This is a genomic window from Pseudoalteromonas sp. Hal040 (assembly GCF_037162425.1).
Lineage (GTDB): Bacteria > Pseudomonadota > Gammaproteobacteria > Enterobacterales > Alteromonadaceae > Pseudoalteromonas > Pseudoalteromonas gelatinilytica.
Genome location: NZ_JARLUU010000002.1, coordinates 115,343 through 346,028, shown reverse-complemented (window position 1 = coordinate 346,028; position 230,686 = coordinate 115,343). Strand labels below are relative to the sequence as shown.

General features: G+C 41.0%; 219 protein-coding genes and 3 pseudogenes (2 of these 222 cut by a window edge). 141 read left to right on the top strand and 81 right to left on the bottom strand.

All coding sequences use genetic code 11. The features are described from left to right. On the bottom strand, positions 1–519 hold the 5' portion of the coding sequence (locus tag P4S60_RS19265) for an efflux RND transporter periplasmic adaptor subunit (protein WP_063707563.1). It extends 567 nt beyond the left edge of the window; the window shows 519 of its 1,086 coding nt (coding positions 1–519); it begins with the start codon at positions 517–519; its stop codon lies off the left edge, out of view. A 117-nt stretch (positions 520–636) separates the two neighbouring features. On the opposite strand from P4S60_RS19265, the gene P4S60_RS19260 reads away from it, so the two are divergent. Both P4S60_RS19260 and P4S60_RS19255 read left to right on the top strand, forming a co-directional pair. After that, entirely contained in the window at positions 637–1,548 is a 912-nt protein-coding gene (locus P4S60_RS19260) for a LysR family transcriptional regulator (protein ID WP_337117134.1), read from the top strand. Then, a complete protein-coding gene (locus tag P4S60_RS19255; protein ID WP_054562368.1) occupies positions 1,532–1,840 on the top strand; it encodes an MGMT family protein in 309 nt (102 codons plus the stop codon). Before P4S60_RS19260 ends, P4S60_RS19255 begins: the two co-directional genes overlap by 17 nt. Here the strand turns inward: P4S60_RS19255 and trhA are convergent. Next, a complete protein-coding gene (gene trhA, locus P4S60_RS19250) occupies positions 1,837–2,466 on the bottom strand; it encodes a PAQR family membrane homeostasis protein TrhA (RefSeq protein WP_337117133.1) in 630 nt (209 codons plus the stop codon). The two genes, P4S60_RS19255 and trhA, sit on opposite strands and share 4 nt — an antisense overlap. A 258-nt stretch (positions 2,467–2,724) precedes the next feature. Here trhA and P4S60_RS19245 point away from each other — a divergent pair, with 258 nt between their 5' ends. The 16 genes and pseudogenes from P4S60_RS19245 (at position 2,725) to P4S60_RS19170 (ending at position 13,935) form a co-directional block, all read left to right on the top strand. Next, entirely contained in the window at positions 2,725–3,003 is a 279-nt protein-coding gene (locus tag P4S60_RS19245) for a hypothetical protein (RefSeq protein WP_063707548.1), read from the top strand. A 220-nt stretch (positions 3,004–3,223) separates the two neighbouring features. Next, positions 3,224–3,802: an LON peptidase substrate-binding domain-containing protein gene (locus P4S60_RS19240; protein WP_337117131.1), complete on the top strand. Its 579-nt coding sequence runs from the start codon at positions 3,224–3,226 to the stop codon at positions 3,800–3,802. A gap of 62 nt (positions 3,803–3,864) precedes the next feature. After that, entirely contained in the window at positions 3,865–4,488 is a 624-nt protein-coding gene (locus P4S60_RS19235; protein ID WP_054562364.1) for a sigma-70 family RNA polymerase sigma factor, read from the top strand. Then, positions 4,481–5,131, top strand: coding sequence for a ChrR family anti-sigma-E factor (locus P4S60_RS19230; RefSeq protein ID WP_337117130.1), 651 nt, complete (start codon positions 4,481–4,483; stop codon positions 5,129–5,131). Before P4S60_RS19235 ends, P4S60_RS19230 begins: the two co-directional genes overlap by 8 nt. A 10-nt stretch (positions 5,132–5,141) precedes the next feature. Beyond that, a complete protein-coding gene (locus P4S60_RS19225; RefSeq protein ID WP_054551988.1) occupies positions 5,142–6,095 on the top strand; it encodes a YbgA family protein in 954 nt (317 codons plus the stop codon). Then, positions 6,095–7,486, top strand: a complete 1,392-nt coding sequence (gene phrB / locus P4S60_RS19220; protein WP_337117129.1) for a deoxyribodipyrimidine photo-lyase — start codon at positions 6,095–6,097, stop codon at positions 7,484–7,486. Before P4S60_RS19225 ends, phrB begins: the two co-directional genes overlap by 1 nt. A gap of 1 nt (position 7,487) precedes the next feature. Continuing rightward, positions 7,488–7,934: a nuclear transport factor 2 family protein gene (locus P4S60_RS19215; protein WP_337117128.1), complete on the top strand. Its 447-nt coding sequence runs from the start codon at positions 7,488–7,490 to the stop codon at positions 7,932–7,934. Next, positions 7,934–8,644 carry an SDR family NAD(P)-dependent oxidoreductase gene (locus tag P4S60_RS19210; RefSeq protein WP_337117127.1) on the top strand — a complete coding sequence of 237 codons (711 nt, stop codon included), beginning with the start codon at positions 7,934–7,936 and terminating at the stop codon, positions 8,642–8,644. The genes P4S60_RS19215 and P4S60_RS19210 overlap by 1 nt, the downstream gene beginning before the upstream one ends. Further along, positions 8,641–9,897, top strand: a complete 1,257-nt coding sequence (locus P4S60_RS19205) for an NAD(P)/FAD-dependent oxidoreductase (RefSeq protein ID WP_337117126.1) — start codon at positions 8,641–8,643, stop codon at positions 9,895–9,897. Before P4S60_RS19210 ends, P4S60_RS19205 begins: the two co-directional genes overlap by 4 nt. After that, a pseudogene (locus P4S60_RS19200) lies at positions 9,890–10,638 on the top strand (DUF1365 domain-containing protein). Before P4S60_RS19205 ends, P4S60_RS19200 begins: the two are co-directional and overlap by 8 nt. A 4-nt stretch (positions 10,639–10,642) precedes the next feature. After that, a complete protein-coding gene (locus P4S60_RS19195) occupies positions 10,643–11,905 on the top strand; it encodes a cyclopropane-fatty-acyl-phospholipid synthase family protein (RefSeq protein ID WP_337117125.1) in 1,263 nt (420 codons plus the stop codon). After that, positions 11,883–12,377: a DUF2878 family protein gene (locus tag P4S60_RS19190; protein WP_337117124.1), complete on the top strand. Its 495-nt coding sequence runs from the start codon at positions 11,883–11,885 to the stop codon at positions 12,375–12,377. Before P4S60_RS19195 ends, P4S60_RS19190 begins: the two co-directional genes overlap by 23 nt. Before the next feature lie 55 nt (positions 12,378–12,432). After that, positions 12,433–12,819 (top strand): hypothetical protein, encoded by a 387-nt coding sequence (locus P4S60_RS19185; protein ID WP_337117123.1) that lies wholly within the window; start codon positions 12,433–12,435, stop codon positions 12,817–12,819. Beyond that, positions 12,759–12,929 carry a chalcone isomerase family protein gene (locus P4S60_RS19180; RefSeq protein WP_337117122.1) on the top strand — a complete coding sequence of 57 codons (171 nt, stop codon included), beginning with the start codon at positions 12,759–12,761 and terminating at the stop codon, positions 12,927–12,929. Before P4S60_RS19185 ends, P4S60_RS19180 begins: the two co-directional genes overlap by 61 nt. Then, complete coding sequence (locus P4S60_RS19175) at positions 12,922–13,455, top strand: DUF3833 domain-containing protein (RefSeq protein WP_337117121.1); 534 nt, start codon at positions 12,922–12,924, stop codon at positions 13,453–13,455. The genes P4S60_RS19180 and P4S60_RS19175 overlap by 8 nt, the downstream gene beginning before the upstream one ends. Positions 13,456–13,659: 204 nt before the next feature. Further along, positions 13,660–13,935, top strand: coding sequence for an HU family DNA-binding protein (locus tag P4S60_RS19170; RefSeq protein WP_337117120.1), 276 nt, complete (start codon positions 13,660–13,662; stop codon positions 13,933–13,935). Between the two features lie 82 nt (positions 13,936–14,017). Here the strand turns inward: P4S60_RS19170 and ilvN are convergent, their stop codons facing one another. The 9 genes from ilvN to P4S60_RS19125 form a co-directional block, all read right to left on the bottom strand. Continuing rightward, positions 14,018–14,515, bottom strand: a complete 498-nt coding sequence (gene ilvN, locus P4S60_RS19165) for an acetolactate synthase small subunit (RefSeq protein ID WP_063707505.1) — start codon at positions 14,513–14,515, stop codon at positions 14,018–14,020. Further along, entirely contained in the window at positions 14,515–16,239 is a 1,725-nt protein-coding gene (locus tag P4S60_RS19160; RefSeq protein WP_337117119.1) for an acetolactate synthase 3 large subunit, read from the bottom strand. The genes ilvN and P4S60_RS19160 overlap by 1 nt, the downstream gene beginning before the upstream one ends. 759 nt (positions 16,240–16,998) lie before the next feature. After that, positions 16,999–17,973, bottom strand: coding sequence for a transposase (locus tag P4S60_RS19155; RefSeq protein ID WP_337117117.1), 975 nt, complete (start codon positions 17,971–17,973; stop codon positions 16,999–17,001). 290 nt (positions 17,974–18,263) lie between these two features. Continuing rightward, the gene (locus P4S60_RS19150) at positions 18,264–19,271 is read right to left on the bottom strand and encodes an isocitrate dehydrogenase (RefSeq protein WP_337117116.1); all 1,008 of its coding nucleotides are present in this window, start codon (positions 19,269–19,271) and stop codon (positions 18,264–18,266) included. A gap of 215 nt (positions 19,272–19,486) precedes the next feature. After that, positions 19,487–21,172 (bottom strand): hypothetical protein, encoded by a 1,686-nt coding sequence (locus tag P4S60_RS19145; RefSeq protein WP_337117115.1) that lies wholly within the window; start codon positions 21,170–21,172, stop codon positions 19,487–19,489. Positions 21,173–21,190: 18 nt separating this feature from the next. Beyond that, positions 21,191–21,574, bottom strand: coding sequence for a DUF3192 domain-containing protein (locus tag P4S60_RS19140; protein WP_119852964.1), 384 nt, complete (start codon positions 21,572–21,574; stop codon positions 21,191–21,193). Positions 21,575–21,645: 71 nt separating this feature from the next. Beyond that, positions 21,646–22,419, bottom strand: coding sequence for a flap endonuclease Xni (gene xni, locus P4S60_RS19135; RefSeq protein WP_337117114.1), 774 nt, complete (start codon positions 22,417–22,419; stop codon positions 21,646–21,648). Positions 22,420–22,430: 11 nt separating this feature from the next. Beyond that, on the bottom strand, positions 22,431–23,774 hold the full coding sequence (gene ppnN, locus P4S60_RS19130; RefSeq protein ID WP_105181842.1) for a nucleotide 5'-monophosphate nucleosidase PpnN: 1,344 nt from the start codon (positions 23,772–23,774) through the stop codon (positions 22,431–22,433). 71 nt (positions 23,775–23,845) lie between these two features. Next, complete coding sequence (locus tag P4S60_RS19125) at positions 23,846–25,381, bottom strand: diguanylate cyclase (protein WP_337117112.1); 1,536 nt, start codon at positions 25,379–25,381, stop codon at positions 23,846–23,848. A 201-nt stretch (positions 25,382–25,582) separates the two neighbouring features. On the opposite strand from P4S60_RS19125, the gene P4S60_RS19120 reads away from it, so the two are divergent. Further along, positions 25,583–27,364 carry a M61 family metallopeptidase gene (locus tag P4S60_RS19120; RefSeq protein ID WP_337117110.1) on the top strand — a complete coding sequence of 594 codons (1,782 nt, stop codon included), beginning with the start codon at positions 25,583–25,585 and terminating at the stop codon, positions 27,362–27,364. A gap of 20 nt (positions 27,365–27,384) precedes the next feature. On the opposite strand, the gene P4S60_RS19115 is transcribed toward P4S60_RS19120, so the two are convergent. The 4 genes from P4S60_RS19115 to P4S60_RS19100 form a co-directional block, all read right to left on the bottom strand. Further along, positions 27,385–28,179, bottom strand: a complete 795-nt coding sequence (locus P4S60_RS19115; RefSeq protein WP_337117109.1) for a glycosyltransferase family 25 protein — start codon at positions 28,177–28,179, stop codon at positions 27,385–27,387. A gap of 64 nt (positions 28,180–28,243) precedes the next feature. Continuing rightward, positions 28,244–28,429 carry a DUF1289 domain-containing protein gene (locus P4S60_RS19110; RefSeq protein ID WP_119852960.1) on the bottom strand — a complete coding sequence of 62 codons (186 nt, stop codon included), beginning with the start codon at positions 28,427–28,429 and terminating at the stop codon, positions 28,244–28,246. 42 nt (positions 28,430–28,471) lie between these two features. Then, positions 28,472–28,984, bottom strand: a complete 513-nt coding sequence (locus tag P4S60_RS19105) for a hypothetical protein (RefSeq protein ID WP_063707486.1) — start codon at positions 28,982–28,984, stop codon at positions 28,472–28,474. A gap of 152 nt (positions 28,985–29,136) precedes the next feature. Continuing rightward, positions 29,137–29,874: a hypothetical protein gene (locus P4S60_RS19100; RefSeq protein ID WP_337117108.1), complete on the bottom strand. Its 738-nt coding sequence runs from the start codon at positions 29,872–29,874 to the stop codon at positions 29,137–29,139. Between the two features lie 187 nt (positions 29,875–30,061). Here P4S60_RS19100 and P4S60_RS19095 point away from each other — a divergent pair, with 187 nt between their 5' ends. From P4S60_RS19095 to P4S60_RS19085, 3 genes are all read left to right on the top strand, one after another. Continuing rightward, the gene (locus tag P4S60_RS19095; RefSeq protein WP_337117107.1) at positions 30,062–30,343 is read left to right on the top strand and encodes a hypothetical protein; all 282 of its coding nucleotides are present in this window, start codon (positions 30,062–30,064) and stop codon (positions 30,341–30,343) included. A gap of 151 nt (positions 30,344–30,494) precedes the next feature. Next, entirely contained in the window at positions 30,495–31,676 is a 1,182-nt protein-coding gene (locus tag P4S60_RS19090; protein WP_337117106.1) for an NAD(P)-dependent alcohol dehydrogenase, read from the top strand. 165 nt (positions 31,677–31,841) lie between these two features. Next, complete coding sequence (locus tag P4S60_RS19085) at positions 31,842–33,221, top strand: serine hydrolase domain-containing protein (protein WP_337117104.1); 1,380 nt, start codon at positions 31,842–31,844, stop codon at positions 33,219–33,221. Positions 33,222–33,290: 69 nt separating this feature from the next. Here the strand turns inward: P4S60_RS19085 and P4S60_RS19080 are convergent, their stop codons facing one another. Both P4S60_RS19080 and P4S60_RS19075 read right to left on the bottom strand, forming a co-directional pair. Beyond that, entirely contained in the window at positions 33,291–33,638 is a 348-nt protein-coding gene (locus P4S60_RS19080; RefSeq protein WP_337117103.1) for a cyclophilin-like fold protein, read from the bottom strand. A 14-nt stretch (positions 33,639–33,652) separates the two neighbouring features. Beyond that, entirely contained in the window at positions 33,653–34,144 is a 492-nt protein-coding gene (locus tag P4S60_RS19075; protein WP_337117102.1) for a (R)-mandelonitrile lyase, read from the bottom strand. Between the two features lie 176 nt (positions 34,145–34,320). Between P4S60_RS19075 and P4S60_RS19070 the strand changes: the two genes are divergently transcribed. Then, a complete protein-coding gene (locus P4S60_RS19070; RefSeq protein ID WP_337117101.1) occupies positions 34,321–35,235 on the top strand; it encodes an AraC family transcriptional regulator in 915 nt (304 codons plus the stop codon). A gap of 66 nt (positions 35,236–35,301) precedes the next feature. Here P4S60_RS19070 and P4S60_RS19065 read toward each other — a convergent pair whose 3' ends face one another. Both P4S60_RS19065 and P4S60_RS19060 read right to left on the bottom strand, forming a co-directional pair. Beyond that, positions 35,302–36,264: an alpha/beta hydrolase gene (locus P4S60_RS19065; RefSeq protein ID WP_337117100.1), complete on the bottom strand. Its 963-nt coding sequence runs from the start codon at positions 36,262–36,264 to the stop codon at positions 35,302–35,304. Between the two features lie 196 nt (positions 36,265–36,460). Then, positions 36,461–37,648 carry an MFS transporter gene (locus tag P4S60_RS19060; protein WP_337117099.1) on the bottom strand — a complete coding sequence of 396 codons (1,188 nt, stop codon included), beginning with the start codon at positions 37,646–37,648 and terminating at the stop codon, positions 36,461–36,463. A 111-nt stretch (positions 37,649–37,759) separates the two neighbouring features. On the opposite strand from P4S60_RS19060, the gene P4S60_RS19055 reads away from it, so the two are divergent. Continuing rightward, positions 37,760–38,650 carry a LysR family transcriptional regulator gene (locus tag P4S60_RS19055; RefSeq protein WP_337117098.1) on the top strand — a complete coding sequence of 297 codons (891 nt, stop codon included), beginning with the start codon at positions 37,760–37,762 and terminating at the stop codon, positions 38,648–38,650. 33 nt (positions 38,651–38,683) lie between these two features. Here P4S60_RS19055 and hisIE read toward each other — a convergent pair whose 3' ends face one another. From hisIE to hisG, 8 genes and pseudogenes are all read right to left on the bottom strand, one after another. Further along, positions 38,684–39,298 carry a bifunctional phosphoribosyl-AMP cyclohydrolase/phosphoribosyl-ATP diphosphatase HisIE gene (gene hisIE / locus P4S60_RS19050; RefSeq protein ID WP_054552013.1) on the bottom strand — a complete coding sequence of 205 codons (615 nt, stop codon included), beginning with the start codon at positions 39,296–39,298 and terminating at the stop codon, positions 38,684–38,686. Continuing rightward, positions 39,289–40,068 (bottom strand): imidazole glycerol phosphate synthase subunit HisF, encoded by a 780-nt coding sequence (hisF, locus tag P4S60_RS19045; RefSeq protein ID WP_054552014.1) that lies wholly within the window; start codon positions 40,066–40,068, stop codon positions 39,289–39,291. The genes hisIE and hisF overlap by 10 nt, the downstream gene beginning before the upstream one ends. Beyond that, positions 40,050–40,784: a 1-(5-phosphoribosyl)-5-[(5-phosphoribosylamino)methylideneamino] imidazole-4-carboxamide isomerase gene (locus P4S60_RS19040; protein ID WP_337117096.1), complete on the bottom strand. Its 735-nt coding sequence runs from the start codon at positions 40,782–40,784 to the stop codon at positions 40,050–40,052. Before P4S60_RS19040 ends, hisF begins: the two co-directional genes overlap by 19 nt. A 27-nt stretch (positions 40,785–40,811) precedes the next feature. Beyond that, on the bottom strand, positions 40,812–41,402 hold the full coding sequence (hisH, locus tag P4S60_RS19035; protein ID WP_337117095.1) for an imidazole glycerol phosphate synthase subunit HisH: 591 nt from the start codon (positions 41,400–41,402) through the stop codon (positions 40,812–40,814). Further along, entirely contained in the window at positions 41,399–42,460 is a 1,062-nt protein-coding gene (gene hisB, locus P4S60_RS19030; RefSeq protein ID WP_337117094.1) for a bifunctional histidinol-phosphatase/imidazoleglycerol-phosphate dehydratase HisB, read from the bottom strand. Before hisB ends, hisH begins: the two co-directional genes overlap by 4 nt. Beyond that, entirely contained in the window at positions 42,457–43,554 is a 1,098-nt protein-coding gene (hisC, locus tag P4S60_RS19025; protein WP_337117093.1) for a histidinol-phosphate transaminase, read from the bottom strand. Before hisC ends, hisB begins: the two co-directional genes overlap by 4 nt. Beyond that, positions 43,544–44,846: pseudogene (gene hisD / locus P4S60_RS19020) on the bottom strand (histidinol dehydrogenase). The gene hisC and the pseudogene hisD overlap by 11 nt, the downstream one beginning before the upstream one ends. 6 nt (positions 44,847–44,852) lie before the next feature. Further along, entirely contained in the window at positions 44,853–45,752 is a 900-nt protein-coding gene (gene hisG / locus P4S60_RS19015) for an ATP phosphoribosyltransferase (protein ID WP_054563881.1), read from the bottom strand. Between the two features lie 344 nt (positions 45,753–46,096). Between hisG and P4S60_RS19010 the strand changes: the two genes are divergently transcribed. Both P4S60_RS19010 and P4S60_RS19005 read left to right on the top strand, forming a co-directional pair. Next, positions 46,097–46,330, top strand: a complete 234-nt coding sequence (locus P4S60_RS19010; protein WP_337117092.1) for a hypothetical protein — start codon at positions 46,097–46,099, stop codon at positions 46,328–46,330. A gap of 91 nt (positions 46,331–46,421) precedes the next feature. After that, positions 46,422–47,387, top strand: coding sequence for a sensor domain-containing diguanylate cyclase (locus P4S60_RS19005; protein ID WP_337117091.1), 966 nt, complete (start codon positions 46,422–46,424; stop codon positions 47,385–47,387). A gap of 27 nt (positions 47,388–47,414) precedes the next feature. Here the strand turns inward: P4S60_RS19005 and P4S60_RS19000 are convergent, their stop codons facing one another. Continuing rightward, complete coding sequence (locus P4S60_RS19000; protein ID WP_130167611.1) at positions 47,415–48,698, bottom strand: cation:proton antiporter; 1,284 nt, start codon at positions 48,696–48,698, stop codon at positions 47,415–47,417. 225 nt (positions 48,699–48,923) lie between these two features. Further along, the gene (locus tag P4S60_RS18995; RefSeq protein ID WP_337117090.1) at positions 48,924–50,003 is read right to left on the bottom strand and encodes a mechanosensitive ion channel family protein; all 1,080 of its coding nucleotides are present in this window, start codon (positions 50,001–50,003) and stop codon (positions 48,924–48,926) included. A gap of 388 nt (positions 50,004–50,391) precedes the next feature. Here P4S60_RS18995 and P4S60_RS18990 point away from each other — a divergent pair, with 388 nt between their 5' ends. From P4S60_RS18990 to P4S60_RS18970, 5 genes are all read left to right on the top strand, one after another. Continuing rightward, positions 50,392–52,587 carry a M4 family metallopeptidase gene (locus P4S60_RS18990; RefSeq protein WP_337117088.1) on the top strand — a complete coding sequence of 732 codons (2,196 nt, stop codon included), beginning with the start codon at positions 50,392–50,394 and terminating at the stop codon, positions 52,585–52,587. A 68-nt stretch (positions 52,588–52,655) separates the two neighbouring features. After that, positions 52,656–54,518 carry a M28 family metallopeptidase gene (locus P4S60_RS18985; RefSeq protein WP_337117087.1) on the top strand — a complete coding sequence of 621 codons (1,863 nt, stop codon included), beginning with the start codon at positions 52,656–52,658 and terminating at the stop codon, positions 54,516–54,518. A 104-nt stretch (positions 54,519–54,622) separates the two neighbouring features. Beyond that, positions 54,623–56,539, top strand: a complete 1,917-nt coding sequence (locus P4S60_RS18980) for an ATP-dependent DNA helicase (RefSeq protein ID WP_337117086.1) — start codon at positions 54,623–54,625, stop codon at positions 56,537–56,539. 10 nt (positions 56,540–56,549) lie between these two features. Further along, positions 56,550–57,242, top strand: coding sequence for a tRNA (adenosine(37)-N6)-threonylcarbamoyltransferase complex dimerization subunit type 1 TsaB (tsaB, locus tag P4S60_RS18975; RefSeq protein ID WP_337117085.1), 693 nt, complete (start codon positions 56,550–56,552; stop codon positions 57,240–57,242). A gap of 76 nt (positions 57,243–57,318) precedes the next feature. Beyond that, entirely contained in the window at positions 57,319–57,642 is a 324-nt protein-coding gene (locus tag P4S60_RS18970) for a hypothetical protein (protein ID WP_337117084.1), read from the top strand. A gap of 88 nt (positions 57,643–57,730) precedes the next feature. Here P4S60_RS18970 and P4S60_RS18965 read toward each other — a convergent pair whose 3' ends face one another. Further along, positions 57,731–59,020 (bottom strand): alkaline phosphatase, encoded by a 1,290-nt coding sequence (locus P4S60_RS18965; RefSeq protein WP_063707462.1) that lies wholly within the window; start codon positions 59,018–59,020, stop codon positions 57,731–57,733. A 110-nt stretch (positions 59,021–59,130) separates the two neighbouring features. Between P4S60_RS18965 and P4S60_RS18960 the strand changes: the two genes are divergently transcribed. From P4S60_RS18960 to rnd, 3 genes are all read left to right on the top strand, one after another. Next, positions 59,131–59,982, top strand: a complete 852-nt coding sequence (locus P4S60_RS18960) for an alpha/beta fold hydrolase (protein ID WP_337117083.1) — start codon at positions 59,131–59,133, stop codon at positions 59,980–59,982. A gap of 117 nt (positions 59,983–60,099) precedes the next feature. After that, positions 60,100–61,761 carry a long-chain-fatty-acid--CoA ligase FadD gene (gene fadD, locus P4S60_RS18955; RefSeq protein ID WP_337117081.1) on the top strand — a complete coding sequence of 554 codons (1,662 nt, stop codon included), beginning with the start codon at positions 60,100–60,102 and terminating at the stop codon, positions 61,759–61,761. Positions 61,762–61,809: 48 nt separating this feature from the next. Beyond that, a complete protein-coding gene (rnd, locus tag P4S60_RS18950) occupies positions 61,810–62,940 on the top strand; it encodes a ribonuclease D (protein WP_063707455.1) in 1,131 nt (376 codons plus the stop codon). A gap of 48 nt (positions 62,941–62,988) precedes the next feature. On the opposite strand, the gene P4S60_RS18945 is transcribed toward rnd, so the two are convergent. Next, a complete protein-coding gene (locus P4S60_RS18945; protein WP_337117080.1) occupies positions 62,989–63,435 on the bottom strand; it encodes a hypothetical protein in 447 nt (148 codons plus the stop codon). A gap of 443 nt (positions 63,436–63,878) precedes the next feature. On the opposite strand from P4S60_RS18945, the gene P4S60_RS18940 reads away from it, so the two are divergent. The 4 genes from P4S60_RS18940 (at position 63,879) to P4S60_RS18925 (ending at position 67,135) form a co-directional block, all read left to right on the top strand. Beyond that, positions 63,879–64,166 carry a hypothetical protein gene (locus P4S60_RS18940; RefSeq protein ID WP_337117079.1) on the top strand — a complete coding sequence of 96 codons (288 nt, stop codon included), beginning with the start codon at positions 63,879–63,881 and terminating at the stop codon, positions 64,164–64,166. Positions 64,167–64,375: 209 nt separating this feature from the next. Beyond that, positions 64,376–65,161 carry a DUF2071 domain-containing protein gene (locus P4S60_RS18935; RefSeq protein WP_250660566.1) on the top strand — a complete coding sequence of 262 codons (786 nt, stop codon included), beginning with the start codon at positions 64,376–64,378 and terminating at the stop codon, positions 65,159–65,161. Positions 65,162–65,276: 115 nt separating this feature from the next. Then, positions 65,277–65,612: a hypothetical protein gene (locus P4S60_RS18930; RefSeq protein WP_337117078.1), complete on the top strand. Its 336-nt coding sequence runs from the start codon at positions 65,277–65,279 to the stop codon at positions 65,610–65,612. A 1,265-nt stretch (positions 65,613–66,877) separates the two neighbouring features. After that, the gene (locus P4S60_RS18925) at positions 66,878–67,135 is read left to right on the top strand and encodes a hypothetical protein (protein ID WP_337117077.1); all 258 of its coding nucleotides are present in this window, start codon (positions 66,878–66,880) and stop codon (positions 67,133–67,135) included. Between the two features lie 79 nt (positions 67,136–67,214). Here P4S60_RS18925 and P4S60_RS18920 read toward each other — a convergent pair whose 3' ends face one another. The 7 genes from P4S60_RS18920 to P4S60_RS18890 all read right to left on the bottom strand — a co-directional run bounded on the left by P4S60_RS18920 (position 67,215) and on the right by P4S60_RS18890 (position 74,743). Beyond that, the gene (locus P4S60_RS18920) at positions 67,215–68,045 is read right to left on the bottom strand and encodes a sugar phosphate isomerase/epimerase family protein (protein ID WP_337117076.1); all 831 of its coding nucleotides are present in this window, start codon (positions 68,043–68,045) and stop codon (positions 67,215–67,217) included. A gap of 67 nt (positions 68,046–68,112) precedes the next feature. Continuing rightward, positions 68,113–68,868: a gluconate 2-dehydrogenase subunit 3 family protein gene (locus P4S60_RS18915; RefSeq protein WP_054563865.1), complete on the bottom strand. Its 756-nt coding sequence runs from the start codon at positions 68,866–68,868 to the stop codon at positions 68,113–68,115. Positions 68,869–68,870: 2 nt separating this feature from the next. Then, positions 68,871–70,550, bottom strand: coding sequence for a GMC family oxidoreductase (locus P4S60_RS18910; protein WP_119852937.1), 1,680 nt, complete (start codon positions 70,548–70,550; stop codon positions 68,871–68,873). Between the two features lies 1 nt (position 70,551). Beyond that, positions 70,552–71,244, bottom strand: a complete 693-nt coding sequence (locus tag P4S60_RS18905; protein ID WP_054552038.1) for a 3-keto-disaccharide hydrolase — start codon at positions 71,242–71,244, stop codon at positions 70,552–70,554. Positions 71,245–71,268: 24 nt separating this feature from the next. Next, entirely contained in the window at positions 71,269–72,489 is a 1,221-nt protein-coding gene (locus P4S60_RS18900) for an MFS transporter (protein WP_337117075.1), read from the bottom strand. 34 nt (positions 72,490–72,523) lie between these two features. Continuing rightward, complete coding sequence (locus P4S60_RS18895; protein WP_337117074.1) at positions 72,524–73,576, bottom strand: sugar phosphate isomerase/epimerase family protein; 1,053 nt, start codon at positions 73,574–73,576, stop codon at positions 72,524–72,526. Between the two features lie 6 nt (positions 73,577–73,582). After that, on the bottom strand, positions 73,583–74,743 hold the full coding sequence (locus P4S60_RS18890; protein ID WP_337117073.1) for a Gfo/Idh/MocA family protein: 1,161 nt from the start codon (positions 74,741–74,743) through the stop codon (positions 73,583–73,585). A 163-nt stretch (positions 74,744–74,906) separates the two neighbouring features. Here P4S60_RS18890 and P4S60_RS18885 point away from each other — a divergent pair, with 163 nt between their 5' ends. Then, a complete protein-coding gene (locus tag P4S60_RS18885) occupies positions 74,907–75,632 on the top strand; it encodes an AraC family transcriptional regulator (protein WP_337117072.1) in 726 nt (241 codons plus the stop codon). On the opposite strand, the gene P4S60_RS18880 is transcribed toward P4S60_RS18885, so the two are convergent. After that, positions 75,629–76,498, bottom strand: coding sequence for a BadF/BadG/BcrA/BcrD ATPase family protein (locus tag P4S60_RS18880; RefSeq protein WP_337117071.1), 870 nt, complete (start codon positions 76,496–76,498; stop codon positions 75,629–75,631). The two genes, P4S60_RS18885 and P4S60_RS18880, sit on opposite strands and share 4 nt — an antisense overlap. 2 nt (positions 76,499–76,500) lie before the next feature. Then, on the bottom strand, positions 76,501–77,229 hold the full coding sequence (locus P4S60_RS18875; RefSeq protein WP_337117070.1) for a copper homeostasis protein CutC: 729 nt from the start codon (positions 77,227–77,229) through the stop codon (positions 76,501–76,503). A 390-nt stretch (positions 77,230–77,619) separates the two neighbouring features. Here P4S60_RS18875 and P4S60_RS18870 point away from each other — a divergent pair, with 390 nt between their 5' ends. Together P4S60_RS18870 and P4S60_RS18865 are read left to right on the top strand one after the other, a co-directional pair. Beyond that, positions 77,620–80,409, top strand: a complete 2,790-nt coding sequence (locus P4S60_RS18870) for a TonB-dependent receptor (RefSeq protein ID WP_337117069.1) — start codon at positions 77,620–77,622, stop codon at positions 80,407–80,409. 73 nt (positions 80,410–80,482) lie between these two features. Continuing rightward, positions 80,483–80,899, top strand: coding sequence for a GNAT family N-acetyltransferase (locus P4S60_RS18865; protein ID WP_337117068.1), 417 nt, complete (start codon positions 80,483–80,485; stop codon positions 80,897–80,899). 38 nt (positions 80,900–80,937) lie between these two features. On the opposite strand, the gene minE is transcribed toward P4S60_RS18865, so the two are convergent. The 3 genes from minE to minC are packed head-to-tail and all read right to left on the bottom strand — an operon-like array spanning position 80,938 to position 82,722. Beyond that, positions 80,938–81,201 (bottom strand): cell division topological specificity factor MinE, encoded by a 264-nt coding sequence (minE, locus tag P4S60_RS18860; protein WP_054552047.1) that lies wholly within the window; start codon positions 81,199–81,201, stop codon positions 80,938–80,940. 1 nt (position 81,202) lies between these two features. Beyond that, on the bottom strand, positions 81,203–82,012 hold the full coding sequence (minD, locus tag P4S60_RS18855) for a septum site-determining protein MinD (protein WP_063707427.1): 810 nt from the start codon (positions 82,010–82,012) through the stop codon (positions 81,203–81,205). 5 nt (positions 82,013–82,017) lie between these two features. Then, positions 82,018–82,722, bottom strand: a complete 705-nt coding sequence (gene minC, locus P4S60_RS18850; RefSeq protein ID WP_054552049.1) for a septum site-determining protein MinC — start codon at positions 82,720–82,722, stop codon at positions 82,018–82,020. Positions 82,723–82,878: 156 nt separating this feature from the next. Here minC and P4S60_RS18845 point away from each other — a divergent pair, with 156 nt between their 5' ends. Both P4S60_RS18845 and P4S60_RS18840 read left to right on the top strand, forming a co-directional pair. Then, positions 82,879–83,160, top strand: coding sequence for a YcgL domain-containing protein (locus P4S60_RS18845; RefSeq protein ID WP_063707425.1), 282 nt, complete (start codon positions 82,879–82,881; stop codon positions 83,158–83,160). Further along, complete coding sequence (locus tag P4S60_RS18840) at positions 83,153–84,178, top strand: lytic murein transglycosylase (protein ID WP_337117067.1); 1,026 nt, start codon at positions 83,153–83,155, stop codon at positions 84,176–84,178. Before P4S60_RS18845 ends, P4S60_RS18840 begins: the two co-directional genes overlap by 8 nt. A 249-nt stretch (positions 84,179–84,427) precedes the next feature. Here P4S60_RS18840 and P4S60_RS18835 read toward each other — a convergent pair whose 3' ends face one another. Both P4S60_RS18835 and P4S60_RS18830 read right to left on the bottom strand, forming a co-directional pair. Next, complete coding sequence (locus tag P4S60_RS18835) at positions 84,428–84,817, bottom strand: hypothetical protein (RefSeq protein WP_337117066.1); 390 nt, start codon at positions 84,815–84,817, stop codon at positions 84,428–84,430. A 325-nt stretch (positions 84,818–85,142) separates the two neighbouring features. After that, positions 85,143–85,700: a GbsR/MarR family transcriptional regulator gene (locus P4S60_RS18830; protein WP_337117065.1), complete on the bottom strand. Its 558-nt coding sequence runs from the start codon at positions 85,698–85,700 to the stop codon at positions 85,143–85,145. A 250-nt stretch (positions 85,701–85,950) separates the two neighbouring features. On the opposite strand from P4S60_RS18830, the gene adhP reads away from it, so the two are divergent. The 4 genes from adhP to P4S60_RS18810 all read left to right on the top strand — a co-directional run bounded on the left by adhP (position 85,951) and on the right by P4S60_RS18810 (position 91,032). Continuing rightward, complete coding sequence (gene adhP, locus P4S60_RS18825) at positions 85,951–86,961, top strand: alcohol dehydrogenase AdhP (RefSeq protein ID WP_105173488.1); 1,011 nt, start codon at positions 85,951–85,953, stop codon at positions 86,959–86,961. 395 nt (positions 86,962–87,356) lie between these two features. Beyond that, entirely contained in the window at positions 87,357–88,700 is a 1,344-nt protein-coding gene (locus P4S60_RS18820) for a Fic family protein (RefSeq protein ID WP_337117064.1), read from the top strand. A gap of 436 nt (positions 88,701–89,136) precedes the next feature. Continuing rightward, a complete protein-coding gene (locus P4S60_RS18815) occupies positions 89,137–90,087 on the top strand; it encodes an STM4504/CBY_0614 family protein (RefSeq protein WP_337117063.1) in 951 nt (316 codons plus the stop codon). An 81-nt stretch (positions 90,088–90,168) separates the two neighbouring features. Next, positions 90,169–91,032, top strand: coding sequence for a hypothetical protein (locus P4S60_RS18810; protein ID WP_337117062.1), 864 nt, complete (start codon positions 90,169–90,171; stop codon positions 91,030–91,032). A 422-nt stretch (positions 91,033–91,454) separates the two neighbouring features. Here P4S60_RS18810 and P4S60_RS18805 read toward each other — a convergent pair whose 3' ends face one another. Both P4S60_RS18805 and P4S60_RS18800 read right to left on the bottom strand, forming a co-directional pair. After that, a complete protein-coding gene (locus P4S60_RS18805; protein ID WP_337117061.1) occupies positions 91,455–93,866 on the bottom strand; it encodes a TonB-dependent receptor in 2,412 nt (803 codons plus the stop codon). Between the two features lie 197 nt (positions 93,867–94,063). Further along, positions 94,064–95,332 (bottom strand): Xaa-Pro dipeptidase, encoded by a 1,269-nt coding sequence (locus tag P4S60_RS18800; protein ID WP_337117060.1) that lies wholly within the window; start codon positions 95,330–95,332, stop codon positions 94,064–94,066. A gap of 147 nt (positions 95,333–95,479) precedes the next feature. On the opposite strand from P4S60_RS18800, the gene P4S60_RS18795 reads away from it, so the two are divergent. From P4S60_RS18795 to P4S60_RS18785, 3 genes are all read left to right on the top strand, one after another. Continuing rightward, positions 95,480–97,303, top strand: coding sequence for a DUF885 domain-containing protein (locus P4S60_RS18795; protein WP_337117058.1), 1,824 nt, complete (start codon positions 95,480–95,482; stop codon positions 97,301–97,303). 79 nt (positions 97,304–97,382) lie between these two features. Continuing rightward, positions 97,383–97,880, top strand: a complete 498-nt coding sequence (locus tag P4S60_RS18790; RefSeq protein WP_105173481.1) for a YcgN family cysteine cluster protein — start codon at positions 97,383–97,385, stop codon at positions 97,878–97,880. Then, positions 97,880–98,404 (top strand): RNA methyltransferase, encoded by a 525-nt coding sequence (locus P4S60_RS18785; RefSeq protein WP_054552060.1) that lies wholly within the window; start codon positions 97,880–97,882, stop codon positions 98,402–98,404. The genes P4S60_RS18790 and P4S60_RS18785 overlap by 1 nt, the downstream gene beginning before the upstream one ends. Before the next feature lie 26 nt (positions 98,405–98,430). On the opposite strand, the gene P4S60_RS18780 is transcribed toward P4S60_RS18785, so the two are convergent. Then, positions 98,431–100,167: a hypothetical protein gene (locus P4S60_RS18780; protein WP_337117057.1), complete on the bottom strand. Its 1,737-nt coding sequence runs from the start codon at positions 100,165–100,167 to the stop codon at positions 98,431–98,433. A 75-nt stretch (positions 100,168–100,242) separates the two neighbouring features. Continuing rightward, complete coding sequence (locus tag P4S60_RS18775; protein WP_337117056.1) at positions 100,243–101,010, bottom strand: hypothetical protein; 768 nt, start codon at positions 101,008–101,010, stop codon at positions 100,243–100,245. A gap of 169 nt (positions 101,011–101,179) precedes the next feature. Here P4S60_RS18775 and P4S60_RS18770 point away from each other — a divergent pair, with 169 nt between their 5' ends. Next, the gene (locus P4S60_RS18770; protein ID WP_337117055.1) at positions 101,180–102,865 is read left to right on the top strand and encodes a M1 family metallopeptidase; all 1,686 of its coding nucleotides are present in this window, start codon (positions 101,180–101,182) and stop codon (positions 102,863–102,865) included. Positions 102,866–102,923: 58 nt separating this feature from the next. Here the strand turns inward: P4S60_RS18770 and P4S60_RS18765 are convergent, their stop codons facing one another. Both P4S60_RS18765 and P4S60_RS18760 read right to left on the bottom strand, forming a co-directional pair. Next, complete coding sequence (locus P4S60_RS18765) at positions 102,924–103,877, bottom strand: carbohydrate kinase family protein (RefSeq protein WP_337117054.1); 954 nt, start codon at positions 103,875–103,877, stop codon at positions 102,924–102,926. Next, a complete protein-coding gene (locus tag P4S60_RS18760) occupies positions 103,877–105,094 on the bottom strand; it encodes an AGE family epimerase/isomerase (RefSeq protein WP_337117053.1) in 1,218 nt (405 codons plus the stop codon). The genes P4S60_RS18765 and P4S60_RS18760 overlap by 1 nt, the downstream gene beginning before the upstream one ends. A 137-nt stretch (positions 105,095–105,231) precedes the next feature. Between P4S60_RS18760 and P4S60_RS18755 the strand changes: the two genes are divergently transcribed. The 19 genes from P4S60_RS18755 (at position 105,232) to P4S60_RS18665 (ending at position 131,238) form a co-directional block, all read left to right on the top strand. After that, entirely contained in the window at positions 105,232–106,503 is a 1,272-nt protein-coding gene (locus P4S60_RS18755; RefSeq protein WP_337117052.1) for a sugar MFS transporter, read from the top strand. Positions 106,504–106,848: 345 nt separating this feature from the next. Continuing rightward, the gene (locus P4S60_RS18750; protein WP_337117051.1) at positions 106,849–108,738 is read left to right on the top strand and encodes a methyl-accepting chemotaxis protein; all 1,890 of its coding nucleotides are present in this window, start codon (positions 106,849–106,851) and stop codon (positions 108,736–108,738) included. 19 nt (positions 108,739–108,757) lie between these two features. Further along, complete coding sequence (locus P4S60_RS18745; RefSeq protein WP_337117050.1) at positions 108,758–109,837, top strand: diguanylate cyclase; 1,080 nt, start codon at positions 108,758–108,760, stop codon at positions 109,835–109,837. Continuing rightward, a complete protein-coding gene (locus P4S60_RS18740; protein ID WP_337117049.1) occupies positions 109,838–110,443 on the top strand; it encodes a DsbA family protein in 606 nt (201 codons plus the stop codon). It begins immediately after the preceding gene. Between the two features lie 176 nt (positions 110,444–110,619). Further along, entirely contained in the window at positions 110,620–111,372 is a 753-nt protein-coding gene (locus P4S60_RS18735) for a DUF3450 domain-containing protein (RefSeq protein ID WP_337117048.1), read from the top strand. A gap of 10 nt (positions 111,373–111,382) precedes the next feature. After that, a complete protein-coding gene (locus tag P4S60_RS18730; protein ID WP_337117047.1) occupies positions 111,383–112,750 on the top strand; it encodes a MotA/TolQ/ExbB proton channel family protein in 1,368 nt (455 codons plus the stop codon). Positions 112,751–112,753: 3 nt separating this feature from the next. Continuing rightward, entirely contained in the window at positions 112,754–113,281 is a 528-nt protein-coding gene (locus P4S60_RS18725; protein ID WP_054552070.1) for a MotA/TolQ/ExbB proton channel family protein, read from the top strand. Positions 113,282–113,326: 45 nt separating this feature from the next. Further along, the gene (locus P4S60_RS18720) at positions 113,327–113,740 is read left to right on the top strand and encodes an ExbD/TolR family protein (protein ID WP_063707380.1); all 414 of its coding nucleotides are present in this window, start codon (positions 113,327–113,329) and stop codon (positions 113,738–113,740) included. 12 nt (positions 113,741–113,752) lie between these two features. Next, complete coding sequence (locus tag P4S60_RS18715; RefSeq protein WP_337117046.1) at positions 113,753–114,358, top strand: energy transducer TonB; 606 nt, start codon at positions 113,753–113,755, stop codon at positions 114,356–114,358. A 17-nt stretch (positions 114,359–114,375) separates the two neighbouring features. Next, entirely contained in the window at positions 114,376–115,683 is a 1,308-nt protein-coding gene (locus P4S60_RS18710; RefSeq protein ID WP_337117045.1) for a tetratricopeptide repeat protein, read from the top strand. Between the two features lie 291 nt (positions 115,684–115,974). Further along, positions 115,975–120,075 carry a hypothetical protein gene (locus P4S60_RS18705; protein WP_337117044.1) on the top strand — a complete coding sequence of 1,367 codons (4,101 nt, stop codon included), beginning with the start codon at positions 115,975–115,977 and terminating at the stop codon, positions 120,073–120,075. A gap of 13 nt (positions 120,076–120,088) precedes the next feature. Then, positions 120,089–122,830 carry a TonB-dependent receptor domain-containing protein gene (locus P4S60_RS18700; RefSeq protein WP_337117043.1) on the top strand — a complete coding sequence of 914 codons (2,742 nt, stop codon included), beginning with the start codon at positions 120,089–120,091 and terminating at the stop codon, positions 122,828–122,830. 402 nt (positions 122,831–123,232) lie between these two features. Beyond that, the gene (yegS, locus tag P4S60_RS18695; protein WP_337117042.1) at positions 123,233–124,129 is read left to right on the top strand and encodes a lipid kinase YegS; all 897 of its coding nucleotides are present in this window, start codon (positions 123,233–123,235) and stop codon (positions 124,127–124,129) included. 129 nt (positions 124,130–124,258) lie between these two features. After that, entirely contained in the window at positions 124,259–125,401 is a 1,143-nt protein-coding gene (gene asd, locus P4S60_RS18690; protein ID WP_337117041.1) for an aspartate-semialdehyde dehydrogenase, read from the top strand. A 61-nt stretch (positions 125,402–125,462) separates the two neighbouring features. Beyond that, complete coding sequence (locus P4S60_RS18685; RefSeq protein ID WP_337117040.1) at positions 125,463–126,074, top strand: FMN-binding negative transcriptional regulator; 612 nt, start codon at positions 125,463–125,465, stop codon at positions 126,072–126,074. Between the two features lie 285 nt (positions 126,075–126,359). Beyond that, on the top strand, positions 126,360–128,318 hold the full coding sequence (locus tag P4S60_RS18680) for a methyl-accepting chemotaxis protein (RefSeq protein WP_337117039.1): 1,959 nt from the start codon (positions 126,360–126,362) through the stop codon (positions 128,316–128,318). Positions 128,319–128,475: 157 nt separating this feature from the next. Next, complete coding sequence (locus tag P4S60_RS18675; protein ID WP_337117038.1) at positions 128,476–130,014, top strand: EAL domain-containing protein; 1,539 nt, start codon at positions 128,476–128,478, stop codon at positions 130,012–130,014. A 63-nt stretch (positions 130,015–130,077) separates the two neighbouring features. Beyond that, positions 130,078–130,512 (top strand): GNAT family N-acetyltransferase, encoded by a 435-nt coding sequence (locus P4S60_RS18670; RefSeq protein ID WP_337117037.1) that lies wholly within the window; start codon positions 130,078–130,080, stop codon positions 130,510–130,512. Positions 130,513–130,857: 345 nt separating this feature from the next. Further along, the gene (locus P4S60_RS18665; protein ID WP_337117035.1) at positions 130,858–131,238 is read left to right on the top strand and encodes a VOC family protein; all 381 of its coding nucleotides are present in this window, start codon (positions 130,858–130,860) and stop codon (positions 131,236–131,238) included. Positions 131,239–131,279: 41 nt separating this feature from the next. On the opposite strand, the gene P4S60_RS18660 is transcribed toward P4S60_RS18665, so the two are convergent. Next, complete coding sequence (locus P4S60_RS18660; protein ID WP_171038308.1) at positions 131,280–132,086, bottom strand: ion transporter; 807 nt, start codon at positions 132,084–132,086, stop codon at positions 131,280–131,282. Between the two features lie 88 nt (positions 132,087–132,174). Here P4S60_RS18660 and P4S60_RS18655 point away from each other — a divergent pair, with 88 nt between their 5' ends. The 7 genes from P4S60_RS18655 (at position 132,175) to P4S60_RS18625 (ending at position 134,936) form a co-directional block, all read left to right on the top strand. After that, on the top strand, positions 132,175–132,381 hold the full coding sequence (locus P4S60_RS18655; protein WP_063707355.1) for a hypothetical protein: 207 nt from the start codon (positions 132,175–132,177) through the stop codon (positions 132,379–132,381). Beyond that, the gene (locus P4S60_RS18650) at positions 132,374–132,646 is read left to right on the top strand and encodes a hypothetical protein (RefSeq protein ID WP_337117034.1); all 273 of its coding nucleotides are present in this window, start codon (positions 132,374–132,376) and stop codon (positions 132,644–132,646) included. Before P4S60_RS18655 ends, P4S60_RS18650 begins: the two co-directional genes overlap by 8 nt. A gap of 2 nt (positions 132,647–132,648) precedes the next feature. Beyond that, entirely contained in the window at positions 132,649–133,095 is a 447-nt protein-coding gene (locus tag P4S60_RS18645; protein ID WP_337117033.1) for a hypothetical protein, read from the top strand. 59 nt (positions 133,096–133,154) lie between these two features. After that, the gene (locus tag P4S60_RS18640) at positions 133,155–133,349 is read left to right on the top strand and encodes a YwbE family protein (protein ID WP_337117032.1); all 195 of its coding nucleotides are present in this window, start codon (positions 133,155–133,157) and stop codon (positions 133,347–133,349) included. Further along, positions 133,346–133,873, top strand: coding sequence for a DUF4240 domain-containing protein (locus P4S60_RS18635; protein WP_062565591.1), 528 nt, complete (start codon positions 133,346–133,348; stop codon positions 133,871–133,873). Before P4S60_RS18640 ends, P4S60_RS18635 begins: the two co-directional genes overlap by 4 nt. Positions 133,874–134,062: 189 nt before the next feature. Further along, on the top strand, positions 134,063–134,479 hold the full coding sequence (locus P4S60_RS18630; RefSeq protein ID WP_337117031.1) for a DUF805 domain-containing protein: 417 nt from the start codon (positions 134,063–134,065) through the stop codon (positions 134,477–134,479). A gap of 49 nt (positions 134,480–134,528) precedes the next feature. Next, positions 134,529–134,936, top strand: a complete 408-nt coding sequence (locus P4S60_RS18625) for a DoxX-like family protein (RefSeq protein WP_337117030.1) — start codon at positions 134,529–134,531, stop codon at positions 134,934–134,936. Here P4S60_RS18625 and P4S60_RS18620 read toward each other — a convergent pair. Next, entirely contained in the window at positions 134,914–135,810 is an 897-nt protein-coding gene (locus P4S60_RS18620) for a LysR family transcriptional regulator (RefSeq protein ID WP_337117029.1), read from the bottom strand. The two genes, P4S60_RS18625 and P4S60_RS18620, sit on opposite strands and share 23 nt — an antisense overlap. A 120-nt stretch (positions 135,811–135,930) precedes the next feature. Here P4S60_RS18620 and hutH point away from each other — a divergent pair, with 120 nt between their 5' ends. The 7 genes from hutH to P4S60_RS18585 all read left to right on the top strand — a co-directional run bounded on the left by hutH (position 135,931) and on the right by P4S60_RS18585 (position 142,816). Further along, positions 135,931–137,424, top strand: coding sequence for a histidine ammonia-lyase (gene hutH / locus P4S60_RS18615; RefSeq protein ID WP_337117028.1), 1,494 nt, complete (start codon positions 135,931–135,933; stop codon positions 137,422–137,424). 11 nt (positions 137,425–137,435) lie between these two features. After that, positions 137,436–139,436 carry a urocanate hydratase gene (locus P4S60_RS18610; protein WP_337117027.1) on the top strand — a complete coding sequence of 667 codons (2,001 nt, stop codon included), beginning with the start codon at positions 137,436–137,438 and terminating at the stop codon, positions 139,434–139,436. 121 nt (positions 139,437–139,557) lie between these two features. Continuing rightward, positions 139,558–139,968, top strand: coding sequence for a GFA family protein (locus tag P4S60_RS18605; RefSeq protein WP_337117026.1), 411 nt, complete (start codon positions 139,558–139,560; stop codon positions 139,966–139,968). Positions 139,969–140,287: 319 nt separating this feature from the next. Next, entirely contained in the window at positions 140,288–140,680 is a 393-nt protein-coding gene (locus P4S60_RS18600; protein WP_337117025.1) for a hypothetical protein, read from the top strand. A 26-nt stretch (positions 140,681–140,706) separates the two neighbouring features. Beyond that, positions 140,707–141,069, top strand: coding sequence for a hypothetical protein (locus P4S60_RS18595; RefSeq protein ID WP_337117024.1), 363 nt, complete (start codon positions 140,707–140,709; stop codon positions 141,067–141,069). Positions 141,070–141,370: 301 nt separating this feature from the next. Then, the gene (locus tag P4S60_RS18590) at positions 141,371–142,183 is read left to right on the top strand and encodes a helix-turn-helix transcriptional regulator (protein WP_337117023.1); all 813 of its coding nucleotides are present in this window, start codon (positions 141,371–141,373) and stop codon (positions 142,181–142,183) included. A 75-nt stretch (positions 142,184–142,258) separates the two neighbouring features. Then, on the top strand, positions 142,259–142,816 hold the full coding sequence (locus P4S60_RS18585; protein WP_130167568.1) for a YbhB/YbcL family Raf kinase inhibitor-like protein: 558 nt from the start codon (positions 142,259–142,261) through the stop codon (positions 142,814–142,816). 271 nt (positions 142,817–143,087) lie between these two features. Here P4S60_RS18585 and P4S60_RS18580 read toward each other — a convergent pair whose 3' ends face one another. Then, a complete protein-coding gene (locus P4S60_RS18580) occupies positions 143,088–143,519 on the bottom strand; it encodes a hypothetical protein (RefSeq protein ID WP_337117022.1) in 432 nt (143 codons plus the stop codon). Positions 143,520–143,703: 184 nt separating this feature from the next. Between P4S60_RS18580 and P4S60_RS18575 the strand changes: the two genes are divergently transcribed. Together P4S60_RS18575 and P4S60_RS18570 are read left to right on the top strand one after the other, a co-directional pair. Continuing rightward, complete coding sequence (locus P4S60_RS18575) at positions 143,704–144,159, top strand: hypothetical protein (RefSeq protein WP_337117021.1); 456 nt, start codon at positions 143,704–143,706, stop codon at positions 144,157–144,159. Between the two features lie 58 nt (positions 144,160–144,217). Next, positions 144,218–144,691 carry a mechanosensitive ion channel family protein gene (locus P4S60_RS18570; protein ID WP_337117020.1) on the top strand — a complete coding sequence of 158 codons (474 nt, stop codon included), beginning with the start codon at positions 144,218–144,220 and terminating at the stop codon, positions 144,689–144,691. A gap of 57 nt (positions 144,692–144,748) precedes the next feature. On the opposite strand, the gene bfr (P4S60_RS18565) is transcribed toward P4S60_RS18570, so the two are convergent. The 6 genes from bfr (P4S60_RS18565) to P4S60_RS18540 all read right to left on the bottom strand — a co-directional run bounded on the left by bfr (P4S60_RS18565) (position 144,749) and on the right by P4S60_RS18540 (position 150,627). Then, positions 144,749–145,213 (bottom strand): bacterioferritin, encoded by a 465-nt coding sequence (bfr, locus tag P4S60_RS18565; protein WP_337117019.1) that lies wholly within the window; start codon positions 145,211–145,213, stop codon positions 144,749–144,751. A gap of 11 nt (positions 145,214–145,224) precedes the next feature. Further along, on the bottom strand, positions 145,225–145,698 hold the full coding sequence (bfr, locus tag P4S60_RS18560) for a bacterioferritin (protein WP_252949656.1): 474 nt from the start codon (positions 145,696–145,698) through the stop codon (positions 145,225–145,227). A gap of 208 nt (positions 145,699–145,906) precedes the next feature. Continuing rightward, entirely contained in the window at positions 145,907–148,042 is a 2,136-nt protein-coding gene (locus P4S60_RS18555) for a TonB-dependent receptor (RefSeq protein ID WP_337117018.1), read from the bottom strand. Positions 148,043–148,264: 222 nt separating this feature from the next. Further along, positions 148,265–148,600: a DUF3703 domain-containing protein gene (locus P4S60_RS18550; protein ID WP_337117017.1), complete on the bottom strand. Its 336-nt coding sequence runs from the start codon at positions 148,598–148,600 to the stop codon at positions 148,265–148,267. A 28-nt stretch (positions 148,601–148,628) separates the two neighbouring features. Further along, a complete protein-coding gene (locus tag P4S60_RS18545; protein ID WP_337117528.1) occupies positions 148,629–149,699 on the bottom strand; it encodes a PepSY-associated TM helix domain-containing protein in 1,071 nt (356 codons plus the stop codon). 64 nt (positions 149,700–149,763) lie between these two features. After that, positions 149,764–150,627 carry a cation diffusion facilitator family transporter gene (locus P4S60_RS18540; RefSeq protein ID WP_337117016.1) on the bottom strand — a complete coding sequence of 288 codons (864 nt, stop codon included), beginning with the start codon at positions 150,625–150,627 and terminating at the stop codon, positions 149,764–149,766. A gap of 157 nt (positions 150,628–150,784) precedes the next feature. Here P4S60_RS18540 and P4S60_RS18535 point away from each other — a divergent pair, with 157 nt between their 5' ends. The 9 genes from P4S60_RS18535 (at position 150,785) to P4S60_RS18495 (ending at position 159,931) form a co-directional block, all read left to right on the top strand. After that, on the top strand, positions 150,785–151,162 hold the full coding sequence (locus tag P4S60_RS18535) for a hypothetical protein (RefSeq protein ID WP_337117015.1): 378 nt from the start codon (positions 150,785–150,787) through the stop codon (positions 151,160–151,162). A 104-nt stretch (positions 151,163–151,266) separates the two neighbouring features. Further along, on the top strand, positions 151,267–152,346 hold the full coding sequence (locus tag P4S60_RS18530; protein ID WP_337117014.1) for an efflux RND transporter periplasmic adaptor subunit: 1,080 nt from the start codon (positions 151,267–151,269) through the stop codon (positions 152,344–152,346). A 9-nt stretch (positions 152,347–152,355) separates the two neighbouring features. Next, positions 152,356–155,466 carry an efflux RND transporter permease subunit gene (locus P4S60_RS18525; protein WP_337117013.1) on the top strand — a complete coding sequence of 1,037 codons (3,111 nt, stop codon included), beginning with the start codon at positions 152,356–152,358 and terminating at the stop codon, positions 155,464–155,466. Between the two features lie 126 nt (positions 155,467–155,592). Further along, the gene (locus tag P4S60_RS18520; RefSeq protein WP_054552102.1) at positions 155,593–156,078 is read left to right on the top strand and encodes a GNAT family N-acetyltransferase; all 486 of its coding nucleotides are present in this window, start codon (positions 155,593–155,595) and stop codon (positions 156,076–156,078) included. A 119-nt stretch (positions 156,079–156,197) separates the two neighbouring features. After that, on the top strand, positions 156,198–156,704 hold the full coding sequence (locus P4S60_RS18515; protein ID WP_337117012.1) for a hypothetical protein: 507 nt from the start codon (positions 156,198–156,200) through the stop codon (positions 156,702–156,704). 15 nt (positions 156,705–156,719) lie between these two features. Beyond that, entirely contained in the window at positions 156,720–157,331 is a 612-nt protein-coding gene (locus P4S60_RS18510; protein WP_337117011.1) for a superoxide dismutase, read from the top strand. A gap of 87 nt (positions 157,332–157,418) precedes the next feature. Further along, positions 157,419–158,768 carry a DNA-3-methyladenine glycosylase 2 family protein gene (locus P4S60_RS18505; protein WP_337117010.1) on the top strand — a complete coding sequence of 450 codons (1,350 nt, stop codon included), beginning with the start codon at positions 157,419–157,421 and terminating at the stop codon, positions 158,766–158,768. 2 nt (positions 158,769–158,770) lie between these two features. Then, positions 158,771–159,238 carry a methylated-DNA--[protein]-cysteine S-methyltransferase gene (locus tag P4S60_RS18500; protein ID WP_337117527.1) on the top strand — a complete coding sequence of 156 codons (468 nt, stop codon included), beginning with the start codon at positions 158,771–158,773 and terminating at the stop codon, positions 159,236–159,238. A gap of 108 nt (positions 159,239–159,346) precedes the next feature. Beyond that, positions 159,347–159,931: a thymidine kinase gene (locus tag P4S60_RS18495; protein WP_062565567.1), complete on the top strand. Its 585-nt coding sequence runs from the start codon at positions 159,347–159,349 to the stop codon at positions 159,929–159,931. Here the strand turns inward: P4S60_RS18495 and ltaE are convergent. Further along, positions 159,914–160,921: a low-specificity L-threonine aldolase gene (gene ltaE / locus P4S60_RS18490; protein WP_337117009.1), complete on the bottom strand. Its 1,008-nt coding sequence runs from the start codon at positions 160,919–160,921 to the stop codon at positions 159,914–159,916. The genes P4S60_RS18495 and ltaE overlap by 18 nt on opposite strands. Positions 160,922–160,931: 10 nt before the next feature. Beyond that, positions 160,932–161,837, bottom strand: a complete 906-nt coding sequence (gene rlmF, locus P4S60_RS18485; RefSeq protein WP_337117007.1) for a 23S rRNA (adenine(1618)-N(6))-methyltransferase RlmF — start codon at positions 161,835–161,837, stop codon at positions 160,932–160,934. 326 nt (positions 161,838–162,163) lie between these two features. On the opposite strand from rlmF, the gene P4S60_RS18480 reads away from it, so the two are divergent. The 13 genes from P4S60_RS18480 to P4S60_RS18420 all read left to right on the top strand — a co-directional run bounded on the left by P4S60_RS18480 (position 162,164) and on the right by P4S60_RS18420 (position 170,010). After that, on the top strand, positions 162,164–162,622 hold the full coding sequence (locus tag P4S60_RS18480; RefSeq protein WP_337117006.1) for a hypothetical protein: 459 nt from the start codon (positions 162,164–162,166) through the stop codon (positions 162,620–162,622). A 176-nt stretch (positions 162,623–162,798) separates the two neighbouring features. Beyond that, the gene (locus tag P4S60_RS18475) at positions 162,799–163,236 is read left to right on the top strand and encodes a hypothetical protein (protein ID WP_337117005.1); all 438 of its coding nucleotides are present in this window, start codon (positions 162,799–162,801) and stop codon (positions 163,234–163,236) included. 220 nt (positions 163,237–163,456) lie between these two features. Continuing rightward, positions 163,457–163,624 carry a hypothetical protein gene (locus P4S60_RS18470; RefSeq protein ID WP_337117004.1) on the top strand — a complete coding sequence of 56 codons (168 nt, stop codon included), beginning with the start codon at positions 163,457–163,459 and terminating at the stop codon, positions 163,622–163,624. Positions 163,625–163,713: 89 nt separating this feature from the next. Beyond that, complete coding sequence (locus tag P4S60_RS18465; protein ID WP_337117003.1) at positions 163,714–164,169, top strand: DUF4262 domain-containing protein; 456 nt, start codon at positions 163,714–163,716, stop codon at positions 164,167–164,169. A gap of 66 nt (positions 164,170–164,235) precedes the next feature. Then, positions 164,236–164,733 (top strand): hypothetical protein, encoded by a 498-nt coding sequence (locus tag P4S60_RS18460; RefSeq protein ID WP_337117002.1) that lies wholly within the window; start codon positions 164,236–164,238, stop codon positions 164,731–164,733. A gap of 326 nt (positions 164,734–165,059) precedes the next feature. Beyond that, complete coding sequence (locus P4S60_RS18455) at positions 165,060–165,308, top strand: hypothetical protein (RefSeq protein WP_337117001.1); 249 nt, start codon at positions 165,060–165,062, stop codon at positions 165,306–165,308. Positions 165,309–165,408: 100 nt separating this feature from the next. Beyond that, positions 165,409–165,735, top strand: a complete 327-nt coding sequence (locus P4S60_RS18450) for a hypothetical protein (RefSeq protein ID WP_337117000.1) — start codon at positions 165,409–165,411, stop codon at positions 165,733–165,735. Between the two features lie 124 nt (positions 165,736–165,859). Further along, positions 165,860–166,261 carry a DUF4259 domain-containing protein gene (locus P4S60_RS18445; protein ID WP_337116999.1) on the top strand — a complete coding sequence of 134 codons (402 nt, stop codon included), beginning with the start codon at positions 165,860–165,862 and terminating at the stop codon, positions 166,259–166,261. Between the two features lie 594 nt (positions 166,262–166,855). Next, positions 166,856–167,176 carry a hypothetical protein gene (locus tag P4S60_RS18440; protein ID WP_337116998.1) on the top strand — a complete coding sequence of 107 codons (321 nt, stop codon included), beginning with the start codon at positions 166,856–166,858 and terminating at the stop codon, positions 167,174–167,176. Beyond that, on the top strand, positions 167,149–167,799 hold the full coding sequence (locus P4S60_RS18435) for a hypothetical protein (protein ID WP_337116997.1): 651 nt from the start codon (positions 167,149–167,151) through the stop codon (positions 167,797–167,799). Before P4S60_RS18440 ends, P4S60_RS18435 begins: the two co-directional genes overlap by 28 nt. Before the next feature lie 118 nt (positions 167,800–167,917). After that, the gene (locus P4S60_RS18430; RefSeq protein ID WP_337116996.1) at positions 167,918–168,448 is read left to right on the top strand and encodes a hypothetical protein; all 531 of its coding nucleotides are present in this window, start codon (positions 167,918–167,920) and stop codon (positions 168,446–168,448) included. A gap of 113 nt (positions 168,449–168,561) precedes the next feature. Then, complete coding sequence (locus P4S60_RS18425) at positions 168,562–169,026, top strand: hypothetical protein (protein WP_337116995.1); 465 nt, start codon at positions 168,562–168,564, stop codon at positions 169,024–169,026. Between the two features lie 333 nt (positions 169,027–169,359). Next, on the top strand, positions 169,360–170,010 hold the full coding sequence (locus P4S60_RS18420) for a hypothetical protein (protein ID WP_337116994.1): 651 nt from the start codon (positions 169,360–169,362) through the stop codon (positions 170,008–170,010). Positions 170,011–170,377: 367 nt separating this feature from the next. Here P4S60_RS18420 and P4S60_RS18415 read toward each other — a convergent pair whose 3' ends face one another. Continuing rightward, entirely contained in the window at positions 170,378–171,532 is a 1,155-nt protein-coding gene (locus tag P4S60_RS18415) for an IS110 family transposase (RefSeq protein ID WP_337115700.1), read from the bottom strand. Between the two features lie 630 nt (positions 171,533–172,162). Here P4S60_RS18415 and P4S60_RS18410 point away from each other — a divergent pair. Continuing rightward, positions 172,163–172,804, top strand: coding sequence for a hypothetical protein (locus tag P4S60_RS18410; protein ID WP_337116993.1), 642 nt, complete (start codon positions 172,163–172,165; stop codon positions 172,802–172,804). Positions 172,805–173,960: 1,156 nt separating this feature from the next. Here the strand turns inward: P4S60_RS18410 and P4S60_RS18405 are convergent. Beyond that, positions 173,961–174,371 carry a helix-turn-helix domain-containing protein gene (locus P4S60_RS18405; protein WP_063707270.1) on the bottom strand — a complete coding sequence of 137 codons (411 nt, stop codon included), beginning with the start codon at positions 174,369–174,371 and terminating at the stop codon, positions 173,961–173,963. Between the two features lie 327 nt (positions 174,372–174,698). Here P4S60_RS18405 and P4S60_RS18400 point away from each other — a divergent pair, with 327 nt between their 5' ends. Next, positions 174,699–175,016: a hypothetical protein gene (locus tag P4S60_RS18400; protein WP_337116992.1), complete on the top strand. Its 318-nt coding sequence runs from the start codon at positions 174,699–174,701 to the stop codon at positions 175,014–175,016. Positions 175,017–175,436: 420 nt separating this feature from the next. Here P4S60_RS18400 and P4S60_RS18395 read toward each other — a convergent pair whose 3' ends face one another. The 8 genes from P4S60_RS18395 to P4S60_RS18360 all read right to left on the bottom strand — a co-directional run bounded on the left by P4S60_RS18395 (position 175,437) and on the right by P4S60_RS18360 (position 187,592). Beyond that, the gene (locus P4S60_RS18395; RefSeq protein ID WP_337116991.1) at positions 175,437–176,306 is read right to left on the bottom strand and encodes an RHS repeat domain-containing protein; all 870 of its coding nucleotides are present in this window, start codon (positions 176,304–176,306) and stop codon (positions 175,437–175,439) included. A 561-nt stretch (positions 176,307–176,867) separates the two neighbouring features. After that, positions 176,868–180,878, bottom strand: a complete 4,011-nt coding sequence (locus P4S60_RS18390; RefSeq protein WP_337116990.1) for an RHS repeat-associated core domain-containing protein — start codon at positions 180,876–180,878, stop codon at positions 176,868–176,870. A gap of 13 nt (positions 180,879–180,891) precedes the next feature. Beyond that, positions 180,892–182,220: a hypothetical protein gene (locus P4S60_RS18385; RefSeq protein WP_337116988.1), complete on the bottom strand. Its 1,329-nt coding sequence runs from the start codon at positions 182,218–182,220 to the stop codon at positions 180,892–180,894. Positions 182,221–182,574: 354 nt separating this feature from the next. Continuing rightward, entirely contained in the window at positions 182,575–183,309 is a 735-nt protein-coding gene (locus P4S60_RS18380; RefSeq protein ID WP_337116987.1) for a hypothetical protein, read from the bottom strand. Between the two features lie 643 nt (positions 183,310–183,952). Then, positions 183,953–184,393: a hypothetical protein gene (locus tag P4S60_RS18375; RefSeq protein ID WP_337116986.1), complete on the bottom strand. Its 441-nt coding sequence runs from the start codon at positions 184,391–184,393 to the stop codon at positions 183,953–183,955. A gap of 33 nt (positions 184,394–184,426) precedes the next feature. Next, positions 184,427–184,915, bottom strand: a complete 489-nt coding sequence (locus P4S60_RS18370; protein ID WP_337116985.1) for an AAA family ATPase — start codon at positions 184,913–184,915, stop codon at positions 184,427–184,429. Then, positions 184,909–186,981 carry a hypothetical protein gene (locus tag P4S60_RS18365; protein ID WP_337116984.1) on the bottom strand — a complete coding sequence of 691 codons (2,073 nt, stop codon included), beginning with the start codon at positions 186,979–186,981 and terminating at the stop codon, positions 184,909–184,911. Before P4S60_RS18365 ends, P4S60_RS18370 begins: the two co-directional genes overlap by 7 nt. Further along, entirely contained in the window at positions 186,969–187,592 is a 624-nt protein-coding gene (locus tag P4S60_RS18360) for a hypothetical protein (RefSeq protein ID WP_337116983.1), read from the bottom strand. The genes P4S60_RS18365 and P4S60_RS18360 overlap by 13 nt, the downstream gene beginning before the upstream one ends. A gap of 1,013 nt (positions 187,593–188,605) precedes the next feature. On the opposite strand from P4S60_RS18360, the gene P4S60_RS18355 reads away from it, so the two are divergent. The 7 genes from P4S60_RS18355 to P4S60_RS18325 all read left to right on the top strand — a co-directional run bounded on the left by P4S60_RS18355 (position 188,606) and on the right by P4S60_RS18325 (position 194,589). Then, entirely contained in the window at positions 188,606–189,001 is a 396-nt protein-coding gene (locus P4S60_RS18355; RefSeq protein ID WP_337116982.1) for a hypothetical protein, read from the top strand. After that, positions 188,935–189,489 carry a YecA family protein gene (locus P4S60_RS18350; protein ID WP_337116981.1) on the top strand — a complete coding sequence of 185 codons (555 nt, stop codon included), beginning with the start codon at positions 188,935–188,937 and terminating at the stop codon, positions 189,487–189,489. Before P4S60_RS18355 ends, P4S60_RS18350 begins: the two co-directional genes overlap by 67 nt. A 375-nt stretch (positions 189,490–189,864) precedes the next feature. Continuing rightward, on the top strand, positions 189,865–190,530 hold the full coding sequence (locus P4S60_RS18345; RefSeq protein ID WP_337116980.1) for an AbiV family abortive infection protein: 666 nt from the start codon (positions 189,865–189,867) through the stop codon (positions 190,528–190,530). Between the two features lie 135 nt (positions 190,531–190,665). Beyond that, a complete protein-coding gene (locus P4S60_RS18340; protein ID WP_251600042.1) occupies positions 190,666–191,028 on the top strand; it encodes a hypothetical protein in 363 nt (120 codons plus the stop codon). A 154-nt stretch (positions 191,029–191,182) separates the two neighbouring features. After that, on the top strand, positions 191,183–191,581 hold the full coding sequence (locus P4S60_RS18335; RefSeq protein WP_337116979.1) for a hypothetical protein: 399 nt from the start codon (positions 191,183–191,185) through the stop codon (positions 191,579–191,581). A gap of 839 nt (positions 191,582–192,420) precedes the next feature. Beyond that, entirely contained in the window at positions 192,421–192,990 is a 570-nt protein-coding gene (locus P4S60_RS18330) for a hypothetical protein (protein WP_337116978.1), read from the top strand. A 696-nt stretch (positions 192,991–193,686) separates the two neighbouring features. Continuing rightward, a complete protein-coding gene (locus tag P4S60_RS18325) occupies positions 193,687–194,589 on the top strand; it encodes an alpha/beta fold hydrolase (RefSeq protein WP_337116977.1) in 903 nt (300 codons plus the stop codon). On the opposite strand, the gene P4S60_RS18320 is transcribed toward P4S60_RS18325, so the two are convergent. The 3 genes from P4S60_RS18320 to P4S60_RS18310 form a co-directional block, all read right to left on the bottom strand. Continuing rightward, a complete protein-coding gene (locus P4S60_RS18320; protein WP_337116976.1) occupies positions 194,522–196,006 on the bottom strand; it encodes a tetratricopeptide repeat-containing sulfotransferase family protein in 1,485 nt (494 codons plus the stop codon). The genes P4S60_RS18325 and P4S60_RS18320 overlap by 68 nt on opposite strands. A gap of 145 nt (positions 196,007–196,151) precedes the next feature. Continuing rightward, entirely contained in the window at positions 196,152–198,737 is a 2,586-nt protein-coding gene (locus P4S60_RS18315) for a TonB-dependent receptor plug domain-containing protein (protein ID WP_337116975.1), read from the bottom strand. A 297-nt stretch (positions 198,738–199,034) separates the two neighbouring features. Continuing rightward, on the bottom strand, positions 199,035–199,187 hold the full coding sequence (locus P4S60_RS18310; protein WP_082401749.1) for an oxidoreductase-like domain-containing protein: 153 nt from the start codon (positions 199,185–199,187) through the stop codon (positions 199,035–199,037). 106 nt (positions 199,188–199,293) lie between these two features. Here P4S60_RS18310 and P4S60_RS18305 point away from each other — a divergent pair, with 106 nt between their 5' ends. Both P4S60_RS18305 and P4S60_RS18300 read left to right on the top strand, forming a co-directional pair. Beyond that, complete coding sequence (locus P4S60_RS18305; RefSeq protein WP_105173788.1) at positions 199,294–199,704, top strand: hypothetical protein; 411 nt, start codon at positions 199,294–199,296, stop codon at positions 199,702–199,704. Between the two features lie 88 nt (positions 199,705–199,792). Then, positions 199,793–201,154 (top strand): leucyl aminopeptidase family protein, encoded by a 1,362-nt coding sequence (locus P4S60_RS18300; protein ID WP_337116974.1) that lies wholly within the window; start codon positions 199,793–199,795, stop codon positions 201,152–201,154. Between the two features lies 1 nt (position 201,155). On the opposite strand, the gene gloA2 is transcribed toward P4S60_RS18300, so the two are convergent. Both gloA2 and P4S60_RS18290 read right to left on the bottom strand, forming a co-directional pair. Beyond that, on the bottom strand, positions 201,156–201,542 hold the full coding sequence (gene gloA2, locus P4S60_RS18295) for an SMU1112c/YaeR family gloxylase I-like metalloprotein (RefSeq protein WP_337116973.1): 387 nt from the start codon (positions 201,540–201,542) through the stop codon (positions 201,156–201,158). A 70-nt stretch (positions 201,543–201,612) separates the two neighbouring features. Continuing rightward, positions 201,613–202,686 (bottom strand): ketoacyl-ACP synthase III, encoded by a 1,074-nt coding sequence (locus P4S60_RS18290; RefSeq protein ID WP_337116972.1) that lies wholly within the window; start codon positions 202,684–202,686, stop codon positions 201,613–201,615. Positions 202,687–202,837: 151 nt separating this feature from the next. On the opposite strand from P4S60_RS18290, the gene P4S60_RS18285 reads away from it, so the two are divergent. The 13 genes from P4S60_RS18285 (at position 202,838) to P4S60_RS18225 (ending at position 217,088) form a co-directional block, all read left to right on the top strand. After that, a complete protein-coding gene (locus P4S60_RS18285) occupies positions 202,838–204,148 on the top strand; it encodes a metal-dependent hydrolase family protein (RefSeq protein WP_337116971.1) in 1,311 nt (436 codons plus the stop codon). An 8-nt stretch (positions 204,149–204,156) separates the two neighbouring features. Next, positions 204,157–204,561, top strand: a complete 405-nt coding sequence (locus P4S60_RS18280; RefSeq protein ID WP_063703547.1) for a nuclear transport factor 2 family protein — start codon at positions 204,157–204,159, stop codon at positions 204,559–204,561. 17 nt (positions 204,562–204,578) lie between these two features. Next, positions 204,579–205,790: a sensor histidine kinase gene (locus P4S60_RS18275; protein WP_337116970.1), complete on the top strand. Its 1,212-nt coding sequence runs from the start codon at positions 204,579–204,581 to the stop codon at positions 205,788–205,790. Next, positions 205,787–206,320, top strand: coding sequence for a response regulator transcription factor (locus tag P4S60_RS18270; RefSeq protein ID WP_337116969.1), 534 nt, complete (start codon positions 205,787–205,789; stop codon positions 206,318–206,320). Before P4S60_RS18275 ends, P4S60_RS18270 begins: the two co-directional genes overlap by 4 nt. A gap of 152 nt (positions 206,321–206,472) precedes the next feature. Next, positions 206,473–206,877 (top strand): DUF1761 domain-containing protein, encoded by a 405-nt coding sequence (locus P4S60_RS18265; protein ID WP_337116967.1) that lies wholly within the window; start codon positions 206,473–206,475, stop codon positions 206,875–206,877. 39 nt (positions 206,878–206,916) lie between these two features. Continuing rightward, positions 206,917–207,168, top strand: a complete 252-nt coding sequence (locus tag P4S60_RS18260) for a hypothetical protein (RefSeq protein WP_105173418.1) — start codon at positions 206,917–206,919, stop codon at positions 207,166–207,168. A 147-nt stretch (positions 207,169–207,315) separates the two neighbouring features. Continuing rightward, entirely contained in the window at positions 207,316–207,585 is a 270-nt protein-coding gene (locus P4S60_RS18255) for a CBU_0592 family membrane protein (protein ID WP_054552127.1), read from the top strand. 147 nt (positions 207,586–207,732) lie between these two features. Further along, the gene (locus P4S60_RS18250) at positions 207,733–209,751 is read left to right on the top strand and encodes a TonB-dependent receptor plug domain-containing protein (protein WP_337116966.1); all 2,019 of its coding nucleotides are present in this window, start codon (positions 207,733–207,735) and stop codon (positions 209,749–209,751) included. A gap of 23 nt (positions 209,752–209,774) precedes the next feature. Further along, positions 209,775–211,514 (top strand): sensor histidine kinase, encoded by a 1,740-nt coding sequence (locus tag P4S60_RS18245; RefSeq protein WP_337116965.1) that lies wholly within the window; start codon positions 209,775–209,777, stop codon positions 211,512–211,514. Continuing rightward, complete coding sequence (locus P4S60_RS18240) at positions 211,511–212,881, top strand: sigma-54-dependent transcriptional regulator (protein WP_188731447.1); 1,371 nt, start codon at positions 211,511–211,513, stop codon at positions 212,879–212,881. Before P4S60_RS18245 ends, P4S60_RS18240 begins: the two co-directional genes overlap by 4 nt. Positions 212,882–213,093: 212 nt before the next feature. Beyond that, on the top strand, positions 213,094–214,053 hold the full coding sequence (locus tag P4S60_RS18235) for a porin (RefSeq protein WP_337116964.1): 960 nt from the start codon (positions 213,094–213,096) through the stop codon (positions 214,051–214,053). Between the two features lie 57 nt (positions 214,054–214,110). Continuing rightward, the gene (locus P4S60_RS18230; protein WP_337117526.1) at positions 214,111–215,541 is read left to right on the top strand and encodes an SLC13 family permease; all 1,431 of its coding nucleotides are present in this window, start codon (positions 214,111–214,113) and stop codon (positions 215,539–215,541) included. A 134-nt stretch (positions 215,542–215,675) separates the two neighbouring features. Further along, positions 215,676–217,088 (top strand): coniferyl aldehyde dehydrogenase, encoded by a 1,413-nt coding sequence (locus P4S60_RS18225; protein ID WP_337116963.1) that lies wholly within the window; start codon positions 215,676–215,678, stop codon positions 217,086–217,088. Positions 217,089–217,107: 19 nt separating this feature from the next. Here P4S60_RS18225 and P4S60_RS18220 read toward each other — a convergent pair whose 3' ends face one another. Further along, positions 217,108–217,830 carry a tetratricopeptide repeat protein gene (locus P4S60_RS18220; RefSeq protein WP_337116962.1) on the bottom strand — a complete coding sequence of 241 codons (723 nt, stop codon included), beginning with the start codon at positions 217,828–217,830 and terminating at the stop codon, positions 217,108–217,110. Positions 217,831–218,376: 546 nt separating this feature from the next. On the opposite strand from P4S60_RS18220, the gene P4S60_RS18215 reads away from it, so the two are divergent. Both P4S60_RS18215 and P4S60_RS18210 read left to right on the top strand, forming a co-directional pair. Next, on the top strand, positions 218,377–219,225 hold the full coding sequence (locus tag P4S60_RS18215; RefSeq protein WP_105180259.1) for a DUF6279 family lipoprotein: 849 nt from the start codon (positions 218,377–218,379) through the stop codon (positions 219,223–219,225). Positions 219,226–219,448: 223 nt separating this feature from the next. Then, entirely contained in the window at positions 219,449–220,480 is a 1,032-nt protein-coding gene (locus P4S60_RS18210; protein WP_337116961.1) for a GGDEF domain-containing protein, read from the top strand. A gap of 10 nt (positions 220,481–220,490) precedes the next feature. On the opposite strand, the gene P4S60_RS18205 is transcribed toward P4S60_RS18210, so the two are convergent. Further along, entirely contained in the window at positions 220,491–221,435 is a 945-nt protein-coding gene (locus P4S60_RS18205) for a LysR family transcriptional regulator (RefSeq protein WP_274169433.1), read from the bottom strand. Positions 221,436–221,553: 118 nt separating this feature from the next. Here P4S60_RS18205 and P4S60_RS18200 point away from each other — a divergent pair, with 118 nt between their 5' ends. The 7 genes and pseudogenes from P4S60_RS18200 to ppiC all read left to right on the top strand — a co-directional run bounded on the left by P4S60_RS18200 (position 221,554) and on the right by ppiC (position 229,741). Further along, the gene (locus P4S60_RS18200; RefSeq protein ID WP_337116960.1) at positions 221,554–222,720 is read left to right on the top strand and encodes an efflux RND transporter periplasmic adaptor subunit; all 1,167 of its coding nucleotides are present in this window, start codon (positions 221,554–221,556) and stop codon (positions 222,718–222,720) included. A gap of 6 nt (positions 222,721–222,726) precedes the next feature. Continuing rightward, positions 222,727–225,872 (top strand): annotated as a pseudogene (locus P4S60_RS18195) (efflux RND transporter permease subunit). Then, complete coding sequence (locus P4S60_RS18190) at positions 225,865–227,271, top strand: TolC family protein (RefSeq protein ID WP_337116959.1); 1,407 nt, start codon at positions 225,865–225,867, stop codon at positions 227,269–227,271. Before P4S60_RS18195 ends, P4S60_RS18190 begins: the two are co-directional and overlap by 8 nt. A gap of 13 nt (positions 227,272–227,284) precedes the next feature. Continuing rightward, positions 227,285–228,307 (top strand): zinc-binding dehydrogenase, encoded by a 1,023-nt coding sequence (locus P4S60_RS18185; protein WP_337116958.1) that lies wholly within the window; start codon positions 227,285–227,287, stop codon positions 228,305–228,307. Between the two features lie 2 nt (positions 228,308–228,309). After that, a complete protein-coding gene (locus P4S60_RS18180) occupies positions 228,310–228,708 on the top strand; it encodes a thiol-disulfide oxidoreductase DCC family protein (RefSeq protein WP_337116957.1) in 399 nt (132 codons plus the stop codon). Between the two features lie 58 nt (positions 228,709–228,766). Then, positions 228,767–229,399, top strand: a complete 633-nt coding sequence (locus P4S60_RS18175) for a lysoplasmalogenase (protein WP_337116956.1) — start codon at positions 228,767–228,769, stop codon at positions 229,397–229,399. Positions 229,400–229,462: 63 nt separating this feature from the next. Then, positions 229,463–229,741 carry a peptidylprolyl isomerase PpiC gene (gene ppiC / locus P4S60_RS18170; protein WP_054552145.1) on the top strand — a complete coding sequence of 93 codons (279 nt, stop codon included), beginning with the start codon at positions 229,463–229,465 and terminating at the stop codon, positions 229,739–229,741. Positions 229,742–229,898: 157 nt separating this feature from the next. Here the strand turns inward: ppiC and P4S60_RS18165 are convergent, their stop codons facing one another. Together P4S60_RS18165 and P4S60_RS18160 are read right to left on the bottom strand one after the other, a co-directional pair. Next, the gene (locus P4S60_RS18165; RefSeq protein WP_337116955.1) at positions 229,899–230,456 is read right to left on the bottom strand and encodes a GNAT family N-acetyltransferase; all 558 of its coding nucleotides are present in this window, start codon (positions 230,454–230,456) and stop codon (positions 229,899–229,901) included. Positions 230,457–230,572: 116 nt separating this feature from the next. Beyond that, positions 230,573–230,686, bottom strand: partial view of a hypothetical protein gene (locus P4S60_RS18160; RefSeq protein ID WP_337116954.1) — the 3' end only. Its footprint extends 468 nt past the window's final position; 114 of the gene's 582 nt are visible here — the last part of the coding sequence; the start codon falls outside the window, past its right edge; it ends in the stop codon at positions 230,573–230,575.

The window sequence follows — 230,686 nt, the reverse complement described above, 5'->3', positions numbered from 1 at the left end:
AAAGTTTTTCACAAACACTTTTGCCACAGTACCGGCGAACGGCGCGCGTAATTCGCTATTATCTAGGTTGGTTTTGGCAATTTTAAGCGCTGACTCAGCAACCTGTTTATTAGCAAGCGCTTGGTCTAACTCAGATTGGCTGGCAATAGAGCGATTAAATAGCTTTTGCACACGCTCAAGTTGAGACTCAGCAAGTTCATAGCGTGCTTTACGCTCATCATATTGCAGTTGAAAATCTTCAGGATCGAGTTTGGCTAAAAGCTGGTCTTTCTCAACGTGTTGGCCCGCAAGAGCTGGGAACTCAAGTAACTCACCATTCACACGAAAGGCAAGATAAGAACCTTGGTTAGCAACCACTTCAGCAGGAAAGCTTCGAATGCTTTGCTCTGAATTATTGCCAATATTAAAAAGTTTAACAGGGCGAACTACCGGCTCTGCTTCACTTTGTTGTGCTTGCTCTGAACATGCCGCAAGTAACAGAAACATGCTGCTCATTAACACGGCGGGTGCCAATCTCATTGTCTTCTCCATAGATAAGAAAGCATAAATTTGCTGCAGGATACGCTGCAAAGATATAAAATAAAAATTATTAAATTTTAGAAACAGCATAAATTTTATTTATATAGTTTGCCATTAATGAATTTAAATCAATTAATCATTCTAGATGCTATTGTGCAAAGCTCTAGTTTGAGCCAAGCCGCACTTAAATTGCATAAGACTCAACCCGCGCTCACGTTAGCAATCAAAAAGCTAGAATCAGAGCTAGGTTTTGAGCTACTAGACCGCAGTCAATATCGGTTACACTTAACAGAAAAAGGCCGTATTTTTTATCGTGAGGCCCGCTTATTACTTAATGCAAACAGTGAGTTAAGCTCACTTGCTAAAGAACTGGCACTGGGTAATGAAGCCAATTATAAAATTTGCTATGAGCAGCTTTGCCATCAAAACAGTTATAACCAAGTGATCAGCCAAACCTTCAAACGTTTTGCTAGTACAGAGTTTAGTATTTCTTCAGGCAAGCGTTTTGTATCTCTTGAGCAGGTTAATAGTCATCAGGCTGATTTAGGAATTGGCCCTTGGTTTGATTTGTTTCATGCAACAGGGGATCTTGAAAGTTTACCGATTGGTAAATTTGATATAGGTATTGTCAGTGCGCCTGATGTGGTGCCTCGTGAAATCAGCTTTGCAGATATTCAAAATTACCCGTGTTTGGCCATGTTTGAAAGCGATTTAAGTTTTGACAGTGATAGGCTTTCTTATACGCTAGGCTCTGCATTAATGAAAATTGACGATATAACCAGTGTTAAGTCGTTTTTACTTTCTGGTGCGGGCTGGGCAATGATCAGTTTGCAACATTGCCAAGCCGAAATCGACGCTGGTTTATTGCAGCAAATTAAAATTGTCGACCGTGAACACCAGTTTGGCGCAGAAATTCGTGTATTTAGACAGCACTCGGTTCATCATGGGCCTGTTGCAAGAGCTATTTGGCAAGATTTTAGCGAGGTCAGTAAACACTATTTGGAGTCGAGTCGTGCAGCAGGCAACTAAAGAAGATTTAATTTATACCATTATTTGTGCCATTCCTGAGGGAAAAGTTGCCAGTTATGGGCAAGTAGCAAAGCTTGCAGGATACCCTAATAACTCAAGGTTAGTGGGCAGGTTATTAAAAGTAATGCCCGAAGGCTCAAGCATTCCATGGCATCGGGTAGTTAATAGCCAGGGTAAAATATCGTTTCCTGAAGGCAGCAATAAGCATCTGGAGCAACGCCAAAAACTACTCAGTGAAGGTGTTACCTTTAATAAGGCTAAAATTAATATGCGCCTGCACCAGTGGGACTAATAAACATACAAGCTAATTGATAGGTAATGACAAACACAGCCAACTAACACGAATACGTGCCAAATTGCATGGCTATAATGGCGGGTTTTAGCGCTGTAAAACACTGTGCCTAAACTGTACGCAATCCCGCCAGCTAGCAACCACCATAAAGCGCTTAAATCAAGGTTCAAATAAAGTGGATAAACAAGTGCTAATGCAAACCAGCCCATTAATAAATAGGTAGCGAGAGAGACTTTTTTATTCGTGTTTTTGACCAGTAATTTATATGCAACACCACCAAGCGCTAAAGACCAAATAAACACTAAAGCAGCAATTGCCCAAGCCCCAGATAACGAAATTACCAAATAAGGCGTGTAGGTTCCGGCAATAAGCAAGTAAATCGCACAGTGGTCACATTTTTTATAAATGGCTCGTATACGCTCTCTGGTACTAGCGTGATATAAGGTCGAGGCTAAAAATAATACCAGTAGGCTTGAGCCATACACGATAGCACTCACCGTAGCTGACACAACTTTAGATTGTGAAATTAAATCCCACAGCACAAATACCGCAAACAGGACTCCCATACCGTGAGTGAGCACGTTAAGTTGTTCTTCTTGGCGTGAATAAGGGAGTTGTTGTGTCATATCTATCTACTAAAAATGAGTGAATAAAACAGTTTCAGTGTACAAGTGTGCGCTGAATTTGGCAATGCTTGTTTTTTCACTAAATGTTGGTCAAAATATTTAAATTCGTTGGTTTTATTAACCAAACCTGAATGCGGTTGAAAATTCAATTTATTTTTAAATCGTTAAAAATCAATAGATTAAAAAATATTTTCAGGGTGGCACAACCTTTGATTAAGTAATTACGACTAATTACTTAAAGAGACAAGGAATACCACTATGAATAACTCACTTAAATTAACTACTGCTGCGTTACTTGTATTAGGGTCAACTCAAGCAAGCGCTACTGACTTTGAATTAGATATCAGCAACACAATTACACAATCTGTTAAAAGCTATGTTCAACAAGCAAGCATTGAGTTGAAAGAAAGCGTAATGAACAGCATTGAGTTTGATGCTCAAAAGTTACTAGATACTTACATGAGTGAAGATGCAATTGCTTCGAAAGAAGACGAAGTAAAAATTGCTCAAGCTCCTAAAGCAACAAACAAGCAGTAAGGAAACAAGACAATGAGTAGTGAAATCAGCTTATTTTTACTTATGGTTGCACCGGTTTTGAGTTTACTCAGTGCGTATGCATCAATCGAATTATTTCGTAACGTTGCGCAATGGTTCAACTTCTAGAGTACAAAGTAGATATTAAGATTTCATGAAATATTGATCGGCGGATTAAAAACGCACGTAATTAAAGGCATGTGGTTTAAGAATAGTAGACTTTATGAAGCGTGCGATTTTTCCTTTACCGGTTTTTATTTTACCTGAAGGGTTCACCAAGCTAAGAATTTTTGAGCAGCGTTACTTAACGATGGTCAAAGAAGCTGTGCAAGATAATACAGGTTTTGTGCTGTGCACTTACCAACACGACACAGATCTTAACTTGCCAGAAATGGGTTGTTTAGTGCAAATAACCGACTTCAATCAAGATGATAATGGTCAATTATTAATTGATGTTTATGCTGAGCATGCAGTGTCTATGCACAACGCTATTCAAGATAAGCAGCAACTTCGCCATGCTGACATCGAACTAATTACATCACCTTCATGGTACGTAAGCACGCCAATTAATGACGAAAACACTTTATTGAGTGACACACTTCGTGCTGTATTTGCAAATCAGCCGGATTTAGCAGGCCTATACAAAGCCCCACAATTCGATAACCTTGCTTGGGTTGTTGCCCGTTGGCTTGAAATTTTGCCTATATCGTTAGTTAAAAAACAACAACTTGCTTATAAATCTAACTTTGAAAACTTGCTAAGTTTCCTCCATACTCTAATCAACAACGAATTTACTGATTAATGTGATCTAACATCAACTTTTTGCCGTATTACTTCTAACGACAATAATTGGATGACATAAAGATGGTAAGTCAACAACTTCAAACAGGTTGTAAACCTAACACAGGTCAATACTCTGCCATGCCAGATACTCCAAGCAAAGAGCTTGCTGATGCTTTATTTGCTGTTGCTGAGCACCGTGATAAACGTGCGTTTGCAATACTTTTCCAATATTTCTCACCAAAAATTAAACGTTTTGGAATAAAGCAGTTCGGTTCTGAAGCACAAGCGATGGAATTAGTTCAAGAAACACTCACTTCAGTTTGGCGTAAAGCACACCTTTACCATAAAGAAAAAGGTGCAGCGACAACTTGGGTATACACAGTAATGCGTAATGCATCTTTCGATATGCTTAGAAAAATGAAGAGCAGCAAAGAAGAGTGCATTAGTGAAGATATTTGGCCATTGATTGATGAAGCCGAGCCGGGCCAGCACGAATTTAGTGACCACTTAGAAGATAAACAGATCAAACAATACCTTGATAAATTACCCCTTGCGCAACGTGAAGTTGTGCGCGGGGTGTACTTTCAAGACATGTCGCAAGAACAGCTTGCTGAGCATTTAAATATTCCCGTAGGCACAGTGAAATCTCGTCTTCGCTTAGCCTTGCAGAAGTTACGCAATGAAATGGGAGATCACCATGATTAAGCACCATCCTAGCAACGAATTACTTGCCAAGTTCAGTGAAGGTAATCTACCTGCCACTTTGAGTGTTGCAGTCGCTATTCATGTTGAAATGTGCCCTGTGTGTCAAAAAGAACTCGTCGCGCTTGAAGCAAAAAACGCTGACAATGTATTTACTGAATCATCTACCGACTTGGATGATATGTTCGATAAAACACTTTTTGATGCCATCATCGCTGATGAATCAATTGATGAAGTGTACGAGCAAGAACAGGTGTCGGTTGATGTTAAAGATAAAACCTACACTTTACCTAGAGCACTTACACGCATTGGCCACAGCAATTTTATGCAAATAGGTAAACTTGCCCGATCACGTATTGATTTAGAAGATGGCCCATTACGAGCAAGCCTGCTTCATATCGATGCGGGTGGTGAAATACCTGAGCACACTCATACTGGATTTGAGCTCACTTTATTATTAGATGGGGAGTTTAGTGATGAAGACGGACACTATGTACCGGGTGACTTTATGATGTTAGATGGTCGTCACAATCACACACCAAAAACGATTGAAGGGTGCTTGTGCTTTACAGTTGTTAGTAGTGCCCTACACTTCAATAAAGGTATTAGTAAATTACTGAACCCAATTGGTAATCTTATCTATTAGTAGAGTTTATATGCAGCAATCGACAATTAAAATTGGTTTAAGCGCCTGCTTAGCAGGCGACAAAGTTCGCTTTGACAGCGGGCACAAAAAATCTAATTTTTGCATGGATGAGTTGGCTAACCATGTTGAATATAAAAAGTTTTGTCCTGAAGTAGCGGTAGGCCTGCCAATCCCTCGGCCAACTATTCGTCAAGTGCGTGTTGGCGATACTATTAAAGTGTGTCGCCCAGATGGCACTGGCGATGTTGGCCCTAAATTAACAGAATACGGCAAACGTGTTGCGACAGAACAAACTGCAGAATTAAGCGGTTTCGTGTTTTGCGCAAAAAGTCCTAGTTGCGGAATGGAACGTATTAAAATCTACAACGAAGCGGGTACAGGCAATACTTCAGAAGGGGTGGGTTTTTTTGCAGAGCAAATAATGGCACATAACCCATTGTTACCATGCGAAGAAAACGGTCGTTTAAATGATATGCACCTTCGCGAAAACTTTGTAATGCGTGTTTATACCTACAAGCACTGGCAAACATTAAGCGAGCAACCACTCACAGTACATAGATTGACTCAGTTTCATGCCCAATATAAGTACTTATTGATGGCACACAATTATGAAGCTTACCGTAGTCTAGGAAATCTACTTGGCACTTTTGATGGCGAAGATATCCAAACTTTGGCTGATGAATATATTTTAGGGTTAATGACAGCCCTTAAAAAACCAGCTTCACGTAAAAATAACGCAAACACATTAATGCATTTGCAAGGCTATTTTAAAAAATCGCTTTCTAAGATTGAAAAGCAAGAACTACGTGATGCCATTGATGAATATCGCCAAGGCTTAGTGCCACTTTACGTACCTCTTACGTTAATTAAGCATCATTTAAAAGTGCACCCAAACGAGTATCTTGCTAAGCAAGTGTATCTTGACCCCTATCCGAACGAATTAAAACTACGCTACGGAATTTAATGAATACATTATTTTGGTTTAGGCGCGATCTGCGCCTTTTTAATAACGACGCCTTGTATAAGGCAATCGAAAATGGTTGTCGAAATGCGGTATTTTTTATTACTGAAAAGCAATGGCAAAAGCATGATGTCGCTGCTATTCAGCTAGATTTATTAAAGCGTAGGCTTAGCTTCTTGGGAGAGCTTTTAGCAAGTAAAGGTATTGAACTACATATTATTGATGCAGCCAATTATGCTGGTTGTGTTGAGAAATTAGCGTCATTTTGCGAGCAACATCAAGTAAAAAATGTATACGCCAACAACGAATATGAGCTTAACGAAGTAAACCGAGATAAAGCCTTTTTACAGCACGCTGATAGCAAAGGGATTGCTTTTTATGCATACGACGGCGATGTAATTGCACCGCCGGGAAGCATCAAAAATCAAAGCGGCGAAATGTTTAAAGTATTCACGCCATTTAAAAATGCATGGCTAAAAGTTTATCAAGACACCCACTTTTATTTTGCTGAACCACCGCAGATGTTTGAGCCCACTGAGTGGCAGCCAAATGAGTTATTAGCGTCAGACGGCAGCTCAGAAAAATGGCCTGTTGATGATGAAACACTCAGCCACGTTTGCGCGCGCTTTATTGAAGAAAAACTCACAACATATCAAGACCAACGAGATATCCCAAGCATTAAAGGCACCTCGGGTTTAAGCCCTTACTTAGCCCTTGGTATTGTCAGCGTTCATCAATTATTGGCACTGATCCAGCAGCGCCATCCTGATGTACTACGCAGCAGTAAGAGCAATTTATTTTGTTGGGTTAACGAATTGATTTGGCGTGAGTTTTATCGCCATCTTATCGCGATTTATCCAAACCTAAATAAGTACGAAAATTTTAACGACAAATACAACGCTGTGAAATGGCGTGATGATGACAACGACTTTAAAGCATGGTGCGAAGGTAAAACAGGCTACCCGTTAGTTGATGCTGCAATGAGGCAGCTACTGCAAACTGGCTGGATGCATAACCGCTTACGCATGGTGGTTGCGAGCTTTTTAACCAAGCATTTATTAATTGATTGGCGTAAAGGCGAGCGTTTTTTTATGCAGCACCTAATAGACGGCGACCTTGCATCTAACAACGGTGGCTGGCAATGGGCTGCAAGTACGGGGTGTGATGCTCAGCCGTATTTTCGAATTTTTAATCCTATCACCCAAAGCGAGCGATTTGATCCAGATGGTGAATTTATCCGTAAATATTTACCAGAGCTGGAAAAAATACCTTCCAAGCAAATCCATTTTCCGCATGACTATTTAGCGAAACAGGGTAAGTCGAGCAGTTATTGGCCAGCAATTGTTGATCATAAAGCCGCGCGAGAGCGAGCGCTAAACGCATTTAAGGTGTGACATGGACAAGGCGATCCTTGATAGGTTTATTGATGTTTATCAAACACTCAATAAAGACAATTTACAGTTACTGGATGATATTTATCATCCAGATATTCAGTTTGCAGATCCCTTGCATGCGGTAAATGGTCTTGGCTCGCTACGTGATTATTTTAAAAACCTCTATGCCAATGTGCTTTCTTGCGAATTTGTTATCGAAGACAGCTATGTGACTGAAAATAAAGAGGGTAAAGACGACACTGCATTTATTTATTGGACTATGCATTACCGCCATCCAAAGCTAAACAAAGGCCAAGCGATTTCGGTTGCAGGCCACAGCCTTTTAAAATTTGCTGGCGATAAAATAATTAATCATCGCGACTATTTTGATGTAGGCGCTATGCTTTATAGGCATATTCCGGTTCTTGGCTCAGCTGTGAAATACATCGACAAAAGAGCGAGTGCATAATGACGACATTAATTACAGGTGCAACCTCAGGTATTGGCGAGTCATTAGCAAAGCTTTATGCAGATAATAATGAGCAGGTCATTGCATGCGGTAGAAATACAGAAAAGCTTGCTAAATTGAGCCAGCATCAAAATATTGAGTCTTGCCAATTTGACGCAATAGACCTTCAAGATATTCGTTCGAGCACAGTGGCTTATACACAATTTGACCGGGTTATTCTCAATGCTGGCAATTGTGAATACATTGATGATGCTCGCAATTTTGACAGCAGTTTGTTTGAGAGGGTGATCACGACCAACTTACTCAGTATGGGCTATTGCCTTGAGGCGTTATTACCAAAAATAAAGCCCGGTGGTCAGCTGGTGATCGTAAGCTCTAGTGTGACTTATCTACCCTTACCGCGCAGCCAAGCATATGGTGCGTCTAAAGCGGGTGTAAGTTATTTAGCCAATAGCTTAGCGGTTGATTTAAAAGATATCGATGTCACTTTAGTTCACCCAGGTTTTGTTAAAACGCCGCTTACAGATAAAAATGACTTTCCAATGCCAATGGCTGTGAGTGCAGAAAAAGCGGCAAATTATATTTATAAAGGGGTCGAGAAAAGGCGCAAAGAAGTGCACTTTCCGCACCGTTTTACCTTCATTTTAAAATTTTTAAGAATGCTTCCTACGCCACTTTGGCTGAAGCTTGCAAAAGGATTATCACGTTGAAAAAAGTGGCTGTTATTGGATCTGGCATAGCGGGTTTAAGCTGTGCGCACCTATTGCATAAGCACTACGATGTAACCGTATTTGAGAAAAACGACTACATAGGTGGCCATACTGCAACCATAGACGTAAAAGTTGATGGCATTGAGTACGCTGTTGATACAGGCTTTATTGTCTTTAACGACCGAACTTACCCATATTTTGAGAAGCTACTTAAGCGCTTGGGTGTTGAGCGTCAGAAAACCCAAATGAGCTTTAGTGTGCATAACGAACAAACCGGCTTTGAATATAACGGTCATACTTTTTGGAGTTTATTCGCACAAAAGCGCAATATCTTTCGTCCTAAATTCTGGAAACTATTAAAAGATATTGTGCGTTTTAATGATGTGTGTAAATCATTGCATGCGGAACAAAATTACAAGGAAAATCAAACCCTAGGCGAGTTTTTAGACGAGCATAAGTTTAACGAGTTTTTCCGTTTTCATTATATCTTGCCGATGGGCGCAGCTATTTGGTCAACAAGCATTAAAGAAATGGCGCAAGTTGGCGTAGAGTTTTTTGTTAAGTTCTTTTATAACCACGGTTTGTTGGATATCACTAATCGCCCGCAGTGGTATGTTATTCCGGGTGGCTCTCGCGAATACATTAAACCTATGATCCAAGGTTTTGCTGATAAAATTCGTTTAAATAGCAATATCAGCTCGGTATCTCGAAAAGATGACAGTGTGCATGTTCATTTTGATGATGGCCACAGTGAATCATTCGACAAAGTTGTGTTTGCTTGTCACTCAGATCAAGCTTTAAAGCTGTTATTAGATCCGACTGAAGACGAAAGAAACGTTCTTTCAGCCATACCGTACACGGCTAATTCAGTGGTACTACACACCGATACTACACTGCTACCAAAACGCAAAGCCGCATGGGCGAGCTGGAATTATCTGTTAAATAACAACACAGACAAAGCCGCAGTGGTGACTTATCAGATGAATATTCTTCAAGGCATTAAGAGCAACACGCAATTTTGTGTCACGCTTAACCACCTTGATGGCATTAATAAAGATAAAATTTTACGCGAGTTTACCTATCATCACCCGGTATTTAATAAGCAGTCGATTGCCGCTCAGCAGCAAAAAAGCTTGATTGACGGTAAAAATAATAGCTTTTTTTGCGGTGCTTATTGGTACAACGGCTTCCACGAAGATGGTGTAAGAAGTGCTGTAAACGTGGCAAAACAGCTCGGAGTCGAGTTTGAATAGCGCCATTTATGTAGGTGATGTTCGTCACAGGCGCTTTGCTGTAAAAGAGCATCACTTTAAGTACCCGCTTTATATGATGTGGGTTGATTTAGCTAAGCCTGACGAGCTTAATGGAGTTCATCCTTGGCTTGGCTTAAGTGGTTTTAAGGCACTTAAATTTAATCAGAGCGACTACTTTAATTATCAAACCGATATGCAGTTGCCACTCAAGCAGCGTGCACTTAACAAAATTAAAGAGCTTGGCATCGACGATGAGTTTGCCCATGTTTTTATGCTCGGACAGGTGCGCTGTTTAGGAATTTATTTTAGCCCAGTTAATTTTTTCTTTTACCAAACCAATAATGGCGAGTTCACTCACATGCTTGCTGAAGTAAGCAATACGCCTTGGAATGAACGTCATTATTATGTCGTACCCCTTGAAAAAAAGTGAACTTTAAAAAGGTTTTCTCCGTATCACCTTTCATGAACTTAGATATGAACTATCATTGGCATATTAGAATGAATTCTGATAACACCATGATTCATATTGAAAATAAAAAAGACGACACACTTTTGTTTGATGCAACCCTGCGTTTGCAAAAGCACCCTCTCACTAAAGAGCAGGTTAGTGCCGTGCTTAAACAGTTTCCGGCGATGACGTTAAGTATTTTCAAGGGTATTTACCTTCATGCTTTGAAGTTGTTTTGCAAACGTGTGCCATTTATTGGCCACTCAGGCAAACAAGAGAATTCAACTAGGTGATGTGATGGAAAAAGTATCAAATTTAACACAAGCCCAAACGACCGGCTGGATGACAAAACTTTATAAAAAACTGGTAATAGGTGCATTCAACAGTATCAACATTGGTTGCATTACCCTTAAAGAGGGTAATCAAAAAGAGCAATTCGGTGACATAACTAGTGATTTACACGCAACGGTTACAGTAAATGATGCTGCTATGTATAAGTCATTTGCTCTATCTGGCAGTGTGGGTGCTGGAGAGGCATATATTCTTGGCTATTGGGATTGTGACAACCTAACTAAACTTATTGAAATATTCGCTTTAAACCAAGATCAGCTAGATGCATTCGAGAAAAAATTTGCCTTTTTAAGTGGCATTGCGCACCGAGTTAATCACATTAAAAATAAAAACTCAGCAAGCGGTTCAAAAAAGAACATTGCGGCGCACTATGATTTAGGCAACGATCTATACAGTGCTTTTTTAAGTGACGAAATGTTGTATTCATGTGCTGTGTACCCTTCAAAACAAGCTAGCCTTGAACAGGCCCAAGCGCACAAACTAGCATTGATTTGTGAGCAGGTTGATTTACAACCAGGTGATTCGGTGATTGAGATTGGCACAGGGTGGGGCGCCTTTGCGATTTATGCGGCAACGCATTTTGATTGCCATGTAACGACGACCACCATTTCTGACGAGCAACATGCCTATGTTGAACAAAAGGTTAAAGAGCTTAACCTTGAGCATAAAATTACTTTATTAAAGCAGGATTACCGACTCTTAGAGGGCAAGTACGATAAGCTTGTGTCAATTGAAATGATTGAAGCTGTTGGGCATGAATATTTGCCTGGCTTTTTTGCAAAATGTCAGTCTTTATTAAAAGACAGTGGTGCAATGCTTATTCAAGCAATCACCATAGCTGATCAGCGTTACAGCCATTACCTTAAAAATTCCGATTTCATTCAGCAGTACATCTTCCCAGGTGGCTGTTTGCCTTGTTTAGACGAAATGAATAAGCAAATAAAGCAGCAAACAGACATGGTTATGCATAGTGTAAAAGATATTGGTGTTCACTATGCAAGAACACTGGCTGATTGGCGTGAGCGCTTTGTCGCTAGCTGGCCTGAAATAGATAAGGTCAAATTTGACCAGCGATTCTATCGTTTATGGTTATTTTATTTAGCTTATTGTGAAGGTGCGTTTAGAACCCGTGCTATAAGTACTGTTCATTTAGTTGCCCGTAAACCTCGTTTTGGTCATTCTGGCGATGATATCGCGCTCGATTATTAATTTTGCTTTGTTTCAAGGGGTATGGTTTATGGCCTTACTCCTTGAACATGATTCTCTGATACCCGCTTTAGCTGTTGTCGTTTTGATGATTTACCTATCAAAGCAACGCCAGCAAGATAGTTGGCTACTCTTATGTGGCTTGCCGCTAGCTCTAGGCTATGAATGGCTTGCCAGTAGTTTAAACTTGCTTGCCTTTAAAGAGAGCCCATTTCCCTTATGGCTTGCAGTACTTTGGGCTGCACTGCTTTTAACCATTAATACTTCGATGCAGTTTCTACAAAAGCTGCCCTGGTATATTGCATGGGGTGTTTGTGTATTATTTGCTCCTGCTAGTTACTACGCTGGAATGCGCTTTGAAGTACTTAATACTGACCTTGTTCTTTGGCAGTTTTGGCTGGTGTACGGTTTGGGTTGGGCAAGTATGTTTATGGCTATAATCGCTATTAATAAGCAATTTTTAGCGGCTAAATGATCAGGTTTAAGTGGTATTTCGTAGTGTTTATTAACACGACTTTAAGGGTTATTTGATGAAAAAATCACTTAATTTAAGTTTATTTGCTGCGTTATTGTTCACTGCAGTTGTGTATGCAAATGGCTTTAAAACAGTGGGCCAAGCCAAGATGGAGTATCTGTTTTGGGATGTTTATAACGCTAAATTAGAGACCCCATCGGGTTCGTATCAGTTTGGCCAACACCCCAGCAAACTTACACTCACTTATTTGCGGGATTTCGATGCGAAGGACATCGTCAAAGCAACCAACGAGCAATGGCAACATTTAAAGCTCAATGACATGGTAGGTACTTACGATAACCAATTACTAGCCCTTTGGCCTGATATCAAAAAAACGATTCGTTGTCGTTTCAAACAAACGAACAAGGAATTGGTACTTTTTACTTTAATGACAAAGAGCTAGGGCAAATCGATGATAAAAGATTCGCTGACAACTTCTTAGCAATTTGGTTAAGCGCCGATACGTCTGAACCATCACTTCGTAAACAGCTTATTGGAGGGAAACATGATTAAGCTCAAAGCACTCTTTATTTTCGCTATGGTACTGTTAATTACCAGCTGCTCTGCGCCAGATGTTGATTATTATCAAGGAACTGAGCCTAAGTTTGACTTTAAGCAGTTTTTTAGTGGTGAGCTCAAAGCCTACGGTGTTGTACAAGACCACAAGGGCGAGTTAACTCGTAAGCTGGTAGTTGACATGCAAGCATCTTGGAACGGCAATCAGGGAGTGATTGACGAGCAATTTGTTTATGATGATGGCGAAACACAAACGCGTGTTTGGTACATCACCATTAATGATGATGGCAGTATCACAGGGACAGCATCAGATGTGATTGGCGAAGCAAAGGGTGAGAGCAATGGAAGCGTGTTCCATTGGACATATTCTGTCGAGCTTCCATATGATGATAGTACTTTAGTGGTAAATTTTGATGATTGGATGTACTTGGTAACACAATCACGCTTGATAAACCGTACCGCTATTGATAAGTTTGGTTTTGAGGTCGGGGAAGTTACCTTGGTTATCGAGAAAATTGAATGATGGTTTGGCTATCATAATATTTTGTGATGGAAGTTAAATTAAGTCTTTATTAATACTGATGTCACTAACCTTGTGATTGATAGTTAAATAGTAGTCATTTTTGAATAAATTACGTAAAAATAGCAATTTGCTGTTGCTAACTTCTCAAAAATGCATAAAGATAGGTTTTGCGAAGGCAAAATAATAACGAATAGGAATCTAACAATGAATAAAGCTCAATTAGTTGAAAAAATTGCTACTGATGCAGAAATCTCAAAAGCGGCAGCAACTCGTGCACTAGATGCATTCACTGGCGCAGTTACTAGCTCTCTTAAAGAAGGTAACTCAGTAGCATTAGTTGGTTTCGGAACTTTCTCAGTAAAAGAGCGCGCGACGCGTACTGGCCGTAACCCACAAACTGGTGCAGAAATCCAAATCGCAGCAGCAACTATCCCAAGCTTTAAAGCGGGTAAAGGTCTTAAAGACCAAGTTAATCCTTAATAGGGTAACTTACTAATTATTGAAAAAAGGGCTTATAGCCCTTTTTTTGTATCTGGCGTTTTGTTGCAATAGCGAAAAAGGCTTATGCCTTTAACGCTTTATCACCACGTCCAATGCCAACTGCACCTGAACGTACAACCTCAATAATGTCTGATTCGTGACGCAGGGTATCAAGGAAAGATTCAACCTTTTCTGTGCTCGCTACAAGTTGCAGTGTGTAACTGTGGCGACCCATATCTAAAATAGCCCCTTGGAACACATCAGCAACACGTGTTACCGCTGCACGAGTGGTTTCATCTTGGGCAAAAACTTTCACCAATAATAGCTCACGTTCGATATGCGCCATTTCGGTTAAGTCAATAATCTTTAGAACATCTACCAGCTTGTTCACTTGCTTGGTGATTTGCTCAACGATGCGATCATCACCCATGGTTGTAATGGTAATACGCGAAAGAGAATGATCGTCAGTCGTGCCAACAGTCAGACTATCGATGTTGTAAGCGCGCTGTGAAAACAAGCCTACAATGCGCGATAACGAGCCAGGTTCGTTTTCTAATAAGATTGATAAAATACGGCGCATTATGCTTTTACTCCTTTACGTAACCACATATCATCGACTGCCCCTAGCTTGATTTGCATTGGGTAAACATGTTCTTTTTCATCTACACAGATATCTAAAAATACCAGTCTGTCGTTAATAGACATGGCTTTTTCAATAGCAGGTTGAAGCTCATCAATATGATCAACGCGAATACCTACGTGGCCATAGCTTTCTACTAATTTTACGAAATCAGGAAGTGATTCCATGTAAGAAGATGAGTGACGACCAGAATACATCATATCTTGCCATTGGCGCACCATGCCCAGTGAGCGGTTATTCAATGACACAACTTTTACTGCTAAATTGTATTGTAAACATGTTGATAGCTCTTGAATGTTCATTTGGATTGAACCATCACCCGTCACACAGATTGACTCTTTTTCAGGGAAAGCAAGCTTCACGCCCATTGCCGCAGGTAAACCAAAGCCCATGGTGCCTAAGCCACCAGAATTAATCCATTGGCGAGGGTGTTTAAACGGATAATACTGAGCTGCAAACATTTGATGCTGACCTACATCAGAGCTAATGTAAGCATCTCCATTGGTTGCTTTGTAAATTGCCTCGATAACGGCTTGTGGTTTGATCTTATCGCCATCAGTGCTGTAGCTTAGGCATTTTTGTTCACGCCAGCTAATAATTTGACGCCACCAGTCTTCTTGTGCAGAACGATCAATTGAAATAGGGCTCTTATCAATCGCCGTTTGTAACTGCTCAAGCACTGTTTTCAAGCAGCCAACAACCGGGATGTGCGCTTTAATTGTTTTAGAAATTGAGGTTGGGTCAACATCAACATGAACAATCGTGGCATTAGGGCAGAACTTTTTAACGTTATTCGTTACCCGATCATCGAATCTAGCGCCTAAAGCCAAAATAACATCAGCATTTGCCATGGCTTTATTTGCCTCAAGGCTACCATGCATACCTAACATACCAATAAAGTTAGGGTGAGTACCGCTGATACCACCTAGACCCATTAAGGTGTTAGTGATAGGTGCGTTTAATGATTCAACCAAGTGAGTTAGTTGCTCAGAGGTATTTGATAGAATAATGCCGCCACCTGAGTAAATAACCAACTTTTTAGCTTCTAAAATAGCGTTCACTGCTTTACGAATTTGTTTTGAGTGACCTTTAGTATTTGGGTTATAAGTTCGAAGCTCAGTGGTTTTTGGAAATTCGAATGGGAACTTTAGCTCAGGATTAAGCATATCTTTTGGTAATTCAACCACAACTGGGCCAGGGCGGCCTGTGCTGGCTAAGTAGAAAGCTTTTGCTAAGATGGCAGGGATCTCTTTTGCACTTCGACAGTTATAGCTGTGTTTTACGATAGGGCGAGAACAACCAACAATATCAGTCTCTTGGAATGCATCATCACCAATTAAACCAGTAGGAACTTGGCCAGATAACACCACCATTGGAATAGAATCCATATAAGCAGTCGCGATACCAGTAATACAGTTTGTAGCCCCAGGGCCTGAAGTTGCAAGCACCACACCGACGTCACCGGTAGCACGGGCATAACCATCAGCCATATGAGTTGCGGCTTGTTCGTGACGTACTAGGATATGTTCAATATCTTCTTGTTGAAATAACGCGTCGTATAAATCAAGAACAGACCCACCAGGGTAGCCAAAAATATACTTAACATTCAATTCTTTAAGTGCCCGAACAACTAGTTCGGATCCATTGTATTCAGTTGTACTCATCCTCATTCCTCTGTGTGTGCAAGCATAAATGCATAAAAAAACCCCCGCATATGGCGGGGGTTTTTTAAAAAGCGTGCTTTCACCTTTTAATAGCCTCCCGCTGGGCTTGTAACTAAGACCAGTACGAGAACGTTGACGACTAAAAGGTGACGGCGAATATTCATTATTTTTTAATTTTCTTCTAAAAAATGCACAGCCGACTAGATGGCTGCTGTTTAAAAAATGTTAGGAGTATTTTTAAGCGTTTTGGAAACTGATGTCAACCGCAAAAGTGAGTTTTTGCATTAATTTTTCTATATTTTAGTTTTTTGATATTTTTGTTGCACCCGTTTGCTTGATTGTCATTATTTTGGGGTGGAACTATGCATTGAATTGTTCGTGTGACAAATTGCTAACTATACCAATAGATAATGCATTTACGTTATTGCCTTGCATAACTTAGCTACTATCAGAATCGGTTTCTTTTTTATAATTAGACACCCACTTTAACACCTCGCGATGATACGCGTGATTAATTTTTAGAAAGAGAGCCAACTTATTTTTAATAAGATGCAGCTTAAGATAAATGTAAATTATTAAGAATAAGTTGAATTGCTTGGAAAGTAGTGATTTTTCATTGTCATCAATTAAATTTCAGCCTTATGTGCTGAAATGTTCTTGAGTTTTGCACATTGGAGAGTTCTAGTTGCATAAGCGATTTTGCCTCTCGAATGAAAAGGATAGGATCCGTAAGATTGATTTCGAGTGTAGAATGCTCATTTAAGCAAATAAGGCTAAGCTATTAGCTATAGAGCTTCTTCGTTTTCGTTTCATATGATTTGTATAAGCTGTGATTGCTTGTTCTTTACCTGCAGTATTTTTAAATGAGCGGGTAAAGGAAGTGGTGAGTGTGAGCCAGTTGTCAGTACAAATATTTAGTCTTTCAAGTATTGGTAATGCCTCTTCTGGTATTTTCCCCGGCTTATCATCTCGAATTGAGCGGCCAGTCCAATCAACAAGTTGCAGGTATGTCTTGAGTTCGAATGGTAGTCCCTTAGGCATATGTTTACGTGGTTTACCTGCAAAGCGCATAAGTGATTTTGGTTGCTTATTATTTTGAGCTGCATTAATTCTAGATTTAATACTGGTGTAGTCAGATTCTTCTGGTAAATCAGCCGCTTTTGCTCTTACTGGGTTTAAATCTACATAAGCGAGGCAAGCAGCAAGTGCTGCTTCATCAAGTAAAGCTTGTGATTTAAAGCGACCTTCCCAGAACCGTCCTTTGCATTCATCTTCTTGGTTCGCTTTTCTTGCAATACTTTCATTAAGCACGCGCATAAACCAACTGATACTGCTGAGCCGCTCACGATATAAATTTACTCTGGTATTAACCGCAGAAAGCTCTGCTTGTGTTAGCAATTCTCCATTTAAGAATCGTTGGCATAAGAATGTACTTTTAAATAACTTGTGCCACCTAATCAGAAGCGCTTTATTATTCAAACGCTTTGTTTTTGCTATATCGATGTGAAGGACCAAATGCGTGTGGTTACTCATAACAGTGTAGGCGCAAATATCAATACAAAATATCCTGCCAAGTTGAATAATTTTGTTTTCAACCCAATCGCGCCGGTGTTCATATGAACGGCCAGTTAGTGGATCTAGTCCGCACAAATAAGCGCGACGAACACAGCGTGAAATACAGTGATAGTAGGGTGTGTTTGAAACGCTAATTAAGTTTCTACGTGGGGTTGCCATGCTCTTCTCCTCCATGAGTTGAACAATTTAAGTTTAGCCATAATTTAGATAAGTGAGAAATATTAAGTTGGATGTCTATTTAGTCTTGTGGAAGAGCAAAGGATAAAAATGGGTGTCTATTTATGTGTAGTTATGTTTTTAGATCTTGTTAGATTCTTTTTAGATAAAAGTGGATGTCCAAATAAGAATCCAATAATGTAGGGCAACAAAAAAGCCAGTCGGAGACTGGCTTTTGATAAAGAGGTGTTTAAGGGTTATGTGCTTCTAATAAGCCTTAAACAAGAGTTCTCTTATAGACGCTCAATTACAGCTTGAGTGAAGTCTGTAGTACCATGGCTGCCGCCAAGGTCGCGAGTTGTACGGTCGCCTGTTTTGATAACATCAGCAACAGCGCCGCGGATACGCTCTGCAGTGTCAGCCATACCTAGGTGCTCTAGCATTTGGATAGATGCTAAGATCACTGATGTTGGGTTTGCAAGGTTTTTACCAGCGATGTCTGGTGCGCTACCGTGTACAGCTTCGAAGATAGCTGCATCTTCACCAATGTTTGCGCCAGGAGCCATACCTAGACCACCAACAAGACCAGCACATAGGTCAGATAAGATGTCACCGAATAAGTTTGTAGTAACGATTACATCAAACTCATCAGGAGTCATAACTAGTTTCATACATGTTGCATCAACAATCATTTCAGTTGATTCGATTTGTGGGTAACGCTCAGCGACTTCACGTGCAACTTTTAAGAATAAACCAGATGTTGATTTAAGGATGTTAGCTTTGTGTACAGCCGTTACTTTTTTACGACCTTCACGAACCGCTAGTTCGTATGCAAAAGTGACGATTTTTTCAGCACCTTCACGGGTGATTTTTGACATAGCTTCTGCTTCGTTACCATCTTCAGAAACAACTTGGCCAAGACCTGAGTACATACCTTGCGTGTTTTCACGAACTGTAATGATATCGATATCGTCGTAACGAGCTTGCGTACCTGCGAATGATTTAACAGGACGAACGTTTGCATAAAGGCCAAACTTTTTACGTAAAGTTACGTTGATTGATGTAAAACCTTCACCTACTGGTGTCGTTAATGGACCTTTTAAAGTGATCTTGTTACGCGCGATTGTGTCGATTGTTTCTTGCGGAAGTAACTCACCAGTTTTTTCTAGGGCAGCAAGGCCAGCATCAACGAATTCATAATCAAAATCGCAACCTGCAGCTTTAAGGATCTCAAGTGCTGAATCAATAATGCTAGGACCAATGCCGTCGCCTTTGATCACTGTGATGGTTTGTTTAGCCATTTACTTTTCCTATTTATGAGTAGATAAACACGTAAACTCGTCGCGAAATAGCATGCGATTTACTTGTTAGAAGGTTTACGTGGATGTGTTTGAAAATTTAAGCGGCTTTTATAGCAATTTATTCAGCTTTTTGCCAGTTTATCCTGTGAATACTGACTATAAACAGACTAAAGTTCATATTTATTTAACGTTTTCGCACTTTTTAACAACACATTCTAAAAATTGTCTGCAAATTGACAGTTTTTCAGATATGCATAAAAATCTGCTTTTGAGTGCCAACCAGCAGCCGATAAACTGTCGAAAATAATCTGTTCTTGCCAACTACTAAACAGCGCCTTAGGCTGAAAAACGTAATAGGTAAATAGCTTAATCGCGATCCAATGCTTTTCGTTGATATCAAGCTGTTGTTTCTTTTGTTGCTCACTGCTAAGTAAATGCTGTGTCCAGCTATTGTCACCAATCAGTTGATTTAAATACTCTGTCAAAGGAGCCTGATCCAGGTGGTTTACTCCAAATAAACAGGCAAGTGGTGGGCTTATTACCTGCTCTTCGGCCTGCTCAAATACGGTTTTGCGAGAAAGGCTCGTTGCTTGATGCTCGCAAAGGTATAAAACATAGGCATATAAAGGTAAAGTAACCTGCTCAAATTGAACGGTCTCTGAGTGTTTAAATAGCGCCTGAATAATTCGCACCATATTTTCTAGGCGTTTAGAAATATGCTGAAAAAGCGGGTGCGATGTGGTTGCAACCAAACGCTGAAACAAGACTTTTTGAATAATCGCAGGGGCGTTATCGTATCCGACCATAGATAAACAATGGCGCAAGTCTTTAGCTCTTTGCTGCTCTTTATTATAAGGTTTAGAGGCAACGGTGAGCTGGGTAATCAATTCAGGGTAGGGGCTTAAAAGTTTATTTAAGCCACGAAAGCTATATTCCTGTGATACTTTTAACGTGCTAATTAACTCTAAATAGTGCTGCCTACGCTGCTGATTAAGTGGTTGTGACTCAGCAAAGTTAATGTTTTCACTAAACCATACTGTGTATAGCAAACGAGTGTCTTGGCAAGGTCTTTGTTTATCAAATATGGTTAGATTGGCCTTAAAGCGATGCCAACGAATTTTTTCAGGGCGGCTGGCATCAACCAATATATGGCGGCCATGTTCATCTGTGGCTAAATAAATAAGTACTTGTTCGGCGTACTTTACTTCACTGGCTGGAATATAAGGGCCAATATGTGCAATCAGTGCTTTTATTGCATTTTGAGCAAACTCGTTCGGTGTCCGTAAATAAATATCAGCTAAGGCTTTATGAACACTAATGTGACCACCTGACTCGCGATAAGTCGTATTCATGGCAATAATATTAGCCAAAGCAACTAGGGTTGTTGCGCCATCGTAAATCATAATTTTTGGCGCGCTTAATAGGGCTTGCTTATATTTATTTAAACGCGCTAATAAATGCTGAATCGAGAGTGTATGTGGGCCTGAGTCTTTTAGCAATTTTGCTGCTAACTGATGGCGACATTGCCAAAGCTTTTTATCTTGAGGGGTCAGTGCCTGACCTGCGGCCAATTTATTACTTTGGGATTGCACGCAAAGATAATTTGCTAAACAGCAGCAAATAATTTGTTCACTAATAGCTTGGTTGTAGTTAAGACTACGACACAATATGCAAGCTATAACACATTGGTTTACGACTAAATTTGTGGTGTAGCCGTGGTTTGATACATACAGGCTTAGTTGCGCTTGCATCCCTTTTGGGCAAGCTTGGTATATTAGGTAATACCGCTCAGCAAGGTTACTTAATAAAGGGAAAATTTGTGACCATTTTTGCTTTTGATGATAAAGCTTAAGTAGCTGGTGCGTACTATCAAATAAGCGTGCCAATTCCCGTGGCGTCACGTTTTCCATCATAAGCGGTTAGGTTTCTTGTTGATAGCTTTCATAGGCACTTGGCCCCCATAATACCAGCTGACCATTTTTAAAAAGTAGGCCTGTGCATTCATCTATGGTGGTTATCCCATCAGATTTAACATGCTGAGTGCGGTAAAAAATAATCTGCCAAACATTGTCTTCGACTCGTTTAGCATAGGTTAGATCGGGGCTGCCTAAATAATCAAGCACCGCATTAAGGTTTTCAGGCTTATCAATCGTTAGTTTTGCGATGTAGCGTTTATTAAAAGCTTCACGGTCTTGCCAGATCATGGCTTGCGGATCATCTTTATAAAAAGTGATCACGAGGGTTGCTATCAGTGCATAAACACCTAACCCAAGTACCAGATATTGGAAAACCTTTTTAAACATGTGTAACTCTATAAAACTAACGCGAATTTTCAGTATACGCTCAGTTAGCAAACTGTGCTACGAGATTGCGACTAATTGAGCCTTAACTGCTTTAAACTAAAGCCTAAGTTAATATCGGTACGCAGCATAACGAGGTTTTTTGATATCACAAACATATCCATTTCTGAACTCAGCTTGCGTTTTAGAGTTGGGTTGAGCTCATCATCGTTAATGGCTGCTTCTATTGATTCATAATCATTTATTAATTGCTGCGCCGACTTATTACCTATCCCTTTAACGCCCGGAATATCGTTGGTTTTATCACCAGCTAAAGCCCAAAAATCAGCAAGTCGATGCTTTGGTACATCAAAGCGCTGCTTGATATCTTCAAGCTCAATGTATTGCTTTTTGAAATAATCAAAAATGGCAATTTTCTCAGATAAAAACGGTAAAAACCCTTTATCGGTAGATACAATCGTCGAAGCTACATTGTTAGTCGCGGCTTTGTGAGCAAGGGTGGCAATGATATCGTCGGCTTCATCGTTATCAGGTGAAAACACCACAATGCCAGTGTCTTCAATTGCTTGTTTAAAGCGTGATAAGTTTTGCTTGAGGGTGTCAGGCATTGGTGAACGTGTACTTTTGTATGCCTCGAAGTAATGATGGCGCCAGCTTTTCTCGCCATCAAACACGGCAATAGCATGAGTCGCATTACACTGCTGGCGTAATTTTTTACAAGCATGTGCCACTCGGGCACAGCTTGCTTTTATCATATGTTCTTCACTGTGATGACTCTGATTACTATCAACAGCATAGATGCGCCTAATAAGATTTAGCGCATCTATTAAAAGTAATTGGGTTGTCACATTGGCTCCTGTTAGGCTTTGATCTCATAGCAAGGAATGTACTTACTGCCGGGTAACTTCATACGGCCTTGCTCAACAAATGCTGCCAGCAGTTTGTCCATATCAGCCATAAGCGCGGGTTCGCCACTTAGCACAAAGCGGCCATGTTGCTTGATGGCTTGTAAGCCTTCATCTTTAACATTACCAGCCACGATGCCTGAAAACGCACGGCGTAAATTTGCTGCGAGTTGCTGAGTGGGTTGATCTAAATGCAAATCTAAGCCCGACATATTAGCATGTGTTGGTGCAAACGGCTGTTGGAAATCATGATCGATTTTAAGTGTCCAGTTAAAGTAATAAGCATCACCTTGGCTTTTACGGTATTCACGTACTTCAGCCATTTTGGCTTTAAGCGTTTTACCAACGCGTTCTGGGTCATCAATGATCACTTCAAACTTATCAAGTGCTGCTTTACCCAGTGTTTTCTCAACGAATTTACACAGCTCAATAAAGTAATTTTCACTTTGTTTAGGGCCAGTTAAGATCACAGGTAAACACTGCTTTTCGTTATCTGGGTGAAGCAAAATACCTAAAAGGTATAACAGCTCTTCTGCGGTACCCGCACCACCAGGGAAAATAATAATGCCATGGGCAGTACGAACGAATGCTTCTAAACGCTTTTCGATATCTGGTAAAATCACTAGCTCGTTGACAATCGGGTTAGGTGGCTCTGCAGCAATAATACTTGGTTCAGTTAAACCTAAGTAACGATTATTCGTAATACGCTGCTTGGCATGACCAATGGTGGCACCTTTCATCGGGCCTTTCATTGCCCCAGGGCCACAGCCAGTACATATATTTAAGCCACGAAGGCCAAGCTCATAACCAACTTGCTTGGTGTATTTGTATTCAACTTCGTTAATGGAGTGGCCGCCCCAACAAACTATCATGCTTGGGTCGCTATTTACTCTTAGCGCACCTGCGTTTCGCAGCATATCAAAGACCATATGAGTAATGGCTTTTTGCTCTGTTAAATCTTTTTCGTACTTTTGACAAATAAACAGAATATCGCGAATAACCGAGAAGATATGTTCATGAATACCGGTAATAATTTCGCCATCAACAAAAGCAGATTCAGGTGGGTTTTCAAGTTCGATTTTAATCCCACGTTCGCGGCTTAATAAGCGAATATCAAAGTCTTCGTATTTATTGTAAATTTCAGAGCTTGAGTCGGTGTGGCTGCCCACATTGAGAACCGCGAGCACACAGTTCCTAAATAATTTATAGCGCTCGCTGGTGGATGATTGTTCGAGTAGATCAACTTCTAGTTGCGATAGTAAATCCAGTACACCTGTAGGATTCAGTTGTTTTAACATAAGCACTCTCCCGGCTCGTCAATGAGCCTTTATCATTGTGTGTCAAAGACCTCACTTAGTAGATGAGGCCTTTATTTGCTAATGCAAACTTTATTTCGTCCCTCGTTCTTGGCTTTGTATAGTGCTTCGTCTGCACGATCAAAGGCAATCAGCGGGGTATCACCTTTTTTCAATTGGGTTGCACCAAGAGAAATGGTGATTTCTACTTGCTTATCTTTAAATTTAAACGGAATGCCTTGAATTGTTTTGCGCAGTTTTTCAAGCGGCATAGCGGCATTTTCAATCGACATTCCTGTCATTAATAACACAAACTCTTCGCCACCGTAACGGGCAATAAAGTCTGATTTACGAATTGATTTTTGTAGTGCTTTAGCAATCACTTGCAGCGTTTTATCACCAGCACTGTGGCCATATTTGTCATTGATTGATTTAAAGTGGTCAACATCTATCACCACAAAGGTAATGTCTGATTCTTGCACATTAAATAAGTTAAATTCATGACTAAAACGCTCATCAAAGGCTGCACGATTTGGCAACTTAGTTAGGCCATCGAGTAAGCTTTTAAAGCGCTGCTCATTGAGGCGCTGTTTGTAGGTCGAAAGCTTGCTTTCTAAATGACTAATGCGGCTATTAATATCGTTAAAGCTTGCAAGTAAGTTCTCGCGTTCTGCTTGTTCTAGTTTTTCTTTTGCAATTAAATCATCACTTAATGATTTTAACTCTTCTTCTACTAGCTCTTTAAGTGAAGAAATAGACGTGGCTTGCTGCGTTTGCGTGTGCAAGTTTTTAATCTTTGCTTCAATTTGTTTGTTAAGCGTTTCGTATTCAGCGCTGAGTGATTCTGAATGCTTACTGGTAGAAACAATAGAATGATGTAAATCTTCGATTGTTTGATTTAAAGAGATCAAAAAGCTTTGCGCAGATTGGCGCTCTTTACTCATATTACGCGTGACAATGCTGATAATGTTCAGCGCCGAATCAAGCAGGTCGTCAACACTATCATTATGAGTAATTTGACTTTTGATAGTCTTAATTTGCTCGGCACTTTCATCTTCAAGCACTAAGTCATTTGCTAGGGTTAGTAGCTGTCTAGCAAGTTCAGGTTTGATTTGCGCCTCAGCTGAACTTGTTGCTGCAAGCTTAGCTTGAAGGGCTTGATGATAGATCACCACTAGCTTTGAAAGTAGTGGTACAAAGTCATGATTAGACTGAATATTATTTAATTCGTGATCGAGTAAATAGCGTAATGAGCGACGGGCATCATCAGGTAAGCCTTTTACTTTTTGTAGCTGTTTACCTGCATCTGTAACGCTTTGGTTCAATTCGCGTTGCAATGTCATCTGCTTGGTTTCTTGTTGCCTTAATAGGCCAAGCACGTCATCGATAAATGGCGTCAGTAATTCAAACTTAACCCCTTTCTTAAGGGCATTTCTGAATTTAGCTAAACGATTGTCTAACTCAATGTCTAGTCCTTTACAGCTGAGCGAGAGTTTCGGCGCGAACTGAGAAAGTACGTCAACTTGATGCTTGCGCGCGTCCTCGACCACTGTTCGAGCGTCGATCGCTTGCTTTAACTTTTTATTAAGAACATCATGCTGCTGCTGCACCTAGTAATACCGCCATCAAGATTCAAATTGCTATACGTTAAGTTTACAACAAATTAATACGAAATGTAGGTTCCAAGTCAAAAACTTAGCTATTTTGTCTATCAAACTTGTTGCAATGGCAGTTTATCGGTTTTTAATTCACATTTTTTCTCGCAATTGTTAGGCTATTTCGCAATTTTGATAGTAATAAAAAGAGTTGTTATGAAAAAGTTTTTGGCAATGTCTATTTTGGCGGCCTGTTCTAGCAGTGCGTTTGCAGATGTAAACTACTCACTGTCTATTACTCAGCCTGAGCATCATCTAGGTAATGTGAGTGTTGAATTTCCCCAAACTGCTCAAGCACATTTAGATATTAAACTACCTGCATGGCGAACTGGTCGTTACGAAATTTTAAACCTTGCCAATGGCGTACGCTTTTTCGAAGCAAAAGACGATGACGGTAAACCACTAAAGTGGGAAAAAATTGATCACAGCACTTGGCGTGTTCACCTAAATGAGCCAACTCAAGTTAATGTGGATTACCAAGTGTACGCAAACGAGCTAGGTAAACGTGCTCGTCACATTGATGACAGCCATGCATTTATTGATGCATCGGGCTTTTTCATGTTCAGTGAATCATTCCGTCAAGACCCGGTAACCGTAAAGCTAAATGTACCAAAAGCATGGCGTTCAGTATCGGGAATGGAAAACGCGGGTTCTAAACACAGCTTTAAAGCCGCTGATTACGATACCTTAGTCGATTCACCAATCGAAAGTGGCATCAATGAGCTACATAAGTTCACCGTTGATGACCGTGAATACGAACTCGTTATTTGGGGTGATGGCAACTACGACGTAGATAAAATGCTAACCGACCTTAAAAAGCTAGTCACAACGGGTAATGTTATTTGGGATGGCTACCCGTATGAGCGTTATGTATTTATGGTTCATGCTACGTCAGGTGCCGGCGGTGCCACTGAGCATTTAAACTCAACAATTATCCAGCGCCCACGTGACCGTTTTGGTTCTCGTAAAGATTACCTTGCGTTTATAAGCACCGCAGCACACGAATTTATTCATACGTGGAACGTAAAAGCGTACCGACCTAAAGGTATTGCACCGTACGACTACACCAATATTAACTACGCAAAAACATTATGGATTGCAGAGGGCTCAACCAGCTACTTTGAAGATCACTTAATGGTGCGCTCGGGTATTGAAACAACGGATGAGTTCTTCGGTACGTTAACTAAAACGATTAATCGTCACTTACAAACACCAGGTCGCGAAGTTCAAAGCGCAACCGAAACCAGTTTTGATAAGTGGATCAACCAAGGCGGCGACCACGCTCGTAACTACAGCACCAATATCTATTTAGAAGGTTCATTGATTTCAATGGCGCTTGATATTGATTTACTAGAAAAAAGCGATGGCAAAATCAGTTACCGCGATGTTCACCGTGCACTTTACAACAAGCATCGTTTACCAGATGGCTTTACCCCTGATGATGTAAAAGCGATTTTAAAAGAACTAACAGGTCGCGATTACAGTGCTTGGTGGCAAGCGAATGTGGATGAGCCAGCTGCTATCGACTTTGATTCGCTACTTGCAAAAGTCGGTTTAGGTTTAACTCGCCCAGAAGGCGCAAAATCAGTACCGAGTATTGATTCGATGGCAAAAGATAGCGGTGAGTTACTAACTCTTACTCATGTTCGTCGTGGTGGCGCTGCATGGCAAGCTGGCTTAACGACTGAAGATAAAATTGTCGCGTTCAACAAAAAGCATGTGGGTAAAGATTTAACTGCCAGCCTCGAAACCTTTAAAGCAGGCGACACAGTGACTGTTGATTTCATTCGACGCGATGCACTGCAAAGCACAACACTAACACTTAGCGAAGACTTTGATAAAGAGAAAAAGGTACAAGCATTAAAAGATGCAACACCAGCTCAAATGGCATTGTTTAAAGCATGGATGGGTGTAGACCACCCAAATCAAGCAAAATAACAGTCAAGCAAAATAAATTGTTAATGATTTTTGATTGGTAAGAGAGGAGCTGCGGCTCCTTTCTTTTTGTTTGGTGTTTGCTGCGCTTTTACAAACTGCTTAGTGTATTGTGCGTTTAATAGTGCACTGTGAAGTTGCTGCTTTTTACGTCGCCAAAACGACTTTTTAACTTTGCTTGATCTATCACGAATATCGCTTTGTGAATTATCGGGTTGTGATACAGGGTAGGGCAGTAAAGAGTATCCATATACGCCAGTTTCCCAAACGTGCTGTAAATCGCAGTCTACGGGGCGGCCAAATGTGGCAGTGGCTTTTAATAGCGCTTTTGCTCCGGCCAAACTAACAGCCGTTGCACAGCAGCCAGACATAAGCTTTTTATGAATAACTAAATGTTGCTCATCAGCTAGGGGCTTTGTAAAAGCAATGTCGCGATTACGGTCTTTATAAGCCGCCAACTTTATTAGCTGCCAAGGCTGTTTCAAGGTATTAATGTTTTCAATTGCACTGTGAATTGAGCGGTCGAGAACAAAGTCATCTTCTAAAATAATCGCGTATTCTAACTGCCTATCGACAATAGTTTGCCATGCTTTTCTGTGACTCAAGTAACAGCCAATTTCACCCTTACTCAAGGGTTTATGATATTTTTTCAGGTTTAAATCAGCACTATAGTGCTTGGCAATCGCTGAATCCGACAGTGTCCTGCCATCAATTGCATCAAGGCGTTCAAATGCCAAATTTTGTGCGTTGAGCTCATGGTTTACACGGTTTAATCGTTCAGTAGAGCTTGCTAAGTTGATTACAAAAATAGCGGTCATTATCGTTACCTGATGGTCAGTTTTAATCAGGCTAACAAGCTTTAATGACGCTTGGGTGTCAGAACTATTTCGCTTTTATGTCAGGACGGGGAGTGTTTAAAATCGCTTGTTTTTCTTGCTCGGATAAAATGATCCAATCAAAAATTTCATCATTACTGCGACCACAGCCAGTACAAAAGCCGTTTAGGCGATGACATTGACCGATGCAATCTGTTTTAAATTGGCTGGTTGGTATTTTTGATTTTGTCATAGTTAATGTGAAGGCTAATGTCTATTAACCTTCCAAAGTGTATTACTTACCTTCAACTGGCTTACCAATTTCAAGGGTGGTAGACCAAGGCTGTTTCCGCGACAGGGTTTTACCCGAGTGAATTGAAATAACAGGGTTGTTTTCATCAAGTACAAACGTGGTGCGTAACGATTCAGCAGACTCTTTTTGTGTTTGATGCCAGTTATTACCTGCTAAACACGCTTGGGTAAAATTAACCGCACGGGTGTGATCAGCGACAGCTTGCTGCTGTTGTTCATAGTTGCCTACACAGCGGTAGGTGACATTGTCTTTATCAAGCGCTGTGATTTGACAGTTATCGGCAATAAGGTTGTATTTTGCTGTCCATGTTTCCATGTATTTAGTATTTACACGGCTACGTTTTAAGCCTTCAAAGCGGTTGTCGTAAGCACCTAACAGGGCATTGATTTTCTCGCAAGGGGTTAGGTTATCAATGGCCGCTTGTTGTTCAGTTGTTAGTCCTGTACAACCAGTTAAAACAAGGCCAGTTAGTAAGGCGGCGAGTGGCTTTTTCATATCAGGCTATCCTTTTAAATAGCAGTTCCTTAAACGTTTCCTAAAGGATACCTAAGCCCTTGTAAAAATGCTAATAAAGATTGGTGATTACAATTTAAAAAGCCTTCGCAAAGGAAGGCATTTTAGTTGCTAATAACTGTGAAAGCGTAGGCTTACATCTTAGTTTTACCAGCAATGTTGGTCACTTTTACTGAGCCAGAACCATCACTTAGTAACTCAAAGTTTGCTGCGGTATCAACGCGAATGCTGCCCGAACCATCTGAAACGACAACATCACCCGAAATATCATTTAAGTCGATACCGCCTGAGCCATCGTGTACTTCAATATTGCCCTGTGCTTTAGCAACATTAATATTGCCAGAGCCGTCATGAATTTTAATATCATGGCTTACATTACGAACATCAATGCTGCCCGAACCATCATTGATTTCTAATGTGCCTGAAATGTCATTCGCGGTAATTGAACCAGAACCATCGTTGATCACTGTATTAGCGACTTTGCTAATAATAATTTCACCCGACCCATCGTGTACATCAACATTAAATGAACGAGGGATAAAAACAGTTAAATCAATGCGAGTTTGTTTGTTGGTTTGATATTCACATTGGCCTGCACCAAGCTCAGCACGCTTACCTTTAGCTTCAAGCGTTAAGCAATACTCATCATGTGGCTTTTCTTGATAAATCTCGGCTTTAACGGTCACTTGATCACTGTCACTACCGGTAATGTGTAAAAAACCTGAGCCTGCTTCTACTTTTAAAGCGCTTAATGATGCTGCATCTAGCGTTAGGTTTTTAGTTGCTTGTAGAGGCATTTCACCCCAAGCAAATGTCTGTGCTGATAATAAGCCTGCGGCAATTAGTGAGAGTGTTTTTACTGTACTTAACATGGTTCTTCCCTTTCAAATGTGTGGTGTTATTAGCTTAGTCGCAGGTGCTGATAAAAAAGGTTTAAAGGGTTTAAAAATTTTTTTACACAAATAGGCAAGAATGCGCGAGCTTCAGGCATTTATGGTTTTTCGCGATGCTTTAGACTGAAATAGTAGACCATAACCTCAGCAAACCAAGGAGAAACACATGAGTGATTCAGCGCAAACAAACGATATGCAAGTGATTAAATCAGGTTCTCAAGATCCAATCGCAGGGCCAGCCGAATGTTTCACAGGTAAAGTGCAAATCAGCACTTTATTTAATGCCCCTGCACCTGCTCGCGTTGGTGTTGCTGTGGTGGAGTTTTCAAAAGGTGCTCGCACAAATTGGCATTCTCATCCACTCGGCCAAGTTTTATTAGTTACAGAAGGTCAAGGCTGGACACAATGCGAGGGGGTGAGAAAACAGTCATCAATCCAGGTGATTTAATTTGGTGTAATTGCGGAAAGAGGCATTGGCATGGTGCGACAGCTGAGAGTGCAATGAAACACGTAGCAGTTCAAGAAGCACTGGATGGTAAACCTGTTGATTGGTTTGAAGCTGTTTCTGATGAAGATTATTTAGCATAAGGTACATTGAAATGTGTGACAAACATGAAACGCAAGACTTATCACGTCGTAATTTTATTAAAACGAGTTCAGCTTTAGGCGCAGGCCTTTTATTGGGTGGCTTTGCGGCGCCTTCATTTGCAGCATCATCTGAGCAGCTTGCAAATGGCAATATAAAATCTCGTGGCTATGCGGCTTTTGATAATTCAGGCTTACTAAAACCATGGGAATTCGAAAGACGCCCAGTAGGCGATAACGATATTTTAATCGAAATTAAATTCGCCAGTATTTGCCATTCAGATATTCATCAGATGAAAGGGCATTGGGGCGCACAGCAATACCCTCAAGTACCAGGTCATGAGATTGCAGGTATCGTAACAGCAGTCGGTAAGAATGTGACTAAGTTTAAAGTGGGCGACCGTGCTGGTGTAGGCTGTATGGTTGATAGCTGTCTTGACTGTAATAGCTGTAAAGATCAAGGCGAGCAATATTGCCCAGAAACCAAGTTCACTTATGGTTATCCTGATGAGCGCTCACCGACAGGTATCACACAAGGTGGTTACTCGAATAACATTGTTGTTCGCGATCATTTTGCAGTGCATATTCCTGAAAACATGAGTTTAGAGCATGCTGCTCCTTTATTATGTGCCGGCATTACAACGTATTCTCCGTTGCTTAAATTTAACTTGAAAAAAGGCGATAAAGTAGGTGTTGTTGGTATTGGTGGGCTTGGGCACTTAGCTGTTAAATTGGCTGTGTCACAAGGTGCTGATGTCTATGCGTTCACTAGCTCAAAAGACAAAGTAGCCGATATTAAAGCCTTTGGCGCTAAAGTGGTTGTTGTGGACGGTGAAGACGCTTACAACGAACATAAGTCGCAGCTTGATTATTTAATTAATACCTTGCCAGTGAAATATGATGTCGCTAAATATGCTTCATTAGTAAAACCATTTGGCACCTACACCCAAGTGGGGATGCCAGAAGAATTTTCATTAAACATGAATGCATTAGCATTGGCTGCAAGCCGCGTAAACTTTAATGCTTCGTTAATTGGTGATATGCAAGAAACGCAAGACGTTGTTGATTACTGTGCTAAGAATAACATTCTGCCAGCAACCCAGTTAATCAAAGCCTCTGAAATCAATAATGCATGGCAAAGCGTGGTGGATAAAAAAGCGCGCTATCGTTATGTAATTGATGCCTCGACATTTTAACTTTTGTTTAGATTGAGTAAGCCAAACGCCATACCCAGTATGGCGTTTTTTGTTGTTCCTTTTTTATTCGGCGATTTGTCGCTTAAAGAGCGAATACTGCCGTAAAAACATATCATTATTTTTTTCTTTTGCTAACTTAGGCTTTTTGGCCCTCAAAGAGTAATAATGAAAAAAATAACCTTCCTAAGTACGTTGTTGTGCTCCAGCTTTTTTGTTTGTAGCGAAGAAACAGATACAACCTTAAAAGCCTATGCCGCTGGGTACGTCGCCAATTTTACTTGTAGTGCCACGTTTAACGCTGGTAAAAGCAAAGATCAAATCGATATTGATGAACTTACCGGAATTTATCCTTTAATTGCAGATACTGTAAAAACACTAAAAGCGAACATTGATACTGAGCATAAACGAGTCATTGTTGATTACGATAAAGATAAGCAACGTATATCGGTGTGGCGGCCTCGTTTAGGCTGTGTTGATTTACCCGTAGGGGCAAGTCTGAAAGCTGCAACACTCGTGCAAGCACCGTTTAAAGAAAACTTAGCCTACCAAAAGGATGATGGTAAGCCTTGGCAAACGCTAAATGGTGTTAATAAAGCGACGGGCAATAAGGCGCTTGATGAGGTTATTGCACAGGCTTTTACTCGTCATTATGGTGAAGGCGCACGAACTTCGGCAATTTTGATAGCAAGCCCTGAGGCGATTCTAGCAGAGCAATATAAAGCAGGCTTTACCCCAGAAACCGCACAGCGTACTTGGTCTGTTGCAAAAAGTATTGGCGCGAGCATTATTGGTGTGGCGGTAGCGCAAAAGCGGCTTGATGTTACAAAGCCTGCGGGGCTTGAAAGCTGGTCTCACCCGCTTGACCCACGCGGCGAAATTACCCTTGAAGACTTACTTCACATGGCATCAGGTTTAGACAGTAATAAAGCGGGCAACCGGACAGACCGTGTGTATATGGGCGGCGGTTTAGTGTCTGATACTGCAACGCATACTGCGTTAGAAGTAAAGCCTGGTAGCCGTTGGAAATACGCCAATAACGACACTATGTTAGCGCTACGCACCTTACGAGAAACGTTTAACGATGAGGCGAGTTATTTGCGTTACCCATATGACAACTTACTCGACAAAATCGGCATGCAGCACACGTTTTTAGAGTCAGATTGGCAAAGTGACTTTATTTTGTCATCGCAAGTGTGGACTACTTCTCGGGATCTGGCTCGCTTAGGGTTATTACACCTGAATAATGGCCGCTGGCAAGGTGAGCAAATATTACCAAAAGACTGGTTAAGTTATATTAGTAAACCTGCCCCTGCTCAACCCCCTGTAACGGCACCAGGATACGGCGCACAGTGGTGGCTTTATAACGAACGTTTTCCTGAGTTACCAAATGATACCATTGCAGCGCGAGGCAACCGTGGTCAATTTTTAGTGATCATTCCAAGCGAGCAGTTAGTGATTGTTAGGCGAGGGTACGACCTTGCAGGGCTTAAAGGCTTTAGTGAGCATGATTTTGCTCGTGATGTTTTAAAAGCACTGGGCAGATAAAATCAGGCAATAAAAAAGCTGCTTTGTGGCGTACAGAAGCAGCTTTGCTAACTGGAGAGTTAGTATCTACTACAAGGGCTCTATAGTGACATCCGCTTGGCCTAAACTTTTAAAAAACTGACTATCGCCCGTTATTTTGCCAAGTTTTATCAGACCATTTGCATAACTTTGCTGCTTATAAAAGAGCGCAAGGTTACCCCAAGGTGCGTAATAAGTGATGTCTCCTGCATCGGCATCGGTGCCAGCAGGTAAGCCTTGTAGATTTAATTTATCTGGTAAAGTGGCAATTTTCTCAGCATTGGCGAAGCCTTCTACTTTTAGAGTCAGTGGTAGAAGTTGATAAAAATGCTTAGCGGCATTGTTACTTTCTAGAGTCGCTTGCATAGTTTTGCCGTTACTGGTGAATGTTATTTGCATTTCACTTACCATCTTTACTGGTTTTTTAAATATTGCTTATCTGTTACTGGCTCTAACCAATCAACAACCTTACCGTCTTTTGATTCTTGAATAGCCAAATGCATCATGGCTGTTTTATTTGTAGCGCCGTGCCAATGTTTAACATTAGCAGGAATATGGACAACGTCACCTGGTTTTATAACCTGAGGTTGTCCATGCCACTGATTAACCCAACCCATACCTGATGTAACAATTAAGGTTTGGCCAACAGGGTGAGTGTGCCAGTTTGTTCGAGCACCGGGCTCAAATGTTACCATGGCACCAGCGGCTTTCGCCTCGCCATGAGCTTGGAAACTAGGCTCGACGCGTACTTTGCCCGTGAAATACTTGTCGAGCCCAGTCATTGGGTACAGAGTGCCATTTTTTTGCACTGTGATTTGCGGTAATTCTAAACGTTGTGAAGAGGCGTTTTCTGCATGACTAAATGCACTCATCGTTAAGATAAGGGTACCAATAATATACTTCATACTTTTCTCCATGTGTTTGTAACCGAACGAATCTTCATTTTGGCTAAAAACTGTGCCTTTAAAAAGTACAATGCGCGCAAGTTATTGCCTATTAGTCCGAACCGGTAAATTTACCACTGGTCAATATTGTATAACCGAGCGTATAGTTAAGTATCTTGAATTTAATTGGGTTGGTTATGCATTCAGATTATGAAACTCTTGCTAAAATGAGCGCTGCTTTAGCCGATAAGATTGCGCCGCTTATTGGGCTGCAAGAAACCGCTGATAGCGTGATTGAGGACTTGTTTTTTTATCGACAAACACAGGCCGCCACTTCTTGTTCAATGTGTGTGGTTGAACCAAGTATCGCACTGGTTCTACAAGGGGCAAAAAGCATGACCTTGGGCGAAGATGTGTTCAAGTATGACCCACACAAGTATTTGATTACCTCTATTGATTTGCCTGCAAAAATGCAAGTTCTCGAAGCTAAAGACGACGCACCTTATTTAGGCTTAGTGTTAAAGCTTGATTTGGCTATGTTAGGTGAACTGATTTCGCAAATACCGCTCGACAAATTAAACAAGCAATCACTCAATAAGGGAATGACCTTAGGTGAGATGACAGAACCGCTCCTTAACGCTTTTACACGATTAATTGAGCTGGTTGATGATCCGGAGTCTATGCCAGTGCTTGCGCCATTAATTAAACGCGAAATTTTTTGGCGTGTACTTAACAGTGAGCATGGGGCGGAGCTTCGCCATATAGTGTCAACCGGTAGCCAAGGGCTCAGAATTGCTCGTAGTGTTAAGTGGTTAAAAGAAAACTATGATCAACCCTTGAGTGTAGAGGACTTAGCGGGTCTTGCGAAAATGAGTAAATCGACTTTCCACCATCATTTTCGAGATCTAACTTCAATGAGTCCGTTGCAATATCAAAAGCGTTTAAGGTTAATGGAAGCAAGAAGGTTGATGGTTGGTGAGAGTATGGATGCCTCAGGTGCTGCTTTTAAGGTTGGCTACGAAAGCCCCTCACAATTTTCTCGCGAGTATTCTCGGTTTTTTGGTTTATCACCAAAACGAGATGTTGAGGCGTTTTTAGCAACGGCTAAATAATCCTTTTCGTATAAAAAACGAATGGGCATATCCCTATGTCCCATTCGTTACCATGACACGCTTTACTTAAAGACTTGCTGTGAAAAATTCAGCAATCTTAGTGAATGGAATTAAACTTACATCATCATATAAATCAACATGACCTGCATTTGGCACAACAAGTAATTGTTTAGGCTCAGCAGCTAAATCATAGGCTTGTTGGCTAAACTCAAATGAGTGAGCCTGTTCACCAGCAACAAACAGTAATGGACGTGGTGAAATAGTTTCAATATCGTTAAATGGATAAAAGTTCATAAAACGCACATTGCTGCTTAATGTTGGGTGTGTTGTTAAATCTGCTGATGAGCGCTCTGGTGTATATTCGCCACGCTCAGTGCGGTAAAAGTCATAAAACTCTTTTGCAATTGGGTGTGAGCTTTCATCAATGTGATGCGGGCAGCCGCCTGTGTATTGTACTTCGCCACCTAGGTACTCAACATTACGTTGCTCAGCGGCTTCATCAAGCATACCTTTACGCATATCAAGGTCGATAGAGTTGCCTAAACCATTGCGCGTTGCGCCACCCATGTCATACATACTCACTGTTGCCACAGCTTTTATACGTGGGTCAATTTTAGCGGCACTAATGATGAAACCACCACTACCACATACACCTAAACCACCAATGCTTTCTTTGTTGACGTATGAACGGCTAGCAAGGTAATCGATACCGGCACTGAATGACTCTGCGTATAAATCAGGCAGCACAGTATTACGTGGTTCGCCGTCACTTTCGCCCCAGAAGCTAAGATCAACTGCCAAAGTTACAAAGCCTAGCTCTGCAAGTTTAGTTGCATATAAAGTAGCACTTTGCTCTTTTACCGCACCCATAGGGTGACCAATTACAAGTGCCGGAAGGTTCGCACCTTTCTCTGCATTTTTAGGTGTAAAAAGATTACCGACTACATTCATTAGTAATTGGTTTTTGAAAATTACTTTTTCAAAGTTAACAGCATCGCTTTGGTAAAAATTATCCGTTGAGGTTGTCATAACACTCTCCTATTTTGTGATTAACAGGGACTGCAATTTGTTTTCACAATGCAGCTTTGATGAGGTTATTGTCGGTTATTTGTGCAGTTTGGCGTTATATTAGAACAGTCGATTTATTGCCTAAAAGTGTCGAATGTATTTTTAGGTGCTTAAAATGAACATTAGGTAGCCCAAGTATGAGCTACCTAATGATTTTTTAGTGTGTTTTTATACTGAAATAGCTGGCAATAGCTGCAAAAAATAAGATAACTGCGCTAACAAAGAAGGTAATAGAGTAGTCATAAACATCGAATAATATACCGCCAAACGTTGAGCCTAGCGCTATCGAAAACTGAATAATTGCGACCATCAACCCTCCTGCAACTTCAGCATCTTTTGGTAAAGCACGAGCTACCCAGCTCCACCAAGCAACAGGCGCTGCAGTTGCAATTAATCCCCATAATCCAAGTAATACGATGTTGATGTTAAAAAGAGAAATTTGATTAGCTAAACAAAATGCAATTAATGCCATAACTGCAGGAGCAGCTATTAATGCAAACGCTAAACTGAGTTTTATGACTTTGCTTATCAGTAAGGTTCCAATAAAGCCTGCAAAACCAATAACAAATAACACCATAGAGACTTGTTGGCTGGAGGCTTGAAATGCTGACTCTAAAAAGGGTCTTACATAGGTAAATAAAGTAAATTGCCCCATAAATAGCAGCGCGACAGCTAGCATACCAAAACAGACGAGTGGCTTTTTAAATAACCTAAATGTAGAAAAAGGTCCTTTTGATTGCTGCTGGGCTGGCATGCTAGGCAAAGCCTGCCATTGCCAAAATACAGCAATAGCAATAAATGGCACTAAACACATAAACGCGCCTCGCCAGCCAAGAACACTGCCTAAATAACTGCCAAGTGGTGCTGCAATTATCATGGCAAGACCATTGCCACCATTAAATACGGCAAGTGCTTTTGGCACTTTGTCATCAGGGACTAGGCGCATTGCTGAAGCGGTTGAAAGAGACCAATAGCCACCAATGACTAAGCCGATTAACGCTCGACCAAGCATATAAACAGCGTAACTATCAGCTATAAAGATTGTTAAAGTTGACAGTAGCATTAAAAGGGTAAGCGCAACGAGTAAGGTCTTTCGGTCACTTTTAGCAAATAAAGGACTCATGAAAAGACTCGCGATCACCGCAAAAAAGCCCGATATTGCAATCCCCTGACCAACCATGCCTTTACTAATTGATAAATCTTCAGCCATAGGTGTTAATAAGCTTACAGGCATAAACTCGCAGGCGATTAAGGCGAATATACATAATGTCATCGCAAAAACCCCACTCCAATTAGCTTGCTGCTCGATAGGCTGATCATCTTGATAGGTTGAGTAATTTGTCATGCTAGTCCATATAGTTAATTGTGAGGGAGTATTTTTTCAAACATAGGTTGAATAGACTAGCTAATGAATACTAATATGCTTTATTAGTAAAACTTATTAATAGGCTGGTAGATGATCAAACAAAACCTCAATGAATTGAACTATTTTGTCATTGTGGCAAGAACGGGAAGTTTTACGCGTGCTGCGGCCCAGTTAGGCGTAACACAGTCTGCTCTGAGCCAAGCTATTCGGTCACTAGAAGCAAATTTAGATATTCGTTTGCTAACCAGAACAACCCGAAGCGTCTCGCCTACACTCGCTGGAGAGCGTTTACTCAATGCAATAGGGCATCGTTTTGATGATATTGAAAATGAGTTAGAAGCGTTAACTGAACTCAGAGACAAACCTGCGGGTACTGTAAAAATTACCTGTGGTAACTTTATCATTCAGAGCACATTACTCCCCAAACTTGCCAATGTATTAAAGCAATATCCCGATATTAATATTGAGTTTAATGTTAACTATGGCTACACAGACATTGTTGCTCAGCGAATTGATGCAGGAGTGCGTCTTGGCGAAACTATAGATAAAGATATGATTGCAGTGCCTATCGGTAAAGAGCTCAATATGGCAGCGGTTGCAAGCCCAGAGTATTTTACTAAGCATCAAAAGCCTAATACACCAAAGGATCTTACTGCACATAATTGTATCAATATTCGCTTTCCGACTCACGGCGGTTTGTATGCATGGGAGTTTGAAAAAGAGGGTGAAGAACTTAATGTGAATGTACGCGGTCAATTAATCTTTAATACCTCTCATCATATTGTTGAGGCTGCGTTACAGGGGTTAGGTATTGCGTTTCTACCTGAAGAAGAGTTTGGTGAGCATATAAAAAATGGTAATTTAATTAAAGTGTTGGCTGATTGGTGCCCTGCATTTCCCGGTTATTATCTGTACTATCCAAGCCGCAGACAACCTTCGCCGGCATTTAAAATTGTGTTAGAAGCATTAAAACAGCAATAGAGTGCGGTATTTAGATACCACACTCTATATTGATTACTTATGGCGGCCTTGTAAACAGCTGACCACATCAGCCAGCGATAGGCCTTGGCGCTGCAATAACACAGTTAAGTGATACAGTAAGTCTGCCGATTCATTGGTTAATTCATCGTTATCATGTTTCATGGCTGCAAGGGCAACTTCAACACCTTCTTCACCCACTTTTTGGCAACTACGGCTTAAGTCTTTTGCAAACAAAGACGCTGTGTAGCTTTTGCTTGGATCATCGTCTTTACGCGAGACAATCACTTGTTCAAGCTCAGCTAAAAACGACAAGCTAGGTTTAGCATCATCGCCGAAGCAGCTTTGTGTACCTAGGTGGCATGTTGGCCCAAGTGGGTTTGCCAGCACTAATAGTGAGTCGTAATCGCAGTCGGTGTGCACCGAAACGACTTCAAGGTAGTTTTCTGATGTTTCGCCTTTGGTCCATAAGCGCTCTTTAGAGCGCGAGTAAAAGGTTACCTTTTGCTTGTCGAAAGTGGCAGCTAATGCATCTTGATTCATAAAGCCTTGCATTAAAATCACCCCAGAGCGTGCGTCTTGCACGATAGCTGGGATCAATTCGCTTTTGGCAAAGTCGACTTGAGAAAGAGTGTCTTTGGTTAATTGCATAGTCTTGCCGCTACATTATTATCAGTTAAAAATTGTTTTAGTTCGCCAATATCAATGACGTTCTTGTGAAATACGCTGGCAGCGAGCGCACCATCAACTTGGCTTTGCTGAAATACATCAACAAAGTCTTGCATCGTCCCTGCGCCACCTGAAGCAATTAGTGGAATATCGCACAGTGCTCGCATTTTTGATAGCTGAACATTGTCGTAGCCTTTACGCACGCCATCTTGGTTCATGCAGTTGAGTACAATTTCACCAGCGCCTAGGTCTTGCACACGCTTAACCCATTCTTCGGTTTTGTAGCGAGTACGGCTTGATGCATTTGGGTCGCCAGTCAGCTGATACACTAAATACTCGCCAGTGTTTTCATCATAAAAGCTATCAATACCCACAACCACGCATTGTTTACCAAACTCATCGTGTAACTCTTTGATAAGCTCTGGGCGAGCAATAGCGGGGCTGTTAATACTGATTTTATCTGCACCACGTTCTAAAACACGTGCTGCATCGGCAACAGATTTAATGCCGCCTGCCACACAAAATGGAATATCAATGTGGCGTGCAATATTCTCTACCCAATTAACATCAAGTAGGCGTTTTTCGACGCTGGCACTGATTTCATAAAACACCAGTTCATCCGCACCGGCATCGCTGTATGCCTTAGCAAGCGTTAAAATATCACCAACCACTTCATGGCCTTTAAATTTAACACCTTTAACGACTTGGCCGTCTTTTACATCTAAACAAGGGATTATGCGTTTTGATAACATGCTAGCGCCTCCTCAACATTAAAGGCACCATCAAGCAATGATTTACCTAAGATAACACCGCCAACGCCAAGTTTTTTTAGTTTTGCAATATCATCCAGTGAGCTTACACCGCCTGATGCTTGAACTTTAATCTCGCTGTTGTGGTTGGTTAAATCTTTATAAAGTGCAAACGAAGGGCCGGTCATGGTGCCGTCTTTACTGATGTCAGTACACAGAAAATCAACCACACCCAGTGCCACGTAAAAATCAACAAGTTCGAACAAGCCAAACTCAGATTCACTTAACCAACCATGTGTTGCTGGTACCCAGCCGTTATCAGTTTTATTAACATCTAGTGCGATAACAAAGTGTTCACTGCCAAATTTTTCAATCCAGGCCTTTACTTGTTCGCGCTTTTCAACGGCCATTGAGCCAATCACGACTTGGTTAGCACCGGCTTCAAGCCAGTCAGCAACATCTTGCTCTGAGCGAATACCACCGCCCACTTGATAAGGCACATTAAGCGCTTTGGTTGCAGCTTGAATATGCTGCCACTGTTTTTTATTTGGATCGCGCGCGCCTTCTAAATCAACTAAGTGCAGTTTGCCTGCGCCGCTGTTTGCGTATTCTTGTAAGCGTGCGCCAAGTTCGTAAGGGTAAAATTGTGCTGTATCATACTTACCTTGGTATAAGCGCACAATTTGGTTTTGTAATACATCGAGTGCTGGAATAATCACGTTTATTTCTCTTATTTTTTGCTGCGCTTACAGCTGCCAATCTAAAAAGTTTTGTAAAAGTCGGGTGCCTACTTTGGCGCTTCGCTCAGGGTGGAACTGCATGCCTGCGTAGTTATCTTTGGCAACAATTGCTGAAAAAGCTTGCCCGTATTCACCGCTAACTAGGGTGGCATCGTTTACTGTGTGCGCAAAGCTGTGCACAAAGTAAACTTGATCTTGCGCTGATAACCCTTTGGTAAGGGCATGCTCTTTTAGCACGCTTAGGTCATTCCACCCCATATGTGGTGAGGTTAATGTGCCCACTTCTAAGTGCTTAACAACACCTGGAATTTTGCCAAGGCAATCAACATTGCCTTCTTCTGTACTGTCACAAAGTAATTGCATGCCTAAACAAATGCCCATCAGCGGACGCTGATATTCATCAATTGCTTGCTGCCAACCACCGTCTTTTAAGCGTTTCATGGCAACAGAGGCATGGCCTACGCCTGGTAAAATAGCACGTTCAAAGCCTTTTAGTTGCTCAGGGGAGGTGATCACCTCAGGATTTTTACCTAAGCGTTCAAAGGCAAAACGAACAGAGTTAATGTTGGCACAACCGGTATTAATTATGGCAATCATAAACACCCCTTAGAACTTGCAGTTTGTTGCGAAGCATCTTTTGCAATAGCAGCGCGAAGTGCTCTTGCAAACGCTTTAAATAAGCCTTCAACTTGGTGATGACAATTACCATCGCTAACCGACAAAATAAGGCTCATGGCGGCATTATCACTTAAGCTTTTAAAGAAGTGCTCAACCATTTGTACGTCTAAGTCACCCACTTTTTCACGGCTAAAATCGGCATTTAATACAAACGAGGCACGGCCCGATAAGTCAATTTGCGCTTCTGCTTTACATTCATCCATAGGGAGTGCAAAACCATAGCGACCAATTTGCGTTTTTGTACCTAGCGCTTGTTTTAGGGCAAGGCCAAGTGCAATGCCAATATCTTCAACTAGGTGGTGCTCATCAATGTGTAAGTCGCCAGTGGCTTGAATATTAAGTCCGATATTGGCGTGTGTGCGAATTTGGTCAAGCATGTGATCGAAAAAGCCAAGGCCCGTGCTAATTTCGCCATTTTTTGTTTGGTCTAAATTAATTTGCACATCGATTTGCGTTTCTTTGGTGTTGCGAGTGACACGGCCTTCACGGTTCGCGGTTGTCAGCTTAGTGACAATGGCATCCCAGCTGCCGTCATACAAAATACCTTCGCAGCATAAGTTATTGGCAAGTCCAATATCAGTTTGGCGGTCGCCAATCACAAATGAGCGTGCTAAATCAACTTTACCCGAGCGCATTAGCTCAGTAAGTAAGCCGGTTTTTGGTTTACGGCAGTCACAATTTTGTTCATCAAAGTGAGGGCAGATCAGAACTTCATCAAATTTAATCCCTTGGCTGTTTAAGATATCCATCATCTTGTCTTGAGCAATATCAAAGTCAGCGGTGGGGAAGCTGTCAGTGCCTAAACCATCTTGATTTGAAACCATCACAAGGCGGTAACCTGCCGCTTGAAGTTGTAATAGAGCAGGGATCACATTCGGCAAAAACACTAATTTTTCTAGGCTATCAACCTGTTTGTCGGTGATAGGCTCTTCGATAATCGTGCCATCGCGGTCAATAAATAAATACGGGTTGCTCATGATAATTCCTGTTCTACTGTATTGCTGGTCAGTGATAAACCATCTAACCAAATTTTTACTTGTTCTAGTTCTTGCTCGTTACCGATAGAAATTCGTAACCAATCATTTTCGCCATATAAGGTGAACGCACGCATCACGAGTCCTTGCTCAAGTGCGATATTAAATGATTGTCTGTCTTTTAATTTTAAGGTGACAAAGTTACCTTCACCGCTCAGTACTTTGATAACAGCAGGTGATTGCTCAAGCCAGCTTTTCAGTTTGGCTTTTAAGCTATTTAAAATTGTCACCTGACGGCGCATTGAAGCGATGTTGTCGCTACTTAATGCATCTGCGGCAATGCTCGCAACCACCGTTGATACAGGGTAAGGCGCAATCACTTTACGAATAGGCGCAAGTAGCTCACTGTTGGCAAGCGTAAAGCCTGTTCTTAAACCCGCAAGTGCAAATGCTTTTGATAAGGTTCTTAGTACCACAAGGTTACTAAACTCGTTGATCAGGCTTGCCGCTGTTTGTTCTGGGCAAAATTCTATATAAGCTTCATCCACCACTACAATCGCTTTACCCGCAAGTTGCTGGGTGATTTTTCTGATTTTGTCTAGGCTTGTCATGCTGCCGGTAGGGTTATTTGGATTACAAATAAACACCAGCTTTGAATCAGCAACCGCAGTGACAATCTCATCAACTGTGCCTTTTAATAACAGCTCTTGAGTTAAACCGTTAATCGCAATGTTGTGGGTATCAGCAGTGACTTTGTACATGCCGTAAGTTGGCAAAAAAAGTGCAATGCTATCTTTAGTAGGGCTACAAAAAGTACGTACTAATAGTTCAATACCTTCGTCAGCGCCACGAGTCATCAGTACTTGCTCAGGCTCTAAATTAACATAGCAAGCGTAACGAGTGATCACTTGCTGAGGCTGCGGATCTGGGTAGCGATTTAAATCTGCTAAATTGATATTTGGCGTACGTGAATACGGGCTTTCGTTGGCGTTTAACCACGTTGTGCCTGTTAGCTTTTCACTTTTAGCTGAACTGTAGGCTGTAAGCGCTGCAATGTTATTTGGCAACAGTGTCGTTATTTTTAAATTATCGCTCATTGTTCATAGCCTCAAGACGAATTGAAACAGCATTAGCGTGAGCATCAAGCCCCTCTGCTGCGGCCAAAGGTAAAATTGCTTTAGATAATTCACGTAAACCATTTTTACTGATGGTTTGCACTGTGTAAGTTCTAAAGAAGTCCAGTAAGTTTAAGCTCGAATAGGTCGCACTGTAACCATACGTTGGTAGTACGTGGTTCGTGCCAGATGCATAGTCACCAGCAGACTCCGGGGTGTAATCACCCACAAATACTGAGCCGGCATTTTTCACTAAGCTTAAATAAGGCTGCGCATCAGCAAGTTGTAAAATAAGGTGCTCAGGGCCATATTGCGCAGACACCGCAAAAGCTTGCTCAACCGAGTCCACTAATATCAAGCTGGAGTTAGCAAGGGCTTGCTCGGCAGTGTCTTTACGACTTAATTTTGCTAGCTGCTCTGTTAAAGCTTGCTGTGTTTTTTCAATAATGCGTTCGCTGTTACACAGTAAAATAACCTGTGAATCCGCACCGTGCTCCGCTTGCGATAATAAATCTGCCGCAATAAACTCTGGGTTTGCACGTTCATCAGCAATCACTAACACTTCAGAAGGGCCAGCAGGCATATCAATCGCCATGCCTGGAATAGTTTGCGCAACAAGTTGTTTTGCCATGGTGACAAAGCTATTTCCTGGGCCAAAAATTTTGTTCACTTTAGGCACTGACTCTGTGCCGTAAGCCATTGCTGCAATGGCACCTGCGCCACCACTTTCTACAATGGTTTTAATACCACATAGTTTTGCCGCATATAAAATGGCAGGGTTGATAGTTTCATCGGCTTTTACAGGTGTAGTAAGCACAACGGTTTGTGCACCACTTAACTGTGCAAGTACCCCTTGCATAATCACTGACGATGGCAATGGCGCACTGCCACCTGGCACGTAAATACCTACTGCTTCAATGGCTTGATATTTAAGTTCACACAATACGCCAGGTTGCGTTGTTAACTTAATGTCTTTAGGTAATTGTGCTTGGTGAAAGCGTTTTACATTGGCATAGGCCGTTTCGATGGCGGCTTTTAACTCGTTTGATAATAACTGCTCAGCTTGGTTTATTTCTTCAACTGGCACTAATAAGCGAGGTGTTTCGCGCTTATCAAACTCCTTTGCCATCTTTAATAACGTCTGCGTCACCTTGTGTTTTAACTGCATTTAAGATGTCGATGCAAATTGCTTCAACCTCTTTACTTGCAGTAACAGCAGGGCGGGTAAGTACCGTCTGCTGTGCTTGTTGATTTTCCTCATTCCAGCGAAACATGGATATTTACTCCATCATTTTTTCAATTGGCATGACAAGAATTGAATTAGCACCCAGTGCTTTTAACTGTTCCATTGTTTCCCAGAAAAGGGTTTCGCTGCTAACCATGTGTAGTGCTACATAATCGTCGCTACCAGCAAGTGATAGTAAAGTCGGTTGGCCTGTACCTGGTAGTAAGTCGCATACTTCATCAAGCTTTGCTTTTGGTGCGTGTAGCATGATGTATTTACTTTCTTTTGCTTGGCGGACACCACGTAAACGCGGCATTAACGTGTTGATTAAATCAAGCTTGCTTTGATCAGTAAGGTCTTTGTTTTGAATTAAACATGCATTTGATTCTAAGATGGTGTCGCCTTGCATTAAGCCGTTTGCTTCTAACGTTGCACCAGTAGACACTAAGTCACAAATTGCATCAGCTAAACCAGCACGCGGTGCGACTTCAACAGAGCCCGTTAACATGACTGTGCTTGCGTTAATGCCTTCGCGTTTTAGATATTGGCTTAAGATTTCTGGGTAAGTAGTGGCAATGCGTTTACCTTCGAACCAGCTTTTATCTTGTGGGCCAAGTTCTTGTGGCCATGCAAGCGCTAGGCGGCAGTAACCAAAATCAAGTTTAGAAAGTTTATTCACTTCAAATGCCACACCTTGGCGTTCGCGCTCGGCTTGTACTTCGACTAGTACGTTTTCACCAACGATACCTAGGTCACATACACCGTCCATTACAAGGCCTGGAATATCGTCATCGCGTACACGAAGTACATCGATTGGCATGTTGGTAGAGTGTGCGATTAAACGTTGTTCACGAAGATTTAATTTGACACCAAGTTGCTTTAGTAACTCTTGGCAGTCTTTTGATAAGCGGCCGCCTTTTTGGATGGCGATTCGTAAACGGTTGGTATTGCTCATTATTCATTTTCCTTTAATTCAAAAACTAAAAACCCCGAGGGAACCTCAGGGCGAAAATAAATAATTTGGTTGATTGCTCGCCAGAGGTTCCTTTTAGGAATAACCTCTCAGCGAAAAACCTGACAGGCTATTCCGGTGAATGATGGTGATGATGGATAGTTGTCAGATTGAAGCGCATAATTTTTCCTGTGTTGCACTTGTTTGTGTAAACCAGTGCGTAAATCTGTTTAAATAAGTTACGTATATAGATAAACATGCTTTGCCAATCTTTGGCAAGCATTTTTTTGCGAAATTAAAGTATATGCTATAACTGCCGATAATAAATGGACAGATAGGAGGTACAAATGGATATCATGATCCCCTTTTTAGGTCGAATTACGCGCTTACAGTTGGAAAGTAAAGGTGCGTTTCATATTGCGGGCGTAAAAGATGCGAACGTGCAACGAATTGAGCTTGAAAAGCGCCAAAAACGTGAAATAGAACGCCGCAAAAAAGCTGCGAAAAAAGATGATAAAGGCAACAAAAGTGCCATAGAAGAAGATGAAGAGGGTAATAAACACCTAGATACATGGGCTTGATACTCAAAATAAGAATTTGTATTTATGCAACTGTGCGGCTTTTTCTGCTAACGTTAAGAAACACTTGTGCTGTAACTTACAAGGCAATTCAATGGAACGACCCTCAGTGCCATCAAATGAGCAAGCTAGGCTTGAAGAGCTTCGCTCATTAGATGTTTTAGACTCTCAAAGTGAACCTGCCTTTGACCGAATCACTCGCCTAGCTCAGCAATTTTTCTCTGTACCAATTTGTGTTATCAGCTTAATTGACGAGCATCGACAGTGGTTTAAGTCATGTGTGGGGTTAGATGTGACTGAGACCGCAAGAGACATTTCATTTTGCGCCCATGCAATTTTATACAAAGACCCCTTAGTGGTTGAAAATGCCTTAAACGATAAGCGCTTTGCAGACAACCCACTGGTAATGGGAGACCCAAATATTCGCTTTTATGCGGGCTGCCCAATTACACTTAAATCAGGAAATAGAATTGGCACTTTGTGCCTTATCGATCACCAACCGCACAGTTTTAACAAACAAGAAATTAAAGCCTTACAAGACTTTGCAGCAATCGTCGAGCGAGAGTTTGCAATCATGCAGTTAGCCACTACCGATGAGCTTACTTTATTGCCTAATCGTCGCGGTTTTATTAGCACCGCAGAGCATTACCTTGATTTATGTATTCGCCAGCATTTAAAAGCAAAATTAGTGTTTATTGATTTAGATAATTTTAAAGCAATTAACGATAAATTTGGTCATGCTGCTGGCGATAGAGTACTGAAAGATTTTGCAGGATTACTAGAGAATAGTTGCCGTAAGGCTGATTTATATGCGCGTTTGAGCGGTGATGAGTTTGTGATTTTATTTACAGATTTAAATAGCAGCGAATGCGACACCATAATGCAACGCTTGTTGTTGTCATTCAGTGACTTACCTAATAGCTTTAATAACCAAGTTGAGCTTGGCTTTTCTTATGGCATTGCCGATTTTTCTGGTCAGCAACCTTGCTCACTGACTAAATTGCTGTCTGCTGCTGACGCGCGAATGTATGCCGATAAAGCACAAAAAAAGGCCCGATAAACGAGCCTTTAGAGTAAAAAGTAGTGCTTAATTTTTTGCTTCTGCTGATTGAATACTACTTTGGATCAACGGCGAAATTGTTAAACCTTGTACGATAATCGAGAAAATCACTACTACGTAGGTGACAATAACAATTAGGTTGTGAAGGTCTGAGCCTGCAATCATTACTTGATCGCGTGGGATGGCAGCTGCCATTGCCAGCGCTAGACCACCCCGTAAGCCACCCCAAGTGAGTATTTTCACCGAGTGCTTATCGTATTGGCGATACTTTTTAAAGAACACAAATGGTGCACCTACACTTATAAAACGAGCCAGCAACACCACAGGTACCATCAGTAAACCCAAGCCAATTTCTTCAAGGGTAATCGGCATGGTGACAATTAACATACCGATGATCAAAAACAACAAGGCATTTAAAAAGCTATCGGTGGCATGCCAAAAATCTTTCACATAGCGAGTATCTTCTGGCCCCGTACGCTCAGTTGCTTTTGAACGGGTAATATTGCCTAGTAAAATACCACTGGTGACCATAGCAAGCGCACCTGAGATTTCCCAAATATTTGCTGCTGCAAAGCCGGCTGTTGGAATGGTCAGGGTTAGTAGCAAACGAATGTTCACATCACGGCTATTAATAATTAAAAAATGCCCAACTAGTGCAATCACGAGACCAAACACGATACCGCCAATGGCATCAACCAAGAACAATTCTGCAACGTCAGTAAAAGTGGCTTCGGTGCCATAAAAGGCCACAGAAAATATCGTTGTGAAAATCACCAAACCAATACCATCATTAAACAAAGACTCACCTTCAACTTGCACAGAAATACCTTCTGGGGCTCGCATTTGTTTAATAATGGCTAACACTGCAATCGGGTCGGTTGGGCTGATTAAAGCACCAAACAACAAGCAGTAAATAAACGGTACTGGCCAGCCTACAAAAGCAAACAAATAATAGCTTAAGTAACCAACAATGACCGTTGAGGTTATGGTTGAAAATAACACTAATGCGGTAATTTCCCACCGTTGTTTACGAAGGGCTGCTAAGTTTATTTCCAGCGCACCCGCGAACAGTAAAAACCCGAGCATGCCTTTTAGTAGCAACTGATTAAAGTTGATACTAGAGACAATTTGGGTCATTTCGAGGGCGGTAGTATCGCCAAGCATTTTAACGGCAAGTATAAGAAGCAAAGAAATAACAACAGAGCCTGTTGTTATAGCAATCGTGGTTTGCATTTTGAGGATATATTGGTTAGCAAAAGCAATAAAAATAGCTAATGCTGAAAGAAAACAAATGAGGTACCAAGCATTCATTGTTTGACCTTAAATATTTGTATAACAAGACGCAGAAAGCAGTCACTTTCTGGCCGCATATAGTACGCCTCTAATATAGGTATGTCACAGTGTTTATGCGATTTTTATGACATTTTAGAGTAAAAATTCAAGGTGCTGATTGCATATGTATAATCGCTGTTAATAATGTCTCAAAAGAGACAAAATAAACCTGACAAAAGCGCAATAGTGATAACCTCAGTTAGGTCAATCAGCCTGTTTAAATTGAGCTGATTCTTGGCTGGTATTAATTGCCCTAATTGGATAAGGGATCACAATTCCTTCTTCTGCGTAACGTTGATGTAATGCTTTGATAAACGCAGATTTCACCCAAAAGCGATTAAAATACTCTTTTACTCTTAACATGACTGTAAAGTTGATACTTGATTGATCAAAGGTATGAAAGACCACAAAGGTCTCGTAATCGTCGATGCCCCATTTATGGCTCTTTAAAATCTGTCTTGCTACATCCAAAGTCACTTGCTCAACTTTTTCAAGGTCTGAGCCATAATGAACACCCACCTCAACGGGAACGCTGAGCTCTTTTTCTGGGTAAAAATAGTTAATGATGCGTGATTTAGACAGCTGACTATTGGGGATCACTATCATGTTGTTCGGCAACATTTTTACCCAGGTTGAGCGCCAACCAATTTTTTCAACAAACCCTTGGTCGCCACTTTCAAGTTCTATAAAGTCGCCGACCCGAATCGGTTTATCAATCACCAACTGCACGCCAGAAAAGAAGTTTTCGAGTGTCGGTTGCAAAGCCAAAGCGACAGCAAGAGAGGTAATGCCCAAAGAGGCAATAATTGGGGTGATTGATATGCCTAACGTGCCTAATAACACCAATAAACCAACACAAACAATTGCACAACGGATCAAGCCCTTAATAATGCTATGACTATTCGAAACCACTATTGAGCGAGCACTGTAATAATCAACGGTACCAAATAAGAAATGGTCTAAAAATAACACTAAGGCAAAAATACAAATGGCTTTAGCGGTGGCTGCAATGGGTAAGGGGTGTTCGGCCATAAAACCGGTGGTGTTTAATAACTGACCAAAAACGATCACAAGCACCATCATTGTGCATAAGGTTAATGGTGTAGATAGAGAGTCAACCAGTAACGAGTCGAACACAAAGTCAGTACGTTGCGTCCACTTTTTTAGGCAGTAGATGATTACAAACTTTAATAAAAACAAGGTTGTGGCAGCTAAAATTGTCCCGCCAATGACGATTAACCAAGGCTCATTAAGCCATTCGCTTTGTATTAGATCAGTAATCATGCTTAGTCCTTAAACCCTAGGTACTTAGCATTGTTGCAAGTTATGTACCCAGACATTTTTATGGATATCTAAGCCTTTAAGCTGTGAATCACAAATAATGAGATGAGCAAAATAAAAACAAATAAAAGGTACAAATGTTTAATAAATGTTATTATTTTGTATCAATAATTTTACACTTTAAATGTATTTATTAACATTTCATAAACCTTTGAATTCCTATCCTGCTGTTAATTATGGCTTTTTAATTTAGAGCTAATACTTTATTTGTAAATTTTTTGTTTCATTTTCAATTTCGCTCCATTCAATCTAGGCTGGTCACTAATCGGGAACAGTGCAGTCCGGTTACTAGGAAAATATTAAATACATAACAATCTAACGGAGCGTAAACGTGAATTTATCTAAAATCACATTAGCAACTCTTGCTGCTTTTGCTTTGACTCAAGCAACAAGTGCAGTAGCTGCGAACAAGAAATACCTAAACGAACAAACAGGGATTAACCAAGCTTTGCAAACCAATGCATCATCAGTATTGAGTGCAAATCCAAATCAGTTAGTTGGTTTAGGTGCAGGGAATGATTTAGTTGTATTAAAAGAAATCAAAACCAGTAACGGCAACACCACGCGCCGTTATCAGCAGATGTATCAAGGTCTACCTGTTATCGGCGATACGGTTAGCCTTACATTTGATGGTAATGGCCAATTAAAGCGCGCACATGGTGCAGCGGTGTATGACATTGCCGCCGACATCGACTCAGTGTCTCCGGCACTAAACAAGAAAAAAGCAATGGCAAAAGGCCTTGCTAACTCACCGGCTGCAATTAAATCAGTTGGGTTAAAAAAGCATAATGAACAATCACGTTTAGCTATTTGGCTAGATGAAGACAGTGTTGCACACCTCGTGTATGAAGTATCTTATGTGACGTATGGCGACAACCCATCTCGTCCGTATCAAATTATTGATGCTAACAGCGGTGAAGTTTTATTTAGCTTCGATAACTTACAACATGCCAGTGCAACAGGCCCAGGTGGTAACTTAAAAACGGGTAAGTACATTTATGGTACTGATTTTGACAGCCTAGATGTTGCTCAGTCGGGCAGCACTTGTACGATGAACAACGCCAATGTAAAAACCATTAACCTAAATGGTGGTACAAGTGGTTCGACAGCATATTCGTTTACATGCCCAGAAAATACCTTTAAAGAAATTAACGGTGCGTACTCGCCTTTAAATGATGCGCATTATTTCGGTAACGTAATTTTTAATATGTATAACGATTGGGTCGGTACTGCGCCATTAACTTTCCAATTGCAAATGCGCGTTCATTACGGCAGTAATTACGAAAATGCGTTTTGGGATGGTAGTGCTATGACCTTTGGTGATGGTCAAAATACCTTCTACCCACTGGTTAGTCTTGATGTATCGGCGCATGAAGTAAGCCATGGTTTTACAGAGCAAAACTCAGGCCTCGTTTATTCTGGTAAATCAGGTGGTTTGAACGAAGCGTTTTCTGATATGGCAGGTGAAGCGGCTGAGTTTTATATGAAAGGCTCAAACGATTGGTTAGTGGGTCAGGAAATCTTCAAAGGTAACGGTGCACTTCGTTACATGAATAACCCAACCCAAGATGGCAGCTCGATTGACCATCAAAACAATTACTACTCTGGTATGGATGTGCACTACAGCTCAGGTGTATTCAACAAGGCATTTTATAACCTTGCAACCACACCAGGTTGGGATACGCAAAAGGCATTTGTTGTGATGGCGCGTGCTAACCAACTTTACTGGACAGCCAGCACAAACTGGGATTTAGCAGGTAATGGCGTGATGGATGCAGCATGTGATTTAAGCTATGACCCAGCAGATGTTCAAGCGGCACTTGCGGCGGTGGGTGTGACTTCAAGCTTAAGTGCGGGTAGTAGCTGTGGCACGACTGAGCCACCTCCAAGCGGTGATGAAGAACTAACTAATGGCGTTGCGCGCACAGGGATCAGTGGTGCAGCGAAAGATCAAATGTTCTTTACTCTTGAAGTGCCAGCAGGTGCAACGAATTTACAATTCAATACAACTGGTGGAAGTGGTGATGCAGACCTTTACGTTATGTATGGCTCAAAACCAACACTGAGCAACTTTGATTGTAAAAGCACTTCATCTACTAGCACAGAAAGCTGCGCTATTAGTAATGTGCAAGCGGGTACTTACTATGTAATGGTAGAAGCGTGGAATCAAATTTCAGGTGTATCACTTACAGGTAGCTTTGATTCGGGCAGCGGTGGTGGTGTAACACCAATTAACCGCATTGAGTCTAACTTAAGTGTTGGTACAAATAGCTGGACTCGTTTCACGCAAGACCTCGATGCGGGTTACTCGTCACTGGATGTGACTATTTCTGGTGGCTCTGGTGATGCTGACTTGTATGTGAACTTTGGTTCGCAATCGACAACATCTAGCTATGACTGCCGTCCTTATAAAAACGGCAATAGCGAAACCTGTACATTTACAAACCCACAAGCGGGTACTTGGTATATCGACCTTCGCGGCTATCGCGCTGCAAGTGGTGTAACTCTCACCATTTCGGCTAACTAGCCACCCTTTTAGGGAGCTTCGGCTCCCTTTTTTATTTTATTAAAATACACATCATAAAAGGATTGATTATGACAACCCGTCTAAAGCAGTGCCTCGTGGGTTTTACCACGCTATCACTGAGCCAAGTAAGTTATGCAGCGCAAGACGAAACAATTTGGGTCACCATTGATGCCCTTGCTGCACAACATTTTCAACAAGATACAGTGAGTAAACGTAAACAAAGCAGTAATTTTGCGATGCAAAAATCGGCTTTGAATCAAGTTAATTTTATGCGCGTTAACAAGCAGGATATCGCTGGTTTAAGTGAGTTTATGCACGATAACTATCATCGTCGCGGTGGTTTTGTCGCCCATGACTCATTAGCAGATGCCGAGCTTTATACTCAGCAATTAAATGCGGTTTCGCAAGGTACAATGAATGCGAGTTTTGTTAATTACAGTATTGATAATGCCGCGACAGTTAATGCGCTACTATCATCGATTGATAGTAGTGAACTGAGTGATACGGTTAATAGCATGATGAACTTTCATAACCGATATTATGCAGTGCAAAGTGGTGTTGATGCAGCAGATTGGTTAAAGAGCCATTGGCAACAAATAGCCAGTAGCCGCAGTGATATAACTGTTGAGTATTTTAACCATAGCTTTTCTCAATCATCAGTTATTGTGACCATTCCTGGTGCAGAAAAAGCAGATGAAATCGTCATTATTGGTGGTCATTTAGACTCAATCAATCAGTCTAATCCAAGTAATGGTCGAGCTCCTGGTGCAGATGATAATGCCTCGGGTATTGCAGTGCTCACACAAACCCTCAAAGCAATTGTGGAAAATAACTACCAACCTCAGCGAACCATTCAAATTATGGGGTTTGCCGCTGAAGAGGTAGGCCTTAGGGGCTCAAAAGATATTGCCCAAAGTTATAAAACACAGGGTAAGAATGTTGTAGGCATGGTGCAGTTTGATATGACTGGCAATAACGGTAGCAGCACAGATATTGTGATGATGACGGATTACACTAACTCATCGCAAAATCAGTATTTATCGCAGTTACTCGATGCTTACCAGCCCACAGTGAGCTATGGCTTTGATCAATGTGGTTATGGCTGCTCAGATCATGCCTCTTGGTATCAACAAGGGTTTGCCGCCTCAATGCCATTTGAATCAACAATGAGTGATATTAACCCATTGATCCACACATCAAATGATGCCCAATTTGATGCGGCTCACGCCAGTAAATTTGCAAAATTGGCAGTGAGCTATGTTGCTGAAATGGCAAAGAACGTTGGTGATGTTGTAACTGAGCCAACTAATCAGCTTGAAAATGGCGTAGCTAAAACAGGTTTGTCGGGCGCAGCAAAAGATCAGTTACACTTTACACTTGATGTACCCGCAATGAGCAGTAACCTTGAGTTTGTAACAGAGGGTGGCTCGGGCGATGCTGATTTATACGTTAAATTTGGCGCTAAGCCGACATTACAGGACTTTGATTGTAAAAGCACAACCTCTACAAGTAATGAAAGTTGTGTGATGTCGTCAGTTCAAACTGGCACGTATCATGTCATGGTTGAAGCGTGGAATGAGATTTCGAACGTGTCACTCACGGGAAGTTATAGCACCTCAGATGGCGGCGACAACGTTGATCGAACTGAGACAAACGTGAGTGTCGCTACCGGTAGTTGGCAGCGCTTTACTCAACAAATACCAGCAGGCTTTGGTAATTTAACGGTGACGATTACTGGTGGTAGTGGCGATGCTGATTTGTATGTTAACTATGGCTCAGCGTCAACAAGTTCAAATTATCTATGTCGGCCTTACAAAAATGGTAACGAAGAAAGTTGTCAATTTGATAACCCACAAAGTGGAACTTGGTACATAGATTTACAGGGTTACCGAGCTGCATCAGGCGTGACATTAACGATTCAAGGACAATGATTTAAATGCAATCATACTTTTAACCATGAGGAAGCCTTGCTTCCTCATTTAGTCTTGCCCTTGGCAAGTCAGTTACGTAAAATCTGCCCATCACTTTTAATCTATTGGCGAAGTTTATCAAACAACTTTTCAGTGCCACTGGCCCCCTTGCACTTTCTCTTGATGGATATATTCCTCGGCAGCCACAAATTGACATGGCTGTTGCAGTTGATGATGCCTTAAAAAAACGTCACCAATTAGTGGTTGAGGCGGGCACAGGCACGGGTAAAACCTATGCTTACTTAGCGCCTGCGTTAAAATCAAAAGGCAAAACCATCATCTCTACGGGTTCAAAAGCACTACAAGAGCAGTTGTTTCACCGTGATTTACCCAATTTAGTCAAAGCACTGAGCGCCACTAAAAAAGTCGCCCTTTTAAAAGGCCGCGCAAATTATTTGTGTACGTATCGTTTAAGTCAGCATGTTGCGCATGTGCCAACTGATGATCCTGATGTAATGCATCAACTCGCGATGGTAGCAAAGTTTGCAAGTGAAACCCGTTCCGGCGATTTAGCAGATTGTATCGGCATAGAAGAAGACGCTAAGGTACTGCCTTATGTTAGCTCAACCGCAGATAACTGTTTGGGTAAAGAGTGCCCCGATTTTCAAGATTGCTATATTCGTAAAGCCCGCTTAAACGCCATGGAAGCTGATGTGGTGGTGATCAACCATCATTTATTCTTTGCCGATATGGCTGTAAAAGACACGGGTTTTGCTGAATTAATGCCTACGGCAGATGCCTATATTTTTGATGAGGCGCATCAGCTTAGTGAAATTGCCAGTGACTATTTTGGTGAAAGTGTTAGCACGAAAAAGCTGGTGGATTTAATTAATGACTTACGAGCAATTTACCGTGCAGATATCCCAGATATGCTGCAATTAGGTAAAACCCTCAACAAGTTAGAAACCAGCGTGGCAGATTTACGCTTGCAGTTTGGGGTTGATGGGAGTCGTGGTGATTGGCGTGAAAAGCTGGCCGATAAAGATATTTGTGCAGCACTGCACCGAGTAATTAGCGACCTCGACTTTTTATACCAAGTATTAAAGTTATGCTTAGACCGTAGCGAAAAAATAGAGCATCCGTTTGAGCGTACGCTGGCCTTTAAAGGTCAGTTAGAGCGGGTATTTGATACAGCCCAAACGGGCTATAGTTATTGGTACGAAACCACTCGCCGATACCTAACGGTAAACATTACACCGCTAAATGTATCGGCTAAATTCGCACAAATGATGAAAGACACAGGAGCAGGTTTTGTGTTTACATCGGCAACTTTATCGGTCGATAACGAATTAGAACACTTTAACGCTAGCCTTGGCTTAAAGCCAACGCAAAGCATGATTGTTGAAAGTCCGTTTGATTATCAACAACAAGCGCTACTTTGCTTACCACGCTACTTACCTGAGTCTCATGCGAATAATATGCCTCATGCTATTATCAAGCTGACCCTTGAGTTGATTAAATCAGCAAAAGGTCGCTGCTTTGTGCTCTTTACTAGCTATCGTATGATGCACTTAGTGGCTGAAGGTTTAACCACACAAATGGATTATCCGGTTTATATGCAAGGGCAAATGTCTAAACGCATTATCCTTGAGAAGTTTACCCGTCACGGTAATGCCGTTTTACTCGGCACAGCCTCATTTTGGGAAGGCGTAGATGTTAGAGGCAGCACATTAAGTTGTGTTATCATTGATAAATTGCCGTTTGCCGCACCTGATGACCCATTATTGCAAGCAAAAATGCAAGATTGCCAGCTGCAAGGTAAAGACCCATTTGCGCATATTCAATTACCTCAAGCGGTCATTGCATTAAAGCAAGGGGTAGGGAGACTTATTCGCGATAGTAAAGATAAAGGTGTGTTGGTTATTTGCGATAACCGCCTAGTAACACGCCATTACGGCCAAGTATTTTTAAAAAGTTTGCCACCCATGCGCCGCACGCGCGACTTAGCAATGGCAAACGCGTTTTTAGAACAGATCAATTAGAGTAACTTAGATGATTAAACACAATATTCTTGCCTTAGATGCATCAACTGAAGCGTTATCGCTGGTGCTACATTATCAAGGGCAAACATTTCATCATTTTGAAGAGTGCCCACAGCAGCACAGTCAAAAGATTTTGCCTTTAATTGATGAGTTACTGGCAAAGGCGCAATGTAAACTAACCGACTTAGATGTTATTGGCTTTGGTCAAGGACCGGGTAGCTTTACTGGCGTGCGTATTAGTGTTGCGATTGCTCAAGGTTTAGCGTATGCCGCACGCTTACCTTTGGTTGGCGTATCAACATTGCAGATGATGGCGCAACAAGCGTTTGAACAAGACCAAGCCAGCGATGTGTTTTCTGCCATTGATGCACGTATGGGTGAGATTTATTACGCTCATTATAAAGCTGATGATAATGGTTTAATGCTGCTTGTTGATGAAGAGCAAGTCATTAAACCTGAGTTGCTAACGTTACCTGAAACAGCTGCAACTGCAGTGGGTACGGGTTGGCAGACCTATCCTGCACTTGTTACAGAACTTGCAAATGTAAGTCTAAATGAGAACATTTTATTGCCTGATGCAAAGTACATGCTGGCCTCGATTGCAACTGCCTATGCTCACGGTGATACAGTGACTGCAGCGAATGCGCAGCCTAAATATGTTCGTGATACAGTGACTTGGAAAAAGCTACCAGGCCGAGAGTAACAGAGAGAGTAACGGGACTTGCGTGCCCGTCAGTTATGGCACATAATTTAGTCATGTTTGATGTGGAATTACGAGTTTGACTTTACCTATTGGCTCAGGCTTTTATACCGGTGACATTCCCGGTCAATATAGCCGTAAAAATACCGTTACTGATAAGCCTAAAGCGATATCAGACAAAACGGCTGAGCAAAAATCGTCAACAGAGTATGTTAAATCAAGCCCTCAAGCTGTTGCTATTGCTGATGAGTTTAAAGCTGAGTCGCAAAGCTATCAGCAAACAATTTATGACAAACCAAGCAACCCAAAAACCAGTCGCGCTATTTCAACCTATACGGAATTTGCTAACTTAGAGCGTCGCGCCGAAGTGCAAAGCCTTATTGGCGTTGATGTATATGCTTAGCTAATTGCTAATACTGAATTCACAAAAAAGCCTAAACAAAATGTTTAGGCTTTTTTTATGATTGGATTGGATTACTAAGGTATATAAATTACTGCTTAATAAAATCAATCAGCTTGTCGGCAATCGCGGTATTGTTTTGCGAACCGTAGAAATCTTCTGCACGTTTACCATAGGCAAACACTTGCACATCAATAGCGGTGTGGCCGCCAGTAGTCCAACCCGTGAAGCTGGCATGATTGATGATATCTTTTACAGCAAGTAGCAGTGCTTTCTCGCCCATTTTCTTAGCTTCGCTTAGCTTAATGCTGTTAGCATCAGTGAATTCGATATCAGAATACTTTTGCCATACTGCTTTTAAGTCATCGCTTTCAAGTAGATCTTTTGTGATAGTGCCAGCTGTTGCTTTAACACCTTTAATTACGTCAGTTTCCCACTTATATTGACCATGAGCACCAAGTGTTAAGCCACCTGTTGAGTGGTCGGCAGTGATAACAAGCAGAGTATCAGGGTTTTTATCAACATACGCTTTTGCTTGTTCAATCGATTTAGCAAAGTCGTCCATTTCGCCCATAGCACATGCGATGTCGTTTGCATGACCACACCAGTCAATTTGGCTGCCTTCGATCATCACAAAGAAACCTTTGTCGTTTTGACCATCAAGTAAATCAAGCGCTTTAGTTGTCATTTGCGTAAGGCGCGTTGGATTTTCGTCAAGCGCAAACGGTAAACCTACTTCAGCGAATAAACCAAGTGCTGGAACCTGTTTTAAGTCACTCATTGCTGCAAAGTCATCGCTGTACTGATAACCTGCTGCTTTAAACTCTTCCACTAGGTTACGGTCTTCACGAACGTAATATTTCGTGCCGCCACCTAACATTAAATCAACCGGTAATTTACCCGCGATTTTGTTATCGATATAGTCGTTAGCAATCTCGTCGTAGTTACGGCGTGATTCGTTATGTGAAGCAAAGCTTGCTGGTGTAGCGTGGTTAATTTGCGAAGTAGCTACGAGTGCCGTTGTCATACCGCGCTCTTTGGCAACTTCAAGCATGGTTTTTACTGGTTTTTTATCAGTATCAACAGCAATTGCACCATTATAACTTTTATGACCACTGCTCAGTGCTGTTGCACCAGCAGCGCTGTCTGTTACATAGGTATGATCGTCTGGGTAGGTATGAGCCATACCACGTAAAATCGTATCGAAAACAGTTGGGTCAACAACTTTAGTATTTGGATCATCTTTAAAGTAACGATATGCAGTTGTGTACGCTGGGCCCATACCATCACCAATCATATAAATGATGTTTTTTGGTGCTGATTCAGCCATTACTGAGCCTGCTGAGCATAATAATGCTAAAAGACTTAATTTTAATTTCATTGATGTAACCTTATTATTGTGCCCTTATTTATACTGCGAGGATTATTGTATACTAGCCAGACGATAAATAAACGCCTTTAAGTTGAAACGCTTAATAAATAGGAGCAATTGTGCAACCTTTTTCTTTTCAAACTGGCACTCAGGCAATGCATGGCCTAACCTTTGGTCATGGCGAAGAGGTTGTGATTGCCTTACATGGTTGGCTTGATAACGCACATAGTTACATACCTATGTTACAAAATGCGCAGCTAAATCAGCGTTGGTATTGTCTTGATTTTCCTGGCCATGGTTTATCTGATTGGCGAAGTAGTGACGCCCATTATTACTTTATTGACTACATTGATGACGTCTATAAGTTTATTGAGTCGCTTGATGTAACGAAAGTGCATTTAGTTGGTCATTCTATGGGCGCCATGGTGGCTGGCGTTTTTGCTAGTTGCTTCCCTGAAAAGGTAGCAACGGTAAACTTTATTGAGGGGATCGGCTGCGTTACAACTAACAGCAATGATGTGAGCGGCCAACTTCGTAAAGCAATATTAAATAGAGCGCGGGTAAACAGTAAAGGCCCTCGCGCATTTGACTCAATAGCGCACATTATTAGTGCAAGGCTTGCAAGTGGCGACCTTGAATACCCACAAGCAGAGCTTTTAATGACACGAAATAGTTACGAAAAAGCAGGGACGTGGTATTTAACAACCGATCCGAAGCTTAAAAATCACTCAGGGTTTCGCTTTGATGAGGCGCAATGTATTGCAACCATCAAACAAATCAACGCACCATGTCAGCTTCTCTTAGGAGATAAGGGTTACCCTTTTGTTAGGGATAACCTAGAGGCATATGGTAAATATTACAAGGAGTTAAAAATTCATGATATACCTGGAGGTCACCATTGCCATATGCAAAGTCCTGCATTAACCTTAGAGCACATTCATGCATTTATTGGGCAGTATAAAGCAAGTTAATTGTATAATTGCACCAAATGTGGGATTATCTGCACCATTAGAGTATTTACTCCATTGAGAAACGGCCTTAGTTAGATTAAGGTTATTAAAAAATATAATTATAAACAGGAGCTAAGAGTGGAAAAAATCTGGCTTAAACGCTACCCAGAAGGTATGCCTGAAACAATCGACCCTGAGCATTATCACTCGCTACTCGACTTGTTTGAAAAAAGTTTTGCTGACTATAGTGACCTTCCAGCCTTTACCAACATGGGTAAAGTGTTGACCTATAGTGAGTTAGACAGTGCTACAAAACGTGTTGCGTCGTACATTCAAAATGATCTTGGTCTGAAAAAAGGCGACAAAGTAGCGGTTATGATGCCGAATCTACTGCAAACGCCTGTGACAATTTTAGGTGTTCTTCGTGCAGGCTGTGTGGTGGTTAACGTAAACCCACTTTATACAGTGCGTGAATTAGAGCATCAATTAAATGACTCAGAGTCAGCAGCAATTTTCATTCTTGCTAACTTTGCCGATACCCTAGAAAAAGCATTACCAAAAACCAATGTTAAACACATCGTGGTTACCCAAGTGGGTGACATGGTGGGAGGCTTTAAAAAGCACATCGTTAACTTTGTGGTTAAGCACGTTAAGAAAATGGTGCCAAGCTACACATTGCCAAATGCAATCAAATTTGCAGATGCGCTTGCTGGTAACGAAGCGAGCTACAAAAAGCCAGAAGTTGATTTAAATGACTTAGCATTCTTGCAATACACAGGTGGTACAACGGGTGTATCTAAAGGTGCAATGCTTTCTCATGGCAACATGGTTGGTAACCTTGAACAAGTATCAGGTTGTTTAGACAAAGTATTAGAGCGCGGAAAAGAAGTGGTTATTACGGCACTGCCGCTTTACCACATCTTTGCACTGACAGCGAACTGCCTAACATTTATGAAATACGGTGGTTTAAACGTACTTATTACTAACCCTCGTGATATGCCTGGCTTTGTAAAAGAGTTAGCACAACACAAGTTTACCGCGGTAACGGGTGTAAATACGCTATTTAATGGTTTACTAAATACCCCAGGTTTTGCTGAGCTTGATTTCTCAACATTAAAAATGTCACTTGGTGGTGGCATGGCGGTCCAGCGTCCAGTTGCTGAAAAATGGCAAGCTGTAACGAAAACCAAATTAATGGAAGGTTATGGCTTAACTGAGTGTGCACCACTTGTAACGGTCAGCCCTTACGACCTTGAAGGTTATAACGGTTCAATTGGTTTACCAGCACCTAGCACTGATATTAAGCTTATGCTTGAAAATGGTGAAGAGGCAGCAAAAGGTGAGCCTGGCGAGCTTTGGGTTAAAGGCCCACAAGTTATGCAAGGTTATTACAACCGCCCAGATGCAACAGCCGAATGCTTAAAAGACGGTTGGTTTGCAACGGGTGATATCGCAACTTACGATGATGAAGGTTTCTTCTATATTGTTGATCGTAAGAAAGACATGATTATTGTATCTGGCTTCAACGTGTTCCCAAATGAGATCGAAGAAGTTGTTGCTATGCACGAAGGTGTGCTTGAAGTCGCAGCTATTGGTATCCCTCATGAGGTCAGTGGTGAACAAGTTAAAGTTTTTGTCGTGAAAAAAGATCAATCTTTAACTGAAAAAGATATAATAAAACACTGTCGTGATAATTTAACGAACTATAAGGTGCCTAAACTCGTTGAGTTTAGAGATGAACTACCAAAAACAAACGTTGGTAAGATTCTAAGAAGAGCCTTAAAGGACGAACAAAAATAATTAAAGCCGGCATTAGCCGGCTTTTTTATGGTATAGAAAGGGGTATAAGTGCAATATCAACTGATCGAAACACAAAATCAATTAAATGATTTTGTAGAAAAAATTACAGGAAAACCGGTACTGGCAATTGATACTGAGTTTATGCGTCGTCGTACGCTTTACCCTGAAGTTGCACTTATTCAAGTATATGATGGTGAGCATTTAGCGTTAATCGACCCTCTGGCTGAGTTGTCGCTTTTTGATTTTTGGCAAGTACTTAAAAACCCAGAAGTGTTAAAAGTATTGCATTCACCGTCAGAAGATATTGAAGTGTTTCAAAAATACGCTGGCTTTGTACCAACACCACTGTTTGATACCCAATTTGCACTGCAAATATTAGGTCATGGTAACTGCATGGGCTTTGCGCACATGGTCAAAGAGTTGCTTGATATCGAAATTGATAAAAGCGAATCACGCACTAACTGGCTACAGCGCCCGCTAACAGAAAAGCAGTTAGATTACGCCGCTGCCGATACGTATCATTTACTGCCTTGTTTTGAAATTATTAAAAAACAAATTGATGAAGCTGGCTTTTTTGACATCGTGATCAGCGAAAGCGAGTTAGTTGCGCAAAAACGTGCTTACCAAACACCTGCAGAGCAGCTTTACAAAGACATTAAAAATGCTTGGCAATTAAGACCGCACGACTTAGCAGTATTACGAGAGCTTGCTGCATGGCGCCGTGAAAAGGCAGAGCGCAAAAACCTCGCGCTTAACTTTGTGGTAAAAGAGCATAACATGGTTGAAATTGCTAAGCGCAAGCCTGCAAGTTTAAATGCGTTACGCAGAGTGCCAGGTGTTGAACCAATGGAAGTGAACCGTTCGGGCGTTGAAATTTTAAAATGTATTGAGCGTGGTAAAGCCGTTCCTGTCAGCGAACAACCTGCACAACTAAAACGTTTAATCGATTTTCCGGCATATAAAAAAGCCGCTAAAGATATTAAACAAAAAATTACTAAAGCTGCAAAAGAGCAGGGTATTCCTGAAGATGTATTGGCCTCTAAAAAACAGATTAACCAACTGATCAGCTGGAATTGGAAGCTCGATGCCGATGAGCGTAAAGCTGCATCAAAGCCAGATCTATTCAACTCATGGCGCTATGAGTATGTGAAAGACGTACTTAAAGAGTGGCAAAACTAAGTAAGGTATAAGTACCTATAAAGGGCTTTCGTACGCTTTGTCTTCGTACTAAAAGCCCTGAAACTTGCCGCGCTTACGTGTAACCTCTAACCAATGCAGCACGTTATTATCATATCGTTTTAATCGTTGTTTTTGTTTCGACGTTAAATAATAAAATGGCGCGAATATAAAATAGCCATGACCAATGATTACCACACAATTAAAACCATATTTAGAGTATTGTTTAATTAGTTTAGTTTTGTTTGGCTCAATATGAACATTACCAAACGCTGAGCTATAAAATATACCGTGACGACATATAGTCAGTTCATTTTTACTGCTCAATACCAAAAAAGTAATGACTAACGATGTAAGCATAAAAGCCAGCAAAAGTAGCTCATAAAGCGGGTGCTTTTGGGATGTCGCTTTTAGAATAGACAATGTTAAAACAGCTAAAGTCACGAGGATCGCAAGTGTGCTTTTCTCTGAACTCTTCCTTAAATTCAATACGTTCATTCTCAGTCCTTGAGAGGCTTTTTTAATATAGTACTTCGCTACTTAGATAATACAATCTGCCGAACAAATGAAAGTAAACGCTGTTTTTAATGTTTTATTATTATTTTTTGCATTGTAATTTATTTAGCTTGTTGAAATTGAATGAGATATTAAAAGTTAAATGGTTGGATATAAGAATAAATATAATAGAGCATCAGAAAATCTAAATCCTAGTGCTGCATGTGTTTGAAGATAAAGTATTCTATAGTCCATTTTCATTTTAGCTAGCAATTAGTTAATGACTCTGGTAGTAATATCTTATTCAGAAAAGCGAGCCGTACTACGGCAGAAGACTACGAAATTCGTTCACTATAAAATGTTAGATTATTGGAGGCTTTATCGACACGTTGGCATTAATCATAGGCTCAATAATATTCTATGTTTTGGTCGTAAAATTGGAATCTATGATACCTATTAACTTTATGGATAAGGCGCAGAGAACGTTCGTTGATTTAGGTGATGCCGTAAAAGTGAGGGCAGGTGTGAACGCTCGCTTTTTTAACACCAATGGGCAATTGATTAAAAAGCAGGATATTGTGAAAATTCAGAAAGCAGGCTGTCTTTCTTTGTTCACTTACTCAAATAATGCAATCGATATCACAGTACATCCCCTGAACAGGAATTCTGTGTTTGACGAGGCTAAACGATTATTTCCAAAGGCTAAAATTGTTGAAATTGACATGGAAAACTAACAAGTTAAAACGTTATGTGCAGGGTAAAGGAAGTGAATCAAGGTCCAAAAATGAGTAGCTATTCTATTAGTTAAATATAGCGCATAACTCAGTGAGTTTGATATAAATCGTTTTAAGTGACTGAATTGCTAGCGCTAGGTTAGGATCCTCTTCGCTTCACAACAGTATTCGCCTTCATATGGGCGTTAAATTTTAAGGAAGATTCGGCATTGGAATCACTAAAGTTAAAAGACTTTCTTCACCCAAGACCTTCTCCAAAGGGGATTGATGTTCTATGTAAGTTACAACATTTTGCGATTATCACTTACGCTGTAGAACCTTCGAGGTTTTGTGGGATTTTTCCAAATCGATTTAAACTTGATACTTTAACAATTAATGGTCAAGAAAAAGCTTTAATATCTGTCGTTCCTTTTATTGATGTTGACTTTACATCAGCGGTATTCCCATTTCCTAAATTCACTATGGGGCAAACAAATTACCGAATTTATATCATCGATAAAGAAACAAATGAGCGATGCGTTTGGTTTTTGGGTACCACGTTAGATTCATGGACACTGGCGGTGCCAAGATTTTGTTGGGACTTACCTTGGTATAGCGGTAAAGTAAAATTTGACTGTGAATATGATGAAACACAACAAATATACCGTAAATACAAAATGACCACGGATGCTAAATGGGCTCCTGCTAGCGTAGAGTTATCTCAAAAACAGGGAACAACTATAGATTTAGCTGGTTTTCCTGATACAGAAACGGGGCTGGTCTATTTAACCCATCCATTAGCTGGGTTTTATCATCGTCGAGATGGCAAGCTTGGAACTTATCGAGTATGGCACAAGCAATTAGAGGTTTCTTCAGCAAATCTTGTATCCGCAAATTTTGGTTTGTTAAGCAAAACAGGGTTAGTAACTATTGAAGAGCAGCAAGTTGCGCATAGCGTACTTATTGAACCTATTAATGAATTTACTATTTATTTACCGCCTAAAGTTTTGAAATAGAAAATATAAAAAAATGAGTAAATGGACGTTTGAAACTTGGCTAACACTCGTTCTTCGCTATTTTTGCCATACTTAACACTCGCCATATTGTGGTGCTATGCATAAAGGTGTACTTATGAGATTTTTTATTCTCTCTTTTATTATTTTTTTTACTAGTACATCAATCGCACAAGAGAATGTATGCCCTGTGTCAGACAATGAGTCTTTGGATAAATTGAAAGAAAGTGACTTTTCAAAGGAATCATTGGAAAAAACACTCGAGGACCTCCTGAAGTTATTTGATGGAAAAATCGAAGTCGCTGATGAATTTATATGGCAAAGCCAGTTGATAATTGAAGGTGCGTACTATCGGATGGAACTGGATAAGTGGAAGGATGAACCCACCAATTATAAATATTCGGTGGAACGTTTTTGTAATTTCATGAAAGAAAGAGCTTACTACGTACATTAATACGCAGAACAAGCTGCTGAAGCCATGAAGGCGAAAGTAAGTTGTATTTTAGCAAACGGCGTTGGTACGGAAAATAGTGTAATTATTAAGAATGACGACACGCGTCAGATATATAAAAATTTATCTCGAGCTCTGAGACAAATTTCCAAAACTTATCAGAGCCAACTACAAATTGGAGCTTGATTTGTCTGTGAAAGGTTTAAACAATTAATTCCCTTAATTAGCAGCAACACAAAGAAGAGAAGAAAATATGGAAGTTTACGAATACGATTTAGTGGCACTAGTACTTCTTATCGTTGGGCTTTATGTTCTAAGTAAGAATGAACTTGAATTTCCCCTGTCTGTAGGCCTAACGAAACTCAATGGGCCTGTGGATGATAACAGTAAATACACAAAGAGTAGCAAAGGCAATTTGGGCAAGATTCAGACTAAAATTTTTGGTTGCGTGCTTATTGCTACTAGCTTACTAATATATTCAACCGTTAAAGGCGAGCTAGTTTTTTTACTGTGAATCAAGAGTCTATTTGTTATCGAAAATATTCAACTATTAAATTTCCCCCAATGAAGGAAAGTAAAGGTTGGCTTGTCGCTCGTTTAGCCTGGCATTATATTTTAAAGGTTCTTTCATATTAGTCGGTCTCATAAGGGTTGAAAAAACTTCCTAAGAAGTGGCATGCATTCGAGGCAAGTTTCTATGTAAATTCAGATCAGGAAAAAGTGATACAACTTTTAACTCATATAGCAAACTTGGTTTTTTGCCGGTTGGATTCGTATCACTAACGGCAATATTAAATACCTGTAATGAGTTACCTTAAGAGTATTGTTGCAAGTAATATTGAAAGTGTATTAACACTGACTTTGTTCGGTATTATAGGCTAAGTATATTTTCCTAAACGGGATGTTGGTACGTTTAAGGATATTCCCGCAATTAATTTTGGCGTTGGTATTTTTAACGAATAAACAGATGCATTGAACGGAAATTTAGGAGCGCTTTAGTGAAAGGGACTGCATTCATTCTTCTCATTGTAGCCGTTTTCGGTATTCTAAAACTCATTGCTCCGAAGATTGTGGAGTTTTTGCCTGAGTGGGTAAATGGACTTATTTTTCTCATTGTATTTTTAGTTTTGTGTTTTCAATTTGGGCGAATTATCTTTAAACACCGAAGAATGGACGATTAGCTGTTTGTTTTAAAGTGTATAACAAACAATTTAAGCCGTCGTTCGGTCGTTTTCACAGTATGTTTTTGACATCAATAGGATTAAGGTATGGAAAACTATGCACTAGCAGGCTTGGGGTTGCTAATAGTGTTCAATATTTTGATTAGTTTAGTAATTTATAAAAGAAATGATTTTGAAACTTTTCAAAAAGTAGCACAAATAGTTCTGGTTTGGTTACTCCCCGTCATAGGTGGAACTGGAATCTTAATATTCTATAAAAGTATAGACAAACCAATCAGGAAACCAGAAAGCTTTGCAAAACGTTCTGAAGGGAGTAGCTCTTGGCAAGATTCCCCTAAATATTAGGCTATGAGTGAACGACTATTTAAATTAAATCCAAGCCATGAGCTCACGTGTTTAAAGCAAGCTCATTCCTAAAATAAACCTACAAACCAACTAAGATCTTATCTAAGTTTTGTTTTGATTTAGCAACGCTTTGTAGTGAGGTTAGTCCGCTTGGGTATTCTTCTTGTTCAAGCACTAACCACTTGGTGTTGCCGTGCGACTCTAAAGTATCGATGATCGCAGGCCAATCAATATTGTTTTCGCCGATAATCGGGCTCATGTTGCTACCCTTAATCGTACGTACTTTAATGTGCGTAGCAAGAGTACGGTTAGGGTACTTTTTAATAAAGTAGATTGGATCTTTGGCAGCGTAATTGACCCAGCCTATGTCTAACTGCAATGGCATGGTTTTGGGAGTATTACTGGCAATGTAATCCCAAAACGTTGCATTATTAAAAGCATTAAACTCTTTATTATGATTGTGAAAACCGATCTTCATATCAAAGCGGGTCGCATAATCACTGACTTTAGTAAGCTCTTTAACCAGAGATTTAACTCCCTCAGGGTGCCATGCTCTTTCATCCCAAGGTACATAAAGTGTAGTAACGCCAAGGGTCTTGTAAAACAGCAGGGTGCTATCAATAGTGTTTTCACTGAGTGCATCAAAGCCTACATGGGCACTACTGGCAACTAAGCCTAATTCAGTGAGCTTTGTTTTTAAGGCTGCTGGATTATTTGAGTATGGGCCAAAGTCTCCGGCAAACTCCACGCCGTCAAACCCCATTTCGGCAAGAGACTTAAGCGTACCATGAAAGTCATTTTTTAAAGTGTCTTTGACTGACCATAGCTGCACACTCACTGGCAGTTTTGCGAATAATTGACCACTAAATACAAGGCTAATAATGAGCAATAAAATGCGGGTTTTAAACATACTTAAATCCTAAAAAAGCAGGGGAGTGACTCCCTGCACTGTGTTACAAATAACACAAGGGGGAAAGTTAATCGGTATAGGCGTACTCACTTAAACCAAGCTCAGCTAAAACCTGATCTAAATGGGCTTTTGCTTCATCAGAAGGACCAGGGTAATCACCTGCAATAGGAACATTACCAAGGTAACCAATGTCTTTACAGCCCTCTGGCGTACAGAAAAAGGCTGCCAGCACTAACTCTTTAAAGCGTAAAAAGGCTTTACCAATACGCTGAAATTGCAGAGGTGTTTGCTCGTTTAAAAACGCAATATCGTCTAAAATCGCGCGATGTTGCTTTTCATTAAGTGCAACAAATTGCTTTTTAAAACGAAGCTGTGCTTCATCGTTAAGCCATGCTAATGAATTTAAAATTTTAATTCTATCGCGTTGTTGGCCTTCATACGGTGCGCTCACCCATTCATTAATAACAGCCGGTACTTGTAGCTCACTGGCTGAAGGAATAGCGCCTTCGCGCGGTACAATGTAATCAGATAAAAGCGCTACCAACGTGAGTTCGTCTGCTGTTAAGGTCAGCGGCCAAGGTGATTCTGGTGGCATCACCAAATTAGGATCTTGACCATAGCCTTTAGCGGTTACAGGCTTGATATCTAAATCAGGCCAATGCTCTTTTGCAGAGACAGCAACGTCATCTTCAAGTGCTTTTGTGCAGCCAGCAGTTAAACCAATCGCTGAGCCCGCAGCTAATAAACCAAGCCATTTTAAAGACTCACGGCGGCTCATGTTAGAAACATAGTTATATGAGTCGTGTTCGTTACGATGATGCATAATTAAAGTACCCCGTTATCAATTTGTTGAGCAAGCCAAGTTGAATTACGCATTGCCAGTGTCATGATGGTGAGCGTACAGTTTTTATGAGGGTTAGAAGCAAATACACCGGCATCCATTACAAATAGGTTATTACAATCCCATGTTTGACCCCATTGATTGGTGACTGAGTCTTTCTTTGAGCTGCCCATTCGTGTGGTGCCCACTTCATGAATGATTTCGCCACCTTTTGAAATTGCTTTTTCAGCAGGCGGGAGCTCGCCAACGGTCGCCCCCATGTTTTCTAGAATTTGCTTCGCGGTTTTTAAACCATGTTCGATTTGCTTTAATTCTCTATCAGACCACTTAAAGTGGAACTTTGATACCGGAATACCCCATTTGTCTTTAACGTTTTCGTCAATTTCCATGTAGGTATCTTTGTTCGGTAACATCTCGCCACGCAGAGCGAAACCAACGTAAGAGCCATATGCATCACGAATTTGCTGCTTAAGGGCAGGGCCATAGCCTTGTTTATCACCCGATACACCCGAGCCCGGTTGTCTAAAGCCACCGCCAATTTCAAAGTGATAACCACGTGGGAAATCTAATTCATTGTTAGCTTGTGCTTGATGACCCCACCAAGGAATAAATAAGTGATTAGCGGTATGTCCATCTTCGTTATAACGTGGACGACCTTTAAGTGCTGGAATTTGCGCACCTAACCATGCACCCGTCGAATCCATTAAGTTTCGACCTACTTGACCACTTGAATTAGCAAGGCCTTTAGGGTGCTTTTTATTCTTTGAATTTAATAAAATACGCGCTGATTCACAGGCGCTGGCGGCTAAGATAACTACATCGGCATCAATAGCATGTTCGGTTACTGTGTGTTTATCAACATAAGTGACGCCAGTGACTTTACCTTGCTCATCAACCTTAACTGATTTAACCATAGCATCGGTAATGACTTTTAAGTTTCCGGTGGCTTTTGCCATTGGCAGTAATGATGTCGTAGTTTGAAAAGCAGCACCAATTGAGCAACCAGAGCCACAAGGTGTTGCATAAAAACAAGCCATGCGATCATCTTTCGGGCGGGTTAATACCGCACGGTGCATTGGCACTGCTTGAATGCCCATTTTCTTTGCAGAAGCGGCAATTAAAAGCTCAGGCACACGCGGTTTTGGTGGCGGTTGTAAAATACCCGGTGACGAATCTGGCATATCTTCATGGCCTGTATTGGTGCCACATACACCCACAAGTTCTTCGGTTTTATCGTACCAAGGTGCTAAATCAGCGTATTCAAATGGCCAGTCGGCACCATGACCATCACGGCTTTTGCCTTTAAAATCGTGCTCACTAAAGCGTAATGAATAGCGGCCCCAGTGGTTTGTTCGACCACCTAACATACGTGCGCGCCACCAATAAAAGTCGCTTCCTTTGGCGCTGGTGTATGGCTCATCAGGTACTTGCCAGCCGCCATCAACGGTTGCATCGTAAAAGCCAAAGTTTTTGTCTTTGTTACCTGCGCCCATAAGTGGGGCTTCGTTGTTTCGACGAAACATCGGGCTTTCTGTTTTCGGGTCATAATTACGGCCCGCTTCAAGTAATAACACCTTGTGACCAAGTTTGGTTAGCGTGTATGCGGCCATTGCACCGCCAGCACCGGAGCCTACAACTAATACCTTATGTTTAAAATCAGACATCTTATAGCTCCTTGATTTTTATATTTTTAAACCACACTTTGTCACCATGGTCTTGAAGCCCGATATGACCTTGTTCTGCCGTTGCAAAGTTTTTCCAAGTTGCAAACTTACTGCCTTTAACAAGGGTATTCCATGTTGTACTGCCAATCACAATGCTGGTGGTGCTGATACCGTTTTGCCAAACTTGTAAGTGGTTATCTTGCATTTTAATGCGTACATGGTTCCAGCTATTTGCTGGTTTGTGCGCCGCAACTGGTGCTGCAAATAAATCGTAAATTGACCCAGCCAAGTGCGAGTCAATTTCGGTATCTGGATGCTCTTCGTTATCAATAATTTGAATTTCAGGCGCATGAGAGTAAATCATCTGTCCGGTTTCATCAGCTAATACAAAAATACCACTATTACCTTTGGTAGAGATTTTCCAATCAATCTGTAATTCAAAGTTTTGGTACTGCTTTTTAGTAAGCAGGTCGCCACCACCTTTGGTTAATGTCATAGCGCCATCTTCAACGACCCATGCAGGATTTAAAGATTCGCTTTTAAAGTTACGCCATTGCGACATATCTTTGCCGTCAAACAACAACTGCCAGCCAGCTTGCTTTTCTTGTTGTGTTAGCTGATTGTCAGCCGCATTAGCGAGTGCACAGCTACTAACGGTGAGCATTAAAGTCAGTGCTTTAAGAGATTTAAACATAGTGTTCCTCGACGATTTACTTGCTTAAGACGCACATTTTTCTGTGCGTTTGTTGTTATTAATTACTAAATGCAACCCAATGAATGCGACGATTAAAATAATTGGGAAGATCAGTAGGTTTTGTAATACAGCCTGTCCGGCTAAAATTTCAATTTGTTCAGCGCTTGCGCCACTTGCCTGTGCTGATGAGCGTGCCGTATCTATCCAGCTACCAATTACAGGGTTCCAAATGCTCATAGCAAACATGCCTGCACCGCCCATTAACGACATACCCAGCGCCCCTGACTTTGGAATGTATTCAGCAACGCAGCCAAGCATGGTCGGCCAAAAGTAGGTAACGCCAAGTGCAAAAAGCATCGCTGCTAGATAAATCATGCTGCCCTCGGCTTGGCTCATCATAAAAATACCTAAGCTTGCACAAATGGCAGATCCAAGTAATACACCAGTAGGGTTGAGCTTATGCACAATGGGGCCAGCAAAGAAGCGGCCAACCGCCATTAGGCCAGTGATCAAGGCTAATACCACCATAGGAGAGGCACCCGATGAACCTAAAATACGCTCAATCCATTGTTGTGTGCCAAACTCAGTGGTTGCGGTGAATGTCATACAAGCAATTAAAAAGATGTATAACGGCGTAAATAAGTGGCGAATATTGCTGCTAGTTGAGTGAGTACGCGTATCAAAGCGTGGGAATTGCGCTTTAATCAACATAGCACCATAGATAACCGTTGGAATTAAAATTAACGCCACTTGCCATTGCCAGTTTAAACCTGCTCCCGACATATAATTCGACGCAAGTGCGCCAATCACAATGCCACCAGGGAACCAAACATGAAAACGGTTTAGCATAGTGGTGGTGTTTTTAGGGTACATTTCTGCAATCAGTGGGTTACAGCCAGCTTCAACAGCGCCGTTGGCAAAACCAATTAAAAAGGTAGAAACCAGTAAGCCCCAAAAACCATCAGCTGTTATCGTCAAAACAAGACCAAGTAAATGACAGATAAACGCTAACGCCACTAATTTCTTCGCGCCAATGGCATTATAAATAATACCGCCGACCATAGTCGCAACCGGAAAGCCTAAAAATGCCATGGCATTAACCCAACCTAATTCGGTGTCGGTTAAGCCAAACTCACTGCCAAGTTGACCCAAAATACCAGCACGAATGGCAAAGGTCATAGAGGTCACAATCAGTGCTATACAGCAAAGCCGAAAGACAATGCGGTTATAATTATTGTTGTCCATATTGTGTGTCCTGTGTGTTCTATTGTTGTCGGTTTTATAAACCTAAAATTCGATTATTACGCTCAGTGTTTGTTGTGCCACTGGCAAAATCGTCAAAGGCTTTGTCGGTTGGGTTTATTAAGTGTGCTTTAATAAACTCAGCGCCTTCTTTTGCCCCATCTTCTGGGTGCTTTAAGCAGCATTCCCACTCAAGTACAGCCCAACCATCAAAACCATATTGAGTTAACTTGCTGAAAATTTGCTTAAAATCTACTTGGCCATCACCTAAAGAACGAAATCGTCCTGGTCGGTCTTGCCAGTTCTGAAACCCGCCATAAACACCTGAGCGGCCATTTGCGATAAATTCGGCATCTTTGACATGAAACGCCTTAATGCGCGAATGATAAATATCGATAAACGCTAAATAGTCGAGCTGTTGCAATACGAAGTGGCTCGGATCATAAAGAATATTAACGCGTGGGTGATTATTGGTTGCTGCTAAAAATCGCTCAAATGTCACACCATCATGTAGGTCTTCACCCGGATGTAATTCATAACACACGTCCACACCATGCTCGTCAAAGCAATCTAAAATAGGCAACCAACGCTTAGCTAGCTCACTAAAGCCTTGTTCAACAAGTCCTTGTGGACGCTGTGGCCACGGGTAAAAGGTATGCCATAAAAAAGATCCCGAGAACGTCGCATGGGTTGTTAAGCCAAGCTTGTTACTCGCTTTCGCTGCTAGCATCAGTTGCTCTGTTGCCCACTTTGTTCGCGCTGCAGGGTTACCTTTTACATGCTCTGCGGCAAAGTTATCGAACATTTCATCGTAGGCAGGGTGAACAGCAATTAACTGGCCTTGCAAATGTGTTGATAGCTCTGAAATTGTAAGTCCATACTCTGTAGCAATACCAGTGACTTCATCGCAGTAATGCTGGCTTTGAGCTGCTTTTTCTAAATCAAAAATAGTCGGGTTTGAGGTTGGCACTTGAATCGCTTTGTAACCTAAACCGCTTGCCCACTCACATAAACCACGAAAGCTATTGAAAGGGGCTTGATCTGAAATAAACTGCGCCAAAAATATTGCTGGCCCTTTGATTTTATTCATTCTTTTTTATCCAATCTGTAATTCGTGCCATTTAGTATCTTGCTTCGATGAAGCAACAACATGCTCAATAAACGCCATACCCCGCACAGCCTCATTGATGCCAGGCACATCAAATGCTGAATTTGTTGCGTTATCGCCTTGCTTAAATGCATGGATCTGCGCTGCAAAATTGCGGTAAATATTGGCAAAGGCTTCAAGGTAGCCTTCTGGGTGACCGGCAGGGGCACGCAGGGCATTTTGCGTGTCAGGGTGTAATTCACCCACGCCCGCTCTAAGTAATATTGCGGCTTGATTGTGGCCTCTTAGCCATAAGCTATTAGGCTCAAGTTGCGACCATTCAAGACTGGCTTTATCGCCATAAATACGCAGGCGTAAGTTGTTTTCATCGCCAATAGCAATTTGGCTTGCCAGTAAAACGCCTTTACAACCATTATTGAATCTAAGAAGCACAGTGCCATCATCATCAAGGGCTCGGCCTTCAACCACATGATTTAAATCGGCGCAAAGCTCGGTGATTTCGAGAGCAGAGACATACTCGGCTAAGTTAGCTGCATGCACGCCAATGTCGCCCATACAACAGCTAATACCAGCCTTACTGGTGTCTAAACGCCAGCTCGCTTGTTTTGAACCTTCGTCTTCACTTTGAGCTAACCAGCCTTGGGTGTACTCTACAATGACTTTACGAATGGTGCCGAGCTCGCCTGCTTTTACGCGATGCTTGGCTTCTTTGACCATAGGGTAACCGGTGTAAGTGTGGGTTAACCCATATAAAACCTGCTGTTTTGCAATAATGCTTTGTAATTGCTCTGCTTCTGCAAGTGTGAGCGTTGCTGGTTTATCTGAGAGCACATGAAAACCATGCTCAAGCGCCATTTTCGCGACCGGAAAATGTAAGTGGTTTGGCGTGACAATAGCCACAAAATCAATACGCTGATCAGCAGGTAATTTTGCTTCTTCGGTAAATAGCGTATGGTAACTGTCGTAGCAACGGCTGCTATCAAGCCCAAGTAGTTCGCCAGTTGCTTTACATTTTTTTGCGTCTGAACTGAATGCGCCTGCAACAAGCTCAATCATTCCGTCTAACCGCGCTGCAATTCGATGAATAGCGCCAATGAAGGCACCATCGCCACCGCCTACCATTGCCATGCGGATCTTAGCTTTGCTCATCTTAAGCGCTCCTAAATTTAAATAGCGTCTGCTACTGTTAATGTCATGTTATTGATAATAGGAAAGCTTAGCCAATAAGCGCTAATAAAAATTCGGTTGACAATGCAACAAAATCGGCGTTTAAAATATATAGGGCTGTTCTTTATTGAGACAAAATTAAGCGATGGATATTCAAGAAATAATAAAAAAAGCTGGCGTAAATCAGCTAATTGCTGCATTTGATTTGCTGCCAGATATCCTCTTTTGGGTAAAAGACACAGATAGTAGAATCTTGCATTGTAATCAGCATTTTATTGAGCATCAGGGTTATAAAACACTGGAGCAAATATTGCTAAAAACAGACTTCGATTTTTCACCAAAGCACCTTGCGTTTCAGTACGTCAATGACGATAAACGGGTGATGGAAGGCTACATAGTGACTGACCGTTTAGAGCTTAACCAAACCCAACAAGGTGAGCTTGGTTGGTTTTCTACATCAAAGCATGCTTTAAAAGATCACGATGGCAATGTGATTGGCACTTACGGAGTGACCCGACATTTACAAAAAACCTCAAAAGCGCTTTCTCATGTAAGGGCAATTGAAGAGCCGGTAAAATTTATTCGCGAGCATTATCATCGTCAGATCAGCATTGATGAATTAGCAGAGCTTGCACACTTGTCGGTAAGTGCTTTAGAGCGCCGCTTTAAAAAGCACTTAGCAAAAACCCCCAATCAATTTATTAACGAAGTGCGCCTCGAAAATGCCCGAAAGCTACTGATTGAAACTCAACTGCCTATTTCACAAGTGGCCTATCAGTGTGGGTTTTCTGAGCCAAGTTACTTCAGCAAACAATTTCGGCGTTTGTTTGGTGAAATCCCTTCACAAATGCGCTCGCAATTAGATGATTAAATTGCAGCTCTTGCCATTAAAATAGCCCCTTGCTCTGCACTGGCAAGGGCGGGGGTTAAATGCGCTTTACTGGCATCAGGTAAGTAAGGCGTGATGGCACTGGCAATGCCGCCCATCAAGGTGACGTTTTCAATACCTTGTTTTTCAAAGTAAGCGATATAGCGGGTAATGTATGCGCACGCATCATTGATTAATTGCTGACAAAAAGCATCGTCAGAATGGCTAAAAACTAGGGGCGCAAATTTGGCAAGCTCAGCCGGGCGCGCTGATATTAAGCGCTGACTTAACGCTTGGTTTGAGTCGCAGTTAAGCTGGGTGAGTAGGGTATCTATTGAAGCTGAACTTTGCGCAACACCATCAAGCACTTCAAATGCTTTACGGCAAAGTTGTAAGCCTAACCAACCACCACTGGCACCATCGCTCAGTAATAAACCGTAACCACCTAATTCGCTAAATTGGTTTTGCTGCTGGTAACCCGCACAAAAGCCCGTGCCCAGAATAATCACCGCACCATCATGGTGTTGATGTGCGCCTTTACAGGCAATCAGCATATCTGTTGACAGGGTAAATTTAGCAAAAGGGTGCTGCCATTTGCTCATGGCTTGATAGGCAGAGTCGATATTAGCTCCGGCAAGTCCGGCATGCACATAAGTGTTTTTCAGCTCGCTTAAGGCAAGCCCAGCTTCATGAAATGCAAGTTCAGTGGCGAGTAGTATTGATTCTTGGCTTTGTTGGCAGCTGGTGGCCACATTTGCTGAACCACTTATGGCTTCACTAAGCAATGAGCCGTTTTCGTTTTCTAAACGAACTTTACACTTACTGCCGCCGCCATCAATACCTAAAAAATACATTGCTTTGCTTGCCATGCTTAATCCTTTGAAAGAAGCTTATTGATAGCCTCAGCGTTAATTGCACTATTTTCGTTGTGCACGCATGAGTGTACATGCACAGCTGCCTTTGCTGAATGGTTTTTTATTAATTGCCAAAGAGCTTCCGCGTTTTCTATGGTCACACCACCTCCCATAACAATTTCTATCTGATTAGCGCTATGTGCTAAGTATGTGTTGAGCTGATTTAGACCATCAACTGCACTTTGACCGCTTTGCCACGGCGTGCCTGCTGTTAAGATGCGGTCAACTCCTAAACTAATCAGTTTATCAAGTGTGTTTAACGGGTTTGTAAGGGTATCGAATGCACGGTGAAAGGTCACCATCTGGCCATGCTGTTTGGCTGTGGCAACTAAAGAGCGAGTCACTTCTAAATCAAGTTCGCCGTGTTTAACTGCACCAAATACCACGCCATGCGCCCCCGCGTTCGCTGCCATTGTTATTTGTTTTTGCATTGCGCTCTGACACTCAGCACTAACAAAAAAGTTGCCCGCTTCGGGGCGGATCATCACCACTAACTCTGCGCTATTAGTCAGGTTTTTCACAGCACAGTCAATCGCATTAACACTTGGCGTTAAGCCACCTAGGTCCAAATTGCTGCATAGCTCAAAGCGTTTTGCGCCTAAGTTACTAGCCATTGAAATGTTGTTAGCGAGCTGCTTTAAGCACCCTTCGTTTAGGCATACTTCAAGAAATTTACCATTGTTCATGGGCGTGTTTTTGCCATATCTATTACACCTATTGTTTAGTTACTCAATTTGCGAGTCATTAATAAATATATGAAAAGTTAAATTGTTACATACTATCAATGATTTAAATGTGTTTTTAAGTTTATTTTACTTAGCCAGTTAACTCAAAATCTCTGAGCTTAACTATAATTCAGAAAATATAAAAATGAATATGAAATATTCCTAACGCCGATTTTGTCATATCTCTCACCGAATTTTTATTATCACTTTTTGACCACTCACCCTATTCTGAGTTTGAGTTTAACAAGCTGTTAACTACCGATAATCAGTTTAAAAACCGACAACAATAAATCGTTTTTGCAGGGGCTAAAGACTCTTAAACAAAAACAGAACACACAACTGGAGATAGGCATGGGCAAGCAAACTGTAATAAAAACAAAAGGGCAAGGAAGGCATTTTAAGCGTAATGCAATTTTAATTTCGCTACTGGCTGCAATTAATACAAGCTATGCAGCAGAGCAAGCAAATGACGATGTAGAAGTGATTGAAGTACGAGGTATTCGTTCTTCAACTGCAGAAAACTTAGCAATAAAACGACTTTCAACGGCTACCGTTGATGCAATCACCGCAGAGGATATTGGTAAGTTTCCTGATAAAAACGTCGCTGACTCATTGCAACGTGTATCGGGCGTTTTGATTGACCGCGACGGTGGCGAAGGTAGCCGCGTGAGTATTCGTGGTACATCACCGGATTGGACACTCACTCAATTAAACGGTAACTATATTGCTTCATCAGGTTCTGGTACGCCTACCCGTAGTTTTAATTACACGTTATTGCCTTCAAGCATGATCAAAAGTGTAGAAGTGTACAAAAGTGCTGAAGCACGCATCGATGAAGGCGGTATTGGTGGTACGGTTATTTTACACACCCGAAAACCGCTTGAGATGGAAGCAAACTCAGGGGCATTAAGTGCAGAGGTAACATACGATGATGTGTCTGAAGACACTAAGCCGCAAGTCAACGTGCTGTATTCATGGAAAAATGACGACGAAAACTTTGGTGTACTGGCCGGTTTTACTCGTCAAGATCGTACCGTAACAACCATCACTAACAACGCCTCACACTGGCGTTTTCACTCAGATACCGTTGAAGGGGCAGAGCGCCCAGCGCTGGTAGACCAAGCCACTGGCGAAGTGTACAACAATGTATGGGCACCGCGTGCGATGAGTGTTAATAACTCAAACCAAGACCGTACACGCGATGGTTATCAAGTGGCTCTTCAGTGGGCACCGAGTGACAGACTTGATTTAAACTTTAACTATTTTGGTGCCAAGTTAGGCTACGACCAAACAGGGCAAAGCATTACCTTTGCAGAATGGAATGATAACCACAACCCGTATTACGGCATTGTGCTTGATGGCGATACTGTGGTTGCCTACGGTAATGGCGATAATGGATTACTCAATGATAATAACTGGGGTGATGCCGATGTAAATGGTGGTGTGGCTGTTCGCCGTGGTTTGTTATCACCGCAGTTAACAGGGCGTGAGCGTTTTGGCGAATCAAAATCAAATACCTATGATTTTGAAGGCACTTATTATGGTGATACTTACAGTGTTACATTAAAGCTGGGTCATACCGAAGCTGAAGGCGGCACCTCAAAAGAAACCTACGCCAATATTGATGCGCGTTTAGGCTCAGTAAACAGCTGGTTATGGTCAATTGAAAACGGTAAGCCAAGCTACGAAGTGTCGACTGATTTAGCCACTGATAAAGAAGCATATCAATATTACGATTGGTTTGACTCATACTCATCTGAAAATGAAGACTCAGAAGATTATATTCAAACAGATGTAAAATTTGACCTTGATGGCAACTTTTTCACCCGTGTATATGTAGGTGGTAAATACCGCGACCATGAAATTAAAGGCATTCGTAACGACTTTCGTTGGGATGACGGCATCGCTGATAACGGCGGTTACCGCGGTTACTTGCCAGGCACTGAGTGGTTCCATAATCCAGATTTTCACCCAGATGCACCAACATTAGTAAGCGACCATGTGGTTGATAACAGTGCCGGTGATACAGGCGCATTTAACTTTTTAGCGTTTGATTTTGGAGCGCTTGATAACTACTTAAAAGAAAACTTTAGCCAAACAGTAGTGCCAACGCTTTCGGGTACCTATGCCCTTGAAGAGAAAATTTGGTCTGTTTACACCCAAGCTGATTTTGAATGGCAAGATTTCCGCGGTAATGTCGGTGTGCGCTATGTAAATACAGAGCTTAGCACTTTGACTTACGATGATGTCATTGGTCAAGACGATGACGATACCGAACCGAATGAGCGCAGTAGCGATGGCAGCGAAGTATTACCAAGTTTTAACCTTGCATGGGATGCAACCGAAGACCTTGTTGTTCGTTTTGCCGCAGCACGCACCATGGCAAGAGTGAGCTATTCAGACTTAAGCCAAGCCGAGTCATATGGTCCTCCAGTTAACATTAACTCACCTGATTCATGGACAGGCCGTGGTAATGGCACCTCGGTAAACACAGGCCTTGAACCTATGTTATCTGACCAATTTGATTTAGGTATTGAATGGTATTACGGCGATGGCTCTGCATTGGGTGCGACGTTATTCTCTAAAGATATTTCTAACTTACCAATCTCGACCGTAGAAATTGTAGAGCGTGAACACGATTGTTGTAACGGCCCAATTGAGGTCGAAATGAACACCAAAGTAGGTGGTGGTGATGCAAAATCAGAAGGTTTAGAGCTGTTCTTCCAGCACTCGTTTGATAATGGTTTTGGTATTTTAACTAACTATACCTATACAGATACCAGCACCAGCGAAGTCTCGACAGACGGGCAAAAAACAGAGGCCGAAATACCAGGCACCGCTAAGCACCAATATAATGTGTCGGTGTACTTTGAGAATGACGACTTTAGTGTTCGTGCGTCATATAACTGGAAAGATGACCGTGCCAACGGTATTCACCAAGGCTACAACTTGTATACCAAAGACTATGGTCAGCTAGATGTGAATGCCTCATATAACCTAACAGAGGATCTTTCGTTTACTGCGTCAGTAGTGAACCTAACAGAAGAAATAGAAGAAGGTTATTGGAAACAAAGTAATCGCTTTACCTATAACCAATATTCGGGCCGCCGTTTTTACTTAGGCGCAAATTATAACTTTTAACCATAGGCATGTTGTTTGTTGCAACCTAAAAAGGTACTTTTATTAAAGTACCTTTTTCTTTTTTAAGACAATAATGATTAAGTTTGTAGCAGCTACAGAGCAAGACAAAGCCTATTTACTCGACTTGAGATTAAATACTATGGCTGAGCATTTAGAAAATCAGGGGTTATTTTTATCACTTGAGCAGCATCAAGCAAGAGTAGCAGAACATTTTGAGCACAGTCATTTAGTGTTAAATGATGGGCAATGTGTAGGCACTGCAAAGTTCATCGTGAGTGACCAAGCTATCAGTTTATTACAGCTACAAATTGCACCTAAAGAGCAGGGCAAAGGGTTAGGCACTAAGGTGTTAGATGCACTCAAAGCGCAAACAGCAGAGATCAATTTAACGGTGCTAAAAGCGAATCCAGCGTATGGATTATATCAACGGGCAGGGTTTAAAACGCTAGGCGAAGACGACTATGAGTTTCATATGCAGTGGCAGAAATAAAAAAGGGCGCTGTTAAAAAACTAAGCGCCCAATTTTGACTATTTCTTTTCTTCGTCAGGTAAGGTGACGTTTAGCTCAAGTACTGCTAAGTCATCTTCGTTTTGGTCAAACTGCACCTGAACTGCATCAGTGTTTACATTCACGTACTTACGAATAACATCAAGGATGTCTTGTTTTAGCTGTGGTAAGTAATCTGGTGTACCACGCTGTGAACGTTCGTGCGCGACAATGATCTGCAATCGCTCTTTTGCTAATGACGCACTGCTTTTCTTTTCTGAGCGGAAGTAGTCAAGTAAAGACACATTAACCTCCAAAAATCCGTTTGAATAAGCCTTTTTTCTCTACGTCTAAGAAACGAAAATCAACAGTTTCGCCTAATAAACGATTGATAGCATCAGTATACGCTTGGCCTGCATCCGATTCAGAATCTAAGATAACCGGTTGACCAGAGTTTGATGCACTAAGTACAGCTTGTGATTCTGGAATAACGCCCAGTAATTTAATCGCTAAGATTTCTTGTACGTCTTCTACCGAAAGCATTTCGCCTTTTTCAACACGCTCAGGATTATAACGTGTTAATAGTAGGTGTTCTTTTACGCTTTCTAGGCCTTCTTCAGCACGTTTTGATTTGCTGTGTAAAATGCCAAGAATACGGTCAGAGTCACGTACTGATGATACTTCTGGGTTCGTTGTTACAATCGCTTCATCAGCGAAGTACATTGCCATCATTGCACCAGCTTCGATACCCGCTGGAGAATCACACACAATGTAATCAAAATCTTTTTTCAGCTCGTTTAGTACGCGCTCAACACCGTCACGGGTAAGGGCGTCTTTATCACGGGTTTGTGAGGCAGGTAAAATATATAGTTTATCGACGCGCTTATCTTTAATAAGAGCTTGATTTAGGTTTGATTCACCATTGATTACGTTTACGAAATCATAAACAACACGGCGTTCACAACCCATGATAAGGTCAAGATTACGCAGACCAATATCAAAGTCGATAATAACGGTTTTAAAGCCTTTAAGCGCTAAACCTGTGCCAATCGCAGCACTCGATGTGGTTTTACCAACACCACCTTTACCAGAAGTAACGACAATCACTTTTGCCATGAGATTTATCCTTTAACCAAAGCTGAAATTTCTAATGAATCATTTTTTTGTTGGATTTGTACTGCGCTGCCCCAGTGTTCACCCTGAAGAGAGTCGCTGATCCAATAACTACCATTAATTGAAACAAGTTCTGCTTCTAATTTTTGGCAAAATATATTTGCTTCGTTGTAACCTTTTGCCCCTGCAATTGCACGGCCGCGTAAGGTGCCATAAATATGCACATTACCATCGCTAATCACTTCGGCACCATGACTTACAGCGCCAATCACGATTAAATCGCGGTCTTTAGCATACACTTGTTGGCCCGAACGTACAGTGCCATGAATAACTTGCGCAGGCAGGTGAACGGTTTTTTCAACGATAGACGTATTTGTTTGTTGTTTAGCGGTCGCACCCTTAACGTCTTGTGAATAATTTAACACCGACAGGCCTGCAGCTTTTGCGCTTTCGTTTTGCTCTTGAGAGCCATTACAAACCCCAACGGGGTTTAACGAAAGACCACTTAACATTGATTTTAAGAAAGAGAAATCAAGCGCTTCATCTTGTACGTCGCTTAAGTTGATTACGATAGGCGCACCGGCAAAGAACTTAGGTGCTTGGGCGATTTTCTCATCTAACTGCTTACTTAAAAGGGCTGTATCTGCTGAAAATAAATGTAAAACAGATAACGTAAAAAGGTTCCCTTTTAATTCAAAAATTTGTTCCGACATACACGCTCAATTGAATTGTCTGGATTAGCATTATTTAAGTATAAACACAGGCTGAACAAGGCATATACAGTAAAAATCTAATCTATTTTTTCTAACTTATTATATGACTCATGTTATAGTGTGCGCCTTCGTTAAGCAAGATATTATAGGGTCATAATGCTAACTGCGGTGTATAAAAGTATTAAAAAAGCGGATACATACCTTTTTGTAGAAAAAAGAGATGATTTCTCTCGCGTACCTGAACCTTTACTAGAAACGTTCGGTCAACCTAAGTATGTGATGATCATCAATCTAGCAAGCCGTGAAAAGTTAGGCGTGGCAGATTTAGAAACGGTTAAGCAAGCGTTAATTGATAAAGGCTTTTACTTGCAATTACCTCCGCCGGAAGAAAATCTGTTAACCCAATTTAAAAAAGACAAGGGAGTTGAGAGTGATTAAAAAACTTGCCGTTATTTTACTCAGTGCTTCATTAAGCACTTCAGTATTGGCAGAAGAAAAGACACAAGCTGATTTTGACGTTTACGTTGCTGCATTAAAAAAAGAAGCGATTGAAAAGGGCTATGATCAAGCACTTATCGACCAAGCATTCGCAACGGCTAAATTTAAAAAGAAAGTTATTTCAGCAGATAAAAATCAGCCAGAAGTAAAAGAAACCCTCGAAACCTATTTACCAAAACGTGTGCCGCAATGGAAAATTGACCGCGCCCGTAAATTATACAAAGAACACCAAGACGTACTTGAAAAAGTAGCCAAAGAATACGGCGTTCAAGCGCGTTTTATTGTGGCACTTTGGGGCCTTGAAAGTAACTTTGGGAAAATCCAAGGTGGTCACAGTGTGATTGCATCATTAGTGACGCTTGCTTTTGATGGTCGCCGCGAAACCATGTACAAAAACCAACTTTGGGCAGCGCTTGATATCTTAAAAGAGGGCCATATCACCCTTGATAAGTTCAAAGGCTCATGGGCTGGTGCAATGGGTCAAACACAGTTCATGCCAACGTCGTTTAATTCATACGCAGTAGATTATAACGGCGATGGTCGTAAAGACATTTGGACCACAGAAGAAGACGCTTTTGCCTCAATTGCTAACTACCTTAAGCAAGAAGGTTGGAACGATGATTTAACTTGGGGTCGCCAAGTTAAATTACCTGAAGGCTTTGATAACGCAAACATTCTTAAGCGTGGCACCAAAACGCGCGGTCAATGGCTAGAGTATTGGAAAAACTCAGAGCGCAGCCTTGCTGATTGGCAAGCTCTTGGTGTGCGTAAAATGGATGGCAGCGACCTACCAAACGTTGATGTTACCGCTGCAATGGTAATGCCAGATGACGTAAACGGCCGCATGTACCTAGCCTACGATAACTACAAAGCACTTATGCACTGGAATCGCTCGTATTACTTTGCAACCAGTGTTGGTTACTTATCAGATCGCATCGGTTACCCAGCGATTAAGTGATTAGTAATAAAAGTTAGCAAGGTTCAAGGGTAAAGCTATAAGTTTTACCCAAGCAACTTGCTAACTTATTCGGCGTTAAAACGCCTCCAACAAACTTTACTCTCGTAACTTGTAACTTTCCCCTCAATCGCGCTAAAGCACACCTACAAGACAACGCGCGAAACAAGTTTCACTCCTACGATAGAAAACATTAGGCTCTAGGGTTTAGGCTCTGGGACGCGATATAAAATCGCTGCTACATGTTCGGCGTTAAAACGCCAGATTCCCTTTTCCTGTGATTACACTTTTACAAACAACGTCATAAATTTCATCATAAAACATTATTTGAAAATGCTTACAGCCAGCGATTTCATCTTGATTGAATGATAGTAGCCAATTCGAATTAAGCACTTCAAATATGGCTGCCACACACTTTGTATTCGCAAGAATACAATCATGAAAATCATCCGTTGCCATTGAATATGCTTTTACGTTATCTAATCTTATATGCTTAAGGTTAGCTAATGAATATTCATCATCGGGATTGAAGTACTCAAAGCCTACAAGGTCTTTACCATTTCTTTGCCAAATAACCTTCTGTAGTTCAGGTCCTCTGCCATCATGATAAAAGTGTTTTTCTAAAATCGGCTTCGCAGTCATAGTAATTCTTTAAAGCTAAAATATTTTAAGTTTGTATAGTACTAAGAGCCCAACACCCGTGACCAATAAATGCAGTCTGTAGTTTAAAATCGAAAAGGTATCACTCGACACTATTTTTAAATAAGAGTCTTCTTTGTTAGCAACTCCGACAGGTAAAAAGTCATATAAGAACAGAAGTATGCCTGCCAAAATTAATACAATACTGGTTATCAAAAGAAGCTTATTCACATGATTATCCTTATTTTTAGCAATTTGTTCGGCGTTAAAACGCCTCTTACAAACTTTCCCCTTGCAACTTTACTCTCGCCCCTAGTAACTCGCTAACTTACTCACTCTTCCCCGGCTTTTTCAAAATCTTATCTTTAAAATCAAGTACCTTGCCAATGCCAGAACCCAGTTTCATTAGGCTGTGAAGCTGTTCAGGGCTTAAGCGTTGTAGCTCTGCAGACCATTTGGTTACGGTTTCGAGTAGGTCGTGAATTTCTTGCATTTGCTTTTGAGCAAAGCGCTCATCATCTGTGTGGGCTTCTTCTAAAATGTTATCGCGAAGCAGGCTTAGGGTTGGGTCTATCTCGCGCTTTTTACGCTCTTCGAATACGCGGTTGGCCATATCCCAAATGCTGCCAGCAGGGCCGTAGTATTCTTTACGGTCACCGGGAATATGATGCACTTTAATTAAGCGCCAAGACTGTAGCTCTTTAATGCCCATACTTACGTTTCCGCGCGAGATACTTAAGGTATCGGCAATTTCATTGGCGGTCATTGGCTCTTTAGTAATGGTTAATAATCCACACATTTGACCAATGGTGCGGTTAAAGCCCCAACGGCTACCCATTTCACCGCAGTGCATAACAAAAGCTAAGTTTTTTTCAGATAGGCTCATAATTTTTAGTATTCAAAAATTTCAGAAATTAAATGCTAGCATGCTCGGGGTATAACTAAAAGAAATAGCCACTATGCAATCTGCTACTACTAAAGTGTAGATATGCCATATTTGAAATTTAAGTTATTGAATTTAAATAATAGTTTAATTAAATGCCGCAGTGATTAGCTATTTGATGTGGATCAATAATAGTGACAGTTAATAAGTTTATCGTATAGGCTGAAATCCAATAATACCATGGAGGAAGGTTATGAAAGCTGCAGTAAATAAAGAGTACAAAGGTAAATTAACTATCGAAGATATCCCATGCCCAGAGGTGGGAATTAACGATGTGCTAGTTAAAATTGCCGCGTGTGGAGTGTGCCACACAGATTTACATGCTTGTCATGGGGATTGGCCAGTTAAACCGAAAATGCCATTAGTGCCGGGCCATGAAGGGGTAGGTACTATCGAAAAAGTAGGCGCAAACATTAAACATTTATCAGTAGGCGACCGTGTTGGTGTTCCTTGGCTATATAGCGCCTGCGGTCATTGCGAATTTTGTTTAGAAGGCAAAGAAACCTTATGTCTTGAGCAGCACAACACAGGTTATTCAGTCGATGGTGGTTACGCCGAATACTGTGTTGCCCATGGTGATTACGTGGTTAAAATTCCTGAAGGATTAGGTTTTTCAGAAGCCGCACCTTTGTTTTGTGCGGGGGTTACTACCTATAAAGCGCTTAAAGTGACTGATGCAAAAGCGGGTGATTGGGTTGCAATTGTTGGTGTTGGCGGCCTAGGCCATTTAGCAGTGCAGTACGCAAAAGCAATGGGCTTTAATGTGATTGCCGTTGATACCGGCGACAGCAAGTTGGCATTAGCCAAAGAGCTTGGCGCAGACATTACCATAGACTTTATGAAGCAAGTGCCTTCAGAAACCATATTTGAACAAGTGGGCGGCGCACATGGTGTTGTGTGCACTGCTGTATCAAAACCAGGGTTTGAACAAGCCTATAAAAGTGTACGCCGTGGCGGTAAATGTGTGCTTGTAGGTTTACCACCAGAAGATATGCCATTGCCAATTTTCGATACTGTGTTAAATGGTGTGTCTGTTGTAGGCTCAATCGTTGGTACGCGTAAAGACTTACAAGAATGCCTCGACTTTGCAGCCAAAGGTAAAGTTAAAGCGATTATTGAAGAAAAACGCCTAGAAGATATCAACGATATATTTGACGATATGTTAAAAGGCGATATCACAGGCCGAATCGTAATGACGCTTTAAGCTTAGTCAGTTAATGCTGTCAGATTTGGTTGAGTGACTCAATTGAATCTGGCAGATTTGCTTTGACAAAAGTGTAACTTTGCTTGGCCAATTATTACTTGAATGAGTGGCTACAATTGTATAAACGGCTACTTTGAATGAATAACAGATATTCGCATTTAATCGTATTATCCCTGAATATTTTAGCAATCTTATTTAGAGTGCATTGTGGGCGACCATTGATAAAGTTAAACTCATTAATAGGGTTCATAACAGATTGATTTATTGTTGATTTCTGTTAATTTTGTGAAAGGTGAGTAAAATGCTTGTCGTTAACTCCACATTAGTTAGCCAAGCATTTCTGCGCTCAATATAGCTGCGTTATATACATACGAAAATTAAATTAAGGATCAATAATGTTAAATCTCGATGGAACACCATATTTACTCGATACTGAGGCTGAAAAAGGAATCGTAGCACAAATAAAAAGGCTGGAAGAACGAGTTGAGCTATTAAGAAGTTCCGGAACTTTAACGGAAGAAACGCTTGTTAAATACTACGGTGCTCGTAAGTTCGAGCAAGTAGCAGAGTCGAATGCTATTGAGGGTAGTACTTTATCAGTTGGTGAGACAGAACTAGCGGTTCTAAAAGGAATTACCACAACTGGACACGATCCTGCATATGTAAAAGATGCGATTTCATTAGAAAAAGCTCTTGTACGACTAGCTGAAATGGCTAAGAATCAAGATTCAGTTACAGAAAAGCAACAACTTCGAGAGCTCCACGAAATTATTTTAGGTGACAGGCCAAGTGCTGGTTTATTCAGACAAGAGCCTGTCCGAATAAAAGGTGCTGATCATAAGCCTCCAAAAACTTGGGAAGAGGTAATGGATGCTATGGATGAATGGGAAAAGTGGTCTATTGAAAGCCAGTCACTTCCTGCAGTTGTTCGTGCGACAATATTACATGCATGGCTTGCTCATATTCACCCTTTCATAGATGGTAATGGACGAACAGCGAGAGCTATATCTAATTTGGAACTTGTTAGAGCTGGTTATCCTCCAATAATTCTCCGTAAGAAGGAAAGAGATCGTTATATTGAAGCATTAGCAGAATCTGATTCTGGTGGAGATATACGCTCATTTTTTGAACTTATTATTGAACGTGCTGACGGAGCACTTACTGGGCTAGAGTTAGCAGCAAAACAAAAACAAGATTACAACCCAGTTATTGAAAGAATTAAACAAAAACAGACTAACAATCTTAAAATTTGGGAAACAAGTGTCTCATTATTAGTTAAGACCACACAGCATTATCTCGACGAACTGCTAGAACAAGTTGGGGGCTCAACTTACATCAAAGAGTTTGAATCACCTCTAGACCTTGAAGATTACTTGGGATTAACGAAAAAACAGAGTGTTTCTCGCAGTTGGTGTTTTATTGTAAATGTCTCAGTTCCAGGCATTGAGAAGTTAGAAAGGCTTGCATATATAAGCTATCGCCAACCTCAGCTTTTTCACCATATGGGTAACAAAGGTGGGCCAGCAATTTATTGGTCAAAGAAAAATCCTGAAGGATATCCGAAGTGGATTACTGATGAAGCCTATACTCCTTACTGTACAGAAATGACCATAGAAGAGGGGGTTGGAGATGCTTGGTCAGCTAGGTTGATAGATGGAACTATAGTTAAATTATCGACATCTGAATTGGCAAAGAACATAGCACACTCGTTAGTAGAACTTGCAGCAGATAATAGGTAATTTAATCGACTTATTAAAGTTACGTTTTCTAGTAAAATGCATTTAACTAAATGATTGGCCTAGCTTAGATTTACCAATGGCTGCTTTTGGCACTTTTGCGAAGTTTAGCTGTGTGCGAAGAGCTGCCTTCTAAGGTATTAGCGGAGCGCCAGCACTAAGCCTTAAAGTATAGACTGCTAGGTTTTATAGCAATCAATGGTTAACTTAATAGTCTCTACAATAATGAATTTACATAATTACCTTTGCTGGACTTGCTTTGATAAATGCCTTTGTTGCAGATACTAGAGTTCTTATTGCATTTTAATTAGTCAAGGCTTAAGTTTATGTAGTTATAAAATTTAAGTTAGTTGGTGTATTGTTTTGAGTGTTAATATTAAAAAGTAATATACGCACCTCTTGTGATTAAGCGGTTATATAGCCAATAAAAGGAGTATTAATGGCAATCTTTGATTTATTCTCTAAAAGACAACAAGCTTTAAAAGGGGATGTCCCTGATGTTTATGTTTACGATGACTTGCCAAATGCTTTGAGAGTACAAATCGTTCATATTTGGACAGATGCACTTGGAAGTGATAAAAATTATTTCGATGAATATGGTCCTGGGTCAAATGTCCGAACAACTTATAAATTTATCGTGGATACTCTCTGTAGAGAGTATGGAATGTTTCAACTCCCTACTGCAGAAAAACATAGAGGGAGAATGTATCTTAATGAACTGGCAAATTATCTATTGCAAGTTGATGATGTTGAAAAGCAGCTTGATATAGTCGAGTTGAGTTTTAGGTATATCGATCGTCTTACACGAGAATACGACTATTTAAGAAAACGTAATGCTTCCGAGAGTGCGGACGCGGCAATCAGTGAATTGAACTCAAGATTTAAAGAGCATGGTATAGGTTACCAGTTTGTTGAAGGTGAAATTATTAGAGTTGATTCAGAGCTAATTCACACTGAAGCAGTTAAACCTGCATTGCGTTTGCTTAACGAAAAGAGCTATCAAGGTGCCCAACAAGAATTTTTAAGCGCTTACGAGCATTACCGCCAAGGTAAAAACAAGGAAGCTCTCAATGATTGTTTGAAATCCTTTGAAAGTACCATGAAAGCAATTTGCTTTAAGCGAAGTTGGTCGTATCAACCAAATGCTACATCAAAAGCGTTAATCCAAACCTGTTTTAATAATGGCCTTGTTCCATCATTTTGGCAGCACCAGTTAAGTTCGTCGCGAAGCTTGCTGGAAAGCAGCATTCCTACTGGACGAAATAAGCTAAGTGGTCACGGACAAGGAGCAAGCCCAACTAAGGTGCCTGACCACCTTGTCGCATATATGCTACATATGACGGCTTCTACATTGGTATTTTTAACTACTGCAGAGAAGAACCTTGCGTAACAAGGTGCTACTTCGGAAAGTTCACTCTCTGACGCCCCAAAATTTGCAAATAGCAGCGTTATACATTTTAAAGGATTAGCTTTGTTCAAAGAAACGGAAAGACTAAACGAGCTATTAACTGGTTTAGAAACAGGTGAATCAATAGATCCTGAAGCTCCTTTATCTTCTTTAGGAGACTGGATTAACCAATTTGAAAAAGAATTAGAGTTTGACAGTGAGTTTATAGAATTGCTCACAGATAAGTTAAATGAACTGGAATCGAATCCTGAAAATCTAGTTAAATTAATTTCTTCGACAATTAATTGTCAGCTACAAACAATAGTAGAAAGTAATAATAATACTCCAGAGTTCGAGCAACTATTGCAACTTTTTAAAGACGTAAATTCTATTTGTCCAAAGCGCGTGGAAATATTAATCCATAAGTCTGGAATACTTAGCTCATCTGATAAGCAATTAGAGAACTACAGCTTTACTGCACAATTGGAAGGTCTAAATGGTGAGCAATTAGTAAAAAAGATAATAACTATAACACCAAGCCTTATTGAGGATAGTTATAAAAGGTATTTATATTTTTTAGTAACTTGCAAATACACTTTGGATTCAAAAGATAAAGCACCAAGTAATAAAATTGGTGTAATGTTAGATCAAATCACTAGTTTAAAACTAAAATATCCCCTGTTAATTGACTCTGATATCATCTGGATAAGAAATGCGACTGCTCATAGGAGTTGGGAATATATTGTCGAGACTGGCATGGTGCGTATGACTGATAACAAAGATATCGCACATTTCTTTAGCCCAAATGGCCTAATGGAAAAAGTTATGAAGCCTTTTTTAATTTCAAGTAAAGTATTTTACGATGCAAGTTTGTACTATAAATTAAATTTAATGAATAGTAGAATCAAGAAAGCCTTGAAAATGTTAAGTTCCACAACAACGAACTAACAAATTTAGATTCCAAAATTGTTGCTCGTAAAGTAACTTTTGCTTTTTAAAGAAAAGATTCAGCTAAACACGTTATAACACCTCTATGACCTATAGAAAACTATATTCTTGAAAGGGAGAAATAACTTTCGATTTGGATTTAGCTAGTGATAGCAGCAATAACTTTTCGACTCCAGTTTCGTTAATTATAAAAGATAAAAATTAAAAACAAAGAGTCATGCCTAATATGCAAATAAATTGGTAACACTAAAGTTTTACCCTGTTTTCGCTTTGATTTTACCATGCGCTATTTTCCTTTGTTTGGATGTTGGCACAATCTGCCTTTAGGACACACTACCTCTCTATTTGAAAACTACATAGCCCAAAAAACTACAAAAAAAGCGCGACCCAACTAAGCCACGCTTTTTGCTATTAATTCACAATTAAAGTGTGTAGCTAAAGGTTAATTTAGCATTACGCTCTTCACCTGGCGTGCCGCCTAAGAACATTGCTTTTGAGTAATAGGTTTTGTTAAACAAGTTATTTAGGTTTAACTGTAGTTTCCAATCATCTGTTTGGTATTGAATTGCGGCGTCGTAAACCGTGTAGCTTGGTACGTAGCCATCAGGTATACCAAACGAGGTTGAGTTTGTGCTGCGGTCATCAACATATTGTACGCCTGCGCTAATTGTCAGTGGCTCGGCTAAATCAAACCATTTAGCGTCATAGCTTAACCAGCTGCTTGCTGTTACATAAGGCACACCTTTTTGGCGAGTATCGAAAGATGATGAGTTAGGGTTTTTCTTATCGCGGGCGTCTTGATACACCGCGTTTACGTTAAGTTTCCACTGCTCGTTTAAATCGGCATTTAAATCAAGCTCTACACCTTTGGTTTGCTCTTCACCATCGTAAAAGCTTTTTGGTACTGAGGCATCAGACACACCGGCTTCGTACTCTGGGTTGGCATACTCAAGGTTGGTACGGGCACTATCAAATACCACAAGTGATGCTAGTAGTTGATCGTCAAACGCTTTTACACGCATACCAATGTCGTTACTGACTGACTCGGCGTCATCGCGGTCTGCTTCGTTACCCGATACACTGCCAAGCACACTGTAAGCTGTACGGCCTTTAGAGTGGTTTACAAAGAACGAAATATCATCGCTAAGTTTGTAGGTTGCACCTAGGTTGTAGGTCATGCCGCTGTCTGATGTATCTGCTTCTGGCGTTGGCTCGGCGGCACTTGCACGGTAGCGTGCATCAACACCAAAGTGTTCATAGCTTTGTTTAATACGGTTAAAGGCAACGCCTACTCGGGTTGTAAAGGTATCGTGAATATAGGCAACATGTTGAATACCCACACCCCAAGCCTGAACCTTTTTATTGTAATCGCTGGTTTTTAGCGGGTCGTAATCAAAAAAGCTGCCTTCGCCCCAGTTCGGGTTACGAATATCAAAAATGTAAGGTAATTGACCTTGGTAAATAACCTCTCCATCTTTGTTTTTAATGACCTGATCAGCATCGTAAATTGAGTATTGTTTAAAACGAATATCGCGGTCTTCGTAGTTGGCGTTTACAAGTAGTTCGTTATCAATACCGGCAAAGCTAAAGTCATATCGCAAGTCAGCAAAGTATTGCCATGATTTTTCGTCAGCTTCTACTTGGCGGTATTCTTGGCGACGCGCTGCAAATGGGTAAAGTACGTCATCAACCACTAAAGGAGCGCGCGGGTCGGCATTGATCACGCCATTACGGTTCCAATAAACGTAGTTATAAGCACCCGTTTGGCGGGCAAAGCTCGATTCGTAATTACGATACTGCAGTTGCTGATTTAAAAATAAATTATCAGTAATAAAGTAGTTATGAGTTAACTTAAAGCGTAGCTCTTCGCCTTCGTTATCATTTGCCATTGGCGAGATAATACCGTTATGGCCAAAGGTGTAAGGTGTTAGGCCATCATTTGCTGCCAGTGAATCTGCTAATTGTTGGCGTTGCTGTTCGGTTAGTTGCAGGCCTTTTGCTGTTGCATCGTTAATTAAATCGTCAGCGGTTACTTCACCTGCGGTTTTACCATTCACTGAGTCACTGTTAAAAATTCGAATAGGGTGGCCAATTGAATCAACAGCAATGGCATCTTTGATATAAGCGGCAGAGATCATGATGTCTTGTTTGTCGCTTAATACATATTTTAACGCGCCATAAATTTCATCACGGTCGTCTTTTAAGTCGCGGTAACCATCGCTACGAGCAGTTTTTGCGTTAACGCGATAAGCAAGGTTGTCGGTTAATGCTGCTGTGCTATCAAAGCCTAATGAGTAGCTATCCCATTGACCAAGCTCTGCATTAACGGTGTGTTTTTCAGTGAATTGTGGTTTCTTTTCGATTAGGTTGATAACACCACCTGCGCTACCCATACCATATAAGCCTGTAGCAGGGCCTTTAAGTACTTCTACAGATTCAACGTTGGTCATTGAGCGGGTTGGGTTAAAGGTGTTACCAAGGCCTGCACCGCCGTACATGCCATCGTAAGTATAGTTTGCACCTAAACCGCGGATCACTAAGTTATCGCCAATACCGTAATTATTACCGGCTTGGGTTACACCACTGATGTTACGTACTAAGTCTTGTAAGTTTGTTGCGCCTTGCGAGTTGATAAGCTCTTGATCAACAACTACAACCGGGGCTGGCGTTTCCATTAGGGTCATATTTGATTTAGTGGCAAGGCCCGAATCAAGTACTACACGGTTTTGTTTGTCGTAAACGGTGATACGTTCAACTGAGTCTAAATCGTTGGCGTTTGCATTGAATGCGCTTAAGCAGGCTAGGGCTAAAATTGAGTATTTGTGTGTCGTCATTATAGGTAATTTGTCGAAAATTTTTCGGCAATGATAATGCGAGCTATTTTCATTTCAAGTTTTATTTATCTGTTTTGGGTAATTTCTTTGTTTAGATACAAGTTGCTAACAACTGGTTTTATGGTTGGTTATTTTGTTTACGATATAGATACAAGTGAGGGTTGCTGACTTCACTCATGCAAAGCCAGCAAAATAGCTTATTTAAAAACCTTGCCGTCTTTCATAACAAATTGTACATCTTCAAGGACTGCAATGTTTTCAAGTGGGTTGCCTTTAACGGCGATAATATCGGCTAAGAAACCGCTTTTGATTTGGCCAAGTTGATCATCAGCTTTAAGTAGTTTGGCACTATTGATGGTGGCAGACTGCAATGCTTGCAGTGGTGTCATACCAAACTCAACCATACGCGAAAACTGCTTTGCGTTATCGCCATGCGGGTAAATGGCTGCATCGGTACCAAACACCATGTTTACGCCAGCTTTTACTGCACGACTAAAGCTATCGCGCTGCTTTTTAGAGACTTGGCGTTCTTTGTTAAGGTTTTCTTCTGCAACCCCGTTTTGTTCGCCAAAGGCAAGGGTGTACTCAGTGTTGTAAATATCCATTGAGAACCAAGTGCCGTGTTTTTTAGCCAGTTTAATGGCTTCGTCATCGACAAAGCTAACGTGCTCAACACTGTCTACACCAGCAACAATGGCTGCTTTAATACCACTGGTACCGTGCGCATGGGCTGCAACGGTTAGGCCACGTAAATGAGCTTCGTCAACAATGGCGTTCATTTCGTCTTGGCTATATTGTTGAATACCGACTTTTGTGCCTTTTGAAAATACCCCGCCTGTAGCGCAAAACTTAATGGCATTAGCACCGTACTTAATGTTTTCACGTACTTTAGCGCGCACAGCCCATGGGCCATCAGCAACGCCTTCGGCGGTGTATTTCATTTCTGGTGGTAAACGGTTGTTATCACAGTGACCGCCAGTAACACCTAAAGACGGGCCTGCCGCCCAAATACGTGGGCCAACAATATCGCCTGCGTTAATGCCATCGCGTACTGCAATCACACTGTAGCCTTCTGCGCCTAAGTTACGCGGCGTTGTAAAACCTGCATACAGTGTTTTTTCGGCAAAGTGCGCCGCTTTAATTGCTTTGCGCGGAATCGATTGTCCAATTCGCTCACTGCGCGGCACAGTAGGATCGCTTGTTAAATGCACATGCATATCCATTAAACCCGGCACCAAAGTCAGTTCTAATAATTGAATGTGCTTATCGCCGTCTTTTAAATTTGGCTGTTTATTGCTTTGTACAGCTGTAATTTGACCGTTATCTATACTAATAAGTGGTGATTTAATCAGTTTACCTGAATTTACATCTACCATCGCTTTTGCCGATAAGTAGGTGGTTGCGTAGGTATTTAAAGAGGTTAGGCAAGCTAGGCCTAGGCTAATAGCAAGAGCTGTCTTTTTCATTTTTATTCAAAATTGGGAAGTCGAGCCGCCACTCTAGCAATCAGCTTGCAAAGTGTAAATAAACTGCGATAAGTTGCAGCGATACTTGCTAAATAGGGAACTAAACCCTCATAATTTACGCGTACTTAATATAAGGGCAGGGAAAGAATGAAAAACGTAAAACTAGCACTACTTAGTTCGGCAGTGATGTTTGCATTACTTGGTTGTAATGAATCAACGCCAAGCAACGAAAAAACAACTCAAGAAGTGAGCAAACAAGCGCCAAGCGCAACGTCAGCCACAGAGCAACTTGATACATTACTAGCAGACTACTTTGAAGCAGGCTTAAAGTTTAATCCAATTGGTGGTACTTATATTGGCCGTAGCGAATATAACGACCAATTTATTGCACCTATTAGTAAAGCAAACCGCGATGAGCAGCTTAACTTTGTTAAAGAATACAAGAACAAACTAGCAAATATCGACAAAGCGCAATTAACGGGTCAGTCATTATTGAGCTACGAAATTCTAGCCCGCGATTTAGATCTTGCGATTGAAGGCGCTCAGTTTCCAAGTTACTTAATGCCAATTAACCAAATGGGCGGGGCGCATAATACCTTTGCTGCGCTAGGCTCTGGGCAAAGTGCACAACCTTTTAACACGGTTGAAGATTATCAAGCATTTGAAAAACGTGCTGACGGTTTCATCGCTTGGTTAGATAGTGTTGAGCAGTCAATGCGCCAAGGCATGAAAGACAAAGTGGTTCTTCCTAAGCCTCTTGCTGAAAAACTATTACCGCAATTTCAAACTCATATTGTAGAAAAACCAGAAGAGTCATTATTCTGGGGGCCAATTGCTCAGTTACCTGAGTCTTTCAGCGACGAACAAAAAGCACAGCTAACAAGCGCGTACACGGCGATGATCAGCGAGCGTTTAGTGCCTGCGTATCAAAAAATGGCTGACTTTTTAGCGAATGAATATATTCCAAATGCCCGTGAAAGCATTGGTTACAGTGACCTGCCAAATGGTAAAGCATGGTATGAGTATCAAATTAAGCAGCATACAACGCTGAGCTTAAACGCCGATGAAATTCATGACATTGGCTTAAGCGAAGTATCGCGTATTTTATCTGAGATGAAAAAAGTCAAAGAAACGGTCGGTTTCGAAGGCGATTTAAAAGCGTTTTTTGAACACCTAAGAACCTCAGATGAGTTTTACTACGATACGCCAGAAGAGCTAATTGCTGCGTACGAAGCTGTAAAAGAAAAAATTGATGCTAAGCTGCCGCAAATGTTCGATATTGCGCCAAAAGCGCCATACGTTGTAAAAGCAGTTGAAGATTTCCGCGCTGAATCAGCTGCGGGTGCATCTTATCAGTCGCCAGCGCCAGATGGCTCACGCCCAGGTATTTTCTATATCAATACCTTTAACCTAAAAGCACAGCCTAAGTTTTTACTTGAAACCCTATCTATTCACGAAGCAGCGCCGGGTCACCACTTTCAAATTGCCTTGCAGCAAGAAATTGAAGGATTACCGCTGTTTCGTAAATTTGGTGGCTACACGGTATTTGCAGAAGGTTGGGCACTCTATGCAGAAAGCTTAGGTAAAGAGCTTGGCTTATTTACCGACCCTTACATGTGGTACGGCCGTTTATCAGATGAGCAATTACGTGCAATGCGCTTAGTGCTTGATACTGGTTTCCACGCGAAAGGTTGGACACGTCAACAAGGTATTGATTACATGTTGGCTAACTCATCAATGGCAGAAAGCGACATTATCGCCGAAGTTGAGCGTTACATTGCGTGGCCGGGCCAAGCGCTGTCGTACAAGTTAGGTCAGTTCAAAATTCAAGAACTACGTGACTACGCGAGCAAAGAGCTAGGCGATAAGTTCGACATTAAAGCCTTCCATACGCAAGTTCTGATTGATGGCGCATTACCTATGCCAATTCTTGAAGAGAAAATTAAGCGTTGGGTTAACGAGCAAAAGTAATAGCTCAAACACGCTAAACTTTGCGCGCATGCTGGCTTTACGCTAGAATGCGCGCTGTTTAGGGGCTTTGAGTAATACCATGTTAGAAGATCAATTTTGGCTTAAGCGCTCGCTTGAGCAAATGTCACAACCCGAATGGGAAGCTATTTGTGACGGCTGTGGTAAATGTTGTTTAAATACATTTATCGACAGTGAAGACGAAGATGAATTTACCGCAACGGATCAACTTCGCGAGGGTGAAGAACTCATTTTCACTAATATCGTTTGCCAATACCTAGACAACGACACCTGTGGTTGCAGCGAATATGCGAACCGCCAAACTTTAGTTCCTTCATGTGTAAAGCTCACTAAAGAAAACCTCAAAGATATCTTTTTTATGCCGCAAAGCTGTAGCTACCGCCGCCTTTACGAAGGCCGTGGCCTTGCGTCTTGGCACCCGCTACTGAACGGTGGCAGTAAAGATTTAATGCATGAGCTGGGTATTTCTGTGCGTGACAAAACAGTGAAAGACTGTGATGTAGACCTAGATGACTTTGATCTTTACGTGGCCGAATGGCCAACCAGAGACATTGATTAATGAGCGCCCTTAAAGCAAGCATTGGCTTGTTAAACCCCAAAAGCCCAACCAATGTGGGTGGGGTATTACGTGCCGCGGGTTGTTACAATGCTAAGCAGGTGTTTTTTACTGGTAGCCGCTATTTACGCGCTAATAAGTATCACACCGATACCAAAAATGTGCTTGAGCATATTCCGCTAACGCAAGTTGAAAGCCTTGAGCAAGCAAAGCCTGAAGGTGCCACAACGGTGGTGATTGAGCTTGTTGAAGGTGCAACGCCACTGCCTGAATTTAAGCACCCTGAAAACGCATTTTATGTGTTTGGCCCTGAAGATGGCTCGGTCAGTAAAGACGTGCTGAAATGGTGTGATGAAGTAGTGTATGTACCAACCATAGGCTGTATGAACCTAGCCGCAACTTGCAATGTTGTGCTGTACGACCGACTTGCAAAGCTCGGTGGCATAGAGAGTTCAAACGACACCATTTGTAATAGTCGAGACACTAACAACTCACTAAAATGGCAACAAAAAAAGAGCGCTAAATAGCGCTCTTTTTAGATTCAAACCCAAAATTACTTTTTAGTAATTTGTACGTTACTTTCAAGGCCAATACCGTTATCGGTAATGTCTGTGGCAAAATAAACACCGACAGGTTGGTCGCGTAGCGAATCAAGCTCAGCCATTTCTTCATCACTTAATTGACCCGTTGATGCAATCGTATCAAGTAAAGGTAATAAGATTTTTTGTACGTCGAATGCCATGTTCACAAAGCCATTTTTAGTAACACTTTGCGACTCTAAAGTCTCGGCAATTTGTGCAGATTTATCGCCAGTGAAAATCACAATATGATTGCCTTTAAGGGCCATTTTAATATCAAAGTTAAGTGGCACAGGCGATGGAATGTATTCATTGATCAACACTGCATCACCATTGGCTGGTAGTTTTATGTTAGCAAGCGGCGGTACAAAACCTTGCGCAATTGAATACAAGCCATGGGCGTCGGTCGCAGATAGGGTAACTATGGCATCAAGCTCATCAATTTGTGGGCCGTTGTAGTCATCGATAGTGAATGCAGCATCTTGAACGCTGACACTCATGCCTTGTACGCCATTTGCAAAACCCGACACCATAGCAAGGCCTGCCGTGCTTACATCTTGCATTTCATTTTGTAGTGCGACTATTGGTCCACAGTTAAACTCAGCTGACTTAATTGCACCCGTTAATGTGTTAGCTAGTGGCAGTACTTTTGCTACATCAATACCATAAGCAACACTCATCATTTGCCCATCAAGCCCAGTGGTATGTTTTGGTACAAAGCCACGCACGGCTTGTAGTGTATTAAGTAAGTCTTGATCTGTGCTTTGCAATACTGCTTTTACGTCAAAGTCGGCGTAGTCGGCAGTAATACGGGTTTTTGTTGTGCCAGATACTGTTGCAGGCCATTTAGCGGCAATGGCAGCAATATCATCTTGACACTCAGGTGTTGAAATTGCTGCTAACGCATTCGCTTGCTGGGCTTTATCAAGTAGCTCTTTGAGCATCTGGTGTAAGCGAGAGTCTTCTTTGCCAGTTACAGCATTGGCGATACGTTGATGATCAACAAAGCCAACCGAGTTACCATCAAGCGAGAAAGTTTTAATTAGCTCAGGTAGTTTTTGAGTTTCAGCTAGTGATTGAGCCGGTTTTTCTACGCCAAGGGCAATACGTAAATCTTGATCGTTAGAAAGCGCAGTGGTTAGCGTGATAGTAGCCCAATTGTTGTGAGTTGATGCAATTAGGTTGAAGTTATCTAAGCCTTCAAGCTCAATGGCAAAGCGTGTGTAGCTTACGCCTTCAAGGCTTTCAGTTGTATAAGCAATACCTGCTTCATCAGCTGATTGTTTAATGCTATTGATGATGCTGCTTTGATCAGCGACTTGAAAACGCACAATCGGCATTAAACCTTGCGCATACATCATGCCCTTGTAGTCATCACCAAAACCCCAAATCGATTTGAAGGCATCGTAAGAGCTCAGTGATTGTTGGTATTTTTCCATCAGTGATGCAAGGAATAGGGCATTCTTATCATCAACTGTTTTAAGCTCAGCAATAATGGGCGTTAAATCGCTCGTGCCTTTCATTGCATCTGGCATAAGCGCAAAGTATTTGCTGTACGGAAACGGTTTAAGTTGACCATAAAAAACCGCCGTATCGGCAGGTACGTAGGCAAGCTCAGGTAAATCTACATCAACACTGGCTTTATTTTGTGAGTACAACAACGCACCTGCAACAATCGCAATCGCGCCCCCAGCAAGAAGCTTATTATTCATAGGATGAATTCCTTTTTCTTTAATTAGTTAAAAAACATACCATGAAATAGAAACAAATTACTAGCGGGCTAACGACTAAAACTGATAGCTCACGCTTATTTGCGGGCCGTGGGTAAATGTATCATAACTAAAGAAGTTTTTATTTCCGCGTTGGCCTGTTTGGTAATCTACATAAGTGGTTTTATAGCTCATTCCCAGATCCCAATGCGGGTTTATTTGATACACCGCACCTAATTTGAAGCTGCCAGTCAATTTAGCATTTAAGTTAAAACCACCGAGATCTCCAGCGGTTGTTAACTGCCAATGTTCGCTTAATTGTTTGTTAAAGTGAAAGCCAAAAATGAGATCAATCCAATCTTCATCTCTGTCGACCACTGACACTTGCGACATAAAGTTAGGGTCAAGATCGAATTCGTAGGTGTTATCCCAACGACGAATACCCACATAGTTAACCCAATCACCCATCGAAGGGCTAGAGAAACGATAAGCAACACTTAATTCGAGCACGGCTTGTCGCACCCGGGCACTGAGCACGCCAAGTTTTGGGGCGTTATGAGATTTACTTAAATCCATATAGCCCCAGTCAGCAATAAAACCCCAGTTTGATTGATGATAGCCCTCAAAATGGAGCATAAATGCGCTATCGAGGTTGTTTAAAATGGTATCAAATTCCACCTCAAGGGGAGCTTCTATAGTGCCGATTGCCGAACTGCCATCAATCGAAGTGGCCATTAAATAAGGCTCTACAGAAAATTGCCATTGGTCGGCATAAACAGTTGGTGAGGCGAATACTAAACCGAAAGATAAAAGCGTTAACACACGAGGTTGTTTTAAAGTGAGCATAATCAAATCCTTTTAAGTAAATCACAGTATTAATTATAGAAACGCTGTGCTTTTTTGCCTTGATTTGATGATGAAATATTTTCGTTTTGTTATTCAACGCAAAGCGCAGTTTTAATCTTTCAGCTATGTCATATTTTAATAACAATAATAACGACATGGAGTAGATGTTTTGCAGGTAACTCAATATTTTAAAAGCGCTACAGCGATTGCTATGACCGCCATTTTAGCTGGCTGTAGCGTTAAACCTTTGCCACTTGATCCAAGCGTTGGTGATACCGGTCAACCATTATCGGCAGTTGCACTAAAAAGCGATGTGCAATTTTACGACTTATCACTTGAAGTGTTTCCTGATGATAAACGCATTAAAGGGGTGTCGAAAACGCAGTTTAAAATGCTATCTGCAAGCCAATTTGTTGAACTAAAACTTGATAGCCGATTTTTAATCACTGCCATAACCTCTTACGATAAAACACTTAACTATACCCGCAATGCAGGTGTGCTAAACATTGATTTAGGTAAGCAATATGCTGCGGGCAGCACAGTGAGTGTTGCTGTGGCCTATGAGGGCAATCCCCATATTGCTAAAAACGCGCCTTGGGATGGCGGGTTTGTATTTGCTGAAACAGAAAGCGGCGAGCCGTGGATAGCTACCGCAGTGCAGGGCGAAGGCTGTGATTTATTCTGGCCATGTAAAGATCACTTTGCTGACAAAGCCGATAGCATGCGCATAAGGCTCACAGTACCAAATGGTTTAAGTGCGGTAACCAACGGGGTATTGCAAAGCGTAAAACCAGTCGGAGCAAACAAACAACAATTTGATTGGCTGCTATCTGTGCCTGCAAGCGACTATAACATTGCCCTGAACATAGGCCCTTATCAACGTATTGAGCGCAGTTATACCAGCATTAATGGCACTGAGGTTCCGATTGAATTTTGGGCACTTGCTAAACACACACAGCAAGCGTCGATGCTAATAGAGCAGGATTTACGTTCTCAAGTCGCGTTTTTTGAGCGCTTTTTAGGGCCTTACCCATGGGGGAATGACAAACTGGGCTTTGTTGAAACACCGCATTTAGGTATGGAACATCAAACGATCAATGCTTATGGTAAAAAATATAAGCGTGATGCAGGCGGTTATGATTGGTTATTACAGCATGAGTTAGCTCATGAGTGGTTTGGTAATTTAATGACCCATGAAAAACTCAACGATGCATGGCTACACGAAGGCTTTGGCAGTTACATGCAGCCAAGTTATAGTTTGTATAAATTCGGTGAAGCGGCCTATAACCACAGCATGTATAAGTCGTATTTAGGGCTGAAAAACTGTAAAGCCATTGTTCTTGATGGCGATATAACCTCAGATCAAGCATTCAACCCAGATATTTATGGCAAAGGCAGTTGGACTTTACATACCTTGCGCTGGTTAATTGGTGATGAGTTATTTTGGCAAGCCACCCGCGAGCTGCTCTATGGGGTGAACGACACTAAGCAATTGGTTTATCCAATTTCACCGCGATATCGAAATACCGATGAGTTTATTGCTATTGTTAACCGCTTAACGGCGAAAGATTATAGTTGGCTGTTTGATGTGTATTTAAAACAGGCTCAATTACCTGAACTTGATGTTATTCAATCAGCTAACAGCTTGACGCTGAAATGGAACAAAAACTCTTTGCAAGGTAAGCCATTCCCTATGCCAGTTCCGGTGCAAATAAACGGCTCGTTGCAAACTTATTCTGTTGAAAATGGCGAGATTAGCATTGCTTTAAAAGCGGGGGATCATGTGGTGATCGATCCAAACATGAAGGTGTTTAGGTATTTACCGATTATTGATAAATGTAAAGCTGAGCAATAGCGAATAAGCCCGGCATTAATTACTAATGCTGGGCTTATTACTCAACCTAAACAAAGCTCTAGGCTAAATCGGCTGCGCTTGGTAAAGACGCAAATGCACCATAGCGGCTAACTGCAAAAGCGCCAGCTTTAGCTGCATAAGCAATGGTTTGTTCGATATTCTCTGGCGTTTGGCAAAACGCTTTAAAGCTTTGTTTGTTTTCACAGTGCTGACCAATCTTTGACAGCATGCCGCCAATAAACGCATCGCCTGCGGCTGTGGTATCAATTACTTTTGTTGCTGGTGGGCTAACTTGGCCTTTAAAGTCTGAGTGATAAAAGCTGATTGCTTCGCCGCCATTGGTAACTAGCAAACAGGTTACACCGGCCTTTAAAATGGCATCGATAGTATGCTCAAGAGGCATTTCTTGATGGCTTTTTTGATTTAAAAACTCAAGCTCTTCAAATGAGAGTTTAACGATATCTGCCAATGAAATAACATGCCACATTCTATCTAGAGTATGGCGCATACTTGGCCATAGGTTTTCGCGCAGATTCATATCAAAGCTACAAATTGCACCGGATTTTTTCGCCTGCGTTAAAGCATAAATTGTTGTTTGATAGATGTTGTGCTCAGTTAAACTGTTGCTGCATACATGCATGATGGCGTGATTTGCAAACATTGCATGGTCAAAATCGTCTACGCGATACAGTAAATCAGCGGCTGGTGGGCGATAAAAACTAAACGAGCGTTCGCCACTGTCATCAAGTGATACAAACGCCAGCGCTGTTTTCGCGGCATCGGTGAATGTACAGTACTGGGTGTTTACCGCATGCTGGTCAAGTTCTTGTTTAATAAAGTGACCGAACATATCATCGCCTAACATGCCGCAAAAGCTGGTGTTAAGGCCTAGTTTTGCTGCTGCAACAGCTACATTAGCAGGTGCGCCACCTGCATATTTGGTAAATGACTCTGGTTGTTTACCATCTGATAAAAAGTCGATTAATGCTTCGCCAAAACACACTAAACTCATTATGCATTCCTCAAGGTTAAGGTTCTTAATACTTCGTAGCAGGCACCCATAGTATGGTAGTCGGTTTTGCCTGCTGGCGATTTTTCGTCACTGTATGGTTGGTTTTGTGCTGATAAAATACGGTACCAAGCACCATATCGGTGATCTACCATATGTTGCCAACTGTACTGCCAAATTTTTTCGTACCATTGCCAATAGCTTTCATCATTTGTGGCATCAGCGAGTAGGGCAGCTGCGGCTAGTGATTCGGCCTGCACCCAAAAGTATTTATCGCTATCACAGATTTGTTTATCTGGTGCAAAGCCATAGAAAATGCCTCCATGTTGCTGATCCCACGCGATGCTTAGAGTTTCATCAAACAGGCTTTTAGCCCTAGTCACCAGCCAAGGTTCATCAATATGGCGGTTTAAAATAAGTAACAGTTTTGCCCACTCAGTTTGATGACCAGGTTGAAATCCCCAAGGCCTAAATAAATGCTGCGGGTCATCTTTATTGTAATCTAAATCGATTTGCCAATTTTTAGCGTAGTGCTCCCACACCAACTGCTGGCTGTGGGCTGCCAGTTTTACTGTAAAGGTTTCGGCAAGCTCTGTAGCACGTTTTAAATAACGGGTCTCGTTGGTTGCTTCAAAACACATAAGTAAGGCTTCGCATAAATGCATATTGGCATTTTGGCCGCGATAGTTATCTGCACATCTAAAGTCGGTATTTTGCTCATCTAAATAGGCATTATGCTGTGGTTCAAAGTAGTGCTGCTCTAATAAATCCCATACCTGCGAAATGGTATTTTTGCAGTCGTTCACCCCTGCTTTTAAAGCAACCGCGTTTGCAAGCATTACAAAAGCGAGTCCATAACAATGGTTAGTATCGTCTAACACAGTGACTGCGCCGTTATCACCTTGCTCAATAAGCCAAGCATAACCACCAGATGCTTGTTTATGCGCATGTTCAAGGTGGGCTAAACCATGTTTAGTGAGGCTTAAATATTCTGGATCTTTAAACTCGATATACGCCATCGCGTAATTAAAAACAAAGCGTGTACTCGAGACTAAATGGCGAGTGTGTTTATCGTAAACCGCGCCATTATTTTTAAAGAACTGATAAAAGCCAGCTAAACCATGAGCTGAATGGTCAACACAATGGGGGTGATAAAAAGCAAGGGTATCTTGGATATGCTGCTTAAGAAAATCAGGGCTTTTAAAGTCAACTGTTGCCATGGTCTATCAATAAATCTGTTTATATCTAGCAACTATAGCAGGAAATAAAAATATTGGAACGTTCCTAGTAAATCTTTGTGCTATTTTTACTTCAATGTGTAGAATCAAAGGTAACTTGTTAACGGAGTGAAAACCACGTGAGTGAAATAAATACAAACCAATCGTTTGTCGCCGATGGTTCGCAGCAAAATAAAAACTACCTGCTACCACTGACGGCAATGACAACCCTGTTCTTTTTATGGGGTTTCATTACAGTTTTAAATGACGTGTTGATCCCGCGCTTAAAAGGGGTGTTCGATTTAACCTATACAGAGGCAATGCTGGTTCAGTTTTGTTTCTTTGGTGCTTACTTTATTGTTTCGCTACCAGCGGGCATGTTGGTTAAAAAACTGGGCTATAAAAATGGTGTGCTAACAGGCTTAGTCGTGGCATCAATTGGCTGTATGTTATTTTACCCAGCAGTTGTTGTGCATGAATATTGGTTATTCTTAGGTGCGTTATTTGTTTTAGCATCAGGTATTACCGTATTACAGGTATCTGCTAACCCGTATGTTGTGGCATTAGGTCCTGAAAAAACGGCGTCGTCACGTTTAAATTTAGCTCAAGCACTTAACTCACTTGGTACTACAGTTGGACCATATGTGGGTGGTATTTTATTCTTCGGTACAGCGGGCACACTAGCTGCCAACGCGGCCACTGCTGAATCTGTAAAAGTGCCTTACCTTATGCTTGCTGCAGCACTACTGACCATAGCTGTGGTATTTGCCTTCTTTAAATTACCGGTAATTTCTGAGCACTCAGAAGAGCAAGACTGCAAAGCGAAAGGCCACAGCCTTGCCGAAGCGCCTCATCTAATGATGGGTGTTGTAGGTATTTTCTGTTATGTAGGTGCAGAGGTTTCAATTGGTAGCTTCTTAGTAAACTACTTTGGCGAAGCACACATTGCTGGCCTTGAAGAGCATGCGGCTGCAAGCCTAATTGCTTATTACTGGGGCGGTGCAATGGTGGGTCGATTCATTGGCTCTGCAGCACTGCAGAAGATTGCGCCTTCAAAAGCGTTATTCTTTAATGCCATGATGGTTATTGTATTACTGTTAGTGACTATTTTCACAGAAGGTAATGTTGCGCTTTACTCAGTACTTGCGATTGGTTTATTTAACTCAATCATGTTCCCAACGATTTTCTCAGTTGCTATCGAAAGCTTAGGATCACTGACCAGTAAAGGGTCGGGTTGGTTATGTTTAGCTATCGTTGGTGGTGCATTAGTACCGTTACTGCAAGGTGTAGTTGCAGATACTGTTAGTATTCAACAAAGCTTCTTTGTACCAGTGATCTGTTATGCATTTATCGCTTGGTACGGCTTAAACGTCGTTCGCTTAGCTGATAGCTGGAAAAAACGCATCGGCTAAAAATCACGATTAATAAAACCCCGCACTGAGTTGCGGGGTTTTTTTGTGCCATTTTTTGCTAGAGCCAACAAAACTAGATGACAAAATGATTTAATGAATACGTATTCAGGGGCAGTTTAAGTAATAATTTATAGGAACGTTCCAATTGGTTTTTGCTGCTTTATTATCAATGCGACTTAAGAAGTTGAATGTGCTGCCGTTAACAAAGTAATTGATTTTCAAAGAAAGCGTACTTTAATAAAAGGAACGTTTTTCTAGTTTTAGCTTAATTTTATAAGACAAAGAGCTTTAAATTTGTTAAATATAAAGAGGCTAACAACGAAAAAAATAACAAACAGGTTTGTCATGCAAAGCACTCTTAAATTTACCACCAAGGTAACTGTGGCTGCATCACTGGTTTTAGTGATAGTGCTCGGTTTATTCACGATTAATAACTTCATCTCTATGCGCAGCCAAACGCAGGAGCAGCTCTCGCTCGTTCTTCAAGAGATTTCTCAATCAGTGTCGCAAAACATAGCTAACTGGTTAAATGCTAAATTAGCGATTGTTTCGTCTGTTGCTGATACCTATCAACTTGGTGATAGCAAAGAGCTTACGCTCACACAGCTCAATACTGCTGACAAAGCCGGTGGTTTTAAAAACACCTACATCGGTATCACTGACGGCACCTTTGTATTGAATGACCAATCGGTTGTTTTACCACCGGATTACGATGCTACAACACGCCCGTGGTACAAACTTGTAGAAAACAAAACGAACACAGCATTTACGGCGCCTTATATTGATGTAACCACCAATGAACTAACTATTTCGGCCGTAGCGCCAATGCAAGCTAACGGTGTGTTTAGCGGTGTTGCGGGTGCTGACATCGACATGAAAACCATAACAAAAATCGTCAACGAAATTGACTTTCTAGGGTTTGGTTATGGCTTTTTGCTAGATAGTGAAGGCCGCATTTTAAGCCATCCAGAAACTAAATTTAATGACAAAAACATGCGTGATTTATTTGGCAAGAGCCTGTCGTTACAATCTGAGTTTGTAGAAGTACAAGTAGGTGGTTTAGACAAATTAGTGTCATTCACCAAAATCAAAGGAATTCAAAACGTTGATTGGTATTTAGGTGTGGTGATCAACGAAGAAATTGCTTATTCATCGGTTGCCTCATTTAGAAATATGGCGGCTATTTACATGCTAATGGGTATTGTCGCGATTGTATTAATGATGCAATTTTTGCTTCGTTATTTAATGCGCCCAATGCAGCGCTTAAACGATGCAATTAAAGATATTGCGCAAGGAGAGGGTGATTTAACCCGTCGTCTTGAGGTTGAAAATAATGATGAGTTTGGCGAGCTAAGCCATTACTTTAATGCGTTTATCGAGAAAATTCATACATCAATTGAACAAGTTAAAAATACCACCGTTGAGCTTGAGCGTTTAGTTGAGAGTTTAGTTAACCAAACTCAAGGCACATTAGCCATGTATGCTGATCAAACAAAGCGTACAGATAACGTTGCCACAGCTATTAACGAGCTGACATCAAGCGCAGTAGAAATCTCAAACAGTGCAAGTCATGCGTCATCCTTAGCTACGAGTGCGAATAGCCAATCATTACAAAGCCAATCTGCATTAGCTGATAACTTAACAGCAATTAATGCCTTGTCTCGCAATATGGAGGAGGCACAAAAAACCATTAATAGTTTAGATGCGCACACCGTAAGCATCGGTCAAATACTTGAAGTGATCAAAGGTGTTAGTGAGCAAACTAACTTACTAGCCCTTAATGCAGCTATTGAGGCGGCCCGTGCGGGTGAAGCAGGTCGTGGCTTTGCGGTTGTAGCAGATGAAGTACGTCAACTTGCGCACCGTACCCAGCAATCAACACAAGAAATCGAAGACACTATTTCTCAGTTACAACAAGGCTCTGCGTCTGCGGTGGAGGTAATGACAACCAGTATTCGCGATAGTGAAAAGAGTGTTGAACAAGCTCATATAGCGGGCGATAAAATGGCTGAGGTTACCCGTGCTATTGAGTCAATCGATGAAGTGAACCACAGTGTTGCAAATGCCACAACTGAGCAAAACCAAGTAATTCAAAGCTTAGACAGTGACATACACTCAATTAGTGAGCTGTCTACTCAAGGTCAAAGTAATCTTAATAACACCTTGAGCGAGTGCACTAAATTAAAAGCCCAGTTCTATGAGCTTGAACAATTGGTACTTAAATTTAAAGTTTAGTTGTTAAGAGACTGCAATTTTGGATCAAAATTGGCTTAATGCCATTACCTTAAACAGTGTTGACACGGCGGATAAACAGCGCCGTGCCTTCACGCTATTTACCATGGCTTTTTTTGCCATCGTATTAATTACCTCGTTAGTGTTATCTAACTATCAAATTTACGCCTTACCGCTCACTATTATGTTAGTGGTGAGCGATATAACTATTGTGCTGTGCATGCTCTATTACTTTCGCACTGGTGCTTTAGTCTCTGTAAGCTGCATTATTTTATCGATTATTTTGCTGCTTTGCGTGGCCTTGGTGTACACCGGCGGCAAAGAAAACACCGCTTTATATTGGCTTATGTTTTATCCCATTGTGGCTTATGTCACCTTAGGGTTAAAAGTGGGCAGTGTGTTGGTTGGGATTATGTACGCTAGTGCAGTTGCACTGCTGTTTAGCCCCAACTTTGGCCAAGCGCATTACGGGCAAGTTGAAACTTCACGCTTTTTAGCCTCTTTCACTATGGTGATTTTATTCTCTGCAATTAGTGAATACTTTAGGCAAAAAAGCCACCAAAAAATTGCTGACATCACTTTAATAGAAAAACGCGATGCATTAACCGACCCACTCACAGGTCTTGCTAATCGTCGTTACATTTATGAACATATTCAGCCGCGCCTTGAAGCTGAAGCGGCAAACTACTTACCTATGTCGGTATTATTAATAGATTTAGATAACTTTAAATCTCTTAATGACAGCTATGGTCATGATTTTGGCGATCAGGCATTAATAGCCTTTACCTCTATGCTGCACGATAAATTACGTGGTACAGATATAAAAGCCCGTTATGGCGGTGAAGAGTTTATTATTTTGCTGCCAAAAGCAGGGCTTAACATTGCCCATGCAGTGGCTGAAAAGCTGCGTAGTTATGTTGCCGAGAAACAGATCCCTTATGATGTGGGGCAGTCTGTGACTATTACGTGTAGTATTGGTATTGCCAGCCTCGAACGAGGCAGCCAATTTAGTAAAGCGATTAAACAAGCTGACGACAACCTCTATAAAGCCAAAGCAAAAGGGCGTAATGTAGTGGTCTCTGATCTAACTGAGATAAGCTAAATGGCAAAGCTAATTTATGTATACGACCCAATGTGTAGTTGGTGTTGGGGCTACAGAGAAACCTGGTTAAAACTAAAAGCGGCCCTTGGCGATAAACTGGCTATTGAATATAAAGTGGGTGGCCTCGCGCCTGATTCAGATGAGCCCATGCCAAAAGAGATGCAGCAGTTTTTACAGCAAACATGGCAGCGTATTGAGCGGCAACTTGGCACGCTATTTAATCATGAGTTTTGGCATACCGCGCAACCACGCCGCTCTACTTATCCAGCATGTCGTGCAGTGCTTGTTGCAAGGCAGTACAATAAAGAGCACGAGATGCTCTATGCCATTCAAAAAGCCTACTACTTAAATGCACATAATCCATCGGACATCAGCACCCTTGCAAGCCTTGCTGAGCAAATTGGGTTAGAAAAAAACGCATTTATTCACGAAATTGAAAGTGAAAAAATAAATTCATTACTTATGGACGAAATAAACCAAGCGAGAAGCTTACCTATCCAAGGCTTTCCGTCTTTAGTCCTTGAAAATCAAGGACTCTATATTGCTATTCCTGTTAATTACCAAGACTGGCAAAGCACTTATCAGCTAATAACATCCCATATTTAGTTCCTGAAACCCTGCAACTTTTGCCTTATCTTTGCGCAATATAAACTAATTGTTACAGCTGTCATATTTTTGTATTTTTTGCGCAACATGCTTGTCATTTTTCATCGTTATCCTTTCGCACAATAAAACAACCCAACTAGCAAATTAAGCTAACTTAACGAGTAAAGGTGTATGCGATGAAAGGCGTTAAACCACTGATTTTAGCAGGTATTGTAGCGGCATCTGCAGCAGTACATGCAAACGATCTAGATAAAGTAATTGATAAAAGCAGCGAGATAAACAAATCTGCAGCGCAATCACAAACTAAAATCGACAAGATTGCAGATTCAATGCAAGGTCGTTTACAACAATTCAAAGCCCTTAATAAAGAAATTGATGGCTTAACTGTTTATAACGCGCAACTTACTAAGCAATTAAACAACCAAATTGCTGAAATGGACGCGTTAAACGAGTCAATGGATCAGGTATCGGTTATCGAGCGTCAAATTACGCCGTTAATGATGCGCATGATAACAGGTCTTGAGCAATTCGTTGCACTAGACGTGCCTTTCTTAACTGAAGAACGTAGCAAGCGTATTGCATCATTAAAAGAAATGATGGACCGCGCAGACATCAATTCAAGTGAAAAATTCCGCCGCTTACTTGAAGCTTACCAAGTAGAAGTGGATTACGGTCGCACTATCGAAGCGTACACATCATTACTGAATGTAGATGGTCAAGAGCGCGAAGTGGATTTCTTACGCATCGGTCGTTTAGAACTTATTTATTTAACACGCGACGGCAAAAAAGCAGGTAGCTGGGATAAAGAAACAAAATCATTTGTTGAATTACCAGATTCTGCAATCAGCCAAATCAATAAAGGTTTACGCATTGCACGTAAGCAACTTGCCCCAGATATGTTAACACTGCCAGTCCACGCTGCTGAATAAGAGGTTTGAGATGAAATTATTAACGAAAATGACAAAAATGGCCGTGTTTGCAGCTGGCCTTGGTTTTGCTGGTAGCAGCCTAGCGGCTGAGCCAATGGATTTAGACTCATTACTAAAAACATTAGAGCAAGGTAAAGCACAGCAAAGCGTTGAGAATAAGCAACGTGAGCAGGAGTTCGTGGCGCGTCAAAACGAACAAGTACAAATGCTTAAAGATACACAAACAAAACGTACTGCAATGCTCAACGAATCAGAGCGTTTAGAAACTCAGTTTGAAGAAAACGAAGTAAAGCTAGCTAACTTAACAGACACACTTTCAAACCGCATGGGCTCACTTAAAGAGCTATTCGGTGTGTTACAACAAGTAGCGGGTGATTCAAGCAATAAATTCATGACGTCAGTTGTTTCTGCAGAGCTTCCTGGTCGTAGTAACTTCATGGATGAACTTGCACAAAAAATGGGTTCAACGTCAAAGCTTGCTTCTATCGATGATATCGAAAAAGTATGGTTTGAATTACAACGCGAAATGACTGAGCAAGGTAAAGTATCTCGCTTTACAACTGATGTCATCGTTGAAGGTGGCAGCAAGGCACAAAAAGAAGTGGTACGTGTTGGTGCATTTAACTTAATCGCAGATGGTAAATACCTAGAGTACACACCAGCTACGAACACAATCAGCCAGCTTACACGTCAGCCTAGCAGCCGTTACACAGCAACTGCAGCTGATTTACAGCAAGCAAACTCAGGTGTTGTACCGTTCGCGCTTGACCCTACAGGCGGTTCAATCTTAGGTCTTTTAGTACAAGCACCAGATACTGAAGAGCAGGTTCATCAAGGTGGTACGGTTGGTTACATCATCTTAGGTGTTGGCTTAATCGCTTTACTAATCGCACTTGAGCGTTTTGTATCTCTGATGATTATGGGTAGCAAAATCCGTCGTCAGCTTAAAGACACCGTGGCACGTGATGACAACCCACTTGGTCGCGTAATGAAAGTAAAAGATCAGTACCCAGATGTAGCGTACGACACGCTTGAGCTTAAATTAAGCGAAGCAATCATTCGTGAAATGCCAAAAATTACTCGTAACCTGACGCTAATTAAAATTATCTCTGTGGTAGCACCGCTACTTGGTCTACTAGGTACGGTAACCGGTATGATTAACACCTTCCAAGCAATTACCTTGTTCGGTACAGGTGACCCAAAACTAATGGCGGGTGGTATTTCTCAGGCACTTGTAACAACGGTACTTGGTCTAGTTGTGGCTATCCCAACAGTATTCTTATACACACTTCTTAACACGCGTTCTAAAAACATGCTGTTGATTTTACAAGAGCAAAGCGCAGGTATCATCGCAGAGCGAAGCGAGAAAGGAGCATAAATCATGGTGCTATTGATTGATGCAATCAATGCTCTACGTGATTTCCTCGACACAGGTGGCCAAGTTCTCTTGGTCATCGGGGTCCTCATCTTCGCGATGTGGTTATTGATACTTGAGCGTTTTATGTATTTCTTTGGTGGCTTTAAACGCTACAAGAAAGACGTAAAAAGCACTTGGAGCAATAGAGCAGAGCGTAACAGCTGGAACGCAGAGCAAATTCGCCAAGCGATGATTTCACGCGCTGGCATGCAACTAAATAATAACCTTGCGCTAATCAACGTAATGGTTGCGTTATGTCCACTTTTAGGTCTGTTAGGTACAGTAACCGGAATGATCGAAGTATTTGATGTAATGGCAATTACAGGCACAGGCAGTGCACGTTCGATGGCATCAGGGGTGTCTAAAGCCACTATCCCAACAATGGCCGGTATGGTGGGTGCACTTTCTGGGGTTTTCGCATCAACGTTCTTACAACGTCGTGCAAAACGCGAAGTGCAATTACTTGAAGACAACATGGTCTTAGACCACTAAACGAATTTTAGGGTGATGTGAGCATCACCCACTAGGAGACTAACAATGAGAGCGCCACTAGGTAACTTATTTCAAGAAGACGACGCAGAAGAAATCAACATGACGCCAATGCTAGACGTTGTTTTCATCATGCTTATCTTCTTTATCGTAACAGCATCATTCGTAAAAGAAGCCGGTATTGATGTAAACCGCCCTGAAGCGGCAACGGCAGTGAAAAAAGAGCGTGCCAACATCTTAGTTGCTATTTCTGACAAAGGTGAAATTTGGATCAACAAACGCCAAGTAGATATTCGTGCAGTACAAGCAAATATCGAGCGCTTAAAAGCTGAAAACCCACAAGGTAGCGTGGTTATTCAAGCTGATAAGAAAGCCACAACCGATGTACTTATCAAAGTAATGGATGCATCGCGAGCTGCAGGCGCATTTGATGTGTCGATTGCTGCGCAAGAAGCATCATAAGGAATGTGAGCGATGCGTTATATAGTTGCATTAATCATCGCGGGTATCGTGACTGTTATGCTGTTTTTAGGCATGCAGGCACTGATCACCGGTGGTGAAGGGGCCATGTCTGAGCCCGTAAAAGGAAACGTACTTGATTTTGTTCGTCTGAAAAAAGAAGAGACAGTGCAAAAGAAAGAACGTAAACCGCAAAAGCCACCAACGCCAAAAGAGCCACCTCCGCCAATGGAATCACCGCAAATGCAAAACAGTGATCCTAACGCGAGCAATGCGAACTTTGACTTTGGTGCCAGTGTTGAAGCCGACGTTAACTTAGCCGGTGGTTTAGCCCTTGAATCAAGTGACGGTGAATATCTACCGATTGTAAAGGTAGCGCCTGTTTATCCGCGCCGAGCTTTATCGCGTGGTATCGAAGGCTATGTGATAGTTGAGTTTACAGTAACTAAACAAGGCACAGTACGTGACCCGAAAGTAGTGAAAGCTGAACCAGAATCACTGTTTGACCGCGTCGCGATGGATGCAGCACTTAAATTTAAATATAAACCGCGCGTTGTTAACGGTGAAGCTGTTGAAGTAGCGGGCGTACAGAACAAAATTTCTTTCCAAATTAACGGTTAGAAAAGAGGAATGCGATTATGAAACCTTTAAAAGTTGCCGTGATTTGCGCGGCTGCTTTCACAAGCAGCCTGGTAATTCCAAGCGTTGTTAGCATGTTACCAGGTGTCACACTGGCAACAGCTTACGCTGAAGAACAAAAAACCAAACGCGTACCTGCACTGCGTGAAAAAGTGTATAGCCAATTAGCACGAGCACAAAAGCTAGCTGATGATGGTGATGCAAAAGCAGGATTAGCAGCCCTTGATAGTATTCAAGAGCGCTCTTCGAGCATGAACTCATATGAAATTGCCATGATGCATAATTTCTACGGTTTTATTTACTACAACGAGAACGACCTTGATAAAGCAATTGCGTCGTTTGAAAAAGTAGTAAACGAAGATGCGATTCCAGAAACATTACGTGTAAGCACCACCTTTAGCTTAGCGCAACTTGCAATGGCTAACAGCGATTACGAAAAGGTAATCAAATATTTAGCGCAGTGGGATGTGATTAACGACAAGCCTAAAACAGATGCTTATTACGTATTAAAATCACAAGCATATTATCAGCTTAAAGATTACCAAAAAGGCATTGAAAACATTAACCTTGCTATCGCAGAAGCCGACAGCAAAGGTGAGATGCCAAAAGAAAACTGGTTAATCTTACAGCGTGCTATGTACTACTCACTTAACCAGTCTGACAAAGTGGTCGAGGTACTTGAGCGTTTAGTTAAGCTTTACAACAAGCCTGAGTACTGGGTTCAGTTAGGTGGCATGTACGGTGAAACGGGCGCAGAGAAAAAGCAATTAGCGATTTTAGAAGCGGCATATCAACAAGGTTTCATGAAATCTAAATCAGATTTACGTCAATTATCACAAGTGTATTTATACAACGGCCTGGCTTTTAAAGCGGCGAACGTGATGAGTAAAGCAATGCAAGATGGTGTCGCTGAAAAATCAGCGAAAAACTATGCCTTTGTTGCAGAAGCGATGGTACAAGCAAAAGAGGGTGAAAAGTCACTTCCGTACTTTGCAAAAGCCGCTGATTTAGTTACGCATGGTCAGTACGAACAACGTATTGCAGAGGTAAGCATTAACCTTGAAAAATACGAAGAAGCAGCGGATGCAGCACGTAAAGCCCTAGATAAAGGCGGCTTAGATTTTGAATCAAATGTGTATGTTGCCTTAGGTATGGCGCAGTACAATTTACAAAATTTTGATGCCTCGATTTTAGCGTTTGAGCAAGCGGAAAAACACAAAAAGTCACAGCGTTTAGCTGAGCAATGGATCAAGTATGTGAAGCGTGAAAAAGTGCACGCCGAAACATTACGTACCGCTTTACTCTAAATTGTATTCAACAGGTAAGCGTACAAAAGAACTAATTTATAATCGCAACACCAAAGCTGCCTTCGGGCGGCTTTTTTCCGTTTCAAAAATTAACTAACTTACTCTTTTTTAAATAATTAATATTGTCATTTTATGTTTATTAAAGTGTAACTAGTTTGTCATACAGCTCCCGTAAGGTAGTCGCAGTTTAAAACTCAAGTGACCCAAAAGCATTATTTTGCAGTGCTTTTTCGGTGACTTGAGTTTATGCGCTAACACAATAATTAAATATCTATCTTAACGGAGTGAACAATGAAATTATCTGACTTATTCAAAGTTAGTTTGGTAGCTGCAGCAGTTTCTTTAGCTGGTTGTGGTGGTGATTTAGTCGTTAAAGAAGGCGACACCACTGTCAACGAAGGTGATAACATCACTAACATCATCGATAATGGTGGTGACAATGGTGATAACGGCGGCGACCAATCAGGTCGTGATGATTCTCAAAACGCAACAACTGGTTTCCCAACTGACATCGAAAATGCCTTAACACAAGGCTTAGCAACAGATGTTTCTTCACAATTCCCTACGATTACAGATAAGCCAGTTTACCGCTTATCAGCAGACACTACATTCACAGCTGATGTAACACTAACTAACGATGCTCACTGGATTTTAAATGGTCGTACAGCTGTAGGTAATGACCGTGCTGATAACGCTGTTCTTTATATCCAACAAGGTACTACATTAATTGGTGAATCGGGTGACGACTTCTTAGTTGTACGCCGTGGTTCACAAATCGAATCAGTAGGTACTGTAAGCCAGCCAATCACAATGACTTCGATTCAAGATGTAACTAATGTTGAAACGTCAATCGGTCAGTGGGGTGGTTTAGTTCTTCTTGGTAATGCACCAGCAAACTCATGTGGTGACCAACAAGGTGAAGCAACTTCAGACGAACTTGCAAACTGCGGTGTTGCAGCTGAAGGTGATGCAGGTCAATTCGGTGGTAACGTTGCAGATGATAACTCAGGTACATTGAAATATTTAGTTGTTAAACATGCAGGTAAAACACTGGGTAATGGTGATGAATTAAACGGTATCTCATTTGCCGGTGTTGGTTCAGCAACGACAGTTGATTACATTCAAGTACACGAAAACTTAGATGATGGTATCGAGTTCTTTGGTGGTACAGTAAACGTAAGTAACGTGGTACTTACAAGCATTGGTGATGACTCACTAGATTGGTCATTTGGCTGGACTGGTACAGCGAAAAACGTATACATTCAACAAGCTGCGAACTTAGGTGACAATGCGATTGAAGCGGATAACTCTGAGTTTGATTCAAACGCTACACCACTGACTAACCCTACCATTGAAAACGTAACAATCGTGGGCGCTGAAGGTAACAATGGTATTCGTTTACGTGCAGGTACTGCAGGTATGCTGAAAAACGTTTTCGTTACAGGCCCTGCAACCTATGAAAACTGTTTACGTGTTGGTTCTGACTCAGTGCCTCGTGCAGAAGACGGTTCACTGACTATCACAAACTCTATTGTTGCATGTCAAACACCTGCTAATAACTTCGGTAGCGAAACAATTAATGGTGGTACTGTACAAGCATGGTTTGAAGGTCAAGACGGTAACCAAACTCTTACACCAGCAGATTTAATGCTAGATGATAATGGTTATATGCCTTTAGCTGGTTCACCATTATTAGCGAATGGTCAAATCGGTGCATTTAGCGCAACAAATAACTGGATGGAAGGTTGGACTGTTGCTATCAATGGCGGTTTCCCAACTGATATTGAAAATGCAATGGCGCAAGGTCTTGCGACAGACGTTTCATCTGAATTCCCGCAAATCACTGATAAACCTGTATATCGTTTAGCTGAAGATACAACCTTCACTGCAGATGTAACATTAACAAATGACGCACACTGGATCTTAAATGGTCGTACAGCAGTGGGTGGTGACCGTACTGATAGCGCAACATTATATGTTCAAGCAGGTACTACATTAATCGGTGAAACAGGCGATGACTTCTTAGTTGTTCGTCGTGGCTCGCAAATTAACGCAAATGGTAATGCTACAGCACCAATCACCATGACATCTATCCAAGATATGACAGGTGCAGAAACAGGCATCGGTCAATGGGGTGGTTTAGTATTACTTGGTAATGCACCTGCTAACTCATGTGGTGACCAGCAAGGCGAAACAACACCTGAAGAGCTAGCAAACTGTGGTGTTGCAGCTGAAGGTGATGCAGGTCAATTCGGTGGTGATGATGCAGAAGACAACTCAGGTGTTATCCGTTATGTTGTTGTTAAACACGCAGGTAAAACACTGGGTAATGGCGATGAGCTAAATGGTATTTCATTCGCAGGTGTTGGTTCTAAAACAAAAGTTGAATACATCCAAGTTCACCAAAACCTTGACGATGGTATCGAGTTCTTTGGTGGTACTGTCAACGTTCGTAACGTTGTACTAACTGATATTGGTGATGACGCGTTTGACTGGTCATTTGGTTGGACTGGTCGTGCACAAAACGTATATATCCAACAATCATCTGTTGAAGGTGACAATGCAATCGAAGCTGATAACTCAGAATTCGATTCAAACGCTACACCATTAACTAAGCCACTACTTTCAAACGTAACGATTGTTGGTGCTGACGGTAAAAACGGTGTTCGTCTTCGTGCAGGTACAGCGGGTGTTATCCGTAACATGGTTGTGACAGGCCCAGAAGGTTACAAAAACTGTTTACGTGTAGGTTCTGACTCTGTAGCAAATGCTGAATCTGGTGAGCTTTCTATCGAGAACTCAGTGGTAGCATGTAGTGCAGACAATAACTTCGGTTCTGAAGCAATCGGTTCTGGTAATGTTCAATCTTGGTTCGAAGGTCAAACTGGTAACCAAACACTTACTGCAGCGACATTAAACCTTGCTACAGATGGTTTCACACCTAAATCAAGCTCGCCGCTATTAGGTGCAGGTGTTGATGCGTCAGACCTTGACCCATTCTTCACTAAAACAAGCTATATTGGTGCATTTGACGGTGACAATAACTGGATGGAAGGTTGGACAGTTGCTGTTAACCCTAGCTTCCCTACAGATATCGGTAACGCAATGGAACAAGGTCTAGCGACTGATGTTTCTGCAAGCTTCCCACAAATTACCGATAAGCCAGTGTATCAACTAGCGCAAGATGTTGTTTTCACATCTGACGTGACATTAACTAACGATGCTCACTGGATCCTGAAAGGCCGCACGGCAGTAGGTGGTGACCGTACTGATAGTGCAACGCTTTATGTTCAATTTGGTACAACATTAATCGGTGAAAGTGGTGATGACTTCTTAGTTGTTCGTCGTGACTCTAAGATTGAAGCGGTAGGTACTGCAACTCAACCAATCGTTATGACATCAATTCAAGATATGACAGGTGCTGAAACAGGCATTGGTCAATGGGGTGGTGTAGTGCTTCTTGGTAACGCACCAGCTAACTCTTGTGGTGACCAAGTGGGTGAAACAACGGCTGATGAACTAGCAAACTGTGGTGTTGCTGCAGAAGGTGATGCTGGTCAATTCGGTGGTAACCAACCAGAAGATAACTCAGGTACACTTAAGTATGTTGTTGTAAAACAAGCAGGTAAAACACTAGGTAACGGTGATGAACTTAACGGCATTTCACTTGCAGGTGTTGGTAGCCAAACTGAACTTGATTATATCCACGTTCACGAAAACCTTGATGACGGTGTTGAGTTCTTCGGTGGTACTGCAAGCATCAGCCACTTAGTACTAACAAACATTGGTGATGACTCGCTAGATTGGTCATTCGGTTGGACTGGTAATGCACAATACGTATTAATCAAGCAGTCTTCATCTGAAGGTGACAATGCAATTGAAGCTGATAACTCAGAGTTTGATTCAAATGCTTCACCTTTAACTACACCTACTATCTCTAACGTAACTATCATCGGTGCAGATGGTGTAAACGGTATCCGTTTACGTGCAGGTACTGCGGGTATGCTGAAAAACGTAGTAGTAACAGGTGGTGAAGGTTATAAAAACTGCTTACGAGTTGGCGCAGATTCAGCACCTCGCGCTGAAGATGGTTCACTTACTATCAGCCACTCAGTAGTTGTATGTGCAACAGATAACAACTTCTCAAGCCAAGCAATTGGTACGGGTAATGTTCAATCTTGGTTCGAAGGCCAAGAAGGTAACTCTATCATGGACGCAGCAATGTTAGGCCTAAGCTCTAACGGTTATCAACCAAGTGCTGAATCAGCACTACTTGGTAGCGGTTTCGATGCTTCAAGCCTAAATAGCTTCTTCGACCAAGTAGATTACATCGGTGCAATGGATGCGCAAACAGACTGGACAGCAGGTTGGGTAAAAGTAGGTCTTAACTAAGCCCTTTTAATCCATGGTCGGGGGCAACCCCGGCCAGCTTCTAGTTTTGTTTTCGGAGTATAATAATGAAATCTTTTACCCCTCTAAACTTGTGCGTTCAAAGATAAACCACGCAGTGCTTGCAGCATTAGTTGGCTTATCAGTGAATACTGCCTATGCAGCGGATGAAGCACAAGAAATTGAAGAAGTGGTTGCTGTAGGACAGCGTTTAAAAGGGAGTGCTGGCGCGGTTCTTCAAGAGCGTCAAAATCAAGCTTTCGTTGCCGATATCATGGGTGCAGAGCAAATCTCTCGTACTGGTGATGGCGATGCTGCATCAGCACTTCGTCGTGTAACAGGTTTGACACTTGTTGATGGCAAGTTCATTTATGTTCGTGGTTTAGGTGAGCGATATTCGAGTACTCAGCTTAACAGCATGTATGTACCAAGTCCTGATCCAACTCGCTCAGTTGTACCGCTTGACTTATTTCCATCAGATATAATTGAAAGTTTAAGTGTTCAAAAATCGTTTTCACCTGATATGCCAGCGCATTTTGGTGGTGGTAACGTAAATATTAGAACCAAATCAATTCCGACTGATTTTTTATTTAAAGTTGATATTGGTACTTCTTATAACACCAATAACAGTGATACAGGCTACTTCTATGAAGGTGGTGATGATGACTGGATGGGGCGTGATGATGGTACTCGTGCGTTACCAAGTGAATTCATCGATGCCTTTTATGGTGCGGGCCTTGAAGGTGATATCAATACAACATTGGCTGAGCGCCAAGCATTGATGTCGGCTCTTGATTGGAACATTTCAGCAACTGAAAAAGACGTTGATCCTGAAATGAGCTTTTCAGTTTCACTAGGCGATCGCTTTGAAAGTGAAATGGGTACATTTGGTGTGCTAGCTGCGGTTTCTTACGAAAATGAGTGGGAAGTAGCACAAGAGAAAAGTGGTACAAACCTCGGTAGCTTAGGGTGTGAAGACAAGTGTTTTGCTCAGTATTACGATGGTACATCGACTGAACAAAATGTGCGTTGGAGTGGTACCTTCAATATTGGTTATGAGTTTAACTCAAACCATAAAATTGAACTGACTAATATTGCCCTGCATGACATGCGTGACCGTGTTCGTAATCGTAATTTCTATGATGCCAACGAAACGGAAGAAGGTGTACGTGATCTTCGCCGTGTTGATGTTGTGTATGAAGAACGTGAAATGTTCTCTAGCCAGTTAAAAGGCACACACAACTTTACCGACTTTAACAATTTGTTTGTTGATTGGTACGCAGGTACAAGCCGTGCAAACCGTGATGCACCAGGTGGTGTAGACGCTGTTTTCCAACGTAACTACGACGATGGTGTGTTTGTTTCTGAGCAATTACAAGACGTTTCAGCAACTAACGTAACACGTGAATTCCAAGTTCTTCATGATGAAGTTGATACCTGGGGTTGGAACATGGGCATGCCATTTTATGGTGAAGGCTATGAGCTTGAGCTAAAAGTCGGTGGCGACTTCTCAGAGAAAACCCGTACAGCAAACAACACCACATTCGGTATTACACACCGCGGTATTTCAGATGATTATTCATTTGGTTCTCGTTTAGATGAGATTTTTGCTTACGATAACATCAATAATGATGCTTTCTATGCAAGCTCAACGGGTTCTGGCATTTTTGATGACAGAACAACAGACGGTGATAAATACAGTGCGGCACATAAGTTAGATGCTTATTACTTTATGGCTGATTACTTCCTAGACAACACGTGGCGTATTACCGGTGGTGTACGTTGGGAAGATTTTGCTCAAGTATCAGTACCATTTAAAGCGCATAGTAACTTATTTGATGCCACAACGGATGAACTCGCTGAAGTAGCAATTAAAGAAGATGATTTTTATCCGTCTTTAGCTGTGACTTATATCATGGATGAAGAAATGCAATTTCGTTTAAATTTAAGCGAAACAACGATTCGTCCAGATATGCGTGATGTAAGTTCTACGTTCTTCGTTGACCCATTAACAGAGTTCTTAGTTCGTGGTTCACCGACACTACAAAGTTCAAAACTGAAAAATGCTGACTTCCGTTTTGAATGGTATATGGCATCGGGTAATAACCTATCAGTTGCATTGTTCTACAAAGACATTACAAACCCTATTGAAATGGTAGAGCTTGCAGGTGTAGGTGGTGCTGCGCCACAGTTATTAACTGCAAACGCTGAATCTGGTGAGTTAACGGGTATTGAAGTTGATTTCTTGACTGACTTTAGCTTTATCAGTGCAGATTGGTCGAGTGTCTTCTTGTCGGGTAACGTTACGCTATCTGATTCAAGTGTAAAACTAGGTATCAATGATTCTGACGGCGTTGATTCGTTGTTTGAGCAGCAGTTAAAAGATGCACTTGATGCAGATACAGTGTCTAACATTGTTACTAATGATGAGCGCCGTTTAGTGGGTCACTCTGAGTGGGTAGCAAATTTACAGATGGGTTATGACTCCGCTGATGGTTTCCATTCGACATCACTTGTCTATAACGTGTTTGGTCCACGTATTATTGTACCAGGTACTCGCGGTAATGAAGATGCTGAAGAGAAGCCATTCCATTCGCTTGATTTAGTTTACTCTTACTTCCCGAACTTCAACACAAAAGTTAAGTTCAAAATTGAAAACATCCTTGGTCAAGATAAAGAAATTGAACAAGAAGGTTTATCGCTTTGGAAGAAAGAAGAAGGCACTAAGTTTAGCTTAGGCTTCAGCTACGAGTTTTAATTAAACTCCCCAAGGAAGGATACAATAATAAATCCTAACGTTGATTTAGCCCTGCAATAGCAGGGCTTTTTTGTTTCTGTATTGTCTATACCCAAACCACCTCAAGATGCAGAATTCAGCGTTTCACAGGTGCTTAATATCAAGGCGTTACTTTGCAAGAATGGCAGTCCCTTTTAAGAAGTAACAACGATGAGAGTAAGTGCCTGTGAAGCGCCCAAAGGGTTGGTTTAAAAGCGATTTATACTGCGTTATTGATTTTAACAATAGAATCACTATTACTTGCAATCAATGCCTTGCCTAAATCGCTTTTAATTCCAACTGAAACTCGCATCTTGAGGTAGTTTGGGTATATTAAACCATTGCGTGTTATGGTAGTTCTAAGTGTTAAAACAGGGATTAAAAATGGACTTACGGTTAATTGTAAATGGTAAAAAAGCGGCTGATGAGCAGCTTCGTGACGCCATCGGTAAATTTCGAACTAGTCAGCCACTTGCAGTGCGTGTTACCTATGAAGGCGGTGACATTGAGCGCTTTATTAATGAAGCCGTCGCAGAAAGTGTAAAACGTATTGTCGTAGCTGGTGGTGATGGCACCGTTAATGAAGCCGTTAATGCATTAATGAAACTGGAAAAGTCACAACGTTTAGAGCTTGCTATTTTACCTATGGGCACAGCGAATGATTTTGCCACAGCCGCTAATATTCCTCATGGGTATTTGCCAGCGCTGAAACTTGCCGCACAGGGTCAGCCGTATGAAATTGATACGGTAGAGGTTGATAAGCGTTATTTTGTGAATGTAGCCAGTGCTGGCTTTGGGGCAAAAATTACCGCAACCACACCGCCTGCATTGAAAAACTTACTCGGTGGTGGCGCATATACCTTGGCTGGGCTTGTACAAGCGCTAAGTTTTGTGCCTTACAGTGGCGAGTTAACATTGCCTGATGGTGAACGAACTTCGGGCGATATTATTGCCGCTGCCGTGTGTAATGGCCGCCAAGCGGGCGGTGGTCAGCCCCTTTCGCCCCATGCGTACATAAATGATGGCTTGGTTGATTTAGTGGCGTTTACATCATTTGCAATTTCAGATGTACCAGCGGTTATCGAAGAGCTCAGCAATTACCCTAACTCATCACAACAGTGGGTAAAACGCTTTCAAGTGCCTTGGCTTGAATGGCAAACACAAACTGAAATGCCAATAAATTTAGATGGCGAGCCAATCACCTCAAAGCAACAACGTTTTGAAGTGCACGCTGGTGCGCTAAATATGGTGCTACCAGACGCTTGTCCATTACTTAAATAAACGATGATGAAAAATTTTGATGTTACTCGGTTAGCGCTGGTTTTGCTAAGGCCGCAATGCTAGATTACTCCTGTAAAAATTAAATTCTCACGCAATGGACTTTAATTTTTAACAGTTTAGGTAATTGGAATGAATCAAACAGTGGAACAAACAATGAAAAAAGTAGGATTAGTCGGTTGGCGGGGCATGGTTGGCTCTGTGTTATTAGAACGTATGCAGCAAGAAAATGATTTTTCTAATATCGACACGACTTTTTTCACCACCTCACAAACCGGTCAATTAGGTCCTGATCTTGCGGGTCCTGCTAAACCGCTTTTAGATGCTAATGATATCGCTGAACTTGCGAAGATGGATATTATTGTTACTTGCCAAGGCGGTGACTATACCAAAGCCGTTTACCCGCAATTACGCGAATCTGGTTGGCAAGGTTACTGGATTGATGCGGCATCGGCACTGCGTATGAGTGACGACAGTATTATTGTGCTAGATCCAGTAAACAAAGACGTTATCAGTGCAGGCTTAGAGCAAGGTGTTAAAACCTATGTGGGCGGTAACTGTACTGTATCACTAATGCTATTAGCCCTAGGCGGTTTATTTGAACAAGACTTGATTGAATGGGTAAGCCCAATGACATATCAAGCGGCTTCTGGTGCAGGCGCACGCAACATGAAAGAGTTAATTGCGCAAATGGGTGCAATTCACGAAACAGTGGCAGACAAGCTCGCAGATCCAAATGCTGCGATTCTTGAGATTGATAAGTTAGTCACCGAAAAAATTGCCTCAAGCGATTTACCACAAGACCAGTTTGGTGTGCCTTTAGCTGGTAGCCTTATCCCTTGGATTGATGTACCAATGCCAAGCGGTCAAAGTAAAGAAGAGTGGAAAGCGCAAGTTGAAGCAAACAAAATTTTAGGTAGCAGCGAACAACAAGTACCCGTTGATGGCTTATGTGTTCGCATTGGCGCAATGCGTTGTCACTCACAAGCAATGACAATTAAGCTGCGCAAAGACATTAGCGTTGAGCAAATTGAAGAAATTCTTGCTTCTCACAATGAGTGGGTCAAAGTGATCCCGAATGATCGTGGCATTACATCAACTGATTTAACGCCTGTAAAAGTAACCGGCACACTGTCTATTCCGGTAGGTCGTATTCGCAAATTAGCAATGGGCCCAGAGTACATCAGTGCGTTTACAGTGGGTGACCAACTGCTATGGGGGGCTGCTGAGCCACTTCGTCGTATGTTACGCATCATTGTTGATGGTCAACATTAATCACACAACTCAATATTAAGGCTAGCAGTTTGCTGGCCTTTTTTAGCACTAAAGGAAAGTAATGCACACCCCTAATAAATGGAAAATGACACCAGAGCGAGTATCGCAGTTCATCAAAACCTACAGCTTTGGATTGATGGTTGATAGTGAGTTTGAGGCAACCCATCTACCATTAGTGTATAAACCCGATGAGGGCGAGTTTGGTACCTTATATGGTCATGTGTCACGGGCAAATCGTCATGGCAAAAGCTTGCAAGATACCCGTGTATTGGTGGTTTTTAATGGCCCACATAGTTATATTTCACCGACTTGGTATAGTGAGAAGCCAGCTGTATCGACTTGGAACTACGTCGCGGTGCATGCCAAGGGCAAAGTAGAATACCTCGATGATGACCACACCTTAGCCTGCCTAGATGAGCTAATTAGCCAATACGAGCCAAGTATTTTAAACGACACCAGTTTGTTGCCAGCTGATTATCAAGCCAAGTTACTCCGTGGCATAGTGGGTATTAAAATCGAACTTGATTCAATTCAGGCAAAAGAGAAGTTAGGCCAGCATAAATCGGCAGCGGATCAACAAGGTGTTGTAACAGGGTTAAAATCAGATAAACACCCAGATGCCCAAGCCTTACTTAGCTATATGCTTAAACATGAAGTAGGAATAGGCAGCTAATTTGCATCCCGCAAATGCTGCCAATTGGTTGGAAAGTATCTAGCACTACTTTGTTAAAAGCATGTTAATTACTAAAACTAAAGTTAGTACATTCCATGCCCCTGTCAACTAAATGTCATATTTAGAAAAGGTAAGTTTAGAGTTAAGGCAATCGAAGTCGGTACGTTAAACACTTTGATTTTATCTAGTCTAAGCTTCTTTGTTCCATATAAATAAGCACTTAATTATTTGCTGAACTTCCAAGGTCTCACTATATTTTCCTAAGTGCTTAGTTGGAAGTTGGCTATGAACATTTCAAAAAAATTAAAACTCGCCTTTGCGTCAGCCATTGCTCTGCCGCTCATCATCATTGCTGTGCTTGTGATTACACAAACAAGACAGCAAGCCCTCGATAATTTTGCCGAACTTAGTAAAAGAGAAGCGAGACAAGTTGATAACGGTATCAGTATGTTTTTTGCTGAAATCGAAAAAAACGTCGATTATCTTGCTTCTCATGCCGCTATCTTAGATGCCAAGCAAGGCGTTCAAACCCATATGCAGTCACCTAATGCAGAGATGCTTGATCATTTAAGTGGTAGTAACACCGAACAAAACGCCTTTAGTTTGTTTGATCACTTTGGCGCCACCCACCCGGGACTTGCTTATATTTATATGGGTAATGAGCAAGGCGGTTATATTCAATGGCCAGAGGGGGAAGTAACAGCGAATTATGACCCAAGAGTGAGGCCTTGGTACGAAACTGGCAAAGCAGCAGATGGTAAAACGGTAAGAACCAATGCCTACTATTGGGCAGCCGATGACATGGTAATTGTTTCTACTGTTAAAGCGATTAAACAAGCGGGGGAGTTTATAGGTGTGCAGGGCATGGATGTATCCTTGCAAGGCCTTACCGATATTATTGCGAACATTAAACTTGGTGAAACTGGCTATTTAATGTTGATTGAAGACAGTGGCAATGTACTCGTTGACGTTAAAAATGCTGATTACAGGTTTAAGCAGCTAGCACAAGTCAATAACGGAAAATACAAGCAGCTCGCTGATAATAATCAGGGGCAATTTGAAATCGACATTAATGACAAAGATTACTTAGCGAATATTTATACCTCACAAAAATTAGGCTGGAAATTTATAGGTTTAGTTGAAAAATCTGAAGTGATGAGTGCTGCAAACGCAATGACGATTACCATTCTAGTCATCAGTGCAATCTTGATTGCTGTGTTCATTTTAGTAGCTAGTTATATTTCTAAATTAATTTCTGCACCTATTGTTGAAGTAAGTGATGGTCTTACCGAGATATCGCAAGGTGGTGGTGATTTAACTAAACGTTTAGTGATTAAAACACGCGATGAAACGGCCAAACTGGCTAACAGCTTTAACTTATTTTTGAATCTAATATCGGATTTAGTCACGCAAATTAATGATTGTGCGCAAAATGTTAGTGATACCTCAGCGCAAACATCATCACAGGCGGCGCAGTTATCTGGCTCAACATCACAGCAACAACAAGCCCTTGAAATGGCGGCCACTGCGATTAATGAAATGGCAGCGACTGCTAATGAAGTCTCTGCTAGTTGTGCCAATGCAGCCGAACTTGCATCGCAAACACAACAGGCCTCTGAGCTTGGGCAAAGTGTTATATCTGAAACGGTTGATAGCGTTGTATCTTTGTCTGAGGTGATCACCAAGGCAACCCAAGATATAAACCAACTCGACGCTGAAAGTGAAAATATCATGTCGATTTTAAGTGTCATAAGAGGCATTGCAGAGCAAACCAATTTGCTAGCCTTAAATGCAGCTATTGAAGCTGCGAGGGCCGGCGACCATGGTCGAGGTTTTGCGGTTGTTGCAGATGAGGTGCGTGCGTTATCACAAAGAACCTCAGAATCAACAGAAGAAATAGCAAGTCAGTTAGATACGTTACGCAAGATGTCTGATCAAGTGTCAAAAGAGATGACAACCAGCTTAAACCGTACAAATAAAACGGTTGATTTAGCCCATTCAGCACAGCAACAATTTAGCGAAATAACCGCGTCTATCGTTAATATTAGCGATTTAAATACACAAATAGCCACTGCAGCCGAAGAGCAACAGCATGTAGCCGAAGACATTAACCGCAATGTTGTTGAAATAAAAAATGCGGCTGATGATGTAAGCGAAATTGCTGATAATGCAAGAGGTAATGGAGAAAAACTAAATCTGTTATCGAATACACTGACTGATTTAGTAGGTAAATTTAAAGTGTAAGTGAGGCATTATTGAAACTTTGTTGTTATTTTTTTAAGTAGACTTACGAGCTGGATCAATTTATCAAAAAATAATTACCCGTTTTAGGTTCTAGGACTTGATTTGATAATACAATATGATTAAGTTTTAACGGCAACCAACAACACCGTAATGAGCTATGCAGGGAAGAACATTCAACTTTAACAAATTGCCACTTATTGTTTGTTTACTTATGTTCTTTCTAACCTGCGTTTTTCATGTGTCTGTAAGTTATTTTCAGGTAAGACACCAAAAGCAATTTTCGAACGTTTTATTAAATAAGGCTGAGCATATCTCTGCAGATATCTCATCAGCAATAAATGCCGCTTCACAGATATCATCTCGTCAATGTAACACTCAAACCATTAATAAATTACGGGTGATCTTGGCCAATTATGAATACGTCCATGATCTAGGTTTAATTAGACAAGGTAAGGTTAAGTGCTCTGCAAATTGGGGTAAGCTAGACAAAACAACTTTACTTACTCAGCAATTATATAATTCATCTTCAGGGTATGATTTTGCGGCAGAGGTTGCAGGCGTTTTTCCGGTAGAAACAAAGTATGACGTCACTAAACGTGACGATATCATCGCATTCACTGTAAACAAGGCTTTCAAACATATTGATGAATTAAACAAGCAATTTGAATTTAAAATTATTTCTAAAAATAAAGAGTATGTTTTTCATCACTATGAAACCCAATATCAATTTAACAGCAAAACATTATTGCCAACTCAACAGGTAGAAACGTGTAGTACACAATTTTCTTATTGTGTTGTCACTGAGAATAATCGCCCAGGTATTTTGTATTTCCCGCTGTACATATCTGTATTGATCATATGTATGCTTGGTTTAATTAGCTTTTTAATAGCGTATTCTTTGAGCTCATATTTTGATATGCAAAACTCCATGGAATTCAGACTTCGAAGTGCAATCAAAAATGCACAGTTGTATCTTGAGTATCAACCAATCATAGATGTTAAAACTAACAAAATAATTGGTGTTGAGAGTTTAGTCCGCTGGAAAGACGAAATACATGGCCAGGTTTCACCGGAACTATTTTTAGGTGTTGCTGAGCAGTTATCTTTGTATCCTATGTTGGCCTATGAATGCGCGACGAAGGCCCTTCAAGAATTAGCACCAATTATGAAAACCGATCATGGTTTTTCTGTCGCAATTAATGTTAATGCATATGAAATTGAAAACCCCGAGTTTTTAGATTACTTATATCAGCTTTGTAGTGAGTATGAGCTAAGGAATGAGCAAGTAAAGATAGAGATCACAGAGCGCATTGGCCTGCCTTTAACTTTATTAGCTTGCTTCGCTTTAAAGGCTAAAAAATATGGCTTTAAAATAGCGCTCGATGATTTTGGAACCGGGGTATCTAACCTTGTGTGGCTTACAGAAATCAACTTTGATGTAATCAAGATAGATAAGGTATTTACCCAATCAATTACAGATGGTGTTAAGCAAAAAATGATTTTGGCGATAATGTCATTAGTCTCAGAGCTCAACCGAACTGTTATCTTTGAAGGGGTTGAAACTGAGGACGAGTACAATTTTATCGAGAGTCATAACGAGGATTACCAAATACAAGGTTGGTATTTTTATAAATCATTGTCTTTGCAAGAGTTACAAAATGCTTTGGTTGGTAATGACAATGCTCAAACGCTCTAGACTTATTTTGCTGTTACACATTAGTATGTAACCGGCAATCGCTGTAGAACAAAATGGAAAACAATGAAAGTAGACAATGTGAACGCTGAAGATTACCCAGAGCTACTTGCTGTATGGGAAAACTCAGTACGAGCAACCCATGATTTTATAACAGAAGACGACATCGCTTTTTTTAAGCCAATCATTATTGAGCAGGCGTTTCCTAATGTTATTTTAAAGTGCATTAAGGATGAGCATCAGGCAATTTTAGGCTTTATTGGAGTACATGAGTGCAAAATAGAAATGTTGTTCATTTTAGATGCCGCAAGAGGTAAGGGGATAGGTAAAGCACTCTTGAACTATGCGGTTGAGCAATTAGCTGCCAACAAAGTGGATGTTAATGAGCAAAACCCACTTGCAGTGGGGTTTTATCAGCATATGGGTTTTATAGTGGCCTCACGCTCGCCCTTAGATGATATGGGTAAACCTTTTCCAATATTGCATATGGAACTCGCGTAGGAACGGCTTCAGCCGTGAATTTAGATGTTTGGCGTTGAAACGCGCCTCCTGCAAACTTTAGTCTCGTAACTCGCTAACTTTCCCCTCAATCGCGCTAAAGCACGACCTACAACGCGCGAAACAAGTTTCACGCGTAAGGTAGAAAATATTAGGCGCTAGGATTTAGGCGTCTGGGACGCGATATAAAATCGCAGCTACTTGTTCGGCGTTAAAACGCCTCCTAGAAACTTTACTCTCGTAACTTGTAACTCGCTAACTCAATAATTTGTTACAGCTTATCTTTTGCTTAATTTAATGAACGCGATATGCTGAAGCAACGAATAAAGCATTACATGGGAGTAGCAAATGAATCTCAATCAGGTGACGTTACCTGTAAAGGATATGAATGAAGCGGTGGCTTTTTACTTAACACTGGGAATGATTCAGATTGTGGATACCCCACATTACGCACGCTTTCAATGCCCTGATGGTGATACTACATTTTCGTTGTTATTAGAAACTGAAGAGTTTAGTAATAGTGCGGTCATTTATTTTGAACATGAGCAGCTCGATGAGCTCTATGCAAGCCTTGTTGAAAAAGGTATTAGCTTTGAACAGCCACCTACCGCCCAGCGTTATTTATGGACGGAAGCAATTCTAAAAGACCCATCAGGGAATAAAATTAAATTATATTGGGCCGGAGAAAACCGCTTAAACCCACCATGGAAGGTAGAAAAAAGAGGGTAAAAAAAGGCGCTAGGTTCTAGCGCCTAATATCAAAAAAAGCCTTACTGCTTTTCTTTCAATAGTTGTTTGAGTTCGGCCATTTCAGCTTGTAGCTGAGCAATTTGCCCTTTGGTTGCAGGCATGTCGGCATCAGATGTTTGTTCTTCACGGGCGTTACGATGCTCTTCAGACATAACTTCTAAAATCGCACCAACCATCATGTTTAAAAATACAAAGGCCGTTAAGAAGATGAACGTTAGATAGAAAATCCAGCTGAGTTCATACACAGCCATCGTTTCATACATAACATCGGTCCAATCCTCAAACGTTGCAATCCTAAATAGGGTTAGCATAGAAATTGATACATCGCCCCACAATACTGGGTTAATGTCAGCAAACAGCATGCTACCCATGGCGGCATAAATGTAGAAGATCACGAACATAAGCAGGGCGATATAGCCCATTTGCGGAATAGCTTTTAGAAGCGAGTTAACCAGCAATCTAAGTTCTGGGATCATCGATACTAGTCGCAATACGCGGAAAATACGCAATAATCGGGCGATGAAAAGGGTTGAGCCAGCAGCAGGGTAAAGGCTACCAACCACGATAATAAAATCGAAAATATTCCAGCCTTTGCTGAAGAAATCTTTAAAGCCACGACTGGCAATAAAACGGATCACTAGTTCAACTAAAAAGAATACTGTAATCCCTAAGTCCATCCAGTGTAAGGCAAGCTCGGCAGTTGGATGTAATGAATAGGTGTGTGCCCCTACTGTTAGCGCTGAAATAACAATGACAGCAATAACAAATGATTGAAAAATTTTACTTTTATCGATACGCTGAAACAGCTCTTGTAACTGCGACAACATCATATAGAACCCTTTGGTTATAATATTTAAACCCCCGCAATATACAGGAAAACGCAGCACCAATGTATAACTACATAAAGGAAATTTAATGTTTTTTAATGCTTTAAAATTGGCCGTGATCGCAACGCTTGCTGTGGTTTTATCTGCGTGTAGCTCAGATGCCCGTTATCATGAAATTCAATCAGCGCGCTTAAGTGAATGCAATCATATGGCAGATAAAGAGTACCATGAGTGTGTAAAGCGCCAGCAAGATAGCTACGAAGAATTTAAAAAACAACAAGCAGAACATGACTAAAACTGAAAAGCGCATAGATAAGGCTATTCGAGAGGCTTTAACGCAAGCCTGCGAACAAGCAAAAGAGCACGTACACGAATTTTCATGGTTAACGCATACTGCTGACCTAAAAAAGCTACCGCAATCACTAAAAGTAAGTTGTTATTGTAAAGAGCTGCCGATAAACACTGAGCAAACCCAGTTAATTAGCAGTCTAATTATCAAAGAATTGAGTGCAATAGATTTAGCTATCAATGCAAAAGCAATTGCGTTTTTAAAGGAATAATAATGTACTTAAATTTAACCCCTAAACAGATGGTTAGGTTAAATCTAGCGCTTGCTATGTTATTTATTGGTGTAGGTTTATACAGCTTGCAATCAGACTCATTACCTATTTCAAGTTTTACCGGTTTTATATTTGCAATAGGTTTTATGGTGCAAGCATATCGTTCAACAGAAAAATTTGCAGCCAAAACAGCGCTTAGTAAAACACTCACTGCAACAGACACAAGCCTTACGGTTATGCAGGTGTATTATGGCGAGCAAGAAAAGACTCTTGAATTAAGCCGTATTACGCAATTGAAAGTTGCTGATAACTATTTAGCCGTCATATTAGATGGCAACGGCCAAGGCTATGACTTTCAAATAAAAGGTAAAGCTGAAGCCATCATCGAACGTTTAAATGAGGTATTGCCAAAGGCGCTGCTTAAAAACAGCCCAATCAAACAGGTTTAATTTGGTAAGCCAGCGGCAAATGGCTATAATCGGCAAAAATTATTGAAAGAGATATAGCAATGGCAGTGCCTACGCGTTCACAAATTTCAATTGGCTGCGAAGTCAACATTGTATTAAAACAAAATCAACGAACAGGTCAGTTAACTCAAGGTGTGGTGTCACGTATTTTAACTAAATCCCCAAACCACCCGCATGGTATTAAAGTTCAGCTTGATGATGGTCAAGTAGGGCGCGTGAAAGAGATTTTATCATGAGTGTTTTAAGCGAAAGTGAATTTTGGCAACTCGTAACCGCCGAAGATAAAACTGCCGAGCCTGAGTCTGTTTGTAACGCATTAAAAGCAAAGCTGACTGATTTATCTGACCAGCAGCTTATGGAATTTGATAAGCAGTTTAACCTACGTATGCGTAAAGCCTATACCTGGGACTTATTTGGTGCCGCTTATGTAATGGCTGGTTGTAACGACGATTATGGCTTTTCTGAGTTTTTATGTTGGCTTATTTCACGTGGTGAACAGGCTTTTTTAAAGGCACTTGAAAACCCAGACTCAATTGCGGAGTGTACGCCAGTTTATCATTTAAACGAACAGCCTTACCCGTATTTAGATGAATACGATTTAATTGCCGGTATGCTTTACGAAGAACGCAACGATGACGAATTACCCTTTGTGCCATCAGGCCTAGAGCAACCAAAAGGTAAACGCTTTAAAGATAAAGCCAAGTTTTTAAAACAAACTTACCCAAATTTATACGCCAAATATTGGCAACAACCGAGTTAATTAAAAGCACCTAAGGGTGCTTTTTTATGGCCTATTACATACCTGTCTAAAGCTTATCAACAATTTCTTAGTACCCAAATCCAATCATTTTGTGTTATATTATTCATACTTAATTCAGCACTATTAACAACATAAATCAGCAGACTAGATTAATTCGGTTTGCTACAACACATATCAAAGGAAATGACAGTGTCAGAAAACGTATATCAAGCCCCAGAAGCAAACCTCGCTTCGGCATCAACAGAAACTACCACTTTAACGATGAAAGAAATTTTATTTTCTTTTAATGGTCGTATACCTAGAAAAACCTATTGGTATTCTTTCTTAGGTATTATCGTAGCTTCATTTGTTTTTATGTTCTTAGTCGCATTATTAACAGCGGGTAATGAAACAGCAATTTCTGTGATCACACTCATCTTTTATATCCCACTTATGTGGGTTTCGCTAGCGGTTCAAGTAAAGCGCTGGCATGACCGTAATAAATCAGGTTGGTGGGTACTGATTGGCTTAGTTCCCGTTATTGGTGGTATCTGGGCGTTAATTGAAAATGGTTTTTTAGCGGGTGATGAAGCTGAGAATCGTTTCGGTCAACCTACTAGCTTATAAGCTATACTGTGTGCTCTGAATATCAGAGCACACAAAGTAAACTTACACAGTGAAGCATTTAACTACGATTCAAATAGCTCGATTTATTATCAGCTTTAGTTGGCTTTATCATGGGCTGATGCCAAAACTTATTCACATTGCCCCCCTTGAACTAAAAATGACAGCTAGTTTTGGTTTTAATGCTGAAATTTCAACACTTATTACCCGAGCTGCTGGTATAGGTGAAATTATATTTGCCGTGCTGTTTTTTATTTTCTATCGCTCAATGTTAATCAATATCCTTAATATAGCCGCCCTCGTAGGGTTAATGCTATTTGTTGCTGTTTTACAACCTGCACTTTTAATCGAAGCGTTTAATCCTGTAACTACAAACCTTGCAGTTATCGCGTTTAGTCTAGTGCTTATAAATGAGCAAAAAGCTTTAAACAATAAAACTAAACCGCGTAACAACGCTTAATTTCGTCAATCATGGCGTTTGCTAGAGGCGAGCTGGCATTTGTTTTTGAGGTGATCAATACTACAGGAATATCGTAGTGATATTTACTCGGTTGAATAGCTTTGAAAATACCTTTATCAACCCAGAACTGTGCGTAGTGGTCGGGTAAATAACCAATAAACTCACCCGATAAAATTAAATGTGCAATACCTTCATCGTGATAAGCAACAGCACTATTTTGATAGTTTAAACCGTCGTTTCGGCTTTCTTTATCGCGCATGTAGTTACTGGTGATGACTTCGGCTTCTTTTATGAGCTCATTTATTTGTTTGTCTTCACACTTAAATAATGGGTGACCGACTGCGCAATACAAAAAGTTAGTTTCGTTGTGTAGGGCGGTGTAATCTAACCCGCGAATATGATGGCGGCTAACACCAATTCCCACTAATGAACGGCCATTGGCTACTGCGGTTTCTACCTCTCGTGCCTCGCACACATTAATATCGAACTGAATGTTTTTACCTTTGCCTTTTAACTTTGCGATTACGCGGGGAATGGCACAACGTGGGTCGCTGACCATGGTATCTATCATGGCAATACTTAAACGCCCCGATAACTCGTTTTTAGAGCTGGCTACGGTATTAGCAAAGGCTTCGCATTGCTGAAGCAGTTCAATCGATGCCTGATAAGTGATGGCACCAGCGTCTGTAATTTCAAAACCACTGCGGCCACGTTTACATAATTTAATGCCAAGCCTTACTTCTAAATCAGATAAATGCGCACTGATGGTTGAACGGCCAATATTCAAACGTGACTCTGCGGCTGAAAGCCCGCCACACTCAACAATTGCTACAAAAACGCGCAATAAGCGCAGGTCTACGTCATGAACTTGCATAGCTCTTCTTTTAGTTCGATAAATTTGGAATGAATAACGATAATTATGCATTTGTAAAACAACTAGAGCAAGCTAGACTCCATCTAAATAAAACTTAATCCTGTTCTTTAGGAGTTATAAATGACATTTAAGTATGGTGTTGACCAATTAACGTTAGACAGCGTTAATGCTATTGCAGCCGGTACGTTACAGGCAGAGCTTTGCCAAGAAGCAATTGATAAAATTAATAAAAGCCGCCAAAACGTAGACAAAATGGCTGCCTCAGATAAAGCCATTTATGGTATCAATACGGGCTTTGGGCCATTATGTGATACACAAATTTCTCCAGAAGAAACCAACCTATTACAAAAAAACTTATTGATCACACACGCTGTTGGTGTGGGTGAGCCAATCGCTAAACCGATTTCAAAGCTAATGCTTATTACCAAAGTACATGCATTAAGCCAAGGTTTTTCAGGTATTCGTTTAACTGTTGTTGAGCGTATGCTTAAGTTTATTGAACTTGATATTATCCCTGTTGTACCAGAGCAAGGCTCAGTAGGCGCGTCGGGCGACTTAGCACCGTTATCACACTTATTCTTACCTCTTTTAGGTGAAGGTGAGTTTTGGGTAAACGACACAATCAAACCAGCAGCAGAGGTATTAAAAGAGCACGGTTTAGCGCCTTTAGATTTACATGCTAAAGAAGGCCTAGCATTAATTAACGGTACTCAGTTTATTTTATCGCATGCCATTACAGCTCTTACTAAAATGCGTTATTTATTAGACCTTGCAGATATCGCAGGTGCTATGAGTATTGAAGGTATGCAAGGTAGCGAATCGCCGTTCCGTGAAGAGTTACACGCAATTCGTGCTTTTAAAGGTAACGTTGAAGTTGCAGCGCGCATGCGTAGTTTTTTTGCAGGCTCTGAAAACATGGCTTCACACACTGATTGTGACCGTGTACAAGACCCTTATTCACTACGTTGTATTCCACAAGTTCATGGTGCATCACGTAACGCCTACTACCATTTAAAAGAGCTTGCTGAAACAGAAATGAATTCTGTAACAGATAACCCAATTGTGATCAGCGAAGAAGAAGCAATTTCGGGTGGTGGTTTCCACGGTCAACCACTTGCTATGGTTTTAGATTACGCATCAATCGCGGCGGCAGAGCTTGGTAACATTGCTGATCGTCGTTGTTACTTATTGCTTGAGGGCTTACACGGCTTACCACGCTTGTTAACGACATCGGGTGGCTTAAACTCTGGCATGATGATCCCGCAATATGTAACTGCGGCATTGGTAACAGAAAATAAATCATTGTGTTTCCCGCCATCAGCAGACAGCGTACCAACATCAATGGGCCAAGAAGATCACGTATCTATGGGTAGTATTTCTGGTCGTAAGTTAAATCAGATTTTAGGTAACCTTGATAAAATCTTTGCTATTGAGTTGATGTATGCAGCGCAAGCAATCGAATTTAGACGTCCTAACAAGTGTTCAGACATCATTGAAGAAAACTTTGCGCTCATTCGCAGCAAAGTTGCCAAACTAGAAGAAGACCGCTTACTTAAGCCAGACATTGATGCAATGGTTGCACTTGTTAAATCGCAAGCGTTTAAAGTTAACTAAGGGAGCAAATAATGACTTTTCAAGAACAAATTAAGCAAGGTATCCCAAGCGTATTGCCAGAGCCAAAACCGTATCCAAGTGATGCAAACCGAGCTCCAAAACGTAAAGACATTTTATCGGCTGACGAAAAGCAATTAGCAATTCGTAACGCATTGCGTTATTTCCCTAAAGAATGGCATCAAGAATTAGCCGCCGAATTTGCCGCTGAGCTGAAGCAATTTGGCCGTATTTACATGTATCGCTTTAAGCCCAACTATGAACTTAAAGCGCGCTCAATCAACGATTACCCAGCTAAATGCGAACAAGCTGCCGCTATCATGTTAATGATCGACAATAACCTTGATCCTGCAGTAGCACAGCACCCTGAAGAGCTAATCACTTACGGTGGTAACGGTGCGGTATTCCAAAACTGGGCGCAGTACTTATTAACTATGAAGTACTTAAGCGAAATGGAAGAAGACCAAACGCTACACATGTACTCGGGTCATCCTATGGGGTTATTCCCATCATCAGTAGAAGCACCGCGCGTGGTTGTGACAAACGGTATGATGATCCCGAACTATTCAAAGCCGGATGACTGGGAAAAATTCAATGCACTAGGTGTAACTCAATACGGTCAAATGACTGCGGGTTCATTTATGTACATTGGCCCACAAGGTATTGTTCACGGTACAACCATTACGGTCATGAATGCATTCCGTAAAGTACTGGAAAAAGGCGAATCACCAAAAGGTAAAATTTTCTTAACTGCTGGTTTAGGCGGTATGAGTGGTGCGCAGCCTAAAGCGGGTAACATTGCTAATTGTATTACTGTGTGTGCTGAGGTTAACCCTAAGGCGGCTATTAAGCGTCACCAACAAGGTTGGGTTGATGAGCTAATTGATAACATGCCAGAGCTTGTTGAGCGTGTACGTACGGCTCAGCAAAATGAAGAAGTGGTTTCAATTGCCTTTATCGGTAACGTGGTTGATGTATGGGAAAGCTTCTTAGCTGAAGATATTTTCATTCACTTAGGTTCAGACCAAACTTCACTTCATAACCCATGGTCAGGCGGTTACTACCCGGTTGATATCAGCTATGAAGAGTCAAATCGTTTAATTCGTGAAGAGCCAGAAGTATTTAAAGAAAAAGTACAAGCGACGCTTAAGCGCCACGCCGATGCTGTTAACAAGCACACGGCAAAAGGAACTTACTTCTTTGATTACGGTAATGCGTTCTTGCTAGAGGCATCACGCGCTGGTGGCGATGTAATGGCTGAAAATGGTATTGATTTTAAATACCCATCATACGTACAAGATATTCTTGGCCCAATGTGTTTTGACTACGGTTTTGGCCCGTTCCGCTGGGTATGTACATCAGGTAAACCAGAAGATCTTGATAAAACAGATGCGATTGCTGCAGACGTTTTAAATAAAATCATGGCGGACTCGCCAGAAGAGATCCAACAGCAAATGCAAGACAACATCACGTGGATCAAAGATGCTAAACAGAACAAACTTGTTGTAGGTTCGCAAGCTCGTATTCTTTATGCAGACGCACAAGGCCGCGCTGAAATTGCTAAAGCCTTTAATGATGCCATTAATCGTGGTGAAATTGGTCCGGTTGTACTTGGGCGTGACCACCATGATGTGAGTGGTACGGATTCACCTTTCCGTGAAACATCAAACATCTATGATGGTAGCCGCTTCACAGCAGACATGGCGATTCATAACGTAATTGGTGATGGTTTCCGTGGTGCTACTTGGGTATCTATCCACAATGGTGGCGGTGTTGGCTGGGGCGAAGTGATCAACGGTGGATTTGGTATGCTACTAGACGGAAGTGAAGCTGCCGAGCGTCGTTTGAAATCTATGCTATTATTTGATGTAAACAACGGTATTGCTCGTCGTAGTTGGGCGCGTAACGAAGAAGCTAATTTTGCGATTAAACGTGAAATGGCTCGTACCCCTAAACTTAAAGTTACTTTGTCTAATAACGTTGATGATGAAGTTTTATCAAACTTAGATTTCTAAGTTGTGTCAATGCAAAAAGGCCATGTTGTAAGTGCAACATGGTCTTTTTTATTGCCAAAAATCATTAAATAGCGCATCGTTTAGGGTATAAATTTTTAGCTTAGCGAATAAGGAGATAAATATGACTAAAACACTTACTGGCGGATGCTGCTGCGGCGAAGTGAGTTATAAAGTCGCTGATAACTTTAGGCGTTTTTTCTTCTGCCATTGCGAACAATGCCGCAAACTGACTGGCACAGCTCACGCTGCAAATTTGTTTACCTCGCCTGATGCTATCGAATGGGTTAAAGGTCAACAGCATATCACGCGGTTTAATTACCCTGGTCGTGCATTATCTAGGGCGTTTTGTAAAACCTGTGGCTCTGCGTTGCCATTTGAATCACAAGACAGTAAATACCTACTTGTACCTGCAGGCAGTTTAAATGAAGAGCCAAGTAAAGAATTAGACGCGCAAATATTTTGCGAAGAGCAAACCGAATGGCATAAAAAAGGATTAAATGGCAAAAAGCTGATAGGTTTTGGTCGCGATTAAGCTAGGTTAAAGAGTAAAGTTAGCGAGACTCAAGGGGAAAGTTAGCGAGACTCAAGGGTAAAGTTAGCAAGTTGCAAGGGTAAAGTTTGTAGGAGGCGTTTCAACGCTGAACAAGTAGCAGCGATTTCACATCGCGTCCTAGAGCCTAAACCCTAGTACCTAATGTTTTCTAACGCAGGCGTGAAACTTGTTTCGCGCGATATTATGTAGGTCGTGCTTTAGCGCGTGAAAAGAGAATTTAGCGAGATACGAGAGTAAAGTTTGACCAGTTGGTCGAGTTTGATTAATCTGTAAAACACATTTTAAAAGGAGGTTTTATATGTTTAAAGTTTTAACCTTAGCTGTTTTAGTCTCGTTAGCAGTACCTACCAACGCAAATGAAATTACAAGCGAATTTCTTAAAAAAGAGCTAGAACTTGCTCATTCTCAGTACATCAAAGGTTCGAGCGATAGTGCGCTTTATGCGTTAAATGCACTTTCAAGAATTCTTGAGCTTGATAGCGCTAAAACGCTGCAAACAGAAATAGGTCCTAATAATCTTGCTTTTACTTATCTTCGCATTGGACTCATTCATGAGCATGCAGGTGATCAGCAGCAAGCCAATAGCTACTTTGCAAAAGCGATGAATGCTCACCAAGGCGAAAAACTTCAGCTTGCAGAGCTCAAAGCGTATATAACTAAAGTAGATAAATCAGCTGCTCACTTAATTTAAATATAATTGGAAATACAAGGAAGACGATGATCAAATGGCACGAACTAAATAAATATCAAAAAGCTGCATTTTGGTGCTTGATAGCTATTGTCGGTTGGTTCTCACCTGAGATTGCACTGTTATTTCATTTTGGTGGAATAGAAGTTGTATTTGCTTTTTTAGCTATGTACAGCTTGCCTATCATCAGAGTAGTGCGTTCTTACCTTCAAAAAATTAGAGAAAAACTGTTACTTGCCTATGTGTCATTTCAAAAAAGTGCCTCTGGTAAACCCAACGTCTTTTTAATGCAAACGGTATTCTGCTGTATTGCAGTTGCACTCACCGGATCATTTTCTTTTGCAATGGTATTTTTAATGCCAGGAATGATGTTAAACAATATGCTTATTTGATTGGGTTAAAGTTAGCGAGATACGAGTTACAAGAGTAAAGTTAGCGAGTTTCGAGGGTAAAGTTTGTAGGAAGCGCTTCAACGTCGAACGAGTAGCAGCGATTTTACATCGCGTCCTATAGCCTAAACCCTAGTGCCTAATGTTTTTTCACGTAGGCGTGAAACTTGTTTCGCGCGATATTATGTAGGTCGTGCTTTAGCCCGATTAAAGTGTAAAGTTAGCCGGTAGCGTTTTAACGCCGAATAACTAAGAATCACGGTCCAATCCGTTCCTTCGAGTCCAATAAAAAACACTGTAAATTATGAATGAATTGATAGAGATAGGTTTAAGCACAGTAAAGCAACATCCGTCTTTACCGTTTTCGATTTACTGCGCTAATGATGAACAGCACATTGTTAATGTGCCTATCGCAAACCCATTACTTGTCGTTGTATTATCTGGCAGCAAAACGCTAATAGATACAGAAGAAGTTAGCTGCGATGCAGGTGATTTTGTCTTTATGGCAAATACACCACAGGTTGCGATGCGCAATATTCCGCAAAACTTTGGCTATATTGCTTTGTTGATTGAATTTGATTACACCGACTTCGAGTGTTTGAAATATCAAGCCAGCACAAAGAAAAAGTTCATTACGGGGCAAGTCGACCCACTGTTTAAAATGAGCTTAAAACAATTCATTGAATGGGCTGCAGTAACACCACCACAATTATGGCCAATTAGAAGACAAGAGCTGCTGCAAGTACTATTTTCGCAAGGCTTCAAAGACTTAGGCTCAATTATTGAGCCACCAACACTGACTCATAAAGTACATACTATTATCGCTAGTGATTTAACGCGTGATTGGGATGCAAACAATATTGCAACGACGTTAGCGATGAGCGAATCGACACTCAGAAGAAAGCTAACCGCAGAAGACAGTAGTTTTCAGTTAATTAAAGATAACGCGCGTTTAAGCCATGGACTACATTTGATTCAAAGTAGCTCACAATCTATTGGCACTATTGCCCAGCAATGTGGTTTTTCGTCGCAGTCTAGATTCACCGATAAGTTTAAACTTTTGTTTAATACGACTCCAACAGCCCTTCGTAAAACAATAATGAGCGAAGCAGGCTAATAATTGACAGTTTTGGTACTAATTTGATCTGTCTTTGCTAGGTATTATGATTATTATTATTACTTGGAGAATATTATGAAATCATCAACATTGAAAATTGCTACACCGTTATTTCTGCTATGTTTATCTGGCACCACATTCGCTGAGACATTTACGCTAACAAGCAAAGACATTGCCCATGGTGACTTTATGGGGAGTGCGCAAGAGTTTAAAGGGTTTGGTTGTAATGGCGATAACCTTTCTCCACAACTTGCTTGGCAAAATGCACCTAAAGGAACTGAAGCATTCGCATTGACCGTTTATGATCCTGATGCGCCTACAGGGAGTGGCTGGTGGCATTGGCAAGTTGTGAATATCCCTAAGTCGGTATCAAGTTTAGCAAGCGGTGCAGGCAGTGCAGAGAAGAACGCAATGCCAAAAGGCAGTGTGCAGATCACAAATGATTATGGTTTCAAAGGCTTTGGCGGCGCTTGCCCTCCAGAAGGCCATGGCGCTCACCGATATCAATTTACACTACATGCGTTATCACAAAAACTTGAATTACCAGAAAACGCATCAGGTGCGTTAGCAGGTTATATGATCAATGCTTATTCGCTTGATTCAGCAACAATTGAAGCGCTTTATAAGCGTTGAGAGAATTAGCGAGATACGAATTACAAGAGGAAAGTTAGCGAGTTTCGAGGAGAAAGGGTAAAGTTAGCGAGTTGCAAGTTAGTAATAGGCGTTTTAACGCATAACAAGTAGCAGCGACTTTACATCGCGTCCCAGAGCCTAAACCCTAGTGCCTAATGTTTTCTAACGTAGGCGTGAAACTTGTTTCGCGCGTTTGTTTTTAAATAGTCGCGGCGGATAGACGCCGCTACTTGTGAAACTATATAGGCTCAAAAATCAATGACTCGCAACTTTAATCTTCTTTCTTTGCTTTTTTCGCGAGAATTTCAACTTCGGCTTTTTCAGTTACACCTGCCATACTAAGGGCTGTGCTGCCTACCGATTCATATTCCAGTTTGATTTTATCGAGTTTGGCGTCGTTCTTGTCTGGCAAACTTAAGCTACGTGATGACATTCCTTTGGTTAAAACACCAAGGTTATCAAATACTTTTTCTTCACCGTTGTTCATAACGACTTTAATTTTTTTAAGATTCACCGTGCCATGAGTGCATTTGATTTTAATATGGCTGTAGTTGCTGCTGGTGATAGGATTAACGGTATCGGTTTCGCTTTTGTAGCTGACTTTTTTCTCAGCAATCGTTTTCCAGTCGTCATCACTTGCTAGGCTTTGTGCGCTGGTTAAGGCTAAAAATGTGGTTAAAGCGATAAGTTTGACTATTTTCATTTGATTCCCTCCAAAAATTATCATCATTAAAATTTATAGCATATAAACAGATTGGTTGCCTATGCAAAGTTCATAATATAGAGCCAAATTCATGTTTTAGTCGTATTCACTATTACGTTATAAATTCACCAATCTTAATCAGCATGCTATGCTAGTAAAGTGTCTATAAGTTTATGGATTTTCAATGAGATATTACTTTTGTTTAGTGGCTTTTTTACTATCAACTTCGTCAATTGCTAGCGCTCTGCTGGATGTAAAGCCGAGCAATAAAACACAGTTTTTGGCTCTGATAAAAGACAAACAAGGTGACTACAAAGCAAAAGAGGGTAGTGATGCGGTGTGTCAAAACGCATCCTTTTCATTGATAAAAGAACCAACGAAAGGCTTTAGCTTAGGAACGTTAATCGACTTTAGTGATTTGCATAACGGGACGCAGGTAAAGAAGATACCTAACTTTTGCGTTGTCAGTTCTAAACTGAAGTACTTTGTAAATGGCATTGTTAGAACCAAGCGATATTTTCGTTGTGATAATGAAGACGATAACGGTTCAACAACAGAAGACCTGCGTTTTAAAGACAATGGCAATATCACTTATACACTGAGTAAACCTGATGTTTCTTGTGTGTTTGAAAGGCAATAATAGTTTGCCTCATACAATTTTAAGCCTATGATGGGCTTTATTTTTACTTGAAAACCTTATGACTAGCCAACTTATTCAAGCATTTTTAGTGCTTGCTGCTTTTTACATAGCAAGCCTTATTATTGACCGTGCTATTAAACAGTTTCAACGTCGCTTTGATTCAACCGCTCTTGAAACTTTTCGGCTTATTTCTAACTCGCGACGCGCTATTTTATTATTTATTGGTATTGTGCTTGCGTTATCGAAACTGGGTTTTGACGTAGCCGCATTAGTTGCCGGCTTAGGCCTAACAGGCTTTGCATTGGGTTTTGCGCTGAAAGATGCTATTTCAAACCTAGTAGCAGGTGTGATGATTGTGCTTTATAAGCCCATTAAGCTTGGTAATTACATTGAAGTGAGTAATTCAAAGGGCATTGTTATCGACCTTAATCTGCGCTATATCACAATTAAAGGCGAGGGAGCGGTGCATTTAATTCCTAACTCCTTAATTTTAAGTAATAAAGTGTCAATCATTGATCGCGAAGACGATTAAGCACAAATTTTAGCTATAAAAAAAGCAGCCTAGGCTGCTTTTTTAAGTTTTAGCAAATTACATTTGAGATTGCAGGTAATTCTCAAGCCCTGCGGTTTTGATTAACTGCTGCTGTGTTTCAAGCCAATCAATCTGTTCTTCTTGCTCATCTAAGATGTTATCTAGCGCTTCACGGCTGATGTAATCTTTTTTCTCTTCAGCAAGTTTAATTGCCGCTTTAAGATCAGGTAATGAATCAAGTTCAAAGCTCATATTCGCTCCGATCATTTCTTCAGAGTTTTCACCAATACGTAGGCGACCTAAATCTTGTAAGTTTGGTAAACCTTCTAAAAACAAAATACGCTCAATTAAACGGTCGGCGTTTTTCATTTTTTGAATAGATACTTTGTAATCAGCTTTATCTAATTTTGAAAAGCCAAAATCTTTAAACATACGAGCGTGTAAAAAGTATTGGTTAATACCTACTAATTCATTCGCTAATACTTTATTAAGTGCAGCAATGACGCTTTTATCGCCTTTCATACAATTAGCCTCTATTCGCCCATTTGAGATTGATGGTAGTTTTGGCTACCAATTTTGTCGATTAGACCAAGCTGTTGTTCTAACCAGTAAACATGATCTTCTTCTGTATCAAATAATAGCTTTTCAAGCACTTCGCGTGACTGATAGTCTTTTTCTTCTTCACAGATAGCAATTGCTTCTTTAACGCAGTCAACGACTTCTAGCTCAAGTGTTAAATCATTTTGCATCATGCTTTTTACGTCGGTACCAATTAATAGATCACGACGTTTAGTCATGTTTGGTACGCCTTCTAAAAATAGAATACGTTTGATCAACCAATCAGCGTGATCTTTTTCTTCTTCCATTTCGTGGTTAAGACGCTCATACAGCTTATTTAGGCCCCAATCATCATACATACGAGAATGAATAAAGTATTGATCTATAGCGGCTAATTCGTTTGCGAGTAGTTTGTTAAAACTATCGATGACTTTTTGGTTACCTTTCATAATGCTGTCCTCGAATTCCAAGTTGCGGTAATTGTAGTATATAAAAACAAGATTGCAAACTTTTTCCTTGTAAATCAGTTGTTTACTATTGAGTGTGATTCTCGTTTAAGTTTGCGTTAATGGTTGATAAATGAACAATCTATCGTTTCTATTCTTAAATGAAAAAAGCCCTTACTAAGAAGGGCTTGTTGTTCTTCATTAAAGTAATTTAGAAGCTATAAGTTGCACCAAGTGTAACAGTGGTACCTAAGCCTTTAATGTTATAGCCACCGTAGGTGTATGACTGGGCACGGGCAGGGTAGTAATCATTGTTAAATAGATTTTCAACCCCCATAAACGCTTGCCAGTTTTTGCTAAAGTTATAACGACCGCTTAGGTTAAATAGGTTGTAACTGCTAATTGGTCCTTGGTCGCCAACATAGTCGCCGTCTGCATTTGGTTCAAAGCGTTTGCGAGAACCCACATATAAATAACTTACCGTCAGTGATAATTCATCATTAGGTTGCCAGTTTAGGTTAGCAGTGCCTTTAGGTGGGCTTATTTGGCGCGAGCCTAAGTAAATGTCGTCTTCGGTGTTTTTGCCTTCAACATAGCTGTAAGTTGCAACCAGTTTTAGAGTTGGGTTAATTTTATAATCGACTAGTGTTTCGTAACCCCAAATCTCTTGCGGTGCACGTACCGGCTCATAAACACCGGTTACTTCATTAAAGCTATTCGTGGTGCCAAATTCTGATGTGCTGCGATAGGCTGCAAATTCAAAACGTATGTCATCAAACTGTGAGGTAAAACCAATTTCATAGTTATCGATGATTGATGCTTCTGTTTGAATTAAACCAATATCGTTTACCGTTGCAGCACGTAATAGGCGGCCAATATCTGAGATATCAGACCCTTGTGAGTAATTGGCAAACGGGCTGAAAGCCTCAAGTAAATTGTATTTCACACCCACGTTATAAGTAGTTGCATCGTAATCTATGGTGTCACCTTTTACACTAAGCGGCACTGAGCACTGTGTTTCAGAGCGGCAAAGCTTTAACGTTTCGTAGTCATCAACGGTTAAATCAATGCTCTCTTGGCGCACACCTGCTTTAATAACTAAATCATTATCGATTACCCATTTTGTTTGTAAAAAGCCAGCAAGACTTTCCATATCCATTTCTGGTACCCAAACACGGCCATCTACAAGTGGTTGAGAAGTCACATCATTTAGAGCATCTAGGCCATAAATGAAGGTGGCTTCAACATTGTCAAAATCAACAAGGGTATTGAAGGTAGCGCGTGCCCCTTTCTTTTCAGAGCGAATAATTGATTGGCCGCCTTCGTAGCCTTCGTCTGGGTTAGCTAAGTTTGTAGAAAAGAAAAACACATTCTCGATGTCTTGCATGTAAAGGTCGAGCGTCATTTGGGTATTAGTAAACAGGGCATAATCTGTGTATTTTAAGGTAATGTTTTCGTTACCATCTGGGCCTTGTGGTTTACCTTGCTTTTGCAGCTCTTTAGGTACATGAATGGCATAGGTTTTTTCGCCATCATTAAGATCCCCTACAACATCCCCTAAATCGGTTTTTTGTTGAGAGCTAAAGTAGTTATAGCTAAATTGCAGTTGCTTCTCATCGTCAAAATCATAACCAAGTTTGGTGAAGTAATTTTCTGTTACTGCATCAGATAAACCGTACTGTAAACCAAGAATATCGCCTTCGGCGTCACGTTGAACGCCATTTTCTTCGTAACTTGCGGTAAATAAATAGCTAATTTTATCAGCACGACCATTAATTGCCGCAGAGACTCGCGCACCGGCGCTTTCTTCTAACTTAACTGCACTAAAGCGTGACGATAGGCTGATCTCACCTTCTGGCTGACCATCACTTGTAGCCTGCTTTGTGATGTAGTTAATAATACCGCCCGATGCGCCATTACCATAAACAGAGGTCGCCCCTTTGATCACTTCGATACGCGCAATGGCGCTTGGGTCGAGTGTTTTAACTCCTAACGAGCCGTTTCTGAGCGGTGTAGATTGTGGCACACCATCAATCATCACAAGTGGTGCACGGCCACGCAAACTCTGACCTGTATTACTCGAACTACCTGTATCTGGTGCAAGGCCTGGTACCATTTGCGCAAGTAAGCTTTGTAGTTCTGGATTAACTTTTAAATGCTCTTCAATTTGCTTTTGGCTAATAATCGTGACGGAAGCGGGTACTTCATCAATGCTTTCAAATACGCGGCTGCCGGATACAACAACGTGTTCCATTTCTTCTGCGGTGAGTTTTTTATTGATGGCATCATCAGCAAATGCCTGGCTGCTAATTGCAAGAGCGACCAGAGTCAGTGAAGTTTTTAACATGCTTGTCCTTGTTAAATCGGTATTTATTATGTAATTGTGCGGCAGTCTAAATGTAAAGAAGTGTAAAGGCAAGGCTAATGATAATTATTTGCAATAATGACTTGGCAGATTTTAGCCATTTGTATTTGCTTGCTTAAGCCAAAGGGCTTAAATGGATAGTCATGATAAATAGGGGGATTGTCGTGTTTAATAGCTAACAAGTAACTGCAGATTAAAGCGGCTTTAGCTTAAAAACCGTTTCAAGTCATCAGGTATAGGCATTGGTTTGAAAGGGCTAACATCAGTGCCGCCGGTGTTACCGAGAGGAACCCAAATACGTGAAAACACAATTGAAGCAGCCATGCGAGCAAACTGACCAATTATTTCCTTGGCATTATGGGTTTTAAAAACAATTTTACACATCCACCAATGTGAGTAAGTATGCGCAATGATATATCTTTGACCCAGAATATGAGCTCGCTCTAAGTGATAAAAAGCGGTTGTGTAATCTGCTTTCTCATAACTCGTTTTAGCCAATATCATTTCGGTGTTAAAGGCATGTTTAAGCTCTCTATTCATGGCGAATGTCATTTTCAGTAATGATTGTTTATTTGTAATGCCGTTTGTACCAAAAGTAAACACCTGAAATCGTGAAAAATAACGGTGACAAAGCCAATAGTAACCACAGTAATTGCACGATAGGGCCTGCAAAATCACCAATATGAAACTTATATTTAAAGTTCCATGTTTGCGTGGTCCATGAGCTTTGGCTGGCATCATAGCTTGCAACAATATCTGCTGAATATGGGTTTGCCCATACCCAACTATAGGCATGGCTTTCACCCGGGTTCTCTATTCTAAAACCAATGTTGTCAGTTGGTTTTTTCGGTAAATAAATTCTAAATAATTTACCCTCAGGAAATACAGTTTGTGCGTTATCAAACGCTTTTTGCACCTGAAAAGGCGTATCCGTTAAAGGGGGAATAACGGCTGGTGGTTTAGGTCTATCTTCAACTGTGCCTTGCATCACAAATTCTAATACGGCTTTGGTTTGTTCTTTCCAGTTAAACGCCATACCTGTGTAAGCAATTAAGATGAGAGGAATTAAAAAATACACACCCAGAACGGTATGTAGCTGATACATCAGCACTCTAAATTTTGCTTTACGCTTAATAGCCATGCGTTTGATGCGATTTTTTGGCTTAACCCAAATATAAAAGCCGAGCAGAATTTCAATAATAAGAATAAGCGCACACACTGATACCCAGTTTCTTAGGGGGCGGTTTTTATCGCCATCTTCATAAAGTAGCCAGCGGTGCAAAGCCATGGTAAAGCCATAAATCGTAGTGTAGTAATCGTACTCATGTAACACTTGACCGTTGTATGGATTAACACTGACATAGCGGTTGTTTGCCAACTGTAATTGCCAGGCAAGATCACCGCGCTGCTCAGGCATTAACAGGGTAACTGGTTGTTTAGTCGAAGCTGAAACATGTTTTATGAGGTCATCAAAATCAAGTGCTGAAGCCGCAGGTGTTACAGTCCATTTATCGCTTTGAGTAAGGTATTGAATGTCTTTTGCGTAAATAAGCAACGCACCGGTCAAACTTAAACAAATCAAAAATAAACCACTTACTAAGGCAAGCAATAAATGCGTACGACGTAACCACAACTTCAACAAGGTTTGTTCCTTCAGTTTGCTGTTAAAACAAAACTGAATAGTAAATGATAACGCGTAACATTTACACTAAAACTTGTTCAATGGTGCAGCTTTCAATTGCAAAGTTATCATGTAAAAAGTGACGTATTTCATCGTTATTGATATTGTGATTGGCACTAAACTTGAGCTCGCAATGAACGTGATGATCATCTATTTGCCACGTTTTGAGGTAATCAATATTAGTGATGGCAAATTGGGCTTTCAGCTCCGTAATAGCTGCTGTTAAAGCAAAATTATCAGGGGCTGCTTGCATCAAAATTTTACTGCTCGCCATTAATAGCAAAATACCATGGTAAATGACATACACAGAAATCAGCATAGTGGCAATTAAATCAACAATATACCATTGATAAAGAATAATTAAGGTACCAGCTATGATCACCACCACTGAAGCTAATGCATCAGACACATTATGTATAAACGCAGCACGAATATTCATACTGTCTTTAGCACCTGCTTTGTATGTTAAGAGGGCGGTGACAAGGTCAATAATGAGCGCAAACCCAGCGACCCAAATGATGATCCAACCATCAATGGGCTCAGGGTTTAAATAGTTGGAGATAGCTTCAATAATTAGGTAACCACCAATCACAATTAAACTTAAGCTGTTAAATAGGGTTGCTAAAATTTCAGCGCGTTTGTAGCCGTATTGATAACGAGCGTTGGCAGGTTTGGCGCCAATTTTTCGGGCAATTAGGGCAATGAATAACGACGAGGCATCACTCAAATTATGCAGTGCATCAGCAATTAACGATAAGCTGCCAGAAACAAGGCCGCCAATCACCTGAGCGACCGTTAATAACACATTGATTGCAACTGCCAGCATGAGTTGGTGGGTGCTTTGGTTATTTGTATCGTGATGATGGTGGTGGTGTCCGTGTCCCATAAAAATACCTAGTTATTGATTTGCTTTATTTTTATACCATGCGTGCCGTGGTATTGAAATGTTTGTAATGATTTGTTCGTGTACAGATTATAATTTACTGTTCAAATGCGGGTGGATTTGTTAATTTAGCGCCGTTGTACCAATTTTTAGGTTTAATGTGAAAGCTGCATTTATTATTTTGATTAGCGTATTATTGCTCCAGCCACTGCTGGATAGCTTTGATGTGGCCGATCATAATGCTGCGTTTAATCACACCTCGGTACTGCTATCAGAAGAAATTGACCTTGAAGCCCATTGCACTACCAATGGCGATCACCAGTTACATCAATCAGAGCATGCCGAGCTTAACAAACAGTTGTCTGACTCAGCCGAAAAAGGCCATTGTCATGTTTGTCACAGCCCTGCGTTTGTTGATTCGCTGCAATTATCTGAACCTACTGATATCTACTTTACTAAAATTGAATCATTTGATTTAAATTTCAAATCGGCTGACTTAGCACCGCTTCATCGCCCACCTATTTTAGCTCTTACTTAATCCAAAACCCTTTTTAGATTTTTTGGGCTTGGCCCATTTTAAGTAAGAGACACTCTATGTATTTAAGAAATTTTATGCGTTACGCATTGCTGTGCGTATGCTATATGACTGTGACAAATATTTATGCGACAGAGCAAGCGCATAACCATCAAGAAAATGAGCAAGCTGAACATGCTAATGAAGTCAGTTTAACTGAGCAGCAACAGCAACTAGCTAATATCAAGGTTGAGCGCCTTGTGTTGAAAAAACACAATCAAACCTTGTATGCACCGGGCGAAATTAAAGCCAATGGCTACGCCAGTTATGTGGTGTCACCGCGTGTTGATTCAATTGTTGTAAAGCGCCATGCCTTATTAGGGCAGCATGTAAATAAAGGAGACTCTTTAGTTACTTTATTTAGTGGCGAAGTAGCCAGCCAGCAAACTGAATTTAGATTAGCAGAAGCACAGTGGCAACGTGTTACTAAAATGACCGCGGGCACAGTCAGCGAAAAACAAATCTTAACTGCCAAAGCCGAGTATGAAGTGGCTTATAGCCGGTTAGTTGCCTTTGGTTTATCAAAACAAGCTATTGCACAAACACTCACCATAAGCCCAGAAAAACTCGGTGAATACACCTTGTTTGCACAAACATCGGGGGCTGTTTTAACCGATAACTTTGCCCAAGGTCAGCGAGTTGATTCGGGGATTGAGCTGATGCTAATAGCCGATGAATCTGCGCTTTGGGTTGCTGCTCAGCTTTCAGCTAATCAAGACCGTACTATCAGTAACGGCTCTACGGCGCTGTTAGAAGTTAACGGCAATCGCTATCAAGCAACGGTTATTCAAGAAGCACATACCATTGATGAACAAACACGCTCACGAACCGTTAGGCTCGAGGTAAAAAACACGCAGCATAGTTTGCATCCAGGCATGTTTGCGGATGTGTATTTTCATTTTGAAACAGATCAAGCGGTACTTGCTGTACCTGAAAATGCATTAACACGCAGTGCAGATGGTGATTGGCAGTTATTTGTCGTTGATGACGATGGCGGCTTTGTTGCCCAAGAAGTAACCCTTGGCAGAAGCTTTGGTGATTATCGTGAGGTGGTAGATATTAAAGCCGGGGTTGAAGTTGTCACCCAAGGTGCTTTTTTTATTGCATCACATCTAGCTAAAGGCGGATTTGATCCGCATAACCACTAGAGGTGACGCATGTTTAATTTATTAATAGAGGCGGTAATAAAGAACCGGCTACTGGTTGTATTGGCCTTACTTGCAGCGATTGCAGTGAGTGCATTTATGATCCCAAAGCTTAATTTAGATGCCTTTCCTGATGTGACGAATGTGCAAGTTGCGGTGAATACCGAAGCGCCAGGGCTTGCGGCTGAAGAAGTAGAGCAACTGATAACTTACCCGATAGAAGCGGTTATGTATGCACTGCCCGATGTAGAGCAGGTGCGTTCTATTTCTAAAACGGGGTTATCTGGCGTCACTGTGGTGTTTAAAGAAGGTGTTGATATTTACTTTGCTAGGCAACTGGTTTTTGAACGTTTGCAGTCTGCTAAAGAGTTGATCCCAGATGGTGTGGGTATGCCAACCATGGGCCCTAATACATCAGGACTTGGACAAGTCTATCAGTATTTACTTGAAGCAAAGCCAGATGCCAAGATAGATAGCATGGCACTGCGTAGTTTAAATGATTGGGTGGTTAAATTACTTATATTACCCATTGATGGTGTGACCGATATCCTGTCATTTGGCGGTGAGGTAAAGCAGTATCAAGTGAACATAAACCCCAATAAGTTACTTGCTTATGACTTAACACAGCAAGATGTTAGTAACGCACTAGATGCTAACAACAGTAATGTGGGTGGCTGGTATATGAACCGTGGCCAAGAGCAGCTTGTTATTCGTGGTACAGGTTGGTTTACCCCTGGCGAAAAAGGGCTTGCTGAGATTGCGCAAACACCTATCAAAACCATTGATGGTACAGTCGTTAAAGTGGCTGATGTTGCGAATGTTGAGCTTGGTAGTGAAATTCGCCAAGGCGCTGTCACCTTATCTAAACGCAATGAACAAGGCGAAATAGTCAATCGTGGTGAAGTGGTGACTGGTATCGTGCTGAAAAGAATGGGCGCTAATACCAAGCAAGCGATTGATGGCATTAACGCGCGTATCGAGATGATAAATCAAGCACTGCCAAAGGGGGTTGAATTTAAAGCCATTTACGACCAAGCAGAGCTTATTAGCCAAGCGGTACAAACGGTTATTGATGCACTGCTTCTAGCTTTTGTATTTATTATCATTGTATTAGTGCTATTTTTGTTGGATTTAAGAGCAACATTTTTGGTGTTACTGTCAATCCCTATCTCGATTGGCTTAGCATTGAGTGTAATGGCATGGCTTGGCTTGTCGGCAAACTTAATGTCGTTAGGTGGGATTGCTGTTGCAATCGGTATGCTGGTAGATGGCTCTGTTGTGATGGTTGAGAATGTATTTAGGCACTTAGGGCTTAAGCATAATCAACATAAGCATCCTTCGGAGCTGGTTGCTATTGCTGCAAAAGAAGTCGCACGGCCCATCTTTTTTGCCTCTTTGATCATACTAACGGTATTTTTACCGCTGTTTAGCTTTGAAGGCGTTGAGGCGAAGTTATTTCAGCCAATGGCTGTAAGTATTATGTTGGCGATTATTAGCGCTGTGATCGTTGCCTTGGTTGTAGTGCCAGCTCTGTGTGTGTACTTATTTGCTAAGGGTGTGACAGTAAAACAAAGTACTTTGTTAAAACCTATCGATATGCTTTATCAACGGGCTTTACAAAAAGCATTGCAGGCTAAGCGTAGCGTTTTAGCTATAGCAGGGTTATTACTGATTGTAGCGGCCGTTATGCTACCTAGGCTGGGTACGGAATTTGTGCCAGAGCTTGAAGAAGGCACTATTAACCTACGTGTGACACTTGCTCCATCTGCAAGTCTTGATACGGCAATCTCCGTTGCACCAAAGCTTGAAGCCATGTTGCTTGAATTTAGTGAGGTTGAATATGCGCTGAGCCGAATCGGTAGGGCTGAAGTCGGGGGAGATCCTGAACCAGTTAACAACATTGAGATCTATTTAGGCCTAAAGCCACACGAGCAATGGGTAAACGCGAAAACGCGGGTCGAATTACAGCAGCTAATGGAAGCTAAGCTTGAGCAATTCCCAGGGCTCTTGTTTAACTTTTCACAGCCTATAGCAACCCGAGTAGATGAGCTTTTATCCGGTGTTAAAGCGCAATTGGCCATTAAGTTATTCGGTAGTGACTTAGCCGTTTTAACTGAAAAAGGCCAACAAATTGAGCAGTTAGTTCAGCAAATACCTGGCGCTAAAGATGTCGCGATGGAGCAAATAGGCGGTGAAGCACAGCTGATAGTTAAACCTAACCGTTTGGCCCTGTCGCGTTTTGGTTTATCGGTGGCTGATTTGATGGATGTAGTTCAGCACGGTATTGGCGGGCAATCCGCAGGGCAAATCATTAATGCCAATGAGCGCTATGATATTTATGTGCGTATAGCAAAAAGCTTTCGGCAAAACCCAAATGTGATTGCTGATCTTAGATTGCAAACCCCCACGGGTGCCGTTGTAAGGGTGGGGGATGTAGCCGATGTACAAATTGAGTCTGGTGCTCCACAAGTTCGTCGTGATGATGTTCAAAGACGGGTGGTTATTCAAGCGAATGTGCAGGGGCGAGATATGGGCTCTGTAGTTGCAGATATTCGCGCTGCCATTGCCGATAAAATGCAGCTACCTAGTGGTTACAGTTTGGCGATTGGCGGTCAGTTCGAAAACCAACAACGGGCACAAAAGCGGCTAATGATAGTCGTGCCAGTGGCCTTGTTACTGATTGCATTATTGCTTTATTTTGCTTTTAGTAACCTATCGCAAGTGGTGCTTATTCTTGTCAACGTTCCCTTGGCTGTAATTGGTGGGGTTATTGCATTATATGTCTCTGGGCAATACTTATCTGTACCCAGTTCGGTAGGGTTTATTACACTATTTGGCGTGGCGGTCTTGAATGGTGTGGTGATGGTCGAAAGCATTAATCAGCGGATTAGTGCAGGAGATAGCAAAGATAAAGCAGTATTTGAAGGCGCTGTTTCAAGACTAAGACCCGTACTCATGACCGCACTTACTTCAATGCTTGGGCTAATTCCAATGCTCCTAAGCACAGGAATAGGCGCCGAAATACAAAAGCCCCTTGCCACGGTTATTGTTGGCGGATTGGTCAGTGCAACCTTCTTAACTTTATTTGTACTTCCGGTACTTTATAAGTCGATGAGTAAATAAAGCATAATGGGGCTAACTTTTAGTAGCCCCTTTTTAATGCCGTGTATTTCTGTAAAGGGCGTTTACACCATGCTAAAGCCCTTATAAACTGGGCGTTACAATAATGATGTAAAAAAGGAATACAGAGTGAGTAACGCAATTACAATTCGTCCGGCAGTCGCGAGTGATGCTGCAACAATCCTACATTTTATTACCGAACTTGCTATTTACGAAAAAGAACCCGACGCAGTTAAAACAGATGAGCAAGCTATTTTAAAAACGTTGTTCAGTGAAGGCGCAACGGCGCATAGTGTCATTTGTTTAGAGGGCGACACACCAATTGGTTTTGCTGTGTATTTTTATAATTACTCAACATGGCTTGGTAAAAATGGTTTGTATTTAGAAGATCTTTACGTCAGTGCTGACAGCCGTGGTAAAGGCGCTGGTAAGCAAATTATGCAATATCTTGCTAAGCAAGCACTCGAAAAAGACTGTGGTCGTTTTGAGTGGGTGGTACTTGATTGGAATAAACCAGCCATTGATTTTTACGACAGCATTGGTGCTAAACCGCAAAACGAATGGATTATTTACCGCCTAACAGGCCAAGAGCTTATCGACTTTGCGCATCAATAAGTAATGTTATAGCTTAAAATTAGCAAATAGCAATATAAATAAAAATCATTTGCATTTAATCTTTTCTGTGTGTAGTTTAAATACACATAGAATGATTGGTATAAGTGCAAGTGATTTTTATGGCTCAAACAACACGCCACACACAGTTAACTTCGAACGCCATTGATGACGCGCTTGCCCCTTGGCAAAGTGTAATTTATCAAGGCAACTTAGCATTTGAATCTGGCGAGCTTATTACTGCGCGTGATCATTACACGGTTGCGAGTAGCTACGCCGAAACACTACTCGCACAGTTTTCTAATATTCCAATCAACCAGTCGGTTACTCGCTCGTTAGAGCATTGTATTGCAGCATTTGTTGTTGCCACTTTGAATCTTGCCGACACCTTTAAAGTCATGCAAAAACCCGATAAAGCCTGCACCTGGCTTTGCCATGCTCATCAACGATTAAGCGTGCTATTAAATCACCCTGAGCAGCAAGTTCGCACCTTGGTGCTGCACCATCATCATAAAACCTATTATGAGCTGGTTAAATTTGCCAGCATGGCATCGGCATTTCCGACACTCATTAACCGAATCAACCAGCTATTAGCTGACCATCCCCATAAAACGCAGTTATTACATTAACGATAAGGAATCAGTATGCCTTTTACATTACCCGATTTAGCGTATGACTATGATGCACTTGAACCGCACATTGATGCGAAAACCATGGAAATACATCACACCTTGCATCATCAAACCTATATCAATAAAGCGAATGCTGCACTTGAGGGTAGTCATTACTCTGAGCAAGATGCTGAAACATTACTACGCACTATTTCATCAATGCCTGAGTCTTTACAAAAAGCAGTACAAGAGCATGTGGGTGGCCATCATAATCACTCATTATTTTGGCAGGTTATGTCACCTAATGGCGGCGGTACGCCAAGTACAGAGTTAAATACCGCCATTGTTGATACATTTGGTAGCTTTGACGCATTTAAAGAGCAATTTACTAATGCCGCGGTAAGTCGCTTTGGCAGTGGCTGGGCGTGGTTATGTGTTGATGAAAATAACCAATTGGTCGTTGAAAGTAGCCTCAATCAAGATAGCCCACTGATGAAAAATCACACGCCTATTTTAGGGCTTGATGTGTGGGAGCATGCATATTACTTGAAGTATCAAAATCGTCGTCCAGAATATATTGCAGCATTTTATGAAGTGATCAACTGGCCAGAAGTTGAGCGCCGATATTTAGCCGCAATTAAATAGCTGTTTAAACAGTTAAGGTCCGAAACTGGCTAGTCAAAAAATAATATTCAGTTAATCTAACGGTATTAGCGTGTAACGAGAAAAATTATGACTAGCCAACAATGGCAAACTGCAAGGCAAAGCCGCGACCCACGCTTTGATGGGGTGTTTTTTGTGGCGGTAAAAAGTACTGGCATTTATTGCAGACCCATTTGCCCCGCACCAACGGCACAAGAAAAGAATGTTGAGTATTACCAATACGCGCATTTAGCTGCTCAAGATGGTTTTCGGCCCTGCATTCGCTGTCGCCCAGATAGTGCACCGAATAGCCCTGCTTGGTTAGGTACTAAAACCACCGCATTACGCGCCAAACAACTGATTGATAAAGGTGAGGCCTACGACTGTGAGGTTTTAGCCGACAGACTCGGCGTGTCGAGCCGCTATTTACGCCGTTTGTTTAATCAACATTTTGGACTGTCGATCACCCAATATCGATTATTTAACCAGTGCAATTTTGCCAAGCAGCTTTTACAACAAACAGATTTATCGGTAGCAGATATCGCATTTGCTTCTGGTTTTAATAGTATTCGTCGTTTTAACGATGCTTTTTTAAAGCAGTTAAATATCGCTCCTTCAAAGTTACGCAAGTCAGATAAAAAACCAGCCTCAACATTAACTCTAACACTGGCATTTAGGCCGCCTTATAACTGGCAAGCACTCCATGACTTTTTGCAGCGCCGTTTAATCAGTGGCCTAGAGTGGTTGAGCGCAACGAGCTATGGTCGCACTTTTAAAGATAAATATTGCCAAGGGCAATTCACAGCGCATTTTGTTGAGCATAAAAACCATTTTAAAGTGGCAATTGATATCGATAACACCCGCTATTTACAGCAAGTGATCCATAACATTCGTCGTGTGCTTGATTTAGACGCCGACACGCACACCATCGAACAGCATTTACATGCAGAGCTTAAAGGCGCGATGCCACTGTGTGTTGGGCTGCGTTTACCGGGAATTTGGTCAGACTATGAAGCGGGCATACGAGCCGTACTTGGTCAGCAAGTGAGTGTTACTGCGGCTCACAATCTCGTTACACAGCTTGTAAGTGAGTTTAATCAGCAAAGTAATAACCACTACTTTCCAAGCCCTGAATGGGTTGCCAATTCTGAACTCGATTTTTTTAAAATGCCACAATCACGTAAAGATGCGCTAAGACGTTTGAGTGCTTATTGTCAGCAAAACCCAGATAATCAAGAGCTTGATAATTGGTTAGAGCTCAAAGGCATTGGCCCGTGGACAGTTAATTACGCCAAACTACGCGGTCAAAGCCACCCCGATATTCTATTGGCGGGCGACTTAGGGGTTAAAAAAGCCCTCGCTGGAATAAGCGAATTTAACAGTGAGCACTGCGCGCCATTTCGCTCTTATTTAACTTTTCAACTATGGCAACAATTATGAGTATGCAACAAGTTATTATGCCAAGCCCCATTGGCGATATTACCATTCAAAGTACATCAAAAGGCGTCAGCTACGTTGGCTTTTACCCGGTGGTTGCAATGCAAACAGAGGTTGTTGATGAGCACACCCTTACACCTATTTTAATGTGTATAAGTGAGCTTAATGAATATTTTAACGGTGAGCGTACACGTTTTACTGTTCCCCTTGATACCCAAGGTACTCACTTTCAAAAGCAAGTTTGGCGTGCGCTGATGGATGTTGAGTTTGGTCAAAGCAAAAGCTACCAAGATATTGCACTTGCGATTAATAACCCAAAAGCAGTGCGTGCAGTAGGCGCTGCAAATGGAAAAAACCCAATTAGCATTATTGTGCCGTGCCATCGAATTATTGGCGCAAACGGTAAACTCACAGGCTATGCGGGTGGCATTGAAAGAAAAGAGTGGTTACTGAAACACGAAGGCTTGTTATAAAACAGCACTTTTACTGGGACAACGATTGAGGTAATAAGAGTAAGGTAATAGATGATGTTGTCGCGCGATTAAGGTAGCATATTGCGACTTTAAAATTTGGGCAACATCATGGCACAGCTGTACTTTTATTATTCTGCAATGAATGCAGGCAAATCTACCACACTTTTACAATCTGCATTTAACTACCGCGAACGTGGTATGGAACCGGTTATTTTAACAGCGGCTATTGATGATAGAGCAGGTGTTGGCAAGGTGTCTTCACGTATTGGTTTACAGGCTGATGCGCATATTTTTGATGCAGATAAAGATGTATTTGAATTGATCAAATCATTAAATGCAGAGCAAAAGCGCCATTGTATTTTAGTTGATGAGTGTCAGTTTTTATCAAAAGACCAAGTAATGCAATTAACAGATGTGGTTGATGAGCTTGGTATTCCGGTGCTGTGTTATGGCTTACGTAACGATTTTAGAGGCGAGTTATTTAGTGGCTCACAATACCTACTTGCCTGGGCAGACAAACTAATTGAGTTAAAAACAGTGTGTCATTGCGGTCGTAAAGCTAACCATGTACTACGTACTGATGAGCATGGCAATGCGATTGCAGACGGTAATCAGGTAGAAATTGGCGGCAACGACCGATATGTATCGGTGTGCCGCAAACATTATAAAGAAGCGTTAAATCTCGGCCGCTAATACCGAGATAAAACTATCAATATCTTGCTTAGTGACGCCTAAGTGGGTCACTAAACGCAGGGGTTTACCCGGTGAAAACAGCATGTTTTGCTCTTTTAACGCATGTGCCACTGCTTTTAAATCGATATGTTCGGCAACATTTGCGTAAACAATATTGGTATCGATTTGAAAAGTTGACGTATCAAAACCAGTTAACGTGTTTAACTGCTCAGCTAAATACGCCGCGTTATCGTGATCCTCAGCAAGCCTTGCTACGTGATGCTCAAGTGCATACTGGCCAGCGGCTGCCAGCATACCCGCTTGGCGCATACCACCACCGAGTACTTTACGCCAGCGGCGTGCTTTATCAATCAGTGCTTTACTACCTAGTAATAGTGAGCCAACCGGCGCGCCGAGTCCTTTTGATAAGCAAATAGAAACTGAATCAAAATACTGGGTGATCTCAGTGATATCAACACCTAACTTAACCGCCGCGTTATACACGCGGGCACCGTCTAAGTGCAGAGCAAGGTTATGTTTATCAACACACTCTCTGGCTTCTTTTAGATAACTTAGCGGGAGAACTTTGCCACCAATGGTGTTTTCTAAGCTAAGTAGTTTGGTTTTAGCGAAGTGAAAGTCATCAGCTTTAATTGCAGCCACAACTTTGTTTAAATCTATACTGCCATCGGCATTATTTTCAATTGGTTGTGGTTGAATAGAACCCAATACAGCGGCACCGCCACCCTCAAATTTGTAGTTATGTGCTTGTTGACCACAAATGTATTCGTCGCCACGTTCACAATGTGCCATCAATGCTAGTAAGTTTGCTTGCGTGCCAGAGCTACAATAAAGAGCACTTTCGAAGCCATGGCGCTCAACAGCATATTGTTCAAGCTGATTAACGCTTGGGTCGTCACCATAAACATCGTCGCCTACAGGGGCGTCATTCATTACCGCGCGCATAGCTGCTGTTGGTTTTGTAACTGTGTCTGAACGAAAGTCGATCATCTTATTATCCTTATACTAGTTCGTTAAGAATGGCTTCGCGGTCGGCTTGGTCAAAATAGCTCCAAGCAATAAAGCGACTTATTTTTTGGCCTTGTGCCATTTTTATAACTTTTACTTCTTTCACATCAAGTGTGCTAAGTAGCTTTTTTACATGCGGTAAAGTGTCAGACTTAGAAACAAGTGATGTAAACCAAATACATTGCTCTGCAAACTCTTGGCTCTCAATACACATTTTACTGATAAATTCGCGCTCACCGCCTTCACACCAAAGCTCGTTTTGACGGCCACCAAAATTAAGCGCTTTTTGTGGCGCTTTGTTTAGGTTTTTCCATTTACGCTCAGTACCTGCTTTGGCCTGTTGCTCGCTGGCATGAAACGGTGGATTGCATAAAGTTAGGTGAAAAACATCTTTATTCGATATCACGCCAGTAAACATTTTATTGGCGTTGTTTTGCTGCTTAACATTAATTTTGAGGCGGTTGAATTGCACGATTTGTTTGGCAATTTTAACAGACAAGGCATCAATATCGGAGCCTGTGAAGTGCCAGCCATATTCGTGATTACCAGTAAGCGGGTAAATCACATTTGCACCCGTGCCTACATCAAGCACTTTTACTTGCTTACCCGTCGGAATATGACCTTGGTTATCGTTTGATAATAAATCGGCCAAGTGATGAATGTAATCCACTCTGCCAGGAACCGGTGGGCAAAGGGTGTTGTCGGGCAAATCCCAAAAATCGATTTTATAATGGCTTTTTAATAACGCTTGGTTGAGGGTTTTAACCGCTAATGCATTGGTGAAATCAATGGTATCAGTGCCCGCTGGCGTTTGCGTTATATAAGGTGTTAGGGCAGGAGTATCTTTGCATAGCAAAGTAAAGTCGTAGCCATTTAAGTGGCGATTTCGCGGATGCATTAAGGAAAACCTATCTGTTAGCCATATCAAAGGCTAATTGTACCAAATAAATCTTTGCTCTGAGTTAGTTTGCGGTGGATATTTTTGCTTAGTAGCATTAATACATGGTGAGTAAAATAAGTTGAAAACTGATCGAGTAGATTTGCTTAAAGTATGGGCTACTTGAGGTTAAGAGCGAAAGAACGGGCATATTGGCGATGATACAAGCAACTAAAATTTGTGTTTAAAAAATTTCGACACAAATTGGGTCACATTGGGTACTACCTTAAAACACCTAAAGCTGATAAATTCGTAAGTGACTCAATCAAGGAAAAATAATAAAAATCATGGTTAAAAAGATACTTAAAGGAATTGGTATAACATTTTTAGTGTTAATTAGCTTATTTGTACTTTTAGCAATTTGGACTGCGAATAAATCCTCTGCTTACAAAGAAACTGCCGTTCCTTACCTTAATTCAGCAATTACAGACATCTCTAAATGGGACCCTCAAACTCTCAAAAACTATATGACCCCATCATCAATTGAAAATGCCACAGATGAAGATATTTCTAAAATCATGCGTGCATTCTCAAAGTTGGGCGAATTAAAAGAACTAGGTGAATTTGAATTTATAAATGTTAGCTCTAAAGCTGTCACTGGAGGTGGTTCTGGTACTTATGTTACTTATTTAATTCCAGCTTCATACACTAATGGTGACGCAAAAATAACCGTCACGTTAAAAGAAGAAGGTGAGTCATTCTCTATTTATAACTTCAATTTAAATTCGATGGCGCTTATTGATTAAGTTTAGGGGTAAGAGTAACGACTGGTTTCATTGTTATAGCCTTTTCAATAATAGTTGATGAGCCAAAATGTCACGTATCATTTCTCAAAGGACTAAATATGCAATCGCATGAACCCTCTACTAGGCCCTTTATGGGTTCATATTTTGTTTGGAAAGCCATAACAACAAGGAAGCCAATGAAACAATTATTCGCAGTGTGTTTATTCATTTTTGTATCTTTTACATCTCAAGGAATGGGAAATACTGAGCAAGCTGAAAAAGTACCATTTGCAAAATCAGATGAAAGGAATGAGAAAAGTAATCTAAGGCTTTACGAAATTTTTGTTCCTAAGAAAAATGGTGATCTTTTCTTAACAGAGATTAATTTGTTCAAAGAGAACGAGCAAAGTGTTAGCTTAAAATTTGAAGATGCTCACATTTACCCAGATTTTAAAGAAACATACATCGTTATTAACCCTAACTTGGTAAACACTTTCGAGATTTATTTAAATTACTCAACAACCAAAGATGGTGGCCTTGTGATGTGTGGCGGTAATAGAGTAAAGCTAAATATCAATGATTTATTATTCGTTGAAAGCCCTCCTGAAGTTATCCCACCGCCGAGGAAACCATAGCAAATTTTGCATGATATAAATTAAATTACTCCTAAAAAACATTGTTGTAAGGGTTAAAAGGTAAGGCCAGTTTATGGCTCTTCGTCGAGAGTTAAACAGAGCTGTAAAATATTTTGCTGCATTTTCGAATGGTTAAATCGGTTTCACTATGATTTAGTTTTATCAAAAATAGCAAGCGCAACTGGTTGTATTTAAATAGTTTATTTTCAAAGGAATGTTTATGTCTAAAGTTAAAAAAATAGTGATAGCTTTAGTAATTGTGCTAAGCCTTGGCGCAATTGCTAAACAATACAATGAGCACAATCACACAGAGATGGCAATTAAAGAGTGTGGCAATAAAGACAACGTCGCCAAAGTCGACTCTAAAAGTTTTGAGTGTAAAGACTAATAGAGAATAGCGACAGTTGATTGATGTTATAAATACAAAGCAGCCGTTACGTTAAATAATGCTTTATGAAAAAGGAGTTAGTTTAAACTATGAATGAAGCAGAGAAAAAAATCCTACAAGTCATTGAGCAATATGGGTGTTATGTAACATCAGTTTTTGATCCTGAAGGTGAGAGCCCCAACTTTACATATTCAACAGGTATCAGTAAAACATATGATGCACCCGAACTTATTATAATCGGTTTAAACAGCAAACTAGCTCACTCAATAGTAAATAATTATGCAGGACGTTTAAAAAATGGTGAGAAATTCTCAATTGGTGAATTCTATGAGGGGTTCTTAGAAGGTTTTGATGTTACTTTCTGTGAGGTATCACAAGAAAATAAACAAGAGTTTATGCTTTCAGCTTGTTGGTATAATAATGACAATTTTGAAGCATTACAGTTGGTGTATCCTACCACTAGTGGTATTTGGCCTTGGGATGCTGATGCAAACCAGAGCTTTTTAACACTTCAGCCTTGCCTAGCAACAAAGAGTGCGTGGTAATTTTTAAAAGGTCGTTTAGTTAACATTTGAGCGAGGTAGGTTCATTCACCTGTGTTAGCTGAATTCATGATGGTTTCAAAAGGTTTTTATAACTCGAAAGTGAAAGGTTTGAATAAAGAACAAAGCAAGGAAAGTGGTATCTTATATGCTGTATTTACAACTGTTTTATTGTACTTCCTTTTTAAAATTACGTTAATTTTTTCTATGCAGTTAAATTGGCATTCAACCTGTCTAAGTTCGCTTTGGGATAATGCCAACTCTGTAGTGACACCTTTTTTAGGGTTTTCCATTGTCGCTGTATTAAGTTGTATTTGGTTTTTTTATTGCGCCATAAAATACAAACAAAAAGCAGGTAAAGCGGTATATCTTTTATTAGGCGTAGGAGCTGTGTTCTATTATTTTTGGTTTAGAGGCTTTTACGGTTTTTGGCAGCTAATGAGCTACGAACAGAAAGAAATAACAGTACAAGAGTTTTATGAAAAAACAGGTGGTACAGATAGACTCACTTCGTTGTTTGGTAACCGCCTCAGGCATCATGAACTGTGTAAGTCACCACTTGACTAGATAAATTAAAATGCAGATGAGACGTTTTGTGTGGTACTAGTATAGGTTGCTGTATAAATATAAAAGGTAGTTATTTCGCTCCCATATTCAAAAAATGAGCGACGAGCGCATTTTCTTTTTCTGAATACCTTTAGGACTAATTAAAAATACGAGTTGCCGATGCCTTACGTTATTTGTTACTAATAGATTTATTAATACCTGAGCGTGACATTGGCAGAAAGGTGCGAGACGCGAGCACTATTAAAAAGTTATTTTTTGCTTTCACAAATATACAGCCCCGCGCTATTGCCGTTGAGCTGAGAGTTAGGTACAACGAGAGGTTAGAGATGAAATTATCAATCGTATATATAATTCTAGCTTTTTCGTTTGGTATTTTATCTGTCGTGAGTGTTCCAAGAAATGGATGTTATGGCGCAGTATGTAGTGACTTTCAATCTGTTGGTGTTATTGCATTCATATTTTATGGTTTAGCTTTATTGTTTTCTATTTTAGGCCTGTTGCGTTTATTAAAAAAAGTTAAACTCAACCAGTTGTATAAATATGATAGTAAAGACCTAAATAACCTTGATGGGTAAGTTGTACCTAACAAGTATCTAAACCAAAGGACGCAAAACAGCAGGCTTGTGCTCCTTCGTATTTTGTGCCGTTTATTACGGCGTAAGGTGAAAAAGTTGAATGGCACTACCTAAAAAAGGAATTAGAAAAATTGAGTATGAAGGGCATACATACAGTTGGTTAATTCGTTCAAAGCCAACTTACACTCAGGGGGCATTTCAAAGCCCAATGACCATAGGTATTCAAGAATTGGAATGTGAAATGCCCAAGGTTTTATATGTTACTCTGAATATCGATCGGCCAGATAATTGGCTATCTAGCCATCAAACTCAAATAACCCCAAATATCATTCGTAATATTATTAAAGGGGCTATCGAAGAAGGTTGGATGTTTAATGAGGGTGGAGCGGCATATGAGTATGAATTTGGTGTAATAAAAAATGTGTAGCCAGTCACCTAACAAGTTTATCAACCACCGCCACTGCTTGGCTGGACAGATTAAACGCTGTTTCGCAGCAGTCTGCCGGTCATAAAGGCTTTGGCTGAATTCAAATCAACAAAGGAGAAATGATATGGGTGCATGGGGAATGGGGGTGTTTGATGATGATACTTCTTGTGACTTACTTTATGAAGCTATGGAAACAGACGCTCTCAGCTTTATCAAAAAAGCACAAAACCATAAAGATGCGGAGTATCTGGAATACGATGAATGCCACGAAGTTATTGTTGCTGCTTCTATAATGGACTACATATTAAACGGTACAAAATATAATCATAATACCGAAGGCTATGACGAATGGCTATCGAAGCAAGGAAAAGAAGGAATTGAAGATTTAAAGTCAAATATTTCTGAAAGCCTGCGGAGAGTTTTATCCGAAGAGTCAGAACTAAATGAGTTGTGGCTAGAAAATGAAGAAGATTACCCTGCATGGAAGGGGAATATAGAAACTATATTGTCAAACTTAAATGGCTAATAAATTGCTGCACCTGACACATACTGCTACGCTCGTTTTGTTTGTGTCTGTCGGTGGCGCTCTTTTTTACACAAAGCCGCTCTCTCCAATATGTGCAGGTGAGCAAGGGAGTAGAAGCCTATGATGTTTAGAGTTCGAGAAGAAGACAAACATTTCTATTTAAATGAAAGGAAAAATGGTGAATATGAACTAATGCTACATACTGGTCCGCATTTAGATGAAAGTATATGTTTTTCGAAAGAGCGTTAACTCAATTTAAAAAGTTGCTTAAAAACAGGCAAACAGGGAATATTCATCAAAAACATAGAATTTTTAGGCATTCAATTACTGTCCAAAAGCAAACTTCGCTAGTTATTGAATTAAATAGAAATATTGAGTTGTTTAACGCACTAATTGTAGATGAAAATTACTCTGTTAATATGTGCGAAAATGACTTAGAGCAGTTCATAAACAGGTTTGAAGAATGCGGTTTCTAACATGGCAATTATGTGTGGGACGTCTAAAGCTTAGCTGGTGGTCCTTTGTCGCTGATTTTAGCCAAGCATTTACGCGCCAATTAGTAAGGAGATATGCCAAAGGAAGCATCATAAACGAATGATTTATCTAACGCTTAACTCAAATAACTTTAAGGAAACCAAAGAGTTTTATTGCACGACGTTGTCCTTATTTAAAGCTCAATCTGACACAAGGCTAATATGCTTAGCAGGAGAGTTAATTTTAGATTTAGATGGTTCTTGCCCATGCGCAGAGTTTGGAATTCATATAGGCGATAAACAAATAACTATTCTAAAAACTCTCGAAAAGACTGGAGTTGTTTATTCTTTCGAAATCAACATTGCTGGAGATTTTTTGGAGCTAGTTGATCCATCGGGTAATAAAGTAGGCATATGGGCGCATGGTGGTTCAATAAAATGATTACGCATAACAAAAAATTATGTCGCCAGAAAGCGGGCTGGGGCGCATATATGAAATACGTTTTAGGAATTCTAATAATGATTTGGAGTATTTTTTCTTCCGCCAAAGACTATCCAGAAGTAGTTGTTGGAGAGGAAGAGGGTTTTGTCGATCTGACCTTTACAATTTCAAACTCCAAGAAGCTCGAATCTGGTTCATATGAAGTTGTCGTTAAAGGCAACCTGAAAGGCAATATAGTTGGGTTTGCAATCGAGCTGTTGCCATCGTGGAACCCGCAAGCAGTAGAAGGTATTGATGATCCCTTTTATTGGGGAGAGGCATTCTTCAAGAACACCGGGGCGGAGTCAGTTGCCTTTATAAGATCACTAGCTACTCTCTACGGAGCTACCGTAAGTGGTGCATCGGTTTCAAATGAGGTGTACGCCCAAGTGGTTGGGCTTGCATGCAATCCTGAACAGCTTGAGGTCTCACCCTGCAAAATGAAGTTCTTCTTCAATCCTGACGGAGAGGAAGAACTGTATTCAGAGATTTTTATAAACATTGATCTCTCTGAGAAAAGGCTCGAGTTCAATGAGAAGGACAATGATTATCGTGCGCCATTATTACGTTCATTGTTGCAATAAAGGCTTAATAAGCTGCAGCACCAGACAAATTTCCGCTGTCATCTTTTTGGCGTGGCAAAAAAGTAACCATCAAAAATTTGCTTGTTGAGCCGGGCGTTATGTTTCTATGGAGGGGGAAGTGTCTACTAGGTTAATTATATTCTTATTCTTATTTTATCCAGCCGCTTTATACGCAAAAATTGGACCTGTAACTTGGGAAAGTTTAGTTGATGGTTCTGAAATAGTTGCTTTAGTAAAAATTAAGAATATTGAAGTAGTCGATGATGGTCATGGGACGACAAAGGTAATAATAGTTGATTTATTAAAAGGCTCTCAAAGCTCTAATGAAATTAATGTAAGTTGGCATTTAAGCACTGTTAGTAGTGCCTTATATGATATTCATGGTTACCACCTTTTATTTTTAAAAAAGACTGAAGATGGCAAATATAAGCAATCAGTAATAGGTAGATCGTTTTGGAAACTTTATGGTCGAAACAGAGAAAATTTGACTATCAGTCTAGAAACAGAGGATCCTCGCTTATCTACGATTATAGAATTACCGAGTGAATTTTATAAAATTGAGTCAGTACCAGTTAGGAATTGTACAATAGGCTATATAGATTCACGTATAGTTAGTTACAAGAAATTAAAAGAGTACTTTAATCAATAAACATAACAAGCCAAGTCAACAGGACAATTTTAAGCTGGCTCCCGTCGCTGCGCTCCTAATTTTAGCCAGCTTAAAAGTTGCTTCTGCTTGAGGTGTTAGGTTACTACGAGAATATGAGAGTAATTTTAGCTTTTGCTGTATTTTTGTCTTTGCATAGTTTTGCGTCTCAAATTATTGAAGATTCAGACATAGCTAGAATTAATGCTAGCTATCCAGAAGACCTTAAGATTCGCAAGGAACTTAATATTCGCCATGACATTAATGTTCCAATAGAATTTTCCATAACCTCCAAAGGTAATGGAGGTTTTAGTTTACCTGGTTTGTTTTTAGTTCGTTTATTCGATCAACACGATGATGGCAGCTACTTTAAATCTGGTTTACTTCGTAACGAACTGATAGACCTCGATGAGGATGGCTACAACGAGTTATTGTTTTGGGGAATTGCGATTAAAACAGACGATGAATCTGAAAAGGTTTTAGGGGAAATTCCTGTAGTCGCAATTTTAAAATATGATCCCAAAAGTAAAACTTTTAAAGTGATCAAGAAAAGTAACGAAATAGATATTTACATTGAGTGAATCGTAACCTAACAAACGGTTTAAAGTGGACAAAATTCAGTTGGCTGGTTTCGCTCTGCTTCACATTATAGCCAACTAAATTTTGCCCATTAACAGGGCGTTAAGTTTTCCGCCTGCTACACTTGCTACTATCTAAACGATGGAGGCATTATGAAAATACAAATAAATAGAATTATATTAGTAACCACCTTCGCAGCCCTACTATCTGGGTGCCCTTTAGACGGAGATGATGGCAAAACTGGACCTGATGGACCTTCCGGGGTCGATGGATCTATCGGATCCGCTGGGCCCGCTGGGCCCGCTGGACCCGCTGGACCTACAGGTGCTACAGGGTTGGCGGGTATCAATTGCTGGGATACCAATGGTGACCGAGTAAATGATCAGAGTGAGGATGTAAATTTTGATGGCCAATGGAATGCCGCTGATTGCCAGGCTGCCCAAGCGACATCACAGAATCATGATGCTGAATTTAACCATCAACATATCTGTGAAGCATTAGCAAACCTCGGGCAATATCCTCAAGGTTGCCCATCTGCCGCGGCTGTTCCACCTAGCGGCACATTAACCAAGCTTTATGAAAATACGAGTGCCAATTGGTATGATGATGGTGCTAATGGCTATACGAGCTGTAATACCGCACCTAATGACGGACTTTTGAAAATAGTAACCAGAGATGACTTAGCTTTCTTTGAAGCTGAAGAGGTCTTTATTGCTAGCGTTACTCGCTTGGAAAGGGCTAACGAGACACTAAATGATACCTGTTATAACACATGCAACAGCGACCCCAAATGTGTCGCGTCTCTAGCAAGAACCGTTACGAGTTCAGACGGACAAGCAATGGACTGTGTTATTTTTTATCACTCAGACACTGTAGCCAATTATGAGCGCGTGTGTGGTGCTAACACATCTGTAGATGTAGATGCACGCGACATATGTCGAATTTCGAGTGGCGCACAAAATCGCTGGTCGGCGAGATGCCCCTAGAAGAAACTTAACCAGTCAAAGCACACCGACGCAGCCAAGCTGCGCCGGTGTTTGAAGCGTTGGTATGACTCCCACTGTCAAGTTAAACACACTGATCCTTGCCTAACTTTAAGCCATAATTTCTTAACTCGAATTAGAGAGAGTTAACGCATAGGATGAAGCAAGTAATTTCGTCGGTTTTCATGCTGGTATTCGTTGGTTACTCATTTTCATGAGCAGAGCAGACCTTACTTAACTCGACGTGGCACCTGTCTTCAGTCTATGTTCGTGGTTCAATGTTGCGGTAGCAACATTGCCATCCTAACGCCGTCGGTGGTTGTGCCACACCCGATGCTTGACCCAATGCATTAACTCTAATTCGTTCATATTAAGCAGGTACTCTAGATAATCTTAATTTAGGATTTATCGGAGAGAGTACAATTTGTTTTGCAATTGCCCAGATATAGGCAATCATTTCTCGCGCAATGGCGGTGACAACAAGGTTGTAATGCTTACCTTTATTAATGAGCTTTTTATAACGTTTACAGAGCCTTAATTGTGCTTTCCATGCGATATCAACAATCTGTTTTGGTAAACCTTCTTGTCGTTTTTGTAACTCGGTCGATATGTTGGCAGCATGACGGTAACTATGAGCACCTTCGACTAATAAGCGCCTTGCTCGACCATTGCCGCATTTAGTAATTGCGCCAATGTGCCTTTTACCCCCGCTCGAGTGTTCACTTGGTACAAGGCCAAGGTAGCTCATCAGTTTACGCGGATGGTCGAAGCGCGTTAAATCACCAAGCTCAGCAACAACGCCAGCGGCCACGAGTAAGCGAACACCGCGCATAGCCTGAATGGCTTTAACAAGGGGATAGTATCGCCATTGATAAACATGGTGAGACAGTTCGTTGTCGAGTCGCTCTAATCGTGCAATTCGCTCATTTATAGTTTGAATAAACTCTTGTAAAACGATTTGCTGTGCTGGATGCGGCAGTACTAGTTCAGTAAGCCATCGTAAGTGTTTGAGAGACCAGTTTGCAGTGCCTGCATAGTTGATATTGTTGCGAAGAAGCAGTGCTTTCAGTTGGTATTTGGCATCTTTTAAGTCTTTCATTGCAACCTCTCGAGCACGAGATAAATCACGAATAGCTTCGTCTTCAGGCTCAGGCACATAAATAGGGGTTAAATCTTCAGACTTGAGTAATTTAGCTAACTTAAGCGCATCACGCTTATCGGTTTTAATACGCTCGCCAGGCTTTTTAGGGATAAGCGAAGGAGCAACCACGTAGCAACAATGTCCCAAAGAAGTAATTAAGCGATAAATCCAGTATCCACAGGGGCCAGCTTCATAAACGAAATGCAGAGTTGCATTAGGGTATTTAGATTCAAATTGCCTGATAAGTTTTTTAATAGCGACTTTAGCAGAAGAAATGCGGCCGAAATGAATGGGTTGTGCGCCACGATTGTCTTCAATATAGGCAACTTCAATGAATTCTTTATGAGTATCTAAGCCAATGAAAAGTATGTTATGTTTAGTCATGCTAGCCTCTGCTGTTTAGTTATTTGACAAACTAATTATGGCTCTGGCTTTAAGCTAACCCACGAAAATGCGGAGGCTAGCACCGTGTGGGAGTCATTATGTCTAGGTGCTTTAGTGAAGGAGCGTTAAATTGAAGCGTAGTGTTCAGTTTAAAATGTATTTGATTTTGTTATTTTTATGCGTCATAGGCTATCAATTCCAATATACAAGCGTTGATAATTTCTTTGTTAACCCGTTTTACATCGGTAGCATAGTTCTCGGTATTCTATTAGTCATTAAAGCTTTAGGTTATACCTGCCAAAGGTGTCTTAGAAATCAAGTAGTACAAGGCTTTTACAAATATCGTCTACCATCTTCAAATTGTTATAACTGTGGTCATGATATTGATCAAAATCGCACCTAACAATGCCGTTTACGGCAAGAGTTCACCATCCGTTTCTGGGACAAAGCACGCATCCGTTTTAACTCATTTCTGTCCATTGACGAGTTATAAATATAACTCGTTTTGCCCCATTCTTTGTTTCGGCCTACTGAACACACACTTCACCAAATGATCATTTGACTTACTTTTCGTAATCGCAGTAATGTGAGTATAGATACGGATTAATTTTATTATGCGAAAAGGTACAAATGAGCATTGAAACTGCAATTGAAGCAATTAGTAAATTTCAAGGAGATTCTCTCACTAAAAGTCTTTCTCTCTTGGAAGGTGACATTATCGGCGCTAGCGCTGCTGACTCATTAGAGTATTGCTCTGAGAGAAAAATAGATGATGATTTTGTTGCTTCAGCCTTGGCTGTAAAGAAAGTTGCAGGACAGATCAATGTTATTATTCATGCCTCAGGAATATTGCACTCACTTAAAGATATTCTAAAAAAAGGGGAAGTTGTTCAAAGTGTTTCTTTAGGGGCGGGAAATACTGGTCGAAAATTTGATCTCGAAACAAACTTTCAAGTAGCTGAATTCAAGTTTATCGATTGGAAAGGTGGGGCTGAGTCAATACGGCAAAATGGGTTATTTAAAGATTTCTATGAACTTGCGGAATATGATACTGAAAAGGCAAAAAATCTCTATGTTGTAGATACTCATTATCCACTGAAATTCTTGAATGGGAGAAGAGCCTTAAATAGTGTGCTATCAAAGCAACCAACAATATACAAAGGTATATCAGATAAGTACGGTTCATCGATTAAAGTAGTCAGAGATTACTACGAGATACATAAAAGGTCTGTGAGGGTCATTGATATTGCTCCATATATCGGCCGCGTATGATAATAAATTAAGTTAAGCGGGTTTCGTGACAGTGACTCGGTTCCGCTACTATATAAGTTAATTCATGTTTTATTAAATTAAAAAAGACAACTCGAATTTCCCTTTTGACTTTTCAGTTCAATGCTCCACTGTTCCATAATCTTGATGAAGGTCTTTATGCCTACTAGAGAAAGTTTTTCGTCAAAAATAATCGTTCCTGTTTAGTAAAGGAAATACCAAGCTTTGATAGCTTAGAGACATTAATAAACCTAAATTATGCCTAATAAAACAAGCAATAAAGCATATAATGCCTACTTTATTGTGCATCATGATTGTTAGAACTTATGACTGAAGCCCACCGAAAATGTTTGTTGGTGAGGCATGCCCTCACGTTTCGTTTTGGTGTTACTTACATATATTTTGTGTCTTTATCTATAAAGACATCAGCCCCGAAACCATAGAAATCATCAAATAAACTTTTTCAGCACCATTTCATAGCTTTTAGTTAGAGATCATTTAGCCAAAGGCTCCTGCAAGTCGAACTTCTAACTTTAATGAATAATGGCTCTGCATTGGTGTTACTATTTAATCAAAATCTCATCGTGCCTGAGATTCTCATTTTGAGTGGCAATCGCCACACATGGCGATTGCCACATAATTTGAGAATCTCAGGCAGCTACTATTATTTGGATTCAAAGAGTTGAAGATTCGAGAAAATAAGAAATTGCCACTCAATTTGAGATCCCTTATAAAATTGGCGTTCAAAATGAGATTCATAAAACACTAACCAACTGGCGTTACTGAGCAGAGTATCGGCGTTGTACTCGATTATCGAACTTGTATGCTACATATGAAGCCAGTTACTGGTCAAGTGGTTTGTAGCGCACATAAACAGGTGAAGTGGCCCAAAAATAGGGCTTTGGTGACGGTGATTTTGACTGGCTACCGAACCATAGTTAATGATGTACCTCAAATTCAACAGATACATAAAGGCTGTATACCTTTATTGTTTGGGGGATCTGAGCAATTAACACTTTCACTTGTCAGGTGCTAGTCGCATGTGCGCTCTGGAGAGTTATAGAAATTATTACACTCGAAGGTTGGTTTATACTTAAACTTCCATGAGAGGAGATAAACACGTATACAGAGTATTTTATTTGAGTATCGTGACACATCATTATTCATTTTTATTACCTTCATCATTGAACATTGAGTCTATTTCTTTGTTTAGCATCGTAAAGTCTGTGGTGATTCGAGGTAAATTTGACCTGGCGATAGTTGATGTTGCAGGTTTTCCACTTGCTTGGTTATTTGAAGCAAATGGATCTTGTAGCGAGTCATTTTCTTCAAAAGTAGTAGGCCAAGTACTGTCAATGTTATCCCATCCGCTTTTACCCTGCGTGATGCTTAATTCTAAATTTAATAGTGATAAATATTTAAGAAGGTACTTAATTCCACCATCAAAGATGCCATTTTCCATTTGTGATATTTGCCTACGACCAATATTAAGAACTTCTGACACTTTTTCTTGAGTAAGTCCTTTCGATTTACGTGCATTTTTTAATTTTTCACCGTCATACAGTTTCATAGGTGCACCTATAACGCTTCTTTCTTGTTACTATATCATAATAAGGCATAGATTAAGTTACTATATAGTATCATTTAACTATGTTGTTACTATATAGTAATGTAGGGCTTTTTGATGCATATTAAAGGTGTGACTTTAATAGTTTGAATAGCTAGAGGCTGCAAAATCTGTTCTCCTGTTTCCAATATTCTGAATAAACGTTACCAGTATTCTGCTTATTCGTTAGCACTTTACTATGGTAATAGTCAGGATTAGACCCACGCTTCGGTTATGTTATTAACCCAGATTTTTCTATCATAGGCCATCAAATAAATTGAGTTGTGGCTTATGAATACCACCGTAAAAAATTGGTATATTGTTGCGGTTATGGATGGGGAACAATTGGTCGGTGAAGTGTTATACGGGACCGTGCAAGAGGACCAAACTTTTCGCTTTTATGGAGGGGACTACGTGACTACATCACGGATCGTGTGGAGAGATCTTAAAGCTCATCAGGTGTTAACATCCAGCCATTCACATTATCAACTCATTGGTAAAGGAAAAAAAGCAATCATCGATTTAGACGATTTTGAACTGTTACGCCACGGATTTTCACCTGAGCAAATTAAAATTTTAAACAATCCATCATCACTTGTTGCCCATTAGAAATTTTGGCACCAAACCAAAGGGCATTAGTAGCAGAACTTTTTGTTGGTAGGTTTAGGCAAAAGAAAAGCCAGCAGTGCTGGCTTTCTATGACTTCTAGGCTAAAAAGGAGTAGCTATATATCTCCCCCAATTAAAGTATGGAACTCAATTGAAACCCACATAAGCTCTACGTAACTTATTAACAGGCCGCATATAAAGGTTGCTAATAAAAAAGCAATTGAAGTACTTACTTTTTTGTAAACGTAGAAACTCATAACAAATGGTAATGTAAAAATTAGTAGCACTAAACTATTGTACCAACCTTGTTTCTGTTCTAGTAATAATACAAATACAAGATCAAGTGAGCATAAGAACATCAGATAAATTAAAGCAATTAATGCAAGCATACCCATATGCTTTACCAGTTTGTTGCTCATCACTATTTGCCACCTTTACCCATAATGTTTTGCAGCATTTCAAGCTGTCCATATCTTTTTATTACATCCGTTACAAAGTCTTGGCAGTTATTGGTAAGAAAATTATAGCCATCATTTGGGTAATTTTTCTTCACATCATTCACTGCATCTCGAATTAGATCATCATCATAACTCTTGGCATCACATTGATATTTGCTTTTATTTTTGCTGTCATCAAATAAACCACCTTTAGTATAACCCCAGTTATCTCCAGTACCATCTTCGGAAAAGATATGTTCGTGGAAAACACCTAAGTCTAGACCTGTTGCTCCACTAGTTTGAAAATCCCCAGCAAATGAAAGGGGCCTTTTGCATATTTGAGCAAGACCTAACGGGTCTATTCTTGAGATAGGATTACCACCTACATAAGCATAAGTATTCATACCACCAAGCAATCCAATTGGGTCAGATTGAGTATAGCGGCCCGTTTCTGGGTCGTAATAACGGTTCCAGTTGAACCAAAGCCCTGATTCACTGTCATAGTACTGCCCGGGGAAGCCAATATTAAACTCGCCAATTGACGTCGTTTTCACCGAGCGGTCAAATGCCTTGAGGTTTGCTCTCCATACAATGGCCTGACTGGCATTGGTAATGAGCTCAGGGCGGCCAAGTTGGTCGTTGTGGACATAGTAAAGCGCGTTGTTTTTAACGTATGCCACAGGTTGGCCATTGAAATAGATGTACTCTTTATTGGCATTCGGCTCGGCCAGCAACAAACCGCTGAGGTCATACACATAACGCCGCGTGTTAGCCCCTGATTTTTTATACACACGTTGGTTTGCTAGGTTATAACCATATTTGGTTGTTACCCCACTGTTAGTGACGCTGTGCATCCGGTTAAGGCCATCATAGTCGTAAGTTTTACCATTGTTACTGGTGATGTTGCCAAACGTACCAATGCTTTATATTGACAATTGATTTTCATCTTTATTTCCGATTTCGCATTTGACGATCCCGTATTTGGAAAAGACCTCAATAACAACATCTTCATTTATATTTTTACTATTGTAGTACAGATTATATCTTCCCTCTTGATGGCGGACAGCGATGCCCGGCAGTTCTTTTGAGAGGATAGCCATGGACACTAAAGGGTCTGTATGTATATTGCAACTTTCTATTGAATTCAACGTAAGCGCCCCCCAAGATAAGACACTCCAAATGGCAGGGCAACAACTGTAATTAATGTCATAGGTAAAGGAGGCCACCTTTTGATAATTTCATTTGTTGTCCAAATACAGGCGGGAATAAAACCCGCGCAAACAAAAAGTAACGCGGCTATATCATGTCTCAACTCCCAGTACAGTAAAACTTTTTGAAACACTAAGTCAAAGTATATAAATGGGAAAATTCCCCACAGTAACGCGATTACTATTATCCGGTATATCACAATCATATCATCCCCCCACATTAATCATATCATTGGACCAGTCGATACAGTTGTTATGTACCCATGAGTAATCTGGCGGAAAAATTTCTAATGAATTCTGAATATTGTCGTAGACTTGCTGGTCAAAGTCATCTGTTTCAAATACTGTTTCAGTTAAGATGTCTGGATAGTTAACCATTACCTCTTGGTGTATTTGGCCGGGTACATATTTCCCTCCACTTAACCAGTCTAAATAGCTAAAATTCTTTGCTCTCGTATTTGGTCCAAAACTCCACTGCCCATTAATGCTCGGATTGCTTGAATTTCGGATTTGTATCGAGGGGTGGGGCCCGGTCCATATACGGGTAACTTTTAAGCCTCTCAAGTCATACCTCATTACAGGATTCCCACCCACATACGTATAGGTATTAATCCCACCGGCTAAACCAATCGGGTCACTCTGAATATATCGGCCAATTTCAGGGTCGTAGTAACGGTTCCAGTTGTACCACAGGCCCGACTCGCTGTCATAGTATTGCCCAGGGAAACCGATATTGAACTCGCCGATTGACGTCGTTTTCACTGTGCGGTCGAACGCCTTCAAGTTTGCTCGCCATACAATGGCTTGGCTGGCATTGGTAATGAGCTCTGGGCGGCCCAGTTGGTCGTTGTGGACATAGTAAAGCACGTTATTTTTAACGTACGCCACAGGTTGGCCGTTGAAATAGATGTACTCTTTTTTGGCATTCGGCTCGGCCAGCAACAAACCGCTGAGGTCATACACATAACGCCGCGTGTTAGCCCCTGATTTTTTATACACACGCTGGTTTGCTAGGTTATAGCCGTATTCGGTTGTGACCCCACTGTTAGTGACGCTGTGCATCCGGTTTAGACCGTCATAGCCGTAAGTTTTACCATTGTTACTGGTGATGTTGCCGTTGGCGTCATACACAAAGCCCGCGCTACCTTTGTACATTATGCGATTTGAGGTACTGAAATAGGAATACGTATTTTGCCCATCGGTCAGTCGATTACCCACATCATCATAACTGTAGTCGTTACTATAGGCCGGGGTCGAGACCGTATCCAACTGATTGAGGTCGGTATAGGTCAAGCTGTGCGTATAGCTGGCGTTATAGGCATTGGTTATTGAATTGATATTGTTGGCGGTGTCGTAGCCAAAATACAAATCCTGCTTACCTGCTGTTTCGATATCGGTTAGACGATAATCCAAATCAAACGCCTGCGAGCGGGCAAGGCCATTGCCATAGGTCCAAGATGTGGCAGGGCCAAAAGGCTTGTAACTGATATTCGATAAGATGGTCTTACTCACACCACCGATAACTGCCGTAATAGAGCTTACTTTATTGGTGCTGTCGTAGTGGTAGGTCACCTTGTTGCCGCTTGGATAGGTGACATCGCGCATACGACCATAACCGTCAGGGGTATAGCTTGTAGTGAGGCTTTGCCCTTCGATGTGGTCGGTTTGTGCCGCCAGTTCGCCATAGGTGTTGTAATTGTACGACGAGCAGCTATCGCTAGTAGCCACGCCGGTCATAAAGCCTTTATCGCCGTTGCCGTCGTAAATGAACTGCTGCATTTCGAATCCAGCAATCGCAAGGGTTTGACGATTGAGCGCATCGTATTCGTATTTTGTTACCGTACCTTTGGCATCCGTTTTTTCAACCAAGTTCCCCGCTGGGTCATATTTAAAGGTGGTGGTTCCCGTATCTGGGCTTGTTTGCGATACCAACTGGCCGAATCCGTCATAGATGTAAGACGTTGTGTTGCCATTGGCATCCGTTACCGACGTCAGTAACCCTTGCTGGTTATAACCATAGCTTGTGACATTCATTAACGCATCCGTGGTCGTTTTCAATCGACCAAGACTGTCGTAAGTGTAGCTAGTCTTATTACCTTTTGCGTCTGTAATATCTTTAACATTGCCATCGGAATAGTAAACGATGGTTTGGCTTTGACCGTTTTGACCTTCCACTAAGCGTACTCGTCCCAGTTCATCGTATGAGGTACTGCCAATATAATAGGTCGTACCGCCGGATTTGTACCGTACTTCCTCGGGGTTACTCATGGTGTCATACGTATACGATTGGGTTGCACCGCTGTTGTCAGTGATGCCTATTGCTCTATACCCATCATCGAAGCTGCGGTCTATATATGCACCTCCTGGTGAAGTAACTTTATCTAGTTGACCGAGTGCATTATAAGTGAAGGTCGACGATGCACGGCTTCCTAGTCTGATAGCTTCTAATTGATTGTTGATGTTATATGTATACGTTGTAACTAATCCATTAGGGGCCGTTTCAGAAAGAATATTACCATTCTCATCAAAGCTATCGTAAGTAGATTCATTGCCTATCGCATCGACCTCCTTGGTGATAAAACCTTGCTCGTTGAAATAAATAGTAGTGATGTCATTCACATCTGTTCTAGGGCCGTTGATTGTCATGCTCTTTACGGCACCATTTACATATTCGGTGTACGTCATAGTAGTAGTTCGGACACCGTCATAAATCAAATCAGTCTGAGTAATATTTTTAATACGCTGCTTATCATCATAGTCGAACTCTGTACGTAAGGAGGGTTTTTCAATCTTGGTTTGTAAGTGTTTGAATGTTGTGTGCCAAGTATAATTCGTTTGAATTGCATCGGGCGTATCAAAAGCTTCCGTAACAGAATTAAGCTGCCCTTCATCATTGAAGTCATAATCTGTTACACGCCCTTGCCAATCGGTTACCTTATCTTCAAATCCATTAGTATCATAAGTGTACTGCTGGTTCGCTGAAGCACAATACGTTGCATCTTGGCGACTGACCGATGATAACCTTTTTTTATTGTTAATTTTTATATAGTCGTAATCGGTAACTAATCCCAGCGGATTGGTTACCGTTGTTTTATTCGAAGAGTAAGCAAATGAGAACCTTTCTATATTTGCGTCAGCTCCGTGAGCACTAGAGAGAGCCTTGCCCGTAATTGGGTCATAAGTGAATGTTGCGTACACCTCACCATTTACTCTTATTTGAGTTAACGCATTAGGGTTATTGCTATCGGTGTAATAAAACTGTTTATACGAGCCATCAGGCATGGTTTGTTTTGACAGCTTACCGCTAGAATATTCATACACGTAACTATTATTTTTACTGTCTGTCACTTTAGTGACACGCCCTAGACTATACTCTAAGTTTAAGTAACTACCGTTTGATGAGCTAACTTTAGTTGGTAGGTCATTAGTGTATTCGTAAGTATGAACTTGACCTGCGGGGGTAGTGCGGGTTAAAACTTGCCCTTGGTCATTATAAACCTCAACTAGTCCATTTATTTCTTGCAGAGTAAAGTGATTATTACTGAAAGTAATTTTCGCTCCATCCTTAAAATCATTATCATGCCACTCATATTGAGTGCCACTAGGTTGAAAAACGCGTTTTCCTCCATCTGGTTTCAGTACTGTGATTATAGCATTTGTGTCTGGTTGTGATGGAAACCCTTCCCAGCATCCAGGTGTAGGGATACCTTCAGGATCAATAGTGCAAACAGTTGTATCAGTATAAAGCAATTTATAGTCGAAACTACTCAACCACATTTTACCAAACACTCCCGTACGTTCAGCAAAATGATTATAATTCTTTTCAATCGTCAGAGGGAAACCACCGGCACCAATAAAGTCTATTTCTGGTTGAATTTTATTTCCAGATGCAATTACGATAGGATTACCTGCACATAGCCCTTTGTCTCCTTCACCTTCTTGACGTTCACTATCACTGGAGTCATTTGATGCAGAGCCTGAGTGACTGCCCCCTCCTGCACCACTTGTATTCCCTCTAAAGCCTCCGCCTGCTCCATCAAAGTCAGGAATATAATTATTCCAGCACGTCAGACTAGTACTGCTGTAAGAAATTCCATTCTGGGTGACTATCACGGTCGTATCTCGACATTGTGTCGAAATTCTAGCTTCACTTTCTGTGGAAAAAATAGCACCGACAAGCCCTGTACTGATTATTCCTAATTTAAATATTTTTTTCATAAGCTGTACTTCCTTAAAGTGCTAATGGACATTGTGAAGCAGGCATTTTCACGCTTACAGCGTACGATGAACTCCATACGCTGCACCCAGCTTGGTTGCAAGCTTTGACTCTGTAATAATATGTTTGTGGTAGTTTAGAAGAGAATGTCTGACTTAAAGCCGTGCCAACATCGACAGAGTTACCCCAACCGGTTCCATTTGGATTTTCTTGTATGTAGTACTTTGTAGGTGTATGACCAGTTGTGTGTAACCAGTTCACTATGAAACCGGCTTGACCTGGTTGATAACTAATAGAGACGTTTGGTGAACCTGGCGGTTCATAAACAGTGACATCTATTGATGTCGCTTGTGAACAGCCATAGGGGTTACATGCTCTTAGTTCAAACGCATAATCACCATAAGCTAAGTTATCAAATGGGATAGCACTGACATAACCAATGTTTTCCCAATTTGAAAATGAGCTGGCTTCATAACTGGACCGCAGTTCAAAATAGGTGACATCTGGGTATAAGTAGTCGGTTTGGTAATTAAAGCCTTGATAGGTATCCCAATTTAATACTAATTGAGCTGTCATTAAATATTCATCACCACTATTCCCTATATTATCTGGATCTAGAGTGATGGCGTCACTTGTATAAATAGACTCAGGCTCATACGGTTCGATTTCAAAAAAGTAATTTTCTGCTGAGACCGATATAGAAGCTGCATTCAATTCGGTGACAAAGTTATCTTGTTCATCAAAAACCAGTAAATCAAATGAATAGTTTCCCGATATAGCAGGAGATATAGAAAACCCCGCGCCTTTTCCAAAATAAATAATTTCTGGATCACCATATGCAATTGATGGCACTTCTTCTACGGGTGTTCCATCAATCTGTAATCTAATCCCATAGTAAAACCCTGAACCTTGCTCCCAAGTTACTCTTACACCTAAATTAGCCATTGGATCATACTGAACGTATAAGCTGCTAGGTATAACTTCAGTGCCTGGAATAGGGTCTGATATGCTGGCAGATAAATATTCCCTTTTTGTTATACCAAGACTCTCCATGTATAAATCGATGAGTGAAGCTGTAGATGAGGTTGGGAGTTCATAAACTGGTATATTATTTTCGAGAGGGACAGAGCTTGGGACATCTTCTTTATTAAGTTTTTTAAGCTTACTGACGTCGAATCTAAGATGCTTACGCTTAAACACGTTATCTTGTCGGTTAGGGTCAAAATTTTTTGCTTTATATTTATTACGCTGTTGAGTTTCGTTGGCTTGTAAATTAGCTTTTGCTTCAGGTATGAATTGATGTGAAAAAATCAGTAACAAAACTGTTAAGATTCCTTTATTCATGGCTCTTTGCATTTTTTCTTCCGTGCCGAGTTTATATGTTAATGAGACTTTAATGAAAGCACGAATTTAACGGCTAGAGTGTACCAATGTGTACCAATGTGTACCAATGTGTACCAATGTGTACCATTTCTGAATTATGTATATCTGTCTTAAATGAAGCATTATTCTTTAAATACCCAAACTCCGTCATTATTACTTATTTATGTTTTATGGAGGTTAATATTCAAATGAAGGTGTTGTTATGGCAGATAAACATACGCCATCGAATGGCCGAGTGAATCGACATCAATAATCTAGAGACTTCTCAATCGTTCTTGATGTCGATTTAATAAACTCAAAAACTCAGCGGTGTAACTAATCATGTGGCAGTTGGAGTAGCATTTGCTTAGTTAGTTGCGCTTTTTGTAGCTTCACAATTTCATTATACGAACAAAACTTTAGAGAAAAATCATGGTCCCATGGGAGCTTTTTAATTATTCCATTCTCACGAAGTGACAATAGTTTTTTTTCAGTTAAACCGGTTAGTTTACTGGCTTCTGATAGGGTTAATTTTTGGAGCGTGGACTGGGATTTTAGCGCTTTTATAAGTTCGAATAGACAATCAGGGTCCACCCTAAGAGACGTTAGGATGTCATAAGAGGGTAGATAACTCGATGCTAAGCGTTGTGTTAGTATTGCTTCCAGTATTTTACCCACAGTTATATTTGACGCATGTAGGAGCGGCATAAGCTCTTTAAGCGTTGGCACATGTTGGAGAGTGGTGTTAAATGACAGTGCGTTAAATACAGGGCTTATGTCAACTACTACGCCCTTATTGAGGTTTGCGACTGAGGTAGTAATGATTAGTTCGAATTGCTGAAGCTGTTTTAGTTCAAACAATTCAACTCCGAATAACTGCATAGCGACATCAGCATGAGTCAATAATGGCGGAACTGAACAATTTGAGCCAGCGGCATTGTTATACTCACATTGCGCGAGTTGCTTGAACACTTCATTTGCAGGCCAATTTTTAGACTTTAGATGACGTTGCAATAAGGCTATGGGGATAGTGCGAAAGGTAATTGGCAATTGGTGAGAAAAGTTATTCATCGTCTCCGCTAACCACCTTTTTGCGCGCCTTTCCTGAGTCAATAATTCGAACCCGTCCTCGATGATTGACCGGATGTGATAGCACTTAGCAAACGTGTGCGTTTTGATGGACAGTTTATGTGGGTTGCGAGCAAAGATACCTGCGAATAGACAGTCACTTAAGTCTTGTGGTGGCAGTGAATTGGGCAATACTGATTTGCATGCGCGCAGGGGGCGCTGGCACGACGCATTCGTGCATCGCGCATTAAGTAAATCTACATCCCAGTGAAGCGGATGGGTGCAATGACTGCACGTATCGATGAGCACAGCATTGTGTTTTTCGCATCGGTAAATGAAAGGGGATTGGTGGCTGACTGGAATTACATTATCTTGCGCAATGCATGTAAGGCAAATGCGCGGTAATATGCTGTGTGGATTTTTAAATAACACACAGCGAACACTTGCTTGACCCATTGATGCTGTGTCTGGGAGAAGCGCGTCGAGTTCGAATACGCCCGACTTTAGTCCTTTGGCGAGTCTCAGTATTACTGGATCGCTTAACATGTCTCGGATGGTGGTGAAACCATTGCGTTTGGCGAGGCGTAAGCAATAGCCGATGATGCTCTCTTGGGGTTTGCAACAAGGTGTGACGGCAAACTGCATACTAATCCTCAGCTTCAAGTTGTTTAAAGTAGTCTTGTTTCACGCATAGCATGGCCTCATTGACCTCGTCTGCGTCCATTAGTTCGGTATCGAAAGGGTTAATTGCGCGTTTAGAGGTGAGCAAAAAGCGTTCGCTGAGATAAGCTAACAACTGAGGTGTGTCCTCAATGTAGTTGGGACGTTCTTCATCAAGAAACAAATCTTCAAGGGTTGAAAATGCGCGCTCTGTGTAAGCTAAGTAAATCCGGTCAAACAGTTCTTTGTCGTCTGGTACCAGCAATTCTCTGAAGCCAATTTTTTGAACGAAGTAGTTCGTGACACGTATCCACTGGGGGGAGCGAGGCTCAATGCGATCGAGTTTGACTGGTCGCAGCATGCGACGAGATAGTTGCTCATTATCGTCGACAGTATTTTCGCAGGCGCCAAATGCAAGCAAATGCATTGCACGCGTGCTGCCAACAAATACAAAGCTAGTCTACAAATCTTCCGCGTCTATTAATGCACACAGAAATTTCAACATCTCTAACGCGCGTTGTCCGTCGGTTTTAGGAAGCACTTGTTGAATTTCATCAATGATGAATAACTCAATGCACTTTTCTCGAACGAGTGTTTTGAATTGATGCAGCAACACACCCGCACGCGGCTTGCCTTTGGGCGGCGTTTGGCCAAGAGCAAGAATGAGTATGCAAAGCAGGTCATCGGGGGTTTTCTTTGACTCATCGAGTCGACAATAAAAGACTGGCGCTTTAAGCACCTCCGTGGTTTTGATTGTTGGAAACAGTGATAGATACTGTTTTACAGTGAATGTCTTTCCTTCACCGCTGCCGCCATATAGCAGCAGCGCTCGCTTGCCTGAAACGCGCTGATGTAGCTTATGCACAGCGTGAAGAAACTTCCACGCCTTGCGCAAACTGTCGTGAGGGACAAGTGAGGTCGGCATATCTTGTGTTGTTTTTACTACCATTGCGAATTATCTCGTCTCTTTCTGTTTTTCTTGGTTTTTTTGCTTTGAGTCCAATCGCTTGGTGGCCCTTCGTTTGCTTGCTGAGCCTCGCGCTGAGTAAGTGCAGTGTGGGCATCAGGGAGTGATGCAGATTGACTTTCACTTAAATGTGACTGCTCGACACGCGCTTCGGCGCTGAGTGACCGCGTATTGTTTTCTTCAAAACTGGCTGCTTTTGTGCCTGAACGCTTAGACTTGTTGCTGTACTTCGGTTTGCGCAGCTTATCTACATCGCCAACCAACTTGCCACGCGGTGGCTCAGCATAATCGCTGTAAATTCCAAATGACTTTGGTTTTAATCCAGCGAGCTCTTCGTATGATATACGTTCAGCATCGGGGTCTAAGTCGCGATTGTAAGCCAGCACTTCTTTGTGTGAATTTTCACCAGGTATAAGCGCGGTAACAGACACGGTTCTTGCGTCAAATGGGTTGTAGTGCACTGCGACCTTCGGGGCTTTGCCGCTACTTTTGTCTTTATATAAACTTATTTGCTGGAACAGCGACTTCAAATCAGGGCTGGCGAAATCGTGACCATGTAATCTTACTGAGCCGCGTTTATCGAGTCTGTTTGAGCCTTGCTTTACAAATACGTTGAAAGCCGGTGCCATGGCTTCATAATCAGGCAATGCTTGAAGAGACACATGGTGATGCGCGTGCATTGAGTCGTTCCACATCTCAGTTGGCGAGCGATTAGTTTGACCATGAGTCTTATTGCTGTACTCGACCAGGTACCGGTGTAACTGGTCTTTAAACTGACTGACAGTTAGTCGTGCTTCTTTTTGGAGATTAACACCCACATCGGCTGCGGTACGTTTTGCATAGTAACCAGGGATGCCAACATGTGCGTTCCCATTGCTGTCAAAAATTGTCCATCCTTTGAAAAACTGTTTACGCATCACGCTGAAGAAAGACTCGATAAAAGGTTTGGCTTGCGGTTTCAATGCAGGTGTGTAGATGAGCGAGCTTTTGAGTCGTTTTACAATTTCTCGGACAATATTATTGTTAAAGCCAGGGCCGTTATCCACCACGTAATTCACAGCATTACCTTGGCCTATCAACTGACTGTCTTTTAACAGCATATTTTGAAAGAGATTTACCACATTTTCTTTGTTTTCAGCTTCGCCAATCTCAACGACGACAGAGACTGGCAGTCGTGAATAACAGTCAATAGCGACCAGTAAACTCACTTTTTCAGTGGCTTTCCCAGTATCATCATCGATGAGGCACAGATTCAATGTGATGCGGTCCATTTCAACACGTTGCAACGCATAATTTTGTCGATATTTTCGTGTGAGAGTCAGTAAAAGCTGATTTCGTTGTGCTTCATTTGCCGACTCGTATTCATGGTCAAATGCTTTGAGTTCATCGATTCTTCGACGAAATGTTCGCTCGCTTGCAATGTGCGATGGTCGTCGCTCAAGCGGCATGCGTTCGATATGTTCGCAATAGGCTGTATAGTGCCCGCGCTTTTGCTCTGATTTTGACCCATTGAATGTATTTGATAAAAAGCTCAAAAGAACAGATTCTGAATAACTGTCGAGACGCACTTTGCAATCGCGCGATTTCGAGGCCAGTGCATCATCTTCTTTGAGTGATTGGACCCACGTTTTGTACCAGCGCGAGATGGTTGAGCGTCCTGGGTGGCCCTTGCCACCGAGCTGTGGATTGGCACTTTGAGTATCTGGATGGCGTTTTTCAACTTCCTTTATCAAGATGTTATAGGTCGATAGCGTCGTGTGATTAAGCCCACGCTCGGTCACGAGCTGATGCAGTGTGTGAATGTATTTAACACGTAAGTCACGCACACGAATTTGAGGTTCTGTCAGCGTGGGTCTGGGCGTGAAATCAAGCGCCGGCTGCAACTCACAGGATTGCAGTTTATTTTTGAACTCCTCCACCGATAGAGGTAGAGCCGAGGAGGGGTTATCATCTTCTTGGAGAATGACTTTATAGGGGTCTTCATAGAGTAAAGAGACCGAGCGCCCGTCGTCAAAGTTCAGTTTACCCCCAATCCCTATCCCGAACATGAGTCACCTCCGCGAGCTTTTTGATTAGCAGTTAAGATAGTTTCACTCGACAAGCAGTTGCGTAGGTCTGTGTTATACCAGGCGTCAATAATCAGCTTGTAAGCGAGTGATAGGGGCGCGTCATCTCTCTTTGCAAGCCAAGAAACGAGCTCACCGAGCGTTAGACTGTGCGGCAAATCACACAGTAGCAAATCATCCGGAATCACATCCGCAGCAATAAAGAGCATTTGCTCATAAGCCCGTGTGCAACCAAGGTTTATGTAACGCTCTGTGACCAACTCAATTGGGCGGCCTGTGGTTTTGACAGAGTAAGCAGAGAACTTTTTAAGCTTCTGTGCATGCTCAGCGTCAACGCGAGAAGACTGGTGTACTTCAATGTATTTGCCTCGGCCACTGTGATAGACAACCAAAAAGTCGGGCGTGTACGATAGCCCACCACATGACATGGTTTCAGGCTGGCTCGCATAGCTTTTAACGTTCGGGTCTAATTCCAAACCTCGCGCAAAGGCGGCTTCTAAAGCGCTCTCTAGCTTAACCGCACATTGATTCTTGGGAGAGTACATACGAATTATGTGACGCCCGCGATGTTTGTTTGCTTTATAATGAGTCATAGCAACCCCCTAAAAGCGCATCAATCCATTTCATTCTTGCTGTCTCTTTTTTCAAAATAGAACAGCGGGAACTTAACAATTTTTGCCTTTTCACTAAATTATGAGCCAGAGAATTTAATGGAAATTTTGGCTGTCGGAGGTTCTTTTTTTGTCTCGCAGCAGGGTAAATTGACGCAAAATGAGCGCGAATAGGAAGAAATGATGAGCGAAATAGCTCATAAAATTGGGACGATTGCATGGTCTGACCACCTTTCGATTACAGACGAAACAATCTGGATCTTACCTTACTCTTGTCGTTTCCAAATGTCACGAACAATTGGTTGAAAAATAACAAGCTTATGATTTTGTTGGTAAACACTTTGTTTTTTGAGCTTGTTACTGACGTTTTACCGGAATGCTATAGGCATAAATACGCTGATTTTGGGGGCGCCTACACCAAAAATGCGTTTTACAGCAATTATAAGTGCCGTTTTTGTGTGCCAAAAGGAGGGGATGGCTAAATACGTTTCATATTTCTTCATCAAAGAACAGAGATGCCTCTTATTCAGAACTCGATGAGATGAACCAGCGCAAATCATAATTATTGTGTTACATCAATTATGAGAGAAATAATTCGGGGTACTTTGAAAATCAGCTCTCGGTGGTTATGGCAAGTTCGCGACAGAATTCTATTGTGCAAAATCCTAAGTGAATGAGGACGATACGGCCTAGAGCATGAGGTACTATTTGTCAGTCCTAAAAAGAAGATAGATAAAAAGCTAACTTGTTTTTGCCCCAAGACGTGTTGACGTAATTACACTAAAGATCAGTTTTGATATCCCGACTTTACAATTTCCCTATATTAAATAAATGAGCAAGTTGCTCATATTTATCGTGAGGCCAATTTAAAAGTTTTTTAGCTAGCAAAAGGTTAACTGATTTGATAAAAATGTAGTAACCAGAAAGGTGAGCCGTTGTGTGGTAGAAATTGCGCGATTTGCGCACTATTAAAATATTAGTGCTTAAGGGTGGCTATGAATAGAAATCCTCCAATAGATGTAATTCGAAAGCTAAGAAACGAGGTTGGCTTTGGCTGTCCTATTGATGAGTGTGCTAACCCTTATTTAGAATGGCATCATTTCGATCCACCTTGGCATGTTGAAAAGCATCACAACCCAGAAGGAATGATCGCTCTTTGCACTACACACCACAAAAGGGCTGATGGTGGTGCATACACGAAAGAGCAGCTTATGGCCTTTAAGAATAATAAAGCCCATGCTGAAAAAGTTAGAGGTCAATTTGATTGGTTGCGAAACGACCTTTTAGCAGTCGTTGGGGAAACTGCTATTACGAGACACTTAAAGTGTTACAGATCGACGGTAATGACGTGGTCTGGTTCAACAGAGATGAAGATGGATATCTTCGATTAAACGTAAAAATGTTGAGTGTTTTAGCTGAAGAAAGGGCGATCATCGAAGATAATATATGGACCAATATTGGTAGCCCTTCGGATATGAACTCCCCACCACAAGGGAAGGAGCTTCGAATCGACTATGTAAATGGCGATCATTTGTTTGTCAAATTCATGGTTATGCAGACAGCCGAACAAGCATATAAAAAATATAAAAACGAACACCTTCTAAACTCAAGTGATGTGAAGTTTCCAATTACAGTTGTAGAGGTTAACTACAAAATAGGTGGTACAGGCATTGAGTTTAAGCCTTCAGGCACAAGCATTCAGACAAACAGCTTCAAAGGTGGTTTCATTTCACATTGCGGAGCGGGAATGGCAATAAGTACAGGCCTTGTTTTTCGGCAAAATCCATCATTATTGCCATACAAGCCTGAATCTAGGCTCAGCCCATGTCCTTGTGGTAGTGGTTTAAGGTTTAAGCATTGTCACGGTTTGCTGGTGTGAGCACTAACAAAACGCTGCTAAGGGCGTACCATACATTTGTCCAAAGGCGTGTTATAAATATAACTCGCCTTTGACCCACAATAAGTTAACGTAAATGCTCTAAGGGAGGCTTTTAGTAATAAGCAGCTCTTCATCCTTCCACCTAAATTACTGTTTCTATATCCATAACCATTGAATTTCTTCCATGGTCAGGAAAACGACCCAATGGGTTGTTTTTGTCGTGTCCAAATCTAGAGTAACGTAACCTAAATACTGGTAAGTACTTTCTAAATTTGCTATCAATGGTCATAGGACAAAAACAAGACAGGTTGCGGTAGAAAAAAGAACCAACCGCTCGATATTAAGTTGTTATAACCCTTTTCAAATGAGGTGCTCATGTCTAAAGGATTGGGTCAATGGAAAAATTCACTCAAGCCTGCTCAAATTGCAGAGGGGATGAATGCTGCCAACAAAAACGCCCGACGGTTAATCGAAGATGCAGAAATATTGTTTGATCTAAATCGCTTTCCTTCTGCATTATCTTTGTCGATTTTATCTATCGAGGAGTCGGGAAAAGTCAGTATTTTAAGGGAGCTAGCATTGGCTAAAAATGGAGAGCAAGTAAAAGAAGCATGGAAGGCTTATCGTTCACATACCAAAAAGAATATCATGTGGCTACTTCCTCATTTAGCTTCAAGTGGCGCAAACAAACTAGATGAGTTTAGATCCTTGTTTGATAAAAAGGCCGAACATCCATTACTCTTAGACAACCTTAAACAAATAGGTTTTTACACAGATTGTCTTGTAAAAGCTCATTGGTCAGTTCCTGAACAAATAATCGATAGAGATAATACTGAAGATATACTCAAAGTAGCCAAGTTGATGTGTAAAGATAGAGTTTATACTACGAAGGAAATAGAGCTTTGGGTAAAGCACATTAAACCAGTATGGAAGGGCTCAATGGGTTCAATGAAAACGGCTTTAAATAACTGGTTTGATGAAATGGTAAAAGAAAATCTTATCTTTGAAGGGCAGTATAGTTTTAAAGACTTTGTTGGGTAGCCAGCGGGTTATATCAAACGCTTAACCAAGGGACGCAAAACAGCAGGCTTGAGCTCCTTCGTCGCTAATTTTAGCCTGCTATTTTACGCCGGTTAAGCGAGGCATTATAAGCCTTTTTTTGAATATGGAGTTAAATTGAAGAAATCAACACATAAACTAATTATGAAACATCTATTTTCAAAGTATAAAGTTAAACATGGGAATGACGTTTCGTATATAGAGAACTATTCTTTTGGCTTTTTATGTCTAAGTGAGATTGAGGGCTTAAAAGAACAAGTAAATTCGGCAAATAAGCCTAATGAACTGTTAGAGGTTTTGACTGTTGGTGGTTATCTTAAAGAGTATAAAGTTCGTTATTACTTCACCGAAAAAGGTTTCAATGACGCTTGGAAAATTTCTGAACCTATCGGTTATTTTTTTACAAAACATTGGCAGTGGGCAATCGGAATTGTCGGCATTGGGTTACTTATTGCAACAGCGACAGCACTGAGTGGCTAAGGTGCTAGCAGGTTTATAACAAAGCATTTAAGACGGGTTCCCAACGCTTGGCACTTTCAGTTTGATTCAACTTAAGTGTTTACGGCACAATGGCTTAGGTCGGGTGGTAGGCGTTGCTTACCACTTAACGCAACGCTATAACGATCGGTGGAAAATGAAGAATAAGAAAACCTCCAAAAGCTCTTTGGTAGTAGGCTTGACTCCTGAAGGTTACAAAGTATCGGACCTAAGGATGACAAAACCAACGTTTCACTATGCCAAAGGTGGAAATGGATCCATGTTGGTGCAAGACATTGACACCATCAAACTTAATCGCTCGCGAAAAATTAGTTATTTTGTTCCCAACAACATTGGGATGCTGATGAGTGTCAGTGCAAAAGCTTCACGTCGCGCGAAAGAAATTTATGATCGTAAGTTCAAAAGTCCAACCTATGAATTAGATGTGACAAAACTGACTGGAGACAAAAAAGAAGCTATCGGTGCTATCTCTTCAGACGTTTATGATTATGTTGAAGAAATACAATCAGCAATTTTTTTGCCTATACAGCGTTAGAAGCTTTCGCTAATTTAAGCATTCCGCAGGATCATATTTATCAAGCCTCAAAAAACTCTAAAGGTATTACCGAGTCATACGATAAAGTTGCAATTGAACGCTGGCTTAGTCTGAAAACAAAAATTAAACATATACTTCCGAGTGTCTACAGTACAACAAACGTTGAAAAACAAAAATGGTGGGGACAGTTCGTAACCCTAGAAGAATATCGAAATGAGATTATCCATCAAAAATCTATTGGTGCTACAGAGTTCTACAAATCGTATTTCAAAGATTCAATCTTTAACATCATTAATTGTGTTGAAGCTGTAATTTCCTTTTTCTACGTGGCTCATCAGAATAACGGTAAAACCAACGAGGTTTGGCCATGGCTAAACGGACATGCTGATATTCCGTCAATAGAATTTGAACAGAGCCAATTTGAAGTTGTAGGAAATGCCCATCAAGGCTGGTAGAAATCGTTATAAAAAAGAGTTTAAGACGGATTCCCAACGCTTAGCATTTTTGGTTTGATTCAGCTTTAGTGTTTACGGCACAATGATTTAGGTAAAGTAGTCTGCGTTGCTCACCACTTAGCGTGGCGTTACCGAATAAATACTCTAACGTGTTTTTGTCCATTGACGAGTTATAAATATAACTCGTTTTGCCCCATTCTTTGTTTCGGCCTACTGAACACACACTTCACCAAAGGATTATTTGACTTACTTTTCGTAATAGCAGTAATGTGAGTATAGATACGGATTAACTTCATTATGCGACAAGGTACAAATGAGCATTGAAACTGCAATTGAAGCAATTAGTAAATTTCAAGGAGATTCTCTCACTAAAGTCTTTCTCGCTTGGAAGATGACATTATCGGCGCTAGCGCTGCTGACTCATTAGAGTATTGCTCTGAGAGAAAAATAGATGATGATTTTGTTGCTTCAGCCTTGGCTGTAAAGAAAGTTGCAGGACAGATCAATGTTATTATTCATGCCTCAGGAATATTGCACTCACTTAAAGATATTCTAAAAAAAGGGGAAGTTGTTCAAAGTGTTTCTTTAGGGGCGGGAAATACTGGTCGAAAATTTGATCTCGAAACAAACTTTCAAGTAGCTGAATTCAAGTTTATCGATTGGAAAGGTGGGGCTGAGTCAATACGGCAAAATGGGTTATTTAAAGATTTCTATGAACTTGCGGAATATGATACTGAAAAGGCAAAAAATATCTATGTTGTAGATACTCATTATCCACTGAAATTCTTGAATGGGAGACGAGCCTTAAATAGTGTGCTATCAAAGCAACCAACAATATACAAAGGTATATCAGATAAGTACGGTTCATCGATTAAAGTAGTCAGAGATTACTACGAGATACATAAAAGGTCTGTGAGGGTCATTGATATTTCTCCATATATCGGCCGCGTATGATAATAAATTAAGTTAAGCGGGTTTCGTGACAATGACTCGGTTCCGCTACTATATAAGTTAATTCATGTTTTATTAAATTAAAAAAGACAACTCGAATTACCCTTTTGACTTTTCAGTTCAATGCTCCACTGTTCCATAATATTGATGAAGGTCTTAAAGCCTACTAGAGAAAGTTTTCCGTCAGAAATAATCGTTCCTGGTTAGTAAAGGAAATACCAAGCTTTGATAGCTTAAAGATATTAATAAACCTAAATTATGCCTAATAAAGTAAGCAATAACTCATATATTGCCTACTTTATTGTGCATCATGATTGTTAGAACTTATAACTGAAGCCCACCGAAAATGTTTGTTGGTGAGGCATTCCCTCACGTTTCGTTTTGGTGTTACTTACATATATTTTGTGTCTTTATCTATAAAGACATCAGCCCCGAAACCATAGAAATCATCAAACAAACTTTTTCAGCACCATTTCATAGCTTTTCGTTAGTGATCATTTAGCCAAAGGCTTCTGTAACTAGAACTTCTAACATCGATAAATAATGGGTCTGCATTGGTGTTACTATTTAGTCAAAATCTCATCGTGCCTGAGATTCTCATTTTGAATGGCAATCGCCACGCCAAAAACTTGCTTTGCTAAATAGACTGGCGTACCTTAACACTGGTACGATGAGTCTATAAGAATAAAAAGGTCAAACGTGACGATTAAACAAGAATCGGTGTTTATTAAACTCGCCGAAAGCCAAACTTTACATTTACGTCGTATCAGTAAAACTGATGCGAAAGGCCCTGCGGTGTTTTTTATGCATGGCGCTGTTGAAAATGGCAAAATCTTTTATACCCACAGCAATAAAGGTTTAGCGCCATTTTTAGCTGAGCATGGTTATGTTTGCTATGTGGCAGATTTACGTGGTCGAGGTGAAAGTAAACCCGCGATCTCGAAACATGCAAAGTATGGTCAAACCGAGGCTATTTTAGAAGATATCCCTGCATTTTTAGATAAAATCAAACAGCTTGAAGGCGAGCCTGCTCGTTATTGGGTGGCACACTCATGGGGCGGGGTGTTAATGAACAGTGTGTTTGCCCGTTTTCCTGAGTTGATTGATGATGTTAAGGCCTGTGGCTATTTTGGTTCTAAACGGTCTTTGTATAACCATCATCCAAGCAAGTATTTTCAAGGTAATTTAATTTGGTATGGTTTAGCGCCATTAGTTGCCCGTAAGCATGGTTTTGTGCCGGCTAAAAAATTGAAATGGGGCAGTGATGATGAAACCCGTAAATCACATTATCAAAGTATGCAGTGGGCTAAGCGTAAACCTTGGGTCGATACTGACGATGGTTTTGATTACGCCAACGCATTAGCTGATAAGTCACTGCCGCCCATTATGCATGTGGCAGGTGTTAAAGATAAAGCCCTATGCCAGCCGATTGATATTGAAAAATTTATGGAAGAGTCGGGCACCGGCAAGCAAACGATGACCATTTATGGCCGTAAATTTGGCCATAAGGTCGATTATGATCACATTAATATGCTTACTCACCCACAGGCGCGTTTTGATCAGTTTGTTGACTTGTTGAACTGGTTTGAGACTCACGCATAAGTGTGTGCATTGCGTTCTCGTAGCGTTTGTATTTTTCTAATGCTTTATCACTTAACGGCTGTCTTACAGCCGTTTTGCTGAGCGTTGCCACCGGTTTTTTTGACTTATAAAAATCTAAAAACTGTGTGCTGTACTCAATTTCTAAGAACTTACACAGGGCTGTTAGTGTTTGTTCGCTGTCACTAATAAGTGCTTCATAGCTTAAATCAAAAACCGCCTCTGGCATCACGTTTTGCCAATGCTCCATTAACTGCTGATACAAATCAAAGTACTGTTTAAACTCTGGGAGTGAACAAAAATAAGGTTCGTTTTCAGCAAAATAGTTGCTAAACACCGACCAAGCAATTGCATCAAACTCGCGCTGCATATTAATAAACTTGGCACTAGGAAAAAGTAAGTAAATTAATCCGAGTGACTGATAGTTAGCAGGCAGCTTATTGATCATAAAGGGGCGCACAACTGGCGCTTGTTTTATTCGTTCAATATAAATATTGCGGGCATTGTTAATTAGCCCTTGGTTTAGCTCTGCTAAGCAATCTGGGTAGGGGAGTTGTGTTTGTTGTTCAAGGTATGCAACAACCTGATTACTGATACTGGCATCTTCGCCAAGGCTGGCAAAGTCATTGTGGCTTGCCAGCATTTGCTCTACCAGCGTTGAGCCACTTCTTGGCATGCCAATTATAAAAATGGGGGTAATTGTGCCTGTGAATGTTTTGTCTCTGGCATCAATTAGCTCAGCTGTATTTTGCTCTATGATGCGCTGATAAAAAGGCACTAAGTCACGGGTTTTAAACTGCGTGAGTTTTGTTTGTAGCTTATTAGCAAGGCTGAAGTAGTTAAAAGCTTGTTCTGTATCATTTAACTGATCATAGCTTTTACCAAGTGCATAATAACACACCATTTTTAAGCGCAGATTATTGGTTAAAGTTAAAAACTGGTGTAGCTCATTTATGTAATTTTGTTCGTTGTTAAAACGTCCAAACTGCACTAACTCAAATAAAATGTATGCTTTTACAGGGTAATTTCCCATACCAAGGGCATGTTTTAAAATATTGTAGGTTTTGTCTAACTCACCATAGGTTAAATAATGCTGGGCAAGATAGTAATGTGGCTCAGGGTTATGGCTGGCAATTGACTTTGCATATTCGAGTACGGTTAAGGCATCTTGTGGCGAATGCACGCCATTAAAAGCATCGGCAAGGGCATGGAGTGGTTCAAGCATGTGAGGTAGTCGTTCACAGGCTCTTTGTAGAAGGTAAACCGCTGCATCATAACGCTCTAAACGCAGGGCAATGCGGCCTAATCCAAATAACGCTTCGCCATTTTCAGGATCTGAATCGAGAATGGTTTTAAAATGAAATTCAGCCTCTTTAAGCTTGTTTTCATTCAGTAGTTGGTTCGCTTTTTCTAACAGCATAGGAATGGCGGGTTATTTGTTATTTTTATTTACTATAAAACGAAAAAGGCGAAATGTCTTTCGCCTTGAATAACTATAAATATCCAGAATAAATCCGGGGTATCAACTTTCTAGGCTGATTGCTCAACCTAGAAAGCGGTTCTATTTAGAAAGTATACGTAGCTTTCACGTAATAGAAGCCACCGTTGATACCGTACGGCGACGTTTCGTAGTATTTACCACCCCAGTTGTTGTTAGGGATGCCAGTACTGTCATAGAAATCAAGTTTCTCTGCTTCTTGGTCGAATAAGTTTGTAGCACCTACAGAGAAGCTAAGCTCTTCAGTTAGGAAGTAAGTTACTTCTGCATCAATCGTTACTGCTGCATCAGCTGTTTTAGCTGTTGCATCATAATCTACGTGAACGCCTTGGTATTCGCCATAGTAGTTAACACGTGTAAATGCAGAGAAGTTTTCCCACTGCTGTGCCCAGCTAAGCGTTGCACGGTGATTTGGTAAGTCATTTTCTAAACGGCTTACTTTAAACTCACCAGTAATGTCTGTTGACTTAGTTACTTCAGTGTCGTTCCAGTTGTACGCTAAGCTGAATGTTGAACTACCGCCTAGTAGGTCAGTTGAATAGTTAGCAACTGCATCAATACCTTGCGTTGTTGTATCGAAGTCATTCGTGAAGAAGCTTACTTGCGCTAAGTTTTGTACGTTTGGTACACCCGCTGCTTCAAGTGTGTCTTTATCAGCTTGGCTTAACTCAATTTTATCTGATTGACTGATACGGTCATCTACTTGGATGTTGTAATAGTCAACAGTGAAGAATAAGTCACCAATTGTCCAAACTGCACCAAATGTATAGCTTTGTGATTCTTCAGGTTCAAGCTCTGTACCACCTAATTGCACGGCAATTGGGTTTGTTGGTGGTAAAAGTGCTGAGTCAACAAGTACACCGCTGCTTAAGTTTGTTTGAACGTTACTTACGTTTGCTTGACCAACGGTTGGTGCACGGAAACCAGTACTGATTGAACCACGCACGTTTAGGTCTTCAGTTAAGTGGTATTGAGCCGTTAACTTGTAGTTTGTTGTTGAACCAAATGAATCATAATCTTCATAACGTAGTGCTAAGCCCATTAGGAAGTCTTCTGTGAATGGAGCTTCAACATCAACGTATGCTGCGTAGTTACGACGTGTGTATTCACCCGCATCAGATGGTTTAAAACCAGGGAAACCATTTGAGCCGATACCAAAACCTTGTTCAGTTAGTGGACCTGCAGTGAAAGACGCTTCGTCACCAGAAACAACTGTGAATGTTTCTTCGTGCCATTCTAGACCACCGGCAACGTTTACATCGTATGCTAAACCAAAATCAAACCCTTTTGATAAATCAGCGTTAAAGTTTTTCTCTAACTGTGAGTATTTACCTGGGCTGAAATCACGAGGGCTATCTGGACCTAATGACGCGTTGATTGTGTCATAGATGAAATAACGTGATTCGTTATAACCAACTGTACCACTTAAATCATAGTAAGCACCTTCAAGGAAACCAGATGTGATTTCACCTTTAGTACCAATTGTTAAAGCAGTATCTGTGATGTTACCACCGAAGTTAGGTGTAAAACCACCCGGTAAAATTTCGTTAAATGCGAAACAGTCAGGGTTGTTAGCAACACCATTGATGTAATCTGGGTTATCTAGAACATTGTCATCGATTAAGATGTTTGTCGGACAGTTACCGCTCATATCGCCAGTTAAATCACCAACAAGCAGTGTTTCGCCACCATCATTTGAATAAACACCTGGACGAGTGTGTGGGTTACGATAGTAGAAACCACCACGTACATCACGCTCTGAGTAGTTACCAAACATGTAGAATTGCGACGTGTTGCTTAAGTCTAAACCGATGTTACCGAAGATTGAGATATCATCATCAACTTCAGGTGCACCCCAAACTTGTGCTAAAGAAGAAACGTCTGGCACACCTGCAGCGTTAAGCGCTGCTGCATCAGGACGTTGCACTGAGCGGCTAGTTGCATCAGCGGTTTTATATTGGAAGCTTAAGTTAGCAAAGCCGCTGTCAGTAAATGGTAAACCTACGTTACCTGAAATTTGCGTTGTATCGCCATCGCCTTCGTAGTATTCGCCTTGGCGGATTTCAAATGAACCGCCTTCTGACGCGTCTTTTAATACAAAGTTCATTACACCTGCGATTGCATCAGAACCGTATTGTGCCGCAGCACCGTCACGAAGTACTTCTACTTGCTTTAAAGCAATACTTGGAATAACTGAGATATCAGCACCTTGAGCACCATCATTGATACCACCACCTAAGAAAGCGATAACAGATGCACGGTGACGACGTTTACCATTAACAAGTACTAATGTGCTGTCAGAAGGAAGACCACGTAAATTAGCAGGGCGAACAAGTGACGCTGCATCACTGATTGGGTTTTGGTGAACGTTAAAAGAAGGAACTGAGCCTTTTAAAAGCTCAAGCATATCAGTGTTGCCGCCTTTATCTAGCTCTTCACCACCGATGATATCAATCGGTACTGGTGAATCGCCGATTGAACGTGGTGCTGAACGAGTACCTACCACGGCAATTTTTTCTACATTTTTATTAACTTTAGTTTCTTCTGCTGCTTGCTCTGCAGCAACAACTGAACCCGACACAAACAGGCCTGCTGTTGTTGTCGCTAAAGCAAATTTAATTGCTTGTTGTAGCGCATTATTTTTGAATTTCATTCCGACTTCCCCAGTTAGAATATTTATGATTATGTCACCAAAGCTAATCAAAAACCTTGGTGTAAATCTTTTATACAGCCTGTAAATTTATTTTGCAAATTGTTAATGCGATGTTGTTTTCGGCTTTTTTATTTGCACGTTATTATTGTTTTTTTAATTATGTGCATGAAATTGCAGGGGATAAATTATTCTTGTTTTTTCTTTTATGCGTAAGAAAGTATATAAAATATCCAAAAATATTTTAAAAAAGGAATTTTTTGATTGGTTTTTGAGCTAAATTGGATTTGGAACGGTCTATTAGGCTTGTTGCGGAATGTTGTTTAATTGCCATTGTTTTAATTTTTCTCGGTATTCATCCCACACACATGGGCAACAACTACCACCACCACAACATTCATCTGGGGCCGGCTTTTGGGGTTTTGGCTCAGCCTGTTGTATAGGTGTGTTCATTTTTAATACTGAAAAATAATTACGAATAGAGTATGAAGAATAAAACAAAAACTAATATAAGTAAATTATGCTTTGTGAACTTCGCATGCTGTGTGAAAATAGCCAAATGCGATTATACAAAGTTATTCATCGAGCCCCATTCAGAGTGGCTAAAATTACCAAAAAGCGTCAGACCCTACGTTTCAAGCGCGCTATGGTAGCACTTAAAATCGCACTTGCCCAAGAAAAGCAAGAAACAAAAGAGATGCTTCATATCTATAGGCGATACACTCAAGGTCTAGCTACTAAAGAAGAGTTACATACAGCGAATGAGCAATTTTTAGATATTTTAAAAGGGCTCGGTTTAGGTGTCTTTGCTGTATTGCCATTTTCACCTATCACCATTCCTTTAGTTGTTAAACTAGGGCAATGGGTCGGTGTTGATGTTTTACCTAGTTCGTTCAATATGAACCGCTCAATTAAAGAGCTTGATCAACAAGTCGAAAAAGAAGAAAAAGAGAAGCAAAACAAACACTGATTTGGTTTTGCTTATCTGATTTTGCCTATACCTTTTGTACCAAGTTATTGGTATGCTTAATTACCTTTTCTTTATATCGAGTCGTTTAATGAGTTCATTAATTCGCCATTCTTCTACGGGAATTCCCCTTTCATTTATTGCTAAAGCTGACCTAGCAACGTGGTTAACCAAGCAACCACAAGCTTTACAAAACTGGCTAACAAATTGTGATTTTAAAAACAAAGGCATCGCGCTAGTTGCAGATAGTGAATCAGGTTCGCTTGAGCATGTTTATTGTTTAGTTAATGATTTACATGACTTTTGGTTAGCGGGTGACTTATCAACAAAACTGCCAGCGGGTTGCTACCAAATTCAAGGTGATGATAGTTTTGTCGAACAGGTTGCACTTGGTTTTGTACTAGGTGGTTATGAGTTTAGTGAATATAAAGAAAAACCATCACCTCGTGCCACACTTGCCATTCAAGACGAATCTTTAGTTAAGCGTTTATCGCAGCATGCAAGTGCGATTAATTTAGTCCGTGATCTAGTTAATACGCCTGCTGCAGATATGATGCCGCAACATCTGTCTCAAGTGATGGCAGATTTAGCAGACACCTTTGATGGTGAGTTTAGCGAGTGGGTTGGTGATGAATTATTAGAGCAAAATTACCCAACGATCCACATGGTTGGTCGCGCATCTGAGAATAAACCGCGTTTACTTGATTTACGTTGGGGTGCAAAAGATGCTCCGCAGATCACCTTAGTAGGTAAGGGTGTGTGCTTTGATTCTGGTGGTTTAGATTTAAAACCAAGTTCAGGCATGCGCAACATGAAAAAAGACATGGGCGGTGCTGCGCATGTTATTGGCCTTGCACAGTTAATTATGGCTGCCAACTTACCAATTCGCTTACGAGTATTGGTACCTGCGGTTGAAAATGCGGTTTCTCGTAATGCATTTAGACCCGGTGATGTGATCAAAACACGCAAAGGGATCACTGTAGAAATTGATAACACGGACGCTGAAGGTCGTTTAGTACTGTGCGATGCACTTGCTGAAGCGCAAAACGACAACCCAGAGCTGATTGTTGACTTTGCAACCCTAACAGGTGCTTGTCGTATCGCTTTAGGGACTGAATTGCCGGGCTTTTTCGCAAATGACCGAGATGTTGCGAACAAATTAATGGATGCCGGCGAAAGCTGTCATGATCCAATTTGGCAATTACCGTTATTTGATCAATACAAAGCATTATTAAAAAGCGACATAGCTGACATTGCCAACTGTGCATCAAGCCCATTCGGCGGTGCAATCACTGCTGCGCTTTATTTAAAAGAGTTTGTCGAGCCAAGCACGCCGTGGGTTCATTTTGATGTGATGGCTTGGAACTTACGTTCATTACCAGGTCGTCCTGCAGGCGGTGAAGCACTGGGTATTCGCGCCGTGTTTAACTACCTACAAGATCGCTTTCAATAATCTAGAGTTGGTAAAGCTCTAACGGTAAATCATCGGGATCGGCAAAAAACGTAAATTGCTTCCCGGTGATTTCATCCACTCTTATTTCTTCAACTGAAATACCTTGCTGCTCTAAATATTCCTTAGAGTTTGCAATGTCGGCAACTTTAAATGCTAAATGTCGAAGCCCTTGTGCCTCTGGATAGCTGGGTCTTTGTGGCGCTCCGGGAAACGAAAACAATTCTAATTGGCTGCCATCAGGAAGTGCTAAATCTAATTTAAACGAGTCACGTTCCGCGCGGTATAGCTCGTGAATAATCGGCAGTTTTAATACTTCACTATAAAAATGCTTGGATTTCTCGTAATTACTACAGATGATTGCAGCGTGATGGATGCCTAATAATTCCACGATCGATTCCTTTTATGCTCATAAAAAAACGCGGACTAAGCCGCGCTTTTCTATTAATGAGTGCAGTTTTTTATTCTGCCGCTTTACATGCCGCAACAGCCGGTGCAACAAGTTCAAGACCTGTTTTATCACACTCAGGTAGAGCTGCATCAGATACCGCAATTGGTGTCACGCGCTCGCCCCATTTAATGTAACTTGCCGCCCACGTTAAGCCTGCACCAAATGCCGCTGACATAATGTTTGAGTTTGGCTTGATTAGGCCTTGTTCAACAGCTTCACAAATTGCAATCGCAATTGTCGCAGCAGACGTATTACCGTAATCGGCAATGTTCACCATGACTTTTTCGTCAGCTACTTTCAAGCGTTGCTGAATAGCTTGGATAATACGTAAGTTTGCTTGGTGAGGAACTAATACGTCAATATCATCAAGCTGTAATTGTGCTTGGTTTAGCACGTCATCACAGGCTTCACTCATACCTTTAACAGCACGCTTGAAGATTTCACGACCTTCGAATAACAAGTTAGACGGGCCAATTGGCTCGTATTTATTTAAATCGCTACCAAAGTTTTCGATGTGTAAGATATCGCGATCTTCACTGTCACAGCCTGTTTTAGTTGCAAGTAAACCAGATGGTGTATCTGAAGCTTCTAATACAACCGCACCGGCACCATCACCAAATAATACAGCACTGTCGCGACGCGCCCAGTTGATGTACCAAGTCATGCGCTCAGCAGCAATAACGACCGCTTTTTTGATCATACCTGCGCGAATTTGTGCCGTTGCTGCTTGTAATGCATATAAAAAGCCTGAACATGCAGCGTTAGTATCCATTGCTGCTGCGCCAACCGCACCAATATTTTTCTGCACTAAAGAGGCCGTATTTGCCACCATAGTTGATGGTGTACAAGTCGCAAGAAGTACAAGATCAATGTCTTTACCATCAACACCAGCACAAGCAAGAGCTTGCTTTGCGGCAACTGTTGCTAAATCGGCAGTAGAAACATGGCTGACACGGCGAGATTTGATGCCTGTACGTGTTGTGATCCATTCATCATTGGTATCAACAATATTGCTAATTTCATCATTGCTGATGCTTGCTGGTGGTATACATTTACCCCAGCCAGTAATTTGGGCATAAGACATAATGTGTTCTCTTTATGTGGTCAGACTTGTTAAATTTTCCAGAAGTTATATCAAAATTCACTTGTTAACACTAGTTCATTGCTGCGCTATGTCGTAAATAATGGCATTTACTCAGTATTTAAGTTAAACCTAGTATAAAAAAGAGGCGATTATGAAAAAAATAAACCTAAAAATAAGCACATTATCGGTACTATCTTTATTATCAGCGTTTGCGGTCAATGCACAAACAATGCTTATATATGCTGGAAAGGTGCTGGTAGGCACGGAACAAGATGTCAAAGAACAACAAACACTGGTTATTGAAGATAGTAAAATTGCTGCAATAAAAGCAGGCTATTTAACAAAGCAGCAGTTAAACCTGAGTGATGCAGATATTATTGATTTAAAAAATCAGATGGTATTGCCGGGTCTGATTGATATGCATGTTCATGTTACTTTTGAGCGTGATGCAAAACGTAACCCACATCAGTGGACAACTGAATACGAAGCTGACTTTGCACTTCGTTCTTTAAAGTACTTACAACGTACAGTTGATGCAGGTTTTACCTCTGTGCGTGACCTAGGTAGTAGCTATCAAGTTATCTTCCCATTAAAGCGAGCGGTTGAACGTGGCGACATTGTTGGCCCGCGCATTTTTGCAGCAGGAGATATGATCACACCGACCGGTGGCCACGGTGATATGCATGGTTATCGTCGTGATATTACCAAAGCAACAGAAGGGGGTGGCTTGGGTGTGTGTGATGGCGCTGATGATTGTACTCGTGCAGTGCGTGATGTAATCAAAAGTGGTGCCGATGTGATTAAAATTACCGCCACAGGTGGTGTTTTAAGTAATACCGTCGCGGGTGTGAACCAGCAATTTACAGATGAAGAGCTCAGTGCCATTGTTAACACGGCTCATCATTTAGGCCGTAAAGTCACCGCTCATGCTCATGGCACAGAAGGTATAAAAGCAGCACTTAGAGCGGGGGTTGATTCAATCGAACATGGCTCTTTTTTAGATAAAGACACGGTAAAGCTTTTCAAAAAGCAAGACGCGTATTTAGTTCCAACGTTACTCGCTGGCGCTACAGTAAAAGAAGAAGTACTAAATAACCCAAATATGCCAAAAGCGATTGCTGATAAAGTCGAAGTAGTCGCCCCAAAAATGGAAGCATCGTTTAAATTAGCGTTAAAAAACAACGTTAAAATAGCCTTCGGTACTGATTCTGGCGTATCTAAGCATGGTGATAATGCTAAAGAGTTTGAGTTATTAGTTAAATATGGCATGACACCAAAGCAAGCAATTAAATCAGCTACCGTCGAAGCTGCTAAACTATTAGGTCAAAGTGAAAGCCTTGGTGACTTGAGTGTTGGTAAACAAGCAGATATTATCAGCGTAAATATGAATGTGCTTGATAACATTAGTGAACTTAGTCAGGTTCAGTTTGTTATGAAGGGCGGTAAAGTGCTCAAACAGTAAGGGTTACTATGGGCGGTAAAATTAAAGAGACGTTATTTAATCATTTAATTGATGCAGAACGACAGCTTCTTGAGCCAGAGGTTCGGCAATCTGCTGAAGCGCTTGATGCATTACTAGATGATGATTTTATTGAAATAGCCGCTGATGGCACGTCATTTAATAAGTTCCAAGTTTTAACCCGCCTACCAACTGAGGTGGTACCGCAGTTTTATAATCAACATTTTAAAGGTCGTATGCTCAGTGACGATGTTGCACAGCTGAGCTATCAAGCGGCCTTTAGACGTTCTGCTCGCTCAGAGTTTAACTACTCAGTGCGTATGTCACTGTGGCGTTTTAATGGTAAACAATGGCAAATGGTGTTTCATCAAGGAACGCCTTGTGCTGTTTTTACTATTTCTATGGACGATGATTAAGCTTTAAAGAGTCCGTTATGCAAACCGATCCGGCGATAAGTCGCCTGCTAATTTTAAGAAGCGCCGCAATCGCTGTGCAGTTTTTTGCTGTGATAGCGGTGTATTTTTTATTTGAATACCAAATTCCCTTACTGCCTTTACTTGCTGTTATTTGTGTTGAAGCAATCTTTCAGCTGTTAAGTATATTTGCTTATAGAAAAGTAACGAAAGCCAAGCCTGCTGCTGTGTTGATGCAGTTGACAGCAGATTTACTGTTTTTAACTATTTTGCTCTCCTTAAGTGGCGGGGCAACCAATGCGTTTGTTTCGCTATTGCTGTTACCAATAATGATAGCGGCGGTGTCTGTTAATGCAAAAGGGCTTGCTTACACGGCCGTGCTTGCAATCGCCGCTTATAGTTTTTTACTGATTAAAATGCCAGAACACACCATGCACCAAATGCAGATGACTCATCACTTTATTGGTATGTGGATTAACTTTGTTATCAGCGCCATTGTTATTGCCTTTGTAATTGGTACATTAAATAGCACATTAAGAGCGAGAGAAACCACCATTGCACGCACTCGTGAGCAACAATTAAGGCATGAGCAGTTATTAACACTTGATGGCGCAGCAGCACAAGTAACCCACCAGCTTGCAACGCCGATAGCAAACTTACAGCTGTTATTTGAAGAGCTTAAAGAGCAACAAGCTAATGACCCCATTGTGCAAGAAATGGCTAAGCCATTAGCACAGTGTAAAGAGCAACTTGAGCACTTTAGGTCACTTTCAAATGCACTAAGAACCGGTGAAACACAACAAGTGATTAGCGCTAAAACACTACAAAACACCATTCAAGATGCGATGACACTGCATTTTCCAGAGCAAAGCTTAGAGTGGCTAAATAACGCCCCTGAATGCTCGATTTTAAGTGATGCCATGCTGTTGCCAGCTATTTTAAACTTACTGCAAAACGCCGTAGCGGCAAACAACCACAATCAGCAACACAACATTGAGGCTAAGTGGCAAATCGATAAGCAAACACTTTCATTGTCGTTGCGTGATTTCGGTCAAGGCTTTAGCGAGCAACAAATGGCATCATTAGGCGGTCAGCTCATGCCAAGTAGCGATGGAATGGGAATGGCAGTTATGCTTTCTAATGTCACCTTAGAGCGCTTAAATGGCTCATTAACACTCAGTAATCACCCACAGCAAGGTGCGATTGCGATGGTTAGTTTAAAAATTGTATGAAACTCTTAATTATTGAAGACGATGCAAACCTTGCCAGCACGCTTGCAAGGCGCTTTACAAAACAAGGCTTCACATGTTCACTTGCTCATAACGCTGAGCAAGCTTTACAACAAATAACCACTTTTGAGGCAAGCCACTTTTTGGTGGATTTAAAACTCGGGGATGATAACGGGCTTGCGCTAATTAAACCCTTAAGAGAACAATTTCCTTCAGCGCGTATCGTATTACTTACTGGGTTTGCAAGTATTGCCAGTGCGGTAGAAGCGATACGACTCGGTGCAGATGACTACTTACCAAAGCCTGTCGATTTTAATTCATTGTTAAAAACAATTTTGGGTGATGTTGAAGCAGGCGTTTCGTTTGAAAGCACAGAGCCAAGCCAAATAATGTCTCCAGAGCGCCTTGAGTGGGAGCATATTCAACATGTTTTGCATAGCAACAATGGTAATATCTCTGAAACTGCGCGCCAACTGAATATGCACAGAAGAACCCTACAACGTAAATTACAGAAAAAACCCGTACAACACTAAATTGATTGTTTATTAAACTGAAATAATGCAGGATTTAATGCAAAAGTATGGTTTAAGTGTAAATGGGTACAAATCTAAACCTTTTTGATTTGCCGCATCGCTGATCCTTAACTAAAGTCAAATTAACCCTGTTAGTTGTATGAGTCTGGTGTATGCATTTTTCTGAACTTAACTTCTTCGCGATTTTTTTTGCTGCCCTTGCATCTTTCCTATTGGGCGCTGTGTGGTATTCACCTTGGCTTTTTAAACGTATTTGGATGGAAAGCTGTGGTTTAACTGAGCTTGACCTGCAAAGTATCAACCCGGTTATGGTGTTTGGTGGCAGCTTTGTTTTATGTTGTTTAATTGCCTTTAGTTTATCGTTATTTATTGGTGCAAATGTCAATGTGGGAGTGGCCGTAGGCACTGGCTTTATTATTGGCTTGTGTTGGGTAAGCTGTGCTTTAGGGATTGGTTATCTCTTCGAACAACGCCCATTAAAATTGTTTTTAGTTAATGCAAGTTATTCAATATTACAGTTTTCTATTATCGGCTTAGTTTTGGGGCTCTGGCCTTAACATGGTAAAGTAAGGTTTTAATTTAGCAATGTAGTTGTCATGGCAAAACCTAACAAAAAAGGCCCGACTAAAACGGTCGATATTTTTTGCTCTCAATGTAAAAGCCAATTATTTAAATACCGCAAAGGTGGAAAGGGCGCGTTGGTTAAATGTTTTGTCGAACGCATAAGCCAAGACTTTACCAATGAAACCGGCACATGCCCTGACTGCCAACGTCAATTCGCCCGCGAAACCATGATCCGCGGTGCACCTGCTCTAAAAATCATCGGTGGTAAGGTGACCCATAAATAGAGTTAAAATACGGACATTTATCCTCGTTTCTCCCTCATGCTCTGATACTATTGACCGGTTTGCTGTTTCAATGAATGAAAACAACCCTCCCCATGGATTGGGCCAGTTGTATGGGTATAAACACATGAACAAAATGGATTCACGCACGTGATAGCACTTTTATTTGATATTATTGGCATGACAGGCACATTCTTAGTGGTTGGTGCTTTCTTTTTATTACAACTGAATAAAGCATCGCCAACTGGCCTTGTGTATAACATGATGAACTTAACAGGTGCAATCCTGTTACTGATTAGCCTTTGTTATAACTTTAACCTTGCTAGTTTTGTTATCGAAATATTCTGGATAGCGGCGTCACTTATTGGTTTATATAAGTACATCAAAGCAAAGCGTACTGGAAATGTTGAAACAGCTTAATTAAGCTTAACTCAATAAAATTAAAACCCATTTTTAGCTGAAAGTGGGTTTTTTTGTATCCACTTCCGAGAACTCTTCAACTAAAACTATAAAAACATTGCAAGCTTGCCAATCTTTTGTATTAATAGTGTAAACAAGGTGTTGCTTTTGCAGCATAGGCTATTAGTACAGGTATCTCGCGACGTGAAGCTTTTAAGATGTTCAGCACTTTTTTCAATTGCAGTTGCCTCAACCATTCCACTGGTTGCAAACGCAACAGACGAGCAAGACTTATTCTCTTTAAGTTTTGAAGACTTGCTTGATGTTCAAGTCGATATTGCTAGTAAAACCAGCGAAACCCTGTCTTCTGTTCCCTCGACAATGAGTGTATTTAGTCGTAAACAAATTCAAGCACTTGGTGTTGATAACGCTTATGAAGTAATGAATTTTGTGCCAGGTATGCAATCAACCCGTGGTGATTGGGTTGGTGCCGTGCCTAAAGATCATGCTCGGGGAGTGTATCTTGATAGCGGTAATGTACTGGTGATGATCAATGGTGAGCGAGTCAATGAATCATCATTTGGTAAAGCCTCTGTTTACATGCCTTATATTCCTATTGAAGTGATCGAAAAAATAGAGTTTATTCGCGGCCCCGGCTCGGCGCTATATGGCAGTAATGCGTTTTTAGGGGTGATGAATATTGTTACCTCTAAAGAACGAAACGCACTGCAATTTGTGGTTGGCAGCAATGGTCGCTATGGGGCAACAGGGCAGTTTAATACCTCCTTTAGTGATGATACATCACTCTTTGCGAGTATTTCTTATGATCAAAAAGACGGCGAAAGCTATCCGCAAGGGGTAAAAGATCCTCTTGAGGCGCTTTACTTAGAAGCGGGTGTTGATTACAAAAAGCTTAAACTACGCGCACGCTACAACGAAACCTCTCTTGATGAATTTTTAAACCTTGCTGGCTATTCAACACAAAACCAACACACCAGTGATAACACCTTTGTTGGCATTAAATATAACTGGGTTAATAACGATAAGTTAAAACTAGACTCTAGTTACTCGTACACCAAACATAATATCTCAAGTGCTGGTTTAATCGCTGCATTTGACGATATACCTGACTTTTTACTTGGCCCAGCTTGGCAAACAACTGATAGCAAATTTGAGACTGAACTGAGTTATCAGTTTGAAAATCAATGGCAGCTTGCTGCGGGTATAGAATACGCAGAGGCTAAACAAGTCGAAGCAGGGGTGCGTACTAGTTACTATGATGATGAGTCGATGTTAGTCATTATTGATCCAGCTTATTATCAGCAAGGTATCGTGACTGTGATGGACTTTCCTGAATTTGCATCACTTAAGTATACCTTCGAAACATATAGCGCCTACGGGCAGTTAAAAATTCCATATTCAGATGCACTTACTTTATTTGTAGGGGCACGCTATGACGATGTGAAAGACATCGACAGTAAATTCTCGCCTCGTCTTGCCGCTGTTTACGTTATAAATCCTAAGCATACTGTGAAAGTACAATATGGCGAATCGTTCAGAACTCCGGTTACTAATGAGCTTTTTTCAAATGATGATGTCACCGTAGGCAACCCGTCACTTCGCTCTGAGTCGGTAAAAACGACTGAGCTTGTTTGGCATTATCAAACCTCAGAGTTACAAGCTAATGCTGTGCTTTTTTATAATGAACTCAATGATTTTATTAACATTGAGCCAACGCAATCTACGGACGCTTTGTTTACATTTGCAAACTCATTTAATACCCAAAACAGTGGTATCGAGCTTGATGGCACTTGGCAATCAAGTAAAGAGTTCTCTGTAACGGGCACTTATACGCAATACTTTGAAGATCCAATTAATGCGAGCTTTAAACGTTTTGCAAGCTTAGTGAGCAGTTATAACTTATCTGACAGCTGGCAAGTGAGTTTAAACCTATTGTGGCGTGATAAAGTAGAGGTAAGTTCGGTAACGGGTGCTCATTTTAAACAGTCGGCCTATAGCTTAGTCGGTGGTAGTTTAAAATGGCAGCTAAACGCCAACAGCCAACTCATGCTGAAAGCAGAAAACCTATTCGGCAAAAAATATAACGTGTTTGATCCACGAATGGACAATGGCGCAGTCGCTGGTACAAGCGAAGATTTATCGTTACACTACCAATTCAATTTCTAGTTGCGCTGCTCGCAAAGGTTTGAATGTCGTCATTAAGTAAAAAGTTAGTTATTGCAGGTGCAATGCTTTTGTTGTTGCTTGTGTTAGTTTTTTACGTTGGACGCGCTCACGATTATCAACAAGCAGAGCAACAAAGTCGCGTACAAGCGACTCAGTTAAGTCATTATTTTTCAAGTGAATTAGCCCGATTTAAAACCATTCCTACCCTAGTGAGCGCCAATGATTTAGTTAAATCCTTTGTTGTAAAGAAAGGGATTGGCGAGCAAGCCGTTAATTATTATTTAGAAGATATTCAACGTGCCAGTGGTGCATCTGATGTCTATTTGATGGATTTAACAGGCTCAGTTGTGGCAAGTAGTAACTGGCAGGTTGATTACACCTTTTTGGGCAGCAACTTTGCTTTTCGACCTTATTTTTATTTAGCCAAGCAAGGTGAAAAGGTTGCTTATTTTGCTTTAGGCATGCGCTCAAGTGAGCGAGGCATATACTTTTCAGAGCCGGTTATTGATAAAGGTAACGTTATTGCCGTTGTCACTTTAAAAGTGAATGCGAAAAAGTTTGAACAAGACCGTCAGCTACTTAATGCATCAGACAGCACCCATTTTTATATCGCATTAGAAGACAGTGTTATTGTGATGTCAGACGTTGAGGATTGGCGCTTAAAAGCACTGACACCACTTAATGATGAGCAAATGGCCGCTTTGATTAAGTCGCGGCGCTACTTGTCTCATAAACCGAGTTTACTGGCTTATACTAATAAGCCCCTAAGTGAACAAACCGCTCAGCAAAATATTCAACTTGATAGCAAACAAGCGCGCTTTATCAGCGCTTCAGAAAAAATAGCGATTATTAACGCAAAAGCTAGTGTGCTGGTGGATGTGACTAATGTGGAAATTGCACAAATTCCAAGGCTTTTGTGGTTTAGTGTGTTTTATGTCATTGCGGTGGTGTTAATTCATATGGCAATGGTGCGTTTTGCGGGCTATAAAAAGCTACTGTTTTCCAGACACAGCCTTGAGCAAGAAGTGATCGAGCGAACTCAAGCGCTCGAAAAAGCCCAAAAAGCACTGATCCAAACAGCCAAGCTTGCAACGATAGGTCAATTAAGTGCGGGCATTAACCATGAAATCAATCAGCCATTAAGTGCCATGAATACATATTTAGTGAGTGCAAAGAGGCTGCTTATTAAAGGCAATATTGAGCAAGCCAGTGAAAATTTAGTGCTGGTGCAATCTCTAATAGAGCGTGTTCACAAAATTGTCGCGCAGCTTAAGCACTTTAGTAAACCTGCGCAAACTCAATTGAGGCAGCAAAGTTTAGCGAGCATGTTAAAGAATGCATTAATGATTGCCAGCGCTCAACTTAAGCAAGACGATATCGAGGTAAAAGCCGCTGATATTGATGCAAACATCACCGTGTGGGTCGACAGCGTTAAGTTTGAACAAGTCTTGGTAAACGTGATCACCAATGCCAGCCAAGCAATGAGTGAATCTAAAAAGCGCGAATTGAGTTTCGAGCTCGAACTATTCGACGACCGCGTAAAACTCTCTATTCTTGATACGGGTCCGGGTATTGATCAACACGCATTAGGTAACATCTTTGAGCCATTTTACAGTACTAAAACCAGCAACGGTTTAGGTTTGGGCTTATCTATTTCACGGCAAATTATCGACTCATTCAATGGTCGATTATCTGCGCACAACCGCCCTGAAGGCGGCGCACAATTTATAATAACCTTACAAACAAATAAGGAACCCTCATGAGTGTAGTTGCAGCGACCTGTAATCAGGTAATCGTTATTGATGACGAAGCGGTGATCCGCGATTCATTAAAGCAACTCCTTGAGATTGAAGGTTATCAAGTTCAGTGTTTTAGTGAGCCAACGGCGGCACTTTCAAAATTGAGTCGTCGTTTTGAAGGGATTGTTTTAAGCGATATAAACATGCCCAAAATGGACGGTTTGGCATTTTTAGAACAAGTTAAAGCCTTTGATAGCGAACTGCCGGTTATTTTTCTTACCGGCTTTGCTGATGTATCTGTGGCCGTTAAAGCCATGCAACTTGGCGCATATGATTTATTTGAAAAGCCACTGACAGAGCAATTGTTAGACTGTATCGCGCGCGCTTCAGAAAAACGTGCTTTAGTGATGGAAAACCGAGCCTTAAAAATTGCTGTAGAGAAAACCTCTGCACCGGGTGTGCGAATTTTAGGTGAAACCGAGCAAATGCAACAAATGATGCATTTACTCAATGCGGTAATCGATACTCCCGCCGATGTGCTTATAGAAGGTGAAACAGGCACGGGTAAGGAGTTAGTCGCTCGTTACTTGCACGATCAAAGTAATAGATCAGCGGCTAATTTTGTTGCCATAAACTGTGGTGCAATCCCTGAGCAACTTATCGAAAGCGAACTCTTTGGTGCAGCCAGTGGCGCATACACTGGGGCAACACAATCTCGCCAAGGTAAGTTTGAATTTGCCAAAGGCGGCACTGTCTTTTTAGATGAAATAGAGTCAACGCCAGCAAGTTTACAAGTAAAGTTATTAAGGGTACTTGAAGAGCGAAAAGTAACGCCTGTAGGTGATAATCATGCTATTGATTTAGACGTGCGTATTGTTGCTGCCACCAAAGTTGATTTAATGAGCTTAGTTGAAGCAGGGGAGTTCAGAGCTGATTTATATTACCGCTTAAACTTAGTGAAAGTGAGCATCCCGGCATTACGCGATAGAAAAGCTGATATTCCACTGCTGTTTAAGCATTTTAGCTCGATAGCAGCGACACGTTTTCATAAACCACCTGCACCTCTGAGTAGTGAAGCAAAGCAGCGGCTCCTTGCATATGATTGGCCGGGAAATGTGCGAGAGCTTAGAAATCAGGCTGAGCGTGCGGTATTGCTAGGTTCTGATCTGGCTTTTGCTTCTTATAGTGATACAAACAATGAAAACGAACTTGCTCAGGATTTAAGTCTTGCCGAGAAGATTAGCTTTTATGAGCAATCACTTATCGAAGAAGCGCTAGAACGAAACAACGGCAGCATAAAAGACACCATGGTCACATTACAAATTGCACGTAAAACCCTCTACGACAAGATGACCAAATACGGTATTAATCGCGAAATGTTCAAAGATTAAACAAACCTCTCACATTAAACGCTTCACAATGGGTGGAACTGGTGACAGCATATTTTTAAAATGTGTGGATATCCACCCATAAAAGCCAGCCTAAAAAATGTCAATTAAGTTAGTTCGTTGTTATTTAACAGCTTTTTCAAAATTAACTAAGTTGGCAACCAACTTGCCTTAATAGTTAGGAACAACAATTTGAACCTAATAAGGGGCGCATAATGACAACAATATTCACTCATACAAAAACACGTGTAGCAGCGGCAGTAGTGTTAGCGAGCACAGCAGGCTCAGCAATGGCAGCAGATTACGCGGTATATGGTAAAGCAGAAGTTCAAATAGCAAACACAGATACAGGCGTTATGCGTTATGCAGAAGAGGGTACTCAAATAGAAGCCCCTTTCTCACGCATTGGTATTAAAGGTAGCCACAAATTAACTGAGTCGCTTAAAGCCGTATTCAAATACGAAGTACAAGTAAAAGGCTTTGAGCATGATGATACTGATGAGCCATTTTCAGCTCGTAATACCTACTTAGGCATTGCAGGCGATTTTGGTGAAGTCGTTGTAGGCCGTAACGACACGCGATTTAAATACTCAGAAGGTAAAGTAGACGGTTTTAACGAAACCCAAGCAGATATTGCACAGCTGATCCCAGGTCAAGATCGTATCGGCGATACCATTACTTACAGCTCAAAAACGTATGGTGGCGCATCACTTGCGCTAACTTATGCACCAAAAGATGATAGCAGCAATGATGAATCTGGTTATGCTGCAACGGTTATTTATGGTGACCGTGCATTAAAATCTAAAGACTACTATGTTGCTATCAGCCATGTTGATGCACTAAATAAGTTAACAGCAAGCCGTGTGGTTGCCGCATGGAAACATGAAAACCTACAGTTAGCAGGTTTATTCCAACGCAGTGAATCTACCGACGGTACGAAAGAAGGCAATGGCTATGCAATTAGTGCAAGCTACGCAATCGATAAATGGGTACCAAAACTGCAATACGTTAAAGATGACTCAAAGATTCGCCATGCTGAAGAAGGTAAACAATGGACAGCAGGTGTTGACTATAACTTCGATAAACAAACTACAGCATACTTATTCTATACTGATTTAGATTTAGAACTTGAATCAGACAACAGCGTTGCACTTGGCCTTAAATACAAGTTCTAAGGAGTCGGTATGTCATTAGTAAATCAAACAAAAGATGGCTCACAGCCACGCCCATTAATGAGCACAGTAATGTTACTGCTAGGCCCATTAGTGATGTTATTAACGTGCTTAATTGATCCACCAGCGGGTATGAGTGTACCAGCACTTCGTACCGCAGGCCTTGCTTTTTGGATGGCTTCTTGGTGGGTGAGTGAAGTTGTGCCAATTCCTGCAACTTCATTATTGCCACTGGTTATATCACCTCTTGCTGATATTGCAGCAATCAAAGGGGTCGCGTCACCTTATGCACACCCTTTGATCTTTTTATTCTTAGGCGGCTTTTTGATCTCAATCGCGATGGAGCGTTGGGGTTTACATAAGCGCATTGCACTTAATACTATGCTTCGTGCTGGTACTAAGCCAAGCCTACAAATTTTAGCCATGATGTTAGTAACGGCATTTTTATCAATGTGGATGTCAAATACAGCGACCGCTGTGATGATGTTACCGATTGCTATGTCGATTACTATGTTGGTTAAACAGTCTAACCCTGATAATGACCAATTTGGTAAAGCATTGTTATTATCAATTGCTTACGGTGCAAGTATCGGTGGTATTGCTACTTTAATTGGTACACCACCCAATGCATTAATGGCTGCGTATTTATCAGACAGCTACAAGATTGATATTGGTTTTGCACAGTGGATGAAAGTCGGTGTACCACTTGCAACCGTGATGCTTATTTTATGCTGGGTGTGGCTAACTAAATTTGCCTACAAAGTAGATACACAATGTGCAAAAGCAGCGAGTAAAGATACTAAATCGTTATTCTTATCGCAGTTACAAGAGCTTGGTGCAATGCAACGCGCTGAAAAAGGCGTAGCAGCCGTGTTTATTTTAGCGGCAGTATGCTGGATCTTCAGACCTGTACTTGCCGACTTATCGGGCTTGAAAATCTCTGATACCGGTATTGCTATAGCGGCAGCATTATTGCTGTTCGTGTTACCAGCAAACAAAGGTGATGGTGAGCGTATTCTTGATTGGGAAAGTGCCGCTAAAGTACCTTGGGGCGTGTTGCTATTATTCGGTGGTGGTTTAACACTGGCTGCGCAAATTAAATCTTCAGGTCTTGCTGAATACATTGCTCACATGATTGAAGGGGCGAGTGCAATTCCATTGGTATTAAGTGTACTTGCAGTGGCAACCCTTATTACTTTCTTAACTGAGATCACCAGTAACACAGCCACAGCTGCAGGTTTCTTACCACTATTAGGCCCAGTTGCTGAGTCAGTATTTGGTACACCGCTTGTATGGGTTATTCCAGCGGCTATTGCATGTAGCTGTGCGTTTATGATGCCAGTTGCGACGCCGCCGAATGCGATAGTGTTTGGCTCTGGGCAAATACAAATGCGCGATATGATCCGCTCTGGTTTTGCACTGAACATTATTGCTATTGCGATGATCACATTAGTGACCATGACTATTGCTGCAGTAGTGTTTGGTTTTTAGTTAAGCCTTTAAGTTTTCAACCTATTCCAACCAATAACAGCGCTCACTTTGAGCGCTGTTTTTACATTTATTAAGTTGCTCAGATAAATTTAGCTCGTTATAGTGGCTAAAATCGTTTATCAAGAGATGATGTTTTGACTGATATACACGCACAATTACAGATCGAATTTATAAAACTCAATAACGCCTTTTTGGCAGAGCCTTATTTAGCGATTGATAAGCGTATTAAGCTGTTAAAAACGATAAAATCCCGCCTTATAGACAATGAGCAAGCTCTAGTTGGAGCAACAAGCAAAGACTTTGGTTACCGTACTGAGTTCGATACGGTACTGGGTGATTTACTGCCAACGGTAAAATCATTAACTGACATTATTAAGCGCTTACCAAAATGGTCGCGCAACGAATCACGCAGTGTGGGTATAAGCTTATGGCCTTCATCGGCACATATTCATTATCAGCCTAAAGGAATCGTGGGTGTTATTGCGCCGTGGAATTACCCAATTCAATTAGCATTAGTACCGGCAATTAGTGCATTAGCGGCGGGTAATCGCGTGATGTTAAAACTGAGCGAATTCACCCCACATACCAATGCTGTTATTAAGCAGATAATGGACGGTGACGTTGCTGAGCACTGCATTATTATTGAAGGCGAAGCCGACACCGCGGCTGCGTTTTGTGATTTACCTTTGGCTCATTTACTGTTTACTGGCTCTACATCAGTAGGGCGTAAAGTGATGCAAGCGGCCAGTAAAAACCTCACTCCGGTTACCCTTGAGTTAGGCGGTAAATCACCGGTTGTGATTCTTGATGATGTGAATATTAAAGAGGCTGCAAAAACCCTGTTATTTGGAAAGTTAAACAATGCAGGGCAAATATGTGTTGCGCCTGATTATGTGTTTGTGCCGAAAAAGCTTGAGCACCAGTTAGTTTTACAGCTATGCGAGCTTTATAAAAAGCATTTTAAACACGGTGTTGAAGGTAAGAACCTAACGTCTATTGTCTCTGATAGGCAGTATCAACGTTTAATTGCGACATTAAATGATGCAAAAGACAAAGGGGCTCAAGTATTCGAGCCAATAGAAGGGCACCAAGTCGATGAACTTAAACATCGCATGGGTTTGCATATTTTAACGCAAGTAAATGATGATATGCAGGTAATGCAAGATGAGATCTTTGGTCCTTTACTGCCAATTATGAGTTATGAATCACTGCAGCAGGTGGTCGACACTATTAATGCCGGTTCATCACCTCTTGCCTTATACATTTTGGGTCATGACAAAGACAAAATCAGTAAGTTAAGCTCATCAATCAGAAGCGGTACATTGGCAATTAACGATGTATTAATGCAGGTAACAGCCGATCAGTTACCATTTGGTGGTATTGGTGAGTCAGGGATGGGGCACTATCATGGTGTTGAAGGCTTTAAAACCTTTAGCCATGCACGAAATACCCTAGTATCAGGTAAGTTTAATCCACGTACCAGCTTATTGTTAAAGCAAAATAAGTTGCTGATCAAACTATTAAAATGGATGTACTTGCGCCGTTAAGCGCAAGTACACTGCTTGTTTATAGACGCCCGTCAGGTGCGTATAAACCAGCCTGAATTTTTGCATAAATCGCGTCAGCTTTTTCTTTCGCAGCTTCAATTTCTGCTGGCATCATATTGCGCTCATCAAGCTTACGGCTATGGCTTGCATCCATGTTGCCGTTGTATTCCGCAATGGTATTCCAAATGTATGATTTCTCGAGGTTCTTAGGTACTCCTAAACCTTCATAATACATCAAGGCCATATTGAATTGAGCAAGAGTAAAGTTATTCGCTGCCGCCTTTTGGTACCAGCTGAGTGCTGTGCGGTAATCTTGAATTACCCCTTCGCCATTGGCGTACATAACCCCTAAATTAAACTGCGCTGCTGGGTGATTTTTTTGTGATGCCATTTCATATAATGAAATTGCTTTTTCTTTATCAAGTTTGACACCTTTACCTTCTTGATAAAGTACACCCAATGCAAACATTGAATCAGCATGTACTTTTTTTACTGCCTTTTCATACAACTCTGCCGCTTTACGGTAGTCGCGTTGTACACCAAAGCCACCTTCGTACATTTTAGCAAGCTCATACATTGCAGGGGCGTAACCTTTGTCTGCAAGGTAATTAAATTCATGAAGCGCTTCTTCAAAACGACCTTCATTTGCCGCTAATTGGGCATCTTCAAGACTGGCATTTGCTAAAGGTGACAAGATTAACGTGCTAGCGAGCAATAGTGATTTTAAATTAGGCTTGATCATAGTCTGCCTCCAAATGTGTGTTAGGTATCAATAACAAAGCATTCAGCTATTGATAAAATGCATTGCCAAACAGCCACTGAGCAAAACATCACTTTCAGTTTAGACCCAACAGCTGCAAATGCCCAATTTATAGACAGCGGCAAGCTTTGCAATTAACAAGTAGGCTTAAGATACAGATTTTACAGAAAAATTAAAGAAATAAAAAAAGCCCGTAGCGGGCTTTTTCGTGTCATATCTACCGTCACCGATATGAGCAATGTAGCAAGTAAAGTGTAACGTTTTATGTCTATGTTTGGGTCGAGGAAACAGACGACAATCAAGAGTTACGTCTTGAACTAACTTGGCAAAACAGCATCAAAGCCTTTAACAGTATGATGTTGCTGTGAGAATAGTTTAGCGAACCAAGTTGTTGATAACGATTATTACTTAGGTTTAATCGTTCGTCAACACCTAAATGATAATTAATTTCATTTAATTGAGGTTGCTGAATTTTTGTTCTTAGTGGTAAGTTTACTTTGTTTTGAAACAGGATTTTAAAAAACTACAATGAAAAAGCTATCAAAGTATCTAATCGTTTTTAGTTTATTGTTTACAGTAGCGGGGTGTTCTCCGAGCTTTACTTACAATAATTTAGGTTGGTTATCAGGATTTTGGATTGATGATTATGTCGATCTCAACAGTGACCAAGCTGATAAATTTGAGCATATTGTTAAAAGCAGCCGCGATTGGCATCGAGAAACACAACTTCCTTTATACAAACGTGATCTTGAAAGCTTAAAGACTATGTTAGATAAGCAAGTTGACCATAACGAACTTAAAGCACACTTTGTTCAAGCAAAGCAGCATTGGCAAACGCTGGTTGATAAAATCGAGCCTGAACTTATCGATTTAGCAAACGCTCTTTCTTATGAACAACGTGTTGAGTTTGTTGCTGCACTGCAAGAAAACATTAACGATGAATACCAAGAGCACGAAGAGAAAACGCCAGAGCAACATAGAAAAGAACGTTTAGAAGAAAACCTTGAAAACTACAAAGAGTGGTTCGGTACAAAGCTTTCTTCACAGCAAAAAACACTGATAGAGAACTCATCAAATACGCGAGTCAGTACATTTTTACTGTGGATGCAGTACAAGCAAAAGCGTTTAGATGCATTAAAAGCGCTATTTATGCAAAAGCAAAAACCAGCAGATTTTGATAGTCAACTCGCTGTTATCATTAATGACCGTTTTGCATTTATGAGCGATGAGTTAGTTGCCGCCGATGATAAAAATCTCGATAACTACGTTAACTTACTATTGGAGCTAAAACCTACATTAACCGATAAACAGCGTCGTAACGTACGCGATGAGTTTGATGAGTTAATTGAAGAGGTCAGTGACTTAATTAATGATTAGCTGCTAGGTGCTCGCTGTGTTTGGACGCACTGTAAACCGCTGCTTCTTAGCATCTTGTACCTCGCAACACATTTTATTATTTGAAAATAAAAGTTAAAAAGTATTAGTTTTTCTGGCGTTTATGTAATCGTTTGCATTTTTATACGAGTTTACTTAATAACTTGTTCCTAAATTTATTGTTTCGCGTTAAAATTAAGCAACGACAACAATAACGAGAAACTGGATGGATATTGGGGCGCTAAGAGGCACTCAAGCTTTACGAAATAACGTTCTTAAATGGATGGGCTTTTGTTTGGGTGTATTGGCTGGAATATTCGCCGGTTTTAATCTTTTTATTAATGACTTTTTTGTCCTTGGGGCATTAGAAGTCTTTTTTGCATCGTTTTGTTTTTATATCTTTTTTTATACTCGAAAACGCAATGGCCATCTTTGGCAGTCGCTTACCTTATGCGTGTTTTTAACGCTACTCATCACATTAGGCACGTATCTCAGTAATGTTAAAAGCTTGCTGTTTATTTGGACTTGCTCATTACCGGTTTTATTTTATCTATTATTAGGTAAACAATATGGCAAAGTCTTGTCTTTGGTCGTTGCTCTGCTGCAAGGCGGGATCCTATTAACCAAATCAAGTCTTGAGCCTCTTAATAGTATTAACTTTTTACTTAATTTTTCGTTTACCTACATCAGTATTTGGGCGGTATCTCATACTTTTGAGAATAGTCGTGCAGAATATGGTAAGCGGCTAGAAAACTTAGCATTACTTGATCCTTTAACCGGGGCAGGGAACCGCTTGGCGATGACCCATTATTTTGAAGTTGAACTAAAAAACAAGAATGGTTTGTTCATCTTAATGCTCGACCTTGATTACTTTAAGAATATTAATGATCAGTATGGTCACGATGTGGGCGATCGTATTTTAATTGAAGTCACCAGTTTCTTTAGGCAACGTATTAGTAAAGGCTACGTATTTCGTATCGGCGGTGAGGAGTTTGCTATCTTCTTACCTGAGAGCGACCCGCAAAGTGCCTATGAATTTGCAGATATGCTGCGCGAACACTTAGCAACAACCATCCACAGCATTGATGAGCAAGCTATTAATTTGACCATTAGTATTGGTGTTGCTTGCTACATGCCAAACCAAACCCTTAAAAACTTTATTAAACGTGCTGACGATGCGCTATACCAAGCAAAACAGCAAGGCCGAAATAGAGTAGTAACGGCTTATGAATTAAGCCAACAAAATAAAGCGAGTTAGTACTTTAAAGTTAACCTTTGTACATAGTGTCAAAGTCAGGAATGTTTGCTTCCCATACTGGAATATCTTTGCCTATGTATTCACGCATAGCATCAAAGAATAAACGTGTTCTTACTGGTAAGTCTCTGTGTGGGTAAACTGCATACACTGCGCTGTAATCGAGTAATTCCATATCGGTTAAAATAGGCACGAGATCGCCACGTTTAACTTCATCGTCAAGAATAAATGCCGGTGCTAGAACATATGCATTGCCTGAGATAGCCTTCATTAAAAGTACTTCGGCATCATTTGCACGAAAAACACTTTTAATATTTTGCTCAATAATATCGCCATCGGCATTACGATAACGAATACCGCCAATGCGTTTACTTGGGCTTGAATAGCTCGCAGCAGGTAGATCTTTTAAATCCTCAACATGTTTTGGCATACCGTAGGTTTCAATAAACTCAGGTGAAGCCAGCAATAACATACGGTTGCGAGCAATTTTACGGGCAATAAATGATGAGTCTTTTGGTTCGCCAACACGAAACGCTAAATCATAGCCTTCTGATACTAAATCAATCAGTCTGTCGTCTAAACGAAGCTCTACTTCAACTTGTGGAAAGCGCTTTTGAAAGTCGTTAATGACTGGTTGAATATAACGCTTACCGATAATACTTGATGAGGTAATTTTTAACGTACCACGGGGTTCTTGGTGGTAATTCTCTGCAAGTCTTACGGTATCAGACAACAAATCTCTAAGTTCGGCTGCCTTTTTTACCATTTCAGCGCCAGCGGCAGTCAACGAAAAAGAACGCGTGGTACGATTTAGTAAACGCACTCCTAATTCATCTTCAAGACGGCTAATTTGTTTTGAAATGACAGAACGGTCTATATTTCTAGACTCTGCAGCTTTAGCAAATGAGCCTCGTTCAATCACTTCAAGCAACATTAATAAGCGGCTGGTGGTATCCATAGCAGTTCCTTAAACTTTATTGGTGCCATTCTGGCATTAAAGAATTTAAAAATCTATCATTTTTATCCGCTAATTAGTTCCGTAACATTGTCTCCAATCTATTAACAGGAGAGTCGTGATGAACAAATCTATTCTTGCAGTGGCTGTGACCATTGCGAGCTTAACGCTTGCAGGGTGTGGCACAGAAGCCAACCAAGCAGCGCAGCAACAGCATTTACAACCTATCGATGTAGCACAAGTACTTGTAAAGCCGGTACAAAATTGGCACACCTATACAACGCGTTTAGAAGCGCCACAAGAAGTTGCGCTAATGCCACGTGTTTCGGGTGTAATTGATAAAATTAACTTTAAAGAAGGCGACAGCGTTAAAGAAGGTGATTTGCTTTTCACCCTTGATGCACGTCCTTTTGCAGCCGTAGTCGATAGCTTAAAAGCGCAAATCGAAAGTGCTAAGGCGGCACTTGAGCAAGCTAAAAGTGAAGCTAAACGTGCAGAGCGCTTAACTGAGCGTAAAGCAATTTCAACGGAGCAAGCTGAGTCTCGTAAATCAACACTAAGACAACGCGAAGCGCAATTGCTAGCGTTACAGGCTGAGCTTACTGCGGCAGAGCTTGATTTAGCATTTACCCAAGTGCGTTCACCCATTGATGGCGTTGTATCGCGTGCGAATATCACCAAAGGTAACAACGTGCTTGCTGGTCAAAGCGTGTTAACAAGCATTGTGTCAAACCAGCAAATGTATGCTTATTTTGATATTGATGAGCGTACGTGGAATCAGTCATTTGCTGATGTAACAGCGCAAAGTGAACAAGCAGTTGTGATGCAAAAAGTGGGTCAAACCAGCTTTAACTACAATGGCAAAATCAACTTCATTGATAACCAAATCAATCAAACGACCGGTACTCTTCGTGTGCGTGCGGTGTTCGAAAACGATGAGCAACAACTGCGTGCAGGTTCATTCGCACGTATTAAGCTTGCCGCAGATAAAGTAAGTGAAAAAGTTATCGTGCCTGAGCGTGCAATTGGGACTGATTTAAAGAATCGCTTTGTACTCACTGTGGGTGAAGGGAATGTTCTTGAATATAAATTAGTGACGGTGGGTGAGCGTTACGGCAGCTTACGCGCGATTACATCGGGTCTAAATGAAAACGATGTGATAGCTGTGAATGGCCCAGCACGTGTTGGCCCTGGTATGCCAATTTCACCAAACACAGTCACTATTAATAGCGATGGAATTGCATTCACTCTTTCAAATAATCACTCAGATTTGGTTGCAAAACAGTAGGGCAAAATGAAATTTTCACACTTTTTTATCCAGCGACCCATCTTTGCAGCGATGCTGTCGCTTATCTTTCTCATCGCAGGGGCAATCTCGTTATTTCAATTGCCAGTGAGTGAGTACCCAGAGGTAGTGCCTCCAACTGTTGTTGTGACGGCAAGTTACCCGGGTGCAAACCCAACGGTGATCGCTGAAACAGTGGCGACGCCGCTTGAGCAAGAAATCAATGGTACTGAAAACATGTTGTATATGTTTTCGCAAGCAACCAGTGATGGCCGCATGACGTTGACGGTAACCTTTGCATTAGGCACTGATTTAGACCGTGCACAAGTTCAAGTGCAAAACCGTGTAAATAGTGCACTACCACGCTTACCACAAGAAGTTCAGCGTTTAGGTGTTGTAGCTGAAAAATCATCACCAGATTTAACCATGGTGGTGCATTTATATTCACCAGAAAAAACGCATGATACAACTTACTTAGCGAACTATGCTGATTTGTATATCAAAGATCAAATTGCACGTCTTCAAGGGGTGGGTGATGTGCGTATGTTTGGTGGTGGTCAATATTCAATGCGTGTTTGGCTTAACCCAGATGCACTTTCTGCACGTGACTTAACAGCGATGGATGTAGTAAATGCATTACGCGCGCAAAACCAACAGGTTGCTGCGGGTAGTTTAGGTGCGCAGCCTACGTCGAAAAGTAATCAATTTCAAATTCTGATGAATGTTAAAGGACGTTTAAACTCTCAAGAAGAATTTGAAAATGTGATCATCAAAGTGGGTGAGCAAGGTCAGCTTACACGCCTAAGTGATGTTGCACGCCTTGAATTAGGTCAAGACACTTATGCACTAAGAGCAATGTTAGATGGTCAACCAGCCCTTGCTATGCCGGTATTCCAACGTCCGGGGTCAAATGCGATTGAGCTTTCTGATCAAGTACGTGAAACCATGAAAGTATTATCAAAAGACTTTCCGGCAGGTGTTGAATACGACATTGTTTATGACCCAACTATTTTCGTACGCGGCTCAATCGATGCTGTTATCAAAACGCTACTAGAAGCAATCGCGTTAGTGGTAATCGTTGTTGTGGTGTTCTTACAAACTTGGCGTGCATCGGTAATCCCACTGATTGCAGTACCAGTGTCTCTGATTGGTACGTTTGCGGTTATGCAATGGTTAGGTGTATCGATTAATACCTTATCGTTATTCGGCTTGGTACTTGCCATTGGTATTGTTGTTGATGATGCCATCGTTGTGGTTGAAAACGTTGAGCGTAATATCGAGCAAGGTTTATCACCACTTGAAGCAACCCGAGTTGCGATGACCGAAGTAACAGGGCCGATTATCGCCATTGCACTAGTACTGTGTGCGGTATTTATTCCAACGGCATTCATTACAGGTTTATCTGGTCAGTTTTATAAGCAATTTGCTTTAACTATTACTATTTCAACGGTTATCTCAGCGTTTAACTCGTTAACACTATCGCCTGCGTTATCGGCGTTACTATTAAAAGGTCATGATGCAAAACCAGACCGTTTAACTAAATTATTAAATCGTGTATTCGGTAATTGGTTGTTTAAACCTTTTAATCGCTTGTTTGATAAAGGCGCCAATGGCTACGAAAAGCTGGTACAAAAGCTAATTCGTATGAGTGTCATTGTCTTAGTTGCTTATGTTGCACTTGTCGGTGGCACAGTTAAATTGTTTGATGCTGTACCGGGGGTTTTATTCCACAACAAGATAAGCAATATTTAGTGGCTGTAGCACAGTTGCCTGATGCGGCAAGCTTAGACAGAACCCAAGAAGTTGTGCAAGAAATGGAAAAAATTGCATTACAAGTACCGGGTGTTGCAAACACAGTGTCGTTTCCTGGTTTATCGGTGAATGGTTTCACAAATAGCCCTAACAGCGGCATTGTATTTACTCCGCTTGCCCCTTTTGAAGAGCGTCAAGATCCGAGTATGTCGGCAATGGCAATTGCGGCTCAGTTAAATCAAAAGTTTGCCAGTATTGATGAAGCGTTTGTTGCGGTATTCCCGCCACCGCCAATTCAAGGTTTAGGTACAACGGGTGGTTTTAAACTACAAATTGAAGACCGTGCTAATAAAGGCTTTGAAGCACTCTTTAATAGCTTACAAGCAACCATTGCTAAAGCGCAGCAAGACCCAGCATTAATGGGCCTTTACTCAAGCTTTAGAATTCAAGTGCCGCAAATGGATATCGACATTGACCGTGAGCAAGCGCTTATCCAAGGTATTCCACTTGATGAAGTATTCAATGCATTACAAGTGTACTTAGGTTCGATGTACGTAAATGACTTTAACTTGTTTGGTCGTACCTATCAGGTTAATGCACAAGCTGATGCTGACTACCGCCAAGATCCTGAGCAAATTTTGAATCTTAAAGTGCGTAACCGCATGGGTGAGATGGTGCCACTCGGTTCTGTATTAACGGTAACGCCAACAACAGGCCCAGATCGTGTAATGCACTATAACGGTTATCCAACAGCTGAACTAAATGGTAGCCCAGCGCCAGGTTATAGCTCAGACCAAGCACAGCATGCGATAGAAGCAATCCTTGCCGATACATTACCAAATGGTATTGAGTTTGAGTGGACAGAAGTAACTTATCAGCAAATATTAGCGGGTAATACCATGGTGTATGTTTTCCCACTTGTTGTATTGCTTGTATTTATGGTACTTGCTGCGCAATACGAGAGCTTAAGATTACCACTGGCTATTATTTTGATTGTGCCTATGACGATTTTCTCGGCTTTGCTAGGTGTGTGGTTTGTTGGTGATGACAACAACATCTTCACGCAAATCGCATTAATCGTACTGGTTGCACTAGCAAGTAAGAACGCCATCTTGATGGTTGAGTTTGCACGAGATCAGCATAAAGGGGGGATGTCTCACCTTGAAGCTATCATCAAAGCGTGTCGCTTACGACTTCGCCCAATTTTAATGACATCAATTGCCTTTACGGCAGGCGTTGTACCCCTTGTTTTAGCAACAGGTGCTGGTGCTGAAATGCGTCATGCCATGGGTAACGCGGTGTTCTCAGGCATGATTGGTGTAACTGTGTTCGGCTTATTGTTCACCCCGGTATTTTATATGTTAGTCACTAAAAAATCGCAGAAGGAGCAAAACGATGCATAAGCCTCTTCATGTACTCTTTAAACACGCTAAACTAGTCAGTGCGATGCTGTTAGCCGGAGCACTGGCAGGCTGCGCACAAAGCGTCGATATGCAAGAGCAGCAAGTGAGCTTGACACAATTTGTAAGTGATACACAAATTGGTGAACAAAACGAAGGTGCGAGCGAAAATAACTGGTGGCGCCGTTTAGATTCGCCACAGTTAAACAATTTAGTGACTGATGCATTAGCAATGAATCACGACCTAAAAACCAGTCAACTTCAACTTGATGCAGCCATTGCTCGTTTAGGTGCAGCCCGCGCGGATTATTATCCGCAGGGCAGCCTAAGCGTAGGCGCAGAGCGCAGCAGCTTAGATGGCGTTATTACACGCCAATCAAACGCAGGTGTGAACGTAAATTGGCAGCTTGATTTGTTTGGCCGTATTACCGCGCTTGTCGATGCTGCTAATGCGGGCGCTCTAAACCAAGCAGAGCAGTTAAGAGCACTACAGGTTGAAGTGGTTTCAGCTGTGGTACAAGGCTATGTCAGCTATCAAGGTAATGTGCAAAAGCAAGCTATCATTGAAATGCAAATCGAGGCGCTCGAGCAAAGTATTGATGTGCTAAAAGCGCGAGTAGAAGAAGGGGTTGCGAATGAGCTTGACCTTAATCGTACCCTTGCGCAGTTAAAGCAGCAACAAGCGCTTATTCCTGAGCTTAGCTACTTGCAATATCGCGACCTCGCAACCCTTGCGGTACTAACAGGGCGACTTGCAAGCGATATAACACTGGTTGAAGAGCCTGAGTTATTAAGCCACGAATTTAGCGTGTCGTTTAATAAAGCGAGTGAAGCAATGGCTCTCAGACCAGATATCACCAGCGCTTTGTATCAGTTTAGTCAGGCCTATTCGCTAAGTGTTGCCGCCTCAAAAGCACTACTGCCAGATATTAGTTTGGCCGGGTTTGCAGGTGTGGTGAGCTTAACCAGTAATGGCTTAGAAGATACTGTGCAACAATGGCAAGTAACGCCAAAAGTTGAATGGTCATTACTCAGCTATCCTGCATTATTAGCGCAGCGTGATGCACAGCAATTTTTAAGTGAAGCCGCTTACAGTGACTATCAAAGTAAAGTATTAAAAGCCATTAGCGATAGTGAACTTACTTTACAAAGGCTAGTCAAACAGCAGCAACAGTTAAGTTATGCTGATCAACGTTTTAATTATGCGAATAAAGCATTTGGTCAAGCTCAAGCAATGTACCAAGAAGGACAAATTCCTTACTTAGAGTTGTTAGATGCGAGACAGGATGTTTTAATAGCGCAAGAGAACGCTGTTGATTCAACAATTGCTTCATTACAGGCCAAAGTAAGTGCTTATCAAGCATTTAATGGTCGTTGGAGCTTTGAACTAAACAACCTTTAACCCAGAGTATTAAATGTCACATATTCAACAAACTACAGAACTTCCGTCAACAATGCGCGCGCTTGCACTGATTGAGCCGAATGACGCCATAACGTTATCTGAGCTTTCTGTGCCAGTACCGAGCCCTGAAGGCAATGAGCTTTTGGTCAAAGTTGAATATGTGGGCTTAAATCATGGTGATGCCAACTTTGCAAAACAAGGTTTTTGTAAATGGCATTACCCTCATGTACTAGGTCACGATGCTGTTGGCGTGGTTGTTCAGGCAAGTAAAGGTGTATTCCCAGGTGTTGGCGCACGTGTTGTATGGCACGCCAGCCTTGGCGACCAAGGTGTGTTATCTGAGTACACAACGGTACCAAACTATGCGGTTTCGGTTGTGCCAGATAACGTATCACCGGCAGATGCTGCAACCTTACCTTGTTCAGGGATGACGGCATTAATTGCCCTTGATAAGTTGCAGTTAAGCGAAGGGGATTCACTGTTTATTGATGCAGGTGCGGGCGGCGTTGGTCAATTCGCTATTCAATTTGCTAAGCAACGTGGTGCCACCGTGTTTACCACTGCCAGCAAACACAATCATAAGTTACTTAAGCAATTAGGTGCTGATGTGGTGTTTGACTACAAAGACCCAAAACTTGAAGATAAGATCCGCCGTGAATTAGGCCCGCAAGGCTTTGATGCGGTGCTTGATTGTATTGGTGGCGATACCACCATTCGTAACGTTGAGTTAATGCGCTTTTGTGGCCGTATTGCCTGTTTAAATGAGTTACCTAAGTTTGAACAAGAACTTATGTTTAGACGCGCACCAAATATTGGCATTGTATCCTTAGGTGGAGCATGGCTTGCAAATAGCTTATGTGCGCAGCAAAAGCTGAGCTTTATGGGTAACTTATTACTCGATAATGCAGCCCGTGGCGAGATCAAATTACCGCAAATCCATGCTGTTGATTTTACCGCCGAGGCTGTTTCAACTGCTTTAAATAAACAACTTGCTGGTGGCTTTACCGGAAAACAAGTTGTGCAGGTAAGCGGTTAATCTTGCAAACTCACTGCCCAGTCATCTTGTTTGATGGTCAGTGCAATCTGTGCCATTTTTGTGTTCAGTTTATTGTTCGCTTTGATAAGCAAATAACCTTTAAGTTATGCCCAATGCAAAGCGATAAAGGTGAGCGTTTACTAAAGGCGCATCAAATTGACGATCCACTATCCTCAATGGTAGTCATTGATAATAACCAGCTATACAAACAAAGTGACGCTGTGTTATTTATCGCAACTCAATTAGGTTTTCCATTCTCTTTGGCTAAGGTGTTCAAGCTGCTGCCAAAAGGCTTTCGCAATCGTATGTATGATTGGGTTGGCCGTAATAGGTATCGTTTTTTTGGCAAACGGACACAGTGTAAGTTACTGACCGAAAAACAAAAGCAGCATTTTTTATAAACATTTAAAGTAAAGCTTGCTATTCTCGTTATTGGGAACAAATAACAATAATAAGAATATGAACATTCTCTTTCTAATCCTAAGTACGTTTTACATTGCTTTATTGCTTTTACAGCCAGCATTACCTCAGCCTTTTATGGCGTTATTTAAAACATTACCAATCGGCCTTTTGATTGTGATGGTGTTAAAAGGGCGCAGTCAGTTACAAAATCGCACTTTTATTACTTTATTATTCGCTCTTAGTTTTTCAGCACTAGGTGATGTGTTGCTAGCCCTTGATACGGGGCAACTGTTTATAGGCGGTTTAGCGGCATTTTTTATAAGCCATACCTTTTATATCATTACCATGTTGCCAATTAAAAACTGGCGACTAGACGTTTTACTTCTTTATCTATTTTTGGCCATCATCATTTTTTGCTTATTTTATCCAAACCTGAATGACATGCTCATTCCCGTGATTTTCTATATGTTGGTACTTAGCATAATGACAAGCCTTACTTGGATGACAGTTAAATCTAACGGCTTTTTAGTATTAGGTGGGGCAGTGTTTGTTATATCAGACTCTATTCTTGGCCTTAACCGCTTTTATTTAGAAATAGTGCATGCAGATATAGCAATAATGATAACGTATTACATTGCACAATTTTGTTTGGTGACAGGGTTTTTGCAGGCAACAAGTAAACATAAATAGCCGCAGTGGCTCAGTGTTGATTGCCGTGATAAAATACACGCGTTTTAATTTTCGAGATTTTTCATGGCAAATACAGCGCACGCACTGCACATTCTTGTTAAGCACAAAGAACAAGCTGAAGACATCATCAAGCAACTTAAAAAAGGTGCGAAGTTTCAGACGTTAGCTAAAAAATATTCAACCTGTCCGTCGGGTAAAAAAGGCGGCGATTTGGGTGAATTCAGACGCGGTCAAATGGTGCCCCAGTTTGACAAAGTAGCATTCAGCGGCGAAATCTTAGAGCCACATTTAGTGAAAACGCGCTTTGGTTGGCATGTAATCAAAGTGCTATACAGAACGTAAAGCCAAAACCTGACTAAATAGTGTAAGACATGTTGTTAGTCTTATACTTTTCATCTCAGTGAGTTAAAGCGCTAGGTTTAACTCACTTTGCCCAAAATCAGACCGTTATAGTTTGTAATTCAAAGGGCTATTTTAAGTCTTTAGTTTAATAAACTTGTTATATTTCTTTAAATTCAGGTTTTATTAAACCAAAACATTTTAAATCATGGAATTCGTTTTTCCAGAAACCACTTGAACGCCTAATTCCTTCCTCTTTGAAACCTAGCTTTTTTAACACTGACTCAGAAGCAGCATTTCCAATCATAATATCACCTTGGATCCGGTAGAGTTCGCCTAAAGGTTGGTCATTAGAGAATGCAAATTGGATAATCGTGTTAACAGCTTCGCAAGCATAGCCAAGCCCCCAATACTTTGAGGATAACTCATAGCCAATACCTGCATTTTTCATCTTCAAGTTTATTGAGTTAAATCCACACGTACCAATTAGTTTTCCTGAACTCTTAACTCGAATAGCCCAACGAACACCTACTTTGTCAGCAAAGCGTTGATTAAAAAAATCAATTAACTCCAATGATTGTTTTTCTGAATTAAAAACATCGATATCGTAATATCGAACAACGTTTTCATCAGTGAAAATATCAAGTAAAGCCTGTCCGTCACTTTTTGATAACTTATTAAGAAATAAACGAGATGTTTCTAGCTCTGGAAATTGCACTTAGTCTTCCTTGAAATAAAACGCCGTTTTAAGCGGCAAAAATAGTTGGCCATAATTTGTGACGAATGAGCACAAGCCAGTTTTTTTAATCAGCCCTTGATTGCTTCGTTTTGCTACTAGAACGCTTTAAATTGTATATCACTAAAAAACTCTTCTGCATTTTGAGCTAACTCAGGATATTCTTTACCCTTATAGTGACGCAGAGAGTATTCCGTATGCACAGCAATAGA

Bases quoted from the DNA above. Each gene is read 5' to 3' on its own strand.
- P4S60_RS19260 (WP_337117134.1), top strand. From the start codon at position 637: ATGAATTTAAATCAATTAATCATTCTAGATGCTATTGTGCAAAGCTCT.
- trhA (WP_337117133.1), bottom strand. From the start codon at position 2,466: ATGACACAACAACTCCCTTATTCACGCCAAGAAGAACAACTTAACGTG.
- P4S60_RS19245 (WP_063707548.1), top strand. From the start codon at position 2,725: ATGAATAACTCACTTAAATTAACTACTGCTGCGTTACTTGTATTAGGG.
- P4S60_RS19240 (WP_337117131.1), top strand. From the start codon at position 3,224: ATGAAGCGTGCGATTTTTCCTTTACCGGTTTTTATTTTACCTGAAGGG.
- P4S60_RS19235 (WP_054562364.1), top strand. From the start codon at position 3,865: ATGGTAAGTCAACAACTTCAAACAGGTTGTAAACCTAACACAGGTCAA.
- P4S60_RS19230 (WP_337117130.1), top strand. From the start codon at position 4,481: ATGATTAAGCACCATCCTAGCAACGAATTACTTGCCAAGTTCAGTGAA.
- P4S60_RS19225 (WP_054551988.1), top strand. From the start codon at position 5,142: ATGCAGCAATCGACAATTAAAATTGGTTTAAGCGCCTGCTTAGCAGGC.
- phrB (WP_337117129.1), top strand. From the start codon at position 6,095: ATGAATACATTATTTTGGTTTAGGCGCGATCTGCGCCTTTTTAATAAC.
- P4S60_RS19215 (WP_337117128.1), top strand. From the start codon at position 7,488: ATGGACAAGGCGATCCTTGATAGGTTTATTGATGTTTATCAAACACTC.
- P4S60_RS19210 (WP_337117127.1), top strand. From the start codon at position 7,934: ATGACGACATTAATTACAGGTGCAACCTCAGGTATTGGCGAGTCATTA.
- P4S60_RS19195 (WP_337117125.1), top strand. From the start codon at position 10,643: ATGGAAAAAGTATCAAATTTAACACAAGCCCAAACGACCGGCTGGATG.
- P4S60_RS19190 (WP_337117124.1), top strand. From the start codon at position 11,883: ATGATATCGCGCTCGATTATTAATTTTGCTTTGTTTCAAGGGGTATGG.
- P4S60_RS19185 (WP_337117123.1), top strand. From the start codon at position 12,433: ATGAAAAAATCACTTAATTTAAGTTTATTTGCTGCGTTATTGTTCACT.
- P4S60_RS19175 (WP_337117121.1), top strand. From the start codon at position 12,922: ATGATTAAGCTCAAAGCACTCTTTATTTTCGCTATGGTACTGTTAATT.
- P4S60_RS19170 (WP_337117120.1), top strand. From the start codon at position 13,660: ATGAATAAAGCTCAATTAGTTGAAAAAATTGCTACTGATGCAGAAATC.
- ilvN (WP_063707505.1), bottom strand. From the start codon at position 14,515: ATGCGCCGTATTTTATCAATCTTATTAGAAAACGAACCTGGCTCGTTA.
- P4S60_RS19160 (WP_337117119.1), bottom strand. From the start codon at position 16,239: ATGAGTACAACTGAATACAATGGATCCGAACTAGTTGTTCGGGCACTT.
- P4S60_RS19155 (WP_337117117.1), bottom strand. From the start codon at position 17,973: ATGGCAACCCCACGTAGAAACTTAATTAGCGTTTCAAACACACCCTAC.
- P4S60_RS19150 (WP_337117116.1), bottom strand. From the start codon at position 19,271: ATGGCTAAACAAACCATCACAGTGATCAAAGGCGACGGCATTGGTCCT.
- P4S60_RS19140 (WP_119852964.1), bottom strand. From the start codon at position 21,574: ATGTTTAAAAAGGTTTTCCAATATCTGGTACTTGGGTTAGGTGTTTAT.
- ppnN (WP_105181842.1), bottom strand. From the start codon at position 23,774: ATGTTAAAACAACTGAATCCTACAGGTGTACTGGATTTACTATCGCAA.
- P4S60_RS19120 (WP_337117110.1), top strand. From the start codon at position 25,583: ATGAAAAAGTTTTTGGCAATGTCTATTTTGGCGGCCTGTTCTAGCAGT.
- P4S60_RS19115 (WP_337117109.1), bottom strand. From the start codon at position 28,179: ATGACCGCTATTTTTGTAATCAACTTAGCAAGCTCTACTGAACGATTA.
- P4S60_RS19110 (WP_119852960.1), bottom strand. From the start codon at position 28,429: ATGACAAAATCAAAAATACCAACCAGCCAATTTAAAACAGATTGCATC.
- P4S60_RS19105 (WP_063707486.1), bottom strand. From the start codon at position 28,984: ATGAAAAAGCCACTCGCCGCCTTACTAACTGGCCTTGTTTTAACTGGT.
- P4S60_RS19100 (WP_337117108.1), bottom strand. From the start codon at position 29,874: ATGTTAAGTACAGTAAAAACACTCTCACTAATTGCCGCAGGCTTATTA.
- P4S60_RS19095 (WP_337117107.1), top strand. From the start codon at position 30,062: ATGAGTGATTCAGCGCAAACAAACGATATGCAAGTGATTAAATCAGGT.
- P4S60_RS19090 (WP_337117106.1), top strand. From the start codon at position 30,495: ATGTGTGACAAACATGAAACGCAAGACTTATCACGTCGTAATTTTATT.
- P4S60_RS19085 (WP_337117104.1), top strand. From the start codon at position 31,842: ATGAAAAAAATAACCTTCCTAAGTACGTTGTTGTGCTCCAGCTTTTTT.
- P4S60_RS19080 (WP_337117103.1), bottom strand. From the start codon at position 33,638: ATGCAAATAACATTCACCAGTAACGGCAAAACTATGCAAGCGACTCTA.
- P4S60_RS19075 (WP_337117102.1), bottom strand. From the start codon at position 34,144: ATGAAGTATATTATTGGTACCCTTATCTTAACGATGAGTGCATTTAGT.
- P4S60_RS19070 (WP_337117101.1), top strand. From the start codon at position 34,321: ATGCATTCAGATTATGAAACTCTTGCTAAAATGAGCGCTGCTTTAGCC.
- P4S60_RS19065 (WP_337117100.1), bottom strand. From the start codon at position 36,264: ATGACAACCTCAACGGATAATTTTTACCAAAGCGATGCTGTTAACTTT.
- P4S60_RS19060 (WP_337117099.1), bottom strand. From the start codon at position 37,648: ATGACAAATTACTCAACCTATCAAGATGATCAGCCTATCGAGCAGCAA.
- P4S60_RS19055 (WP_337117098.1), top strand. From the start codon at position 37,760: ATGATCAAACAAAACCTCAATGAATTGAACTATTTTGTCATTGTGGCA.
- hisIE (WP_054552013.1), bottom strand. From the start codon at position 39,298: ATGCAATTAACCAAAGACACTCTTTCTCAAGTCGACTTTGCCAAAAGC.
- hisF (WP_054552014.1), bottom strand. From the start codon at position 40,068: ATGTTATCAAAACGCATAATCCCTTGTTTAGATGTAAAAGACGGCCAA.
- hisH (WP_337117095.1), bottom strand. From the start codon at position 41,402: ATGATTGCCATAATTAATACCGGTTGTGCCAACATTAACTCTGTTCGT.
- hisB (WP_337117094.1), bottom strand. From the start codon at position 42,460: ATGAGCAACCCGTATTTATTTATTGACCGCGATGGCACGATTATCGAA.
- hisC (WP_337117093.1), bottom strand. From the start codon at position 43,554: ATGAGCGATAATTTAAAAATAACGACACTGTTGCCAAATAACATTGCA.
- hisG (WP_054563881.1), bottom strand. From the start codon at position 45,752: ATGAGCAATACCAACCGTTTACGAATCGCCATCCAAAAAGGCGGCCGC.
- P4S60_RS19010 (WP_337117092.1), top strand. From the start codon at position 46,097: ATGGATATCATGATCCCCTTTTTAGGTCGAATTACGCGCTTACAGTTG.
- P4S60_RS19005 (WP_337117091.1), top strand. From the start codon at position 46,422: ATGGAACGACCCTCAGTGCCATCAAATGAGCAAGCTAGGCTTGAAGAG.
- P4S60_RS19000 (WP_130167611.1), bottom strand. From the start codon at position 48,698: ATGAATGCTTGGTACCTCATTTGTTTTCTTTCAGCATTAGCTATTTTT.
- P4S60_RS18995 (WP_337117090.1), bottom strand. From the start codon at position 50,003: ATGATTACTGATCTAATACAAAGCGAATGGCTTAATGAGCCTTGGTTA.
- P4S60_RS18985 (WP_337117087.1), top strand. From the start codon at position 52,656: ATGACAACCCGTCTAAAGCAGTGCCTCGTGGGTTTTACCACGCTATCA.
- tsaB (WP_337117085.1), top strand. From the start codon at position 56,550: ATGATTAAACACAATATTCTTGCCTTAGATGCATCAACTGAAGCGTTA.
- P4S60_RS18965 (WP_063707462.1), bottom strand. From the start codon at position 59,020: ATGAAATTAAAATTAAGTCTTTTAGCATTATTATGCTCAGCAGGCTCA.
- P4S60_RS18945 (WP_337117080.1), bottom strand. From the start codon at position 63,435: ATGAACGTATTGAATTTAAGGAAGAGTTCAGAGAAAAGCACACTTGCG.
- P4S60_RS18940 (WP_337117079.1), top strand. From the start codon at position 63,879: ATGATACCTATTAACTTTATGGATAAGGCGCAGAGAACGTTCGTTGAT.
- P4S60_RS18930 (WP_337117078.1), top strand. From the start codon at position 65,277: ATGAGATTTTTTATTCTCTCTTTTATTATTTTTTTTACTAGTACATCA.
- P4S60_RS18925 (WP_337117077.1), top strand. From the start codon at position 66,878: ATGGAAAACTATGCACTAGCAGGCTTGGGGTTGCTAATAGTGTTCAAT.
- P4S60_RS18920 (WP_337117076.1), bottom strand. From the start codon at position 68,045: ATGTTTAAAACCCGCATTTTATTGCTCATTATTAGCCTTGTATTTAGT.
- P4S60_RS18915 (WP_054563865.1), bottom strand. From the start codon at position 68,868: ATGCATCATCGTAACGAACACGACTCATATAACTATGTTTCTAACATG.
- P4S60_RS18910 (WP_119852937.1), bottom strand. From the start codon at position 70,550: ATGTCTGATTTTAAACATAAGGTATTAGTTGTAGGCTCCGGTGCTGGC.
- P4S60_RS18905 (WP_054552038.1), bottom strand. From the start codon at position 71,244: ATGTTTAAATCTCTTAAAGCACTGACTTTAATGCTCACCGTTAGTAGC.
- P4S60_RS18900 (WP_337117075.1), bottom strand. From the start codon at position 72,489: ATGGACAACAATAATTATAACCGCATTGTCTTTCGGCTTTGCTGTATA.
- P4S60_RS18895 (WP_337117074.1), bottom strand. From the start codon at position 73,576: ATGAATAAAATCAAAGGGCCAGCAATATTTTTGGCGCAGTTTATTTCA.
- P4S60_RS18890 (WP_337117073.1), bottom strand. From the start codon at position 74,743: ATGAGCAAAGCTAAGATCCGCATGGCAATGGTAGGCGGTGGCGATGGT.
- P4S60_RS18885 (WP_337117072.1), top strand. From the start codon at position 74,907: ATGGATATTCAAGAAATAATAAAAAAAGCTGGCGTAAATCAGCTAATT.
- P4S60_RS18880 (WP_337117071.1), bottom strand. From the start codon at position 76,498: ATGGCAAGCAAAGCAATGTATTTTTTAGGTATTGATGGCGGCGGCAGT.
- P4S60_RS18875 (WP_337117070.1), bottom strand. From the start codon at position 77,229: ATGAACAATGGTAAATTTCTTGAAGTATGCCTAAACGAAGGGTGCTTA.
- P4S60_RS18870 (WP_337117069.1), top strand. From the start codon at position 77,620: ATGGGCAAGCAAACTGTAATAAAAACAAAAGGGCAAGGAAGGCATTTT.
- P4S60_RS18865 (WP_337117068.1), top strand. From the start codon at position 80,483: ATGATTAAGTTTGTAGCAGCTACAGAGCAAGACAAAGCCTATTTACTC.
- minD (WP_063707427.1), bottom strand. From the start codon at position 82,012: ATGGCAAAAGTGATTGTCGTTACTTCTGGTAAAGGTGGTGTTGGTAAA.
- minC (WP_054552049.1), bottom strand. From the start codon at position 82,722: ATGTCGGAACAAATTTTTGAATTAAAAGGGAACCTTTTTACGTTATCT.
- P4S60_RS18845 (WP_063707425.1), top strand. From the start codon at position 82,879: ATGCTAACTGCGGTGTATAAAAGTATTAAAAAAGCGGATACATACCTT.
- P4S60_RS18835 (WP_337117066.1), bottom strand. From the start codon at position 84,817: ATGACTGCGAAGCCGATTTTAGAAAAACACTTTTATCATGATGGCAGA.
- P4S60_RS18830 (WP_337117065.1), bottom strand. From the start codon at position 85,700: ATGAGCCTATCTGAAAAAAACTTAGCTTTTGTTATGCACTGCGGTGAA.
- adhP (WP_105173488.1), top strand. From the start codon at position 85,951: ATGAAAGCTGCAGTAAATAAAGAGTACAAAGGTAAATTAACTATCGAA.
- P4S60_RS18820 (WP_337117064.1), top strand. From the start codon at position 87,357: ATGTTAAATCTCGATGGAACACCATATTTACTCGATACTGAGGCTGAA.
- P4S60_RS18815 (WP_337117063.1), top strand. From the start codon at position 89,137: ATGGCAATCTTTGATTTATTCTCTAAAAGACAACAAGCTTTAAAAGGG.
- P4S60_RS18805 (WP_337117061.1), bottom strand. From the start codon at position 93,866: ATGACGACACACAAATACTCAATTTTAGCCCTAGCCTGCTTAAGCGCA.
- P4S60_RS18800 (WP_337117060.1), bottom strand. From the start codon at position 95,332: ATGAAAAAGACAGCTCTTGCTATTAGCCTAGGCCTAGCTTGCCTAACC.
- P4S60_RS18795 (WP_337117058.1), top strand. From the start codon at position 95,480: ATGAAAAACGTAAAACTAGCACTACTTAGTTCGGCAGTGATGTTTGCA.
- P4S60_RS18790 (WP_105173481.1), top strand. From the start codon at position 97,383: ATGTTAGAAGATCAATTTTGGCTTAAGCGCTCGCTTGAGCAAATGTCA.
- P4S60_RS18785 (WP_054552060.1), top strand. From the start codon at position 97,880: ATGAGCGCCCTTAAAGCAAGCATTGGCTTGTTAAACCCCAAAAGCCCA.
- P4S60_RS18780 (WP_337117057.1), bottom strand. From the start codon at position 100,167: ATGAATAATAAGCTTCTTGCTGGGGGCGCGATTGCGATTGTTGCAGGT.
- P4S60_RS18775 (WP_337117056.1), bottom strand. From the start codon at position 101,010: ATGCTCACTTTAAAACAACCTCGTGTGTTAACGCTTTTATCTTTCGGT.
- P4S60_RS18765 (WP_337117054.1), bottom strand. From the start codon at position 103,877: ATGAGTTTAGTGTGTTTTGGCGAAGCATTAATCGACTTTTTATCAGAT.
- P4S60_RS18760 (WP_337117053.1), bottom strand. From the start codon at position 105,094: ATGGCAACAGTTGACTTTAAAAGCCCTGATTTTCTTAAGCAGCATATC.
- P4S60_RS18750 (WP_337117051.1), top strand. From the start codon at position 106,849: ATGCAAAGCACTCTTAAATTTACCACCAAGGTAACTGTGGCTGCATCA.
- P4S60_RS18740 (WP_337117049.1), top strand. From the start codon at position 109,838: ATGGCAAAGCTAATTTATGTATACGACCCAATGTGTAGTTGGTGTTGG.
- P4S60_RS18735 (WP_337117048.1), top strand. From the start codon at position 110,620: ATGAAAGGCGTTAAACCACTGATTTTAGCAGGTATTGTAGCGGCATCT.
- P4S60_RS18730 (WP_337117047.1), top strand. From the start codon at position 111,383: ATGAAATTATTAACGAAAATGACAAAAATGGCCGTGTTTGCAGCTGGC.
- P4S60_RS18725 (WP_054552070.1), top strand. From the start codon at position 112,754: ATGGTGCTATTGATTGATGCAATCAATGCTCTACGTGATTTCCTCGAC.
- P4S60_RS18720 (WP_063707380.1), top strand. From the start codon at position 113,327: ATGAGAGCGCCACTAGGTAACTTATTTCAAGAAGACGACGCAGAAGAA.
- P4S60_RS18715 (WP_337117046.1), top strand. From the start codon at position 113,753: ATGCGTTATATAGTTGCATTAATCATCGCGGGTATCGTGACTGTTATG.
- P4S60_RS18710 (WP_337117045.1), top strand. From the start codon at position 114,376: ATGAAACCTTTAAAAGTTGCCGTGATTTGCGCGGCTGCTTTCACAAGC.
- P4S60_RS18705 (WP_337117044.1), top strand. From the start codon at position 115,975: ATGAAATTATCTGACTTATTCAAAGTTAGTTTGGTAGCTGCAGCAGTT.
- P4S60_RS18700 (WP_337117043.1), top strand. From the start codon at position 120,089: ATGGTCGGGGGCAACCCCGGCCAGCTTCTAGTTTTGTTTTCGGAGTAT.
- yegS (WP_337117042.1), top strand. From the start codon at position 123,233: ATGGACTTACGGTTAATTGTAAATGGTAAAAAAGCGGCTGATGAGCAG.
- asd (WP_337117041.1), top strand. From the start codon at position 124,259: ATGAATCAAACAGTGGAACAAACAATGAAAAAAGTAGGATTAGTCGGT.
- P4S60_RS18685 (WP_337117040.1), top strand. From the start codon at position 125,463: ATGCACACCCCTAATAAATGGAAAATGACACCAGAGCGAGTATCGCAG.
- P4S60_RS18680 (WP_337117039.1), top strand. From the start codon at position 126,360: ATGAACATTTCAAAAAAATTAAAACTCGCCTTTGCGTCAGCCATTGCT.
- P4S60_RS18675 (WP_337117038.1), top strand. From the start codon at position 128,476: ATGCAGGGAAGAACATTCAACTTTAACAAATTGCCACTTATTGTTTGT.
- P4S60_RS18670 (WP_337117037.1), top strand. From the start codon at position 130,078: ATGAAAGTAGACAATGTGAACGCTGAAGATTACCCAGAGCTACTTGCT.
- P4S60_RS18665 (WP_337117035.1), top strand. From the start codon at position 130,858: ATGAATCTCAATCAGGTGACGTTACCTGTAAAGGATATGAATGAAGCG.
- P4S60_RS18660 (WP_171038308.1), bottom strand. From the start codon at position 132,086: ATGTTGTCGCAGTTACAAGAGCTGTTTCAGCGTATCGATAAAAGTAAA.
- P4S60_RS18655 (WP_063707355.1), top strand. From the start codon at position 132,175: ATGTTTTTTAATGCTTTAAAATTGGCCGTGATCGCAACGCTTGCTGTG.
- P4S60_RS18650 (WP_337117034.1), top strand. From the start codon at position 132,374: ATGACTAAAACTGAAAAGCGCATAGATAAGGCTATTCGAGAGGCTTTA.
- P4S60_RS18645 (WP_337117033.1), top strand. From the start codon at position 132,649: ATGTACTTAAATTTAACCCCTAAACAGATGGTTAGGTTAAATCTAGCG.
- P4S60_RS18640 (WP_337117032.1), top strand. From the start codon at position 133,155: ATGGCAGTGCCTACGCGTTCACAAATTTCAATTGGCTGCGAAGTCAAC.
- P4S60_RS18635 (WP_062565591.1), top strand. From the start codon at position 133,346: ATGAGTGTTTTAAGCGAAAGTGAATTTTGGCAACTCGTAACCGCCGAA.
- P4S60_RS18620 (WP_337117029.1), bottom strand. From the start codon at position 135,810: ATGCAAGTTCATGACGTAGACCTGCGCTTATTGCGCGTTTTTGTAGCA.
- hutH (WP_337117028.1), top strand. From the start codon at position 135,931: ATGACATTTAAGTATGGTGTTGACCAATTAACGTTAGACAGCGTTAAT.
- P4S60_RS18610 (WP_337117027.1), top strand. From the start codon at position 137,436: ATGACTTTTCAAGAACAAATTAAGCAAGGTATCCCAAGCGTATTGCCA.
- P4S60_RS18605 (WP_337117026.1), top strand. From the start codon at position 139,558: ATGACTAAAACACTTACTGGCGGATGCTGCTGCGGCGAAGTGAGTTAT.
- P4S60_RS18600 (WP_337117025.1), top strand. From the start codon at position 140,288: ATGTTTAAAGTTTTAACCTTAGCTGTTTTAGTCTCGTTAGCAGTACCT.
- P4S60_RS18595 (WP_337117024.1), top strand. From the start codon at position 140,707: ATGATCAAATGGCACGAACTAAATAAATATCAAAAAGCTGCATTTTGG.
- P4S60_RS18590 (WP_337117023.1), top strand. From the start codon at position 141,371: ATGAATGAATTGATAGAGATAGGTTTAAGCACAGTAAAGCAACATCCG.
- P4S60_RS18585 (WP_130167568.1), top strand. From the start codon at position 142,259: ATGAAATCATCAACATTGAAAATTGCTACACCGTTATTTCTGCTATGT.
- P4S60_RS18580 (WP_337117022.1), bottom strand. From the start codon at position 143,519: ATGAAAATAGTCAAACTTATCGCTTTAACCACATTTTTAGCCTTAACC.
- P4S60_RS18575 (WP_337117021.1), top strand. From the start codon at position 143,704: ATGAGATATTACTTTTGTTTAGTGGCTTTTTTACTATCAACTTCGTCA.
- P4S60_RS18570 (WP_337117020.1), top strand. From the start codon at position 144,218: ATGACTAGCCAACTTATTCAAGCATTTTTAGTGCTTGCTGCTTTTTAC.
- bfr (WP_337117019.1), bottom strand. From the start codon at position 145,213: ATGAAAGGCGATAAAAGCGTCATTGCTGCACTTAATAAAGTATTAGCG.
- bfr (WP_252949656.1), bottom strand. From the start codon at position 145,698: ATGAAAGGTAACCAAAAAGTCATCGATAGTTTTAACAAACTACTCGCA.
- P4S60_RS18555 (WP_337117018.1), bottom strand. From the start codon at position 148,042: ATGTTAAAAACTTCACTGACTCTGGTCGCTCTTGCAATTAGCAGCCAG.
- P4S60_RS18550 (WP_337117017.1), bottom strand. From the start codon at position 148,600: ATGAATAGAGAGCTTAAACATGCCTTTAACACCGAAATGATATTGGCT.
- P4S60_RS18540 (WP_337117016.1), bottom strand. From the start codon at position 150,627: ATGGGACACGGACACCACCACCATCATCACGATACAAATAACCAAAGC.
- P4S60_RS18530 (WP_337117014.1), top strand. From the start codon at position 151,267: ATGACTGTGACAAATATTTATGCGACAGAGCAAGCGCATAACCATCAA.
- P4S60_RS18525 (WP_337117013.1), top strand. From the start codon at position 152,356: ATGTTTAATTTATTAATAGAGGCGGTAATAAAGAACCGGCTACTGGTT.
- P4S60_RS18515 (WP_337117012.1), top strand. From the start codon at position 156,198: ATGGCTCAAACAACACGCCACACACAGTTAACTTCGAACGCCATTGAT.
- P4S60_RS18510 (WP_337117011.1), top strand. From the start codon at position 156,720: ATGCCTTTTACATTACCCGATTTAGCGTATGACTATGATGCACTTGAA.
- P4S60_RS18505 (WP_337117010.1), top strand. From the start codon at position 157,419: ATGACTAGCCAACAATGGCAAACTGCAAGGCAAAGCCGCGACCCACGC.
- P4S60_RS18500 (WP_337117527.1), top strand. From the start codon at position 158,771: ATGCAACAAGTTATTATGCCAAGCCCCATTGGCGATATTACCATTCAA.
- P4S60_RS18495 (WP_062565567.1), top strand. From the start codon at position 159,347: ATGGCACAGCTGTACTTTTATTATTCTGCAATGAATGCAGGCAAATCT.
- ltaE (WP_337117009.1), bottom strand. From the start codon at position 160,921: ATGATCGACTTTCGTTCAGACACAGTTACAAAACCAACAGCAGCTATG.
- rlmF (WP_337117007.1), bottom strand. From the start codon at position 161,837: ATGCATCCGCGAAATCGCCACTTAAATGGCTACGACTTTACTTTGCTA.
- P4S60_RS18480 (WP_337117006.1), top strand. From the start codon at position 162,164: ATGGTTAAAAAGATACTTAAAGGAATTGGTATAACATTTTTAGTGTTA.
- P4S60_RS18475 (WP_337117005.1), top strand. From the start codon at position 162,799: ATGAAACAATTATTCGCAGTGTGTTTATTCATTTTTGTATCTTTTACA.
- P4S60_RS18470 (WP_337117004.1), top strand. From the start codon at position 163,457: ATGTCTAAAGTTAAAAAAATAGTGATAGCTTTAGTAATTGTGCTAAGC.
- P4S60_RS18465 (WP_337117003.1), top strand. From the start codon at position 163,714: ATGAATGAAGCAGAGAAAAAAATCCTACAAGTCATTGAGCAATATGGG.
- P4S60_RS18460 (WP_337117002.1), top strand. From the start codon at position 164,236: ATGATGGTTTCAAAAGGTTTTTATAACTCGAAAGTGAAAGGTTTGAAT.
- P4S60_RS18455 (WP_337117001.1), top strand. From the start codon at position 165,060: ATGAAATTATCAATCGTATATATAATTCTAGCTTTTTCGTTTGGTATT.
- P4S60_RS18450 (WP_337117000.1), top strand. From the start codon at position 165,409: ATGGCACTACCTAAAAAAGGAATTAGAAAAATTGAGTATGAAGGGCAT.
- P4S60_RS18445 (WP_337116999.1), top strand. From the start codon at position 165,860: ATGGGTGCATGGGGAATGGGGGTGTTTGATGATGATACTTCTTGTGAC.
- P4S60_RS18440 (WP_337116998.1), top strand. From the start codon at position 166,856: ATGATTTATCTAACGCTTAACTCAAATAACTTTAAGGAAACCAAAGAG.
- P4S60_RS18435 (WP_337116997.1), top strand. From the start codon at position 167,149: ATGGGCGCATGGTGGTTCAATAAAATGATTACGCATAACAAAAAATTA.
- P4S60_RS18425 (WP_337116995.1), top strand. From the start codon at position 168,562: ATGAGAGTAATTTTAGCTTTTGCTGTATTTTTGTCTTTGCATAGTTTT.
- P4S60_RS18415 (WP_337115700.1), bottom strand. From the start codon at position 171,532: ATGACTAAACATAACATACTTTTCATTGGCTTAGATACTCATAAAGAA.
- P4S60_RS18410 (WP_337116993.1), top strand. From the start codon at position 172,163: ATGAGCATTGAAACTGCAATTGAAGCAATTAGTAAATTTCAAGGAGAT.
- P4S60_RS18405 (WP_063707270.1), bottom strand. From the start codon at position 174,371: ATGAAACTGTATGACGGTGAAAAATTAAAAAATGCACGTAAATCGAAA.
- P4S60_RS18400 (WP_337116992.1), top strand. From the start codon at position 174,699: ATGAATACCACCGTAAAAAATTGGTATATTGTTGCGGTTATGGATGGG.
- P4S60_RS18395 (WP_337116991.1), bottom strand. From the start codon at position 176,306: ATGCACAGCGTCACTAACAGTGGGGTAACAACCAAATATGGTTATAAC.
- P4S60_RS18390 (WP_337116990.1), bottom strand. From the start codon at position 180,878: ATGAAAAAAATATTTAAATTAGGAATAATCAGTACAGGGCTTGTCGGT.
- P4S60_RS18385 (WP_337116988.1), bottom strand. From the start codon at position 182,220: ATGAATAAAGGAATCTTAACAGTTTTGTTACTGATTTTTTCACATCAA.
- P4S60_RS18380 (WP_337116987.1), bottom strand. From the start codon at position 183,309: ATGAATAACTTTTCTCACCAATTGCCAATTACCTTTCGCACTATCCCC.
- P4S60_RS18375 (WP_337116986.1), bottom strand. From the start codon at position 184,393: ATGCATTTGCTTGCATTTGGCGCCTGCGAAAATACTGTCGACGATAAT.
- P4S60_RS18370 (WP_337116985.1), bottom strand. From the start codon at position 184,915: ATGGTAGTAAAAACAACACAAGATATGCCGACCTCACTTGTCCCTCAC.
- P4S60_RS18365 (WP_337116984.1), bottom strand. From the start codon at position 186,981: ATGTTCGGGATAGGGATTGGGGGTAAACTGAACTTTGACGACGGGCGC.
- P4S60_RS18360 (WP_337116983.1), bottom strand. From the start codon at position 187,592: ATGACTCATTATAAAGCAAACAAACATCGCGGGCGTCACATAATTCGT.
- P4S60_RS18355 (WP_337116982.1), top strand. From the start codon at position 188,606: ATGAATAGAAATCCTCCAATAGATGTAATTCGAAAGCTAAGAAACGAG.
- P4S60_RS18345 (WP_337116980.1), top strand. From the start codon at position 189,865: ATGTCTAAAGGATTGGGTCAATGGAAAAATTCACTCAAGCCTGCTCAA.
- P4S60_RS18335 (WP_337116979.1), top strand. From the start codon at position 191,183: ATGAAGAATAAGAAAACCTCCAAAAGCTCTTTGGTAGTAGGCTTGACT.
- P4S60_RS18320 (WP_337116976.1), bottom strand. From the start codon at position 196,006: ATGCTGTTAGAAAAAGCGAACCAACTACTGAATGAAAACAAGCTTAAA.
- P4S60_RS18315 (WP_337116975.1), bottom strand. From the start codon at position 198,737: ATGAAATTCAAAAATAATGCGCTACAACAAGCAATTAAATTTGCTTTA.
- P4S60_RS18310 (WP_082401749.1), bottom strand. From the start codon at position 199,187: ATGAACACACCTATACAACAGGCTGAGCCAAAACCCCAAAAGCCGGCC.
- P4S60_RS18305 (WP_105173788.1), top strand. From the start codon at position 199,294: ATGCGATTATACAAAGTTATTCATCGAGCCCCATTCAGAGTGGCTAAA.
- P4S60_RS18300 (WP_337116974.1), top strand. From the start codon at position 199,793: ATGAGTTCATTAATTCGCCATTCTTCTACGGGAATTCCCCTTTCATTT.
- P4S60_RS18290 (WP_337116972.1), bottom strand. From the start codon at position 202,686: ATGTCTTATGCCCAAATTACTGGCTGGGGTAAATGTATACCACCAGCA.
- P4S60_RS18285 (WP_337116971.1), top strand. From the start codon at position 202,838: ATGAAAAAAATAAACCTAAAAATAAGCACATTATCGGTACTATCTTTA.
- P4S60_RS18280 (WP_063703547.1), top strand. From the start codon at position 204,157: ATGGGCGGTAAAATTAAAGAGACGTTATTTAATCATTTAATTGATGCA.
- P4S60_RS18275 (WP_337116970.1), top strand. From the start codon at position 204,579: ATGCAAACCGATCCGGCGATAAGTCGCCTGCTAATTTTAAGAAGCGCC.
- P4S60_RS18270 (WP_337116969.1), top strand. From the start codon at position 205,787: ATGAAACTCTTAATTATTGAAGACGATGCAAACCTTGCCAGCACGCTT.
- P4S60_RS18265 (WP_337116967.1), top strand. From the start codon at position 206,473: ATGCATTTTTCTGAACTTAACTTCTTCGCGATTTTTTTTGCTGCCCTT.
- P4S60_RS18260 (WP_105173418.1), top strand. From the start codon at position 206,917: ATGGCAAAACCTAACAAAAAAGGCCCGACTAAAACGGTCGATATTTTT.
- P4S60_RS18245 (WP_337116965.1), top strand. From the start codon at position 209,775: ATGTCGTCATTAAGTAAAAAGTTAGTTATTGCAGGTGCAATGCTTTTG.
- P4S60_RS18240 (WP_188731447.1), top strand. From the start codon at position 211,511: ATGAGTGTAGTTGCAGCGACCTGTAATCAGGTAATCGTTATTGATGAC.
- P4S60_RS18235 (WP_337116964.1), top strand. From the start codon at position 213,094: ATGACAACAATATTCACTCATACAAAAACACGTGTAGCAGCGGCAGTA.
- P4S60_RS18230 (WP_337117526.1), top strand. From the start codon at position 214,111: ATGAGCACAGTAATGTTACTGCTAGGCCCATTAGTGATGTTATTAACG.
- P4S60_RS18220 (WP_337116962.1), bottom strand. From the start codon at position 217,830: ATGATCAAGCCTAATTTAAAATCACTATTGCTCGCTAGCACGTTAATC.
- P4S60_RS18215 (WP_105180259.1), top strand. From the start codon at position 218,377: ATGAAAAAGCTATCAAAGTATCTAATCGTTTTTAGTTTATTGTTTACA.
- P4S60_RS18210 (WP_337116961.1), top strand. From the start codon at position 219,449: ATGGATATTGGGGCGCTAAGAGGCACTCAAGCTTTACGAAATAACGTT.
- P4S60_RS18205 (WP_274169433.1), bottom strand. From the start codon at position 221,435: ATGGATACCACCAGCCGCTTATTAATGTTGCTTGAAGTGATTGAACGA.
- P4S60_RS18200 (WP_337116960.1), top strand. From the start codon at position 221,554: ATGAACAAATCTATTCTTGCAGTGGCTGTGACCATTGCGAGCTTAACG.
- P4S60_RS18190 (WP_337116959.1), top strand. From the start codon at position 225,865: ATGCATAAGCCTCTTCATGTACTCTTTAAACACGCTAAACTAGTCAGT.
- P4S60_RS18185 (WP_337116958.1), top strand. From the start codon at position 227,285: ATGTCACATATTCAACAAACTACAGAACTTCCGTCAACAATGCGCGCG.
- P4S60_RS18175 (WP_337116956.1), top strand. From the start codon at position 228,767: ATGAACATTCTCTTTCTAATCCTAAGTACGTTTTACATTGCTTTATTG.
- ppiC (WP_054552145.1), top strand. From the start codon at position 229,463: ATGGCAAATACAGCGCACGCACTGCACATTCTTGTTAAGCACAAAGAA.